This window comes from Nocardiopsis sp. EMB25 (genome assembly GCF_026797795.1).
GTDB lineage: Bacteria > Actinomycetota > Actinomycetes > Streptosporangiales > Streptosporangiaceae > Nocardiopsis > Nocardiopsis lucentensis.
In genome coordinates, this window is record NZ_JAMTDN010000001.1 from 230,082 (window position 1) to 460,767 (window position 230,686).

Here is a 230,686-nt window from a genome sequence, read left to right on the forward strand (position 1 = left end):
ACCCCTCCTCCATCTCGACGTAGTCCAGCATCCGTCCCGACACCAGGTGCGCGACCCGCTCACCCATGTCGTGCTCGGGCAGGACCACGTGGTGGGCGCCCACCTGCTCGAGGATGCGACCGTGGCGGCGGCTGACCGCCTTGGCCCAGATGTCGGGGACACCCAGGTCGACCAGCTGCGACGTGGCGAGGATGCTCTCCTCCAGGTGCGACCCGATCGCGACGACCGCGTGGGTGAACTGCGCCGCGCCGATCTGCCGGAGCGCCTCGTCGTCCGTGGCGTCCGCGATCACCGTGTGGGTGAGCGCGTCGGCGAACATCTGGACCAGCCGCGGGCTGGAGTCCATGCCCAGCACCTCCCAGCCGTGGTTGATCAGCTCCAGCGCCATGGAACTGCCGAACCGGCCCAACCCGATGATCAGGATGCGTTTGTCGGATTCCTTCTTGGTGTACGGCACGGGGTCTTCCTTCGGTGACTACGGGTGGGTGGTGTTCAACCGATCATCGTCCGGCCCTCGGCCAGGTCGTACCGGCGCTTGCGCTCACGGAAGGCGATGGCGGTGACGAACGTCACCGGTCCGATGCGGCCCGCGATCATCAGCACGGCCAGCAGCAGCTGCGCCCACGGGGGGAGCTCTGGGGTGATGCCCGTGGACAGCCCCACCACGCCCACCGCGGAGACCACCTCGAAGAGGGTCTCCATGAACGAGAACTGGGTCGTGTGCAGGAAGAACACGGTCGTTCCCGCGACCGCCGTCATGGACAGGAACGTCAGGCTGAGGGCTTGGCGGATGATGTCGGAGGGAAGGCGGCGGCCGAAGACGTGCACCCGGTCATGGGCACGCACCTCCGACCACAGGACGAGGAAGAGCACCGCGAGAGTGGCGACCTTGATGCCGCCCGCTGTTCCGGCGCTGCCGTTGCCCACGAACATCATCATGATGGTGAGCAGCAGCGTGGAGTCGTACATCTGCCCGGTGTCGGTGACGTTGAAGCCGCCGCTGCGCGGCATGACCCCGTGGAAGAACCCGTCGGTGATCCGCGCCCACCAGTGCAGTCCGCCCAGCGTGTCCGGGTTGCCCCACTCCATCGCGATGACGAGCACACCGGTGACCACGAACAGCACGGAGCTCGTGACCACGGTCAGCCGCGTGTGCAGGCTCCAGCGCTTCGGCACGCGCCAGTGGCGGCGCAGCTCGAGGAGGACCGGGAAGCCGATGCCACCGAGGATGACCGCCACGGCCACGGCTCCGAGGATGATCGGGTCCCCGGAGAACCGGGTGAGGCTGTCGTCGTACAGCGACAGCCCCGCGTTGTTGAACGCCGACACCGAGTGGAAGAAGGCCGAGTAGGCCGCCTCCCCGAAACCCATCCCGTGGCCCAGCCACATCCGCGGCATGATGACCACGAACGTCGCCGCCTCGATCACCAGGCCGACCAGTGCCACCCGGCTCACGATCCCCCGGACGTCCCCGACCGCCATCGCCCGATTCTCCGCCTGCACGTTGAGCTGCATGCGCAGGCTGAAGCGCTGCACGAGCGCCGAGCCGAGCAGGGAGGCCAACGTCATGATGCCGATCCCGCCGACCTGGATCAGCGCGGTGACCACCAGTTGACCGAAGACCGACAAGTCGTCTCCGATCGAGATGACCGAGAGCCCGCACACGGCCAGGGACGTGGTCGAGGTGAACACCGCCTCGACGAAGTCCAGCCCCTCACCGTCGGTCGAGGCGGCGGGTGTCATCAGCAGCCCGGCGCCGATGAGGTCGGCCGCGACGAACATCAGGAGGAAGGCCCTGGCGGGCTTCCCCCACGCACTGCGCGGCCGGTACGTCGGCTGCTCGGCGGACCAGCGCCGGGCGATCGGGGGAAGGCGGTGCATGAGGCGGGCGACGCGCCGCCGCGTGGCGCTGGCCGTCTGTGCGGCGCGAGCGCGCACCGCATCGGGAACCCACCCCATGATCCCGTTTCCACCCGAGTTTCCACGTACGCCTTGTCCGGACCCGAACGATTCTGCCATCAGGGCAGGACCGCACGGGCCATCGAACCCGGGACACCCGTGGTGCTCAGGCGTGTCGCGCGCCCTCGTGGGCGGCGTGGCCCGGTGGCTCCAGTTGCAGGGTCGAGTGCTCGACGTCGAAGTGTCCGGTCAGGCAGGTGTGGAGTTCGTCCAGCATCCGACCGCTGTCCTGGAGGTGCACCTCGTCCACGACCACGTGGGCCGACATCACGGGAACGCCGGAGGTGATGGTCCACGCGTGCAGGTCGTGCACGTCGACGACGGCGGGGTGGTCCAGGAGGTGGTCGCGGACCTCGCTGAGGTCCATGCCCCTGGGGGTGGCCTCCAGCAGGATGTGCACGGCCTCCTTGAGCAGCGCCCACGCCCGGGGGACGATGACGGCGGCGATGGCGAGGGAGATGAGCGTGTCGATCCGGCTCCAGCCGGTGAGCCACAGCACGACGCCCCCGACGATGACGCCGACCGAGGCGAGGGCGTCGCTCAACACCTCCACGTAGGCGCCGCGGACGTTGAGGCTCTCCTCCGCCCCCGACCGCAGGACGAACAGTGCCACGACGTTGGCCACCAGGCCGATGCCGGCCACGAGCACGACGCCGGGGCCGGAGACCTCGGCGGGTGAGCGCAGCCGGTCGACCGCCTCGATGACGATGAATCCGCACAGGCCGAACAGCGCGAGCGCGTTGACGGCCGCGGCGAGGATTTCGGCGCGCTGGAAGCCGAAGGTCCGCTTGCTGGTGGCGGGTCGGGTGGCGATCCACACGGCGGCCAGCGCCAAGCCCACCCCGAAGGAGTCGGTGGCGGTGTGACCGGCGTCGGCGAGCAGGGCGAGGCTGCCGCTGAACACGGCGCCGCTCACCTGGACGACGGCGACGGTGAGCATGAGTCCCAGGGCCAGGGCCAACCGTTTGCTGTTGGCGGCCCCGGCGGTCATCGCGCCGTGTCCGTGCCCGTGTCCGGCACCCATCGCTGACCCCTTTCGTGGACGGCGGTGTCGGTGGTCGCGCTCCGACATCGACAAACAATTCAGTCACCACTGTTTATACAGTCGAAGCTGTCTATACAGCAACCTGTGTACAATGATTTTCATGTTGACCTCCGAGCAGCGCCTGTCCGCCATCCACCGCCTGGGGCGCGCCCTGTCCGACCCCACCCGCAGCCGTCTGCTGCTGGCCCTCCTCGACGGCCCCAACTACCCGGCGGGCCTCGCCGACCAGCTGGGGCTCACCCGCCAGAACGTCTCCAACCACCTGGCCTGCCTGCGGGACTGCGGTCTGGTCCGGACCCAGGCGCGCGGGCGTCAGGTCAGCTACGAGCTCGTCGACGACTCTCTCGCCCACGCACTGGACGACCTGCTGCGTGTCGTGTGGGGAACGACGCAGCCGCACCTGCCCGCGGACGATCGCTCCTCCGTGGCCTGAGTCGCCGTCCGTGGTCCGGGGTCGGTGCCCCCACGGCCCGGCGTCGAACGCTCCGTACGCGTGCGCGACACACCCCCTCCTTGGCCTCCCCCGTTCCGGAGGCCCGTAAATCGACGGTGAACCGACCGTTACGCTCAGACGTCCTCGTGGAGCACGTCGAAGCCCACCTCAGCCGCGGACACTCCGATCTTTCGGATGATGTCCCCAACTTTGGTCAGGTGCCGACCCTGACGTAAGGCTGACGTCTCCCTGAGAGATCCCTGAACCGGGCCGACAGAGCTGAGGACCCGATATAACGCGACGTATGGTGAGTGGTGCGCCCGACGGAAGCGGCGCCCGACACCCGGGCCCCGACCTCGGAAGACCACCACCCCCGCGACATCCACGACATCCGCGACACCCGACGGCGGGTCCGACCGAACGACGCCGTCCGCGTGCGCCGGTGCGTGCCCCCCGTCGCGGGACGGCCCACCACCACACGGCAGCGAACTAGGAGCGATAACCCCTCATGTCCAGATCGGCGACAACGACCCGCGCCGCGGGTCGATCCCTCGCGGGGACACCGGCCCGCGGAACGGAAGGGACGCACACGTGAACCGCCTGTCGAACATCTCCCTCGGCAACAGGGCGCTCGTCCTCCTCATCACCCTCGCGGTCATGTTCTTCGGAGTGCTCGCCGCGGTGGGCGCCAAACGCGAGCTCTTCCCCGAGTTCTCGCTGCCGATGGTGACCGTCACCGCCTCCTACGAGGGGGCCACCCCCCAGGTCGTGGAGAGCCAGGTCACCGAACCGCTGGAACAGGCCGTCCAGGGCGTGGAGGGCATCACGGCCGTCACCTCCACCAGCAGTACCGGGTCCGTGACGATCCAGGCCGAGTTCGACTACGGGCATGAACAGGACGTGCTGGTCCGCGAGACCCAGGCCGCGATCGACCAGGTCTCCGGCTTCCTGCCCGACGGTGTGGACACCAACGTGATGTCCATGAACACCAACATGCTGCCCGCCCAGGTCCTCGCGGTCAGCAGTGACGAACTCGACCAGAAGGACATGGCCTCCACCGTGGAGACCGTCCTCCTCCCGGAGATCGAGTCGGTCTCCGGTGTGCGCTCGGCCGTGCTCATGGGTGTCGAGGAGGAGCGAGTCGAGATCACCCCCGACGCGGACGAACTGGAGTCGGCCGGCCTCACCACGCGGGACCTCACCCAGGCACTGGAGGGCAGCGGCCTGCTCATGGCCGGCGGCACCCTCGACGAGGACGACCGCACGCTCAGCGTCACCACCGGTGAGCGGCACACCGACCTCGAACAGATCGAGGACGTGTGGATCCGGCCCGCCCAGAGCACCGCGGCGGCCGTGCCGGGTGCCGCGTCCGCCGCACCCGAGCCGGTCCAGCTCTCCGAGGTCGCCGACGTCGCGCTGGTCCCGCGGGAGTCCACCGAGATCTCCCGCGTGAACGGCGAGCCGGCCGTCATGCTCATGGTCCTGTCCACGCCCGACGGCAACACCGTCGACATCTCCGAGGGCGTGAACTCCGTGCTGGACGAGCAGGCCGACCTGCTCGGGGACGACATCCACCTCACACCGGTCTTCGACCAGGCCCCCTTCATCAACGAGTCGATCTCGGACATGTTCAACGCGGGCTGGATGGGTCTGGTCGCCGCGGTCGTCGTGATCCTGGTCTTCCTGCTGTCGATCCGCTCCACGATCGTGGTCGCCGTGTCGATCCCGGTGTCCATCCTGGTCACCTTCCTGGGGATGCAGGCGTTCGGGTTCACCCTGAACATGCTCACCCTGGCGGCCCTGACCATCGCGATCGGCCGGGTGGTCGACGACTCGATCGTGGTGTTGGAGAACATCCGCCGCCACATGGGCTACGGCAAGGAGCGCGCGGCGGCGGTCAAGGACGGAGTCCGCGAGGTCGCCACGGCCGTGGCCTCCTCCTCGTTCGCCACCATCGCCGTGTTCCTGCCGATGGCCTTCGTCGACAACCAGGCCGGTGAGATCTTCACGCCGTTCGCCGTGACCAGTTCGATCGCCCTGGGCGGTTCGCTGCTGGTCGCGCTGACCCTCACCCCCGTCCTGTGCTACTGGTTCATGCGGCCCAAGGAGGTCGGTGACACCACTCAGGAGGAGATCGAGCGCGAACAGTCCCGGGCGGAGCTGCGCACGCCACTGCAGCGGATCTACGTCCCGATCATCCGGTGGATCACCACCAAGCGGAAGAGCGCCACCGCCATCGTCCTGGCGGGCGCCACCGTGATCTTCGCCGGCACCGTGGCCATGGCCCTCACGATGGAGACCGACTGGCTCGGCGAGGCCGAGCAGAACACCTACATGGCGGTGCAGGACCTGGAGCCGGGCACCTCCCTGGAGACCGCCGACGCCGAGGCCGCCAAGGTCGAGGAGTTGCTCGACGGAATGGCCTGGGTGGACGACTACCAGGTCAGCGTCGGCGGCAACGGCAACCCGATGATGGCCGCCGGAACCGACCAGATCAGCTACACCGTCACCGCCGACCCCGAGTCCGACCAGCTGCGCAACCGCGAGGTGCTGCGGGAGGAGTTCGCCGCCCTCGACACCGAGTACGAGCCCAGGCTCGACGCCTCGGGCGGGATGGGCGGCTCGGGTATCGAGGTCCGGGTCACGGCCGAGGATCAGGAGGCCCTGACCGAGGCCGCCGACATGGTCGAGGAGGCCCTGCTCGACATCGACGGCGCCGACGACGTGGTCAACGGGGTCTCCGCCTCCCAGGCGGCCCTGGAGGTGCGCGTCGACGGCGAGGAGGCCGCCGAGCTGGGGATGAACGAGGCCATGGTCGGCCAGGCGGTCGCCGCCGCCTTCAACGGCCAGGGTGTCGGCTCCGCGACCGTCGACGACGTCCGCCGCGACGTGGTCGTGCTGGTCGACGAGGCTCCGGAGAGCCGTGCGGAGCTGGAGGACCTCACGCTCACCACGCCCACCGGGCAGGAGGTGAGCCTGGACCGCGTCGCCGACGTGGAGGAGGTCGTGCAGCCCCCGGAGCTGACCCGGATCGACGGCGTCACCAGCGCCACGGTGTCGGCCAGCCCGACCGCCTCCGACCTCGGCGCGGTGAGCGCCGAGATCGCGCGGGCCCTGGACGAGCTGGACCTGCCCTCGGGCGCCGCCGCCACGCTGGCCGGGGTCAGCCAGGACCAGTCCGAGGGCCTCATGCAGCTGCTCACGGCGCTGCTCGCGGCGATCGTCATCTGCTACCTGATCATGGTGGCGACGTTCAAGAGCCTCATCCAGCCGCTCCTGCTACTGGTGTCGGTTCCCTTCGCGGCGACAGGTTCGCTGGGTCTGCTCATGTTGACCGGCACCCCGCTCGGCGCGGCCGCGATGATCGGCATGCTCATGCTGATCGGCGTGGTGATCACCAACGCCATCGTGCTGATGGACCTGATCAACCAGAACCGTGCGGGCGGCATGCCGCTGGGCGAGGCGATCGTCGAGGGCACCCGGCACCGCCTGCGGCCGATCCTCATGACCGCGGCGGGCACCATCGCCGCGTTGGTTCCGCTGGCCACCGGCCTCACCGGTGGCGGCGCGTTCGTCTCCGGCCCGGTCGCGATCGTGGTGATCGGCGGTCTGGTCTCGTCCACCCTGCTCACGCTGATCCTGGTTCCCGTGCTCTACCAGCTGGTGGAGGCGGGCAAGGAGCGCCGCGCACGGAAGCGGGCGGCCCGTCGTGAGCGCCGGCGCGCCAAGCGCGCGGCCGGTAGGGGCGGCGAGGGCGCCGCCAGCCGGTCCGTACCGGAGATGAACGGCTCCGACGGCCGGAACGGCGCCAGCGGTTCGGACGAGCCCACCGGAGAACCCGTCGGGCGCTGACGGCTCCCGGTCCTTCCGGATCGGCGCGATCCGTCCGTTGAGGGGTGTCCCGCACTCGGTGCGGGGCACCCCCTTCGTCGTTCCCGCGCCCGGCGGGAGACGTGAACCGTGCCGGTTTCAGGGGGTTATCGGGGCGTTGATTTGTGCTCTCCGGGCACTCCAGGCAGTCTGCGTCACATGGACGAATCGAACAAGAGCCTTGATGACCTGGTCCGCGACGAGCTGGGCGAGGAACCGTCCCAGGAAGCCAAGGACTACGCCCGACAGCTGTACGAACGCTTCCGGCTTCCCGCGTCGGCCGACACCGGCGACGCGGACGAGTCGGTGACGGCGGGGGAGTGACGGCGACGCACGGTTCAGGCGCGGCGGCGTACCGCCGAGGCCGTCGGGAGACTCCGGTCACCGACGGTTCTCAGAGCGGATCGCCGTCGCGCTCCCACACCAGCTCGAACCAGACCCTGCGCCCCATCCCGTCGCCGCGGGGCTCGGTGCCCCACGCGCTGGAGAGCGCCTCGACCAGGTCCAGCCCCCGACCGTGTTCCTCGGTGTCGTAGGGGTCCCGGTGCTGGGGACGCGGCGACTCCTCCAGGTTGCCCAGGTCACGCACCTCCACCCGGGCCCACCCGGGGGCCTGGTGCACGCAGACCTCGAACTTTCCCGTCGCCCGGCCGGACGCGCTGTGGGTGATGGCGTTGGTGGCGAGCTCACTGGTCAGGAGGGTCACCGTGGTCAGGTCCGGACAGGACGCCAGGTGGCGCGCCACGAACCGGCGCGCGTAGGCGATCTGGCTCGGCAGGCCGGGAAACCGGCGCCTGACCGGTCTCGTGGCGGTGTCGGTGTTGTGTGGAGTGGGCTCTTCCATGGATCTCGTCGGACCTTGAAACGGACGGGACGTGGAACGCGGGGACGAGAGCGGGTCCGGCGATGAGGGGGCGGTCCCAGGGGCGGGAGCGTGTTGGGTGACCAGGGGACCCTGGGCTGCGGCGGTGTCACACATGGTGGGTTTCACTTCCCGATGACGTGTGTGCGCGGCGGGCGGGGCAAGGTGCGCCGGGCCCTCGTGGCGTCCATGCCCGCGGATGCGGGTCACGGCGCGGTACTGACACACGGATCGGTGCCCCCTGGGTCAGGGAGGGAAGTGGTCTGGTGCCACGGGGCGCGCGGTGTGCGGGGGTCGGCGTGTGGAACGGGAGGAGCCGCGGGGCTCCCCGCCGGACGGGGGTGGGGCCGAGGGAAGGCCCGTCATGGTTGGTCATGTTTGGTAAGGGATGTGCCCCACGACACTGGAGGGCGTATTCGCGCTTAGCATACGCTCTGTACCTCCTCCGAAACCCGGTCGACCTGGCCTGGACAGAATATCCCTCGCTGACCTGGAAAAAGAGGAGAACTGGTGAGGTCGTGACGAGGATCTCGAGCGGGCTACGGCGGTGTTTCGTGACTGGTGGGGCTCACGAGGCGAGGTAACGATTCTGTGAAGGTCTTCTGAATTTTGGTGCTTCGCACGGTCTTGTGCCCGGGATGTCCGAAGCGACAGGGTGGGGCCCATGCCCACCCGTCACCCTCCACCGCCCGAGGAGCCGCTTCGCGGCGGGGCGGGGCACCCTCAAGCGACGCCTGCGGCGCGGCGTTCCCCTCTTCGTCACCCTCCACCGCCCATGGGCCGCTTCGCGAGTCTGTGGGGCACCCTCAACGGTCGCCTGCGGCGCGGTGACACTCCCAACGGCCGTTCGCGGCGCGGTATCCTCTCCGGCTCCCCCTTGCCCTCTGGGCTGGGGGTCGAGATCGACCGTTCCGTCCGTCTCGCCGATGAAGGGCACGTGCTTCTGGGCGGACACCCCCCACGCGCGCTCCGACTCACGACCGGCCAGGCCAGCGCGCTGATCCGCTGGTCGAGCGGGGCCGCCCCGACCGGCCGTGCGGAACGGATCCTCGCCCGGCGCCTGATCGACGCGGGGTTCGCCCACCCCCGTCCCGTGGACACCGCGATCCCCGTCGGCCCCGCGACCGTGGACGTGGCCATCGTCGGCCCGACCTCCCCCGCCGACCTGGCCCGCACGCTGGACGACCTCGCGACTGCCTACCCCGACCTGCGTCCCGTCGTCATCGGCGCCGCTGGTGCGAGCGGGTGGGCCGCCCGGAGCAGAGGGGCGCGGACCGTCCCCGGCCCTCCGGGCGGAACGGCTGCCCTTGACACCGCGCTGGGCGCGTGCACCGCACCCCACGTGGCGCTCGTGGCAGCGGGTGCGCGCCCTGGCCCCGGCTGGCTCGAAGCGGCCCTGGGACACTTCGCCGACCCCGGTGTGGCGGCTGTCCTCCCCCGTGCGCTGACCGCTCGGGCCACCGCCCCCACGTATCTGGAGATGACCGTGGCCGCCGTCGCCGCCGCCCGGATCGGGGCCGATCGCGGAGCCGACCCGGCTCCGGTTCCGCCCTGGGGGCACGCGACCGGCGGACGGGGACTGCCGGGAGCCGCGAACGAACACACCCGTGCCGACCCCCTGAGCCCCGTGCGCTCGGTTGTCCTGCGCCGGGCGGCCGTCGACTCCGATCTCCTCGCCTCCGACCTGGACGAAGGCGCCGAGCTCGACGCGCTGTGGTGCCTGGTCGAACGCGGGTGGTCGGTGCGCTACGAGCCCCGGTCGCGGGTGTGGGTCCCGCCGGTCGAGGCTCTGGGCGGCTACCTGCGCGCGTGCTTCACGCGCGGTGCGTCGACCGGGCCGCTCACGCGGCGCCGCGGCCAGCGCGCGGCCGGACCCGAACTGCCCTGGTCCAGTGCGGCGGCCCTCGCCCTCCTGTTCGCCGGACGTCCGGTGCCGGCGTTGGGCGCGATGGCTCTCGGAACGGCGTACGGCGCGTGGCGGCTCTCCGGTGGCTCGGGGACCCGGTTGCCGGAGGCGGCGTTCCTGTCGGGACGGGATCTGGTGTCCGCGGTCGGAACCGGGGGCCGGTGGGTCCGGGGCGCCTGGTGGCCGGTGTTGGCCGCGGCGGCGGTCGGCGCGGGGGCGGCCGACCGGAGGAGGGGGGCAGTCGTGGGCGCGATGCTCGTCCTGCCGCATCTGGGGGCGTGGCACCGGGGTCGGGGTGTGGCCCCGGTGGGCCCGGTGACCTGGACGGCCCTGGGAGTGGCCGGGGACGCCGCCCGTTCATTGGGTACCTGGTGGGGTGTGGCGAGGTCGGGGTCGGCGGCCCCCCTCCTACCGCGCCCGAGGGCGGCGGAGCGGTCGGCGCGACCCGTCGGAGGGGGATGAGTGTGAAGGTGAAGTCGCCTCCGGACGTTAGCCATCGTTAACTTCAACTACTCACAGTAGTTGGATTCGGTCCTGCTATAAGGGCGGTTAATGACATCCCTGGCGTCAGTGGCTGGGGGTGTGGCGATGCCAGGATGGTGACTGCGACGTGCAGGTTTCCGGAACGTTTCGCCATTTTTTCGCTGTTGTCCCGTTTTGTGAACTTTGGCCGATATGCCGCACACTTGCTGTCGGCTCGATGGTGTAGGAGCTTGTTTTTGCAGGTCACTGTGGTTGATGGTGGCGGTGTGGTGCGTGTCTATCACTGTGAGTACAAGCCTTGACAATTCGCTCGGAGGATGGGGCTCAAAGTGGCACCGTTGTCTTTTCTTGATGGGTCGGTGACCTCCGAGTGTCCAGTCGTCCCGCAGACTCTTGACATTCCGGTCACGGACCGTGAATCGGAAGGAAGCGTGTTTCGTCGGTCACTGGGTGTCACCTCGCCAGTGGTCCCGGGATCGCGAACGCTTAACGGTGGGATCCACCCGAGCAACGCGCCCCCGGTGCCACGGACATACCGGTCACGACCAGTCGGAACCAATGACGAGCGCCGGGCTCGGTGTGAGGTTCGGAGATAGTTTTGGGCAAGTTCCTGGCCAGGCGGCTACTGAACTACGTCGTGTTGATCTTTCTCGCGACGAGTTTCGCCTACCTGCTCGCGGCCACCAACCTGTACCCACGCGGGTACTTCGAGCAGATGCAGCCTCCACCGTCCCCTGAGGCGGTCAACTCCCAACTGGACGCGCTCAACCTCAACGACCAGACGCCGATCGCGCAGCGCTACGTCACATGGATGAGCGGTGTCCTCGTCGGCGACTTCGGGCAGACCATCCAGGGTGGTGACGTCACCTCCCAGATGTGGCTGAAGGCCGGGGTCACCCTGCGCCTGATCACCGTCGCCACCATCCTCGGCAGCGCCATCGGCATCATCATCGGGGCCTACGCCGCCGTACGCCAGTACCGGGGGTTCGACAAGGCGGCCACCGCCGCGTCGTTCTTCGTCCTGTCGGTGCCCACCGTCGTCATCGCGCTCTCCGTGCAGGTCGGAGCGAACGCCATCAACGACTTTCTCGGCTTCCAGTTGCTGACCTACTCAGGTGAGTACTCGGCGGGCTTCCAGGGCAACGGGTGGGAGTTGTTCCTCAACCGCGTTCACCACGCGATCCTGCCCACCTTCGTCCTGGCCGTCGCGCTGTTCGCCGCCTTCGCCAGGTACCAGCGGAACATGATGCTGGACGTCCTGGGCGCCGACTTCGTACGCACGGCGATGGCCAAGGGGCTGACCCGCAGGGCGGCTCTGTTCAAACACGCCCTGCGCACGGCCCTGATCCCGACCATCACCTACTTCACCTTCACCTTCGGCGCCCTGGTGTCCGGGGCGACCTTCACCGAGAAGATCTACGGCTGGCACGGCATGGGCGCCTGGATGATCGACTCGATCTTCAGCCAGGACGTGCACGTCGTGGCCGCCGTCTCCTGGTTCATGGCGATCACGATCATGGCGGCGTCCTTCCTGTCGGACATCCTCTACGCCTGGCTCGACCCGAGGGTGCGGGTGTGACCGTGACACCGATCCACCGCATCCCCACCCGCCACGTTCCGTCCCGCATCGCCGCGGCGCCCCTGCTGGAGACCACGCCATGAGCACGACCCAAGAGAGCACGGAGTCCGTGAAGGCGCCGACCGTGCCCCCGGCTCCCAACCGGTTCAAGGACCTGGGCCGCCAACTCCTCGGAACCCGGCGCGTCATCGTCGGCCTCGTCCTGCTCGCCCTCCTCGCGCTGTTCGCCTTCGTCGGCCCGCTCGTCAGCGGCTGGGGGATCGGTGAGCGCGACTTCGGCGACATCCTCGGCGGGCCGTCCGCCGACCACTGGATGGGCACCAACAGCACCGGTCAGGACATCTTCACGCAGACCACCGCGGGCCTGCGCAAGTCCCTGATGATCGGTCTGCTCGTCGCCGTCCTCACCACCGGGGTCGCGGCCGTCGTGGGCTCCTTCGCCGGGTACTTCGGCGGTTTCGTCGACAAGGGCCTGATGTGGGTGGCCGACCTGGCCCTGGTCCTGCCCAACTTCGTCATCCTGGCCATCCTGTCCACCCACTTCTCCGGTGACGGCGGCTGGTTCGTGCTGGTCATCCTGCTGGCCGTGTTCAGCTGGATGGTCACCTCCAAGATGGTCCGCGGACTGACCATCTCACTCCGTGAACGCGAGTACATCCACGCCGCCCGGTTCATGGGCGTCCCCCCGCACAAGATCATCCTGCGCCACATCCTGCCGAACATGTCATCCCTGCTCATCGCGGACGCCACCATCATGGTCAGCGCCGCGATCATCGGGGAGACCGCGCTCAGCTACTTCGGTCTGGGTGTCCAGGCACCCGACGTCAGCCTCGGCGTCGTGATCGCCGCCGGTTCGCGGTTCGCCACCACCGCCTGGTGGATGTTCGCGTTCCCCGCGCTGCTGCTGGTCGTCATGGTGCTGGCCGTGAACATGATCGGGGACGGGCTGCGCGACGCCCTCGACCCGTCGTCCAAGTCGCGCCGGTCCTAGGACGTGCTCCGTGAATACTCGCCCTCCTGCGCGTCGCCCCAGCGGCACTCTCGCCGCGTTCTCATCAGTCGACAGCCAAGCCCGGGCTGACTCCTTCTTCGGCCTTGCGATAGCACCACCGGATACGCCGCTCGTGACGGACGGCATCCACAGAACACGTCCTGGGGGAGACAGACACACATGAGCACTGACACCGTGACGACCACCGACGCCGTGCCCGACGGGCGCGCGGACGGCGCCCCCGTCCTGGAGGTCACCGACCTCACCGTCACCTTCCCCGGCATGAACGGCAACCCCGACGTGCGCGCCGTGCGCGGCGTCAGCTACGCGGTCCGCCGAGGCGAGGTCCTCGGTATCGTCGGCGAGTCCGGCTCCGGCAAGTCCGTCTCCTCGATGGCAGCCATGGGCCTGCTTCCGGACCACGCGAAGATCACCGGGTCCGTCCGCCTGCACGGCCGGGAGATCCTGGGCCTGGACGACCGCGACATGGCGCGGCTGCGGGGCAAGGTCATCTCCATGGTCTTCCAGGACCCGCTGTCCGGACTCACCCCGGTGTACACGGTCGGCGACCAGCTCGCCGAGGCGGTGCTGGTCCACGACCCCAGGACTCCCAAGGACAAGGCCAGGGCCCGCGCCGTCGAGCTCCTCGAACTGGTCGGCATCCCCAACGCCGAACAGCGGTACCGCTCGTTCCCGCACGAGTTCTCCGGCGGTATGCGCCAGCGCGTCATGATCGCGATGGCGATGGCCAACAACCCCGACGTCATCATCTGCGACGAGCCCACCACCGCGCTGGACGTGACCATCCAGGCGCAGATCCTGGAGCTCCTGCGCACCGCGCAGCGCGAGACCGGCGCCGCCATCGTGATGATCACGCACGACCTGGGCGTCGTCGCCGGGTTCGTCGACCGCGTGCTCGTCATGTACGCGGGCCGCCCCGTGGAGATGGGCACGGTCGACGAGATCTACTACGGCAGCCGGATGCCCTACACCATGGGCCTTCTGGGCGCGGTTCCACGAATGGACCTCGACCGCCAGGGCGCGCTCGTCCCCATCAAGGGGACCCCGCCGTCGCTGTCGTCACTGCCTCCGGGGTGCCCCTTCGCGCCCCGGTGCCCGATCGCCCGGCCCGAGTGCGAGTTCGCCGAGCCCGACCTCCTGCCGATCGGCGACCAGCCGTCCCCGGAGGTGCTCCGCGCCCTGCACGACGGCGGGTCCGTCCCCGCCGACGAGAGCGATCGGGACACCGGAGGACACCGGTCCGCGTGCGTGCGGTCCGGTGAGATCGCGGAGCACGAGTGGACGGCCCGGGACATCTACCCGGTCCCCGAGATCCCCGAGGTGCCCGCCTCCTCCGTGCGCAGGGAGGACCGGGCCGAGATGCTGCGGGTGGACGGTCTGATCAAGTACCACCCGCTCACCAAGGGCACCGTGTTCAAGCGCAGGGTGGGCACGGTCTACGCCGTGGACGGGGTCGACTTCGACATCAGGGAGGGGGAGACCCTCGCCCTGGTCGGCGAGTCCGGCTGCGGTAAGTCCTCGACCCTCATGGAGATCATGGGGTTGGAGCGTCCGCAGAGCGGCACGGTCGAGGTCATGGGCCAGGACGTGGCCGGGCTGAACCGGCCCAAGCGGTTCTCCCTGCGCAGGGACATGCAGATCGTGTTCCAGGACCCGATGAGTTCGCTCGACCCGCGCATGCCGGTCTTCGACATCATCGCCGAACCACTGCGCACGCACGGCGTGTCCGCGGCCGAGGTCGGCCGGCGTGTGTACGAGCTGATCGACCTGGTCGGCCTCAACACCGAGCACGCCACCCGGTTTCCGGCCGAGTTCTCCGGCGGCCAGCGCCAGCGCATCGGTATCGCCCGCGCACTGGCCCTGGAACCCAAGCTGCTGGTGCTGGACGAGCCCGTGTCCGCCCTGGACGTGTCCATCCAGGCGGGTGTGGTCAACCTCCTGGAGGAACTCCAGGCCCGGCTCGGTCTGGCCTACCTGTTCGTGGCACACGACCTGTCCGTGGTCCGGCACATCGCCGACCGCGTCGCGGTCATGTACCTCGGCCGCATCGTGGAGATCGGCGACACGCACTCGATCTACACCCGGCCCTCACACCCCTACACCCAGGCGCTGCTGTCCGCCATCCCCATCCCCGATCCGGAGAAGGAGCGGACACGCACGCACATTGTCTTGGACGGTGACCTGCCCAGCCCCGCCAACCCACCAACGGGGTGCAGGTTCCGGACCAGGTGCCAGAAGTTCATCACTCTCTCCGAGCACGAGCAGGAGCAGTGCATGACGGTCGAACCGCAGATCCTCCCCACCAACAGTGGCGACCAGGGCGCGGCCTGCCACTTCGCGGAGGGACGGCAGGCCGTCTGACGGCGGTTCGACACGGCACGGCCAGCGCCGCCCCGCGCGCTGGTCATCTCACCCCTGAGAGGAAGATCCCCATGCGAATCGGGAAGGTGCGCTACCTCGCCCCCGTCGCCGCTCTGGCGCTGGTCGCCAGCGCGTGCGGCGGTGGCGGCGAGGAGAACGACCCCGAGCAGGCCCAGGAGGAACTGGCGGCACTGCCCGCCCAGGACCTCAACCCCGCTCCCCGTGAGGACCTCAAGGACGGCGGCGACTTCGTCTGGGCCCTCACCAACTACGACGAGCAGCACAACATGGCGCACACCCAGGGCAACATGGCCAACGTGCGCCGTGTCGCCGGTGCCGTCATGCCGCGCGCGTTCCGCTGGGACGCCGAGGGTCTGCCCCAGCCGATCACCGACTACGTCCTGGACGCCCAGGTCAGCGACGACGGCCTGGAGGTCGTCTACGAGCTGAACCCGGACGCCGTGTGGTCCGACGGCGAGCCGATCACCTCGGCCGACTACGAGGCCCAGTACCTCACCTGGTCGGGTCAGCGCGACGGCGACTTCGAGCTCGGCGGCACCACCGGCTACGAGCTGGTCGAGGAGTTCGTCGAGGGCGACGACGAGTACTCCTTCACCCTCGTCTACTCCGAGCCCTACGCCGAGTGGCCCTCCCTGTTCTCCCCGCTCTACCCGGCGGAGTACATGGAGGACGAGGAGCTCTTCGAGGAGGGCTACTTCAAGGACTACCCGGTCACCGCTGGCCCGTTCGGCGACGTGGAGTTCGACGACACCACCGAGCGCATCACCGTGAACCGGAACGACGACTGGTGGGGCGAGCCCGCCAAGCTCGACCGGATCATCTTCGACGCCATGGCCATCGACGGTCAGCCGACCGCGTTCGACAACGATGAGATCGACGGGTTCTACCTCGGCTACGACGCCGCCGGGTACCAGCTGCTCCAGGACCGCGAGGGCAACGGCGCCTACTTCACCCGCGCCGTCAACCACGGTCACCGCTTCGTCTCGGTGAACGCCGGCAGCCCGGAGCTGGAGGACGTTCGCGTCCGTCAGGCCCTGGCCCTGGGGATCAACACCGACACGCTCGCCGAGGCCGCGCTCGGCCCGATCGAGTGGCCGATCACCGGCCAGGTCAACCGCCTGCTCCGCTCCACGCAGTACGGCTTCGAGGACAACAGCGGAGAGCTCGGCGGATACGACACCGAGCGTGCCGCCGAGCTGCTCGACGAGGCCGGGTGGACCCTGGAGGAGGGCGCGGAGTTCCGGACCAACGAGGACGGCGACACCCTGACGCTGACCTGGGTGGCCTCCGACGACTTCACCCTGGCCCAGAACGAGGCCGACATCGGCCGCGAGATGCTCGCCGAGATCGGTGTCGAGGTCGACGTCCAGCAGGTGCCGGGCAACGCCCTGTTCTCCGAGTACGTCATCCCCGGCAACTACGAGCTCGCCACCTTCGTCTTCGTCGGTTCCAACCCCTACCCCGGTGACGCCGCGGGCAACTACGGCGGCCCGGTGAGCGGCGAGGGCGAGGACGCGGAGTGGGGCAACAACCTCAGCTTCCACTCCACGGAGGAGATCAACGACCTGTTCAGCCAGCTCCAGGGCGAGACCGACCCGGACCGCTATGCCGAGATCGCCAACGAGATCGACGCCGCGGTGTGGGAGGAGGTCCTGACCATTCCCATGTTCGAGCGTCCCGGTCTCTGGGTCATGGACGAGAACCTGCGTAACTGGGGTGAGTACGGCGTGGCCTCCGACTACGTCTACGAGGACATCGGTTGGCTCGCCGAGTAGGGGCGTGACCGCCGCGACACGGTGAACACCCGGGCGCCGGCCTCCGCGAGGGGGCCGGCGCCCGCAGCTGTCCCCGGTGCCGATCTGCGGGTTCACGTGTCAAGGGGACCTCGGGTTGGGACTCGGAGGCGGGCTGTGACAGTCTCTTGACGTCCGAGAGACCCCCCGGTTCCGTTCGTTGGAAAGCCCTCGATGAGACTTCACCCCTTCGCCGCCGCGTGTGCGGCGGCGCTGCTGTGCTCCGCGCTCGCCTCCTGCACGAGCGGTGGAGAACCCGCCCAGGACACGGCCGGAGCACCGGTCGGAGCGGCCGCCGAGCCGACCGCGGGCGAGTCCGGGTCCGACGCCCCGGGGTCCGACGAGGCGGACGAGTCCAGTTCCCCGGAGGAGGCCGAGGAGGAGGAACCGGTCCGTGTCCCCGTGGGGTGGGCCGCAGAGTCCCTGGAGGCGGACGGGGACGAGCTGCCGGGAGTGACGGGAGGCGCCGACGGGGAGACCGTCACCGCCTCCGACGCCGACGAGCTGGCCGACCTGCTCGCCGAGGAGGAGCCCCTGACCATCGAGGTGAGCGGGCAGATCGACCTCGACGGCGCGATGGCGGTCGGTTCGGACAAGACCCTCGTGGGCGTCGACGGCGGCGCCGAGTTCACGGGTGGACGACTGGTGGTCGACGGGTCCGACAACGTCGTCCTGACCAACCTGCGGGTGGAGAGCGGTGGTACGGCCGTCGCGATCCGGGGCGGAGCGCGTCACGTGTGGGTGGACGGCTCCACGTTCGTCGGTGGCGGGGGTTCGGCCCTGGTGGCGGTCAGCGGCGGGGCCGACCACGTGACCCTGTCCTGGAACCACTTCCGGGACGCGGAGGCGGCGGTGGACATCGGTGGCGAGGACGAGGAACCCGGGACGCTGCGTGTGACGCTCCACCACAACTTCTTCGACGGGACCTCCGCCCGCAACCCGCGTGTCCGCGACGCCGAACACGTCCACGTGTTCAACAACTACTTCCGGTCCAACAGCGAGTACGGCGTCGACTCCGGCCTTGACGCCAACGTCCTGGTGGAGGGCAACTACTTCCAGGGCACGGCCCTGTCGGCCGCCAGCGGGGGAGAGGAACCCGGCAACCTGGTCACCCGGAACAACCTGCTCGTGGATTCGGCGCAGCCCGAGTTGCGCGGTGAGGTCCCCGACCCTCCCTACGACTACGAACCGGACGACACCGTGACCGTTCCCGACCTGGTTAGCATGGGTGCTGGTGTCAGCTGAACGAGTGGTACTCGTGGGTCTCGCCGATTCCGTCCGCCGACCGTAGGACGAGTCTTCGCGGGTACCCCTCCTCGTCGATCCACAGTTCGAACTCGGTGCCCTCCACGGCGGTGAGGGTGTTGCTGCCCGTGGCGGTGTCATAGCCGCCCCGCAGGGAGGTGAAGGTGCCGGTGTAGAGGTAGGTGTCGTGCGTGATGGTCTGCCCCGACGACTCGAGCTCCACCTTCTCCCCGCCGGCGAACACGAGGTCGGTGGAGGTGGCCAGGATCTCCTCCAGGTGGACCGAGACGAACGCGTCGGAGCACAGGTAGCGGTCGGCCTCGTCGGGCGGGTCCAGGACGACCAGCCCGGGCACTCCGACGTCGGCCGTCATCAGCAGCTGTCCGGCGCCCATCTGGTAGCGCTCCACCTCCGCTCCCGTGACGGTCCGGAAGACGTGTTCGAACTTCGGGTTCCGCCTGGCGTCGTAGACCACCCGTCCCGCACCCAGAACGTCCTCCGGCGCGGCGTCGGGAGGCGGCGTGGGGGCCGTGTCGCCGCCCCGCTCCTCCTGGCCCTCCCCCGGCGAGCCGGGCCGCTCGCCGGAACCGTCGATCTCGTACACGGAGAAGGTGATCCGGAACGCGCTGGCACCGTCCACGATGTCGGTGGCCACACCGATGAAGGCGCGGGCGTCATCGGGGGCCACGCCGTCGGCCGACGGCTCCGGAACGACGGTGACGGGACCGGGGCCGTCGGCGAGGTCTCGGGGTTGGGAACCGTCCACCACGGTGAGCTTGGTGACCACCCAGCCGGTCGCAACCACCGCGAGGCAGACCAGGACCACGGCCAGGGACACCCACCAGTCGGGGTGCGTTCCGACGGGGGCCTGGTCCTGCTCCAGAACGTCCTCGGCGGGTGAGGTGTCCGGTATCGACATCGACACGGGCTCGGCCTCGTTTCTGCGGTTCGATGAACGGCCGGTGCGGCCGCGGGGGGTTGTTGCGGACCGTCGTCGCCTGACTCCGGGGGCGTGTGTGCATGGGGTGTGACGTGGTGACTCACTGTTCCGTTCGATGGTGGCACGGATAGGGGGACCCACCGCCGCCACGAATCGAAACGCCCAGTGACCGCGTGGTGCCCTCGGTAGGGGCCCTGGGACACCGAAGATACGGGTCCGCGCACGTTCTCGTGGCGTTTCCGTGCACGTATCCGGCTCCGATCCGTTCCGTGACCGGGCGGGTGGTCGCTCTTGGTGTCCGAGTTCTGGCCGATTGTGGCCGGGGATCGGGTGGGGCTTTCGGGCATTCCTCGCGAAGGGTTCATGCCTGACCGCGAGGGGCGGTACCTGTGCGGCTGCGGCCGAACGGGGGAGCCCGGTGCCGGGTGCGCGGGGTGCCGGTCCACCGGATCAACCTCCCCTGAACGGATGTGGGCTCCCTCGGCCGCACCGACGGATCGCTCGTTCCACGTTCCGCCTCTGCTCTTCCGTGCAACGCCAGCCACGCGCGGTGAGTTCACCCGCGATCCGGGCGAGCAGCCGGTCCGGGCGGCGGCGGAGGTCGTGGGGGCTGATCGAGAGCACACTCCAGCCCTCGTCGCGCATGACCGCGTACCGCCACTCGTCCCTGATCAGGGCTCCGCGGTCGGAGTGGTGCTCCGCGCTGTCGTACTCCAGCGCCACGCGGAACTCGGGCCAGCCCAGGTCGGCGTGGAGCGTCCCCTCGACCGTGGGTACCGGGCACTGGGGGGTGGCGGTGGGCAGGTGGGCGAGGGACAGGAGGACCCTGAGGTGGGACTCGGCGGGGGACTGGCTGTGCTCCGAGGCCAGCCGTAGGGCCGACGACAGGCGTTGGAACCGCTTCCGGGGGCCTGCTCCGCACACGGCCCGGCTCAGCTGAGCCCGGCTGACCAGACCGCGTGCGAGGAAGGAGTCCAGTCGTGCCGTGGCCGCGGAAAGGGAGGGCGCCCGGGCGGCGACGTCGCAGGCGGTGCGTGTGGGAGTGGTGACCCGTACCGCCTCCACCAGAGTCCGGTCCGCGTCCGGGATCCGTTCCCGGTGCGCGGTCACGGCCTGGCGACAGACCCCCCTCACCCCGGTCGGGACGGCCACGTGGAGACGGGTCCTGGTGACCCGGGTGCCCCACGGGTAGGCGTTGATCCCCCAGACGTAGGCGGCGGTGACGTCACAGGTGACCGCGTCGGCGGAGATCAGTGCGAGGACGGGGCGGAGGGTGCGCAGTAGGAGGGAACGGTCGGGGACGGGGTCATCACTGTCGGTCATACATCCAGGTTCGGCGGTGTGGCCGCGCACCACAAGAGCCGGTCCGAACCTGTGGACGAGGCGAGCGTCAGAGCATGCGGCCGGGGCCCGCGGCCAGGTGGATGTGGTCGACGTGGTCCTGGGTGTTGTTCCCCGTGTCCTGGTGGAAGCGCCTGACCTGCTCCCACGGGCCCACGGGGTCCCGGGCGGCGTTCCAGATGTGGTGGTCGTAGATGAGGCCCTTGACCCCGAGCTGCTGGGCGTTCTGGATCACCCAGTTGATCACGGTCAGGGCCGTGGCGTGCATCTCGGCGGTGGGCCGGCCGCCGAGCCCGGCCATCATGTAGTCGACCGCCATCCCCTGGCCGTGGTCGCTGCCGGGTTCGTAGCGCCATCCCCCGGCCGTCAGGTAGAAGCCGCCGAACTCCTCCTGCAGTGTCTGGTGCACCGAGCACATGGTGGGGTCCAGTTCTCCGAGCGAGGGACAGTCCACGATGGTGCCTCCTGCGTAGGTGAGGGTGGGGTCGAACCGGTACCGCCCCTCCTGATCGATGAGATGCACGTCGATCAGTGCCCGGGCCGCGTCGAGGTCGTCGAGGTCGTTCTCCCCGCACGAGACGCGGCCGTCACCCCGGGAGCACTCGTAGGGCGGCTCGACGATGGCGATGGCGGAGGCGTTGCCGACGGTCGTGTCGGTCTCCTCCTCCGACCCGTCGCACACCACGTCGTTCCACGCTCGTGAAGCGTCCTCCTCCAGCTCCCGCTGGCAGATGGCGCCGCGCACCTCCACCCGGATGATGTTGCCGCTACGCCCCATGGAGTTGTCGCTCGCCCGGATATCCGTGAGCACCGCCCCGTTGGCACGCGCGTACTCGTCGGCGCGCGCCTGGGCGACCTCCTCGTCGAACCACGGCAGGGGGTACTCCCCGGCCAGGAGCTCCTCGGCGGCTTTGTCCTGGAGGGCGCTGGCCGCCGCGAGCGCCGCCGCGTCCGCCGCGGTCTGTGTCTGGGACCGTGAGTCGTTGGCGGCGCCGACCCGCACGAAGAGCACGGTGAGGGCGAGCAGGGCGAGTGTGAGACCGAAGATGAGCAGGATGTTGGCCTGACCGTGGTCGTCACGGCCCTGGAGGTGGCGGTGAGGGCGCGCGGAGGGCGTCGCGCGTGGGGAGGTCCGTCGCAGTCCCATGACTGACTTCCGTGGGGGAGGGGTCCCGCCCCGCGGACGCGGGGAGACCGGGGCGGTTCGGTCGTGGAGGGGCCTCGGGGGTCGGCCGTCCTCCCGCGTAGCTTATCCACCCCTGTCCGTGATCGGTAGGCCTTGTGGACGAAGGGGCGGCCACGGGTCCGGTCACCGCACGATCCGCCCACCGGGCCGTGCGGGCCCCTTCCCCGAGGCCTTCCGAAGTCTTCTGGAACGGTCAGCGCAGGTGGCGGTTGACCGCCTCCACCATGTGCACGTCGGCCACGGTGACCTGGAGGTCCCCGCCGCCCTGCGGCCCCACGGTCACCGACCGGACGAACGGCCCGCGGCTCCACCTGCGGATGGTCCGCTGAGGAACCGACCGCGCGCCCACCCGTCCCAGCGCCCCCTCCGGGCCCATCAGCAACCGCAACTGCCACACGGCCTTGAGTATCGAGGTGGCACCGTACTCGGCTCGGTTCAGCAGCGGCAGCGTTCCGACCAGGCGCCCCCCGGACGACGTGGTCACCTCATGCAGCGGGAACCGCTGTCCCGCGCCGCTGCCCCGCACCACCTCCACCGCGCACTCCATGCCCTCCGGCGGAGCCGTGTCCAGGCGGACGTCGAACCGGAGCCGGTCCCGGTGGCGACCCACGGCGTGGACCCGGACCTCGTCCACGCCCAACGTCGGCGCCGCGGGCGCCGTCCTCAGTCCCAGACGGTCGTTGACCGTGTAGTAGGGCCGTACCCGCGAGCCGTACCCTCGGCGCGCCGTCACGTGGTGCGCGGGGTATTCGATGATCCTCCGGTAACCCGCCACCCCGGAGAGGTGGCGCCCCACCGTGCACTCCGACCCGTCGGACGACACCAGGCGCAGCTCCCACTTCTCCGACTCGCCGTGCCGGCCCCGCACCACGGCCTCCGGATCGATGACCCCCGTGAACCGTCCGCTGGCCGCCACGGGCGCGGAGAACTCCCGCACGATCCTGGGCGCCGTGCGGTTGCGCACCGCGAGCCGGGCCCGTGCGTCCGCCCCCGTGTGCCCCAGAACCCTCCCCTGAACGGTGATCAGTCCGTCGGCGACCTCCACGTGCTCCACCTCGGCGTGCCGCCGCGAGCGTCGCACGTGGAGGACGAGCCGCCCCCTGGACGAGCGGGCCGGGAGGACGAGCGAGAGGTTCTCCACGTGGTCGGCGGACAGAGGGTAGCCCTCCTGGCGGATCTCCACGTCCAGGATCGGCGCCTCCCCGCCCCCGTCCACACGCAGGACGTCCCACGTGCACGTCGACAGGCGTTCGGCCTCCGGGTCCACCACCACCTTCCCGTCCTCGTCGGGCGCCAGTGTCACGCGCTCGCGGTCCCGCACCAGCACGAGCTGCTCCGGCGGGTGCGCGAACGACAGCACCGCCGCCCCGTCCGACGCGCGGGCGCGTACGCGGCACGGAGCGGGCGGTTCGGGACGGGCCGCGGGCACGAGTGAGGCGGCGGACAGCCGCTCCCCGGTCAGCCGCGCGAACAGGCGCTCGTGTTCGCGCACCACGTTGGCCGGGTCGAAACGGGCGGAGTCGGCCAACGCCGCCCGGGACATCCGGTGCCGCAGACCGTCGTCGGCCATGAGCTCCTCCAGGCCGTGCGCGATGCCCTGTACGGACCTGTTCGGCACCAGGATCCCGTCCTCCCCGTCGCGGATGATGGCCGCGGGGCCGTGCGGGCAGTCGGTGCTCACCACCGGCAGACCCGACCGCATCGCCTCCACGATCGTCATCCCGAAGGGCTCCTCGCTGGAGGTCACCGCCGCGAACGCCCCCTGGGCCCACGCCTCCTCGACCCTCGGGTGAGGACCCATCAGCCACACCCGGTCCTGCAAGCCCAAAGAACCCACCAGACGGACCAGAGTGTCACGCAGGCCGCCCCGACCGTAGATGCGCAGCGTCCAGCTCGGGAAGTCGTCGCACACCATCGAGAAGGCCTGTACGAGCAGGTCGTGCCGTTTGCTGGGGGCCAGGCGGCCCGCGGCGACGATCGTGCGCGAGTCGTGGCCGTTGGTGGTGAAGGGCGGGGCGGGCACGGCGTTCGGGATGGACAGGACCTCGACCCCGGGAAGCGGCATGCGGTCGGCGTAGGTCCGCGCGTCCGCCTCGGTCACCGTGACGAACGCGTCCAGGTGCGGGTACTCCAGCTCCATGACCCTGCGCAGGGGGAGGGAGTGCTGATCGTAGGTGAGATGCTCCTGACCGACCTTGACCACGCGGGAGGGTGCCGCGCGGGCGATCGCGATGTTCAGGCCGGGGCGGGTGCCCACGACCACATCGGCGTCGGTGGTGGCGAGGTATTCCTCGATCCGGTCGTCGGTCAACCGGCTGTGCGTGGACCCGCGGGCGTCCTCCGGGGGGAACAGCAGCGGCGGCAGCCCGGCCCGTTCCGATCCCTCGTACAGCGGACGTCCACCGATCCCGGTGGTCCCGGAGTGCTGACGGACGTCGACCAGCGGCCGTAGGCGCACCTGTGCGGGGACGGGCAGGACGGGTTCGGCGCGGTGCCGGAACACCGAGACGATCTCGACCTCGTGCCGTGCGGACAACGCCGCCGCCTGGTTGGCCACCGTGCGGACCGTGCCACCGATGCCGTACATGTCGTTGATCAGATAGGCGATCTTCACCGCTTCCCCCGAGATCTCCCTGACCAGTGGGCTGCCAGAGGATCAGATTATGGGGGTATTTGTTGTGAAATAAGTGATATCAGAGGAAATTGAGAAAGGTTTGCCCGGCCCTGTGGCCCCTTTGCGGCCCATTCACGCCGCCCTCAACAAAGCAGCGGAAAAGAGTGACATGGGACACACCAGGTTTGGCGGTCGGCGCGGCGAAGGAACGGGTGAGACGGGAACCGGGGTCAGTACGAGCGGGTGCCCTGCCACTGGCTCCAGGCCGCGCAGGGGGCTCCGTAGGTGTCGGCGATGTACCCGACGCCCCACGTGATCTGGGCGGACGCGCTCTCGGTGAAGCCGGACGGCATCGCACCGTGCTCGCCGCCGCGGAAGCCGGGGATGCCGACCGCGCCGGTCTCGGAGTCGATGAGGGTGTGGTCCCAACCGGAGATGTTGGACCACAGGCTGTCCAGGCACTCCCACTCCTGGTCGGTCCAACCGCGGTCACGGGCCTGGCTCATCCCGATCGCCTGGTTGTCGGAGGTGTTGGGGGAGTCGCCCTTCCACTCGTAGGTGTCCGGTTCCTCGGGGCGGTCGGCCTCCACCCAGGTCTCGTCCCCGCAGTCGGGCCCCTCGACGAGGCACACCATCTGCCGTACACCCTCGTTGAACGTCCTGCTCAGCTCCAGCTGGTAGACGGCGAGCATGACCGCCGCGACGAGCAGGGTGACGGCCGCGACCTCCGTGAACGCGGCTCCCCCGTCACCGTCCGGTCCGCGTGGGGGGCGTGCCCAGCCGACGGCGGTCCGGAGAAGGTTTCGCACACGCGGCGGACCGTTGCGGTCGCCGGACCGCCTGGGCGGACCGGTGGGGGAGGGACGTCGGGTGTCCCCGAGAGAGGGGTCGTGGGGGGTGGGCAACGCCGCCTCCAGTCATGGGATGGGAGCCGGAAGGGGAGGGAAGGGGGAGGGGTCAGGATATGGGGACGTCCTCGATCGGATCGAAGCCGGGGATTTCGACCGTCACACTCTCGACGTCAGAAGGAACGGAGAAGAGCGACCAGTAGGCGACCTGTTCAGTTGCTCGAATTCGCTGTTTGAAGTCACTTGAAGTGTCCCCGGAGCATACGCAGGCACCAGCGCCATCCATGACCGGGTGGAAGCGGTTGGAGCCATCTGAACTCATGGCAGTTACGCCGGAAAAGTATGCTCCAGTGTAAGTGTATGACCGGTCTGATATCCAGTTGATTGATATGTCTTGACTGCTAGAGTTTTGGATGCTCCAAACAATCGAGAGCATGTTTCCGGATTCGTTTCTCTCGGCCTGGTGTACTCGAGCATTCAGGCCGCTTGACAAAGTTCTGTTTCCTTGGGAGCTGCCGAGTGTGACTAGATCTACTACTCTCAGAGGGCTTGAAGAAGCCCCTGTAGTAATCGGAGTGCTGGTGAGGAGGACAGCTGTTAGACTCAGAACTCCCACTCTACGAGTTGATTTCCTCATCGGCGCGTTTCCCCTACCTCTCGAACGTGATACTGACTCGACGATTTCTCTCGCGACCCTCCTCGGTGGAGTTGTCCGCTATGGGTTCGCTGGACCCGTATCCATTGACGTCGAACTCAATTCCCTCTCGTGTCACAAGATCAGCGAGAGAGGATTCGACCGCTTGGGCCCGTTCGAGAGACAGGGGCTGATTCACGGACTCGTTTCCGGTGTTGTCAGCATGGCCGTCCACGCTCACAATGGTCGAAGTTGAATCACTGATCTCAATGGCGACCTGCTCGAGGATTTCCTCAGCTTCCTGGTTGAGGTCGGCACTGTTCGTGTCAAACAGTACATCCGAAGAGAGGATGATGCTGACCTCGTCGTTGCTTTCTGTTCGTCCAGTTTGATCCTCGAGGTCGTCAGAAATCATGGTGAGATCGAGGATTACAGGATCCGATATCCCTTGGTGTTCGATGGATTCAAGTGAATCACTTATTGGAATGTCAAATATCGGTGGCGTGAGTGGTGTGAGTACGGTCATTCTTTCGGTGGAGTTCGGAGGATTTGGAAAAGCCACCCACAGGCTTACCGTCTCCCCGCTTTGAACTGCTCCGCTCAGCGATTGGCATAGACACGTACCGTTGCTTTGGTCGTAGCTCAGGTAGCGCCGCTGGTTCTCTGCGTCGATTAGAGTTACGGCGCTGGCCGTATAGGTATCTCCATCTTCTCCGAGTCCGTCGTAAAGTCGATATCGAGAATTGGAATTGTTTGTGATTTCTATTCTGAGCCTGAGAATGTCATTCTGGAGCCTCTCTAGGGCTATGATGTCAATCTTTAAATAGTCTCCAAGTTCTGTTGAGGAGGTTATGCTGCTTGCCAGAGGGATAATTCCCTCGGATTCTTCGCGAGGGGGGCTCGCTGAAACCTGGGGGGTGGGATCTCCGGTGCTTTGTTCGGTCGGAGTGGACGTCTCGTCAGGGCTTACTACGCAGCCTGAGAGAAGAAGTGCTACTGCGGTGAATGCCGCGCCAATGGAAAGGGGGTGCTGGCGATTCTCTGATGGAGGTGGGGATGGATGAGAAGTCAAATTCTTCCCACTTTTTCTGGCGGTTTCTTGTTGGAGTGTGGTGTTTTCTCAGTTGTTGGCTGGAGCTGTGGGGGCAGGTGCCACGGGTTGTTGTGGCCCATCGAGGACGTCATCAACCGCATTGCCGATCGCTCCACTGATGTTGTCGATCAGTCCCAACTGGAAGATCGCCGTCGCGATCGCCGCGACGAGGATGACGATGGCGGCGTACTCGACCATTCCGGCCCCCCTGTCATCCCTCCGGGGGGAAGGGACGGCGCGTGTGCTCAGGAAAACCCAGAGCTTGGTCAGGCTGCTCATGGAGGTGGCTCCTTGGGGGAGAGGGTCTTGTGCACCACGTCAGCGTGGTCTCTTGTGGCGGAACGACGACTCACGCGGGACCGCCCGGGGTTCGCGTGTGGGGGACGCACACCCGCCGGGTCCCACTATCCGATACATGACCGGGCCAGGGCGCTCCGGGTGGCCGGATGTGGCCACACGCGTTCATGATTCCCCTGGTCGATCGGGAACACACACCGTCCACAGGCCTGGGTTCTGGCCCGGGTGAGCGCCGGTGCGCGCGAGGAGGCTCGATCACTGTCCTGCCATCCGGGGTCACGATGGGTGCTCAGCGGGTGACCATGATCGCACGCGATGTCCCCACACGCCATGGGGCCGGGGTGAACATCCATGCCCACTAGGGCAGACGATCCGCCCATGGTGTTGGATGTCCTGGTCGGGTGGCCCCGTCCTCTCCAGACGGGCCGGTTCCGAGTGAGGAGGGTAGTGACGTGACCGATGATGCCGTGCTTTCCCTGACGGTGGCCGTGGCCGTCTGCGCTGGCTTGGTCGTCGGAGGTTTCCCCCTCGTGACCGTGCTCCGTGTCCGTGCCGCGATCAGGTCGGAGAGCGGGAGGAATCCGGGGTCCGGCACGCCTGCGAACCCGGACGATCTCACCCCCGACGAGCTCGGCTTCCTCCTCGGGGGCGCCATCCGGGCCGCGGAGGTGGCCGTCACGGACGCCTTCCTCAGCGGGCGTGTGCGTCAACAGTCGGCGGGTGGATTCTTCACCCTCGTCGGCCCCCAGCGGAACGACCCCAACGAGCGGGATCCGCTTCGGCGCGCCATCGTCGGGGCATTCCAGGACCGGGTGGGCGTCAGCGCGCGCGAGATGGTCCGTCGCGTGGTCATCGGTCGTGGCGTCGATCAACTTCGCAGGGGCCTCGCCCGACGCGGTCTCATCGTGGACTCTCCCGAGATCCGGGAACTCCTGGCGCGCAGGAAGCAGAGGGCCGGTACCGCCAACGTGGTCATCGGCGTCGCCCTCACCCTCGCCATCATCCTTCTGCTCTTCGGATCCGCCACCACGCCGGGGTGGACCTGGTTGATCGCCATCGGCTGCATGGGCGCCGTCGGCGGCGCGATCGTCGTTCGACTGGTCCTCGCCGCGACCGGTGGGGTCAGCTCCTCGATCAGAACCCCGCACGGCGACAGCGTCGTGCGGGAGGCCGTCCGTCGGTACACGGCCTCGGGCGCGATGAGCCAGGACCGGGCGCTGCGCCACACCGCCGTCACCGGGTTCCGGTCCCTGCGCGCGAACACCTCCGCACCGGGCCGTGCCCCGATCAGGGCGACCGGGTCCTCGGCTGACCGCTCCTACTCCGGTGACGGTGTCCCGGCCGGATACTCCTCCTCGGAGTCCTACGACCTCGGCAACCTGTGCTGGTTCGCGGAACTGTGCCAGGGGTCGTCGGGTTCAGCCGGAGGCTTCTCGGGCTCAGGGGACGGCTGGGGAGGCGGCCTCGCCACGGGAACCGGTAGTTCCAGTAGCGGCTCCAGCGGCGACGGCGGCGGCTGGTTCGGTGGTGGCGACGGCGGTGGAGGAGGAGGCGACGGCGGCGGTGGGGGTGGCGGTGAGTGACACCCCACCCCGCGGGCCACGCCGATCGAGCCCTCACCGGCCGCGTGCCCTCGCACCGCTCAGGTCAGTTCCACGCCCGGCCCCTCCAGATCGAAGATGTCCGCCAGCGCCTCGTAGGACCGTAGCCGCGCCTTCCGGTCGTAGATCATCGTCGACACCATCAACTCGTCCACCCCGGTGTCGGCGATGAACCGCTCCAACCCCGCGCGCACCGTCTCCGGCGACCCCACGAACGAGTACCGCAGCGTCGCGTCCACGCGCTCCTTCTCGCCCGGTCGCCAGAGGGTGTCCAGGCTCTCCACCGGGGGCCGCAGCAGACCGCGGTCGCCCCGCACGATGCCGAGGAACTGCTGCTGCATCGACGTGAACAGCCGCCTGGCTTCGGCGTCGGTGTCGGCGACGACCACGTTCACCCCCGCCATCGCGTACGGTTCGCTCGCCTGCTCGGACGGGCGGAACTCCGTCCGGTAGGCCTTGAGCGCCTCGTACAGGGCTTCCGGCGCGAAGTGCGATGCGAACGCGTAGGGGAGGCCGAGTTGAGCGGCGAGCTGGGCGCCGAAGAGGCTGGAGCCCAGGATCCACAGCGGCACCCGCAGTCCCTCGCCCGGGACCGCGCGGACGGGCTGGCCCGGTTCGGCCGGTTCGAAGTAGGAACGCAGCTCCTGCACGTCGCTGGGGAAGGTTGAGGAGGCGCTCCGGTCGCGCCGTAGGGCGCGCATCGTGCGGGGGTCGGTGCCGGGTGCCCGGCCCAGGCCGAGGTCGATCCGTCCGGGGTAGAGGGACTCCAGCGTCCCGAACTGCTCGGCGATCACCAACGGGGAGTGGTTGGGCAGCATGACCCCGCCCGCGCCGACCCGGATCGTGGACGTGCCCTCGGCGATGAATCCCAGCGCGACCGAGGTGGCCGCGCTGGCGATGGCGCGCATGTTGTGGTGCTCGGAGAGCCAGAAGCGCGTGTAGCCCCAGCTCTCCAAGTTTTGCGCGAGCTCCCGGGCGGAGCGGAGGGAGTCCCCGGGGTCGGAGCCCTCGATGATCGTGGCGTGGTCGAGCACGGACAGCGCGACTCTGGACATGGTGGCCCTCTTCCCCCAGCAAACGAACGGTTCCGGCGGTGGGCGCCCCCCCGGCGGAAGCATGTGGTCCGGGTCGGGTGGGCGTGCACATTCGATGTTCGACGAATATCGAATATCGAAGCTACACTCATCACTGACCACGTTCCAAATCCCGTCCGGCCTGCGCCGGGCCCGTACGAGGAGGTGTGCCTTGTCCCCCAGGGAGCACACGCACCCCGCAGTCGAGGACGTGGAGTTGGTCGCGGTTCTCTCGGCGCTCGCGGAGCCGACACGTCTGCGGATCGTGCGGATGCTCGCGGCCATGGAGGGCGAGCGGGCGTGGAGGGACATCGACCTGCCGATCGCCCGGTCGACGCTGAGCCATCACCTGAAGATCCTGCGCAACGCCGGTCTCGTGCAGAACCGTACCGAGGGCACGCGGTGCTTCGTCTCGCTGCGGGGCGAGGAGCTGGAGGACCGCTTCCCGGGGCTGTTGGAGTGCGTCCTGGCCTGTCGCGATGCCGGTGCCGCCGACGCAGACGGGGCCGAGTGCGGTCTGTGACCCCGGTGGCCCCGACGGGTCCGGGTTCCTGGCAGGGGTGCGGTTGTTGAGCGTAGCCGGGGGTGTCGAGCGGGTTCCGGTCCCGCATGGGGCGCGGGTTCGCCAGGACAACGATTTCGGGGCGCGGGTTCTTCGTGTCGGGCTCTGTCCGCTCGTCACGTTCGCGCGGTGTGTGTGGCCGACACCGGCCAGGACCGAGCTTGATCCGTAACCGATTCGTCTCTCGTGGTAGTTTCACGGGGATTTGGGCGGTTGTGAGACGGGAGCGCCGTCGCTCCACCGGTTCCGTCCGTCTCCGCCGCCGCCCACGTGACACGTGAACATCTTCCACCCCCCGAAGGACGTGAACGTGAGCCTCGCCAGAACCCTCGCGCCCCGGTTGGCCACGCTGGTCGCAGTGGCCGTCGCGGCTTCGCTGCTGGCCGTCGCCCCCGCTGAGGCACGGACACCCGCCACCGCACCGGTCGCCACACCGGACTCCGCAGCGCCGACGGCCACCGCCCCGGACATCCGTCCCACAGTGACCCCGCCACTGGCGGCCCCCGCCGCGGACGAGTCCGCCGACGCCCTCGACGGCGTGGACCTGTCCTCTCCGGACGTGTCCGTGCGGGAGGTCGAGATCCTCGTCACCAACGACAGCGAGGTCCTGGAGGTGGGCGAGGGCGGCGACGTCGAGAGCGTCGACGCCTACCTCGAGGAGACCTACGAAGGATCCGACCTCTCGACGGCGGACGTCGAGCGCCTCTACCTGACCCACGGCGTGCTCAGGATCATCACGGTCGCCTGCCGGAGCGCCCTGGTCGAGTACCAGAAGTCCAGCGGCTCCCGGATCACCGCCAAGTTCCAGGTCCAGTACTCCGACCTCAGCGTCGAACCGACCTCCTCACTGCGGGCCATCTCCGCGGGGCAGACCTCGAACCACACCTTCCGCCTCTACCGGGGGCTGCGCGTGCGCGGACTCATGCACGTCAGCTTCCAGGGCGTGTTCGCGACGCCCTTCGCCTACTGCTGGACCTGACACCCGCGCTCCCGGGCGTCCGTCGTCTGGGAGCCTTCGCCCTCCTCCCACCGCTCCCGTCGCACGAGGGCACCCGTGTCGTCGAACCCGTCCACCGCCGTGGGCCGTCCGTCGGCGCTCCACCGCCGCCACGTTCCGACCCGAACCCCTCCGCGCACGTGTTCCTCGGAGCGGATCAGGCCGTTCGGGTGCCAGGTGAACCGAGCGCCCTCCACGGTCCCGTCGACGTAACAGTCCAACGCGACGACCAGCCCCGGCGCGTTGGTCGTGAACGCCTCACCGGTGAAGGGGGCGCCTTCGAAGAGCAGCCTTTCCCGGCCTTCCTCCAGCGCGTCCGACGGCACCCTCACCACCCCGCTGGCGGGTTCGGTGGCGAAGGAGTCCCGCACGAGGGCGCCGCGTTCGTCCCACGCGCGACTCGTGGTCAGGTGGCCGACGTGGGTCCAGACCTCCTCCAGGGAGATCCGCCCGTTGGGGTGCCACTCCCGCCACAGGCCGACCACTCCCAGGTGGCGGTCGCACTGGCCCTGGGCGCGCGGGGTGCCGTCCGGATACCACTCCAACCACGGGCCGTGCTCGACGCCGTCAAGGTAGGCCACCGACTCCTCCAGACGACCGTCCATGGTCCTGCTGACCGACACACCGGTGAAGGGCGCGCCTTCGTGGGTCACGGTGCCGTACGCGTCCACACGGGTCTCGTCCGAGGTGACTCTCCTCATGGGCGCTCCTCTCGCGACGGGTGGGCCCGGGGCGACGGGATCCGCCGTTCCCGCGCGTTGGCGGGCCACCCCGCGCGGCCGTCGCACACTGATCGCCCTTCGTATTATCGGGAGACCGGTGCGGACCGTGGGGCCGTTCCCCGAACCGACCCCGCTCCACCGCGTGAGACCGGACACAGCGCGTGTCTGGCCCGCGGCCTTCGGCGCACCCTCCCCACGAGCGGAGCCACGTGGTGACACGACTTCGGTACCCGGTTCCTAAGTTCGACGATCTGTTCACTCTGTGCTGACCATGACGTCACGGCGTATAGGCTGCCCCGGGCGTTCGCCGTGACCATGTCACTTCGCCACGCGATCGTCGCCTCCCCGCGAGGCTCTGGGCCGCGGCCCGTCCCGCGCAGTCGCATCGAACACCCGCGCCCCGCGGTACGCGTAATCATGAGAGGTAGAGATGTCCCCTGACACCATTGGCCTCGCGCTCCTCCTGCTGGGGGTGTTGCTGCTGGTCTCGAAGCTCGTCCGGGTCAAGTGGAAGCTGACGCAGAGGCTCTATCTCCCTGGGGCGATCATCGGCGGCGGGATCGCTCTGCTTCTCGGACCGGACGTCTTCGGGCGGCTCATGGGGCTGCTCGCCGACCAGGGCGTGGCGGTCGGTTTCGCCGAGCGCGCCGCCGAGGGCGGGCTGTTCGGCACCGACGTGATGGCGGTGTGGTCATCCCTGCCCGGGCTGCTGATCTCCGTGGTCTTCGCCGGGCTCTTCCTGGGTAAGCGGATGCCCCGCCTGCGTGACGCCGCCAGGCTCGCCGGACCCAACCTCGCCTTCGGCGTCACCGTCGCCAGCGGCCAGTACGTCATCGGCCTCACGCTCGCGCTGCTGGTCCTCGTACCGTTCCTGGACGTGCCCGCGATCTCCGGCGCGCTCATCGAGATCGGTTTCCTCGGTGGGCACGGTACCGCCGCGGGCCTCGGCGGAACCTTCGCGGAGGTCGGCTGGGCCGAGGGACAGGACCTCGCCCTGGGCATGGCCACGGTCGGGCTCCTGTCCGGGATCATCGTCGGGATCATCCTCATCAATTGGGGAGCCCGGCGCGGTAAGACCACCGTGATCAGCTCCGACGCCAAGGGGACCGACAACGAGCAGGCCGGGCTGGTCGAACGGGACAAGCGTTCGGCGGGGTCGACGATGACGATTCACCCCTCCTCCATGGACCCCCTCACCCTGCACTTCGGCCTCGTCGCCCTCGCCGTGCTCATCGGTCAACTGCTGCTCATGGGACTCCAGGCACTGGAGCAGGCGCTGTGGGCGGATCACATCGAGATCATGGCCTACGTTCCGCTGTTCCCGATGGCGATGATCGGCGGCATCCTGCTCCAGCTCCTCATCGACCGGTTCGACCGCGACGAGGTCGTCGACCACAAAACGGTCGAGCGCATCCAGGGACTGTCCCTCGACATGCTCATCATCGCCGCCATGGCCACGCTGTCCCTGAGCGCCATCGCGGAGAACTTCGCCGCGTTCGCCACGCTCACGTTGGCCGGTCTGCTGTGGTGCCTGTTCGCGTTCCTGGTCCTGGCGCCCCGGATGATGCCCAGCCACTGGTTCGAGCGGGGCATCGGCGAGTTCGGCCAGTCCCTGGGCGTCACCGCGACCGGCCTGGTGCTCATGCGTGTCGTCGACCCGGAGATGCGCACCCCCGCCTACCCGGCCTTCGGCTACAAGCAGCTGATCTTCGAGCCGTTCTTCGGTGGCGGGCTGATCACCGCGGCGGCGATCCCGCTCATCGTCAGCCCCCAGGTGGGCCCGGTGGGCATGCTGGTCTTCATGGCCGTGATCATGCTCGCCAGCCTCTACACCGGCCTCGTCGTCCTACGGCGGCGATACCGGAAGGCGGCCCAGGACCAGGAACGGGCCGCCGAACCGGCCTCCTGACCCACACCCCTCCGACACCTCGGGTGCGGCGCCTCCGCGGTGCCGCACCCGTCGTGGTCACTGGCTGGGGGCATGGCCCGTCCGAGCGTGGTCGCGGTGGTGTGGCGGCGCCGGGCAGCACCCCGACGGCCCGGGGAGAGCGGCTGAGGAGTCGCCTTCCAGGTGTGCTGGCCCCACCCGGATCCGTCTTGTAGGCTGCCCGACGTGTCGCGTGCCCCCGGCCAAGAGAAGTGGGCCGGCCGGGCGGTATGGAGGCACCTTTGACCTGTGGGGAGCCAGCAGTGAGTAGAACACACCACGCGCACCGCGTCTGAGGTCCGTCCCGGCGGCGTGCGCCCCAGGCCACGTCGGCGACGTTGACCCGACCCCGCGACCTCCTCGTCCCCTCCCGGTCACCGGCATGCCCGGATCCCTGTCACGTCCACCCGGACCCGCCAGGCGGCACCGCCGCAGGGCTCTTCGGCCGTGGACGGCCCTGCCCCGCCACCCGTGCGCCCGGGCCGCCGAGGGCGTCCTCGGGGATGGTCGCCACACCACCATCGTCGAAGGAGAAACGCATGTCACAGAACCCCCATGCCCGGCCCGAACCCCACGTCAGCGACGTCAACGTCCTCGTCGTGGAGGAGTTCCGCGCGAACGGCGGCCGCGTCGGCGGCATGTTCGAGGGCGGCGACCTGTTGCTCCTCACCACGGTCGGCGCGCGCTCCGGCCGTGAGCACACCGCCCCGCTGGGGTACGCGCGCGTCGGTGACCGCCTGCTCGTCGTCGCCTCGGCGGGCGGATCCGACCGCGACCCCGCCTGGTACCACAACCTGATCGCCCACCCGATGGTGCGTGTGGAGCTGGGAACGGAGGAGTTCGGTGCCGTCGCCGTCCCCATGGAGGGTGAGGAACGGGACCGACTGTTCACCGAGATCGTCGAGCGGATTCCGGGCTACGGCGACTACCAGAAGGGGACTGACCGGATGATCCCGGTCGTATCGCTGGAGCGCCACTACGTCTGGGGCGAGGTCACCAACCTCGCCGACAAACTCGTCGAGGTGCACACCTGGTTGCGCTCACAGCTCAGCCACGTCCGGTCCGAGGCCGAGGCGTACCTGGCCGACCGGGGCACCGGTACCGGGAGGCCGACACCGCTGGGGCTCAGCCTCCAGCTGCGCCAGCACTGCCTGGCCTTCTGCGAATCCCTGAGCTTCCACCACGACGGCGAGGAGTTCATGTTCCCCCACATGACGGAGCGCAACCCCGACCTCGCGGACGTGGTGGAGCGGTTGAAGGCCGAGCACCGCACGGTCAACCGCCTGCGCGGTGAACTGGAGGGTCTGCTCGCCGACCTGTCCACGGCCGATCCGGAGCGGTTCCGAGCCGACCTCGCCCGGATGACCGAGGAGATGGAAGCCCACCTGGACTACGAGGAGGCCGAACTGTTCCCGACGCTGGCGGCGATCCCGTTCCCGCCGGTCGCTCCCGCGTAGCGGCCACGGCCCGACGAGCCCGGAGACCGGGTCAGTCCGCGACCCACGGGTCCCACGGGCTCCGCGGTCCGCGCCGGTGCCGCGCGGACCGCGGTCAGCCGCCCAGGATGGCGCCGATGTTGACCTCGGTCCCCAGGAACATGGAGCCCACCACGAGGATCAGCAACCCCGGCAGCAGCGTCACCGCGGTCACCAACGTCACCCTCGGGTTCATCCGCTGGGCCTTGCGACGCATGTACTGGGCGTCGGCTCGGCGCATGTCCTGGCTGATGTCCACCAGGGTGTCGCTCAACGGCGCACCCAGCTCCTCGGCCTGCTGGATCGCGGTCACGAACTTGCTCAGCGACTCGTTGCGGTTGCGCCTCCGCAGCGTCTCGAACGCCTCCCGGCGCGGGGTTCCCAGCTCCATCTGCTGGAGGACCAGGGAGAACTCGTCGGCCAGGACACCCGGCATGGACTCGGCCACCCGGGCCACCGCGCCCCGGAAGGACATGCCCGCGCTCACCGTCACCGCGAGCACGTCCAGGAAGTCCGGCAGCTGGGACTGCACCCGGTCCGAGCGTTCCTGCCCCTGAACGTAGAGGTTGAGATCGGTCAGACCGGCGAACGCCAGCACGATCAGCGCCATCAGGGGATTGCCCGACAGCAGCAACAGGACACCGACACCGCCGTACAGCGCCACCTCGCCGATCTTGCGCCGCGTGTACCGTTCGAGGGTGAGCCCCTCGGGGCGGCCCGCGGCCTCGATCCGCTCCGTGATCGACGCGCGCATCCGCTCACTCAGCGAGGACAGCAGCGACCGCGAGAACGGCCGCCCGATCGCCTCGGTGATCCGGTGGAGGACGAAGGTCCGGTCCGACCGGGTGCGCGGGGCGAACGCCGTGGGATCGTCCACCCGGACCCGGGTCTGGGACAGGGTGAGATACCCGCCGTAACAGGCGGTCAGCACCACCAGCGCCGCGGCCAGCGCCGCCGCGAACGGCACCAGGGAGTACACGACACTCATCGGAGAAGCCCCTCTACAGGTCGAACTTGGTGATCCGGGCCACCAACAGGAACCCGATGACGTAGAGCGCGGCCACCACCAGCAGCACCCCGATCCCCGCGGCGGACGTCGTCATCGTCCGCATGATCCCGGGCTCGATGGCGTTGATCATGAACAGGGCGCCGACCGACATGAATCCCAGGGCCCACACGGTGCTCGTCGTCTCGCTCAGGATGGTCTGCACCTCGCGCCGGGTCTCCTTGCGGTTCTCCAACGTCGTGGAGATGTTGCGCAGCGCCGTGACCAGAGAACCGCCGGAGCGGGACGCCACGACCAGCGTCGACAACAGCACTCCGAGTTCACGGGAGGGCATCCGCTCGCGCAGCTCCGCGACCGCCTCCTCGAAGCTCGCGCCCACCTTCATGGACTCGGCCATCCGGCCCAGTTCCTCGCCCGCGGGACCGTCCAGTTCCTCCGCGGCCATCGACACCGCGGTCGGCAGCGCCAGCCCCGCCGAGGTCGCGTTACCCAACACCCGTGCCAGGTCCGGCAACTGAGCGGTGAACTCCTCACGCCGCTTGGCCTCGGCCCGGTTCAGGTAGGAGAAGAACAGGAACGCCACCCCGCCCGCCGCGAGGAGGCCGAGGACCGGAGCCAGGACCTGCCAGACGACGATCACGGCGAGCAGGGAACCGCCCACGAGCGCGCCCACGAAGGTCGACAGCCTGACCTGTGCGCCCGACCGCGTGATCCTCCGGTGCAGCCGCGCTCCCCACTGGGTGCGGTGCATCGCCGCGTCCAACCGCGCCGACAGGGTCGACGCCTCGTACTCGGCCTGGGTCAGGGCGCTGCGCGCGGCGATCAGCCGCCGCGTCTCGGCGCTGGCCACGAACTCCCACAGCGCCCACAGGACCAGTGCGAGCACCACGGCCAGACCACCGAGAGTGGCCACGAACTGCCAGGTCACCGGGGCTCCCTTCGGGATCGATGGGACATGTGCGCCCGATCGGGCGTGGAGGGGCGGCTCACCGGTCGCCTCCAGGGCGTTCGTCGGGCACCACACCGAACGCGGCCGGGACGCTCTCGCCCACCTGGTAGATGCGCCCGGCGACGTGGCGGGGGAGCGGCCGGTGCCGGAACCCGCCCTCGACGGCCCGGTTGGGGCCCATCGGCAGTGCCTCGAAGGTCATCACCGGTTCCAGCCGGAACTCCTCCCGGCGGCGGGAGGAGACCACGGACACCTCGTTGACACGGCGCGACCCGTCGGGCCAGCGGCCCAGGTGCACGATGGCGTCCACGGCGTTGTTGATCTGGTCGCGGATCGCGTCGTAGGGGACCAGGCCCTCACCCAGGGTCGCCAGGGTCTGGAGTCGGTGGATCGCGTCGTCGGCGGAGTTGGCGTGCACGGTGACCAGCGACCCGTCGTGGCCGGTGTTCATCGCCTGGAGCATGTCGATGGTCTCGGCCCCGCGTACCTCGCCCACGATGATCCGGTCCGGCCGCATCCGCAGCGCGTTGCGGACCAGGTCGCGGATGGCGATCTCACCCTTGCCCTCGATGTTGGCCGGCCGCGACTCCAAGCGCACGACGTGGTCCTGCATGAGCTGGAGTTCGGCCGAGTCCTCGATGGTGACGATGCGCTCGCTGGTGGGTACGAACGCCGACATCGCGTTGAGGAAGGTCGTCTTGCCGGTGCCGGTACCCCCCGACACCACGATGTTGAACCGCGCCCGGACCATCGCCGACAGCAGGATCCCCGTGGCCGGGTCCAGGCTCCCCATCCGCACCAGTTCGTCGATCGGGTACGGCTTGGGGAAGCGCCGGATGGTCAGAATGGGGCCGGACAGCGACAGCGGGGGGATGATGACGTTGACCCGCTCACCCGTGGGCAGACGGGCGTCCACCATGGGTGAGGACTCGTCCACCCTGCGGTTGACCAGGGAGACGATCCGGTCGATGGTCTGGTACAGCTGCTCCTCGCCGTTGAACGTGGCGTCGACTCGCTGCATGCGCCCCGCGCGCTCGATGAACACGTTGTCGGGGCCGTTGACCATGATCTCGGTGACGGTCTCGTCGGCCAGGAGGGGTTCGAGCACACCCAGCCCGAGCGCCTCGTCGACCACCCGACGGATCAGCAGGGAGCGTTCGCGGTCGGAGAGCACCGGCCCCTCACGGGACAGGATGTGCCCGACGACCTTCTCCAACCGCACGCGCCTTTGCGCCAGGGTCAGGCGGGTGAGGTCCTCCAGGTTGATCTCCTCGAGAAGGCGCCGCCGCCAGTGCGTCACGCTCCCGCGGTCGCCGCGCCCCTCGTTGGCGCGGTCCTCCTCCAACCGGTCCTTCAGACCCACGGCGTTCCTCTCCTTCCCTCCGGTACCGCTGCGTCGGCAGGGCCGCGCACCAGGCCCGTGTCAGACATGCGGCATGTCCACGCGGCGGCTGAGCGTCAGGTCCAACCCCACGGACGAGAACACGATCGGGATCGGATGCGAGACCTCCACGTAGTACCCGTCGCTTTCGTTGACGCCGCTGGTGACGGTCGCGCCGTCCAGCCATGTCGGCAGAGCCTCGCGCGCCGCCGTCTCCGCCCCGTCGAGCTGTTCGGTGCCGGCGACCCGTGCCCCGGCACGGGCCGCCGACTCCAACCGTTCGACCGCCACGAAGGCCAAGAACACCTCGATCGCCAGGACGCAGACCATGAGCAGGATCGGGAACATGGCGGCGAACTCCAGGAGCGGGCCGCCTCGGTCGGAGTCGCGGCGGGGTACCCGGCCCAGCAGCGCTCGTCGCGGGGACGGGGGCTTCACGGCGTCACCACCCTGGGCTCGACCTCGGTCACGACCCGGGACTCCGCGGTGATGTCCCAGGGACCGCCCACCCCCGGGAGGAAGACTGGCATGGCCATCGTGACCTGGGCGTACCGGGCACCGTCGCGTTCGACGACCGACACGCTCAGCACGTCCTCCCCGTCCCAGGGCGGCCGGATCCGCTTGCGTGTCTCCTCGTCGATGCGCTCGATGTCGTCCGGGGTCACCGCGGCCTGCCGTGCGGCCTCGGCCGCACCGTGTGAGGCGTACATGGAGGTGAGACCGAGCAGCAGGACCTGCCACACCAGCGCGAGGGCCAGCATGAGGAACGGCACCGCCGCGGCGAACTCCACGATGACGCCGCCCCGGTCGTCACGGCGCGGGCGCGTGCCCGGCCCAGGACGTGGGCCCGGGTTCGTGCGGCGTCGGACTCGGGGGGAGCGAGCGATCGGGTCGTCAGACACCGAACCCACCCGGTCCCCCCGCGCCGGGCGTCCCGGGCCCGGGCTGGTGGCCGTTGCCGGACAGCCCCGTGCGGCCTTCGGCCGAGGCGCGTACGGGCTCGGGCATCGTGGCGTTGAGGAACCCGGACACATCGCGGGTCGACGGCGAGCCGTCGCGGGGCACGGCCGGGGAGAGGGGCGGCGCGCCCATTCCACCGGGAGGAACCGGCGCCCCGGCCTGCCCGCCGCCAGCTCCGTGCTCGGGCGCGTGGAGCAGGTCCAGCTCCGCGGCCAGGCGCGCGAACGCCTTGCGCAGCGACTCATCGGTGACCTTGGTCGGGTCACCGTTGTTCTCACCGGGTTCCAGTGCGCGGTAGTTGGCCGGGACGGGTGTGCGCAGGACCTTCGTGCCCAGCAGCTGGCGCAGGAAGTCCGGCTGTACCTCGTTCCTGCGGCTGTGCCTGGTGACCAGGGAGAACACCGAGTCCTGGGTGCGGATCTGCAACCGCTCCCACATCGCCATCAACCGCTGTGCGCCCCGCATCGCCGGGACGTCCGGGGTGACGGTGACGGTGGCGGTGTCGGCCAGCTCCACGGCCATGGCGGTGGCCTCGTTCATGGTGGACCCGCAGTCCACGATCACCAGTTCGTACCGGGAGCGCAGCGCGGACAGGATCCGGCGGGTGGCGCGCGCGTCGACGTCCTCGCCGCGTTCCCCGTGCTCGGGGGCGAGCAGGATGTGCGGTCCGCGCGGGTCCACGTACAGGGTCTCCGACAGCATGCCCGGGCTGATGTCGTCCCCGGCGTCCACCAGGTCGCTGATGGACCGCCGGTGCCGCAGGTTGAGGAAGGCGGGCAGGTCTCCGGTCTGGAGGTCGAGGTCGACCAGGCAGACCACGCGCCCCGCGGCGGCGGCCGTCATCGCCAGGTGTACCGCGCACGTGGTGGTACCCACCCCGCCCTTGGCGCCGCTGACCGTGACGATGCGGCCGCGCACCCCCGAGGCGGGCAGGTCCAGGGAGGCCGACTCCAGGTGGCGGCGCAGCGTGCGTGACCACTCGGCGGCCTTGGACACGCGGGCCTCGAGTTCGGCGATGCCGGAGTCCTCCGAGAGCACGCCGCGGGCCCCCGCCTCCATGGCACCGGTGAACGTGTCGGGGTCCATCGTCGTGGACACCAGCAGGATCGCCAGTTGGGGGTGGCGGTGGGACAGGTCCCGTATGGCGTCGAACACCGGCGCCGGCCCCAGGTCCTGGTGGACGAGGACCACGTCGAGCTCAGGGAACTCCCCGGCCGCGTCGATCAGGGCGGACGTGGTCGGCCGGGTGGCCACCAGTTCCGCGGTGCCCAGTTCCTCGAAGCGCGCGGCCAGCACCATCTCCGCCTCGGAGTTGGGCATGCCCGCCAGGACTCGGAAACTCAACGTCTACTCCCCCCGCGGCGCGCGCCGCTGGTCGGTCGTGGTGTCGTCCTCCTGGGTGCCGACGATGTCGGCGAAGTCGCCACTGCAGAACTCGGCGTCGCCCGGTGATCCCCCGCCGTCGGGGCTGACCAGGGCCAGTCGCAGTTTGGTGGAGAAGTCCTCGGCGTAGGCGAGCTGAAGGGCGTCCTCGGGTTCCAGGCGGAAGGTCACCGGGACCACTCCGGCGACGCCGCCGGTCGCGTTCTCCTGGGTGCGCAGCTCACCGATGTCGAGGACCTCGACCTCGGTGATGACCCGTACCGCGCAGGCCTCTCCATGGTCGCGCGCCTGGAAGGTGCCGTAGATGTCCACGATCGAGCCCCGCCGGACCTTGCCCGCAACACCCGTCTCGGCGTCGACCATGATGGCGATCTCCCGCTCACCGGAGGTCAGAGTGGGCTGTGGCATGACCATGCCGCGCTGGAGGTAGACACCGTCCTCCATGAACGAGGCCGCGACCAGCTGCTGGTCCGAGGGCGTCTCTATCTCGGAGAGGTCGCTGATGAAGACCTCCGGGTCGAAGTACAGGCTGGGCACCTGGACACGTTCGACGGAATCCGGCCCGATGGGCTGGTAGGCGTCCACGTCCTCCGTCAGACGCAGCACGGTCGCGGTGTCGCCCAGCCGCTCCTGTTGGGAGCTGAGGTAGGTGAACACGGAGGCGAACACGGCGACGGCACCGATCGCCGCCACGATCATGAGCAGGACGCCTCGTCGCTGACGGGGGTTCATAGGGGGGCTTTCCGTTTCCTGTGTCGTCGTGGGTGGTCCGCGCGATCGGGGGAGAACGCTATCGGGAGTAGGTGCGCGGGGTGTCGGGTTGGGGCTCCCGGCCCTCGGGCCGGGGCTCCCCCGGGGGACGGCCCCCAGGAGGCGGGGGGTGGTGCGGGGTCGGTGCGGAGGTCCGTGCGGTGGCCGGGGGCGTCGCAGGCGCGGCGGGGGTGCGGGTGGCGGTGGCGGCGCAGAAGGGACAAAGCTCGGCCGCCATGGGTTCGCCGCACCAGGAGCAGGCGGCGGTGCGCAGGGAGCTGGCCGCGTAGGCGAGTGCCTGGGGGTGGGCGCTCAGCGCGACGAACTCGACGTACTTGCCCGTGCCCCAGTACGCGGGACCGAGCGGTTGGGCGGGCAGGGAGCGGGTGGCCACGGGCTGGATGGCCTGCGGCAGGTGCTCGTCGAAGACGCCGGTGATGCCGGGGTCGGGGGTGGAGCTCAGTAGTTGGACCGGGGGGACCGGGCGGAACGGAAGGCTGCCGGGGACGTCGGCGGGGCGCAGACGACCCACCCGGGGGGTGGGTGCGCAGTAGGCGAGGAAGGATACCGAAGGGGCGAAGGAGCCCACGTGTTGCCGTAAGGAGGTGGGGATGGTGGACAGACCGGAGACTGTGCGCAGCCAGGCGCCCGCCAGGATGTGCTTGGGGAGCTCGTCGCAGAGCGCGGCGACCATCCCCGGGGGGAGATAGGGGGCGAGGTAGGCGAGCTGGTCGGCGATCAGGGACAGCGCCAGGGGCGACAGGTCGACGGCGATTCCGGCGACGTGGTCGGTGCGCAGGGACGCGCGGGCGAAGTTGACCGCCCGTTCGGCGTCGGCGGACCGCCAGGCGGGGTGGAGGGCGATGACCTTGCGGCCGGCCGCGACCTCCTCACGGGCGAACGCGACGAACGCCGCGCTGCGCTCACCGACCCCCTGGCCCCGCAGGGGGAACCTGTGCGCCCGTGTCTCGCCCACGTGCCCCGTGCTCGGGATGTCCGCCAACAGGGCGATGGTCGTGGCCGATCGCGGTAGGGCATTGGACACTGGGCAAGCTCCATCGGTTCTGCGCATGTGGGTCCTCCGGGACGGGGAGCGGCGTCCCGCGCCGAAGGTGCCACTCGGTCGCATCGTAACGAATGTGTGGGTCGACGGGGGAGACCTCGTGTTCGTCTCCGTTGGGCACGGAGCACGGGAGGGCTCGGGTGGCGGAGGGTGGGTGTGGGTCGGGAGCTGGTCGCTGTGGGGCGCTCCGGTCCTGGCCGAGGTAGATCGTGCCCTGACGGCGGTAGGCGTGTGCTGACAGGTGACTCACACGCGGGGTGACCGCATGTGGTCATAGCGTAGACAAAGGGGTGCATGTCCGCTAGCGGTTCGCGGTGCGCACTCGTACGGGTGGTGTCGGGTTGAGGGGCGGACGCGGTGTCCTGGTGTCTTTCCCTTCGAGGATGCCGCACACCCGCGGCCGTCTCAACGGACTCCTCCCGGCCTGTGGACGAACCTCGATCCGCGGCGCAGGTGCTTGTCGCCGGAGTTATGCCTGAGGTTGGAGTTCGCCGAGGTGGTCGGCGAGAACGGCCGCGTGCGTGGGGGCCGCCTCGGCGTGGAGGCGGCGGCCCTCCTCGGTGGGCGTGACGCTCACCGCGCGGCGGTCGTTGGTGCACATCGCCCGTGTGACCAGGCCGCGCTTCTCCAGCCGCGCGACGGTACGGGAGAGCGCGCTCTGGCTCAGGTGGATGCCCGCGTGGAGTTCGTGGACGAACTGCTTGCCGTGGGGGGACTTGACGAGGAGATCGAGCGTCTCGAACTCGCTGACCCCCAGCTCGTGCTGCTGGCTGAGCGCCCGCTCAAGAGCGCACGAGACGTCGTGGTAGCGGGCCATCAACTGCCGCCACCGCTCGCACAGATCGCCGTCCGGTGTCAGGGGCATGGTCGGGATCCTAACACGCGGTGACATCTCATGCAAGGGAATTTAATGCTTAGACATTAGATGCGTACGCATGTAATGTCTCGTCACATGACCTCTCCACAGACCCACAGCGCCTCTCCGCGCACAGGGGACGCGGATCGGTGGTCGCCACGCCTGTGGGCGCTGCTGATCGTCCTGTCCCTCGCCCTCTTCCTCGACGGCCTCGACGTGTCGATGGTCGCCGTGGCGCTACCCTCCATCGGCGCTGAACTCGGACTGTCCACCGCCACCCTCCAGTGGGTGATCAGCGGCTACGTCCTCGGCTTCGGCGGGTTCCTCCTGCTCGGCGGTCGCACGGCCGACCTCCTGGGCCGCCGCAGGGTGTTCCTCATCGCCCTGGGCGTCTTCGCTCTCGCCTCGGTCATCGGCGGCCTGGTGGACAGCGGCGCCCTGCTCGTCGCCACTCGCTTCGTCAAGGGCATCGCGGCCGCTTTCACCGCTCCCACCGGCCTGTCGATCCTCACCACGACCTTCGCCGAGGGCCGCCAGCGCAACCGCGCCCTGTCCGTGTACACCGTCTTCGGCGCGAGCGGTTTCTCCTCCGGCCTGTTGTTCGGCGGACTGCTCATGTCCCTCGGCTGGCGCTGGACCTTCTTCTTCGCGGCCCCGTTCGCGCTGTTGGCCCTGGTCGCCGGCGCCTTCCTGATCCCCAGAGACCGGCCCGGCGCCAGGGGCGGCTACGACCTCGCCGGGGCGGCCACCCTCACCGCCACCATGCTGCTGCTCGTGTACACCGTGGTCACCGCCCCCGAGGCCGGATGGGGGCACCCGGTCACCCTGGGGTCGTTCGTCGTGGTCGCGGCGCTGCTGTCCCTGTTCGTCTGGGTTGAGCGCCGGGTCCGCTTCCCCCTGGTCCGCCTGGGCATCCTGCGCAGCGGCACCCTCGTGCGGGCCAACGTCGGGGCGGTGGCGCTGATGGGATCCTTCATCAGCTTCCAGTTCCTGCTCACGCTCTTCCTCCAGCAGGCCCTGGAACAGAGCCCGTTGCAGATGGCGCTGTCGCTGCTGCCCGCCGGCCTGCTCGTCGCCTTCAGCGCGCCGTTCGCCGATCGGCTCATCGACCGCTTCGGCACCCCCGTGCTCATCGCGGGCGGGCTGATCGCCCTGTCCGCCGGGTACCTGCTGTTCCTGCGGGTGGAGGCCGAGTTCTCCTACCTGCCGATGCTCCTGCCGACCGCGCTGCTGCTCGGTGTCGGATTCGCGCTCGCCTTCCCCGCGATCAACGTGCAGGCCACCTCCGGTGTGGCCGACGACGAACAGGGACTGGCCGCCGGGCTCGTGCAGACCTCCGCGCAGGTGGGCGGCGCTCTCGTCCTCGCCATCACCACCGCCGTCATCGCGGTGGACCACGCGACCGGGGAGGGCGCCGGGGGAGGGGCCGCCGGGATGCTCGAGCAGTTCCAGCCCGGCCTTATCTTCGTCACCTCCGTGGCTCTGGTCGGGGTGCTGATCGCCCTGTCCCCGCTGCTCGCGCGGCGGTCCCGGCCGCGGGACCCCTCGTCGCCGGCGAAGGCGGAGGACCAAGCGGAGCGCCAGCCGGCGGGGGTGTGACGGGACGCCCCGCACGGCGGCTGGTATCGGGGGTCGGGTCGGCGCCGGCCGGGAACTAATCCGACAGGATACGCGTCATATCGTGAGAAGCCACGTTGCCCCGAGGAGGCGAGCGATGCGTAAGGAGAACCGCGCCGCGGCCGGCGCAGCCGCTTGGCAGGTCATCCAGAACACCGACGGCCGCATCTCCGTGTGGCAGCGGATGGGCGCCGTCCCGAGGATGGTCGGAGCCAGACTGAGCGGCCGGTACCCGGAGTTGAGCGGAGTCAAGCTGGCGGGGATGCTCGCCCTGTTCCTCTACATCATCTCCCCGATCGACTTCATCCCCGAACTCATCGTCCCGATCCTGGGCGTCGCCGACGACGTCGGCGTCGCGGTGTGGCTGACCACGATGCTGCTCGGCGAGAGTGAGCGCTTCGTGCGTTGGGAGCGCGACGACCAGGCCCAGCAGGCCTTCCAGCACGCCAACCCGCGGGCGGCCTCGAGCCACTGAACCGGTCGGAACCGAACGTGCCCGGGTGGGGCCCTCCCCCCGGGCACGTTCGTTTTGCGGGGCGATGGCGCGGTGCGTCATCGCTGCTCACGGGTGTGTACGGGATGAAATCCCCACAAGGCACCACAGATCGGACGTCCGTGCAGCCATCCCCCAGTGCCGCCAAGTCCCACCAACCGAACCTGTCGGCGCCGGAAGGATCCGAAGGCGCTCGGCGGTTTCCGTGTCCGGCGGCGCGCGGCGATCGAGGAGCGGGCGCGCCCGCTGAGCGGGGCCGACCCGGAGCCGCCGCTGGAGATCGGCCCGGACGACCCGGCTGCCCCGGCCTCCGACGTGTTCTCCTGGGGTCTGGTGGTGCTCGCCGCGGCCACGGGCGCGGAACTTCTCGACGAGGACCAGGAGGTCCTCCCCTTCGGTCTCGACGAGGGCGACGACCCTGACACGGCGATCCGACGCTTCCAGGAACGTTTCCTCCGGGCCCTGGACGACGGCGCGGTGAACCTGGACGCGGTGCCCGAGGACCTGCGCGGTTCCGTCGCCGCGGCGCTGAGCCCGCGCGAGTCCGACCGGCCCACCGCCGAGCGTCTGCTGACCGTTCTGAGCGGTAGCGCCACCCACCCGGAGTTGGATCCGCACGAGGCGGTCCGGGCGGCGATGGACGAACACCGGCCCGAGACGCCCAGCACTCTGGAGACCAGACCGGGGTACCGCACACCCAGGCAGCGGACCACGCGTCTCCCGCTCCTCCCGGCCGCCATCGCCATCGGCATCGCCGCCCGCCACCCGCGAGACCGGACAGGGGAGGACTCCGGGAACGCCGGAACCGTCGCGGTCCTCTCCGCTCAGTCCAGCGCCCACCCCCACACACCGGACAGCCACCGCAGCGCGACCACCACCGTCCAGTAGAGGGCGAGGAGTGTCAGCGCTCCGGTCACCAGGTACACCGTGACCGCGATGGCCAGCCGTGCGGGCCGGTGCGCGAGCCCCCTGCGCGTCATCGGACACCTCCCTCGGCCGGGGCCCCGGCCGGGTCGAGCAGCGAGGTGAAGACCTCGGACTCCTCCTCCAGCGTCCACCGCAGCAGCTCACCCAGACTGGCGTCGGCCCGCCCGCTCGTGTCGGTGACCGACGAGGTCAGGAACACCCGTACCGTCCCGAAGTGCGCGTTGGCCGACCGCAGCAGGTTGGCCAGTCCCAGCGCGTCGCGGGCCCACACGTCGACCCCCTCCTCCCCGGGCGCGACGGACGCCGTCCCGACCAGGTCGCCCCGGGTGACCACCACCGCCAGGCGTGCGGAGCGCGTGCGGCGCCGCACCATCCGGTACTGGCGTTCGATCTCCTCCAGCACCTGCTCGTAGGCCAGCTCAGGATCCCGGGTGTGCGAGCGATCCCCGGCCAGCCGGTCCCGCTCGTCCGCCGACAGCGACCGCCACACCGACTCGATCGCCAACGGGTCCACCGCCAGCACGAACGTCGACGCCTTGCCGAGGTAGGTGAGCCCCTCGGCGGTGTCCGACCGGTTGAACCGCTCACCCGCCGCGTCGAACAGCTGCACCATCAGGGTTCGCCGGTCCACGCCCACACGCACCGTCATCCCCCGAACCTCCCGGCCCGGAGGGGTGGGGCTGGTCCGCACCGCGGGAGAGAGGACCGTCGCACTGTCACGGAGTCGGTGCCGCGCCTCCTCGCCCACCGATTCCACGTATGCGTCCGGCGTCTCCTCGGTGGCCTGGGACAGGGTGAGGTTCAGCCCGTGCATGAGCCGGGTCTTGCCCGCGCCCGTTCCGCCGAACAGTGGGAGCACGAACTCCCGTGCCTCCCCCGGCCGGTGCTCCAGGGCACGGTCGCAGTGTGGGCAGGTCGCGTTCAGGTCGGCCGAGCCCAACAAGAGCAGTGTGGGCATCCGGGTCCCGCACAGGCACGTCCGCCGCACCACCCCGCGACGGCCGGGGCGGATCCGGGCGTGTCTGCGGCCGCAGTGCACGCACTGGTAGGCCGGGTAACCCAGACGGTGGTAGCAGTGCGGGCACACCATCCGGACGCCGCGCACCAGCAGCAGACCGGTGTCGACCACCCGGAGCACCCCGACCGCCACCCACGTCAGGGCCACGTGTGCCGCGACCACGACGGCGTGCGGCAGCAGGTGCGGTACGAGCAGGAGCGACCACGCGGCCGCGGTCCCCCACAGGTTCCCGACGATCTCCCGCAGGTCGTACCAGGCGGGTCCGCCGTGGTAGGCGAGGTGGGCGGGGTCCTGCCCGGGCCCCGGCTCGGGCTCCTCCGGCTCGGCCGTGAACATGACGCGGAAGACCTCGGTGAAGTACAGCCAGACCACGACGACCAGTCCGACGACCAGCGCGCAGGCGCCCATGACGATGATCGCGCTGACCAGCGCCGCGACGATGATCCGCCAGAAGTACGCGACGACCGCGATGACGATGACGGCCGCGATCAGGCCACCGCAGCCCGTCGCGATCTCGCCGTCACCGTCGTCCCGGCGGGACCGGAACCACCGTGTCGGCACGCGCGACCGCCAGGACGGGGAAGGGGAGGGGGATGTGGGGGAGGGGCGGTTCATGGCCGTCGACCGCCTCCCCGCAGGCCGAGTCTGCCCAGGAGCCCCCCGGAGCGTCCGCTCCGCTGTTCTCGCTGGCCACGGTGCCAGACGTCGAAGTCCTCCGCGGCGGATTCGCTGAGCCGCTGGCGGATCGCGGCGGTGTGGCGGCGCCCCCATGAGCCCACGGTCGGGGACAGGACCCGATTCATGAGGTCCTCGGCCCGGTCGGGACGGTACTGACGGAGCCGCTCGCTTCGCGCGACGGCGAACACGAACGCGGCCCGGTCCGCGTCTGGGCTCCGGCCCTTCAGACTCGGGAACACCCTGGAGAGGAACCCCTCGAACACCGCGTCCGGGCAGTCGCGCAGGGCCGTCGCCAGAGCGGTCGACCGTCGCCACCGCGCCAGCGTGTCCGCCACCGCGCGGTGCGCCATCTCCCGCACCACCGGGTGGGCTCCCCCGGCGCCCCCGTACACGGCGGTCAGCTCCGCCGCCGCACGGACCTCCGGGACCCCGCGCAGTGCGTCGAGGGCGGCTCGCGAAGAGGACCACTCGGTGATCACGCGTTCCGCGACCGGCGGCAGTCCGTCGCGCAGCCAGTGGCCGTCCAGCGCCCCGACCAGCTCCCGCCACGCCCCGGCCTGATCGGCGTCGGGGACGGCGACCAGCGCCTCGGTCACCCACTCGTCCACGTCCGAGCCGACCTCGGCCGGGGACCGCACGGCCCGCAGCGTGAGCAGCGCCTCCTTCGGGCCGTGGCCGGTACCCCAGACGCGGGTCAGGAGTTCGGCGTCCAGGTCGGAGGAGGCGATCCCCGGGGCTCCCGCGGCACGCCCCTCCCGCCTCAACTCCACCACGTCGGCCAGCAGCCGCGCGGGGTCCGCTCCACGGTCGGCGCCCAGCCGCCGCAGTTCCCGCAGCAGGGTGCTCGCCGCGTCGCGGTCGTGCGCGAACAACGCGCCCACCGGACCGGAAGCCAGTTCGGCCACCCGCGCGCGGGGCAGGGCCGCCAACCGCGCCGCCGCCCCGCGACGCAGGTCGTCGTAGCTCTCCACCAGGGACCGCACCGCAGTCTCGGGCTCGCCGCCCGGCGTGGTCTCGGCGATCCGGGGAGCGATCACCCGGCCCCCGTACCCCTCCAGTCCCGCGGCCGAAGGCGACAGGCCGCCTGACCGCGCCCACCGCAGCAGTTCCAGAGCACGGTCGGGCGAGACCTCACCCCGGACGCCGTCCAGGAGTGCGTCGACGTGGTCGCCCGCCGCCGAACGCACCGACTCCGAGCGCATCGGCGCCATCGGCGGGGCGGACCGGCCGGCGGCGATGCCGTCCAACGAGCGGCGGAGCATCACGCGTTCGAGGCGGTCGGTGACCTCCTCCGCGCCCACCCGGTGCGCCACGTGCTGGAGGTCCGCCAGCGCGGTACCGTCCAGCCGCTCGCCCCCGGCGTCCAACACCCGCGTGACCAGCGCGGCGGCGACCTCCGGCGGCAACCAGCCGACCGCCCGTGACAGCCACGCGCGCACCGCGGGCAGATCGACCTCGGGGGACCCGTCGCCGTCCAGGACCGCGGCCGCCGCGACCACCGGACGCCACTGCGCCAGGGAGGCCTCCCGCCCCGACGAGTGGACCTCGGCCGCCCGCCACAGCCCGAGCGCCTTCCTGGGGCCCAGATCCGCCAGCCGGTCGGCCAACGCCGCAGTCTCCGGGGCGGGCTCGGGTAGGTCGTCGGGCGGGTCGGCGGAGGGGTCGCACACGGTGAACCGCCCGCGCAGCGACGCGGTGTCCGAGTCCATTGGCACCCCTATGACGTGCACGAACGTGTCGTGCGGATCAGCGGCGTAGGTCGCGAACGACAGATCGCGCGCCCGTGCGGGGGGCAGCAGGTGGGTCAGGGCGGCCACCCAGTGCGCGACCGACGCGCTGTCGGCGACCAGGACCAGGGGAGGACCGCCGTCGATCGCCGCGTCGGCGGCGGCGAGCAGTCGCGCCACCAGGGCCGACGGCCAACGCCGGGCCCAGGCGTCGGAGCGTTCGCGGTCGAGCGGGCCCGGGGGGAGGTCCAGGACGGGCAGGTCCGGGTCGGTGACGGGCGTCGCGGTCCAGAAGCCGGCCCCCCACAGCTCGGCGGGCAGCGGGTCATCGTCCACCGCGGCCGTGGCCACCAGGCTGTGCGCGAAGTAGTTGCCGGGACGTCCGGAGGGGTCGGCGCCGCTGGAGACCACCCGGCTCAGGACGGCCCTCCCACCCACGTCCGGTGCGTAGCAGAGGTTGACCGGATGCTCGTCCACCCGGTCGGGGGAGGCCGACCGGGGCGGCTCGTAGACGGTGAAGCGCTCCACCTCCCGCAGGACGTGGGCGTCCACACCCGGGGTGGCGGCGTTGAACTGGTATCCCGCGTAGCCCGCCAGGCCGTGTTCACACGAGGTGTAGTACAGCTGGGCGACACCCATCGCGCGTCCCCTTCCCTTCCGTCGGCTGCCCCTCAGGCACGGTCACGCGAGGGGATCACCCCGAACTCGCTGAGCATCCACAGAAACGGATCGGCCACCCGGTAGGGGCGTACCCCGCCCCGCACGCGGTTCTCACCGTCCGGGCTCCCGCCCAGTGCCGAGATCCCGAAGTAGCGGGCGTTGCGGTAGTGGTTGCGCACGTGCCCGTCGACGCCGCCGCCGTCCCACAGGTGGAGCAGTTGCTGGATCTGGGCGTGCACGTCCTGGCTGTCGGACTCGTCGAAGAACGGTCCCGCGGGTTCGGGTCGGTGCAACGGGGACCCGTCGTCCACCTGGTCGCGCAGGGCGTCGATCTTGGTCAGGCACACCGCGATCGGCACCCGGATCAGCCTGTTGGGCGAGCCCTGCCTGCGTAGGAGCAGGTCGGTGACGCGTTCGAGCATGTGCACCGGCCGGTGTTCCGTGCCGCTCCCGGTGGGCATGCGGGTCCCGGACGCGGCCAGCCGCCGGGCGCCCTCCATCTGGAGCGGGTCGAGCAGGAGGATGATCCCGTCGGCGCTGTTGAGGTAGCGCAGGTTGGTCTCCACGCTCTCCTCGGTGTTGAGGTCCTCGCCCGCGGTGTCGAAGAACGACAGGTGGGTGTGCTGGGGGCGGGTGCCCGCCAGCCCCCTCCTCCGGGTGGTGAACCGGAACACCAGGGGTTCGCGGGTGACACCGGTGCGGCGGGTAGCGCCGAGCAGCCGGGCGTCGTCGTAGAGCGGAGTCTCGTAGTCGGAGCGGAACCGGTGCCGGGTGTGGTCGTCGGAACCGCCGACCGCCGCGTCGAAGCGGGCGCCGACCCGGTTCATCAGCTCGTGGATCAGAACGGTCATGAACACGGTCTTGCCCGTGTCACGCGCGCCGACCAGGGCGATCAGGCGGCCCCGGATCCGACCGAAGTTCACCGGGAGCTGGGTGTGGCAGGTGGGGCACACCTGTTTGCCGGTGGCCGCCGAGCACGTGGGGCACACCGCCCGCGCCCGGCGCCCGTCGGACTCGAACACCGGCGGCAGCCGCTCGCGCCGCCCCAGGTGCGTCCGGATCGCGGCGTCCTCCGCCTCCTCGCAACGCGTGCCCCCCGGGCCGGGCCGCCCGGTGCAGCGGAACCGGATCTCCCGCTCACCAAAGCCGGAGTAGCAGTACGGGCAGACCAGTCGGCGCCCCTCGAACGAGATCACAGGCGGAGCTCCTTCACTGAGGGTTGACGCAGACGCACGCTCCGGACGTCGGCGCCGAGGGGGAAACACATCAGCCAGGCGGGCCCGGACGTCTTGGGCGGTCGAACCCGCACCGAGACGGACTCGCCGGCCGCCAACCGGCCGGACGGCAGGGTGGCCAGAACGCTTCCCTGCTCCGCCGAGTGCGGCTGGACGGGACCCGGCGCGTGGACCACGGCGATCTCCGGCATGTCACACGCGTGCTCGGCGGTCACACTGACCACACGGTCCCGGCCCAACAGACCGGCCGACGCCACGTGGTAGTCGAGCACCGCCCGGCCCGGGACGGCGACGGTCACCGGGGCGCTCACGGACTCCCCCGTGCCCGAGGGGACCACGATGCGCACCGACACCCGGACCGCGCCCGGCCCCACCCGGGCCTCGAACCCGCCCTCGGAGGCGTACTGGCGGCGGCTCAGCCGCAGCTCTCCCGCGGTCTCCGCGCGGCCCCGCGCGTCGTCGTCCACCCGCGGCGTGTCGGGTCGCCACGTCACCACCGCCGTGGTGGCCTCGCCCGGCCACGTCCAACCCACCCGGACGGACGTGTCGAACCGCTCGGCCCGCAGGTCCCGGACCGGGGGAGCGGCCGTGATCCGCACGTGCTCACCCACCGCCGTGTGGTCGCCGACCACCGTCACGGGCAGGACGTGGTGCGCTCCCGCCCCCAGGACCACCGGCAGGCGCGCGCGGCCGTCGGACCCGGTCTCCGGTTCGGCGAGGACCTCGTGCCCGAACCCCGCCAGCTGGTCGGCGCCGACCTCCTGGCCCGGGGGCCACGCGGGTCGCCGGGGGCCCACCCGCAGCACCACCCGGCCCCGGGGCGGCGGTGTCCACGACGCGACGAAGCCCGTCCCCTCCCCGGGGGCCACCTCCAGGTCGCCCACCGGGACGGGCCGCGGCCCGGGACACGCCCGGCGGACCAGCCCGGTCGACCCCCGCGCCTGCCCGTTCGACGTCAGGTAGACCGCGCGCACCCGGTAGTAGTACTCCACGTCGGCGCGGACCGATCCGTCGCGGAACCCGTCGCCTTCCGTCTCCACGAGGACTCCGTCACCCAGTCCCCGCGGCGGCGCCCCCTCCGCCCTGAGCACTTCCACGCGCACCGCCTCGGCGGGCGGCCGCCACGAGGCCGTCACCACCCGCTCACCCGCGTGCACCCGCAGGTTCGCGACCTCGGGCGTGATCATCACCGCCGGAGTCGACACGGCTGTCGAGACGCCGCGTCCCCCGCGTACGGCGACCACCGTGTACCGGGCCTCGCTGCCCACCGGGATGCCGTCGTCGGTCAGCCCGGTGCCCGACACCTCGCCGACCACGACCTCGCGGGCACTCCCGCCACGGCCCGTCCGCCGGGCGACCCGGTACGTGACCGACCCCGCCAGACTCGGGCTGGGCTGCCATGACACCACCACGTGGTGGCCGTCCACGCGGGCGGCGGCCCCGCGCGGCGGCAGCGGCTCCACCTCGCCCAGCCGCGCGGCGAGCACGTCGTCGTCGGCCGCGATATCCACGGCGGCGGCCAGGGCGCGTGCGGCCTCCTCCCGTTCGTCCGAGCGCAGGTGGCGCTCCGCCTCGGCGGTGAGTTCCTCGACCCTGTCCGCGCGCTCGCGCAGCCGGGCGTGGAACTCGTGGTCCCCGGGCAGGTCCACGGCGGCGGCCTGGGCCTGGCGCAACTGGTGGTCGGCGAGCAGCGCACGCACGTCCTGCTCGGCGTGGGCCGCGGGATCGGCTCCGGTGTCGCTGCGGCGGACGGCGGCGGCCAGCAGCAGGGCCTCGTGTTCGTCCAACCCCCGGCGCACCCAGTGCCTGACCATGCCGGTCTCGGTGAGCGCGGCGGGGCGGTCGCGCAGGTCGCTGACGACCTCCCACAGCACGAGGGCGTCACGCACGGAGGAATCACCGCCCGCGCGCAGGATGCTGAGCACGTTCTCAGCCGCCGACTTGCCGTCGGTCAGAGCTTCCACCTGCACGCGGCGGGCGGCGGCGGTCAACGCGGCGTCGCTGAGGGTGCTCTCCCCACCGGGGTCCCGGCCGTCGTCACCCTTGAGGCGGAATCCGTCCAGGACGGTGAACCCCCGTGCGAGGCGCTCCTCGCCGAACACCACCATCGGGGAGAAGGCCACGCCCCGGGTGCGCAGGTTGTCGCGCAGGGTGCGAAAGGTGCGGATGGGCGGTGCGGCGGGTAGCTCGGGCAGGTGGTCGACCACCCGCACACCCCGGTCGGTCAGGGTCCGTTCGGCCTCCGTTTCGGTGATGCCCACGGATCCGGTCATCGACCTGAGGGTGTCGCGGTCCAGGACCGCGGTGGTCAGGCTCCCGGCGATGTCGGCCCACTCCCGCCGGGCGCGCTCCACGGCCTCACGGCGGACCCGCTGGAAGTGGGCGTGGGTGAGGGCGCCCTCACGGTCCAGCCGGCCGTGCGCGGCCACGAGGTCGACCAGGACCCTGCGCAGGGCCCGGCGCTTGCCCTGGAGGCCCCGCCAGTAGGCGCACATCCCGGTGACGTGGTCGGTGAACTCCTCGGGGGAGGCGCGCAGCCTCTGTTCGAGGCGGGCGTCGATGCCGTAGCGCGTGAACAGGTCGTCGGGGACGCCGTTCACGCGCGCGGCGGCCAGGACCTCTTCCTCGTACCGTCTGCGGGCCTGTCCGTCCCAGGGCATCGCCTACCGCCGCTCCTCTCGTCTCGCCTTCGCCCTCGCGTCTTCCCCGGTCCCCCGCCCGGATGTCACCCCGAGGTGCGGATCATCGCGACGGCGCTCTTGGCCTGCTCCACGCTCTCCTCGGTCATTCCGCCGATCTGGATGTCGAAGTCGACCTCGCCCCCGTTGGCGGGGTCCCAGGCGCGCACGCGCAGCAGACCGGTCTCGGTGAGGTGGAACTCGACCTGGAACGGAGTGCCGGCGGGGCCCTTCGGCAGGCCGGACAACAGGGCGTCACCGATGTGGGCGTTGTGCTCCAACGCTTCGGAGGCGACGGAACCGGCTTGCTCCCAGACGTCGATCTCCACCGACTCCTGGTGGTCCGACACGGTCGCGAAACCGTCCTGGGCCGTGGTCGGCAGGGGTTCGTTGGCCTGGATGAGGTGGCTGACGAACCGGCGTGCGGAGCCGGGGTCGCGGGCGAAGACGGGGTCGTCGGTGTCGACGACCTTCACACCGAACGCGCGCGGGGAGACGCTGGTGATCGACTTGTCCGCCAGCTGCTCGACCTGAGCGGTGGGGATGTTGAGCGCGGCGGCCACCTCTCCGGCCCGGCGCGCACGGTCGCCGCCGTCGGCGGCCGTCCCCATGACGTTCTTCACCTGGCGGACCAGAGCGAACAGGGCCGCGCCCTTGGCCACGGCGAGGTCGGGCTCGTGTATGTGGGCGTCGAACCCGAACCGGTCGCGCAGAGTCCGGGCGACGGCTGGCATGCGAGTCATACCGCCCACGAGCAGGACGTCGTCGAAGTGGGTGACTCCGCGTTCGCGGGCGGCCCCGATCGTGCGCTCGGTGATGGCCAGGGTGCGTTCGAGCAGGTCGGAGGTGAGCTCCTCGAAGTCGTCGCGGGTGAGTTCCACCCGGACGGCGGATCCCTCGAACCGCAGGTTGTGTCGGGCGTTCTCGCGGGTGCTCAGAGACTTCTTGATCTGCTCGGCGGCCGTGGCCAGGTCCTGGAGGAACTGCTCGTCGCCGCCGGGGTCGGGGTCGGGGTGCTCGGCGACGAAGCGCTCCAGTAGGAAGTCGGTGAGCTTCTCGTCCCAGTCCGCTCCGCCGAGGCGGTGGTCGCCGTCGGTGCACACCACGCGGACGTCGTTGTCCTCGACCCGGATGACGGTGGTGTCGAAGGTGCCGCCGCCGAGGTCGTAGACGAGCAGATGCCGGACCCCGGCGTCGGTGTCCAGGCTCTGGTAGTGCAGGGCGGCGGCGACTGGTTCGGGGACGATGTCCAGGACGTTGAGGCCGGCGATCTCCCCGGCCCTGCGGGTGGCCTCCTTCTCCGTGATACCGAAGTAGGCGGGGACGGTGATGACGACGTCCTCGACGGTTCCGCGGTCGTGCTCCCCGGCGGCGCGCGCCAGTTCGCGCAGGATCAGCGCGGAGATGGTCTCCGGGGTGTGCGTGTGGCCGTGGAACTCGTAACCGGCCGACTCGCCCATCTGCCGCTTGACCAGGGAGACGACCTGTTCGGGGAAAAGGATCGCGGTGTTCTTGGCCTCCTCGCCGACGACCACGTTGTCCGCCGACTCGAAGTAGACCACCGAGGGCGTGGTGTCGTTGCCCATGGCGTTCCTGGCGATGGCGGCGCGCCCGGTGTCGTCCACCGAGGCGACACAGGAGTAGGTGGTGCCAAGGTCGATTCCGTAGGTGGTCATGGGCCCTTCCTGGTCAGGGGTGGTCAGGGGTGGGTTCGGCGTGCCGGAAGAAGTGCGCCTGGACCTTGCGGCGGACTCGCCCGGTGGCGGCGTCGCGGAAGCCGTGGGAGACGACGCGCGCGACAGTGTGGGCGCGCTCGGGGTCGGGGTCGTCGACGGTGGACAGGGGGCGGTGCAGGTCGGACTGGAAGGGGTCGCCGGCCTCGGCCTCGACGAGTTCCACTCCGACCCGTTCCAGGGCCAGGAGGGCGTCGTCGGCCAGGCTCGCCAGGAGGTCGGCCAGGCGGCCCTCGTCGCGCTCGCGCAGGCCGCAGGACTCACGGTCGAGTTGCTCGTACAGGTGGATGAGGTCGGTGATCACCGGGTCGAGGACAGCGCGTCGCTCACCCGACTTGAGCTCCTGGTTCTCGGCGTGCAGCCGGTCGATGACCGACTCGCGGTGGCGGGCGCGCTCGTCCAGTCCGGCCAGACGTTCGTCGAGGGCCGTGAGTCGCGCGAAGAGCCGGTCCCAGCCGGGTACGGGAACCGTGGCGGAGGCGTCGGGGCCGGGGGCGACCGGGTCGGAGGTGTCCGTCGGGTGCGGCGGACGGGCGTCCGGGGCGTCGTCGGGTGATTCCATCGATGCTGCCTTTCACCACGGTGTGCGAGGGCGCGCGTGACGGCGCCGGTATCCGGGGGAGCCGGGCGGACCATCGGGGCGGAAGGGGGCCGGAGAAGACCGGGACGTGCACGAGCATACTCCCGGAGGCGGGGTTTCACGCGGTGAATACGCGCGCGCGGTAGGGGTGGCAGGGGACGCACGTCTCGACCTGGGATGATCCCCCTCGCGAGGGCGCCGGTTCATTGGCCGTAACCGGCCAGAAGTGCGACCGAAATCGGAGAAAGGCGGTGCCGTGGGAAGGCGCGAGGACACCGTCCGCTGAAGGGCTTTCCTGTTTCCCTGGAGCCCGGCGTTGGAAAACGGTCCCTTCGTCTTTGTTCGCGGGGTGTTTCGGGCACGGCGCCGGAGGGGGGACCCGCGGTCATCGGGACGGTGTCGGGCACGTGCGGGTCACCCGCGGAGGGAGGTGTCCCCGGTTCACCCGATCGTGCTCGCACTCTGTTCCGGGGGCCGGAACGGAGCGGAGAGGCCGAACACGCGAAGGTCCGGCCATCCACTTGTCCACAGGCCGGTTTGATCGCGGAGGTGAAGGCTGCCACCTTAGTGGTGGGCGGGGTCTCGCACTCCGCCCCCACCCCCTGACGCGTGCCCGGAGGGTTCGGGCGATGAGAGGAAAAAGAATCCACGTGTCCCCGACCTCATGGCCCAGGAGACTGATCAGCCCGAGCGGACTCGCCTTTGTCCTCCTCTGTTTCTCCATGCCGTTCTTCACGGTTTCCTGCAGTGGGGTGATGGGCGACCTCGCCATCAGCTACAGCGGTTACGACCTGGCCTTCAACGGCCTGCCGAGCATCGACGGATCCCTGGCCGGGGAGTTCTCCGAAGCCGACCGCGAGGACCTGCGGTCGGGGGTCCGGGTACTCGCGCTGCTCCCGCTGCTCCTGGTCGTCGCGGGCGCCGTCACCAGCGCCGTGCTGCCGAGACCGTTCCTGCGCTCGGTGGCGGCCACGGCGGCCTCGGGTCTGGCGCTCGTGCTCGTCATCGTCAACCAGGCGGTGACCCACGCGGGCGCCCGTGAGGAGGTGTCGTCCGGAGCCGAGGTGGACGTGTCGATGGCCACGATCCAGACCACCACCGGTGTGGGGTTCTGGTTCACCTTCCTGGTGCTCCTCACGGTGGCGGTGTTCGGCGTCGTTGAGATCGTCCTGGACCGCGGAAGGACTTCGGGGCCGCCGGTCGGCGCTCCTCGGGGAACCGGAGCACCCCCGGGGGCCACGGGCCAGCCGTACACCGCCCCTCCCCGGTGGGGTCCGTCCGGGGGCGGCACCGTGCCGGGACCGGTTCCCGGCGGGCACGCTCCTCCGGGTTTCCCGCAGGCCTCGGGGCGGCAGCGGCCCCCGACGGGACCGGGTCGGCCGCCAACCGGACCTGGGCAGGTGCCGGACGCCCGATGACACCACAGGGCTACACGGCCGCGGAGACACGCCGATCCCGAACATCCCGCCCGCCGGGGGGCGTGCGGGGGCACACGGGACGGATTCCGGGTGCGGGACGGGGCGTCCAGGGCACCGCTGTATCGCTCCACACCCGGGCCGGAGCGCCGTTCCCGCCCCGACCGGTCAGGGACTCGGGCAGACTGTCGGGGGCGGCACCGCGCTGATCCCCCGGTCGCGAGCCCGATTCCCGACGCCGTACCGCGAGAGGAGACGTTCCACGTGTCCCCCGTCCTCCGTCCGCGTGTCCTGGTCGCCGCCGCGGTCGCGCTCGCCGTCCTTTGCGTCGTCGCCTACCTCCTGCCGTCTCCGTGGACCCTGTTGTGGATACCGGCCGTCCTCCTCGTGGTGGGCGCCGTCCTGGTCCGTCCCGGCCTCGCCGCCTCCGGGGCGGCTGTCTCCGGCCCCGATTCCTCGGAAGCCTCCGTGCCCGGGGGAGGGGTACCCACCGCACGAGGGTCCGCCGACGTCGAAGCTCCGGGCACGCGGGTGCGCACGGTCGCGCTGCCCAGCGCGGTCGAGGACCACCGGTTCGACTTCTCCGCCGTCGTCCACTGGCGCTGGGACGGCCACGTGGACCTGCGCCTGCGTCACCCCGCCGGTCCGGCCGTACACGCCGTGGTGACCCGGGCGGCCGAGCTCGCACGGGAGGTCGCCCCCGTCGACCACGGCCTGGCCGAATGCGAGCTGGGGGCGCTCCTGGCCGTCGAGCGGGCGGTCACCGGCGCCGGGATCGTCGTGTGGGCCGAGGAGGTGCGGCTACGTCTCCCGGACGAGGACGTCGAACGGCTGTGCCGGATGGCCGCCCTCCGTAAGGACCGCGCGCTGCGGGAGGCGATCCGCGCGGCCGAGGAGGACCTGTCCGAGCTCCCGCCCCCGCTGCGCGCGCCGTCGGTCGACCTCGTGGGAGCCGACGAGCCCGACTACGCCGCCGACTACGAGGAACTCGCCCCCTTCGACGGGCCCGACCTGCCCCCGCCGCCCGGACCGGGCAGTGACGTCGACGGCGAGGGTTACGAGAGCTACTGGTGGCCCGCCGACGACGCTCCCAGTCCCCACCCCGTGGAGGAGGACGTCCAGGTGGCCATCCTCCGCGGCCTCATCGACTCCGCCGAGGACGCGGACGAGCGCGCGGCCTTCGCGCGTGATCAGGTGCGCGTCCTCGAGCGCGGCGGCTTCACCGAGGTCGCGAGCCGCCTCCGCGGGATCTTCCCCGAAACCGCCGACACCCTCCGGGCCACCGAGGACAGCGAGGCCGACGGCGGCCCCTGAGCCACCACGACCCACGCCACGGCGGCCCGTACGAGCGGGTGGACGGCGATCCGCCCGCTCCCGGGGCCGGGGACAGGCGTTCGCGTCAGTCCAACACCGCGTCGAGGCGCTCCCCCAGATCCGCGCTGAGCATCCGGGAGTAGGTGCCCGTCATGTGGTGGGAGTCCCGGTAGACCACCACGTTCCCCACCACCGCCGGACACGTGCCCGCCACGCAGAACCGGTCGCTGAGGTCGATGAGGTCGGCGTGGCCGTCGATCATCCGGACGGCTCTCTCCTGGGGGTCGTCGAGTTCCAGGGCCTCCTCCTCGGACCGGTCGCACCGGGACAGGTCGTCGGTGTTGGCGGTGAGACACTCCAGGACGTCCTCACGCGTGCGAGGCGTGTCCCGGATCATGACCACGTCCACCCCGGCCGCGCCCACCCGGTCCCACAGCCGGCTCATGCCCTCGGCCATCATGTTCTGGGCGTCCCCCGAAGACACGGCGTCGGCGGGGTCCGCCATCACCGACGAGCTCGTGATCGCCATGTCGGGACGCAGGTCGATGAGTTCGTCGACCACGGCGCGGTTCCACGTCCGGCACTCCTCGTAGGGCCGTGCCTCCCCCCGCGTGGTCAGTGTGTCCGTGAACGCGCACGCGGACTTCGTGAACACCACCAGCCGCCAGCCGCGCTCCAGCGCCAGTTCCTCCAGCGCCGGGATCCACTGCGCGCCGTGTGAGTCGCCCACGACCGCGACCGTCCGGTCGGCGTCCTCGACACCGTAGACGCACGAGGTGTCCGGAGTCGTGTCGTCCTGGGAGGCCTGACAGCCGTCGTCGTAGACCGCGGGCAGGTCCTCGGCGGCGTCCAGCGGGGTCGGGTACATGAGCTCACCGGACGAGGGCACCGGCCGGTCGATCGCGGCCGGCCCCGTGTGCACGGCGGGATCGAATACCACCGATCCGGAACGCTCCACCCGCACCAGACCCGCGGCGGCCACGGCGCTCACCACGAGCACCCCCGCGAGGGCGACGACGAGTGCCCGGCGCCCGTCGGGCACCAGGCCGCGGTCGCGCACGGGATCCTCCACCCACGCTTTCGTGCCCCATGCCAGGAGGAGGGACAGCGCGGCCACGAGCACGACGTCGAGCACCCCCAACCGCTCGCGCCCCGTCACCGCGAGGGTGAGGATGATGAGCGGCCAGTGCCACAGGTACAGCGAGTAGGACACGTCCCCGACGAAGCGGGCCGGGGCCGTGCTCAGCAACGCCGACGCGGCCGGACGACCGGGGGAGTCCTCGGCCGCGATCACCGCGACGGCGCCGAGGACGGGAAGGGCCGCCGCCCATCCGGGGAAGGCCGTGCCCGCGTCGTAGAACACGGCGGACGCGGCGATGGCGGCCAGCCCGAGCCATCCCAAGGGAAGCTTGAGCCAGGAGGGCGGACCGCCCCGCGCCAGCCCCACGGCGAGCAGCCCTCCGGCGGCCAGTTCCCAGGCCCGTGTCGTGGGGAGGAAGTACGCCGCGGCCGTCCCCTCCACGGCCAGCAGGACCGAGGCGGCCAGGGACGCCGTGAACAGGGCGCCGAGGACCACGACCAAGAACCCCGTACCGGCGCGCGGACGCCGCCGGGCCAGGGCCCACACGGCGAACAGCAGTGGCCAGACCACGTAGAACTGCTCCTCGACCGACAGCGACCAGAAGTGCTGCACCGGGCTGGGAGGTGCCTCGGCGGACAGGTAGTCCACCGCCTGGTCGGCCAGGTAGAGGTTCTCGACGTAGGCGGCGGAGGCCACCAGCTGCCACGCGGTGTCGGCGAGCCGGGGCAGCGGGAGGAGGACGAGTGAGGCGGCCCCCGTGGCGACGAGCACGACCGTCGCGGCGGGCAGCAGCCGTCGGACCCGTCGCACGTAGAAGCGGCCGAGCGCGACACGGCCCTTTCCGGTGGCCTCGCGGTACAGCAGCGAGGTGATGAGGAAACCGGAGATCACGAAGAACACGTCGACGCCGACGTAGCCGCCCGGGAGCAGACGGGGGTCCAGGTGATAGACGAGGACCAGCAGCACGGCCAGGGCGCGCAACCCCTGCACCTCGGGGCGGAACCGGCGGCCGCCCGGCGCGGCCGCGGGCGGTGTGTGTCCGGCCCCGTCACTCGGCCGGGGGGTGGTTCGTGGCGTCGGACGCCACACGAGGTTCGGGCGCATTCCGTTATGTTGCCGTTGCCTTCACTGTGGACAAAGCCGACACGGTGGGCGTTGGCGCAACCTCAGTCCGGAGTTCACCCAATGGACTTCCGGGGTCCGTGTTCCCTTCCCCGTTCACGGTTTCGGGAGCTGTCGGGACCGGCCGGGCCCTCTCCGCCCGAGGCGTGCCCCCGACGTCCCTCCGACCGCTCCCGGCCCGGGGCGGGGTTCGTGCCCTGGGGGTAGTTCAGGCCGTTCTCGGTGACGCTCAGCTGGTTCCGGATCTCCTGGAGCAGCGAGTCTGGTACCACCCCCAGATGGACGCCCTCCTCCGCCAGGTCCGCCGCCTCCCTGAGCGTCCGCCACGCCTCCAACAGGTCGCGGTCGGTCAGGGTCGCGGCCAGCAGCTTCATCGCCCGCAGTTGTCCGGAACGGTGGCGCAGCCCCCCGTACCCCTCGACCGCGACCCGTGCCAGCTCCTCGGCCTCGGTCAACCGACCGGCCTGCTGGAGCGCCTCCGCCGCCTGCCGGTGCGCGCGGGCATGCCACCACTTGTCGCCCAACTCGTGGAAGCCCGCGGCGGCCCGCAACATCTCCTCCTTGCCGACCCCGCGGTCCTGGGCCATCCGGGTCTCCCCCAGCACCAGGCACGTGCGCCATCGTCCCCAGGCGTCACCGAGCTGGGCGAAGGCCCGCTCCGCCGCCAGCAACCGGGAGATCTGCTCCGAAGCCTGCCAGGCGTCCCGTACCCGCGGGCGTCGACGGAACAGCCCGGACGGGGGCGGCGGTTCGGCGAACCGTTCGGCGTAGGCCTCGTCACCGTCGACGAACAGCTCGGTGACCCGGGCCCGCTGCCGGCTCGGCCATCGCGGGTCGCGCGCGGTCAGCCGTCGCCGTTCACGTCCGCGGTCGGGGCTCAGCAGCAGTTCGCACGCCCCGGCCTCCCGGTTGAGTTCGTTGGTGGACAGACGGCCCAGGGAACGCAGGTAGCGGGCGTGGTACCAGTCGCCGTGGGGCAGGTGGGCGATCCGCTCCCGTTCGTCCTCCAGCACGAACCAGGCGTTGAGCGCGAACCCGCGTAGCCGCAGCACCTCGCCCTTTTGCAACTGGACCCGGGCCCACTGCTCGGGGACGTCCTGGGAGCCCACGAGCAGTTCCTGCGCCAGGACCAGGAAGTCGTAGGCGCGCTCCAGGTGCCCCTGGAAGCGGTCGACCTCGGCCAGGTTGCACAGCGCCCGGACCTGCCACCAGCGGTCGTCGTGTTCGGCGAAGACCTTGACGGCCTCCTCGATCTCGGCTCGGCCGTCGTCCAGGTCGCCGCTCCGGTACAGGTTCACCCCGACCGAGCGCCGCGCACGTGCCGGCCAGCGTGGGTCGACCCCCGCGAGCTGCTCCAGGACGTACAGCGCGGTCAGGGCGCGTTCGTGTCCGGCGTCGTGGTCGCCGTGGCCGCTGGCCACCTCGGCGCGGTCGAGCTGGGAGACACCATAGGCGAACGGGTCGCCCATCTCCAGGGCGAGCGCGGCGGCCTCCCAGGTGGCCTCCCGCATGGCCTCCCAACGAGTGTGGCCGGTCCGGCAGAGGACGGCGAAGGCGCGGCGCAGCCGCCACCCGTACCCGACGGCTCGTGCGTGCCGCCGCCGTCTGGCCTGGGAGGCCCGGGAGCCGGGGCCGCCCCCGGGCCGCGTCCACTGGAAGCAGGCCTCGAAGCCCCGGTACTCGGAGTCCAGCCAGGCCATGGGGTCGGTCGACGCGGGCAGACCCGACTGCCGCGGCTCCCAGGGATCGTCCCCGGGGGCGTCGTGTCCGGGCAGGGCGCCGCCGAAACTCCACTCGTGCGGGGCGGCGCGCCGCGCCGCCTCCGCCGCCACCCGGTCGAAGGCGAGCAGCAGCCGCTCCACGGCGCGTTCGAGCTCCTCCCGAGACCAGTCCGCCAGTTCCCCGTCGGGGACACCGAGTACGTGCGGACCCGTCAGGAGCAGGGTGTCCCGGACGTGGTCGTGCAGCTGGAACCGGTCGAAGCCGCCCGACTCGTACAGGTAGGTGACCAGGTGGCGGTGGCTCATCTCCAGGAGGAGCGGTTTGGCCTCGTCCTCCGAGACCCCGAGCAGGGCGGCGGCCGACCACGCGGTGAAGGTGGTCAGGCCAGCACCCGCCAGCCGGTTGAGCAGTAGCCGTTCGCGGGGCTCACAGCGTCGCAGGCTGGAGGCGAGTGAGGAGGCGATGGCCTTCGGGCCGGGCAGTGTCTGCCAGAGGACGGGGTCCTTCATGTGGCGGAGTTGGTCGGCGGCGCTGGGACCGCGTTCCTGGATGATCTGCGTGGCCGACAGGCAGATGGCCATCGGGAACCCGTGGCAGGCGGCGGCGAGGTCGGGCAGGGCGGCGCGGTCGGCCTCCGAGAGGGGGCGGGTGGAGCCGTCCACCAGTCTGATCAGTAGTTCCAGACCCTCGTCGGGGGAGAGCGGATCCAGGCGGCGGCGGAGCATGGTGTGCGGCGCGTCGGGGAAACCGTTGCGACTGGTGATCAGGACGGCGCAGCCGCGCCCGAGCGGCAGCAGCGGTTCGACCTGGGCGTGGTCCTCGGCGTTGTCGAGGACGATGAGCAACCTGCGCTCCTCGGTCTCCGTTCGCCACAGTCCGCTGAGCTCGTCCAGGTCGGCGTCCTCGGGGAAACGGACACCGATCTCGGTGAGCATCTGAGCGAGGACGTCCTCGGGCCGCCGAGGCCCGCGGCGGACGGGGGCGCCCGTCTCGATGTCGTGGGGAACCTCGTCACCGGAGCGTCGGCGCGGCCAGCCGCGGCTGAGGAGACCCCGCCTGGCCGGACGGGGTGTGGTGGGTCCCTCGGGGTCGGTGCCGCCGTAGAGCTCGAACTCCAACTTGCCGTCCGGGAAGCGGTTGGAGACCTCGTCGACGATCTGGGCGACCAGTTGGCTCTTCCCGGTGCCGCTCTCACCGGTGATGACCACGGCCAACGGGCCGCGGTGCGGACGCCGCGGGCGGCGGAGCAGACGCCGGGCGCCCGCGGGGCGGAAGCGGTCGAAGGCCTGTCGCAGCTCGTCCATGAGGTCGGAGTGACCGGTGAAGTACTCGACGGGAGGGGGCAGCCGCCTGCGCAGAGCGGGCTCCTCCGCTGGGCCCGGTGTGCTGGGGGTCCGTTCGAGCATCGCCTGGGCGGTGGCCGCCACGCCCCCGCCCAGGACGGCGAGCGCCGCCGCGATCAGGCCGTCACCGCCCGGTATGAGGTCCGGGAGCTCCTGGAGCACGCTTCCCAGACCCAGGAGTAGAGCCAACCCCGTGGCCACGCCGACACCGAACGGTCGCCGACCGCGCGGGCGCCGGCGGGTGACCTTCGAACGCGAACCGCTGTCCACACCCACTCCACTCTCGTCGGAGGCACTCCCGCTGTCCCGGTTCCGCGCCACCCACCCTCTGGAGGGAGGGAGCGGGCCCGCCGGTGGGAGTGTGCCGGCGGGCCCGCCGGGGGAGTGGACGGCGCTGTCCGGGCGCGGTGGTCTTCCCCGAGGGGCGGACGGGGAGCTCGCGGGTCCGGTCACGGATGGTGATCGGGCAGGCAGGACGCTAACAGCGCCCGGACGGGCAGGACAATCCCCGCCCACCTGCGTGAACGGCGGAACCGGGTCGGGGCGTAGGGCCTGAGCTGGGCGGTTCTCCCGGGGTGCGGCGCTGACCGCTTCCGGTCACACGGGGGTCCGCGGCACGGGTCGCCCCGCCCCGACGCATGGGTGACGGGCCGGTCGCCCACGGCGGCGGGTACCGCCTGGACGTGCCGTCTGGGGAGGTCGACGCCCACGCCTTCGAGCGACTCGTCGCCGAGGGCTCCCGGCTGCTCCGGGAGCACCCCCCCTGCCGGGCGGCGGAGGTCCTGGACGAGGCCCTGTCACGTACCGGGGACTCCGCCGGGCTTCACCCCCGAACCGCGCACCCTGTGTGCCGCCCACCCCGTCCGGGAGCGCCGCCACGGCCCGCTCAGCGGATCCCGCACGAGACCGGTCTGAGCGGTGCGTCCTGACCGCCTACGAGGACCTGCGCCGGGCCCTGGCCGGGCCGCCGCGCGCCCTCATCACCCGCCCCGACCTGGTGTTGGCCGACGATCCCACCGGCGCCCTGGACTCCCGCACCGGCGCGCGGGAGCTGTCTCCGTCGCGGGACACGGCCGTCGCGCTGGGCCAGACGGTCCTCGTGGTCACCCACGATCCCGTGGTCGCGTCCTACGCCCATCGCCGCCTCCGAACACCTCCCCGAGAGCGTCCGACTGCCCGTCGCCCTGGTCGGCGCGTTGGGCGCCCTCGATGAGGTGGAGCCGGCGGTCGGCGACCACCGGCCGCCCCTCGCGGACGGCTCCCCGACCCTGTCCGTGTTCGGCCGCGGCTGAGACTCCGTCCCACTGGGCCCGTCCGAGCCGGTGGCGGGCCGAGCGCCGCGGTGAAGACCTTGGGGACCGAACCGTGCGTGAAGCGGGAACGGGTGGTGACCGGGCGGTTCGCCTTGTTTATCGCTTCTGATGATCCGTCTTGGGCCGCGGTGGGTGTTTCCGGGACTGGCTCACCGTTCTGCGGGTGTGCCTCGCGTTGCGCTGTCGTTGTGTTGGGGGCCCTTTGGGTGGCGGATCGAATGAAAGATCGGAGAAATCGATAAAGTTACTTCGTCTGGCCTGTGCGTCTGATGCCGACCGCGTGGGTTGCTCTCGGAAATGTTTCGATGGGATGGTGCGATGAATCGTTCCTTCGGTTGGCCGAACTTGTCCGGAGAAAACAAGAAAACCGCCCGGTGCCGCCGGGCGGTTGGTGTATGCGATTCGAAGGAGGCGAAGGGTTGTTCTTTTCTTTCTTCTTGGTGCCGGGCTACCTGCGGTGACGCAGATGGTGCATGACCAGGAGGACGATGAACAGGACGGTCAGAAGCCCGAACCCGACGCTGATCATCGGGTGGAAACCGCCGAGGGAGGTGACCGCGTTGGCCGTGGCGCCGAGGATGATCAGTAGCCACAGCACGGCCCGCACCGCGCGTCGGCCCCGCCTGGCGGGAGCGCCGTCACGGCGCCGTCCAGCATTGCCCGGGCTCTCTGCGAAACGGTAGGGGTCACTCATCTGGTATCTCCTGGGGATCCGGAGTCAGCGGTCGGGACGGGTCCGTACGGCCGAGTGATCCTCGCCGTGGACGGGTACGACACTAGAATCCCGACCCCCCGCGGGACGATCCCGCACGCTGAACAGTCGGGGTATAGCAGGCTGTACTCCTTCGGGCCGCCCATCCGGCGGGCGCTTCGCGCCGGTAGGGTTGCGTCGGTTCGGCTTCGGCCAGGAAGTGAGCATGCCCCCCGCAGACAACGACACCAGGCCGTTCCGGGAACTGGTGGTGACCGGGCTCAACAACGTGTTCCTGAGCCTGGAGCGCCTCGCCGGTGGACTGATCACCGCCCTGATGGCACTGTTCGCCCTCGCGGTCCTCGGCGTCGTCCTCCTCACGAGCCCGCTCGGCGTCGGCCTGCTGTTGCTGCCCTCGGCCCTGCGGCTGCTACGCACGGTGGCCAACCGGGAACGGCACCGCCTCACCCGCTGGGGGCCGCCGGTGCCGTCACCCGCGTCGGCCGACGCCCCGACCACCCCCGTCGACGCGTTCCGGGCCCTCGTCCACGACGTCCAGGTCCGGCGTGACCTGGTCTGGCTGTCCTGCCACTCCACGCTGGGACTCCTGACAGGCCTTCTCGGGGTCCTGCTTCCGGTGGTCGCGGTCCGGGACGGCACCTTCCCCCTGTGGTGGTGGCTGCTGCCCCCGGACGCGGCCGGGGCATCCATCGGCGTCCCCGCCCACGACTGGTACGCGGCCCTGGCCGTCGGCATGCTGGGGGTGGGCTGGGGGGCGATCACCTTCGGGATCGAGCCGATCCTGGCCTGGCTCCAGTCGTGGCCCGGCCGCCGACTGCTGCGGCCGCACTCACGGGTGGTCCTCCACGAACGCATCACCGAACTCACGGCCACCAGGGCCGCCGCCCTGCAGTCGCACACCACCGAACTCCGCCGGATCGAGCGATCCCTGCACGACGGAGCGCAGAGCCGCCTGGTCGCCGTCATCATCCAGCTGGGGGCCGCACGGCGGGCGCTGAGGACCGCCCCGGAGCGAGCGGAGGCGGCGATGGAGCGAGCCCAGGCCGCGGCCGAGGACGCTCTCGCCGAACTGCGCGGTCTGGTACGCGGCATCCTCCCACCGGCCCTGGAGAGCCATGATCTGGAAGGGGCGCTCAGCGCGCTGGCCACGGGCTGCTCGGTTCCCTGCACGGTCGAGGTCGACGGTCTGGGGCCCCTGGCCTCGTCCATCGAGGCGACGGCCTACTTCGCCGTCGCCGAAGCGGTCACCAACGTCACTCGGCACAGCGGGGCCGGACACGCCCGCGTCCGGGTCAGCGAAGAGGAGGACGTCCTGCGTATCCACATCCACGACGACGGGCGGGGAGGCGCGGACGAGCGCGCCGGGACCGGCCTGGTCGGAATCCGGCGCCGGGTGGAGGCACACGACGGCGTGCTCACCGTGGACAGCCCCGGAGGCGGGCCGACCGACATCTGGGTGGAGCTGCCGTGCGGATCGTGATCGCCGAGGACGACGCCCTGCTCCGGGAGGGGATGGCCGCCCTGCTGCGGGACGAGGGCTTCCATATCTGCGCGGCCGTCGGCGAGGCCGACACGCTGCTCGACGCCGTGGTCGAGCACGAACCCGACATCGCCATCATCGACGTGCGGATGCCCCCGACCTACACCGACGAGGGCGTCCAGGCGGCGGTACGCGCCCGCGACATCCGCGCGGGTCTGCCGGTCCTGGTGCTGTCGGCCTATGTCGAGCAGTCCTTCGCGACGGAGCTGATGGAGAGCGGGACCTCGGGTATCGGCTACCTGCTCAAGGAGCGTGTCGGCCGGGTCGACCAGTTCCTGGACACCCTGCGCAGGGTGGCGGGCGGGCAGATCGCCATCGATCCGGAGGTGGTCGCCCAGTTGTTCGCCCGCAAGCACGCCGACGACGTCCTGGCACGGCTCAGCCCCCGTGAGCGCGACGTGCTCGCCCTCATGGCCGAAGGCCTGGGCAACGGGGCGATCGCCGAGCGGATGACCGTCACTGAGGGAGCCGTGCACAAGCACATCCGCAACATCTTCGGGAAGCTCGGCCTGGCCCCGGACGACCGTTCGGACCGGCGCGTCGCCGCGGTGCTCCGCTACCTGAACGCCGTCGGCCGCTGACGACGCGCGGACGATCGTCGACGCGGCGACGGGGCCGATGGCCGGGGTCGGGGCGCCGATCTCGCCGTCGGCCAGACCGAGGCGCGGGCCGACGCCTCGCGGCCGGTCCCGCTACGTCCCTCACAGATAGTCCTCCAACAGCGCGGGGCTCAGGCCGACCCGGTCGGCCTGAGCGGCGAACTCCGCGACGTCCTCGGCGAAGTCCTCCCCGAAGTGCATCAGCACGATGTCGCCCGGGCGGAGCCGGTCCCCGGCCGCGAACTCCATTCGGCCCTCGCGGACCTCCGCACTCCAGTGCACGACCTCGTCGATGCCGCACTCCTGTGCCGCGCGCAGGGTGTGGTCGTCGAAACTGCCGTAGGGCGGCCGCAGCAGGGCGGGTCTGTGGCCGAACTCCCGCTCGTAGGAGTCGGAGGTGGCGCAGATCTGCCGGCGCTGCTCGTCGGGGGGTTCGTCGGCGAGGTCGGGGTGGTCGAGTGTGTGGTTCTGAATGGTCGAACCGGTGCGTTCGCTGAGCCGCCGGAAGAAATCGGGGTCCTGGCGGACGTAGCCGTCGGTCAGGAACAGGGTGGCGCTGATTCCCGAGTCGACGAGCACGTCGACCATCTCCGGCGAGCGCGCGGCACCGTCGTCGATGGTGAGGAAGACGACGGGGTCCGTCGTGCGCACGCTGTACACGACACCGGTGTCCGGCCCCTCCTCCGCCCCGGCGGCCCGGTGCGACGAGCGGAGTTCGGCGCCGACGACGCCGCAGGCCGCCGCCAGGAACGTCACGCAGGCCACACTGACCGCCAGGGCCCGGGAAGGATGCGATGGGATGTCCATGGGCCGACGCTAGGAAGCGGGTTTCTCGAACCCCCCGAGAGCGTGTTGCGCTGTCCCGTCGGAGAGCCGTAGATCGTGTAACGGCACGGCGAGCGGTACTGGCATCGACGGCGTGAAGATCATCTCGGGCGCGGTCCCGGCCGCGGTGGTGTGCGCGCTCGCCGTGACCGCGTGCGGGCCGGTCGACACCGGGGTGCGGATCGAACAGGTGCCCGCCTCGGACGGCGCCCCCCTTCCCTCCACGCCCTCCCCTGGAGAGGGCACCCGTGGGGGCGAGGCCGTCAGCGTCGACCCGGTCCAGGTGCTGCGCGACGACCCCGGGGTCGACCAGGGCGTCAAGGACGTCCTCGCCTGGCCGTGCCAGGGGGAGGGCGACGAGGCGTGGTCGCGGGGGTGGTACCCCGTCTACACCGAGTACCTCCGCATCCCCGACACCGACGTCTGGGCGGTGATCGTCAACGTGCAGGACTGTTCGGCCCCTCCGGCCTGCAACCCCTACATCGCCTCCTACGTCTACCGGCTCTGGACCGACCGGAGCGAGCGGGTCTTCTCGTCGGAGTCGGCGGGAAGCCGGGTCGACGTCGACGGGGACGCGGGCCTGTTCGTGGACCGCGGCCTGTGGGGGCCGATGACTCTGCCTGCCCGCAGGGAACCGAGCGCACGATGCTCGAATGGGCCGGGGAGCGGCTCGTCGAAGCCGGGGAGTGAGGGACACGCCGTGGAGGCTCCGCACGTACTGTTCGTCGAGGATGACGACGTCATCAGGGAGGCCACCCAGCTCAGCCTGGAACGCGACGGGTTCCGTGTGGCGGTCGCGTCCGACGGCAGGACCGGTCTGGAGGTCTTCCACGCCCGGCGCCCCGACGTCGCCCTGCTCGACGTGATGCTGCCCGGGATGAACGGCGTGAGCCTGTGCCGTCGCATCCGCGAGGTCAGCCTCGTCCCCGTGATCATGCTCTCCGCCCGCGACGACCCCGTCGACATCGTGGTGGGGCTGGAGGCGGGCGCCGACGACTACGTCACCAAGCCGTTCGACGGCGCCGTGCTCACCGCACGGATTCGGGCGGTGTTGCGCCGCACCGAACGCCCGGCCACCGCGGACCAGGACCGTCGGGGTCCGTTGCGGTTCGGCGGCCTGGAGATCGACACGGAGGCCGTACGGGTCCTGTCCGCGGGCCGACCGGTCGCGCTGACCCCGACCGAGATGCGCCTGCTGCTGCGGTTCGCGCGGTCGCCCGGGACCGTGCTCAGCCGGGACGTGTTGTTGGAGAGCGTGTGGGACTACGCGTGGGGCGGGGACACCCGTGTCGTCGACGTCCACGTGCAGCGCCTGCGCACCAAGATCGGTGGCGGGTACGTCGAGACGGTGCGCGGTTTCGGCTACAAGTTCACCGGGCAGCCCTGATGAGCCTGCGGTGGCAGATCACCATCACGATCACGCTGGTCAGCGTGCTCGTCACGCTCGCCCTGGGGTTGACGGTGCACTTCGCCTACGCCTACCAGCAGGCCGATGAGGCCCGGCGGCTCCAGACCGACCGGCTCGAACTGGCGGTCCAGGAGTACCGGCGCAACGGTCGCCCGACCCTGGGCAGCAGCCTGGACGATCCCGACCTGCCCGCGGGTCTGCGCGTCGGCGTCCAGAACGGCGCGACGGCCACCTACGTGGGCCCCGACGACGACGGCGGGGCGGTCTGGGCCGCGACCGCCGTCGGTGAGGATCGGATCCTGTCCCTGCGCTCCACCTACCGCCCGCGCTTGGACGATCTGGCGCGGTTGGACCGCGTCCTGGTGACAGGCGGCCTGACCGTCATCGCGCTCGGCGCGGGAGCCGGTGTCGTCATCGGCGCACGGCTCTCGGCCCGGCTGCGGCGGGCCGCGATCGCGGCCCGCCGGGTCGCCGACGGAGAACGCGGCACACGCGTGGAGGACGCCGTCGGCGGACGTCTGCGGGACGAGGCCGCCGATCTGGCGCGGGCCGTCGACGCCATGGCCGATGCGCTCCAGAGCCGTCTGGACGCCGAACGTCGGGTGACCGCGGACATCGCCCACGAGTTGCGGACCCCGATCACCGGCCTGTCCACCGCCGCCGACCTTCTGCCGCCGGGACGCCCCTCGGAACTGGTGCGGGACCGGGCGCGCGCTCTGCGCACGTTGGTGGAAAACGTCCTGGAGGTCGCGCGTTTGGACACCGCCACCCAGTGCCCGGACCCGGCCGAGGTGGCGTTGGGCGAGTTCACCGTGCGCCGGGCCACAGGCGTGGACCCGAACGTTCGTGTCCTCGTGCGCGACGACGCCGTCGTACGCACTGATCCGCTGCGTCTGGAGCGTGTCCTGGCCAACCTGGTCGCCAACGCCTGCGCGCATGGTGCCCTGCCGGTGGAGGTGGAGGTCGACGGCCCCCGGATCACGATTCGCGACCACGGGCCAGGCTTCTCCGAGGAGTTGTTGCGCGACGGGCCCAGTCGCTTCCGCAAGGGGGGTGACGCCACGGGTGGGCACGGACTGGGGCTGACCATCGCCTTCGGCCAGGCCCGTGTGATCGGGGCCACGATCACCCTGGTCAACCTCCGGTCGGGTGGAGCACAGGTGATCGTGGACCTGGGGTCCGATGTCCAGAGGCCCACCGGCCCGTGACGGCGGGCTCCGCGCGGACCTGTGGGGGCCGGATGTCCCCCACGCGGGGGTGAGTTGACGGGGTGGGTGGGGGACACCCACCAGGAGAATCTTCGCTGCCGTGCACCCGCTGGTGCACCCCCGGCAACGCGAAAGGCCCTGACCTAAGCGCGTTTGTGCTGGTCAGGGCCTTAAGCTCCTGGGGTGAGTGACGGGACTTGAACTGCGGTCGGTGAGTGTCCTGAACTGCGAAAACACGAGAAGTCGCAGGTAGTGGGGGAGGTGGTCCCCTGGTTGTGTTGGGTTGCCCCGCGTTCCGCTGGAAGGTGTGCACCCTCCGGGTGCACATCCTTGGCCGTCCCCGGTGCACCCCCACGGGTGCACCGAGTGAACCCTGTGCCAGGGTCACATCTGTTGGTCCAGCCACTCCTGGCAGCGCTCACGGAACCACAACAGCACCTGCTGCACTCGCTCCCCGCCATCGTCAACGAGGACCTCGAGCGGGAAACTCGGTCGTCGGTTCAGTGAGTCCTCGGGCAGGTCGATTCCAGGGATCGCGTTGAACTTGTGCAGCAACTCCCTCCGCAGAGCCACATCGTCGAACGGAGGGCGGCGCGCCATGTGCTGGAAGACCACCTCAGCGCGTCCCGACGCCGGATAGAGCACGATCGCCCATCGCCAGTCGGCGTTCACGCTCTCGTCCCAGGCGAGGAGGAAACAGCTGGTGTCGGCGCCGCTCCCCCAGAGCAGGTCACCACCGGCGGCGTTCCATTCGTCGATCAGGGCCTGAGCCGCCCGTACGACCACGGGCCGCTGGTTCTCCAGGAGCAGTGAGTGGAACTGTCGTTCCCGTTCGACGAACTCGTCCACCTCGAGTCCGACCAGTTCAGCCAGTGCGGCGGCTGGCACGAACCCCTCATGCCCTGATCCCGCCTCCTCCGCGGCCCTGGTGTCGGGGTAGGCCCGGTCCTCGTGGGCTGTGCCCGGGTTGGCACTCAGATACCGGGCCACGGTCGCCGTCTTGGCCCCGACGAGTACCGCGAGTTCGCGGTGCGTGGTCCAGCGGCCTGACGCCAGCATCGCCAGCGCGTGTTCGAGTTGCTGGGCGAGGTCATCACCGATCTCCTCCGGTGCCTGAGTACCGGAGGAGGCGGGCGCAGGCCACAGAGCACAGGCGTGGTCTGCGAGAAGGGCGGCACGTGCCTCGATCTCCGGCCTTCCCCAACTGGGAGCATCGGCGATCTGGCGGTTCATGCTCAGACCGCTGGACTGGAAGATCTTCTGCTTGCGCTCGAACATGTGGTTGGACAGCTTCGAATTCTGCGCGGTCAGGGTCAGGTTGCCCAGAGTGTGTAGCAGACGTCCGTGCAGTTCGTTCTCGGTCTCGTCCGGGTCGGTCTGCTTGCGCAGGACCTCGTACCATTCCTCGGTCATGCTCTGCGGCATAACGTGTTCGATACTTACCTTGGCCTTGCCGAAGTCCACCGGCTCGGGGGAGTCGAAGGCCTCCTCCAACCTGCGCAGTACGAAGGTGCGCTGTAGGGCCTGACCCGACCAGTAGAAATTGCGGTGTGCCACCGCCTCGCGCAGTGCCTTGTCGGACGGCCAGCGCCGACGCGGATCCGACAGGTACCGGTGCACGGAGTCCGCGACCGAGCCACCCGGCTGGATCTCCTTGGGTGAGGACATGAAGATCCTGTTGAGCCCCTGGGTCGGTACACCGGCGATCATGCGTCGGACCAGGAAACTCTCCACATACCCCAGTGCGCGGATCAGCTCTTCGGTGTCGGTGTGCCCCTGGTCGCGTAGCACCATCAGGTGTAGCGCCAGCGGTCGGTAGATCTTGTTACCCCAGGATTCGAGGCGGGTCAGGACCTCGGCCAGCTCCGGGTCGCTTTCGAAGACGGGGTCGAGTACGCGCTGCAGCAGCTGCCCCAGACGCCACAGGTGTTCGACCTCGCCGCGTAGGGCCCTCTCACCACCGGCGTGGGACACTTTCTCCAGGCGTTCCTTCTGCCCGTGGTAGACCTCGCTCTGTTTCGCCCGCTCGTCCCCACGCAGTACCAGATCCAGCCAGGCCAGGGTCTCCAGTGTCTCCGGACCCAGTTCGTCCTGCATCGGCAACCAGACCTCGTCGTACACCTCCTGTCCGGTGTCGGGCAGGAGCATGAAGACGTAGTTGCGCAACAGGTCGGTCTGGCTGAGTCCCTTACCGGTGTTGTTCAGGGACTCGAAGATCCGGAAGACGTTGTCGCCCGCCTCTGCCTGGATGTCCACCAGGCTGAGCCGGTGGCCGATGATCTCCTCGATCCGGAGGAGATCCTCCTCGGTGTAGTGCCTGACCTGGCGGGCGAAGTAGTTGTAGGCGAACCCGACCCTGTCGTCACCGCCCGCTTCGGGGTGCCCGTTGACGACGGCCGCGAAGGCGGACCGGTCGGCCTGGGTCGGCGCGATCCGGTACTTGTCAGGTCCCTTGTTGTACTTGTTCACCAGGTAGACGTCATCGATCCGGTCCGCGCCGCTGGGGTCACCCTCCTCGAGCACCTCCACCTCACGCAGCCGGTCGCGGATGGCCGCGAGCGCGATGGACAGTGAGGTGAGCCGCTGTTGTCCGTCGATGACCAGCCAACGGGTCAGCGTGCTCGCCGAGGACGACCCGGGCGCGAGCACGACCGAGCCCAGGAAGTGCCCGGCGGACCGGGGCGGGCGCGCCTCCTCGTCGCGGTCGACCTGTTCGGTGAGGTCGCCCCAGAGCCGCTCCAGTTCCTCCCTGCCCCAGGAGTAGGGGCGTTGGTACAGCGGCACCTGGAACTGCTTGGTTCCTTCGACCATGTTTCGGAAGGTGGTTTCGTTGGCCTGCATGTCTCCGCAATCTCGGACGGGCTGTCGGGGGCGGACTCTTACTTCGGTAGGAACGGGCTGGGCTCGCCGGAGTACGACACGTACAGGGTGTCCCGGGCCCGCGTACAGGCGACGAACAGAAGGTTCCGTTCGCGCTGCAGGTCGTGGGCGTGGGCCAAGGGGTCCTCCGAGATGTCCGTGACCCTTGACTCCAGGGGGAGGTAGGCCGCACCCGCACCGACCACCGCCACACAGCGGAACTCCAGCCCCTTCATCGAGTGCATCGTGCCCACCCGAACTCCGGAGTCCTGGGCCAGACCGCAAGTGTCGATGCCCTCGGCCTCCAAAGCAGCTCTGGTTTCTCTGACCAGAGCCTCGGTGCGGGCCGCGACCGCGATGGTCCCGGGCTCGACATCGGAGGTGAGCCACCCGGTGACCACCTGGGTGAGTGCCTCCAGCTCCGCTTGCTCCGTGGGGTGAGCGTGCACGGCTGGAGTCCGGCCGTGCAGGGGCGAGGCGTAGTCGGCCAGGTGAGATCGCACCCCGTCGAACCCCTCCACCGGCGCGGTGCCGAGCACCCGAACGGCCCAGGAGAGAATTTCCTGGGTGCTGCGGTAGCTCACGGTCAGGCGGTGGCTCCGGCCGCGCACGTTGATCCCGACCGCTGCCATGGAAACGCGGTGGTCGTAGATGCGCTGGTGCGGATCGCCCGCGACGAACAGGTCGTCCCGGCCTTCGGGGGCCAAGGCACGCACCAGTCGCCACTTGGCCGGGTGCAGGTCCTGTGACTCGTCCACCACGACATGCCGGTAGGGACGCTCGCCGGTGCGGTTGAGGATGTCGGCGGCCTCCGAGGCGAGCCAGGTGAACGTCCACTGCCCGTTGGCGCGCATCTCCTCGGTGGCGCCCAGGACCGAACGCCACACCCGGCGCTTCTGTTCGGCGCTCATACGGCCGGAGCGTCCCCGGCCGTGCCGTCGGGCCCGTAGGTAGTCGCGTTCGGTACGCAGGTCCTGGGCGAGGATCACGTGTTCCCACTCCTCCAGCAGGAACCGTCCCGACACGTCCGATCCCTCGGCGTGGCGGTCCCAGAGAGCGACGAGTTCACGTGAGTTCGGGAAGTCGGGCCTGCCGTACACCTGACGCGCCACCTGGTGGGCGACCTTGTCCAGGTTGCGCACGTCGACCAGCTTCCGACGGTCCTCGTTGCGCACCAGCAGTTCGAGCTGGGAGCGGAGAGCCGAGTCCAGGGTCGTGGTGAAGGTGGTGAGCAGGATGGGTTGCTCCGGCGTGACCTCTCCGGTGCCCAGGGAGAGCTGGCGCCCGTCGGCGGCGTACCGTTCGGCCATGTGCGCTACCCGGTGCAGCGCGGTCACCGTCTTGCCCGTACCCGCGCCGCCGGTGACCATGACCGGACCCGCGAACTTATCCCTGCACGCGATGCGCTGCTGCCGCGGGTGCAGGAAGGTCCGCCACACGTCGAACGGGTGCTCCAGCAGTTCCCGTAGTTCCTCGGGACCTTCCACGAACACCGCCTGGTCCGGGCTGCGCCGGATCGCCGAGACCAGGTCGTCGGGGTCGACCTCCTGCGCGGTGACCTCCTCGGCGAGCTCACGGCTGAGCAGGTCCCACACCTCCTCAGGGGACATCCCCGAGGCCAGCGCGGTCAGGGCGTCGTGTTGGGCCTTGGGCATCATGATCGCCAGAGCGTCGAGGTAGCTCTCATCGGGGAGCAGTCTGGCGATCCGGACGGTGTCCTCGTCGATACCCAGCTGAGTGAAGTGTTTGTCCGGGACCTCCCGGAAAAGGGTGTCGTCCGAAGCCTCGACCATCGGGGTGAGCGCGGTGCTCATGGTGTCCAGCGCGGTCTCGTCCCGGAACTCCAGGACGCCGAGCGCCTGGTTGACTGAGGGGCGCCGGTTGCGGATGTACCGGTAGGCCTCTTTGTGTGCGAGCACGGTCACCAGGAGGAACACGTCTCCGGAATCGGGTGCGAGGACGACGCCCCGGTAGCCCTGGTTGATGCGGAGCGTCCGCCAGCGGGAGTCCCGGCTGTCGGTGATCTTCTCCAGGTGACCGCCGGCGAAATAGGTGTCGGCGAACTTGTCCAAGGCCTCGTCGACGGCTTTGCGCAGCTTCTTGTCCAGCACCGCGTAGGTGGTGAGGAAGTCCTTGGCGATCGCGAGCTGAGGCACGGGAGCCTTTCCGGGACAGGGGGTGGAGGAGGGGCGTCCAGGGGAGGGACCTGCCATACCAGCATAGGGACGAGAACCTCTGAGAGGTCGGGCTTCCCGGCACCCGGTACCGACCTGTCCGTCCGGTGGCCGATATCGGTCAATGGTGCGGTGTTCCCGGAACGTCGTAAGTACGGGGAACGGCCTGGAGCCGCGCGGTAGTCGCCACCCCTGACACCGGCCCCTGGTATGACGGAGGCACACACGACGAAGGGCGGCGCACGTATGACTCCCCAGGGCGCGGCGGACATCGAGGTCCTCGGTCCCCACTCCGAGGACGCGAACGATGAGAGCGGCACTCCGGCCCCCAGCACCGGGCAGCTGGTGACCGTCCGCAACCGCCAGTGGGTGGTCTCCGAGGTGCGCGCCTCCCACATCGTCTCCAGCGATCCCACCCGGATCACCGGCAAGCCCCAGCACATGGTGTCCCTGGTGAGTATCGGGGACGACGCCTCCACCGACCGGATCGAGGTCCTCTGGGAGCTGGAGGTGGGCACCCGGATCCACGAGGGCAGGGACCTGCCCGCACCCGCGCTCGGCTTCGACGACCCCGTCCGCCTGGACGCCTTCCTGCACGCCGTCCGCTGGGGCGCGATCACCTCGGCCGACAACACCTCCCTGCAGGCGCCCTTCCGCTCGGGGATCGAGATCGAGGACTACCAGCTCGAACCGGTGGTGCGGGCCCTGTCGATGCCCCGGACCAACCTGCTCATCGCCGACGACGTCGGTCTCGGTAAGACCATCGAGGCCGGACTGGTCATGCAGGAACTCCAGCTGCGCCACCGCGCCCGCACCATGCTCATCGTGTGCCCGGCCGGGCTGACCACCCAGTGGCACGACGAGATGCGCGACAAGTTCGGCCTGGACTTCCGAGTGGTCGACGCCGACCTGGTCCGCCGGCTGCGCCGCGAGCGCGGTTTGTACGCCAACCCCTGGACCCACTACCCCCGCCTGATCGTCAGCATCGACTGGCTCAAGCGCGAACGCCCCCGGCGGATGCTCCGCGAGATCCTGCCCGCCAGTCCCCGTTATCCACGCACCGTCGACCTGCTGGTGGTGGACGAGGCGCACAACGTGGCCCCCGCGGGCAGCGGCAAGTACGCGGTCGACTCGTTGCGTACCAAGGCGATCCGGGAGCTGGCACCCCACTGTGAACACCGGCTGTTCCTGTCGGCCACCCCGCACAACGGCTATCCCGAGTCGTTCTCCGCTCTCCTGGAGCTGCTGGACGACCAGCGTTTCGCCCGCGGGGTCGAGCCCTCCGACGAACAGCTCGCCCGGGCCATGGTCCGCCGTCTCAAGCGTGACCTGCCCAAACGCTGGGACGGCGCCGCGCGCTTCCCCGCACGGGTGCTCGGCTACACCGAAGTGGACTACTCCGGCGCCGAACGCGAGGCGCACCGCGCCCTGGTGGAGTACGCCGACAGCCGCCGCGACCGGGTCGGAAAGACCGGCCGGCACACGGTCGACTTCGTCACCACCCTGCTGAAGAAGCGCCTGTTCTCCTCACCGCAGGCCTTCGCCCGTACCGTCACCACCCACCTGGCGACTATGGATGCCAAAGGCGCCGCGGACGAGGCCTCCGGTACTTCTGAGCAGGCCCCGGCCCAGGAAGTCCTGCCGGTCCTGCAGGAACGCCTGTCGGCCACCTCCGAACACGAGGAGGAGTACCAGGAGGCCGAGGCGGAGGTGTTCGGCACGGTGAGTCGTGGCGCCCCCGGGCTCACCGAACACGAACGCGGCCTGCTCGTCGGCCTGCGTTCCTGGGCGGAGAAAGCCCAGGGCCGTTCGGACGCCCGGTTCGCGGCCTTGCGCTCCTGGCTGGATCCGATCCTCTTCCACCCCGGCGTCGACGGAGAGCCGATCGGACCGGGCGGTCCCGGCGGATCGGACGGTCAGGCGGACTGGACCGACGAGCGGGTCATCATCTTCACCGAGTACCGCGACACCCAGCGCTGGCTGCGCGAGCGGCTCATCGCCGCCGGGTACGGCGGCAAGGGCGGGGAGCGACTGGCCCAGTTGTACGGCGGCCAGGACCCGGAGGAGCGTGAGCGGGTCAAGAACGTCTTCACCGACCGCCCCGACCTCGACAAGGTCCGGATCCTCGTGGCCACCGACTCCGCCAGCGAGGGCATCAACCTCCAGCGGTACTGCCACCGGATCCTGCACTGGGAGATCCCCTGGAACCCCAACCGGCTCGAACAGCGCAACGGCCGTGTGGACCGCCACGGTCAGAAGGCGGATCAGGTGGAGGTCACCCACTTCGTCCCCAAGGGGTGGGAGGCCGCCGAACCGGGCTCTTTGGAGGACGAACTCGGGTTCCTGCGCACCGCGGTGGAGAAGGTGGACCGAATCCGCGAGGATCTCGGCAGCGCCGGAGACGTCATCGCCCACCAGGTCGAACAGAAGATGCTCGGCAAGCGGACGGAGTGGGCCGACACCGACAGCACGATCACCTCGCGTGCGGGGGTGGCCCGACTCAGTACTCAGCGGGAGCTCAACCGCCGGGTGGAGGAGCTGGCGGCCACGCTCACCGGGAGCCGTGACCGTCTCGACCTGACCCCCGAAACCCTGGAGCGGGTGGTCCGCACCGGCCTGGACCTGGCCCACCGCAAGGACCTCATCGACGCCGAACCTCCGGAGGACGTCACCGCCAAGTGCTTCCGCCTACCGGAGCTGGCCGGGGCTTGGGCGAGCGCGCGTAACGCCGGTCTGGCGCATCCGGTCACCGGTGTGGAGCGGTTGGTGACCTTCGACCCGGACGCGGTGGTGGGCCGCAACGACCTGGTTCTGCTGCACCTCAAACACCGCCTGGTGGACCTGTGCCTGACCCTGCTCCGTGAGGAGCTGTGGTCCCAGGGGTCCAAGCTGAGCCGGGTCACCGCGCGGGTAGTGGAGTCCGACGTGTTGCGGGTACCCGCGGTCGTCGCCCACGGCCGGGTGGTGATCACCGGTGCGGAGGGCACCCGGCTGCACGAGGAGGTCCTGCTCGCCGGTGGCCGGATCGAGCAGGGCTCGTTCGTGCGGGCCAAGGAGGAGGAGATCGGCCGCTGGATGGAGGTCGCCACCGAACGCCTGGCTCCCGAACCGGTCCTGGAGCGGCTGGCCGACCTGTGGCCCTCCTTGGACAAGGCGGTGGGCGGCGCGCTGCACCAGCGCGCCAATCAGCGGTTCAGGGCGGTCCAGCGGGACCTGGACCGCAAGTGTGAGGAGGAGGTCGCCGCGATCGGCCTGGTGCTGGACGAACTGGCGGAAGGGATCAGGGCGGCTCTGGACGACACCCCGCGCTGGGAGCAGACCAGCCTCTTCGAGCCTCGTGAGAAGGAGCAGCTCCGGCAGGACCGCGAGGCGCTTCGAGCTCGCCTGGACGAGGTTCCCGAACGCAAGGTCCAGGAGCAGGCGGCCCTGCGCCACCGCTACGCCGACCGCAGGGCGCGCTGGTTCCCGGTGGCGGTTACCTTCCTGGTTCCGGCATCGGTGAAGGGGTGATCAGACCGACTCGAAGACTGCGCGATGAGATTTGCGAAGTTTTGAGGTTTTTTGTCAGTCGGAATTGATCAGCGCTGTTCAAAAACTTACGAGCACTGTGCGATGATCGCACACATGATGGATCAGCTGAGTTGGGAGAGCATCGGCGAGCGTGTGCGGGACAGCCGTGCTTCCATGGGGCTCTCCCAACAGGATCTGGCCGACCAAGTGGGCTTGGAACGCAGCATGATCTCCAAGCTGGAGAAGGGTGCCCGTCGCATCGACGCGATGGAGTTGACCGCTATCGCCAGAGTGCTCGGGTATCCAGTCACGCACTTCCTCTCACCCACCCCCGAGGTGGTCTCGCGCCGGGCGACCGTCGCCGAAGCGGAGGAGCTGAGCGACAGCGCTGCCGCGCGTGACACGTACCGAAACGAAGCTGAACTCGCCCAGTGGCTGCGGGACGTACGCCAGCTGATCGACCTGGGCGCGCTGAACCGGGTTCCTCTGGCGCTCTACTCGCGCAGGGTCACGGACCACGACGCCGCCAGGGACGCGGCCCGCTGGCTCAGGACACACCTCGGCCTGGGAGATGTTCCCATCGAGTCGGTGGCCGATGCCTGTGAGCGTGCCGGTCAGTTTCTGGCGGTGGCTCCGTTGTCGTCGGACGGTGCTTCGCTGGTGGACGGCGATGTTGCGGTCGCGGTCGTTCGCCTGGACCAGGAACCCGGCCGACGGCGCAGCACCGCCGCTCACGAACTGGGGCACATGGTGTTGGGCGATGAGTACTCCAACGATCTCGGCGTGCACACTTCACGCGAGGAGCGGGAACGTGTGGTGGAGGTCTTCGCCGCGGAGTTCCTGTTGCCGAGCAAGCAGATGAAGTACGTCCTTGGAATAGAAGACGAAGAGGTCCGACGGCACGCACTGGTCAAGGTGACGGCCGAGTACCGGGTGTCGTGGAGCCTCACCATCGCGCAACTTCGGCACGTCGGTGCGTTGGACAGCGGTGAGCTCCGTCGGCTCCGGGGGCGTGTGCCCACAGAGATCGAGCTCCGGGAGGCGGTGGGGTGGAAACCACAACCTGACCTGGCCTCCATCCGGGTCTCTCCGAGGTATTCGTCCGCTGTGATCACCGCTTTGCGGGAGAACACGATCACGCCCGCCCGCGCGGTGGAGATGATGCGCGGACAGATCGAACTCCGAGACCTCAGCGAGGACTGACGGGTTGACCTCCTTCGACGAGCCCTTCCTGTTCGACGCTTCTCCGCTGCTGCACGCCGCCAAAGCCGATCGCTTGGACGTGCTCGGTGATCTGGTCAGGGACCGTGATTGTCTGACCACCCAGTCGGTTCTGGACGAGGTGAGGCGTAATGATCTCGATGCGCACACTGTGGTGGTGTGCGCCGCCTGGATCCGCACGGTGCCGACGGACTCCCTGGAGTTCCTGCACGCATTCGGGGTCTGGAGCACCCGGATGTCGCTCAAGGACGACCACAACATCGGCGAGACGATGCTGTGCGCCTACGCCGAGTTGCAGGGCGGAACCTTGGTGATGGACGACAGGGACGCCCGTAAGACGGCTGAGCGCTATGGGTTGCCCGTCTGCGGGACCATGCGGTTGGTCGCCGACGCCTGCGCGCGGGGTGACTACACCCTGGCGGGCGCTTCGACCCTGGCGGACACCCTGCGGGAGTCCGGCATGCGGTTGCCCTTCGCCAAGGGAGGCTTCGAGACCTGGGCCAGGGCGAAGAAACTCCTGGGGTAGATAGAACTCCCCACCTGTCATGATCTTGCTACCAGAGGCAAGATCGGCGCCGAACCTGCCTCTGGTAGCAAGATCACGGGGCAGGGGGCGTTCAGGAGGGCTGTGGCCGGACCGTGGGTGGCCGATAACCTTCAAAGCATGCCTGGACCTCGCCGACGTCGCGCGCCCTCGATCCGACCCGCCGAACAGCACACCGAGTGGCTGGGGCTCCTCTCACCCGACGGGCCCTTCCTCTCCGCGGAGGTCCTGCTCGAAGCCTTTCCCGACGGCTTGCCCGCGGTCGACACCGAGGTGCGCCGAACCCTGCGTCAGGGGTGGCACGAGCTTGACCGGGAACGCACCGGTGCCCTGGTTCCCGCATGGATCGAGCTGGTGCTCGGCGAGCTCCTCGACTGGGACGAGGGGCAGCGTGCGCAGCCGACGGCGGAGGGCGCACGGGTAGCCCCCGAGTTCGCGCTCTTCGGTCCCGGGCCGAGCGGGCGCGAGGAACGCCTGTACTTCTACCGGCTGCCCCTGGGCACCGAACCCGCACGGTCCCAGGGCGGCCGTCCCTCTCCGGTGGAGACCGCCGCGGCCCGCTGCCGCGAGTCCGGGGTGCCGCTGGCGCTGGTGACCGACGGCCAGTACTGGGCGCTCGTGCACGCGCTTCCCGGAAAGCCCACTTCGGTGGGGGTCTTCGACGCCGACCTGTGGGGTGAGGAACCCCTGCTGCTCCAGGCGTTCGCGGCGCTGCTGGAGAGCCAGCGGGTACGGCTGCCCGCCCGGGACAGGGGCGGAGAGCTCACCAACGCGGCGGCGGCGCTGTTCGAGCGCACCTTCGACAAGCAGAGCGACCTCACCGAGGACCTGGGCAACCAGGTCCTGCGCGCGGTGGAGCTACTCGTCGCCGAGATCGCCCGGCTGGACCGGGAGTCCAGCGGCCGGTTCCTGGAGCACGTGGGTGAGCGGGAGATCTACAAGGGCGCGCTCACCGTCCTCATGCGGCTGGTGTTCCTGCTGTACGCGGAGGAGCAGCGGCTGCTGCCGACCGACGACCTGTACGCCGACCACTATTCGGTCAGCCGTCTGCACGACCAGCTCACCGCCGATCGGGACCAGCTGGGCGAGGAGGTCGTGGACCGCAGGGCCGCTGCCTGGCCGCGGCTGCTCGCCCTGTTCAACGGGATCCACAAGGGCTCGGAGCACCCGGACCTGCGGTTGCCGCCGTACGGGGGATCGCTCTTCGACCCGCAGACGTATGAGTGGCTGGAGGGCTTCGCCGTCGCCGACCGGGTGGTGTTTGAGATCCTCGACGCTCTGGTCATGCTCAAGCCGAAGACCAGGAAGGGCACCCCGACCCGGATCTCGTACAAGGGTCTGGGGGTGGAGGACATCGGCCATGTGTACGAGGGCCTGTTGGAGTTCTCCGTCCGCAAGACCCAGGGCCCGTACGTGGGGCTCAGGGGAAAGCTGGAGCCGGAGCTGCCGCTGTGGGAGGTGGAGGAAGCCTACTCGGAGGGGGAGGAGGTCTTCCTCGACTGGTTGCAGGACGAGACCAAGGCGACGCGGACCCAGCTCAAGAAGATGCTGGCGGCCAAGCCCGGACCGGAGGAACGTTCGAGGCTGCACTCGGCCTGGGACAGCGACGCGGAGCTGACCGAGCGGACCCTGCCTTTCTGGGGGCTGCTCCGGACCGACCTGCGTGATGATCCGACGGTGTTCCCGGACCGGTCGGTGGTCTTCACGCAGGTGGGGGAGCGCAGGAAGACCGGGACGCACTACACCCCGCGTGAGCTGGCGGAGAAGGTGGTGCGGTACACCCTGGAACCGCTGGTGTACCAGCCGGGGCCGGCTGACGGTGCGCCGGAGTCGGAGTGGCGGGTCAAGCCCGCGGACGAGCTGCTGAAGCTCAAGGTGGTCGATCCCGCGGCGGGGAGTGGGGCGTTCCTGGTGGCGGCGACCCGGTACCTGGGGGAGCGGGTGGTCGAGGCCTGGCAGCGGGACGGGCTTCCGGAGGAGCTGCGCCGGGGTGGCGGGGAGGCCAGTGGGGGAGACAGCGAGGAGCGGGGTGAGGGCTCCGTCGAGCTCGAAGACGTGAGGCTGTACGCCAAGCGCCGGGTGGCGGCCTCATGTATCTACGGGGTGGACCGCGACGACATGGCGGTGGAGCTGGCGAAGCTGTCGATGTGGCTGGAGACCCTGGCCAGGGACAAGCCGTTCAGCTTCCTGGACCACGCGCTGAAGAGCGGGGACTCACTGGTCGGGTTGGTCAACGAGGAACAGGTGCGCGCTTTCCACACGGATCCGGAGGAAGGGCGGGCGATCAACGCTCGGCTCTCGGGTGACGTGGGTGAATACATCGACCGGGTGCTGGGCGAGGTCACCGAGCTGCGGCGGGAGATTGAGTCGCTGCCCCCGGTGAACGACCCGGAGGAAGTACGGCAGAAGGAAAAGCTGAACGCGGAGGCCGACGCGCGACTCACGCAGTTGCGGTTGGCGTGCGACGGTGTGGTCGCGGCGGCGTTGGCGGCCGAGCGGTACGCAGAACTCGACCTGGAGGATTACGAGAAGAAGCTCCAGGACGCGGAGGACAAGAAGTACAACTGGCAGGACGCGTACAACCGGCTGCTGACTTTCTTGTCGGATGAGTTCCTGGAGCTGCTGGACGAGGGTGCGTACGACTTCTACAAGGAAGAGGCGACCAAGTCCAAGATCCGTGACTGGTTGCGGGGGGACAGGGACCAGCCGATCAAGCCGATGCACTGGGCCATCGAGTTCCCCGAGGTGATGGGGAACGGTGGGTTCGATGCGGTGGTGGGGAATCCGCCGTTTATTGGCGGGCAGAGGCTGACCGGAAACATCGGGCGGGACGTTCGCGAATACCTGGTGGTGGACATCGCCAAGGGGAAGCGGGGGAGTGCCGACCTGTGCTCGTACTTCCTGTTGCGGAACCTGGATCTGGCCCCGAACGGACGGACCGGGATCATCGCCACCAACACCATCGCGCAGGGTGATACCCGTGAGGTCGGACTCGACCAGGTGGTGGAGCGGGAGGGCTGGCAGGTCTACCGGGCGGTGAAGAGCCAGAAGTGGCCGGGTAGTGCCAACGTTCACGTGTCGCTGGTATGGGCAGGTCACAGCGGAGAACGAGAGCAAGTAGTCTTGAGTGACGCATCGGTTCCGGGGATCACACCTTCACTCGACCCGCAGTCCCGGGTGACAGGCAACCCGTGGCGTTTGGTTGCCAATTCGGAGGCGTCGTTCATTGGTTCGTACGTGCTGGGTGAGGGTTTTGTTCTGGAGCCAGATCAGGCCAGAGAGCTGATCCAGAAAAACCCGAAGAACCGCGAAGTTATCTTCCCGTACCTGATCGGAAAGGATCTCAACTCGCGGCCCGACTGTTCCCCGAGTCGGTGGGTGATCAATTTCGGTTCGATGTCCGAGGAAGAGGCCAGGGAGTACCCAGAGCCGTTCGAGATCATTGAGCGGGATGTCAAGCCGGTTCGTGCTAAGAACAAGCGGTCTGCGAGGCGTGATTATTGGTGGCGGTTCGCAGAGCGCGCGCCGGAGCTATATGATTCGATTAGTGATCTGGGACGTGTTCTGGTGATTACTTTGGTGAGTCGTACGGTCATGCCTGTCCTGATTTCAACAGGAAATGTCTTTGCGCATAAGCTTGCTGTTTTTTCGAAATCTAAAGTAAGCGACTTGTCGATCTTGTCCAGTGCTTTTCACTACCACTGGGCGTGGGCTCGCTCATCGACAATGAAGGCTGACCTGAACTATTCTCCTTCGGATGTATATGAGACTTTCCCGATGCCGCATGCGACGGAGCGCATGGCCGCTTTGGGTGGGACGCTTGACCGGGAACGTGGCGAGATCATGCTGCGGCGGAACTTTGGACTCACCAAGCTCTACAACCTCGTACATGACGAGGGCAAGCAGGGTGATGTGGACATTGACCGGCTCCGTGAGATCCATGTTGAGATCGATGAGGCGGTCAAAGAGGCCTACAAGGAGGCCTGCGGTTGGAGCGATCTCGACCTGCAGCATGGTCACCATGAGACCGATCAGGGCGTGCGTTGGACGGTGAGTCCCGCCGCTCGCGTAGAGATCCTGGATCGACTGCTCCAACTGAACTTCGATCGGCACGAGGAAGAGAAGCGCAAGGGGATCTGGCCGCCGAAGAAGAAGTCCCGCAAGACGGCCAAGACGAAGAATGCCGCTGTGCCAGTGATTCAGGACGGTCTGTTCCCGCCCGAGGGCACTATCTTCTGAATCACCGAAGCCTGGCACGGGCATCGCTCCCGGGCCAGGCTTCGAGGGGTGGGCTACTTGAGCGCGGTGGTGAGGAAGGACGTCCACTCGCTCTGGGGGAAGGGCAGATGTCCGGCGTCGGGGTGCTTCGAGTCTCGGATGGCCGCGACGCCGGGGATCTGAGCAACCTCGACGCAGTTCTGGTCCCGGCCGCTGTAGCTGCTCTTACGGAACTCAAGCCGGTGGCTCATGTCTGCTTCTCCAGTGCTGTGACGGCATCGTCGATGAACTTGGCGGACAGGGAGGTGGACAGCGCTACCCCCTGGATGTTGCTGAAGGCAACGTTATACACGTCCAGCTCCTCGGGGCTTTCCAGGACCAGGCCCGTGGTGGCTGTCCCCACGTAGACGATGGGGGTATCCCTCGGTTCAGGGAACTCCAGGATGGTGAAGGAACCCTCCATGCCCAGGTGTTCCCCAGCTGAGTAGGGCAGCACCTGGACATCAATGTTGTGTCGAACGGCGAGGTGGCTCAGGTGCTCCAGCTGTTCCTTCATCACTGCACTGCCGCCTACGAGGCGATGCAGTGCGGCCTCATCGAGTACCGCCGTCATCCGAGGCGGGTGGACTCGGTTGAGGATCTGTTGCCGGTTCACCCGTGCTTCGACCAAGCGTTCGATGTCCTCGTCTGCTGTGGCTCGGCCGCCTCGGAAGATCGCTGACGCGTAGCTGGGAGTTTGGAAGAGGCCGGGGATGAGCTGTGGTTCAAAGGTTCGAATGGCCGCTGCTTCCGCCTCCCAATCCGGCAGGGCGCGCTCGCCGAAGACGTCCTTGTACTTGGACCACCAGCCGAGTTCCTTGGCCTCACGGGCCAGACTGTGCATGCCTTCACGTGTCTCTGGGGCGACCTCATAGAAGTCAGCGAGCGCGTTCAGGTCCGTGTGGCGCAGGCGGCGCGCTTCGGCGGTCTCCATGCGGCCCAGGGTGGAGCGAGGAACCCTGGCGCCCTTGGCCGCAGCGTCAAGCGTGAGTCCGGCTTCTTCCCGCAAGCCACGCAATACATGACCAAGGCGGCGTCGGCGAATATTAGGGCTTTTCTGTGTCATAGGGGACTTCCAATCGGACATAACGGGAGTCTCGCTGGAAAGGCTTGACTCATGGGATTCTCATTCTAGGATGGAATCTAGTTGGAGGCTCACGGTCGGGTTCTTGAGCTGAAGGCTATGACCGGCCCGTTCTGTGCGTCATGGGAACCATGAATCTTCCAACGGGCGTCCGTATTCACCCCTTTTCTTCATTTTTGTGCCAAGGAGTGTGTTCGTCATGCCCGAAACCGCCCTCGCACCAGCCCCCGTGCCCGTTCAGGGCGAGGCCACGGTGCCGCTGGCCAGCTTCATCCGGCCCTTCCAACGCCACTACTTCTCCGGACGGCCCGAGCGGCCCAACTACCGGGCCCGCAGCTACGACTTCGCCGGGGTCCCCGCCCTGATGCCCCTGGTCCGCGCGTTCCTGGACACCTGTGCGGCCGACTGCACCGCTGACTACCGCTACCTGTTCACCCTGCTCGGCAGCGAGCTGGCCAACAACGCCATCCGGCACAGCCTTTCCGGCCGTCCCGGTGGCACCTACACCCTGCGCGTACACCGAAACAAGGAAGGAATGCGCCTGACCTGCTGCGACCGGGGCGGGCTGTGTACCCGCGACGCTCGACTGTCTCCCGCCTCCAACGCACTGAACCCGGGCGTCGAGTCCGGGCGCGGGCTGGCCATGGTGGACGCCTTCGCCACGGACTGGGGCGACAACGGCAACGCCGAGTACCGCACCGTCTGGCTGTACCTGGCCTACGACCTCACCCGCAGCGGCTGGAGCACCGTCGCCCTCAACTGAGCTTCGGACTCCGCCATGTCGATGACATGAGACGGGCCCAGGAGAGCGCGCCAACGCTTCCCGGGCCCTGAATCCCCCAAGAACCCAAACCGCGCATAGGTAAGGAAAAGAGGATCTGATGCGTCACCCTATCCCGCGGCCCCGGCGATCCGACGACTTCCGTCCCCTCCCGAGGCTGCCGCGCCGTCGCCCGCTCGTCGGACCCGTCTGCCCGATGTGTGATCACCGCACCTGCCGGTCCTGCCGGGCCCAGACCCTGCCCCGCCTGGGCGGGCACCGCGCCGAGTTCGCCCTCGAACACCACAAGGCCGCCCGGCTCCAGGCCCGGCACCCGCGCCAGATCGTGTGGTTCGGGGAGAGCACGCAGTCGTTCTGGGTGGCCTCCCGCAGCGGCCTGTACGAGGCGAGGAGCTGGGACGACCTGCTCGCCCACCTGTGGGCGCACGCCCAGGCCGGCCATCCCCGTCTCTGACCCGCAGAGGCTGACACCGGGGCTCCGTTCCCAGCGCTCCCGCCGACCGCGCCGGGAACGGAGCCCCGGGTCTCTGCCCGGTGCAGGGGTGTAGAGGGCTCCACCCCGTCAAATCAGAGCAGGCGTCTCATCGGGGTTTCGGGAAGAGCGTCGTCGAAGGCGATCCACAGGTCCACCGCTGCCTCCAGCGCCTCACGGGTGCGGTGGAAGGCCTTGACGTACTCGAGCTCGTCCGGGTCATTACCGCTGAGATTGAACCAGTCCTCCGCCTCATCACCAGGCGGTACGGGGAACCCGAGTTCTCCCCTCCCCTGAACGTCCATGCTCATGTTGACGACATGTTCCAAACCATTGGGTCCGTTGGAGAAGCCGTAGCTAATCACCGTCCCGGTGAGGAGATCCCGGAACTCCAAAGCCCACTTCACCAGGGACAACTCCTTCTCGAACTTGGTGCACAAGCCGAGTTCGCAGAATGTCGTGGCAACCTGGTCGAACACGTCGTCGATGCGGTGGCGCTCCCGACTGTCCGGGGAGTGCCGGCAAACCCGAGCGCGGGAACGGCGCTCGACCACGATCGCGCCGAGGAGGTCTTCGATCTGCGCGGCCTGCCCGATGATCAGGCCACGCATCTCGTAGAGGGCGGCGACACCTCGGGCCTCCAAGTCGCCGTCATAGGTATAGTCGTCAGGACTGTGCTGGGAATGGGGATCCTGGCGAATCTTCTGGTTCCAGATGTGTTTCCATGAATAGACGCGTTTGTCGAAGTCCATACCTGAGATCCTGGCAGAGATGAACGGCTGCCGGTCAGTCTGTCCCCACCGGGTTCTAGGCTGGCCTCATGGCCGACCACACGGTGCTGCACGCCCCCGCCCCCCGCGAGATCCGCGCCGAACTCGAAGACCTCGTCATCCGTGACCTCCACGGCCCCATCGGGGGTGACGAGCACGAGGAGTTCCCCACCTCCGAGCGGGTGACCGACCGCTACATCCTCGGCAGGCTCGCCCCCAACGGCGCGGTCATCGAACCCGACGAGCAGGACACCCTCGCCGAATCCGGCATCGAGGACTCCGCGGGGAGCGGGGAGGCCGACAGCACCGACCCCGGGGCGGACGTGCCCGCGGCCGCCAGCATGTTCTGCAGCGCCCACGGCTTCACCGTCTGCGTCGAACCCGACACCACCGAGCTGCACGCCCACGCCTCCTGGGCGCACTACGACAAGGTGAAGGCCCCCGAAGGCCGCGCCCGCTTCTACCGCCGATTCCCGCACACCGCCGGCGTCCCCCTCAGCCTGCCGGAGAAGGACGGCCACCTGGGCCCGATCGAACTCGACCCAGAACAGCCCGGGGTGGTGCTGCGCGGACGGGTCCGTACCTACGAGGGCCGCCGACTGGTCACTGTCTTCCTCGTTAACGCCCAGCAGGGCAAGAGCAAGGAACAGCACCTGTGGCTCTTCCAGGCCGAGCTCTCGCTGACCGCCGCCGACGGCACCAGCCCGGTGTTCGTCCCCCGGCCGGAAAACTTCTCCGGTGGTGACCAGCGGGACCGCGACGAACAGCGCAATCTGGCGATGACCCACCGGTTCCACGCCCAGTTCGCGGTCGGCCACAGCGTCGCGGTGGACGTCCGGACCGCCGCGGACGACCCGATGCGCGCGGTCAGGGTCGCCACCAACGCCACTCCCGGATACGAACTGCGGCACACCGACGTCCCCAGCGCCGACAAGGACGAGGACCTGCCCGAGCTGGCCGACCTCGTGGTTGACATGAAGCTCCTCGGGCAGGAGGGCGAGGGCGCTGTCGACCTCCGATCCTCGCTGGACCCGCTGGTCAACGGTTACCGGGCCTGGATCGAGCGGCAGCGTGAACGCATCGACGCCTCCGAGGCCCGGCTGCGACACGACGGCACCGACTTCCGGCGCCAGGCCAAGGCCAACATGGACGAGGCCGAACACGCCGCGAACCGGATCGCCGCCGCCATCGACCTGCTCGAGTCCGACCCGGCCGCGCTCGCCGCGTTCCGGTTCGCGAACCGGGCCATGCACCGCCAGCGGGTGCAGAGCATCGCCGCCGACGGGGACGGCAAGATCGCCATCGCCACCCGGGTGCACGGGGCGGACATTCCGAAGAACCGGAGCTGGCGCCCCTTCCAGCTGGCGTTCCTGCTGCTGAACCTGCCCTCCCTGACCGACCCCGCCCACCCCGAACGCTCCGGGACCGGGCCTGGCGGCAAGCGTGTCGCCGACCTGCTGTGGTTCCCCACCGGTGGCGGCAAGACCGAGGCCTACCTCGGTCTGACCGCCTACACCCTGGCCGTCCGCCGCCTCCAGCACGGGGACGCGGCCCAGGGCGGCAACGCCCCGCACTCCGACACCGGTGTGGCCGTCCTGATGCGCTACACGCTCCGGCTGCTCACCATCCAGCAGTTCCAGCGGGCCGCCGCGCTCATCTGCGCCTGCGAGGTGGAGCGCCGCCAGGACGAGGACCGCTGGGGCGCGGTGCCGTTCCGGTTGGGCCTGTGGGTCGGTGGCCGCGTCACCCCCAACACCTTCGACGGCGCCCAGGACTGGGTCCGGGAGAAGCGGGCCAACCGGGGCGGCGGCGGTCAGGGCTCCCCGCACCAGCTCACGAGCTGCCCCTGGTGCGGATCGACCATCGAACCCGGCAAGCACATCGAGACCGAGGGCCAGGCCCGGCGCACCCGGATCATCTGTCCCGACCTGGAGTGCCCCTTCGGCGACTACCTCAGCCACGGCGAGGGGCTGCCGGTGCTCGTGGTGGACGAGGAGATCTACCGGCTCGTCCCCTCGCTCGTCATCGCCACCGTGGACAAGTTCGCCCAGCTCACCTGGAAGGGGGAGGCCCAGAGCCTGTTCGGTCGGGCCTCCCGGTACTGCACCCGGCACGGGTACCTGGCCGGCCAGATGCACGACAAGGTGTGCGAGGGCTCCCTCCAGCACAAGGCCGTGTCCAAGGGGGTCAACCTGCCCATCGCCAAGGTCGGTCCCGCGTCCGCCGTCCGGCCGCCCGACCTCATCGTCCAGGACGAGCTGCACCTGATCACCGGCCCGCTCGGCTCTCTGGTGGGGCTGTACGAAACCGCCGTGGACCTGCTCGCCGGCTGGGAGTACACAGCTCCGGGCAGCAAGACCCGCCACAAGGTACGGCCCAAGGTCATCGCCTCCACGGCCACCGTGCGCCGCGCCAAGGAACAGATCGGCATGCTCTTCGCCCGCGGCGAGACCCGGATCTTCCCGCCCCAGGGCCTGGACGCCTCGGACACGTTCTTCTCCCGGCAGCGCCCCGTCGACCCCAGCGACGTCCTCGTGCCGGGGCAGAGCGACGACCACACTGCCGCCCACACCGCCGACGGGCGCCGCTACGTGGGGCTGTGCGCCCACGGGGTGCGGATCAAGTCGACCCAGATCCGGGTCTACGTCGCCGTCCTGGCCGCCGCCCAGAAACTGCACCTGAAGTACGGCCACAACGAGATCACCGACCCGTACATGACCCTGGTCGGCTACTTCAACAGCCTGCGCGACCTGGGCGGGATGCGCCGCCTGGTCGACGACGACGTCGCGACCAGGCTCAGCCGCGCCGACCAGCGCGGCCTGGCCCGGCGGCGCGCCCCCTGGGTGGAGGAGCTCACCTCCCGGCGCAACTCCGACGACATCCCCTACATCCTCGACCGCCTCGGGGTCGCCTTCCCCGATGCCGTCGAACAGGCCGCCCTGAACGCCGCTGCCAAGAAGGGCACGGGAAAGGGCAAGGGCAAGCAGGAGGCGAAGGGGCCGCAGCCGCTGGACGTGCTGCTGGCCACCAACATGATCGCCGTGGGCGTGGACGTCTCCCGGTTGGGCACCATGGTCGTCAACGGCCAGCCCAAGTCCACCGCCGAGTACATCCAGGCCACCAGCCGGGTCGGACGCCGACACCCCGGCATCGTCTTCACCGTCTACAACTGGGCGCGCCCCCGGGACCTGTCGCACTACGAACAGTTCGCCGACTTCCACGCGAACCTGTACCGGCACGTGGAGGCGCTGTCGGTCACCCCCTTCGCGGCCCGGGCCATCGACCGGGGCTTGACCGGGCTGCTCATCGCCATGGTCCGCGGCTACGACCCTCTCCTCAACCCGAACGCCGGGGCCGGCCACTTCGACCGCACCGGGCGCACCGCCGACCACCTGGCGGCCGAGGTCAAACGACGGGCCCGTGACGTCACCGGTGACAAGGCCACGATCCGTGCGATCGAAGAGGAGGTCGACCGCCGGTTCGACCTGTGGAACGACAAACGCGGCCTGCAGACCCTGGAGAGCTTCACCCTGGGCTACACCAGGAGCAAGAAGGAGGACGTGGGGCTGATCCGGCACCCCGAGGACGGCCGTTGGGCCACCACCACCTGCCCGACCTCCCTGCGCGAGGTGGAACCGGGGATCCGTCTGGTCCTCGACCCCCAGGACAGCCTGGGCGAGGACAGCCAACATCCTTTCCAGGCCCAGAACGGTGCCGGTGACGACCAGAACGGGGCCCTGCGATGAACAACGATCCCATCCGCGTCGGTGAGCTGCGCACCAGCCAGCTCCTGCACACCTTCGGCATCGGCGCTCTCGTCGACCTGCCGAACCTGTCCGTGGTGGTGCGCGGGCTCGACGCCTGGAAGAGCGCCCACGCCGCACCCCTGCAGGAGGACCGGCTCCTGGACGCGGTCCGACGCAAACTCGGACCCCAGGTCAAGGAGCTGCGCAGCCCTCCCTGGGTACCCTCCACCGCCAACGTCTTCGACGAATGGGCCAAGATCGGCGTGCCGGTGTCCGCCTTCCCCCGTTGGCTGCGCTGCACCAAGTGCCACCGTCTGTCCTCCGCGGACTCGGGCGCCTTCGACCTGATCTCCACCCCCTACAGCCCGGACCGGACCCGCTACGTGCACGGCTGCCGGGGTGAGGGCAACAGACGTCCTGCGGCCGTCCCCGCCCGGTTCGTCATGGCCTGCGAAGCCGGGCACCTGGACGACTTCCCCTGGGTGTACTTCGCCCACCGCGGCCAGGTCCCGGAAGCGGGGGAACACACCCTCAAACTGGTCGAGCAGGGCACCACGGGTGAGGCCGCCAGCGTCCTGGTGATCTGCGAGGGATGCAACGACGACCCGAACCAGGGCGGCGGCCGTTCCATGGGTGAGGCGTTCGGCCCCGAGAACGCGGTGAACCTGCCCCGCTGCCGCGGCCGCCACCCCCACCTGGCCGCGTTCGAGTCCTGCGACCAGGAACCCCGCACCATGGTGCTGGGCGCCACCAACAGTTGGTTCCCCACCCAGATGCGGGTCTTCAGCCTGCCGCAGGGCGACACCGCGCTCAAGGACGCCGTCGCCGAGCACATGACCACGCTCGGGGCGTTGGCGGTTCTGCCGAAGGAGCAGGTGGAGCACACGATCCGGCAGATGGTCTTCTGGGCCGACCTCGACGAGTTCGGCTTCGACGCGGTATGGGACGAAGTCCAGGCCCAAGCGGCCGACGCGCAGTCGGATGACACGGCACCGCCGAGCGAGGACGAGGAGGTGGACCTGGCCGGACCCGAATGGGAGGCCTTCACCCAGCCCAAGGACGTGGACCTGCCCGACTTCACCACCAAGCACGTGGGCAGGGTGGCGAAGAACCACCGCGAGCGCCTGGCGGAGGTGGTGCTGGTGCCCCGACTGCGCGTGGTCAGCGCCCTGTACGGCTTCACCCGGGTGGACGCCCCCGAGTTCGACGTGGTCACCACCGACGACAACCGCATCGCCCCGTTGTCCGCCAAAGCCCCAGAGTGGGTGCCTTGCGCCGAGCAGCGGGGCGAGGGGATCTTCCTGCGCTTTGCCGAGGAACCCCTGGCCGCGTGGGAGTCGGCCCCGGCCGTCAAGGAGCGGGAGAAGCAGCTCACCGGCGGCCATGAACGCTGGCGCCAGGCCCGTAATCTGCCGCCCGCGGACTGGCCGGGGATGCGCTATGTGCTGCTGCACTCGCTCGCCCACTGCCTCATCCGCGAACTCTCTCTGGAGGCCGGGTACAGCGCTTCCGGGATCGCCGAGAAGGTGTACGCGCGCGGCGGATCCGACGCCATGGCGGGCATCCTGCTCTACACCGCCGCTCCTGACAGCGAGGGCACCCTCGGCGGGCTCGTCGCCCTCGGCACCGACCCGGACCGGCTGGGACTGCTCATCGACCACGCCCTGGACGCCGCCCGGCTGTGCAGCTCCGACCCCCTGTGCGCCGAACACGACCCCGACGACCACGCCCGCCTGCACGGGGCCGCCTGCCACGTGTGCCTGTTCGCCTCCGAGACCTCCTGCGAGCGCAACAACCACTACCTGGACCGCACCCTGCTGGTCGACACCATCTCCCAGGACCTGCCTGCCGGGCTCGGGTACTTCCGGTGACCCCGGACTCCGCGAAAGAGACGGAACGTGAACGCTGGGCCCTGGAGTTGGCGAAACTCGCCGGACGGCTGAACCCCACCGTCGCTCGGCGATGGGCCTCTGCCTTGGCGGAGTGCACCGATCCTGGGCAGGTGGAGCATGTGCTGCTCGACGCCCACCCGGTGGCGGGTATGGGCCACCACGCCGCCGACCTGGCCCGGCTCTGGCACCGCCGGCCCCACCTGAGCGGTGAGGCCCTGGGCCTGGCCCTGCTCGGTGCGGCCGCCGTTGCGGAGCGGGCCGACCAACGCCGTTCCAGCGTCGTGGCGACCGGCCCGTCCGGTGGCTCCGCACTGCACAAGAGCGCCGCGCGTACCACTGGCGCCGCACTGGAAGAGGTGATCCGTTCGGCGCGCACGCGGCTGTTGGTGGTGAGCTACGCCCACCACCCCTCGACCCGGATGGTGCAGGAGCTGACCGCGGCGGCCGAGCGCGGCGTGGTGGTGGACGTGCTGCTGGAGGAGAAGACCGGGGCGCTGAAGGCGTTCAAGACCCACTTCACGCACATGACCGATCAGGTCCGGCTGTGGCGATGGCCCGAGGCGCGCCGTGGTGCCAACGGCAAGGCGTCCATGCACGCCAAGCTGGTGGCCGCTGACACCGGAAAGGCATTGGTGGGCAGCGCCAACCTCACCGGGCACGCCCTGCACCACAACATCGAAGTGGGTGTCCTGGTCCGCGACCCGTCCCAGGTCAAGCGACTGGTGAGCCACTTCCGTGCGCTCATGGGGCCTGATGGCCCTATGGAACGCGCCTGACCGATCTTTCTCCGTCTCTCCGGGCCGTGGTTTGGCCACTGGTGATCCGCGGCTCGGGTTTCCGGTGATTTCGGCTTGCAGGTTTCACACCTGCGCGTGCTGAGGACGGGCTGTACGGTCGTGCGGGGAGTCTCGGGCCAAGGAATGCGATTCCTTGACAGGGGCAGATCTGAAATTCTGCTGATTCGCGGTCTTGCCAGGTGCTAGCACCGGGCATTCTATGATGGCTATCCGGATTCCACCCCCTAAGGATCACATGAGAACCTCGCCTGTCGGTCAGGATTTCGATCTTGATGTCCGGTTTCTCGACGGTACTCCTTCGCACCTGGTGGATGTCGCTCGCCGGTACTGGGATCTTCGCGGCCTGGACGAGGCGGGCGCTTACCCCCTCTGGCGGACGCCCGTGCGCGAGATCGACACCAACGGTTGGGGCGGCCGCCACCACCTCTTGGCGGCCGCTGCGAGCAGGGCCGTGGCCAAGGGTTATTTCTGCCCCTCGTGCGAGGAGGAACTCTCCCTGCCGAATCGGACCGCTTTGAACCAGATCCTCGCCGGTGACACCGGGGTGGTCTGTGCGGACTGCCATCCCACCCTCAGCGAGGAAGCGGAGGCATATCGGGATCCTGATGCTGCGGCTCTTCGCCGGGCCGAACGGCGTCGAGAGAAACAATCGCTGAACGAAGCCTACGCCGACGCCGAAGAGCGTTGGATCAAGGCGCACCGGGAAGTTCTGGGGAAAGAGTTCCCTCTCCAACACCACCCCGAAGAGGAGTTCCCGGAGCTCGACGTTCGATGGGATCTCGCCGCACTCGCCGTGGTGCGAAACGCCACCGAGGGCGGGATCATCAACATCAGTGACCACCCGGAGCTGTCCGTGCTCTCACCCGACGGTGAAGACGCGAAGGTGATGGAGGCCTTGCGCCACCACGGGGTGCTTCACGTCCATCCGTCGACCACGGTGAGCTCGCGGGTGTGGAGGGTCACGGCCTTCGGCGATGCCGTCGCTGAAGCCGGGGGAGAGCTGGATGACCTTCCTCCACCTGAGCTGACAGGCCGCTACTACCCGCTGACGACTCGGTTCTACGTTCCGTACGGCGATGACGTTCGGGTAGCGGCGGAGTCGGCGGACACGCGGCTCCTGCGCCGTCTGACACATGCTTTGAAGGATCACCGGCGCTTCGAGGCCCTCGAAGGGCTCCTCACCGAAGTGATCGCCAAGGAGGCCGTGCGTTACTTCGACTACAAGTTGAAGGAGCACAACCTGCCAGGTGTCCCGGAGGAGAAGCGCCCCCGACTGCGGGAAGCAGCGGACAAGCTCGCCCGGGTTCGATGTCTGGGGCAGATCTACTGCGCCTGCTGGATCGCGACCCGGAACGCTGCCGCTGCCGCCCAACGGACTCCTCGTGCTCCTGTGGTGAGCATGACCGAGCACGGGCTCAAGAGCTTCGAGGATCTCGTCCAGGTGATGGTGCGGGACGATACCAAGTACACGAAGGCCTTCAGGGAGGACATCAAGTTCCCTCTGTCAGCCATGACCCGAACCCTGTTCCACACGGTCTTGGACATGCACCCCATGGAGACCGGTCCGGCCCGGATCAGGGAAATGCGGTCCGCGCAGCCCGCGCGGACCGCCCCTGTCCGGAACGAGGTCATCGAACCGGCTCCGGCACCCCCGGTGAGGGAACCCGAGCCCGAACCCGTCCATCCGGAGCTGGACGAGAAGGAATTCCCTTCCGTCGAACTCCAGGCCCGTCGATGGGCGGCCATGACCGAGGCGTGGTCGTGGCAGGACTTCACCGCTGCGTTTCAGACCGTGCGCGAGGACATCTCACTTGTCTGGGACGAGGACCACCCCAGCCACTCCACCCTTCAAGCGGCCACGGGAGCACTGGAAATGCACCTGCTCCAACTCGGCACCTACCTCAAGGAGCGTGAATCCGTCCTGGCGATGGTGCTCGCAGCCGGTCTGTACAGGAAGCTGATCGGAGCTCGTCCCCACGCACTACCCTCCGGAAGGGTGGTCGTGGGTCTGCTGATGGAAGCCCTCGTCCGCCGAGGACCGAAGGAGGACCCCGCAGAGGAGGGCGACGCCGAGTGACCATGCTCCGCCTCACGTGGCGAACGCCGCCACGCTACGAAGCGGCAAGCCCTTGCGCCAGGTTGGGCGGTGCACCGGTGGAGCCGCCGAGAGCAGGGGTAGCAGGCCGATCACAGGACTGGTGAAGCCGGTACTCGACCGCGCCACCGGCCCCTGGTAGCCACGCCCGCGCCCCGAGAGGGCGCGGGCGGCGGGGTAGGGCTGTCACAGCCAGCGGGTGAGTTTCTCCCGCGGAGTGTCCGGGCTTACCCACCACAGGCGGGCCTGCCTGTCCCACCGGGCACTGACCTCGCGCTTGGCCACGTCCTTCTCGCCGAAGGGGACCTTGAGGTACAGGCGGTCGCCCACCACCTCGCCGATACCGGGGGCGTCCGCGGGGGCCACTTGCTCGCTCTGGGCCTGACGGACGTGTTGCAGGGGTTGGTCCCGGCGGGCCCGTTCCACGATGTGCCGGACCCGATCGCAGGCATCGGGGTCGGTCAACCTCATCATCAGGTCGGTGGGCCCGTTGCTCGACAACAGGTTCAGGGAACCGTGCCAGAGCACCGTGCCGTCCAGCACCACGACCTTCTCGTGCATCCGCTCGCGGGGGCGTACCTCGCACCCCTGTTCTTGCAGGCGCCGGATCTGCGCCTCGTGCCGTTCGGCGTTCTTGTCCTGGTTGTCACCGACCGGTCGGGTGAACACGGTGACTCGCACCCCTTGGGCAATGCGCGGGGCCAGGTGCTTGAGCCAGCGTTCGACGGGGCCCTTGTTGAGGAAGGCGCAGTAGATCTCGATGCTCTCGTTGGCCCGGGCCAGGTCCCACTCCAAGGCCCTGGTCACCTCGTCGGCGGGGAAGAAGGCGGGACGGCGCAGCTCCTCCTCGCTGAGGCCGACGAGATCGCCAGCGCTGCGGACGGGAACCAGTTCCTGGGCGGGGATCCGCTGGGCCGACTCCTCCAGGGTGTCGAGCATGATCACGGTCTCGCTGCCCGGACGCAGGTGTTCGCGCAGGTACTCGACGTCGGCGACGACCACGAGGTGGTCCTGGGCCCGGCTCAGTGCCACGTTGAGCAGCCGGGCCGTAGACGAGGACATCCCCGTGCCGCTGTAGAAGAAGCCCGGTGTGTCCCCGGCACCGGCCACGGTGTCCACGATGACCACGGGCCTCTGACTGCCCTGGAACCGGTGCACGGTGTCGGCCAGCCCCTCGTACTCCTGGCCGAACCGGTACTTCAGGCTGCTGCGCAGGTGCTTGACCTGGTCACGATAGGGAGAGATGACCGCCATGCGCTGGTCTGCTGAGACGGGGCCGTCGTGCTTGCGTCCGGGCAGGATCCCGTCGTACTGCAGCCCACGCACCAGCTCGTGGATGACGGCCTCGTGCACCGGGTTGGACTTGTGCCGACCCGCGCCGCCGACATGGACACGGCTGTCGGAGGTGTCTACCAGAACCACCGGTCGGTCCACCAGCGGTGAGTGCGGTAGCCGGGACTGGTCCGAGCGCCCGGTGGCCAGGGGAGCGTCACGGTAGGCGACCTGGTTGACCACGGCACAGATGTCGGGGCGCATACGGTACTGCGTGTTCAGGCCGACCAGGCGCGGATCGTCGTTCACCCGACCGGAGGGGGCGACCAGCCCCGCGGCGTGGAAGACGTCTCGGTCCATCCAGTATCGGGAGTGCTCCCGCTCCTCAGGCTGGAGCGCCCGGGACCCCGAGGCCTGGGTGATGGCGGGCAGTTGCCGGAAGTCCCCGGCGACGATGACACGCTTGTCGGCCAACCCGGCCGCACACCACGCGGAGGGAAGGTCGGCCATGCCGGCCTCGTCGATGATCACGGTATCCACCTCGTCCATGAGGCGGCGGCTCTGCAGGGCCTTCGACAGGGTCGTGCCCATGACCCGGCACCGTGAACGGACCGCCTCCAGCAGTCCGTCCAGCTCCTTCCGAACTTCGGCGAGCTCCGCCTCGGCCTGGCTGATCAGTTCCTCTACGGCCTCAGCGGAAGGAAGGCCGCGGGTGGCTTCCAGAGCGGAGTCCCGTTCCCGGACACGTTCGGTGATCGCCGCGTTGATGTCCTCCAGGCGCGCGACGGCGGCGTCGGTCCGTGACTGGTCCTCCTTGAGGTTGCTGCGCAGACGGTCCCGCTCCTCGAGCAGGCGGGCCAGCCGCTCGGCCTTGCGTTTGGCGAACGGTCCCGAGGGTGTGCCGATCGCCTTGGCGCTCGCGGCCACCTGGTCGAGTTCCCTTTGGGTACGGGTGGTTTGAGCTCGGTGGCGGGAGATCTCGTTGGTGAGTTCCCCCGCAAGGGAACATCCGCTCCCCAACTCCGCCTCGGCTTGGGTGAGGCGTTCGTATGCGAGGCGCTGTGCCGCGGCGGCCTTGAGGGTCTCCTCCAGTTCCTCGGCCCGGGCGGACAGGTCGACGCCCAGTCGTCCGGCGATCATCTCCAGGTCGATCATCGAACCGAACCGTTCCCGGAGCGAGGTGACCTCGATGTCCCCGGCGCGCTGTACCAGACCGGTGTCGAAGTCGTCCTCACCTTCCAACTGTTCGCAGACCCGCTCCAGCGCCTGGTCGACGGCCACCCGGGTGGGGGCCAGGAACAGGATCCGCTCACCGAGGCGATAGGAGCCCTCGGCGATGAGGGAGACCACCGCGGTCTTGCCGGTACCGGGTGGGCCCCAGATAAAGGTGATGTCGCTGCCCAGGGCCTGTTCCACAGCACGGCGCTGGTGTTCGTTCAGGTTCATGTCCTGGTACCCGCTGATGTATCGGTGCGGGCTGGCCAGCACCCCGACCGAGGGATCACCGTCCCCGAGGATCCAGGCTGCGGTGGCCACGTTCACGGGCCCGGGGCGCTGCTCGCAATCCCGGACCCGGTCAGCGAGGGCGGTCAGAGACCGCGTCTCGTCGTCGCGGAGTTGGACGTTTCCGGGGCGGTCACCGAGGTCGGCCTCCGTGGTGACGAGGATCTTCCCGTCGGGGTGGGCTGTGGCCGCGGCGTGCTGCCAGGGGCGGCGAGACCGGGAAAGGCGGACCAGAAGCCGATCGGAGTCGAAGGAGTCCTTCCAGCGGGTGCAGGAGAACAGGTACTCGTGGGGATGGTCGCTGTCGCCGACTCGAACGCGTTCGCCGTCCTTGAGGGCGACCTTCTCCTTGGAGTTGGCGTCGTCGGCCAGATGTGCCCTGACCTCGTGGGCGAGGGCGGTGAGGAACTGGTCGGCGGGTTCGGGGAGTGTGCTCGGGGAAGTCACTGAGCCCTTTCGGCGTCGTCAGCACTGAGGGAACCGGCGTTCAGGAGTATGCCTCAGCAAGGTGACATTCCGGAGGCGTTCTGATGCGGGGAGTTGATGGAGGTCGCCCGCGTGCTGCCTGAAAACAGACAGGATCGCCTCTCGTTCATATGTGCGACTGGGCAATTCAGGTCAGGGCTGACCGTTTGTAGCTTGCGGGCATCAGCAGGTCGGGCACCTGGGCTTCGGTGAACAGCCCTGCCTCCTTGTGGTCGCTGGAGACCACGACCGGGGCGTGAAATTCCACGTGGCATCCGTAGGTGACGATGAAGACGTGTCGGTCCACCTGAGTGACGTGGAACATCCACGAGTCGAGGATCTGTGCCACCCGAACGGGTCAGCCGGTCTCCTCATGGATATCCCGTGCCAGGCACTCCTTGGGAGTCGCCACCCACCTCGATCTTGCCACCGGGCAGCCCCCTCATCGCGCTCGTTGCGCGACAGCAGCACCCGGCCGTCGCGGACGGCGACGCCCTTGACCGGACGGGGAACGTGCGCGGGACGTAGAGGGTGGTGAACACGGGAGGGCTCGCTTTCGAACTCTCGTTGGGCGGTGGCATCGGTCGCGCACTTGCTCATCGCCATCGACGAATCCGAGCTCGGTCGTCACCTTTGGGCAGACGAAAAATTTCAGGACACGAATATTCGGGGTATTCCTGGACCTGGGCGCGGCGCATGCGTAGATTACGGAGCGCAACCCCCTATCGCGGAGGTGCGACCGTGGACATGGTCCAGATCGCCGGTGACTGCAAGGGCGATGACTGCCCCAAGGTGTTCACCACCGACAGGAACTCGATCGTGGTCCAGGGCGACCTGGTCACGAGCCTGGACAGCCCGGACGGTGAGGCCGTCGTCGAGATCCCCCGGAAGGTGTGGGAGGAGGCCGCCCGTGCGTTTGGAAGGTGACGCCTGGCGCGAGTTCTTCGACGCCTTCAAGGACTACGCGTTCCGGCTGGAGACCCTGCCGGTCTACGGGGTCGCCTCCGAGGACGAGGAGTTCCGGCGCTTCCTGGCCGGCGAACCGCGACCGGACGAGGAACTGGCGGACTCCCCGTGGCTGCACCGGGTCCGGAGGTTCACAGCGACCGGGCGCAAGGTGGAGCGCGTCCACGTGGTGACACCGCCGCTGTCGGACTACCTGCGCTACGAGATGGAGTGGGGGTACGACTTCAACATCCTGGCGGGCGAGGACGTGCGGATCCTCGAAACCGACTCCCCGGCGGACCTTCCGTTCCCGGCGCACGAGGACTTCTGGCTCTTCGACGACGAGCAGGTCGTCCTCATGCGGTATGAGGATGACGGCACGCAGATCGACCGGATCCTCCTCGAAGACGCGGATGTCGGAGACTACATCTCCCGCAAGGACGCCGCGCTCCGCATGGGGACCCCCTACGAGCAGTACAGGGCACGACTGAACACATAGTGCTGGAACCGGAGAGCATCGACGGGCGCCGCGGAGAACTGTCCGAGGCGCTTCGTCGTGTGCGCAAAAGAGCGGGATTCACCGGCGAACGACTCGCCTCACGCGTCGGAATGAGCCAGAGCAAGATATCGAAGATCGAAACCGGGAAGATGGTTCCCACGGCGTTCGATGTCGAACGGATCCTGCGCGTACTGAAGGCCACGCCGGAAGAAGTGGAGGAGATCTCCGCTCTGGCGCGCGTAGCCAACACGCAGTACCAGAACTGGCGCTCCTCACTACGGCGCGGGCTGCACCACAAACAGGCGGAGTTGGCGACTCTCGAAGCCACCTCGACGACTGTTTCGTTCCGGGTGTGATGGAGCCTCGGATGGGTGTTGGAGCTCGAACTCAATCGTTAGGGGTGCCAGTGAGGGAACCGGCGGGTGTTCCGTGTCGTCCTAGACGGTATGTAGTGAGGGTTCGCGAAAAGGGCCGGGACCCCGCTCACACGTTGCCGTGGGTTGCCGACCAGGCAGAACCTGGACGGTAGTGCCTACATGTGTGGGAGGTCCCGGTGTCTTTCGAGCCTACGACCGTCGGCCTGGACGTGCACGCCCGCACCACCACCGCGTGCGCGATCTGCGGCCCCACCGGCGAAATCATCACCACCCGCCTGACCAGCGACCACACCCAGATCCTCGGCTGGATCACCGGCCTCACGACCCCGGTCCGTGTCACCTATGAGGCCGGCCCCACCGGCTTCGCCCTGGCCCGTACCCTGACCGGGGCCGGAATCGACTGCGTGGTGGCCGCCCCGTCCAAACTCCAACGACCCAGCGGCGACCGGATCAAGACCGACGCCCGCGACGCACTGCACCTGGCCCGCCTGCTCCGCCTCGGCGAGATCACCCCGGTCCGGGTGCCCACCCCAACCCGTGAAGCGGCCCGGGACCTGTCCCGGGCCCGCGAGGACGCCCGCGCCGACCTGATGCGCGCCCGCCACCGCCTGTCCAAGCTCCTGCTGCGCCAGGGCCTGCTCTGGGAAGGCAAGAACACCTGGACCTGGGCCCACCACGACTGGATCAGCCGCCAGCGCTTCACCGAACCGGCCCTGCAGGCGGCCTTCGAAGCCGCCCACGAGCAGGTCCTGCTCACCCAGGCCCGCCGTGACCGGCTGGACACGGCCATCATCACCGCGGCCACCGAACCGGAGTGGGCGGCGATGGTGGCCCGGCTGCGCTGCCTGCGCGGAATCTCGACACTGACCGCGTTCGGCCTCGCGGTGGAGATCGGCGACTGGGAACGCTTCACCGGGGCCACCATCGCCTCCTACGTGGGTCTGGTCCCCAGCGAGCACTCCTCGGGCTCCTCCCGCAGGCTGGGGCCCATCACCAAGACCGGCAACACCCACGTGCGCCGGTTGCTGGTCGAGGCCGCCTGGCACCACCGCCGCCCCTACCGCCGACCCACCCGGGACATGCGCGCCCGCTGGGAGCAGGCACCCGTGCAGGTGCGCGCACGCGCCCACGCGGGCAACCACCGCCTGCACCAGCGCTGGCGGCGTTTGGACGAGCGCGGTAAGAAACCCGTGGTCGCGGCGGTCGCGATCGCCCGGGAGCTGGCCGGGTGGTGCTGGAGCCTGGCCACGGCACGAGAGTGAGCCCCGCCCAAGCCGGTCGGTGGGAGCGCTCAGCCGGGGACACCGCGTGAGGAACAATCCACGAAACACCTATGAGCAGCCGGTTCGGTTCCGGCCACGCTCGTCTACTAGACCGTGGTTTCGTTCCCGCCGAACAGTCCGTCCTGCGGTATCCAACCCGCGCATATCAGTCTGACCACGCGTCGTGCATGACACGCGAACCGGGTTGCGCTCTCCCGCCGACCCCCATACCGGGCCCGCGGGGCCTTCTCGCTACGCCCAGGGTCGTCACGCCCCCCGCTGGTAGTCAAGGTCGTTCGTCCCTCGCTGAAGCTCGGGGCGCTCCACCTTGACTTCCAGCTCAGCGTGACGGGATGGCGGCTATCGAACAAGGCCGGGAAGCGCCACGGCGGGTATCAGCGGTGACAGATCACCACCTATCGCCGCTGGTCAGCGCTGTGCTCTTGACAAACAACCTCTACATATCAGGTGTACTGACCACGGAGGTTGGTAACACCCACCCCGGTCGACGCACAACAAGAGGGCCTTCGGTATCGGTGTGGATTACCACATCTACACCAGCTCACCAGAAGGCCCTCGATGCCCCACACTACCCACGCCAACGCCCGCCTGACCCCCGCAGGACGCCTGCTCCTGGCCCAGTGCGTCGTCGAGGACGGCTGGCCGCTGCGGCGGGCCGCCGAACGCTTCCAGGTCAGTCCCACCACCGCCAAACGGTGGGCCACCCGCTACAGGGCCCTGGGCTCGGCCGGGATGACCGACGCCTCCAGCCGCCCGGCCCGCTCGCCCCGGCGCACCCCCACCCGACGCGAACGCCGCGTCATCAAGCTCCGCGTCACCCACCGGTGGGGTCCGGCCCGTATCGGCGGCCACCTGCGCATGCACGCCTCCACCGTGCACCGGATCCTGACCCGGCACCGCATGTCCCGCCTGGCGCATCTGGACCGGGCCACCGGACGGACGGTACGCCGCTACGAACGGACCCGGCCCGGCGAGTTGGTGCACGTGGACATCAAGAAACTCGGCAACATCCCCAACGGCGGCGGCCACAAAGTCCTGGGACGCCCCCAGGGCCGCAAACACCGTGCCAAGGCCGGGTACGCCTATGTGCACAACGCCGTGGACGACCACTCCCGGTTGGCCTACTCAGAGATCCTGGCCGACGAGAAGAAGGACACCGCGACCGGCTTCTGGGAACGCGCCCACGCCTACTTCGCGTCGGTGGGCATCGTGGTGGAGCGGGTGCTGACCGACAACGGGTCCTGCTACCGGTCCCACACCTGGCGGGACCTGCTCGCCGACCAGGGCGTCAAGCACAAGCGCACCCGCCCCTACCGGCCCCAGACCAACGGCAAGGTGGAACGGTTCAACCGGACCCTGACCGACGAATGGGCCTACGCCCGCCCCTACCGGTCCGAGACCGAGAAGCGGGAGGCGTTCACCGGGTGGCTGCACGGCTACAATCACCACCGGTTCCACACCGCGATCAGCGGCCCTCCCGCTTCTCGTGTACCTAACCTCTCAGGTCAATACACCTAGGTCATGCAGGCGTGCCAAGGCACTGGCCCGGACCTCCTCGAGCCCCACCGCCTCCGTGCTTCGTACGACGCGTTGAACCTGGTGCGGCAGCCTGTGGCGTACGGCGAGCGACAGGGCCTCGCCGTACAGTGCGTGTGCGCTGGTGATGTCTCCGGCCGCTGAAAGTGCGTCTGCGGAGGTGACCGCCTCGATGGCCGCCCATTGAGGAGCCGGGGCCTCTCCTGAACCTGGGCGCGACTGAGCCAGCTCTGCCGCCATTGCCGCACGTCCGGTTCCTGTCAGCCCTCTCATTCGGACCTCTCGTAGTGAGAAGGGGGTGAAGAGGATCCCGCTCGGCCCCGCAGTGTCCATCAACTGCTCGGCGGTGGCCACGGAGCCGTCGTGCAGCTCCGTGTTCCCCTGTTCTCCTGCAGCTCTGGCAAGGAGGATCAGGGTCTGGCCGCGTTCCTTTTTGTCATGGGGGAGCTCGGCGGCCTCGGTCAGTCGCGCGATGGCCGCCCCCTCGCGGCCTGCCTTCCTCAGCTCGTTGCCGTGCATCCGCAGCACGTGCCCGAGGAAGGCACCGTCGTCCAGATGCCGGGCGAGCCGCATGGCCCGGCCCGTCCAGTACGCGGCCAGGTACAGTCGTTCCTCCGCTAGGACATGCCCCAACGACGTGCCGAGGGTCGCCCGCGCACGGGCAAGCAGCGAGGCGGTCCCGTAGTCGACCCGTCCCTCCCTGAGCCGGGCCTCCAACCGGGCCACCAGCGGCCACAGTTCCTCAACCGCTTCGACAGCGCGACCTGCCTGCCGTGCGATCTCCGCGAGCCGTACGGTCGACTCCCCGAACTGGAGTGCCGCGATGAAGTCCGCGTCCTCTTCGGTTGTGATCCCCAAGGCGTGCGGTGGGATAGCCAGATCCTTGCTGACGTGCAGGAGCCCTTGACGGTCGTTGATAGTGCGCTGTCGCCGCTCGAGCAGGGAAACGTAGGAGGGGTCGTACCCCAGGAGCTCTCCCATCGCTGCCTGGGACAACCCGGTCAGCTTCCGGTAACAGCGGAGGATCACCGCCAACTCCCGGCTTTCCAGGGCACGGCGTGCCTCGGGCAGCAGCCAGAGCCAGCGGATGGCGGGAGCAGCGCTCACGCGCGGGAGCGGGCGAACCAGTCCAGGACCGACCGCTTGTAGCCCTCGGGCATCGGCAGGTCGGGCACCTGGGCTTCGGTGAACAGTCCGGCCTCCTTGTGTTCGCTGGAGACCACGACCGGGGCGTGAGGTTCCACGTGGCAGCCGTAGGTGACGATGAAGACGTGCCGGTCGACCTGGGTGATGTGGTATATCCACGAGTCGAGGATCTCGGCCACCTGAACGGGCCAGCCGGTCTCCTCCTCGATCTCCCGGGCCAGGCACTCTTCGGGGGTCTCCCCGAGTTCGATCTTGCCGCCGGGCAGTTCCCACTCGTCGCGCTCGTTGCGCAACAGCAGCACCTGGCCGTCGCGGATGGCGACGCCCTTGACTGATACGGGGAACGTGCGCGGGATGTAGGGGGTGTCGGACACGGGAGGGCTCGCTTTCGACGGCGTGTGGGCTCGGTACCCGTGAAGTAAACAGGAGAGCTGAGCTGTACGGGGTCGTGTCCGGCGGACTCTCTGATCACGGCCCTGGATTCTTCCGCCCAATCGTTGTCCCGCCCCGGTGCAGCAGCGGATCGCGCTAGGCTCTGTCGGGTGACTGATACCTCGATTCGCACCAGGTTCGCACCCTCCCCGACCGGTATGTTCCACGTGGGCAATGCCCGGTCCCTGCTGCTGAATTGGGTGGTTGCGCGACAATCCGGCGGACGCCTGGTGCTGCGGATCGAGGACACCGACGCCGCCCGTTCCCGCCCCGAATGGACCGAGGGCATCCTGGCCGCCATGGCCTGGCTGGGTGTGGACGCCACCCAGTACGAGGGCCCCTACTCCCAGACCGAGGCCGCCGACAAGCACACCGAGGCCGCCCAGCGCTTGCGCAAGGAAGGGCTGGCCTACTACTGCGATTGCACCCGCGACCAGGTCCAGGCGCGACGCGACAACCCCAACCTGGGTTACGACGGGTTCTGCCGCGATCGCGGCCTGGACGCGGGACCTGGCCGGGCGCTGCGGTTCCGTGTCCCCGAGGGTGGGCCGACCGTGGTGGAGGATCAGATCCGGGGTCGGGTGGAGTTCCCGCACGAGGCATTGGAGGATTTCGTCATCGCCCGCGGGGACGGTACCGCGCTGTTCGTGCTGGCGAACGTGGTCGACGACGTCGGTATGGGCATCACCCATGTCATCCGGGGTGAGGAGCACCTGTCCAACACCCCCAAACAGCAGCTGCTGTGGGAGGCCCTCGGCCACACGCCGCCGGTGTGGGCGCACGCCCCGGTGCTGGTGAACGACAAGCGGCAGAAGCTGTCCAAGCGGCGCGACAAGGTCGCGATGGAGTCCTACCGGGCCGAGGGCTACCTGCCCGAGGCGATGGTCAACTACCTGATGCTTTTGGGCTGGGCGCCGGGTGAGGACCGCGAGATCATGCCGATCGAGGAGATGATCCCGCTCTTTCACCTGGCCGACGTCAACTCCTCGCCCGCCTTCTTCGACGAGAAGAAGCTGCGCGCCTTCAACGGCGACTACATCCGCGCCCTGGACACCGACGAATTCGTCAAGCGGTGCGCCCCCTACCTAGAGGGCGAGGGGGTGCCGTGGCGGACCGAGGACTTCAACGCGGACGTCTTCGCCCAGATCGCCCCGCTGGCGCAGAGCCGAGTGGCGGTGCTCAGCGAGATCGTGCCGAACGTGGACTTCCTGTTCCTGGACGTCCCGGTCTTCGACGACAAGAGCTGGGCCAAGGCCATGAAACCCGGGATCGGGGAGGAGATGCTCACCGCCGCGATCGCCTCCTACTCCGACCAGACACTGATCTGGGACGCCGAGTCCCTGAAGGGAGCCCTTGAGCAGGCCGGGGCCGCCCAAGGGCTCAAGCTCGGCAAGGCTCAGGCGCCGGTACGCGTGGCGGTGACCGGCCGCACGGTCGGGCTTCCGCTGTTCGAGTCGCTGGAGCTGTTGGGGCGTGAGCGCACGTTGGCACGGTTGCGGGCGGCGTTGGACCGGCTCAACTCCTGACGGGCCGAGTTCAGACGGTAGGCCACCAGCTCAGGAGCGAAGATCTCCAGCAGATCTGAGACGTGGGGTCCGTCCCGGCATCCGGTGAGCACCCAGCGCACCGAGTGCGGAGGCGGGCCCTTCGCCGTGCCGTGTGACCATGCCTTCACCCACCACCACGCCTCCTGAGCCTGGGCGGAAGGTGGATCGTAGGGGATCTCCGGATCGGTGAGTGCCCGGCACAGCCGGACCTGTTGGGACAGCGGCCTTGGGTGGTTTCGAATGATCCACGCGACGACATGCGCAGGTGTGTTCGGACAGCGACCACTCAGTTCACGGTGAGCTGTCTTTGGTGTGAGGGCGGCGGACACCTTCCGGTCCAGCGCCCGCAGGTGTCGTTCGTCCAGGAGACCGTCTCCGTGCCGGGGAAGGACCGTGCGGGCCTGGTCCACCAGCGCGGAGAAGTCCAAAGGCCAAGCGGCCGATTGCGATCGGCGCAGGTACGGCTCGGCCAGGAAGTACCGCAGCGTCGAGGGCCTGATGCCCTGTTCGAGCAGGTCGGCGACTCGGGGGACCACGGAATCCGTCTCCAGCAGCTTGGGGAGGAACAGGTGGGCCGGCGGTCGCCTGCCCCCGGTCAGGGCCCAGTACAGGCGGACCTGGATGGGTGTGGCGTCGCGCTTGTCGGTTCCCCTGACGATCAGGGTCGTTCGCTGTTCGATGTCGTCCACGACCGTGGCCAGGTGCCACAGCGCCCGCCCGTCACTGCGCATGAGCGGAACCGTCTTCTGTGCCGGGGAGAGGGCGGTGGTCGCGTTCACGGCCGCTGAGGCGGTCAGGGCTCCGGGGTGGACACTGTGGGCGGCCATGAGCCGGTCCACGGCGTCTACATCGAGGCAGGCAAGGCCTCGCCTCGTCACCAGGAGCCGTTGAGCGTCCAGATGTCGTAGGGCTTGCCGGTACCGATTGCCTCGTCGGCTCTGGCGGAAGCGCGTTCCGTCGGCTTCGGTCGGTATCTGAGCTACCTGCCTGGTCTCGCGTAGGAGGCGGTCACGGTGTTCGTCGCGGCTCCGACAGGTATCGCTGTCGTCCCAACGGATCGCCACGTGTGCCTGCACGCCGAGGTTGTGCGCGGCGCTGTGTGCGAGGAGCGCGGTGAGCAGGTGGGTGCGCAGGACTCCGGCTCGGAAGGAGGGGTGGTTGGGGGAGATGCCCAGCCGTGTCCGGACGCCCTCGGAGGAGGCCGTGGTGATTGCCGGGTGTGTGAACCAGGGGTCGGGGGCCGCCATGGATCATCCCCCGTCCAGCACGCCGCACCAGAGGGGGACCGTGGAAACCGTTGGGTGCGGGTGACTGTGACCGAACCTGCCGCCTTCTCCGAACTCCTCGCCGTGGTCGGCACAGACCACCACCAGGGGACGCCGTGTGCCCAGCCGTGAGAACAGGTCGTCCAAGCGGACATCGGCCCACTCCAGGGCCCGCTTCTGCATCCCCAGAAGCACGTCGATGTCCTCGGGGGTCAGGGCGTCATCTCCGGAAGCGTCCTGTTGGGAGTCGTGCAGCCGGTAGAGGCGTCGGAGGAGTTCGCTGGCCTGTTCGGTCAGGGGGCTGAAGGGGGTCGTGTAGGGGATGTGTGTGCTGGAGCAGTTGACGAACAGGAGGAATCGTTCGGCTTCCAGGCACAGGTCCGCGAGATCTTCGGTGTGGGCCAACGGCAGGTCTTGGTCGCGGTCGACGACACGCGCTGCCTGGGTGGCCGGGGCTCGTGAGGGCCGCCCGAAGTAGTGGAACTCGGGGAACAGCCTGGGCAGGCTGTTAGCGGGATCTGAGGAGTCGAAGAAGGTGACACCGCCGGCGCCCAGAACCCGGTAGCCGTTCGTGCTGTAGTGCCCCATCAGAGTGGGGCCGTCGAAGGAGATGGCGGCGTGGCGCTTCGAGGGCCGGGCCGCCGCTGATCGCCAGATCGCGTCTACGCTGCGCTCGCCGAGCGTGAGAGTTCCGGAGACCGGTCGGGGAAGATGGCCGTTGAATAACGCGGCGTGGGCGGGAAGCGTGTAGGTCCCCGGGCTCTCGGCCCGCAGTAGTGGTCCGAGCTTGTCCAGGTTCGGCGTGTGCGCGCTCGCTGCGACGTCGTAGCGGCAGGAGTCCAGGGTGACGAGGACGACGCTGCGGTCGGCCAGATCGATGCCCGTCATCGGTTCACACCTCCAGGACCAGCGACGGGTCGCGGAAGCGATCCATCGGGGACAGGGCGAGTAGGCGCTCGGAAAGCAGCGGAAGTTCGGCCAGAGTCGCGGCGGTCAACTCCTCGATGGCACAGCGGTCACGGCGGTTGCCTCGCCGTGCCAGCCGAACGCCGACGAACGACGGGTCATCCAGGCGGTCACCGTTGCGCGACACGAGCACGACCTCGTTGGGTACACCGAGCTTGGCGTGGATACGGTCCGCCAGGCGCGCAGCGGCGAGCGTGTACAGCTTGCCGGTGTGGTGCACCGGGTTTTTCCCGGCCAGGGCCTCCACCCCTGCGCCGCCGCTGGCGGAGATCACGCCGTTGGCCTTGTTGCCGCGCCCGACGAGCCCGCAGTCGCCCTTGCCCAGGGACGTGCCGAATGGCGCCAGATAGGCGCCGCTGCCGTGGTCCTTGGTGTTGACGCTCAGCCGCGTGAGCCATGGATGCTGTCGCACGATCGGGTGTTCGTTGACGAAGGCGTCGAGACGGTCGTACGCTTCGGACACCAGGACCGTGTACTCGTGGTGCGAACTGACCGCTTCGGGATGCACCGGGAGGCAGACCGTTGCCTTCAGCACGTCCGTCGCCCTGGCCAGCATCACCTTGACGTCGGAACCGAGCCCGGTGAGCTCGTCCTGGAAGGAAGCGCTGTTGACGTGATTTTCCACGTCGATCGCCAGGATGTCCAGGGGGTCGGCGGGGGAGTAGGCGCTACAGAAGGCCGTGTCGTTAGCCAGGGCGTTCAGGCCAAAGACCCGGCATTCATCAACGGCGGAGGGGCGGTAGAACGAGGCTGGATGGTCGGCTCCGACGCCCGCAGTGTTCTCGACGAAGGTGCGCACGGAGGCGACGATCTGGTCGCTGCCCGTCGCCTCTGCCAGGACGTCTACGATCGCCGTCCGGAACAGGTCCTCGATGGGGAGGGGTTCGGCGCCCACCGAACGTGTCACCTTGCCGAACAGATAGGCGCTGATGGGCTTGCGGATCGTGTAGCCGCCGAAGTCGACCTCCGCCTCGGCGCCGATCAGGGCCACCTTGTCCACCCAGTGGTTCGGGACTGCCCCGAAGCGGTCGAGTCCGTGAAGCGAGTAGCGGCGGGAGAACTCCTCTGCGATGAGGTCGGCGAGCGAGTCCGGGTGGCCGATGCCCTTGCGTTCGACCACGTTGAAGCCGTGGTCTGTGTCGTCGGGTTCATGTTGCCCGTGGAGGGTGATGAACATGTTCTCTCCTGTTCATGGGCGAAGTACAGGAATTCCAAGGTCGAGAGGTCCATGCTCTTCGCGAAGGCATGAGAGGACTTTCCTTGGCCTTCTAACTGCGGGCCCGCAGCCAGAAGGCGTTCCTGGGACCTCCGCGTTCGCGTGGATCGATGACACACCACAGCCTGGTTCCGACACGCTCACTCGCCAACGACCCTCTGCTGCACTTCCGTTGCCCTTATGTCGTCCGTCCGCGCGAATCGTGCTTCCATGGTTGCCGGAAAGGGGGCACACGTGAGGGTTGTGCACCGCTGGACCGGCTTGGAGGCTCGGTCCCTGCGCTTGGCGATGAGGATGAGTGTCCGCGCGTTCGCGGAACATCTCGGCGTTGGCGCCCGCACCGTCTCCAAATGGGAGAAACTCCTGACAGCGACGGTTCCCCGACCTGACACCCAGGCCATCTTGGATACCGTTCTCGCGCGGGCGGACCACGCGGCCCGTCTGCGTTTCGAGGCGAACCTGTCCCTGGTCGAACAGCCGCTATGGGAGACGGGCCGGCAACGGCAAGCGACCGGAACACGGGGCGATCAGTACGAGTCGTGGATGGACGACCTGGACCGCGTCGTCATAGCCCTGTCCCAGCAGGACTTCGCGTTCGCCGAGGCCCTTCTGGGACGCTGGTCCTCTCGATTCCAGCTCGAGGAGTTGGACGACAGGGGCCTGTACTTGTTGGCCCGTTCCACGGCTCTGCTCGGAGACATCCGGCGGGACCAGGGCGCCGTGGTCGGGCCGCTCTCAGCCCAGCGCTCCTACTCCGAAGCGCGAGCACTCTTCATCCGGCTCGGCATCCCACGTCGTGTCGGCCGCCTCGACCTGTCCCTCGCGGTGGTCGCGGAGATGTCCGGCGAGCTGGATGCCGCTGCCCGCCGGTATGAGGCTCTTGCCGAGGATGAGAGGCTCGATCGCCGTGATCGGGCCCGTGCCCGTCTGTGGGTGGGCACCGCGCTGAGCAAACTCGGCGAGTACGGCCACGCTACGTATGTCATCCAGTCCGCGATCCGGGAGTTCGAGGACCTGGCCGAGCCGGGTGACTGGTCGGGAGCCCACCAGAAACTCGCCCTGGCGCATCGTGGCAGGGGTGAGTTCGACCGGGCCTTGGGCTGTATCGACATCTCACGGAACAGCGGTACCACGGACACGCCTATGGCCCGGGTCCGCCTGGACACCGCTCAAGGCCACGTATTGCTGTCCGATCCGGCCACCCGGGACGATGGGTTGCGGCTCCTCGACCGAGCCGCCGAAACCGCCTCCCGACGCGGTCTCGACCATCAGCTTCGCAGTATCGAAGGCATCAGGTCCGAGCAGGAGACCTGGTTCCATGGCCAGAGGAGGAACGCATGGCGGACGACGCACGTCCCGTCACCCAGGAGCAGTGGCGGTACGCGGAACTGATCTGGGAATACCACCGCATGCACCACCGGGTGCGATCGTGTGACGTGGCGATCGCCCTGGGCTGCAACGACATCGGCGTCGCGGCGCATACCGCTGAGCTGTACCACACCGGACTCTTCCCGACCCTGGTGTTCACTGGAGCGAACAGCCCCTCGACGGCGGAGGTGTTCCCGCGAGGGGAGGCGGTGCACTTCCGCGAACGGGCTCTGGAACTCGGTGTCCCTGATCCCGTGATCCTTGTGGAGCCGGAGGCGTCGAACACCGGCCAGAACGTCACTTTCTCTCGCCGGGTCCTGGCGGAGCACGGCATCGCCCCCACCACAGTGCTCCTGGTGTGTATGCCTTACATGGAACGGCGCGCTTTCGCGACCACCCGGAAGCTGTGGCCCGAGGTCGAGGTGGTGTGCGCCTCCGCGCCGCTGAGCCTTGGCGACTATGTCAAGGAGATCGGGGACGCCGGTCTCGTCATCGACATGATGGTCGGTGACCTCCAAAGGGTGATGGAGTATCCCAAGCTCGGGTTCGCCATCGATCAGGACGTCCCCGGCCCGGTACGTGAGGCCTACGAGTACCTCGTCGCCTCAGGGTTCGACAGCCGTCTCATCCAGGGCTGACTGTGAGGATGTGGATCGATTGGACCGGGTCCTTCTCGACTCGGACGAGCTAGAGAGAGGTGGCCGGGACTGGCGTACCAGCGGCACCCACGCCGTGATTCAAGCTCGCTGGTAAAAGGGATGGTTGCCGCGCAGTCCCCGCACGCTGGGTTCAGCCGACGAGGACGCCGCGCGGGTTGTGGCTGCGCAGTTCTCCGGCGTCGACGCCGAGCTTGAAGGCGTCCCACTCGGACTTCGAGTAGGCGAGGACGGGGGAGTTCGGGACGGCGGTGTCGGTGAGGGTGAAGCCGCCATCGGGGAGGAACTCGGCGCGCAGGCGTCCGAAGTCGGTGGTGCCGCGTGCGACCTGGTCGAGGAAGTACTTCCAGTCGGAGTCAGGGACGGTGAGCGTGGGGCCCGTGGGGGCCTTCGTGTCACCGATCTCGATCACGCCCGCATGTGGGGTCCGGACCTGGACGCATTCGTTGGTGCCACCGCTGTAGCTGCTCTTGTGCCAGTCACTCATCGTCGATCGCCTTCATCTCGTCGTGGATGGCTTGCAGTGTCTCTTGTGGGTCCCTGGCGGCCCCTTGTAGGGCAGTGAACACCATACGGCTCCGGCTGATGTCGGCTGAGCCGGAGATGATCCGGCCCTCCTCGGCCGATTCCATGTACACCACCTCGGGTTCGTCCGCGGCGGTGATGATGCGCCTCGGCCCTGATGTTCCCGCGTGCCGTGGAGCTCGGACTGGGAGCATCTGCACGGTGATCCGTTCGCGTTCGATCTGATGGGCCACATACGCCAGCTGGTCCCGTTGCACCTGCGGGGATCCGTAGCGGCGCCAAAGGACGCTCTGGTCGATGATCAGCCAGATCATCGGGGCCACGGCTTCGGCCATGCGCTTGGCACGGTCGCTCCTCTCCTTGGCGAGGGCGAGGACCTGCTCGTGGGAAAGCCACGGTGCCCCGTATCGGATGAGCGCGTAGGAGTAGTCCTGGGTCTGGAGGTAGCCCGGGAACACCAGGGGCTGGTACTCGAACAGGGCGTCGGCGGCGTGGGTGCGCTTGGTGACCTCGTGCAGCCACACCTGCCGGCCGGAGCCCGTCAGCTCCTCCCAGAGCTGCTCCAGCCTGCCGTCGCTCTCCAGGATCTCGTCCAGCAGCTTGCGTAGCCACGGCCGGGCCATCGCCCGGCCGTTCTCGATGTCGGACACGTGCGAGTCACTGATCGTCGTGCCGCGCTGGCTGACCCGCCGGGCCAGGGCCTGTTGGGTGAGCTCGGCTTCCGTGCGCAGCCTGCGCAGTTCTCGTCCGAAGGCCTTGAGGGCACGTTCGTCTGTGTGCATGAGGCCATGTGACCACAAAGAGTCACGCTCGATGGGGGATTCCACAGAATTCCAGAGGCCCATGGAAGATTCGGGAACTCTCCGTGCAGGCTTCACCGGGCGATCGTCCTGGCCACATCCTTTTCGCGCGGGCTCTCCCACGGCGGCCAAGGCGACAGCGAAAGGACCCGGTGGAAAACCATGGCTTCAGTCCAGCCGACGATCGATCTGCCCAGGCGCATCCCTCACACGAACCCCGATGTGAGCGGCCTGGTGTGCGGTCCCGACCACGAGCATGTGCGGACCGCGCGCCGATGGGCCACACGGGCCATCAGGGCGACGCCTTCGGTGGCCCAGCCCGTGGTCGTGTCGCTGGCCGAACTGCACGCCAACGCCCTGAGGCACACCGCTTCGGGGCTTGCGGGTGGCCGGGTGCGGATCGAGATCGAGCGGCGCCGCTGCCTCTTCCTGCTCCGTGTCACCGACGACGGTCCTCGGCCGGGCGCGAAGATCACCGTGCCCGAAGTCGTCACCGCGGCCGGTCCGGCGGAGCGGGGAGCCCTCGTTGCGGAAGGCGGGTACGGGTTGGCGCTGGTGGACGCCCTGGCCCTGTACTGGGACTTCACCGGTGAGCGGGGTGGGCCGTTGACGGTTCGTGCCGCTTTCGACCGGTCCGGGCGCACCCGTCTGCCGTGGTGATTCTGGGGCCGGGGATGTTTCCGGGCCACAGGTATTGAAGAACCTCGTTCACCCAAGCCACCATCAACCACCCCAGCGAAACCGGCACCGTTTTCGCTGGAATTGGGAACTTTGTTCCCTTTGTGCGGCGTGGGTGGGAAGCGCAGTTCCGGGGCGTGTGACCCCGGGACCAATGACACCCGCCCCAGCGGCACACACGAAGATGCCCCGATCGGTGTAGCAGCACCGAGTCGGGGCGTGATCAACCACCTGGGAAAGCAGGAGGATGACCGTGCAACACACTACCGGCCGTTGTCAATGGCCAGTGTGTTTTCCCCGCAGGCGGCCAGTAGTTCTCCCCACTGACGGCCAGGCCGATCTCCCCAACGGCGGCCAGATAAGTCCCCGCCGTGGTGGTGTCCGAGGTCAACTCAACGCCTTCACCCCCGCTCCCGAGGTCGCCTGAGCAAGCCGGAAACTGTCACCCTGGGTCACCACGACATGGGCGTGGTGCAGGAGCCGGTCAACCGTCGCGGTCGCCAACGTCTTGGGCATGATCTCGTCGAACCCCGACGGGTGCAGGTTGCTGGAAACCACCAACGACCTGCGCTCATAGGCGGCGTCCACCAGCCTGTAGAACCCCTCGGCCGCATCGGCCGAGACCGGTAGCAGCCCGATATCGTCGACCACGATCAAGTCCGCGCGCAGCAGCCGTGTCACGGCCCTGGCCATGGAGTCGTCCGCCCGGTGCCTGCGAACCAGCACCCCCAGGTCCTCGATGGTGTGCCAGGCCACCGTCATCCCCGCCTCGACCGCGGCGTGCCCCAGCGCCTCGCAAAAGTGCGACTTGCCCGTCCCCGAGGGCCCGCAGATACTCAGGTTCTCCCGCCTGGCCACCCACTCCAGCGTCTTGAGCGCGTCCTGGGTGGGTCGGGCGATGCAGGAGGCGGTCTCGTCCCAGTCCCCGAACGTCTTGCCAGTGGGGAAGTTCGCCCGCTTGCGGCGGGTGCGCAGGTTGGTCTGGTCGCGTCCAGCGGCTTCCTCGGCCAGCAGGACGCGGACCACCTCGGCTGGGTCCCACCGCTGCGCCTTGGCGGTGGGGATCACGTCGGCCATGGCCTTGCGCAGGTAGGGGAGCCGCAACCGGCGGGTGAGCTCGACGGCCTCGGCCATCGGCTCGGCGGGCGGTCCGGCAACGGTGCGGATCGGGGTGCTCATCACTGCTCGCTCTCGTCGTCGCGGGGCAGGCCGAAGGAGGACCAGGCCGAGGTGCCCGGCTGCAGGCTGTGGTCCTCGCTGGCGCGGGTGGGCTCGGCGGCAGGGCGTCCGGCCTGGTGGGCCAAGATGGCGATCAGGTCGTTCTCGGCGAACCGGCCCGCGATCGCCGCGGTCCCCAGCGCCCGGTCAACCTCGGCCGGAGTGTGCAGCTTGGCCAGAGCGACGGCCTCGGCCATCTTGGGCTTGATCCGGCGGGTGCCCACCGAGGCGGCTTCGACCAGCCAGGACGCGGCTCCGGGCCCCAGGGTCAGGAACGCGGCCTCCTCGGCGCTGTGGGCTCTGGGGGTGCGGTCGCCTTCCTTGTCGCCCCGCTCGGGGTAGTGGTCGTCGCTGATGCTCGGGTTGCCCGGGGTGGAGCGCCCGTGGCGGGCCACCTCCTCGGGGCCGCGTTCGCCGACGGCGGTGACGATCAGCTCCTCGCCGTGGAAGCGGGCCCAGACACGGGTGTCGACCAGGTGGTGGGGGACGGAGTAGCGAACCCCCTCCACCGAGATCGTGCTGTCCCAATTGACCCGCCTTGTGGTGCCAAACGCGATGGTGAACGGTTCGGCGGGCAGCGGGTGCAGCCGGGTGCGCTCCTCGGCCAACGCTTCGGTGGGACGGCGGCGGGTTTCCCGGTGGATCCGGTCGTTGACCTGGTCGGTGAAGGCGCGGCAGGCGGTTTCCAGGTCGCCGAAGGTGCGGAAACCCTCGGCCAGGTTGACGTCGGTGGGCACCAGGTCGGCCTTGGCGATGCGCACTGTGGCCTCCGATCCGCCCTTGGTCTGCGGGTCGGCCGGGACGCAGGTGCGGATCGTCATCCCGTAGTGGCGGGCGACCTGCACGATCTCGGGGTTGCGGACCGCGATCCCGGCGATGTGGGCTTCGGTGACGGTCTTCTCGTTGTCGGTGAGGGCGTAGGCGGGCACCCCGCCGAGTCGGCGCAGGGTGGCGTCCAGGCAGGCGACCACGGTGGGCAGGGTCTTGTCGAAGACCGGGATGATCACGCGGTAGCGGGACCAGGCCAGCCAGGCGCACCACAGGTGGGTGCGCCGCCCCCGGATCTTGGGGCCTTCTCCCCAGTCCCACTGCATCCACAGGCCTGGTTCGGGGATCCAGGGCCGGAACACCCGCCGTTTCCCGGCCCGGTAGCGGTCCTTGACCTGGGCGACCACCCGCCGGGTGGTGCGCTCGCCGCCGGTGAAGCCCATCGCGGTGATGCGCCGGTGGACGACATCGGCGCGGACCCTGCCTTGGGAGCGGTTGACGAGTTCCTCGATCTTGTCGAGGTAGTCGTCGATGGGGCGGGCGCGGTGGGTGCGCTGCTCGGGGCTTTGGCCGGTCTCGCGGAGTTTGACGTAGCGGGCGACGGTGTGGTGGTCGCACCCGGCCAGTTCGGCCGCTGCCCGGTAACTCCCGGTGAGGTCGTAGGCCTCCAGGATTTCCATGATCTCCCTGCTGCTCTTCACCCGGTCAACCCTCGCCGACCGGTGTTTGTCCTGGTCAGGCGGGGAGGTATCTGGCCATCAGTGGGGAGTGTCGTGGCCGTGGGCGGGGCCTTAAGTGGCCGCCTATGGGGAGTATCTACTGTCCGCTGTCAGGCCGTCACCGCAGGCGGCAGCGAACCCTCGCGGGCCAGCTCTGGTCCCTTGCCACCGCGACGTTGGCCGCGGTGCTGACGTTCGTGTTCGTCCCCGACCCGCCCAAGCGGGAGAGGACCGCGATCTCTCCGGTACCTGAAGGCGCTTGGCCGCCTGCTCCGGCCGTGTCGGCGACCGCGCCCGAACCGAGCCCCTCGGCGAGGCGGGTGGCGTCGGTCGACGAGGTGGCCGCGTACTGGGAGCGCGACGACCACGTGGCGGAGCTCGACACAGCGCCTGAGACCGACCCCGAGGAGGAGTGGGGCAGGCTCGTGCGCCCCTACATGCCCCCCCACCCCAGATCCGGACGCCGGTTCCCCGTCCCCGCGTTCCTGAGGGTGACCTGTTGGCCGCCCCACCACGGCGGGCGCCGGACGACCTGGCCGATCTCGCCGCAGTGGTCCAGACCTATCTCAACACCGTTGGCTGAGCGGTTCCGATCAGGACAAGGGTGGTGTCGCTTCACCGGCACCACCCGACCACTTCATAGGTGGGCGTGACCGCAGGAACGTCCACGCACGCCTGGATCCCCGAGGGCGGGGATCCTGCTGCTCGGTGTCGCATCCGCGTCTTCCCCGTCTCCATAGGGAGGTGAAAGGCAAAGGAAGGGCGGCGACCTTTGGAGGGCGTGCGTGAACGAGTACGAGCAGACACTGTCGAGGTTGGCTCCGAGGATCACCGACCGGGACCGGCAGATCCTGGTCGGGCTGTGGGAGCACCAGGTGATGACCACCCACCACCTGCACCGCATCTACTTCCCCGACGCCGGACCGCGCCGGGCCCGCTCCCGGATGCTGACCTTGTACCGGTACGGGCTGCTCAATCGGTTCCGTCGCCACGCCCACGACCGCAACGCCCCCGACCACTGGATCCTGTCCCCGACCGGAGCGGTGCTGGTCGCCCTGTACCGGGACAAGGAGCCCGAGGAGCTGAACTTCCGCTCCGACCGGGCCTTGGCGCTGGCCCACTCGCCCCGCCTGGATCACATCCTCGGCCTGGCCCAGACCCGCGCCCAGTTCGTCGAGAGCGCCCGTGAGGTGGGTGCTGATCTGCGCCGGTGGAGGTCAGAGCGCGAGTGTAAGGAGAGGTGGGGCCGCTACGTCCGCCCGGACGCCCGCGTGCGCTGGGAGCAGGAGGGGGTGGTCCTGGGCGCGTTCGTGGAGTACGACACCGGCACCGAACCCCTCACCCAGCTCAAGAGGAAGATGCCGGGGTACGCGCTCCTGGCCCAGGCGAGCGGCTTGCCCTTGATCGTGCTGTTCGTGGTCCATTCCGACAAGCGTGAGGACAACGCGGCGCGCACGCTCGCCTCCGCCTGCACCGGCACGGTGGGGGTGTACCTGACCACCCACCACCGTCTGGCGGTGGAAGGGGCTGGTGCTCCGATCTGGCGGCTGGCCCATTGCCGTGACCGGGTGGAGCTGCGCGATATCCCCAACTCCTATCCCCGAGAGAAGAAAGACAATGAATAGCCCTTTTAGTGGCCAGCGGATTTCAAGGTGTAGCCGCTGCGAGAATAGATTTCTCTTCGGTGGAGGCGGGTAGAGGGGGCTGGTTGGCGGGGTCCGGTGAAGCCTTGGTGGGCGGTCGTGGTCGTGGTGGAGAGGCGCCGGTAAGTGGGCCTGTGACTCCGCCTGTGACTGGGCCGGTAAGTGGGCCGTTACCGCGTCCGCCGTGGCCTCCGTCTGGTGCTCCGGCCTTGGGTGGACCACCCTCGGTGGTGTGTTCAGTGCAGGTCGGGTGGGCTGTGGGGTGGTCCACCGGCCGCCCCGGCTGTATACCCAAGTGGGTAGTCCTCTTCACGTAGGGCGCGCGGCGCCCGGGGTGTGCGGAGGCGTGACCGCCCCCGCACACCCACCCCACGACGGTCTCACCATCCCCACCCGCCCGCCCCCCACCCCTTTCTTGTGCACCAAAACCTTCGTTTATTGACGCACCTCCACGGCACGAGTTGGAGCGGTCAAGATCGCGCAGGTGAGCAAGAGGAATGGCGACGTGCTTTCTCTTCTCGCGCGGAATTTTCTTGGCTGTCGTGAACTGCTCCGCGCCTCGCCGGGTGAGTACCGGCGGCGCCGCGTGGACGCCACCTCGTGCTCGCGGGTCGGGTGTCGCATCTGCGGTGGGGCCGTCTTCTTAGGAGGTCGTCAGAGGGGAAGCGACGACGGATCCGGACGGATTGTGAAAGGGCGGACATGGGGGATGTGAATCGGCAGACGCGGCTGGTGGGCCACGTGGCGCGCGGAACACGGCTGCCGTGTCCCACGGGCCGGGGCGGTGTGTCAAGGGCGGACGGGCGGTTTGGTGGCCCCACACGCCCCGACCCGCGCGACGCGGGCTGGCAGGCCTACGCCGCGTGTTGGGGCATGGACCCGGACCTGTGGTTCCCGTCCCAGGGTGGGTCGGTGCGTGCGGCCAAGCGGATGTGCCAGGTGTGTCCGGTGCGGATCAACTGTTTGGCCGAGGCGATGAAGCGCGGTGAGCTGTACGGGGTGTGGGGCGGTGCCTCGGAGGACGAGCGACGCCAGTTCCGCACCGCCCGCAGGGACGAGTACGGGGGAGGTGTGCGTGGTGGGGAACGAGCTGCCTGACGGTGACCGCGAAGACGGGGCGCTGGAGCGGTTGTTGACGATCCCGCAGGCGGCGCGGGTGTTGGCGGTGCCGGAGTCGTGGTTGCGTGAGCGGGTGCGGTTGCGGCGGGTGCCGCATCGCAGGCTCGGCAAGCATGTCCGGTTCTCCAGCGCCGATCTGGAGCTGATCGTGGAGCGGGCCGCCCAGCAGGTGGTCGTTCCCGCACGGCGTACCTTCTACGGGCGGCAGGGGCTGCGGTAGGGGAGGAGTAACGAGTGGGCCAGTGGGGCGGGTGAACACCCGCCCCACCAGCCTGTCGAGGGTTTGTGACAGTGATCAGGAGATGAGTCGTAGGCGTCGTTCACCATCAGGGTCGGTCCACGGCCCGGTGGGCGGGCCGTCGATGGCCTCGATCATGGTGTCGTCGATGTCGGTGACCAGGTGCCCGTACCGGTCCATGGTCGTGGTGATCGAGGTGTGCCCCAGGCGGCGTTGGATCTTGAAGACGTGCACGTCCTTGTCGATCAGCCACGCCACGTGGGTGTGGCGCAGGTCGTGGATGCGCGGCTTCTTACCCAATCCCCGCTTCTGGGCCTCCTTGACGCCGGGCACCCACCGGCGGCCATAAAACGAGCTGTGTCGCCACCAGGAACCCCGGTCAGTGGTGAACACGAACTCCTCCGGGTCCTTGCCCTCCAACCGGGGGCGGATGAGGTCGATGGTGCCGGGGGAGAGCGGGATGCGCCTGCGTGAGCTGCGGGTCTTGGGCGCCCCGAGTTTGAAGGTGTTGTCGCTTTGGCGCTTCCACGCCCGCCGCACGTCCAGATACCCGCGCGTCTGCGGCACCCCGCCCGGGCCGATGGTTCGGGTGAGGGTGATGTCGCGGACCTGGAGGGCGGTGAGTTCGCTGTAGCGCATCCCGGTGCGCACGAACACCTCGACCATGTCGCGGACGTCCTCGGCCATGGAATCGCGCAGCAGGGTCAGTTCCTCGCGGGTGAGGAAGCACATCTCCCAGTCGCCCTCACCGTCGTCGACGCGGGGTAGGCGGGTGCGTGAGGCCGGGTTCGACGGGCGCAGGGGTGGGTCTTCTCGGACGGCGGCCTCGCAGATGGTGAACAGCAGCGCATGGAGGTTGTGGATGGACTTGGGGGACAGGGGCTTGCGTAGCCATCCCGGTTCCTTTGTGCGGCCTCGGCTGGGTGTGCCGGTCCGGTACGGGGCTGTGGGGTCGGGAGTGCCGGTGCGCAGCTGGTTGACCCAGGCCCGCACGTCCTTGGGCTTGAGCTGGGACGTGTCGCGCAGGTTCACCTGCCCGAAGGTGGGGAGCAGGTGGTTGGTGAGGTCGCGGTGGTAGTCGGCACGGGTGCGCTCCTCGATCCCGGTCATCGAGTCGATCAGTTCACGGGCGAAGTCAGCGAACAGCACCGGATCGGCTTCGGGACCATCGTCCTCCTCGTCGACCGTGACCCACCCGTGGCCGGGGACCCACCCCTCGGCCCACCCCTGCCGGGGGATCCAGTTCTCCGGCCACTGGTGTCCAGCGGCTTCGACATGCAGGCGGAAGGTGTGGGCGTCGGCGTGGACGTCGAACGGTTCGGACTGGGGCGCGCCGCCACGGGTGCCGCCCAGGCGCCATTTCACCCAGTACCGGGTGCGCCCGTCGGCCAGTGTGCGCTGGTTGATGGTTGCCATGCGTGGACCATCGCTTGGGTGGACGCGGAAGCGAAGGGAATCGGTGAAAGATCTTCGAGAACCTTCGACCCGCGCGCCACTACGGTCGATCTATCCACGTTTGCGCAGGATGCCGGGCTGTCGCCCTGGCCTGTGCACCCTCACTGCCGGGTGAGTGACGGGGTGGGTGGTGCACACTCACCAGGAGAATCTTTACCGCCGTGCACCCGCTGGTGCACCCCCGGCAACACGAAAGGCCCTGACCTGCGAACGTTTTCGCTGGTCAGGGCCTTGTCGGCTCTGGGGTGAGTGACGGGACTTGAACCCGCGACTTCTTGGACCACAACCAAGTGCTCTACCGGCTGAGCTACACCCACCATGTCCGCCCGGCCTCGCGGCCTTGCGTACATCCAGAATCTTAGCGGACTCTGAGCACTGCTTCGATCAGTTTTCGGCGTTTCGGCGATCCGCGGCCTTCTCTCGGGCTGACACACCGGTGCCGCCCTCCGCTACCTCGGCCGCGATGGCGCGCGCCGTGGTGGAGCTGGGGCCTGGTTCGGGAACGAACGCGGCCGCGCGGTAATACCGCAGCTCATGGATGCTTTCGGTGATGTCGGCGAGGGCTCGGTGGCCGCCGTTCTTCTCCGGGCTCGCGTAGTACACACGCGGGTACCAGCGGCGCAGAAGCTCCTTGATGGAGGAGACGTCCACCATCCGGTAGTGCAGGAACTCGTCGATGCGTTTCATGTCACGTGCCAGGAAGGTGCGGTCCGTGGCGATCGAGTTGCCGCACAGCGGGGCCTTGCGCGGCTCCTTCACGTAACGGCGGATGTGTTCGAGGACCCGGTCCTCCGCCTCCTCCAGGGACACGCCCTTGTCCAGCTCCTCCAGAAGGCCGGAAGTGGTGTGCATGTCCCGGACGAAGTCACCCATCTGGTCCAGTGCGGCCTGCGGCGGTTTGATGACGATGTCCACACCCTCGTCGAGGATGTTCAGCTCACCGTCGGTGACCAGGCACGCCACCTCGATCAGCGCGTCGCGTTCGAGGTCGAGCCCCGTCATCTCGCAGTCGATCCACACCAGACAGTCATTCATACCGGTCAGCTTAGGCCGTGCCGGGAGTGGTGGGGATGGCGAAGGGCGGCCGGACCGGTCCGGCCGCCCTTCGTGACGGCGTTGGTCAGCTCCACACGTACTGACCGGGGAAGCCGATGTTCATGACGTCGAACATCCAGTCGTACGAACCCGAGACCTGGAGGTAGGCCAGGACGGCGACGACCAGGACGATCAGGAGGAAGGTCGTGCAGCCGCATCCGCAGCCGCCCTTCCTCTTCCGCTTCGCCTCAGGCGGAGGGTGGGGTCGCTGCGGCGGCTGACCGCGACCGTCCGAACCCTTGCGTCGTCCCCAGCGTCGGCGCCGGGGGGTGCCGGGCTGTCCCGGGGCTCCCTGGGGAGGTTGACCGCCCATGGGGGGCTGGCCCGGCCCCGGCGGGGGCGGGTACGGCGTCGGTCCCTGGCGGGGGTAGCCCTGGGGCGGACGGTTCATCTGGTGCGGTGGTGGAACGGGGCCGCCCTGCGGCGGGCGGCCGGGTACGTTCTGCCCCGCGGGCGGCGGGTAGCCGGGAGGAGCGTTGTATCCGCCGGGCCGGGGAGCGTTCGGGGGCTGCTGGTACCCCGGTTGCTGCTGGTAGGGGCTGGGCTGCGGGTACCCGTAGGGCGGGGGCGGAGCACCGCGTCCCGGTCCCGGGTACGGCTGCTGGGGTGCGTTCGGGGGCTGCTGGTACCCGTGCTGGTTTGGGTGGCCGGGGTAGGGCGGCGGCTGTGTCGGGTACTGCTGGGGCGTCGCGGTCGGGTAGGCCTGCTGGGCACCGGACGGCTGGCCCGGGTAGGCCTGCTGGGGCCCCGACGGCTGGCCGGGGTAGGGCGGGTAGGGCTGTTGCTGGCCCGGGTGGCCCTGGGCTTGCTGCGGCCCCGTCGCCTGCTGTTGCGGTTGTTGGGGGCCGGAAGCGCCTTCCTGGCCGGGTTGCGGTTGTTCGGGGGGAGTCTCCTGGACCTGGCGGGGCCCTTCGGCGGCCTGCTGAGGGGGCTCACCCTCCGGAGTCCGCGCGGTGGGCGTCGCGGCCTGGGCCTGGGCGGCCTCCTCGGCTCGTTTCCGGGCCTCCGCCTCCTTGCGGGCGTGTTCCTCCTCAGCGGCCTTGCGGCGCTGTTCGCGGCGCTCCTCGCTGAGGTCGGCCCACCCGTCCTTCAGGTTGCCGAGGAACCGGTTGAACCGGCTGCCCTTGGGCGCGTCCGGCTCTCCGGCCTCGCCCGCGCCTCCGGAGAACATCGGGTCATCGGGGGCGAAGACCGCTGTGCCCGGCGTCTCCCCGATCGTGTTGGGGTCGAACACGGCGGTGCGGGGGGCGTCGTCGATCTGGTGGGGGTCGAACACCGCCGTGCGCGGGGTGTCGTCGATCGCGTCGTCGGTGATGTTCGAGGTGGGAAGCTCGTCCTCGCTGAGGCCGGCGGTCGGCAGTTCGTCCTCGTCCGTACCCGGTCCGGGCAGGTCGGCGGGGTCGACGCGCATGGTCGCGCCCACTCCGCCGAGGTCCGCGGTCGGCTCCTCGTCCTGCTGGACACGCCCGGGCAGGTCGGCGGGGTCGACCCGTATGGTCGCGCCCATACCGCCCAGATCCGCGGTCGGCTCCTCGTCGTCTCCACCGCGCCCCGGCAGGTCCTCGGGGGCGACCCGCGTCGTGGCGTCCACTCCGCCGAGGTCCGCCGTGGGCACCTCGTCCTCGGGCTCGGCGGTGCTCCGGATCACGGAGGGGTCGATGCGTACGGTGCTGGGGTCCTCGTCCACCGGGGCCGGGGTGGCGGAGGCTCCGGGGGCGTGGACCCAGGAGGGGTCGATCCGCATCGTGCTGGGTTCGTCGTCCACCGGCGTGGGGGCGGAGGCCGGACCGAGTCGCACGGTCCCCTCGTCCTCGTCGCCGGGGGAGTCGCGTTCCCGTCCGTCCAACCGTGCTGTGGCGGCCTCATCCTCGTCCGAGGTACCGGAACCGCCCTGGAGTTCGCTCAGTGAACGGGTATGCCGCGTCCACGCGTTACCGTCCCACCATCTGAGCGTCTGCGCGTCGCCGTGCGGGTCCGCGTACCAACCCGGCTCGATAGTTCCACCCATGGCCGACAGACTAAGGGGTCGTCGCGTCGGGAGAGACCACTGGAGTCCGAATCCCTCCGCCCCCGACCACGTGGTCCCGCCATCCGGCGGTCCTCACGAGACCGCCGACGGTTGCTGGTCGGACCGACGCGGCGCCGGTGGTGACCGAAGGTCCGATTCGGCGGTGGCGGGGCCGGCGAACAGCCGGGCGCCGTCCAGCGCTCCCGGTCCGGCGGACGTCGACCCGGGTACCTGGTCGTGGCCGAAGTGGCCCCCGCGCGACCACGCGCGGACCAGCTCCTCGACCGCCGTTCCTCCCTGCCCCGGAGGGCCGGCCGGCCACCGGCGCGGAATGTCCCAGGAGTCCAACCAGGCCAGGATCGGCGACAGTCCGCGCATCGGGCCGCTGGTGAAGGGCTCCTCGGACCGGGCGACCACCGCCACCGTGAGGCACACCCGACCCTCGTGCCCGTGGTCGACGTGGAGCGAGTACCGGCTCGTGCGTCCCAGCGGCATCCGGCTGCGGCGGGTGCCGGCCAACGACTGCACGACCTCACCGGTGAACGGGTTCCACACCAGGTGCACCGACCGCCCTTCCTCGACCAGCCGCAGCGCCTCCTCACGCGCCGACCACGCGTCGGGGCCGGAACCGGTCACCGTCCACACGGCCCGGGGCGCGCCGATCCCTGAGGGTCCCGGGGCGGTGCCGCCGTCGATCCTTTCGGCACCGGGCATCCACGCGTCGAACATGGCAGTTCCCCATCCGGTCGTCGTGCGTCCGGGCACCGCGCGACCGGGGCGGCACCCGGACGGGTCCGGACCTCCACTGAGTACGCCAAGACGACGGAGAAGTCCATAGCCCCTCCTCACGCGGACAGGGTCATGTCACCTTTCGGTACCGGGTGCCCGCTACTCCTCCTCGTCCTCGGAGATGCGCAGGGAGAAGGCCTGGAGGAAGATCTCACCGATCTCGGTCGGGTCCTCCGTCATGTACGCGGCGCCGCCGGTGGCAGCGGCGATCTGCTGCAGCGGCTCCAGGTTCTGCACGTCCGGGCCGAACGCGATCGTGATGATCGGGATCGGGCGCGACGGGCTCGCCACGTCCTCGAGCTGGGACAGCAGCTCGTCCAGTTCCAGACCGCCGGGGTTGTCGTCGTCCCCGTCCGTGAGCATGAGGATGACGTTGGTCCTGTCGGGCCGGTAGGTACGCGCCATCTCCTGGTAGGCGGCCAGGTAGGTGTCGTACAACGCCGTGTCGCCCTGCGGCAGGGGGGTCAGCCCGGACAGGGCCGAGGCCAGCACGTCGCGCTGGGGGGTCCCCTCCTCGTTCGTCGCCTGGAGTTCGCGGATCGGGGCGAGTTCCGAGTAGTGGAGGTTGTTGTTGACGTTGGTCGAGAACTGCCACAGCCCGAGCTCGGACGTGGGCGTGAACATCTGGAGTCCCTCGGTGGCCGCGGCGCTGGTCACCTGCATCCGGGTCATCCCGGTCCCGGGCACCTCGGCGAGCATGGATCCCGAGACGTCCACGATGGTGAGCACCCGCGAGTCCATCTTCAGCTGGTTCCAGGTGCGGATCAGCTCGGTGACCGACCCCTCCGACGGCCTGGCCAGTTCGTCGGGCGCCTCCGCGCGGAAGCCGACGTCCTCGGTCAGCACCGAGTCGTCCACCTCGCCCTCGGGGCCGCGGAAGCCGTGCTCCAGCAGGGTCGACCGGGCCTCGTCCGCGCGCACGGCGCCTCGGAACACCTCCGCGGCGCGGGTGATGTCGCCCTCCTCGCTGCGGACCACGTAGGGGTAGTCGAGGTAGTAGGTACCGCCCTCCAGGTAGCTGGCCTGGGCGGTGGCGTCCTGGTGGGCGCTGTTGTAGCGCCACACGGCTTGTTCCGACATGACCATCACGGGCGGGGCCTCCTCGGTCCCGCCGCTGAGGGCGAGGAAGGCCGCGTCCTCATCGGGCGAGGCGCCCTGGTGCAGTGCCTGGAGGGCCGCGGTCATGCGCGCGTTGTAGGTGCCTTCGTCGGGGCTGTCCTCCTCCAGGGCTCCGTTCAGCAGGTAGAGGGTGCCCAGCCCGGTCGAGCTGCGCGCGGGGTCCACCACGCGGACGGTGCGGTTGCCCTGTTCGCCGGGCGCCGCGGTGGGGATCACGTCCGTCCAGCTGCGTTGGGTGTCCTCCTCGGCGAACTCGGTGAGTTCGGCCAGGACGAGCGGGGAGCGGGCGACGGACGTGCCGGTCTCGGTGATGACGGCGTCACCGGACTGGCTCTGCACCAGGCGCGGCCACACGGACGAGTCCGGGATCCACACGTCCGAGTCGGTGTCGCCCATGGTCGCGCCCGCCCCGGTGATGCCGAAGGCGACGTTGGCGGAGTCGACCTGGCGGATGTCGGCGCGCACGCACCGTCCGTCCACGGTGTTCTCCTGGGTGTTGAAGTCCGAGGCCAGGGCGTCGAGGGCGGGGGCCAGTTCGGGGCTGACCGCGACGTCCAGCCGGATCTGCGAACCGCGGCAGCCGTCGGTCTGCCCGAACATGTACACGCCCGCGGCGGCCAGGCCGAGCACGATCACGAGTGCGGCGGCCAGGGCGGCGAAGGCGCCGCCGCGTCCACGGCGACGCCGTTCCCGTCTCGGGTAGGGCTCTTCTGCGTATCTTCCGCGGTGACGTCCCACAGCTTTCCTCACGGGGTGGTGTACGGACGGGGGGTTGGGGTCGGTGCCTGGTACGGGTCGGTTGCGCACGTCCGGTGCTCGGTGGGGAGACCGACCCGTGGGGTGTTACTGGTCGGAACAGTACTCGGGCCGGTCAGGCCGGGTGCGGACCACACCGGTCGGCCGGATGGGGCTGCGCGGGGAGGCGTTCGCTGTGATGGGCGTCGCGTTCCCGGTCACGCCGGGGGATTCGGACGGAGCGGTCATCGCAGGGCATCCTGAAACGGTTCGTCCGGAAAACCGATCCGATATCCAATCGCAATCGCCTCGCGTCCGTTCGGAATCGGGATCCGCTCTCGATGGTCAGTTATCGCAGTTCGGTACGCACAACCGCCGGGAGATCGAACTGAGGAAGATGTCTCCGATCTCGTCAGGATCGTCGGTCACGAACAGGGAACCGCTCGTGGCGGCCGCGATCTGGCGCAGTTCGGCCTCCTCGGACTGTGCCCCGAAGGCGATGATGAACATGCTGACCGGGCGCTGGGGGTCGAACCGGTCCTGCAGGGCCGCGACCAGCTCCGCGTGCGAGATCTCGCTCGAACCGTCGTCCCGGCCGGCGGTGAGCAGGATGACGCTGTTGATCTTGTCCTCGTGGTAGTTGTCCTGCACCTGGTCGTAGGCGTCCAGGATGTTGTCGTACAGCCGGGACTCCCCGCCGCGGACCGCGATCTCCTCCGCCACGCCGATGAGCTCCTGGCGCCTGGTGATGTCGTCGCTCCCGGCCGAGCCGCCCAGGCGGCGCATCTCGGCGGCCTCGTCCCGGCCCTGGCGCCCGTACTGGTCCGACAGCAGCCACAGGCCCATGTCGGTCTCGTCGGGGAACAGGGAGAGCCCCAGCAGGGCCGCCCGCTGGGCGACCTCCATCCGGCTGGGCCCGCCGTTGAGGTCCTGGGCCATGTTCTCGGACGTGTCGGCCAGCACCAGGGAGCGGCTGGGCATCGACAGCCGGTTCCAGTCCGTGACCGAGGCGAGCAGCGCGTCCCCCGTGAGGTCGTCGTGCGTGGTCGGCTCCTCCGGAACGTCCCAGGGCTGCGCCTCCAGAGAGCCGGGGGTGTTGCCGCCGGGGTCGCGGAAGCCGAGGTCGCGCAGGTGTTCGCGGTGCTCGTCCCCGCGCAGGACCTCGTACAGGTCGGCGGCGGCCGCCCGGAGCGCGGAGTCGTCGGTGGCGGTGACATAGGGGTAGTCGAGGCTGACCGTGCCCTCGGTGGGGTAGCGGGCCGCCAGCTCCGGCGCGGAGTGCGCGCGCTCGTCGTTGTAGGAGGCGACCGCCTGCTCCGGAACCACGATCACCGGGTCGATTCGTTCTTCGGCCGCGGGGGAGCCGGTGAAGAAGGTCGCCAGGTCGATCTCGCCGAACGCGCTGTCCAGCTGGACGTCCCGGACGAAGTCGGTCATGGCGGTGTCGGCGTCGTCCCCGGTGCCCAGGTGGCGCCGGACCGCGTGCATGACGGCCATACCGTCGGCGCCGCGGTTGGGGTCGACCATGACCAGGGGGCGCTCCGGTTCGCGCTCTCCGGGCAGGACCAGTGTCCAGCTGGCGTCCCCCGGCTCGGGCAGGCCCTCCGTGCCCACGGGGGCGGTCATGACCACCGGTGAACTGGCGAGCGAGGGCGGGTCCGTCTCGATGCTGTGCGTGCCGCCTTCGGACACGCGGGCGAGCTCGACCCACACCGAGGACTCGGGCACCCACACGTGGGGGGCGATGGTGGAGTCACTTCCCCGGCCACCGGACAGCGCGGTCATGATGCGGTGCGGGGCGATCTCGTCGACCTGGGCGTACACGCAGTCGTCCCCGTAGCTGGGCTCCTCGTCGTTGAATTCGGTGGCGGCCGCGCGCAGGACCGGGGCGATGCTCTGCGTCGCGGACACGCGGAGGTAGCGGACGTCGCCACAGCCGAGCGCGTTCAGCCCGATCGGGATCGCGATCGCCGCGACGGCGATGACCGCGACGGCGGCGGCGGTGAACCCCAACGGTGACCAGGCCACTCGGCGCGCGGCGGACCGGGTCGGTGCGGGGAGTCGGTGACGTCCACTGGGCAACGGGGATCTCCGGGGCGTAGTGGGGCGCGGTTCCCCGACGGTATCGCCGGAGAACCCGGTGGCAGGTGGGCCCGCGCGGCGCCGTGCTGTCGGGCGTCCGTGAGAGGACGTGAACCATCGTGCGGCGAACGGCGTCACACAAGACGAATCACAACCGACCGGCCGAATGTGACGAACGGAACTTCATCAGGACCTTACTCGCTGGTAATGGCGGAGCGAAAGTGGCCGGGCATCGATGCGGGACCGCTGTGTCCGATCGGTGGACGGAGACCTCTTTGTTACCGTGCTCTCCGCAGAAGTACTCCGACCCCACGGATAGGCTTGGGCCTCTCCCGTCCCCCGCGGCAGACCCTTTCCCTTCCGTGTCGCGGACGTCCGTGTGACCACCGACCCCCGAGGGTTATGGCATGTCCCAACAGCACCGAGACCACCGGAGCCGAGGCACGCTCGGCACCGCCCTGCTCACCGGCGCCTGCTGTGCCGGGGCACTCGCCTACGCGGTGCTCGCGGGCCCGTCGCTGTTGCCCCCGGAGGACGTGCAGGCCGCGTCGGCCATGAGCCCGGACCTGGTCGGTCCGATCGCGGAGGGTCCCCAGGAGGTCGCCGAGACCGGACCGGTCGGTCAGTTGCGTATCCAGGTCAGCGACCGCGACCGCGCGTGGGTGCAGACCCTCAACTGCACCGGCGACCTGGAGGAGGACCCCGAAGTCTGCGCCGAGCTGGCCCAGGTGGCCGCCGAACTCGGCGGTGGGACGGGAGGGGCCGGGGGGTACGGCGACGCGACCGCGCGCACGGCCACCGCCGGTGGAACCGAGGAGCTGTTCACCGAGGTGCGCGCGGGAACGGTGTGCACCGACCAGGTCTACGGTCCCCAGCGGGCCACGATCGAGGGGACCTGGGAGGGACAGGAGATCTCGACGACGCTGACCAGGGCGGGTTCCTGTGAGGAGGCGCGCTGGCAGCGCCTGCGTCCCCTGACCGAGCAGATCAGCTGAGGCGGCCCGGACGGCGTCCTCGGGGATCCCGAGCCGGAGAACTGGGATAATCGTCCTCCATGAGCGTCATCAGGGTCACCGACCCCGCCGATCCCCGTCTGGCCGACTACACCCGGTTGCGCGACGTCAACCTGCGCCGCCACCTGGAGGCCGAGCACGGGCTCTTCATGGCCGAGGGCGACAAGGTGATCCGGCGCGCGGCCGCCGCCGGGTTCGAGCCGCGCAGCTTCCTGCTGACCGAACGCCGGGCCGAGGCCCTCAACGACGTCGTCGCCGGTTCCACCGCCCCGCTCTACGTGGTCAGTGAGGAGACCGCACAGCGGCTCGTCGGCTTTGACCTGCACCGGGGCGCCCTCGCCGCCTTCCACCGCCGCTCCTTGCCCAGGCTCGACGACGTCCTCGCCGAGGCACGCACGATCGTCGTGCTGGAGGACCTGGTGGACCACACCAACGTGGGTGCGATCTTTCGCAGCGCCGCCGGACTCGGCGTCGACGCCGTGGTGCTCGCGCCCCGCTGCGCCGACCCGCTCTACCGGCGGGCGGTCAAGGTCTCGATGGGCGCGGTGTTCACCCTGCCCTACACACGGCTGGATGACTGGTACGGCGGGCTGGACACCCTCAGGGCGGCCGGTTTCCATCTCATGGCCCTCACCCCGGGGGAGGGGTCCCTGCCGCTGCGCGACGCGATGTCCGCACTCGACCCTGACGATCGGGTCGGCCTGTTGCTGGGGACCGAGGGTGACGGCCTGTCCTCGCGCTGGCTGGAGGGAGCCACCGCGCGGGTGCACATCCCGATGGCCGATCGGGACGTCGACTCGCTCAACGTCACCGCGGCGGCCGCCATCGCCTGCTACGAACTGGCACGGTTCACCGGGTGACGTGGGCGGAGCCCACCGCCGCCGCTCCAGGGCGTGTTCGTGGGGGATGCCCTAGGGTGGCGCGTGACACGGACCTTGGGGCGTGTTCCCGGGAGCGCGTCCGAGGCGCTCGTCGGGGCGCGCCGCGGTGGAGCGGAGGGTAGTGCCACATGGGCGGCCGAGCACTTGTGCAGTGGGAGCAGAACCGGGTGAACGCCCCCGACCCATGTGGCGTGGACCTGTACACCGGTGGGGCGGCGCCGGAGTCCGGTCTGGACGAGGTGACCTTCTACCAGGTGCCCTACGCGCCCTCCACCCAGGGCGTCGACGAACGGCTCGACATCATCGCGCGGATGCCCGCGCTGGAGGTCGTCCAGCTCGTGTCCGCGGGTTACGAGCACGTCCTGAGCCTGCTCCCCGACCACGTGACGCTGTGCAACGGGCGCGGTCTGCACGACGCCAGCACCGCCGAGCACGCCCTCGCGCTGATCCTCGCCGCCCAGCGCGACCTGCCGCGGTGGGCCCTCGACCAGCACGATCACCGTTGGGGCGCAGCGCCGCTGCGGTCGCTGGCGGACTCGCGCGTGATGATCGTCGGCTACGGCAGCATCGGCAAGGCGGTGGAGAGCCGCCTGCTGCCCTTCGAGACCGAGGTCGTGCGTGTGGCCAGCCGGGCCCGTCCCGACGAGCGCGTGCACGGTGTCGACGAACTGCGCTCCCTCCTGCCGGGGGTGGACGTCGTCGTCCTGGTCACACCGCTCACCGAGAGCACGCGGGGCCTGTTCGGCGCCCGGGAGTTCGCCCTGCTGCGGGACGACGCGCTCGTGGTCAACGTGGGCCGCGGCCCGGTCCTGGACACGGCGGCGCTGCTGGCGGAGAACGGACGTGTCCGGGCCGCCCTGGACGTCACCGACCCGGAGCCCCCTCCGGCCGACCACCCGCTGTGGGAGGCGCCGGGGGTGTTCCTCACGCCGCACGTCGCGGGCGGGTCGGCCGCCTTCTACCCACGTGCCCGCGCGTTCATGGACCAGCAGCTCGCCCGCTGGGCCGCGGGTGAGCCGCTCGAGAACGTGGTCCGGCCGGGACGCTGACACCTCGGTCCGCGCCGGCTTTCGCCGTGTCGGGCCCGCCCCCCGTTCACCGGCCGCCCTGCGGGGAACCGGTGGGATATCCATGGCTTTTATTGCTCTTTGGGGGTTTTGTCGGTGTCAGCGGCCACAGTGGAACCATGCGGATAGCGGTGGTCGCCGACGGCGAGGGCGGTGGCTGGCTCCAGGAACTGGAACCGGTCCCCGGCCCGGTCCGCCGCGTCCCCGATCTCGCCGGCGCCGTTCGGCGGGCGGAGAACGAGCGACCCGAACCCCCGCGCTGGGTCTGGTCGGCCAGCGAGGACGTCTATCCGGACCTGGTCGGATCCGGTGTGCGCGTCGCGCGCTGCCACGACGTCGCGCTGACCGAGGCGCTCCTGCTCGGATACCACGCGCGCCACGGTGAGGCACACTCCCTGGGCGCGGCCTGGGCCCGGTTGCACGACCTTCCCGTGCCCGACGACCCGGTCCGCCCCCTCGGCGAGGGCGCCGCCGCGCAGCCCGCCCTGTTCGAGGCCGACCGGTCCACGCTGCCCCCGGGAACCGACCGGCTGGCAGCCCTGGCCGAGGTCCACGACGACCAGCTGCGCCGTATCGCGGAGCTACCGCACCCCCAACGGATGCGCCTGCTGACAGCCGTGGAGTCGGCGGGCGGTCTGGCCGCGGCCGAGATGAGCCACGACGGTCTGCCCTGGCGGCCCGACGTCCACGACGAGGTCCTCACGAAGCTGCTGGGGCCGCGGCCGCACACGGGGCAGCGACCCGCCGTCCTGGCCGAGCTCGCCGCGCGCATCAGCGGCGCGGTCGGGCGCGATGTCAACCCCGACTCACCGGCCCAGGTGCTGCGGGCCATGGCGTGGATCGGCCATCCCGTCGAGTCGACCCGCTCCTGGGTGCTGGAACGCGTCGACCACCCCGTGGTCCCCCTCCTGCTCCGCTACAAGGAGCTCTCCCGCCTGTACTCCGCCAACGGCTGGGCATGGCTGGACACCTGGGTGCGCGAGCGCCCAGGACCCGACGGTGAGCGGCTCGGCCGCTTCCACCCCGACTACGTGGTCGGTGGTGTCGTCTCCGGCCGGTGGGCCACCCGGGGCGGCGGTGCCCTCCAGATCCCCAGGGCTGTCCGATCGGCCGTGCGGTCCGACCCCGACTGGGTGCTCGTGCGCGCCGACGCCGGACAGCTCGAACCCCGCGTCCTGGCCGCCGTGTCCGGGGATGACGCCCTGGCGGCCGCGGCCGCCGAGGAGGACCTCTACGCCCGGCTGGCCGTACACGTGGGCGGTGACCGGGATCGGGCCAAGATCGGCATGCTCTCGGCGATGTACGGCCAGACCTCCGGCGACGCCGCGCCCCTGCTGCGCACCATGCGACGCCTCTACCCCCGAGCGCTGGAGTACGTCGATCAGGCCGCCCGGACCGGCGAGAACGGTGGGATCGTCCGCTCGTGGCTGGGCCGGACCTCGCCCGCCCCGCGTGCGTGGTCCACCGCCGTGTCCGGCCCCGACGGGGACCGCCGTCGTCGTGCCCACGGTCGGTTCACCCGCAACTTCGTCGTCCAGGCCACGGCCGCCGAGTGGGCACTCGTCCTGCTGGCCGCGCTGCGGCAGCGTCTGCCGTCCCTGCCGGAGGGGGCCGGGATCGTCTTCTTCGTCCACGACGAGGTCGTCCTCCACGTCCCCCGGGATCTGACGGAGGAGACGCTCGCCGCCGTCGCCGACGCCGAGGCCCGCACCAGGACCATCCTGTTCGGAGACACCCCGGTCCGCTTCCCCCTGGACACGGTCGTCACGGAGGACTACGCGCGACGCTGAGTGAATCCGGACACGCGACGTCACACGTCCGGTAACGGACGGCGTGGACTTCTTGCAAACTGACCCGCCTGCACCCATTCTTGGACGCGGACGCAACCGTCAGCCCGCTACCCCAGGGGTACCCCCACCCCTCCCGGCGGTACACAGAAAGGGTGAGATCCCCCCGTGCGGAGCCGTTTCAGATCATGTGCGGGAACCACGGCCGCTTTCGCGGTCGCCTTCACCGCCTTCGGGGCGACCCCCGCGTGGGCGGACCCGATCGTGGAGGACCGGCCTCCCATCGCCGAACAGCTCGCCGAAGGCCACCGGAACACCAGTGGAGTCGACCCCCGCGGCTCCGCCACCCCCACCCCCGCTCCCGACGTCGCCGACGCCGAAGCGCTGCGGCGCGACGCCCGTGTGGCCCCGTTCCGGGAGGCCCGCAGCGTCGAGTACTTCGCCGTGGCCCCCGAGAGCCTGCCCCGTGAGGTGGTCGCCGAGGTCCGCGGGATCGAGGGCGTGGAGCACGTCCTGACCGTGGACGCCGCGCGCGTCGGAATCGATGGAGAGCCCACCTCCGTGCTGGGCGTCAACCCCTCCAGCTTCCGTAACCACGCCCCCAGGCCGTCGGCGGAGTCCGATGAGATCTGGCAGGGCGTCGCCGAGGGCCGCATCGCGCTGTCCAACACGGTCGGCACCGAGCGCGAACTCGACCTGGGCAGCGAGGTCAGCGTCGCGGGCGGTCGCGGTGAGGTGGACCTGGAGGTGTGGACGCACGCCACCTCCGGCATCGCCGGGATCGACGCCCTCATCTCTCGGGAGCGCGCTGCCGAACTGGGCATGCCCGAGGGCAACGCGCTGGTGGTCTCGGCCCCCGACGCCGACCTGTGGGCGCTCTACGACGCTTTGTCGGACGCCCTCGGGGAGGAGACCTCCCTTCAGCTGGTCGCCGACGCCGCCGAGCCCGCCGAGCCCGGCGAGGCCGTCCCCTCCTCGGTGATCGAGCAGGTCATCGCGCACGCGGAGGGCCAGATCGGTGTGCCTTACGTCTGGGGCGGTGAGACCCCGGAGGGCGGTTTCGACTGCTCGGGGCTGCTCCAGTGGGCCTTCCTCCAGGAGGGTGTGGAGATCCCCCGTGTCACCCACGACCAGTGGAACGCCGGCGAGCGCGTCGACTTCGAGGACGCCCAGCGCGGTGACCTGCTGTTCTGGCGTTCGGACCCGACCGCACCCGACTACATCTCGCACGTGGCCATCTACCTGGGCGACGGCATGATGCTGGAGGCGCCGCGTACGGGCTTGAACGTGCGGGTCACCGAGGTGCGGACCACCAACTTCGCCGGAGTGGTGCGGGTGCGGACCTGAGGTCGCGGGCCCGCCACGGGAAGACGAGAGCGGGCCGTGGTGTCACCGTGCCGGTGGCACCACGGCCCGCTCGTCTCTCCTCGTCCGAAGAACCCAGCCGGGAGGGGAAGGCAGGCCTCGGTTCAGGAGGGGGACAGGGCCGTCACTGAGGGAGGGGGAGTCAGTGCACGAACCCTGTTTTCGGTGGTATTGAGTTCTCAGGGCACACGACCGGATCAGCGCCGGGGCCCGTCGCACAGGGTCTACATAAGCAGTGCCCGCGCGATTTGGCAAGGGGATCCGCACGGCCGGGCGCCCCCTCGCGGCGCACGCCGATCACGTGTCGTTCGGTCCTCGCCCAGGTGTTCGGCGACGTTCCCCTCCCGTTCAGCGTCCCACCGCGTACCCCTGCGCCCCCCGGGCGTCGGCGGCGGCCCGCAGCTCGCCCGTGTCGGGGTCGCGTGCCACGGCGGCCAGTCGGCCGAGCGTCCAGGCGTCGGTGACCTCGACCCGGTGTCCCCGTCCGAGCAGGTCGGCGATGACGTCCTCGCCGACCCCGGGTTCGACGATCAGGTGTCCCGGGACGGTCTCCCTCGGGTGGAAGGAGCTGGGGAAGGCACTGGTGTGGAACATGGGGGTGTCCAGCGCCTCCTGGAGGTCGTCGATTCCGTGGAGGATCCGCAGCAGGGCGGTGAACGTCCACTGGTCCTGCTGGTCGCCGCCGGGTGTTCCGATCGCGAGGACCGCCTGGCCGTCCTCGCGGGTCACGAGGGTGGGGGACAGGGTGGTGCGTGGCCGTTTGCGGGGCGCGAGGGCATTGGGGGAGGCGGGGTCGAGCCAGAACATCTGTGCGCGGGTACCGAGCGGGAAGCCCAGGGCGGGGATGACCGGTGAGCTGCTGAGCCAGCCGCCGCTGGGGGTGGCCGAGACCATGTTGCCGTGCGCGTCGACCACGTCCACGTGGCAGGTGTCGCCGCGCTGATCGGCCGGTGTGGCGCCGATGACGCCGACCGTTGGCTCACCGGTGGTGCGGTCGCCGGGGGCCGTGCCGGGCTCGTACACGGGTGGCGTGAAGGGGGTGCGCCCGGCGACCGGTCCGGGGCGCGGCGCCGGGGCGGCCCGCCGGTCGTCGACGAGGGCGGCGAGTCGGGCGGCGTGGTCGGTGGAGAGGAGCTCCTTGAGCGGTACGTCGACGTGGTCGGGGTCGCCGTACCAGCCCTCCCGGTCGGCGAAGGCGAGCTTGGCGGCCTCGGTCACCCGGTGCGTGAACTCGGCGCTGATCCCCTCGCGGACGTCGTGGCCGGTGCCCAGGGCCTCGGCGATCCGCAGCTGCTGGAGCATGACCGGCCCCTGGCCCCAGGGACCCGTCTTGTGCACGGTGTGCACGCCGTGGGTGACGCTCACCGGATCCTCGAAGGTGGCGCTCCAGTCAGCCATGTCCTGGGCGGTGAGCAGGGCCTGGCGGGGTACCCCGGACCCGTCGGGCACGGGTGTGGAGAGGAACGCCCCCACGGCCTCGGCGACGAACCCGTGCGACCAGGCGCGCCGGGCCGCCTCGATCTGGGCCTCACGGTCGGAACCGGCCCCCTCGGCCTCGGCGACGATCGTGCGGTAGGTGTCGGCGAGGACGGGGTTGCGCAGGCGGGCCCCGGGCCTGGGCGCGGAGCCGTGCGGGAGGTAGACCTCGGCGGACCCGGGCCAGTGCCGGGTGAAGACGGGGCTGAGGGAGGTGACGGCGCCGGCGATCCTCTCCAGGACGGGGTACCCGCGTTCGGCGAGGCCGATGGCGTGGTCCAGGACGTCGCGCACGGTCATGGTGCCGTGGTCGCGCAGGAGCAGCATCCAGGCGTCGAAGGCTCCGGGGACGGTGGCGGCGAGCACGCCGTTGCCGGGGATGAGGTCCGTGTCCGCGAAGGCGTCCATGGTGGCGGCGGCGGGGGAGACCCCCTGGCCGCACAGCACGCGCGGGGGTCCTCCGGCGGGTTGGAGGAGGATCGGGACCTCACCGCCGGGCCCGTTGAGGTGGGGTTCGACGACCTGGAGGGTGAAACCCGCGGCGACGGCGGCGTCGAAGGCGTTGCCGCCGCGTTCGAGTACGGACATCCCGGTGGCGCTCGCGAGCCAGTGGGTGGAGGCGACCATACCGAAGTCGCCGCGGAGCTGGGGGCGCGTGGTGAAACGGGGCATGGCTCTCCTCGGAGGGGGCGGCCCGCCCGGTTCGACGGACCCCGGGCGGGCACCGCGTGGTCGCGCGGGTGTGGCGGCGGTCACGGGAACGGGCGTCGAGCCGACCGTATCCCAGGAATCCGGTCCGTGGAGCTCTGTCCACAGGCCGGCGGCCCGGGGCTGGCGTCTCGACCCAACCCCGGGCCACCATTGATCTGGGGGCGCTCACTCCCCGCCCGCTTCATGCTGCCCGGTCGCAGACCCTCCACCCCGGCCGGTCATCGGCCCACGGCCGCGTACCGTTCCGCGCCGGCCGGGTCACAGCCTCCGCGGACCCGGTCGCGTCACGGTGCCTCCAACTCGAAGCTCCACGGCAGGGAGTCCCACAGTTCCTCCCACTCCGCGTCGTCCATCGGCTCGAGGCCGCCGGCCTCGCCCGGGCCGGGCGTGTGCGTCTCGGTGGACGTGTGGGCGACCTCCTCCATGCCCTCGGTCAGGCTGGCCTGGGCCCTCTCGACGAGCTGGGCGATCAGGTCGGCGATCTCGGCGAGCACGGACTCGATCTCGGAGCGCTGCATGTCGAGGCTGTCGGCGCAGTGGTCCGTGGCCGCGTTCTTCTCGCTCTCGGTGCCGTGGTACCAGACGGTGGCGAGCAGTTCGTCGCGCTGCTCGTCGGTCAGCTGGTCACGGCTCAGCGGCTGCTCGACGGTGTCGCCGGAGGCGGTGGACGCCGACTCCCGGTCCTGCTCGGCGTCGGTGTAGTCGAAGATCACGAACTCGTCGATCAGGCACTGCTTCACCTGTCGGGAGTTGGTCGCGCTGGGCTGGTCGGACTCCGTGTCCGCTCCCTCGGCCTCGGAGGCCTCGTTCCCGGCCGCCGCGATGCCCTCGGCGGTCACCTCGACCGCGTCGGTGTCCTCAGCGGTCTCCCCGGAGGTGTCGTTCCCGGCCGCCGCGACGTCCTCCGCGGTCACCTCGACCGCGTCGGTGTCCTCGTGTTCCTCGGCCGCCACGTCCTCGGTGGTGGCCGTGTCCTCCGCGGTTTCGGCCCCCTCACCGGCCTCCACGGCCTCGCCTTCGGCCTCCCCGGACTCCTCGGTCTCGGCGGTCTCTCCTTCGGCTTCTTCGCTCTCCCCGGCCTCTCCTTCGGCCTCGGCGCCTTCCGCGGTCTCCCCGGTCTCACCCGTGCCGTCCTGGACGGCATCCTCCTGGACGTCGTCCGGAGCCTCTTCCTCCGACTCCTCCGAGGTCTCCTCGGCCCCCGGGGACGAGAGCGCGACCACCGACTCCGCCATCCTCCGCAGCTCGTCGCCGTCCCACCGCTCCGGGCGCAGGTGGGTGGTGATCGCGACCCCGGGCTCCTCCAACCAGAACATGTCGCCCGTCGCCTCTGAGACGTAGGCCTCGCGTTCGGCCCCACCACTGCCGTCCAGCCGCTCCAGTCCCCGCTCGGGCAGGTGGGAGTACCGCAGCTCGAGCAGGTCATCCAGCTCTTGGACCTGTTCCGAGCGCAGGATCATCACGCGCCCGTAGAGGTGGTCCGGGCCCTGAACCCAGGAGATCTGCGACTGGCTGTTGCCCCGCCGGTCTATCAGCGAGGAGGCGTTGAGCCCGAATCTGTCCAGTCCGGGGGGCAGGTAACCGATCTCGAACCCGTCCAGTTTGTACGAGGAGACCGCCTGTTCGACCACCGGCCAGTTGATCACCCGCGGGTCCTTGTCGTCCGCCGCCACCGCCGGTCCCGCGAGACCTGCCAGCCCGGTGGTCGAGAGCGTGGCGGCGCCCAGGAGCGCGACCCACCTCGTGTGGTGCTTGCGCATCGTCATCCCTTCCCATCGACTACTACTAGTGATGGTTTCAGGACTCTATGTGATTCTCGGGGGGCTCTCCAGCCAAAACCGGTACATGAAGTAATTCATTCGCTTCATTGGGTGAAAATTCGGGAAGGGTGTGACCTGTCCCGTACCAGAAGGTGGGATTCCCATTACCCGACGCTCCGCGTACGGTCACCGAGGGGTCACCATCCGCATCCACCCTGATGGAGCAATTCGGCCAGTCCACGCGAACTTGGGAGGTCCGGTGCGCCGCATCGGAATCGTCGTCGGAGCCGCTTCACTCTTCATCACCGCCAGTGCGGGCGTCTCGGTCGGGGCTCCCGCCCTCGACCCCCGAGAGCCCACCACCGAACCCGTCGCCGCCCACCACCCCGTCTTCGAGCGCCCGCTGATCGCCGTCGCCCACCGTGGCGCGTCGGGGCACGCACCAGAGAACACCCTCGCCGCCATCGACGTCGCCCATGAACTGGGCGCCGTGACGGTCGAGGTCGACGTCCAGCTCACCGCGGACGGCGAACCGGTGATCATGCACGACACCACCCTGGAGCGGACCACCGACGTCGAGGCGGTCTTCCCCGACCGTGCGCCCTACCGGGTCTCGGACTTCACCATGGCGGAGATCCGCCGGCTCGACGCCGGCGGCTGGTACGACCCGGCCTTCGCCGGCGAGCCCGTCCCCACCCTGGGGGAGGTCCTCGACCGGATGGCGGAGCACGACCTCAACCTTCTCCTGGAACTCAAGGAGCCCGAGCTCTACCCCGGCCTCGAACGCGCCGTCGCCGAGGAGCTGTTCGACCGAGCGGAGTGGTTCAGGCGCAACCCGCCGTGGGAGCCCCGCCGCCTGGTCATCCAGAGCTTCGACTGGGAGTCGGTCCGCGAGTCCCAGGACATCCTGCGGCCCGTTCCGCACGGCCTACTGGGCATGGTCCCCGAGGATCGGATCGACGACTACGGCTGGGCCGCCATGATCAACCCGAACCACAGGCACATCGACGCCGACTACGTGCGTCGGGTCCAGGAGGCCGGGATGGAGATCATGCCCTACACGATCAACGACCGCGCCACCATGGACGCCGTCCTGGGGCTGGGGGTGGACGGGTTCATCACCGACTACCCCGAGGTCGGGCGGGAGGCCATCGACGACCTCGACGACGGCGACCGTTTCGGGGCCCCGGTGCCGCCCGCGCCTCCGGTCGCTGCGAACGACTGACACCCGGCCGCCCGCCGCGCTTGACGCCGGTGGGATGATCGGACCGACCGACACCGTCCCCGCCCGGTCACGGCCCCGAGGGTCGGGACCGGGCGGGGTACTGGCGCGCAGGAGGCGTGGACGCACCGTGACCGATCGGCTCGACATCCCGCGTGAACACATCGACTGGCGGACCAAGGGACTCTGGTGGCCGGGCGATCCCGTCACCCTGGAGGAGTTCGCCACCCGACGGTTCCACCTCTTCTCCGGGCCGTTCACCTGGCCGCTCATGGTGCTGCGCGCCTCCGCGCTCGACCGCAACATCGCGGCGCTCGCGGCGTTCTCCGAGCGGCACGGCCTGCCGCTCGCACCGCACGGTAAGACCTCCATGGCCCCCGCGCTGATCCAGCGCCAGCTGGCCGCGGGCGCCTGGGGGGTCACCGCCGCCACCGCCAACCAGGTCCTGGCCTACCGCCGGTTCGGGGTCCGCCGAATCATCCTGGCCAATGAGCTCCTCGACCACGTGGCGCTGCGCTGGGTCGCCGACGAACTCGACCGCGACCCCGACTTCGAGTTCCTCTTCTACGCCGACTCCGGTGAGGGTGTGGCGGCGGCCGCCGGAGCCCTCGCCGACCGTCCGAACGGCCGCCCCCTGCGGGTGCTGGTCGAACGCGGAGTCCCCGGAGGGCGCACCGGCTGCCGCACCCGCGAGCACCTTCTCGCCGTGGCGCGCGCCGTGGTCGCCGAGCCCGGCCTGGAACTGGCCGGGGTCGCGGGCTACGAGGGCCCTCTGGGCGACGATGCCGACGCCGTGCGCGCGTTCCTCCGAGACCTGGGAGGCGACGCCGCGGCGATCACCGCCGAGCACGGACTGGAGCGGCCGGTGCTGTCGGTGGGCGGCAGCGCGTGGTTCGACCTGGTCGCCGAGGAGCTCGGCGGTCGTGAGGACGTCCTTCCGATCCTGCGCAGCGGCGCCTACGTCGCGCACGACGACGGGCTCTACCGCCGCACCACCCCCTACCGCCGCCTCCCCGAAGGGCCCGGCACGCTGGAGGGGGCGCTGGAACTGTGGGCACGGGTGGTGTCCGTGCCGGAGGAGGGGCTGGCCATCGCGGCCCTGGGCCGCCGCGAGGCCAACCACGACCAGGGTTTCCCGATCCCCCGAGCGCTACGGCGCGCCGACGGCGGGACCGTCGCGGCCACGGGCGTGGAGGTCACCGGGCTCAACGACCACCACGCCTACCTGCGGATCCCGCCCGAACTGGGTGTGGCCCCCGGTGACCTGGTCTCCTTCGGGATCTCCCACCCGTGCACGGCCTTCGACCGCTGGCGGGTGATCCCCGTGGTGGACGACCAGGACACGGTCGTGGACGTCGTCGCCACCTACTTCTGAGCCCGGCCGGGACCGTGAGCCCCAGTCCCGGCGGCCCGGGTGCGCGGCCGCCGGGGGTACGGGATCACCAGCCGCCGACACCCGGCCGGCTCTGCCACGGCCGCGGTCCGTCCAGCGGCCGGTACTCCACCCCGGCCGCGTCCAGCCGGTCCAGGTGCCCGCGCAGCCGGGGCTCGAACTCGGCGTAGTCGCGGTCGCCGGAGGACCACACCTGTTCGGCGAAGGCGACCGCGCGCGGGAACACCATGTAGTCCAGCCCGCGGGGCGAGTCGATGTGCTCGGTCCACACGTTGACCTGGGCGCCCAGGACGTGCTCGGCCTCCGCTTCGGTCAGGCCCCCGGGGACGGGCTCGGCCGCGTAGACGTCCTCGGTGCGCAGGAGCGTGCCGACCGGGACCGGCTCGTCGGGGGAGTCGGACTGCTTGTAGTCGAGGTAGGACGTCGCGGTCGGGGCCATGACCACGTCGTGCCCGGCCCGGGCCGCGGCCAGTCCGCCCTCCTGGCCGCGCCAGGACATCACCGTCGCTCCCGGCGCCAGACCCCCTTCGAGGATCTCGTCCCATCCGAGCAGCCTGCGCCCCCGCGCCGTCAGGTGATCGTCGAGCTGGCGGATGAACCAGCTCTGGAGCCCGTCCTCGTCGGCCAACCCCTCCTCGCGGATCCTCCGCTGGGCGGATTCGCTGTCCTTCCACTGGGCCTTGGGGCACTCGTCGCCGCCCACGTGCACGTACGTACTCGGGAACAGTTCCAGCAGTTCGTCGAACACGTTCTTGTAGAAGTCCAGGACGCCGTCGGTGACGGCCAGGACGTTGTCGTTGACCCCCCACCGGGTCCACACCGGGATCAGCCCGCTCTCGCCCAGCTCGGGGTAGGCGTGGATGGCCGCCTGGGAGTGGCCGGGGACATCGATCTCCGGGACCACCGTGATGTGGCGGGCCGCGGCGTGGGCGACGATCTCGCGGATGTCGTCCTGGGTGTAGAACCCGCCGTGGGGGCGCCCGTCGAACACGGGGGGCGTGGTGCCGCCCACCTGGCTCTCGGTGCGCCACGCACCGGCCTCGGTCAGCTTCGGGTACCGCCGGATCTGGACCCGCCACCCCTGGTCGTCGGTCAGGTGCAGGTGCAGGACGTTGAGTTTGTGCGCGGCCAGCAGGTCGATGAACCGCAGCACCTCGCGCTTGGGGAGGAAGTGCCGCGCCACGTCCAGCATCACGCCGCGCCAGCGGAACCGGGGGGCGTCGGTGACGCGCGCTGCGGGCAGGGTCCACTCCACACCGTCGAGCGGTGCGCCGCGATAGGCGTCGGCCGGCAGCAGCTGGCGCAGGGTCTGGGCGCCGTAGAAGACGCCGGCCGGGTCGTGGCCGACGACGATGGCGCCCTCCTCGTCCACGATCAACCGGTAGCCCTCCGGGCCGAGTCCGGCTCCGGGGTCGACGCTGAGCCGAATCCGCGCGTCGTCCTCGTCCCCGGTGCTCAGGGGAAGGCCAGTCGACGCGCCGAGTTCACGTTGGAGCCACGCCAGTGTTCCCCGAGCCTCGGGGTCGGCGGACACCCTGGTGGCCGTGGTGAGTGTGAATCCGCCGGAATCGCCCGGAACCGCCTGTTCGGGGCGTGGGATCAACGGCCGGTCGTCGAGGTGGGGGGCGGAAGTGTCAGGCACGGGGAACTGCTCCTATCCGGTCTAGACCAATAATGGACATCCTGCCACGCACGTGCCCTGGGGCGCACCCCCGAGGGTGCGCTCGTCCGCCGTGCCCGAGGGGGCGCCGGACCGACCGATGCCTGCTCTCGGAGGGGCGGCGGTCACCGCGTCCCGTCCTGGTCGCGCGGACCCCGCCGACCCGAGACCGGCGTGGACCCTGATGCGCTGTGCGGGTGGATGCGAGTGGTCTGACCTGGGAGGGAGCGCCGCCGTCGGGCGAGGGCGCAGTGTGCGGCCCCCGAAGCGGGGTGGGGCGAGCACTACCCGGCGGACGGGGGTTGCCGTTATCGCCGACCCGGAGGGCCCGTCCGTAACGTGGTGGCCAGGACGTGTTCGCGGAACACGTCCTGGATCCGGAGCCCGCGGGGCGAAGGGACGGGACCGAGTGTCAGGGGATGCGACGATGAGGTCACGACGCCGAGTGTCGGCGACGACCGCCCGGCGGCGGTGGCACCGATGACGTGGTCCGTCCTCATCGCCGTGGCGGGGGCCTTCACCCTGGCGCTCGGCTCCGCGCTCCAGGAACGCGACGCGGTCCGTGCCCCGGGGCGACAGGTCGCGCGGGCCGGGTTCCTGCTGCACCTGCTGCGCCAGCCCCGGTGGCTGGTCGGCAGCGGGGCGGCGGTCCTGGGCTCGGTTCTGCACCTGGTGGCCCTCAGCGGCGCCCCCCTGACCATCATCCAGCCGATCGGTGTCACCGGTCTGCTGTTCGCGATCGTCCTGTCGGCCCTGTTCAACCACCAGAGGGTGAGTGCCTGGCAGATCACCGCCGGAGCCTTCGTCATGGTGGGACTCGTGGGTGTCCTGTGGCTGTTCCCCCACGGGTCGGACACACCGGCCATGGGGGTCGCGACGGCGCTCGTCCTTGCCGGGGCCTCCCTCGGGTTCGGGCTCGCCGTGTACCTCACCGCGGACTGGATTCCCAGCGGTGCGCGTGCCCTGCTGCTCGCCCTGGTGGGCGGGGCGGCCATGGGCACCACCTCCGGCCTGGCACGCGTCATCGCCGCCAACGTCCTCGACGACTGGACGGCCCTGGTCGGCTGGCTGACCCCGCTCGCCGTGCTCACCGCGGTCTTCGGCGCCCTGCTCATGCAGAACGCCTACCGGACCGGCCACTTCGCGGCGGCCTACGCCACGTTGCTCATCACCGACCCCGTCGTCGGTGTGGCCATCGGCGCGTTCCTCCTGGGTGAGGGGACGCCCGAGACCGCCACCGCGCAGGTGGGGGCCGCGGCCTTCGCCGCCTTCGCGATCGCCGGAACCATCGCCCTCGCCCGGACGCGCCACCGCAACCCCGAGGCCGCCGGGGTCGCCGGGCGCGCGCCGAAGGATGCCCGTACCCGTACCCGTTGAAGGAGTTGCCATGGCCCAGACCAACCGTGTGCTGCGCGTGCTCATCGCCACGGACACCTACCCGCCCGACGTCAACGGCGCCGGGTACTTCACCCACCGCCTGGCCGAGGGACTGGCGGGGCGGGGGCACCGGGTCCACGTGGTCTGCCCCTCCGACCTGGGAGATCCCTACGTGACCGCCAACGGCGGCGTGACCGAGCACCGCCTGCGGTCGGCCCCCATCCCCCTCCAGGAGTCGATGCGTATGGCCGTCCCCCTGGGTATCGGCGGCCACACGGCGCGGTTGGTGGCACGTCTGGACCCGGACGTCGTCCACGTGCAGAGTCACTTCACGGTCAGCCGGACCGCGTTGCGCCGGGCTCGCGCGGTGGGGGTGCCGGTCGTGTTCACCAACCACTTCATGCCGGACAACCTGTACGCGCACGCCCACCTGCCCCAGGGCGTCCACTCGGTGGCCGGGTCGGTCGCCTGGCGTGACATGGTGCGTGTGGCGGGAGCGGCCGACCACGTGACCACGCCGACCCCCCGTGCCGCCCGCCTGTTGCGGGAGAAGGGGTTCGCCCGGGCGGTGGAGGCCATCTCCTGCGGGATCGACCTGGAGCGGTTCCATCCCCGGGAGGGGGAACGGGCGGCGGCCCGTGCCCGGTTCGGGCTGCCCGACCGCGACACGGTCGTCTTCGTCGGTCGGCTCGACGTGGAGAAGCGGATCGACGATACGATCCGTGCCCTGGCGCGCGTGGTGTCGGAGCGGGACGCGCAGCTGGTCCTGGCCGGGACCGGGCAGCGCGAGCAGGAACTGCGCGCGCTCGCCGCGGGCCTTGGGATCGCCGACCGCGTGCGCTTCCTCGGTTTCGTCCCGGACGAGGACCTGCCGCTGGTCTACGCGGCGGGGGACGTGTTCGCGATCGCGAGTGTCGCGGAGCTTCAGAGCATCGCGACGCTGGAGGCGATGTCCACGGGGTTGCCGGTGGTGGCCGCTGACGCGATGGCGCTGCCGCACTTGGTCGAGGAGGGGCGCAACGGTTTCCTCTTCCCGGCGGGTGACGTGGCCGCACTGGCCGAGCACCTGCTCACCGTCCTGGGCCCCGACGACCGGCGTCGTGCCATGGGCACGGCGAGCCGGGAGATCGCCCTACGGCACGATCAGCGCCGGTCGCTGGAGCGTTTCGAGGCCGTGTACACGAGCCTCGGAGCCGCGGTGCCCGCACCCGTGCGCGTGGAGCGGGTCATCGCCGCCTGAGGAGGGCGAATGTAGCCAAATGATGTCCGTTATGTCACTTTCCGCATTCTTTGCGAGGTGATCAGTGAACTCGGCGCTGATCAGGAAATACCTGACAATGTGTGGTTCGAGGGCATCAGCGGGCGGGCCGGGGTCGGCTGGACCGTTCGCGGCGGCAACGTGACGGAGGGCCTCACCGAACGGCTGATCAGCGCCGAACGGGAGGCCAGCACCCACGAGCGAGACATGTCCGAGTTCGAGCGAGAACGCATCGACCTGGAACACCGGGTCGTGCGTATGGAGGCCGAACTCGAAGCCCTGCGGCGGAGGCGGCTGGAGGCCTACGCCCGTTGGTGGAACGCCAGGGACCACCGGGACCGCGCACTCCACGTCTGCCGCCGCCTGCGTCGACGCATCGACCGGACCCGCCGCCGCAGGCGCGATCTGTGACCTCTCGGACGCCGGGCCGCCCGCGCGGGACCTGACCACTCACATGTCCCGCACGGGACCCCGCACGGTCGGCCCGTGTCCGGACAGGCGATCCCCGACCTCGGCGGCGGCGTCCCGCAGCGCCGCCAGCGTGACCTGCACCGCCGGACGGCGCAGCGTCGCCGGGCGCAGCACCGCGTACACGTGCCGCTCCGGCGGCGACTCGGGTAGCTGCCGAAAGGCCAGTCCGCCCGGAGCACCCACCATGGCCAGCGCGGGAACGGCCGCGATGCCGATACCTCGGGAGACCAGGCTCAGGATGGTTCCCAACCCCTCGAACTCCCAGGCCGCGCCCGGCAGCCCGCCCACCTCGGCCAACAGCCGGTCCGTCCCGTAGCGCGACCGCTCGCCCTCCGGAGCCACGATCCAGGACTCGCCGAGCAGGCCTTCGAGCTCCAGCGGCTCCTCCGGGTCCGCCAACCGGTGGTACTCGGGAACGGCCAGTACCAGCGGGTCGCGCAGCAGGTGGACGTGGCGCAGTCCGCTCTCCGGACCGGGACCCGGATGCTGTCCGGTCCAGTCGTCGACCAGGGCGATGTCGACCTCGCGCGAGCGCACCTTCTCGGTCCCCGTCGCGAGCAGGGTCTGACGCAGCACCAGCTGCATGCCCTCGTGTGCGCGCAGCGCGGGGGCGAGCAGCGGCGCGAAGGCCACGGCCGCGGTCGGGAAGGCCGTCACCGTCACCACGCCGACCGCGACGTCCACCTGCTCGGCCAGCACCGACTCCGTGGCCTCCACCAACGCGAGGATCTCCTCGGCCTGGACGACCAGGAGCCGCCCGGCGTCGGTCAGTTCGGCGCCCCGGGCCGAACGGTCCAGGAGCGCCACCCCCGTCTCCCGCTCCAGGGTGGCCAGTTGCTGTGACACGGCCGAGGGGGTGTAGCCCAGGGCTGCGGCCGTGGCCGCGATGGTGCCCCGCACGCTGAACTCACGGAGCAACTGGAGACGCCGAAGGTCGAGCATAAGTTCAGCTTACGCTCACCATCGAAAAGACTCGCTTGTGCTGATGGGGCAACGCGGGCAAGCTGAACAGTGACAGACCGTCACCTCACGGCGCGGTCAAGCGCCAGATCATGAGCCGGAGATGAGTCCTTCATGACCGCCACTGTGTCCGCGACGCTCGCCGTCAACGAAGCCCTCGCAGAGAAACGACGCCAGGGGGTGCGCGTCCTGCCGCTCGGCTTCGGCGAGGCCGGGCTCCCGGTTCACCCGGTTCTGCGGGACCAGCTCTCCGCCGGAAACGGCGCCAACGCCTACGGCCCCGTCGCCGGAACGGCGGCCCTGCGCGAGGCGGCCGCGGGGTACTGGGGCCGGCGCGGACTGCCCACCGACCCCGAGATGGTCATCGCCGGTCCCGGCAGCAAACCACTGCTGTACAGCCTCCTCATGGAGATCGGTGGGGACACGGCCATCGCCGCTCCCAGCTGGGTGAGCTACGCGGCGCAGAGCCGCCTGCTCGGACAGCGGCCGCTCATGGTCCCGACGGCTACGGGGGAGGGCGGCCTGCCACAGCCCGACCTGCTGCACGCGGCCGTCACCGGCGCCCGCGAACAGGGTCGCACCGTCAGCGCCGTGATCGTCACCCTGCCCGACAACCCCACCGGTACCGTGGCCAGGCCGGACACGGTACGTCGCCTGGCCGAGGTGGCGCGCGAACTCGACCTCGTCATCATCTCCGACGAGATCTACCGCGATCTCGTCCACCCCGCCGCGTCCGGCCAGACGCCGACCGAGGTACGCAGCCCCGCCGAGTACGCGCCCGAGCGCACCGTCGTCTCCAGCGGCCTGAGCAAGAACCTGGCCCTGGGCGGCTGGCGGATCGGTGTCCTGCGCCTGCCCGACTCCGAGATCGGCCACCGACTGCGCGGCGGTCTGCTCGGCGTGGCAAGCGAGATCTGGTCGAGCCCGGCCGCCCCCGTCCAGGCGGCCGCCGCGCACGCGTTCACCGAACCCACCGAACTGGTCGACCACATCGGTCGCAGTCGCCGCCTGCACGGACTCGTCGCCCAGGCCGTCACCGACGTGTTCGTCCGCGCCGGGACCGCGGTCGCCACCCCGCGCGCGGCCTTCTACCTCTACCCCGACTTCGAGCCGCACCGCGAACGGCTGGCCGCCCTGCACGGGGTGACCACCGGGCCCGAACTCACCGAGCTGCTTCTGGAACGGTACGGGATGGGAGTCCTGCCCGCCGCCGAGTTCGGTGAGGGACCCGAGGCCCTTCGCGCGCGGGTCGCCACCAGCCTGCTGTACGGCGAGACCGAGGAGCGCCGGTACGCCGCGCTCGCCGCCACGGATCCGCTGGCCCTGCCGTGGATCCGCGCGCACCTGGAACGTCTGGAAGAGGTCCTCGACTCTCTGCTCGAAGGGGCACCGACCGCCGTCGTTCCCGAGCCGCAGAGCGGAGCGGAGCCACTGTACTGCTGAGGACCCGGACCGCGCCCGCCACGTGAAGGGGGCGAGGCGGACGCGTCCCACCGGCCTCCCCCGGGGCTTCCCCGGGGGAGGTCCCTCGCGCTGGGAGTCCGGTCCGCCCGGGCGTGCCTCGGCACACGCCCAGGGACGATCAGGTACCGATGGCGTCGGACAGGGAGCCGTGCGGGAGGCTCCCGACGCCGCCGGAGGGATGACGGCCTCCGCTCCTGGCCAGTTCCCTGCTCGGCGCGATCACCGACCGGTAGTGGTCGGTCAGCTGCGCGCCGATCGCCTCCCAGGTGCGTTGTGCCACCGACGGCCGGGCCGCGGCCGCCATCCGCTCACGTACCTGCCGGTTGTGCGCCAGACGTCCCACCGCGACCCGCAGTTCGCGCACGGAGTCGGGGGAGTAGAGCAGCCCGTTGCGTTCGGGGACGACCAGGTCCACGGGGCCGCCGGAGTTCGGCGCCACCGCCGGGACACCCGAGGCCAGAGCCTCCTGTACCGCCTGGCAGAAGGTCTCGTCGGCGCCGGTGTGCACGAACACGTCCATGGACGCGTAGAGGCGGGACAGGTCGTCCCCGGTCCGCTGTCCGGTGAACACGGCCTCGGGCAGGCGGCGGCGCAGACGGGCGCGCTCCGGGCCGTCCCCCACGACCACCAGCTTGATTCCGCGCAGCCGGGCCACGTGGGCCAGCAGGTCCACACGCTTGTCCTTGGCGAGGCGGCCGACGTAGCCCACGATCGTCTCGCCGCCGGGAGCGAGACGACGGCGCAGTTCCTCGTCGCGGTGCTCGGGTGAGAAACGCCGGGTGTCCACGCCGCGCTGCCACAGGTGGAGCCGGGGGAAACCGTGCTCGGCCAGGGTCCGCGTGGTGGCCGAGGAGGGCACCAGGGTGCGGTCGACGGCCGAGTGCACCCGGCGGAGCAGCGGCCACACGGTCTGACCGCCGGGCAGCCCGTACCGGCCGGCGAACCCGGCCAGGTCGGTCTGGAACACGGCCACGGTCGGCAGGGCCCAACGGCGGGCGGCCTCCACGGCCGCGTGCCCGAGCAGCGCGGGTGAGGCCAGGTGCAGGACGTCGGGCGCGAAGGCGCGGATGGCGGCGGTCATCGTGCGGCGGGCCGGGAGCCCCACCGAGAAATCCCGGTAGAAGGGCAACGGGAGGGAGGGCATGCGGATGACGGGGAAACCGGCGTAGGAGGCGGGACCGTGGCCGGGGGCCAGGACCATCGCCTGGTGGCCCTCGGCGGCGAGCAGGTCGGCGACCCGGCACACGGAGTTGGTGACGCCGTTGACCTGGGGGAGGAAGGACTCGGTCACGATCGCCACGCGCAACGGAGCGGGGGAGGGCGGTCGGAGGGCGGTGGAGGGAGACGGGTGGTCCGGGGCCATGAGCAGAGCTCCCAACGCAAGGGGGATGACTACCTCCGACGCTAGGGTCGAGGGGTGAACCCCCGTGGGGTCCCCGGGGAACCGGGACCGAAGGCCGGACGTGGTTTCGCCGAGCGCGCGGTGACACGGGGCGAGCGATCGGGTGGCCAACGGGTGGCCCGACGATGGATAGGATCGCCTTCCGTAGCCGTAGTAAAACTCTAGGGAGTCGTTCGGTGACCCTCGTGGAATGGGCGGAGTTGGTCCGCGCCGAGCTGGACCTGACCGGGGACGATCCCGTGGACAAGGCGGACGTCGACCGCGTCCTCGACCTGGCGAGGGACGCCGCCCACTCGGTGGCGCGCCCCGCGGCCCCCCTCACCACCTACCTGTTGGGCATCGCGGTGGGCCGGGGAGCGGATCCCGACGCGGCCGCCGCCGCTCTCAGCAGGCTCGCGTCGGCTCAGGCCGACGGATCCGCGGACTCGTAGGGCGCGCGGTCGCAACGGTTGCGACGGGCGGCCGTGACGCCATCGTGACGAACCGCTGCAAGCCTGACACCACCCCTGGGTGTCCCGGCCTGGTGGGCACCGTTCCCTCGGGAAGGGCGGCTCCCGCTGACCGCGGGCACACGACCATCCCCCGGTACCTGATCGTGATAGGGAGATCCCCACATGGATCAACTCCTCGACATGGCTGGCCTCGTCAGCGAGATCATCTGGGGACCGTACGTCCTCATCCCCCTGCTGCTCGGCGTCGGCGTGTTCCTGACCGTCCGCCTGCGGCTGCTCCAGCTCTTCCGGCTGCCCCACGCCCTCTGGCTGGCCTTCGTTCGGCGTAAGGAGGACGCGTCCGTCGAGGGCGACATCTCCCACTACCAGGCCCTGAGCACCGCGCTCGCCGCCACCGTCGGTGTCGGCAACATCGCCGGCGCGGCCCTCGCCATCGGGGTGGGCGGCCCGGGCGCCCTGTTCTGGATGTGGATCGTCGGCTTCTTCGGCATGGCGACCAAGTACAGCGAGGCGCTCCTGGGCGTCATGTTCCGCCGCACCGACGACAAGGGTGAGCAGAGCGGCGGACCGATGTTCTACCTCAAGTACGGTCTGCCGGGCGGGCTCGGTACCACGCTGGGCGTGGCCTTCGCGGTGTTCGGCGCGGTGGCGGCGTTCGGCATCGGCAACGGCACCCAGGCCAACGCCGTGTCGCAGCAGGTCACCAACATCACGCCGCTGGCGCCGTGGATGGTGGGCCTGATCCTGATGGTCCTCGCGGGCTCCGTCATCCTCGGCGGTATCAAGAGCATCGGCCGGGTGGCCTCCGCTCTGGTGCCCCTGATGATCGTCGCCTACATCGGTATCGCCCTGATCATCCTCATCGTGAACTGGGCGGGCATCCTTCCGGCGCTCCAGCTCGTGGTCACCGACGCGTTCACCGGCACGGCAGCGGGCGGCGGGTTCGCCGGAGCGGGTGTCATGCTCGCCATCCAGATGGGTTTCGCGCGCGGTATCTTCTCCAACGAGTCGGGCCTGGGCACCGGCGCCATCGCCGCCGCGGCGGCCAAGACCAGGCAGCCCGTCCGCCAGGCGATGGTCTCCATGACCCAGACCTTCATCGACACGATCATCGTGGTGACGATGACGTGCCTGGTCATCATCACCACCGGGGCCTGGCGGGGAGAGAACAGCCAGGACGGCTCACTGCTGACCACGGACGCCCTGACCCAGGGACTCGGGTCGATCAGCCCCGGACTGGCTCCGGTCGGCACCTACGTCGTGGCGATCGCCGTCGCGGTCTTCGCCTTCACCACCCTGCTCGGCTGGGCGTACTACGGCGAGCGGTGCGTGGAGTTCCTCGCCGGGCGCAAGCTCGTCCTCCCCTACCGTCTGGTGTTCATCGCCGTCATCTACGTCGGATCGGTCGCCGCGTTGGACCCGGTGTGGCTGTTCAGCGACATCGCCAACGGGCTCATGGCACTGCCCAACCTCATCGGGCTCCTGTTGCTGTCGCCGGTCGTCGTGGCCGAGACCCGGAAGTTCTTCGCCCACCCCGACTGGAAGAACCCGGACGCCGTCATGGACGACGTGAGCAAGGGCAGGTAGGACCGGCTCTTCCGGGGAACACGACGAGGGGGCCGCGCCCAGGCGCGGCCCCCTTGCCGTGTGTCATGGTGCTCGCCGCCACCAGGGGTGACTGTGCTCGCTACCACCAGGGGTGGAAGTGGTGCACCGGGCCCTGGCCGCCACCCGCGTCGACCTCGTCGGCGCGGCGGATCGCCTCCGTCAGGTACGCCTTGGCGTCGGCGATCGCGGTGGCGGCGTCGGGTCGCCGCGGCAGGAGCGCGGCGATCGACGAGGACAGGGTGCAGCCCGTGCCGTGTGTGTTGCGCGTGGCCATCCGCCGGGCCCGGAACTCGACGGGCTCGGCGTCCCGGGAGACGAGGACGTCGACGCTCTCCTCCCCAGCCAGGTGGCCGCCCTTGAGCAGGACCCGGCGCGGTCCCAGCTCCAGCAGCCGCCCGGCCTGGGCGCGCATCGTCGCCAGGTCGGCGGCCTCGGGCTCGCCCAGCAGGTCCGCTGCCTCGGGGAGGTTCGGGGTGATCAGGTCCGCGTGTGGCAGCAGCAGCGTGCGCAGCGCCTTGACCGCCGAGGACTCCAACAGCCGGTCACCGCTCTTGGCGACCATCACCGGGTCCACCACGACGTTCGGCAGTTCGTGGCGCACGATCGCGTCCGCCACCGCCTCGGTGATCTCGGCGGTGGCGAGCATCCCGACCTTGACCGCATGGACGGTGGCGTCGGTGAAGAGCGTGTCCATCTGCTGGGTCACGAAGTCCACCGGGACGCCGTGGACACCGGTCACCCCCCGCGTGGACTGCGCGGTCAGGGCGGTGATGACGGTCATCCCGTAGGTGCCGTGCGCGGAGAACGCCTTGAGGTCGGCCTGGATCCCCGCGCCGCCGCTGGGGTCGCTTCCGGCGATGGACACGATGTTGTACGCGCTCATGGGCGTCCCTTCGCTAGTACTAACTAGGGCAGGTTCGACGGGTCTGTTCTCAGCCGGGGGCTCCCCGGCACCCCGCGCCGTCGGGGCGTCATCGCCCCGGACGTGGAATGGTGCGTCCCGACCCTAGTGGACCGGGGCGGAGTGGTGCTGGTGGGTGGTCCCGGTCCGGGCCTTCTTGCGGTGCTCGTAGACGACGGCGGCCACGACGATGAGGAACCCGACCACCATGAGGGTCACGGTCAGCGGGATCTCGGTCATCGGGAGGATCTCGCGCTCCTCGGTCTGCCACGGCCACAGGGCGCGCAGCGAACCGGCCATGAGGCCGGTCAGGACGACGAGGGTGATGTGGTGGAAGTTCTCCAGGAGGAACTGGAGGAGCTTCACGAACAGGGACAGGCCGGTGATCGCGCCCAGGGCGAAGGCGCCGATGTAGACGAGGTCGAGGCCGGCCACCGCGTCCTTGGTGGGTACGTACAGGCCGACGGTGACCAGGATGAACGAACCCGACACCCCGGGCAGGACGAGGGCGCAGACGGCCACGGAGGCGACGAGGAAGACGACCGCCGGGTGGACGGGCAGGTTCGCGCCGGGCAGCCCCGTCAGTGAGAAGGCCACGGCGGCGAAGACCAGAGCGACGAGGTAGTGCCAGGCCTTCCAGGGCTTGCCCGAGCCGGAGTAGGGAACCCACAGGGAGGCGAGCACCAGTCCGAAGAAGACGGCGTGGGCGTACTGGGTGTGCTCCTCGACCAGCGGCGCGATGAGGAGCAGGGCCAGGATGAGCGCGACGGGCATGCCGACGAGCGCCGGGACGAGTACGCTCCAGTTCACGAGGCGGAACTGCTCCTGGGCGCGTTCCTTGCCCCGGCCGCGCGGGACGTCGGTGACGTAGCGCTTGATACCGCTGACCATGTGGCCGGCGCCGCCGATCAGGTCGTCGTACAGGCCGACGATGAGCGCGACCGTGCCGCCGCTGATCCCGGGCAGGGCCTCTGAGGTGCCCACGGCCCCGCCGCGCACCGCGTTGAAGATGAAGGAGCCTACTGACTTGGCCATCTGAGTTGTGGGGCGCGGGCCCGGAAACTCCGGGAGGGGGCGCGCCGTCCTCCGTCCTAGTGGTGTCACCGTACCCACCCTCGACCGGGTGACGGTGGCGTGAAGGGATTGTCTCGCGGGGTCCTGGACCCGACCGTCGCCCGGTCCGACGTGCTGATCCCCTGGGAAGGTCCACCGAGTGGTCCGGAACCGGGTGTGGGGCGATTCGGGGCGGCCGGGCGTGGTCAGTCTAGCGGCGCGGGTGGCTGTGCAGAGCGCCCGCGATAGGCCTGAAACCAGGTTTCGGCTGCCTGCACAGTCATTGTCTTGGTAGCCGAAATATGGGGCGTCGTCACGCGGTGGTGCGGACCACCGCGCCCCGCGGTGCTGAGGCACGCGGAAACTCCCACGGGAGTCGGTCTCCTCGGCGGTCTCCGTGGCCGTGGCATCGGTGCGGCGGGGGTCAGAAAGCGGCGTGTTCCGGCGCCGCCCCGGCGGATCCCGCCGTTCCCGTGTCCTTTCGCGCGACCGAGGCCGCCCACCGGTAGTCCTGCTTGCCCACCGCCGTCCGGCGGACCCTGTCCACGACGTGCACGCTGCGCGGGACCTTGAACCCGGCCAGGCGCCCCCGGCAGTGCGCGCGCAGCTGGGAGGCACCGAGTTCGGCTCCGGGGGCCAGGGAGACCAGTGCAGTCACCCGCTGGCCGAGCCGTTCGTCCGGAGCGGGGACGACGATCGCGTCCTCCACCAGCGGATGCGCCTTGAGGACCGCCTCCACCTCCTCCGGGTAGACCTTCTCCCCGGCGGTGTTGATGACGACACTGCCCCGGCCCAGCAGCATGACCGAACCGTCCCGTCCCCGGGTCCCGTAGTCGCCCGACAGGGCCCAGCGCCGACCGTCGGCGTCGACGGGGAAGGTCCGCGCGGTCGCGATCGGGTCGTTGTAGTAGCCCAGGGGGATCCGGCCGGTGCGCGCGATGCGGCCGACCCGGGTCGACCCCGGCACCAGGGGGCGCAGGGAGTCGTCCAGCACCGCGATGCTGCCCCCCATGGTGAAGCTGCGGCCGTCACCGTCCCCCTCGCGCTTCTGGCCCTCGGGCGCGGTCGCCGACCCGCACACGCCCGTCTCCGACCCGCCGTAGGCGTCGGCCAGGGCGATGTCCTCGCGCCAGGCCTGCCACAGGGCCCGGACCGCGGGGGTGAGCGGCGTCCCGCCGGAGCGCACGGAGGTCAGTTCGGGGCACAGCCCGGGCTCGGTGAGCAGGTGCCGGGCGAGCGGGCGCGCCATCGCGTCCCCGACCAGCTGGACCACGTGCGCGCCCTCGCGGTGCGCCAACTCCAGGACCCGGTCCGGGTGGAAGCTGCGGTCGGTCGAGAGCACCACGCGTTTGCCGCACAGCATCATGCTCAGGGCGTTCCACTGCCCGGCCGCGTGCATCAGCGGTCCGAGGACCAGCATCCGCTGGGGGAAGCACCGCGCGGCGCGTTCGGCGACGTCCTCAGGGGTCCGGGCGCGCGGCTCACCCGGGGCGCGCCGCTCCAGGGCCGCGCGGAAGATGTCGGCCTGCCGCCACAGCACCCCCTTCGGGTATCCGGTCGTGCCGCCCGTGTAGAGGAGGTAGTGGTCGTCCCCGGAGGTGGCGGGCAGGAGTGCCGTGTCCGGGGAGGCGGCGGCGAGGGCCCGCTCGTAGTCGGTCCCGTCGAGGTCGGCGTCGCGCGCACCGCCGTCCTCGATCAGGACGACGTGGCGCAGGCGCGGCAGGTCGGGGCGGACCGCGGTCACCTTGGCGGCCAGGGAGTCCTCCGCGATCAGCGCGACCGCGTGGGAGTCCGACAGCACGTGCCGCAGCTCGCCCGCGACGTAGCGGTAGTTCACGTTGACGGGAACGGCGCCCGCGCGCAGCACCCCGATGAAGGACTCCACCCACTCGGCCCGGTTGAACGCCAGGATCGCCACGTGTTCACCGGGGCGCACACCTGCTCCGACCAGGTGCGCCGCCAACCGGACGGAGCGGTCGTGCAGGGTTCGGTAGGTGAGGCGGCGGGGGCCGGCGACGAGTGCGACGCGGTCGGGGACGGCCTCGGTCACGGCGGTGAGGAGGCGGGGGAGGGAGAAGGGGGCGTCGGGGGACGCTGGGGTGGGCACGCCGGACCTCCCTGGAACGGGTCTCGGGCCGACCTCGGCCGGGCGTCACACGACGCCCCGACCTCCGCGGCGGGGTGGCTGATGAGCCGACCGTACCCCGCTGGGCGGGGGCCGATCGCGGTCGGGGCTGTGGAGCGCGTCACCTGGGTACTCCTCGCAGGTCACGCCTCGTGTCGAGACCCCCGCTCACCGGGCTCGCGGCGCGGCGCGCGACCGGGTTTCGGGCGCTGGGGCGCAACTGTGATCTGCCTTACCTCTTGTGTGCTCACCGGATCATCTGCTCAACTCTTGGGGACCTCCGCCGCCGGGCTCTACCGGGCCCGTTGGTGGGTATCTACTGTCTGACATCGGTCAATGGTGATCGGAGCGGCTAGATGAGTAACACCCGCAACCTGGGTCAGCAGGACTCCGTCGGAAACCCCGACGGACAGGCACTCTCCAGTGAGGAACACATCGAGCTCGCGCGGACACGGTCCGCGCACAACTACTCACCCCTGCCCGTCGTGATCGCCGAGGGCCGGGGAGCCTGGGTGACCGACGTGGAGGGACGCCGGTACCTGGACTGTCTGGCCGGGTACTCGGCCATGAACTTCGGGCACCACAACCCCGACCTTCTCGCGACGGCGCACCGGCAGCTGGACCGGGTGACACTCACCAGCCGGGCCTTCTACAACGACCAGTTCGGACCCTGGGTCAGCGCTCTTGCCGACATGGTCGGCAAAGAGCGGGTCCTGCCGATGAACACCGGCGCCGAGGCGGTGGAGACCGGTATCAAGGTGGCCCGCAAGTGGGCCTACGAGGTCAAGGGCGTACCGGAGAACAAGGCGACCATCGTCGTGGCGGGCGCCAACTTCCACGGGCGCACCACCACGATCATCTCCTTCTCCTCCGATCCCGAGGCCAAGACGGGCTTCGGGCCGTACACGCCGGGCTTCCGGTCGGTGCCGTACGGGGACGCGCAGGCGATCGAGGACGCGATCGACGAGACCACCGCGGCGGTGCTGATCGAGCCGGTGCAGGGCGAGGCGGGCGTGATCGTTCCCCCGCAGGACTACCTGCCCCGCGTTCGGGAGATCTGCGACCGCGACCGGGTGCTGTTCATCGCCGACGAGGTCCAGGCGGGCCTGGGCAGGACCGGGACCATCCGGGCGTGCGAGCACAGCGGGGTGGTGCCCGACGCCTACCTGTTCGGCAAGGCGCTGGGCGGCGGCATCCTGCCGGTGTCGGCCATGGTCGCCGACGAGGACGTGCTCGGTGTCATCCAGCCCGGTCAGCACGGGAGCACGTTCGGCGGCAACCCGCTCGCGGGGGCCGTGGGGCGCACGGTGGTCACGATGCTGACCGAGGGGCCGTACCTGGAGAACGCGCGGAGGCTGGGTGAGGTGCTCGCCCGGAGGCTGAAGGAGTTCGTGGGCGACGGCGTGGTCTCGGCCCGCAGTATCGGCCTGTGGGCGGGTGTGGACGTCGACCCCGCGCTGGGCACCGGCAAGGAACTGTGCCAGCGCCTGGCCGAGCACGGTGTGCTGGTCAAGGACACCCACGGCTCGACGGTGCGGATGTCCCCGCCGTTGGTGATCAGCGAGGAGGACCTCAACTGGGGGCTGGACCGGTTCGGTGAGGTGCTCGCCGAGCTCAAGGCGGGCAGGTAGCGCCGCGGAGGTCCGTGTCCGTCTCGGACCTCCGCTTCGCCGGTCGCCGGGCGTGTCCGCGGAAGACGCCTGGGCCCGTTTCCCGGAACGGTCACTCGAGGGGGTCGTCGTTCGGGTGCCGGCGGGGTGCTTATGGATGGGGCTGCGCCGTCAGGCGTCCGTTGAGGGCGGTGGAGGGCGACGGGCGGGCGAGGCGAGCCGTGTGGCGAGGAACGAGCGGTGGGCGCGGCCAGAGGAAGAACCGCGCCGCCAGGCGTCCGTCGAGGGTGGTGGAGGGCGACGGGCGGGCAGGCGCCCCTGCCTCTCGGGCGCCCGAACACGGTCCGAAGCGAAGCGGAGGACCCGAAGAACACCGACTAGTCGTCGGCGGCCGGGGCCCCGGTCTCCTCCCCGTCACCGTCACCCCCGGGGGACGGCGCGTCGGAGGCCGAGGCCCCGGGGCGGTCGTAGGGGCCGCCGAGCTCGGCGGCGAGCAGATCCTCGTTGACGTTGTCCAGGGTCTCCTGAGCCACGTACAGCGCCCGTTCCGGGCCCTCCTCGATCTGGAGTCGCACGCGTTCGGCGATGGACAGCTGCCCCTGGGCGGTGGGGTGGAAACTCGCGCGATCCACCCGCACCCCCTCGCCGAGACGGCCGAGGACGATGCCGTTCAGCCACGCGTTCTCCGCGCTGACCTCGAACCCCGTCAGCGCGGAGAAGACGTTGACGTACTCGACACTGCCCACGTCCCGGCCACCGTAGATCTGGCCGTCGACCCGGTAGACGACGTCGCGGATGCGGTCGTTGAACCGCTCTCCCACCGAGTTCAGCCAGGTCTGGTCGCTCGTGGTCAGTGTGTAGTACATGCTCGGCGGCTCCTCCGGGAACAGCCGCGGATAGCCGAGGACGAGGATCCTGGCATCGGGGGCGCGGTCGCGGACCTCGCCCAGGATCTCGGTCAGGGTCTCCTCGAACCGGTCCATCCGTTCGAGGATCTCGTCCTCCTGGGCGGTGCACACCCCGCTCTCCAGGAGCGGCATGCGTACGATGCAGGTGCGCAGGACGGGGATGAACCCCAGGTCGTTGCCGCCGATGCCGACGGTGACCAGGGACGTGTGCTCGGTGACCCGTTCGAGCTGCGACTCCGGGGTGCCGATCTCGGCGAGCATGTCCGCCCCCTTGTGGCTGCTGCACGCGTAGAAGGCGAGTGCCCCGGTGAAGGAGAACTCCTCCGCGATCACCCGTGGGTAGGCGTGCTCGGAGCGCCAGCAGCCGCCGGGCTCGGCGGTGGACGGATCGTAGTCGCCCGCGCCGTCGCCCGAGGAGTAGGAGTCGCCCAGAGCCACGTAGTTGCCCCACAGGGCGGCCTCACGCGGCTCCAGTCGCACGCGCCAGTCGACCTCCTCGTCCTCGGTGATCGGTGGCAGCTCCTCGGTGGGGCAGACACCTCCCGTGGCCTCGCACCAGAGTTGGAGGAGTCCGCTCCGGCTGGCGGGCACGACCAGGGTGACCACCAGAGTCACGACCAGGACGGCGGCGGTGATGAGGACGACGCGGGCGCGTCTTTGGCGTCTGGTGCCGCGCGGCCGGGGCTCGTCATCGCCCGGACCGGTCCTCTCGGCCTGGGCGGCCCGACCGTCCGCGCCGGACCCCCCGACGTCCTCGGTGGGTTCGTCCGGTTCGGCGGGTGAGGCGGTCGTCTCGCCGTCGGGTTCGCGGTGCTCGGGGGTTGATGGGTGGTCACCACGGGCTGGCACTGCCGCTTCCGCCTCCCACGTCCGAACGGGTCCTGTGCAAGCGTCAGACTACCGTTCCCACGGTGGTCGGCCTGTGTCGGCCAATCCACGTGAAACCGGGGCAGTCCGGTGATCTGGTTTGTTGGCGGTGCGGACCCCGTCCTTCGGGGCGGGGAGAGCCGTTGCACCCCACGATGTCGTCTACGTGTCGCTGTTGTGCGAGGACGGCGAGCACACCCCCGCCGAGCACGCGGCGCCGGACTCGGCCGTGGGTGTGGACCGGGGGGTTGCGGTCGCGGCGGCCACCAGCGACGGGGACCTGTTCGACCGCACGTTCCGGACCCCGAAGGAGCACGAGCGCGAACGCCGCCTGCGGCGCAAACTCTCGCGTCAGCGCAAAGGTTCGAACAACCGGGCCAGGACCAGGGCGGCGCTGTCCAGGCTCACCGGGCGGGTGCGTGCCCGGCGTGCGGACTTCGCGGCCCGGACCGCGCACACGCTGTGCGCCAAGAACGCGGTCGTGGTGTTGGAGAGGCTCAACACCACGAACATGACCGCTTCGGCTCGGGGGACCGCCGATGCACCGGGCCGCAATGTTCGACAGAAGGCGGGGTTGAACCGGGCGATCCTGGCCCAGGGGTGGCAGGGCTTCAAGCTCGCCTGTCAGAACGCGGCCCGACGCACGGGGACCCGTGTGATCGAGGTCGATCCCGCGTACACGTCGCAGACCTGTCACCCGTGCGGGGAGGTGGACCCGAGGTCTCGTGAGAGCCAAGCGAGCTTCCGGTGCACCTCGTGCGGGCACACGGCTCACGCGGACGTGAACGCGGCCCAGAACACGCTTTCGCGCGGATGGACTAGCTCCTTATCGGGGTGAACCGTGCCAGCCTGCGGAGACCTCTGGGGTGCCATGTCGGTGAAGCAGGAACCAGCGCGCGCCGCGAGGCGCGCAGCGCCGCCGGGCCGCGGGGCCCGGTCGGAATCCTCCTCGTTCACGAGGAGGAGGAAGTCAACCTCAGGATGCTCCCGAGGTTCGGGGAACGGCACGGACCGTCCACCTGGGTACGGTCGGGTCGTGTCACCCCGTGGGGACATGTCCCCTGGCGGTGGACGGGAAAAGACCTACGAACCGGGGCGGTTCGCCGCGATCACGTCCACGACGTACCGGACCTGAGCCTCGGTGAGCGTCGCCCGCGCGGTGAGCCGCAGGCGCGACCGGCCGTCCGGGACCGACGGCGGACGGAAGCACCCGACCCGCACACCCGCCTCCAGACACGCGCCCCGCCAGGCCACCGCCTCCTCCGGAGAGGAGGCCACGACCGACACCACCGCCGCGTCCGGGGTGCTGACCTCCATCCCCCGCGCGCGCAACCCGTCGGCGAGGCCCAGCGCGCGTGCGCGTACCGCGTCGGCCCGTTCGGGCTCATCGCGCAGCACCCGCAGGGCCGCCAGCGCCGCCCCCGCCGCGGCGGGGGCGAGGCCGGTGTCGAAGACGAACGTACGGGCCGTCTCCACCAGGTGCCGTATCACCCGGCGCGGTCCCAGCACCGCGCCGCCCTGGGAACCGAGGGACTTGGACAGCGTCACGGACACCACGACGTCCTCCGCCCCGCACAGCCCGGACAGGGCCGCGGCGCCCCGGCCACCCGGACCGACGACGCCGAGCCCGTGCGCGTCGTCGAGTAGCAGGGCGGCACCGTGCGCGCGGGCCGTCCGGGCCAGGGCGGGGATGTCGGTGAGGTCGCCGTCGACCGAGAAGACGGTGTCGCTGAGGATCAGGGAGCGGTCCCGGGCACCGGCGAGCGCGCCCGCCGCGCTGTCGGGGTCGGCGTGGTCGAAGAGGGCGACCCGTGCCCCGGAGCCCTTGGCCAGACGAGTGGCGTCGATGAGGGAGGCGTGGTTGTAGCGGTCGCTCGCGACGAGCGGAGCGGTGTCGCCCTCGGGATCGGGTGCGGCCAACGCGGTGACCATGGCGAGGTTGGCCGCGTAGCCGGAGGAGAAGACGAGCGCGGCCTCGGCGCCGTAGAAACCGGCGAGCTCGCGCTCCAGTTCCCCGTGGAGCTCGGTGTCCCCGGTGACCAGGCGTGACCCGCCCGCCCCGGCCCCCCACACATGGGCGGCCTCGGCAGCGGCCCCCACCACCTCCGGATGCAGCATCAGTCCGAGGTAGTCGTTGCCCGCCAGGTCGAGACGGTCGTCGCGGGCGGTCCGGGGCACGGTGCGCCGGGTCAGACCCGCCTTCGCCCTGCGTCGTGCCGCGCCGTCCAGCCAGGCGAAGGGGGTGTCCGTCCGCTGGTCACCGCTGGTGCCCGCGGTCCTCGTCGGGCTCGTGGCCCGCAGCGGCCAGGGGCGCGGGGGAGCGGTGACGGTGGCGTTCGCGAGGCGTTCCATACGAGCGGGGGTTCTCCTCTGGTCGAAGCCGGGCGTCCGGGCACCGGGGCGGGAACGGGAAGGGCGCGCCTGGCGCCGTACGTCACGCGGACCGCCTCCACCTGGCGGGACCGACCCAGCGGCGGCCAATCCCGCTGGGTCGGTCCGGTCCATGTGTGCCAGGGAGGCGTCTACGACTCTGCCGTTCTCGGGGGGTGCGCGTCACCCGTGAAAGCCCACAAACTTCCGTGCGGAATCCTGGTAGGACCACACGGGACCCCGCTGGTCCGGTCCGTGAACAATGGGGTGCCGCGACGGTCCGACGCCCACGCCCACACCACCGTGAGGAGGAAGGGGTCCACCCCGGGCCCCGAGAACCACCCATGAGCTCCACCGAGCACACGCCCCCGCGGCGCCCGGTCGATCCCGCGCGGGTCAGTGCCCTCGACGGCGCCCGCCTGTGGCACCCCTACACGACCGTGCCCGCCGCCGAACGGCCGTACGTGGTCACCGACGCCGAGGGCGTGCGCCTCACGCTGTGGTCGCGGGACGGGACCCGCGAGGTGGTCGACGGGATGTCCTCGTGGTGGTCGGCCATCCACGGCTACCGCCACCCCCGGTTGGACGCGGCCGCGCGCGACCAGTTGGCGGCGTTCAGCCACGTGATGTTCGGCGGACTCACGCACGCCCCGGCGGCCGAGCTCGGCGACGCCCTGGTGCGGATCACGCCTGAGGCGCTGGACCACGTGTTCCTGGCCGACTCGGGGTCGGTGTCGGTGGAGGTCGCGATGAAGATGTGCCTCCAGTACCACCGCTCGACGGGATGCCCGGAGCGGCGCCGGTTCCTCACCTGGCGCGGCGGCTACCACGGGGACACGTTCCACGCCATGAGCGCGTGCGACCCCGACGGCGGCATGCACTCCCTGTGGGGGGACGTGCTCCCCGGCCAGGTGTTCGCGCCCGCGCCGCCCGCGGGCTTCGACACCGAACCCGACGCCGGGTACGTGGCCGGGTTCGAGCGGCTCGCGCGCGAGCACGCCGACGAACTCGCCGCGATCATCGTCGAACCCGTGGTCCAGGGCGCGGGCGGGATGCGCTTCCACCACCCGGGGTACCTGAGGGAGCTGCGACGGATCGCCGACGACCTCGGTCTGCTGCTGGTGTTCGACGAGATCGCGACGGGCTTCGGGCGCACCGGCGAGTTGTTCGCCGCCGACCACGCGGGCGTCACCCCCGACGTCATGTGCCTGGGCAAGGCGCTGACCGGCGGCTACATGACGCTCGCGGCGACGCTGTGCACCGCGCGGGTGGCGCGGGGGATCGCGGAGGGCGAGGTGCCGGTGCTCGCGCACGGCCCCACGTTCATGGGCAACCCGCTGGCCTGCGCGACCGCTCTGGCGTCGGTGGAACTCCTGACCCACGGAGACTGGAGGGGCGACGTGGCCCGGGTCGAGGCGGGGCTGCGCGAGGGGCTCGCCCCGGCCGGGCGTCTGCCCGGGGTGCGCGAGGTGCGGGTTCTCGGGGCGATCGGCGTGATCGAACTGGAGGAGCCGGTGCGGATGCGCGAGGCGACGCGGGCGGCGGTGGCGGCCGGGGCGTGGCTGCGGCCGTTCCGCAACCACGTGTACGCCATGCCGCCCTACGTGAGCACGGACGAGGACGTCGCCGTGATCGCGGCGGGGATGGTCGCCGCGGCCGAGGCCTCGCTGGGGGCGCGATGAGCGTCCTGGTGGTGACCGGCACCGGAACCGAGGTCGGCAAGACCGTCGTCACGGCCGCCGTCGCCGCGCTCGCACGGGCCGAGGGCCGGAGGGTGGCGGTGGTCAAGCCCGCCCAGACCGGAGTGGGGCCCGGGGAGGCCGGTGACGTGGACGAGGTGGTGCGTCTGGCTCCGGGGGTGACCGCGGTGGAGGTGGTGCGCTATCCGGAGCCACTGGCCCCGGCGACGGCCTCCGTGCGCTGCGGTGCCGAGCCGCTGGACGTCCGGCGAGTGGCCGGGGCGGTGCGTGAGCTGGAGCGCGACCACGACCTGGTCCTGGTGGAGGGCGCGGGCGGGCTGCTGGTACGGCTGAACCCGCAGGGCCGGACACTGGCCGACGTGGCCGTGGCCCTCTCCGCGCCCGTCCTGGTGGTGGCGCGCCCCGACCTGGGCACGCTGAACGCGACGGCGCTGACCGCCGAGGCGCTGCGTGCTCGAGGCCTGGTCCCGGCCGGGGTGGTGGTGGGCGCGTGGCCCGAGCGCCCCGACCTCGCGACGCGGTGCAACCTCACCGATCTGCCGACCATGGGCGCGGGTGACCTGGTGGGCGCGGTGCCCGAGGGCAGCGGGCGGTCGGCCGCGCGGGAGTTCGCGGAGGTGGCCCGGCGGAGTCTGGCCCCGGCCCTGGGCGGGGTCTGGGACGCGGGCCGTGCCCGGAACGGTGGATAGGGGTGGCTCTCGTGCCGGGGCGTCGCGCGCGGCCGGGCCCGATCTCCGGGAACCTCAACCCGAGGCCCTGGTCTTGATGAGCGGCGCGTCCCGCGTCAGCTCCCGGAACCCGAGGCCGCGGTACAGTCCGCGCGCCTGGGGGTGCCCCGGCGCGCCCAGGCAGGCGACCGTGGCGTGCGTGGCCCCCGCCGCCCGCGCCAGACGCATCCCGTGCAGCAGCATCGCCCTTCCCAACCCCCGACGCCGGTGGTCCGGATGCGTCCCGACCGGCTCGAACTCAGCGGTCCGGTTCGCTTCGTCGAGCCACATGATCGTCGAGGACGCCATCGTCGCGTCCGGTGCCTCCACCAGGATGTGCAGGTCGCCGCGGTACCCGGCGGTCCGTCGGACGCCCTGGTAGCCCTCGGCCGTGTACGTGGAGGGGGTCCAGGCGTCCAGGTGGGCCTGGACCGCGGCCTGCGGCCCGGCCTCGTCGGCGGTGCGGAAACGGAACCCGGCCGGCAGGACCGGCTCCTCCACGTCGGTGAGGTCCCGCTCATTGAACTGGGTCCAGGACCCGGTGTCGCCGAGCGAGGCCGGGTCGGTCACGTAGCCGCGCGCGGCCCACCGCCGCAGAGCGAACCCGTCGGCGGCGCTCGGCACCACCGTACGTTCGAGGTCCGCCGCCGTGGCCTCGTACCAGTCGATCACCTCGTCGACCAGACCGGCGTGGTCGGGATGGACCTGGTACACCAGATCGGCGCCGGTGACGTCTTTCACCGACCCGTCGCTCCGCCGCACCCGTCGCGGAAGACGGGCCCAGCCCCACGCCACCAGATCTCCGCCGGAGAACCACAGTCGACGCGGCCACGCCGCGCCGTCGCTGGCGTGCCCCCTGCCCCAGTTCCAGGCCAGCTCGCCGAACGTCGCGTCGCCGTTCACCAGCTCCGGGCGGGTGGCGGTGACACGCTGCGCCAGACCCTGCATGAGCCGGACGTCCTCGGCGGTCACGAGATCGAAGTTCGCCATGGTGTGCCATGGTGTCGGGGATCCGCGAAGGAGGCGAACCGTTTTTCGGGGGAACTCCGTCTACGGCGGACGGTGGAAACCGGTGGCCGGTCGGCCCGACTCCGGTTACCCTCCGGCCCCATGGCTGACGAGTGCTTCGGACACCCACGGCTCGCCGCGATCTACGATCCCCTCGACCCGGACCGCGGTGACCTGGACGCCTACCTCCGGCTGGCCGAGGAGTCCGCGGCGCGGCGCGTGCTGGACATCGGGTGCGGGACGGGCGTGTTCGCGCTCCTCCTGGCCGATCGCGGGATCGAGGTCGTCGGCGTCGATCCCGCCCGGGCCTTCCTCGACGTCGCTCGGGCCAAGCCGGGCGCCGAGCGGGTGCGGTGGATCCACGGTGACGCGTCCGCGCTCCCGCCGCTGCGGGTCGACCTGGTGACGATGACGGCCAACGTCGCCCAAGCCGTCGTCGACGCGGAGGCGTGGCGGATGACCCTGCGGGGCGCCCACGAGGCGCTGTCGCCCGGCGGGCTGCTGGTGTTCGAGACGCGGGATCCGGCCAGGCGGGCGTGGGAGGGATGGACCCGCGAGGCCACCCACCGGGTGACGGCGGTCCCCGGCGCCGGCGCGGTCGAGAGCTGGATCGAGGTGACCGACGTGCGGCTGCCGCTGGTGACGTTCCGCTGGACCTACGTGTTCGCCGAGGACGGGCGGACGCTGACGTCGGACTCGACCCTGCGCTTCCGTGAGCGGCGGGAGGTCGAGTCGGACCTGGTCGAGCGGGGCTTCGTGGTGGAGGACGTCCGTGACGCGCCCGACCGGCCGGGGAGGGAGCTGGTCTTCCTGGCCCGGCGCCCGGTCCGGTGACCACCGACGCGGTTCTCTCCGGCCCGATCACCGACAGGTCCGCTGGGGCCGCCCCCGCAGGCGGGTGGAATAGTGGTCGGATGACGACCACCTGGTACCTGGAGATGACCGACCCCTCCCGGCTGAGCCCCGCGCGCGAACCCGAGACCGGACGCGGCGTGCGGTTCACCCGGTGCGGGATCCCCGGCCCCGAGTTCAGTCGCTTCCTCTACGAGCGGGTCGGCGGGGACTGGCAGTGGACCGACCGGCTCGCGTGGTCGGACCAGCGGTGGCGGGAGTGGGTGGAGCGGCCCGGGAGTGAGACCTGGGTCCTGTACGAACACGGAACCCCCGCGGGCTACGCCGAACTCGACGCCCAGCCCGGGGGAACGGTCGAGATCGCCTACTTCGGTCTCATGCCCGGCTTCCTCGGCCGTCGTCTGGGCGGCCACATGCTCACCCTCACGCTGAGCCGTGCCTGGGACCTCGCCGAGCGGTGGCCGGAGCGCGAGCCCACCCGGAGGGTGTGGGTGCACACGTGCAGCCTGGACGGTGAGCACGCGCTCGCCAACTACCGGGCGCGCGGCCTGACCGTCTACCGGGAGACCGCGGAGTAGGGGACGCGCCTCCCGGACCGCCCGGGTCGGGTTCCCGTCAGGCCGGGCGGGGGACCGGGGAGCGCAGGGTGAAGGCGTACCCGCCGGGGCCGTGCTCGCGCAGGTGGGCGGCGCGCCGTTCGGCCTCGTCGACCGTTACCTCGGCTGTCCCCTCCGCCGCCCACCACAGGGTGCGCTCCACGGTCGGGAACGCCCCGGTCGCCGCGCGGAAGGCCAGGATGTCCGGGTGCGCGGCGTGCACGAGGTCGCGCAGGTCGGTCGGGGAGCGCCACAGTGCCACCGTCCGGCGACGGTTCCCCTCGTCGTGGAAGTGGACCTCTCCGACGTGGCCCGGGGCGCTTCGGGCCCGTTCCCTGATCGCCTCGGCCAGCGTGTCCAGGGCCCGGTGGTCACCGGTGTCCGTGGCCAGGGTGAGCGCCTCCACCAGTACCGGACCGCGGACCGGGAGTGCCGGGGTCGGCCCGGCGGTGGGGCGCTGTGCGGGGAGAGGGTGGTGCGTGGCGTGCGCGGACCGGTCGAGCTGCTGCGGGATCAGAGACTGCATCGGGGCTCCCAATACTCAGTGGACTGCAATCAAAAGGTCCATTTTGGCCCTGGTGGACTGATGGAATCTGATGCCAGTATCGGAGCGAGGCGGCACGGCCAACAGATCCAATGGAGCGGAAAATGGACTCTTCTCGTCAGGCGGCCACGCTCGTGGACCGCCTCGGAGCCTGGGCGACCGCGAGCGGTCCGCTCTACCGGCGGCTCACGGACGCGCTGCGCGGGCTCGTCACCGAGGGCACGCTCGTGGCGGGGGAACGGCTCCCCTCCGAACGGGCACTCGCCTCGGCACTGCGGATCAGCCGTACCACGGTGGTCTCGGCCTACGACGCCCTGCGGGCGGAGGGCGTCCTGGACAGCAGGCAGGGCAGCGGTACCAGGGTCAGCTCCAGGATCGGCCCCGTGCCCTCCGACGGCTGGGCTCCCGGCAGCGTCGCCAACCCGATGTACCAGAACCTCCTCCGGGACACCCCGCGCGTCATCTCCGTCGCGTGCCTGCGCACCCCAGCGCTGGAGACCGTGGAGGAGGCCGTCCGCGAGGTGGTCGACCGCGACCTTCCCGCGCTCATGGCCGAGGACACCTACCATCCGCGCGGGCTCCCCGTACTGCGGCAGGCCCTCGCCGACCGCTACACCGACCAGGGCCTGCCGACCACGCCCGACCAGATCGTGGTCACCACGGGAGCCCACCAGGCCGTGGCCCTGGTCGCACAGCTCTACCTTCGCGAGGGGTCACCCGTGGTCGCCGAGGACCCCGGGTTCGCGGGCTGCTTGGACCTCATGCGCGACCGGGGCGCCCGCCTCCTCCCGGTCCGCGTCGACGACCGAGGCATCGACCCGATCGGCGTGCGCCGCGCCATCGCCGAGCACTCCCCGCACCTGATCTACGTCATGCCCGCCTACCACAACCCGACCGGCACGCTCATGTCCGCGGCCCGCCGCCGCGAACTGGGGGAGCTGGCGGCCCAGTACGGCGTCCCCGTCCTGGAGGACAGCGCCTACACCGGTATCCGGGCGCCGGACGAGCCCCCGCCGCTCGCCGCGTTCGCCCCGCGTGGGGCCGAGGTCATCACGGTCGACTCGCTCAGCAAGGTCGGATGGGCGGGTCTTCGTCTGGGGTGGCTGCGGGCCCCCTCCGAGATCGCCCTGCGGCTCAGCCGCCGCAAGGTCCTCGCCGACCTCGGCAGTCCGCTGCTGGAACAGGCGGTCGCCGTGCGCCTGCTGCCACGGTACGACCGGCTCGCCGCCGAACGCTCCGCGCAGCTCGCCCGGGCGCTGGATCACATGGAGGGGCTGCTGCGCGAGTCCATGCCCACGTGGGCGTGGCGGCGGCCCGCCGGGGGAGCGGCCCTGTGGGTGCGCCTGCCCGGGGTCAACGCCCGTGAGTTCGCCCAGGTCGCACTCTCCCACGACGTCGAACTCGTCCCCGGTCACATGATGTCCGCCGGCGGTGAGGACCGCTTCTCCGAGTACTTCCGCCTGCCCTTCGCCTACGACGAGGCCACCAGCGAGGAGCTGGTCTGGCGGCTCGGCCGGGCCTGGCGGGAACTCGACCGCCACGGGCCCGTGGTCGATGACCCGGTCCGCCTCGTGGTCTGAGACGCCCGGGAACGGAGCGGGGGCGGCACCCCCGACCGGGATGTGCCGCCCCCCACTTCGCCCGTCCCGGGCAACGTCGCGTGCGTTCTAGAACGCGACCTCGCGGGCCTTGGTGAAGCGCTCCTGGACGTCGGCCCAGTTGACGACGTTCCAGAAGGCCTTGACGTAGTCCGCCTTCACGTTCTTGTACTGGAGGTAGAAGGCGTGCTCCCACATGTCCAGCATCAGCAGCGGGGTGGTGCTGTGCGGGATGTTGGCCTGCTGGTCGTACAGCTGCTCGATGATGAGGCGCTGGCCCAGGGGCTCCCAGGCCAGGATCGCCCAGCCCGAGCCCTGGATGCTGTTGGCGGCGGCGCCGAAGTGGGCGCGGAAGGCGTCGAAGGAGCCGAACTGGTCGTCGATCGCGGCGCCCAGTTCGCCCTCGGGCTTGTCGCCACCGTTCGGGGACAGGTTCTGCCAGAACACCGAGTGGTTGACGTGCCCGCCCAGGTGGAAGGCGAGGTTCTTCTCCAGCATGGGGATGGTGCCGAAGTTACCGGACTCCCGGGCCTCCGCCATCTGCTCCAGCGCGGTGTTCGCACCGGCCACGTAGGCGGCGTGGTGCTTGGAGTGGTGGAGCTCCATGATCTGGCCCGAGATCCACGGCTCCAGGGCCGTGTAGTCGTAGGACAGCTCGGGCAGCGAGTATGGCGCAGACATCTCTGACGCACCTTTCCAATGACGCGATTCGTCGTGTTCACCAGCGATGGGATCGCTAGGCAGCAAGCTATCAGCCAGGGCGCCGGGGACCCGATGTCGCACTGTTTACACACCGGGTCGGGAATAACCCGGACCTGGCCGGGGATCGGCGGCCCGTCGTCACCGACCGTGGGTGTCCGGTCGCCGGGAGACTCGTGGGGTGTGGCTGGTACCCGGGCGCGTGGCCGCCGTTGAAGCGTTACCCCGAAGACGGATGGTCGAATCATCACATCTTGGGGTGATTGCCGGTCGGCGCCTGTGGGCGGGCGGTCATCTCTCGTCCTGAGCCATGTCACCCGATCGCCGGAATCGTCATGACAGCGTTGGTCGTGCGTTCTCCCGCCATTCACCGTGACGGTATCGGTGAAGGAGATAATGTGACGCCGAACCACAGGTCCCGAACGCGCCTGATGTCCTGTTCGGTCGATCTCCCCCTATTTCTTTCCGAGGCCCTCCTCACCCATGTCTGTCTCCACTCCAGGGGTCGCCGTGGCGGCGACCCCGGCCACCCCCGCCACCACTGGGTCCACGGTCGGGACCGGCGGTGGATTTCGCCCCGAGATCGAGGGGCTGCGCGCCGTCGCCGTCGTGCTCGTGGCCGTCTACCACGTCTGGTTCGGCCGTGTCTCCGGCGGTGTGGACGTCTTCTTGCTGCTCACGGGTTTCCTCATCACCGGGTCCCTCGTCCGGGCCCTGGAACGCGACGGACGTATCGGCTTCGTCGCCTTCTGGTCGCGGTTGGCTCGCAGGCTCACCCCGGCCGCACTGACCGTGTTGGCCGCAACCCTCGTGGCCACGTTCCTCTGGCTGCCGAGCGCGCGCTGGGCGTCCGTCCTGGCCGAGGTGCGCGCCGCCGCTCTGTACCACGAGAACTGGGCGCTGGCCACGGCCTCCGTCGACTACCTCGCCCGTGACGCCGCCCCCAGCCCGATCCAGCACTTCTGGTCGCTGTCCATCCAGGGCCAGTTCTACGTGGTGTGGCCGGTCCTGCTCGCCCTGACCGCGCTGGTCGCGACCCGTGCCCGCCTGGCCCTGCGAACGGCGCTGCTGACCGTGACCGTGACCGTGTTCGCGGTCTCGCTCGCCTACTCGGTCTGGATCACCGGCACCAACCAGGCCTGGGCCTACTTCGACTCCGGGGCCCGCGCGTGGGAGCTCGCCCTGGGCGCCATCCTCGCCTTGGCCGTCACCAGGATCCGCCTGCCCTCCGCGGTGCGTGTGCCCATGGGCTGGGCAGGGCTGGCCGTCCTGATCGGCTGCGGTGCGCTACTGCCCGTGGCCACGCTCTTCCCGGGGTACGTGGCGCTGGTGCCCACCGGTGCCGCCGTCCTGGTCATCCTCGCCGGGACGACCGGCAGTCCGTTCGGCGCCGACCGCCTGCTCACCTGGCGGCCCCTCATGCGGTTGGGCTCCCTGTCCTACGCGTTCTACCTGTGGCACTGGCCGATCCTGATCTGCTACCTGCACCTCACCGATCGGATCCTGGCCACTCCCACCGGGGGAGCGCTCGTCCTGGCCCTGTCCCTGGCGCTGGCCTGGGCGACCTCCCGCGCCGTGGAGGACGGGGTCCAGTGGCTGACCCGGGCGCCGAGCCGCGCCACCCCCGTCTGGTCGCTCGGCGTGGCCGCGGCCTTCCTCGTCCCGGTCCTGGTCGCGTCCGCGGCGTGGTCCGGACAGCTCGCGCGGGACCAGCGCATCCGCGCGGAGCGGGCCGGAGAACCGGAGAGCTACCCGGGCGCGCTCGTCCTGGCCGACGAGGGGGCGGTGCGGCCCGTCGGTGAACTGCCGGTCCTGCCCGCACCCGCCGACGCCAAGACCGACCTGTCCAGCCACCACGACGCCGGTTGTCACGTGAACCTCGCCTCCACCGAGTTGGTGGTGTGTGACCGGGGGCCGGCCGACGCCGAGTACACCCTGGCGATGGTCGGCGCCTCGCGTACCGCCCACTGGTACCCGGCCGTGGCCGCGGTGGCGCGTGAACACGGATGGCGGCTGGTGTCCTTCACCAAGAGCGGCTGCCAGTTCAGCACCGACGTGCCCATGCGCGACGGGGACGTGTTCACCGAGTGCCAGGAGTGGGATGAGCTGGCGATGGAGGAAGTGGAGCGGCTGCGGCCCGACGCCGTGTTCACCTCCTCCACCCGGGCCACCCCCGCGGGGGAGAACGTGCCCGACGGCTTCGTCGAACGCTGGACGCGACTCGAGGAGCTGGGGATCGACGTGGTGGGCCTGCGCGACCTTCCGCGCCGTGACTACCGGGGCGCCGAGTGTGTCGAGAGCCGCCTCATCCAGGAGTGCACGTCACCGGCCACCTACAGCCAGGCGGTCACCGACCCCGCCCTCGACGCGGACCTGCCCGACAACGTCCGCCTGTTCGACCTCACCGCGTACGTGTGCCCGGAGGGCGCCTGCGACGCCATCGTCGGCAACGTGCTGGTCTTCTGGGACCACTCCCACATGACGGCCACCTACGCGCGCACCCTCGTCCCGATGATGGAGGAGGGGCTGTTGGAGACCACCGGAGGGTGACGGCGGGAGCCTTCGGAGAATTTCTGGTCTCCGGCGAGAGGGGATTCGGTGATGGTCGGGTGAACAATCGGAGAATTGCATCTACTTCGGGTTTTAATACACCTCAGAAGGGGGCTCACATTCCATCGAGCCGTTAGTGTCGCAACCGTCATCCGTTCTTTTCGCTTCTAGGCTGAGAGAACGTTCGGCGCCGGTCGTTTCGCGCGGCACAGAGCCTTCGCCGAACCCCCCACCATCCCCCAGACCGTGTCAGAAACCCGTGGAGGTCGACACCATGCGCCTGCTTCGCCGCCGCCCGCTCCTGATCCTCGCCGTCGCGGTGCCCGGCGTCGCGGCCCTGGCCGCCCCGGTCGTGCTGGGTGTGTTCGGCCTGGTCACCGTGGCCGACGTGGTCCTGGCCGTCGGAATGGTCCTGCTCGGAGCGTTGGTGTGCGCCCTGGGCGCCGGGTTGCTCCTCCTGCGCCGATCCGTGCGCGCGCTGCCCGCGGAGGTGGCGGCCCACACCCGCACGGTCACCGAGGTCCTGGGCCGGGACCGGTTGGCGACCACCCGCGCCTTGGACGCGGTCCGGGAACGGATCGACCGGATCCACGACCACTCGCTGCCCAAGGTCTCCCGGGAGATCCGCCACGCGGTCACCGTCCAGGGGCGCGACGACTACGAGCAGCAGGTCGCCTGGACCGAACTGCGGGAGAACCTCGACACCGCGGCGTTCATGCCGCCCCTGCGCGGGTGGGCGGCCTCTCCGGACGTCCTGCGCGTGCTGGTCCGCCAGATCAACCGCCTCCGCCCCGACCTGGTGGTGGAGTTCGGTAGCGGTGCCTCCAGCGTCTGGCTCGGCTACGCGTTGCGCCGGGCGGGAGGCGGTCGACTCGTCGCCATCGAACACGACGCCCGGTACGCCGAGCTCAGCCGGGAACTGGTCGCCGCGCACGGGCTCGACGATCTGATCGAGATCCGCCACGCGCCGCTCACGGAGGTTGAGACGCAGGAGGTCGTGGTCGGGGGCGAAACCGTCCGGACCGCCGACCGCTGGTACGACGCCTCGGTCCTGGCCGACCTGGAGGGCATCGGCCTGGTGTTCGTCGACGGGCCGCCCCAGGCGACCGGCCGCCATGCCCGCTACCCGGCCGTGCCCACCGTGCTGCCGCGCTGCACCGAGGACGCGGTCATCGTGTTGGACGACGCCGACCGCCCCGACGAACGGGCCATCGGCGACCGCTGGCTCGCCGAACACCCTCGACTCCAGCGCACCGAGGAGCACACGGAGAAGGGCGCGCACGTGTTCAGCCGCAAGGGCGGGTGAGCCCGACTCCGTCCGCGCACCGTCGCACCCCCCGCCCCTTCCGCACCACCGCCCACCGATCCCGAGGTCAGCCGATGATCACCACCGCTCTCCGGAACGCCCTGCGGACGCGCGGCCGCGAACCCGCCGTGCTGTGCCACACGGGTGCCCACGAGACCACGCGCGCCTCCCTCGTCCGTCTGCCGATGCGGGACACGGACCTCCTCGTGGACCTGGACACGCACCCGATGGGCGAGCAGATCGGCGAGGGGGACCCGGAGCAGGAGGTCGGGCTGGTCGCGGTCGTCGCGGCCACCCCCACCGACCTGAACCGGGCGCTCACGGTGAGCACGCACCTGCCGCGCACCGTGCACGTGGTGGTCGCACTGGCGGCCACACCCGGTCACCAGGACCCGCCGATCCCGGCCTCTCCCGGTATGGGTCAGTGGCGGGATCTCCAGGAGGTGCGCGTCCGGCGGCTCGACCGCGGCGGGTGGCTGTGTGAGCTGTTCTTTCCGAACGCGGTCGACACCGCCCAGGTGCTGGACGCGGTCATGCAGGGCACCCGCGGCCGTCGGCGCGGCCCCGCCGTCGCACCCCTGGCCGTCCTCAACGGAGCCGAGGCGGCCCTGTGGCGCCCCGGTGACACGGGGGTCGCCGGTGTGACGGCGGCCGGGCCGGTGCCGCTGCGCAGGGTCACCCCCGTCGGTGACCTCGCGCTGCGTGTGGCCACCGGGCACGGCCCGGAGTGGGAGGACGACCGGGTTCCCGTGGTGGACCGCGCGGACACCGGCGCCGACTCCTGGGCGGCGATCACCTCTCCCGGTGGCCACGCGCGGGCACGCGCGGTCAACGCGGCCACCACCGCCTCCGAGGCGGACCGCGTCCACGCCGTCGCGCCCGTCGACGAATCCACCGTGAACCCGGTCGGGTTCACCCAGGACGCGACCGGCCCGCTGGGTGAACTGGTCTCCGCCGGTGGACACGCCGTCGTGCGCGGGGGCGGAAAGGACCTGGCCGTGATCCCCCCGGACGGGACGGTCACCGACGTCGACCTGTCGCGGCTGCGTCGGTTGCGCGGCGTGCGCGTGGACTGGTCCGGGCACAGCGGACCGACAGCGGCGGTTCGGGCGGTGGCCTCCCTCGCCGCCGGTGGTGTTCCGCTGGTCAGTGGGCCGCCGCCCTCCTGGGCCGGTGGGCTGGGTCGGTCCGTGGCCGATCTCCTCACCAGTGTCGAGGAGGCGGACCTGTCCGACCGGCTGCTGCGCGAGGAGCACAGCATCCGGCTGCGTCGTGCCGCCCTGCGCACTCACGGCCATCGTGCCCGGTGGCGTGCGCTGGCCGGGCGGGCGGGTATCCCGTTGCCCCCGGAGCCGACCGTGTCGGTGGTGCTGTGCACACGGCGGCCGGAGATGGTCGGGTTCGCGCTCGCCCAGATCGCCCGCCAGCGTGGTGTGGATCTGGAGGTCGTGCTGACACTGCACGGTTTCTCCGAGTCGCTTCCCGAGGTCGCCTCCGCCGTGGCCGGGTTCCGCGCCACCGGCGTCCCGCTCGTCGTGCACGAGGCCGACGCCGACCAGATCTTCGGAACCGTGCTCAACGACGCGGTCGCCCGGACTTCCGGCGACCTGATCTCCAAGTGGGACGACGACGACTGGTACGGCCCCGACCACCTCGCCGACCTCGTTCTGGCCCGCACCTACTCGGGCGCGGAGCTGGTCGGAGTCGGACAGGACTTCGTCTACCTCCAGGAGGTCGACGTGACCGTCTGGCGCAGCCGCAGGTCCGAGGCGAACACCCGGTTCATCGCCGGGGGCACGATCCTCACCGACCGGGCGGTCCTGGAGGAGACCGGGGGCTTCCGACCGCTGCCGCGCGCCATCGACACCCAGCTCCTCATCGCCGTCATCCGCGGCGGTGGACGCCTCTACCGTGCCCACGGACTCGGGTACGTCCTCCGCCGCACCGGTGGCGGGCACACCTGGTCCGAGGACATGGCCTTCTTCCTGCACAACTACACCCAACAGTGGTTCGGCTGGCGCCCGAGCGCCCTCCTGGAGGGTGAACCGTCTCCGCTCGGCCGGCCCACCACCGAGCACACGGGGGGACTCCGTTGACCACGCTGGACACCGGCCGGGGGCCGGACTCCGCCGCACCTCAGCCGGGTGGCGGCCTTCCCCAAGGAGACTTGGGGGGCATCGCCCGACCACGCCTGAGGCGTAATGATTATTCTCCGTTGCGGCCTGCGGTGTTGGGTGAGTGGACGCCGACGCTGTCGGTCAGTGTGGTGATTCCCGCCTTCGGGCACGCGGACAAGTTGGCGTTGGTGTTGGCGTCTTTGGCGGGGCAGAGTTATCCGGCGCATCTGATGGAGGTGGTGGTGGTTGACGATGGCACGCCGGAGCCGCTCGTCCTGCCTGAGGTGTGTCCGCAGAACACGCGTCTGATCAGGTCGGCGCCGGGCGGGTGGGGTTCGGCGCATGCGGTCAACACTGGTGTGGCGGCTTCCTGCGGTCAGGTGATCCTGCGGTTGGACGCGGACATGCTGGTCTACCGCGAGCATGTGGAGTCGCAGTTGCGTTGGCATCATCTGTTGGATTACGGGGTGGCGATGGGGCACAAGCTCTTCGTCGACTTCGACCCGGATGCGATGACCCCCGAACACGTGCTCCGCGAGGTGAGCGAGGGGCGAGCCGACACCCTGTTCGACCGCGAGAGCGCGGATCCGCACTGGGTGGAGCGCATCATCGACGGCAGCGACGTGTTGCGCACCGCCGCCCAGTCCTACCGGGTCTTCACCGGCGCGACGGGTTCGCTGCACCGGAGTCTGTGGGACGCCGCCGGGGGGATGGACGCGGACATGGTGCTGGGCGGTGACACCGAGGTCGCCTACCGCGTCGCCCAGCAAGGGGCGGTGTTCATTCCGGACCTGGACACGAGTAGCTGGCATCTGGGCCGTTCCCAGATGCAGACCCGACGCGACGCGGGAATGCGGTACCGGTCTCCCTACGTGGCCAACCGGGTGCCGGACTTCCGCCTGCGTCGCAAACGTCCGGACCGCCTGTGGGAGGTGCCCTTCGTCGACGTGCTCGTGGACGTGGAGGGGCAGACCCTGGAGGACGTCGACACCACGGTCTCCGCCCTGTTGGACGGCACCACCTCCGATATCCGGGTGTGGTTGCGCGGCCCCTGGGGCGGGTTGACCGACGACCGCCGCTCGCCGTTGGACGAGGAGTGTCTGGACCTGCGCCTGATCCGGGAGACCTTCCGGGGCGATCCCCGCGTCCACTTCGTCGAGGACGATCCCGACACCGATCCCCGTGTCACCTACCGTTCGCGGGTCCCCGTGGGGCCCAGGCCCACGCCGACGGCCCTGGCGGAACTGGTCGAGACCGCGAACAAGCGGCGTGTGGGCCTGCTGTGCGCGCCCATGCCCGGTGCGACGCGGGCGGAGGACGGCGTCTTGAGGTTGGAGCGCGTCGCCGCCTTCGCGCGGGCCCGCCATCTGTCCCCCGAGGCGACCGGGAAGGACCTGGACCGGGTCGTGGAGGAGGTTCACGGTACACACTGGATGCCTGGCGAGGAGTTCGTCGTCGCCGAGGGGGACGCGCAGCCGGTCTCGCCCGCCAAGCTCCGCAAGGACCTGGACCGCGCCCTGGCCGAGGCCGACCGGTTGCGCGCACGGGCCAAGCGGGCCGAGCGCAAGTTGCGCTGGTTCACCCCGGGGCTGACGGGGCGGGTCCTGCGCAAGCTCGCCCGCTGACGCCTCACCCGTCGCCGTCGTCCCTTGACCGTCTCGCGGTCCACCCGGCCGCCTCCGCTCTCCGCGGAGGCGGCCGGTCCCGTACGGGGCGACCTTTTCGGGTGAGATCCGCTCAGGGGGCGACACACACGAGCAACAATGACATAGAGTGACGATCTTGTTACCTTGGGTTTCGTGGTTGACACGCGTCCGGCGGGCCTCCGCCGTGCTATCCGCCGAACACCCGAGGTCGCCCGATGATCCGCTCCCTGATCCGACAGGCTCTACGCGTCCGCGGCGACGAACCCGCGGTTCTGTGTCGTATCGGCCGAGACAACCGGACTCTGGACGAACTGCGTCGATTCCGACTTCGCCCCACCGACCGCGTCGTCGACCTGGACGAGCATCCGATGGGTGAGTCACTCGGTCCGCACACCACGGCCGGGCGCGATCGCGCTGACGCCGCCCGGGCACGCGGCGGTGGCCACTCCCCGGCGGACACCGAGGATGTGGGACTGGTGGCCGTGGTCGCCGCGAGCTACACCGACCTGCGCCGAGCCGTGACCGCCGCGGTCCACCTTCCCCGCGCCGCGCACGTCGTCGTGGCCGTGACCGACACCCCCGCCCCCCACCGGCCCCCGGTGCCGCACGCGCCGGGGCTCACCGACTGGCACGGACTCCATGAGCTCCAGGTCGTCCGGGTCGGGCGCACGGGCTGGGCCTGTTCCCTCTTCTCCCCCGCCGGGCTCGACGTCGCCACGGTGCTGGCCAGTGCCTTCGATGGGACCGGCGGTCGGCGGTGGGCCGTTCCACCGCGTCCCGTCGTCGCTCTGCACGGACCGGGCGCCGCATCGTGGCGCCCCGGTGACACCTGGGTGACGGGCGTCGCGGCGACCGGCCCCGTTCCTCTGACGCCGGTGACGCCGCGCGCCGACCTCGCCTTGCGGCTGGGTACGCGGGAAAGTTCTGAGGAGTGGTCGGACCCGATCGTCCCCGCCGTGGACCGCCCGGTGTCCGGGACCGGGGTCGCGGCGCGGGGCCGCAACGGCGCGCGCCCGCTCACCGTGCGCGGCCCCGACCCGGTGGCGCTGGTGCCCCCCGTCGACGAGCTGACCGTCAACCCCATCGGCTTCACCCCGGACGCGAGCGGCCCCCTGGGCGAACTGACCCGGGTCGACGGCCGCACCGTCGTCACGGAGGGACGGACGGGCCCCGTGGCCGTCCCCCCGGACGGGACGGTCACCGACGTCGACCTGTCCCGGTTGCGGTACCTGCGCGGCGTGCGCGTGGACTGGGCCGAGCTCGTCGAGCGAGACGCGGCCGTCCGGGCGGTGGCCTCCTTGGCGGCGGGTGGCGTTCCACTGCTCAGCGGCCCCGTTCCAGCGTGGGCCGTCGGACTGGGGGAGCCCCTGCTCGGCCTTCTCACCGACGCCGGGGAGGCGGATCTGTCCGATCGGTCGCGCCGGGAGGAGCACAGCGTCCGGCTGCGCCGCGTCGCTCTGCGCACCCACGGTGTCCGTGCCCGGTGGCGCGGGCTCGCCGCGGCCGAGGGGATCCCCGTCCGCCCCGACCCCCGGGTGTCGGTGGTGCTGTGCACACGGCGGCCGGAGATGGTCGGGTTCGCGCTCGCCCAGATCGCCCGGCAACGCGGGGTGGACGCCGAGGTCGTGCTCGCGCTGCACGGGTTTCCCGCAGACCTGCCCGAGGTAGCCCCCGCCGTCGCCGACTTCCGTGCGGTGGGCCTGCCACTGACCGTGTACGAGGCGGAGGACGCCCGGGTCTTCGGCGCGGTCTTCGACGACGCGGTACGCCGCGCGTCCGGTGACCTGGTCGCCAAGTGGGACGACGATGACTGGTACGGCCCCGAGCATCTGGCCGACCTCCTCCTCGCACGGGAGTACGCCAGGGCGGACGTCGTCGCGGTCGGGCCGGAGTTCGTCTACCTCCAGGAGGTCGACACGACGCTGCGCCGGGCTCGGACGACCGAGACCGTCACCCGCTCGGTCGCGGGGAGCGCCCTCCTGGCCGACCGGGCGGTGCTGGACGACGCGGGCGGGTTCCGGCCCCTGCCGCGCGCGGTCGACACACAGATGCTCGTGGCCTTCGAGCACGCCGGCGCCCGCGTCTACCGCACGCACGGGCTGGGGTTCGTCATTCGAAGGACCGCTGACGGTCACACCTGGTCCCAGGACCTGACGTACTTCCTGGACAAGCAGACCGACCAGTGGTCCGGCTGGCGGCCGAGCGCGCTGCTGGAGGGGGAACCCGAGCCGTTGGGGCTGCGTGACGGGGTTGTGGAGCAGGTGGGAGGACGGCGGTGACCACGTCGGACGGAACACGTTCGGGACACCCGGTTCCGGGCCGGGGCCAGACGGGCCGAGCGCGAGTCGCGCTGGTTCACCCCGGGTCCGGACGGCGGATGCTGCGCTGACCCCGGGTGCGGCGCCGCCCCGGCGAACGGGGCGTGTCCGTCGTCGGGGCGGCGTGCTGGCGGCGGAGGGCTCAGGGCACCCAGAGGCCCAGCGAGTCGGCCACGAGCGCGGGCCGTTCCCCGCCCTCGATCTCCACCGTGTGGGTCATGGTGACGAGCACACCCTTGGCGTTCTCCTGGACGTCGGACAGGACGACGCCGTCCCGGATCCGTGAGCCCACGGTGACGGGCTGGAGGAAACGCACCCGGTTCAGCCCGTAGTTGATGGACATGCTGGGCTTCTCCGTCACCGAGATGACGCGCGGAGCGAAGTAGGCGAGCATCGACAGGGACAGGTACCCGTGGGCGATGGTCGCACCGAACGGGCCCGCCGCGGCGCGCTCCCGGTCGACGTGGATCCACTGGTGATCGCCGGTCGCATCGGCGAACAGGTCGATGCGGTCCTGGTCGATCGTGATCCACTCGGTGTGGCCCAGGTGCTCGCCCTTGGCGGCGGCCACCTCGTTGATGTCGGCGAATACGCGCACGACGCCTCCTGGGTCGGGTCCGGAGTCGGGGGCCGGACGGTGAACCCACCATACCTAACACCGTTCGGTTATGGGGTGGCGGCGTCCGACCGATCGGAGTCCTCGGGTCGGGCGGGGCGTGGCGTACGCGACCCCATCCGGCCGTCGACCGGGAGGTCGCGCACTCCATCGACATCCACCAGGACCGCTCGGGCCGTGCGTGCGGCCACCAGTGACCGGTCCACACCGTGTCCCAGGCCGCTCTCCGTCAGCGGTACCGGCAGTACGCCATCGTGTGCCCGCACCGGGGGAACCACCAGGTCACGTCCACGGGTTCCGGCCGGAGGGGCCTCCACCGGCAGCGTGGCCCCGGCCAGTGACGCCAACGCGACGGTGGCCGACCGGCCCACCCCCGTCACCGCCGACGATCCGCACCAGACCCGCCAGCCGGCGTCCACGGCCCGGTCCACCGCACGGCGGGCCGAGGTCAGGCCCCCCAACCGCGACGGGTCCACGTTCACCGCGCCACCGGCCTCCATCCGGATCGCCTCACCCAGGTCCGCCACCGAGTCCAGTGAGCGGTGCAGCGCCACCGGGGTCCGCGCCGTCGCCGCGAAACGGGCATGGGCGCGCAGGTCGTCGGGGGCGAAGGGGTCCTCGATCGCCAGCAGGTCCAGTTCGTCCAGTACACGCAGGGCGTCGATGTCGGCCGGGTCCTCGGTGTAGCGTCCGCCCGCGTCCACCTGGAGGACCAGGAACGGGAAGGCGGCCCGCACCGCGTGCACCACGTCGGCGTCCCACCCGGGGCCGACGGACAGTCTGATCCGGCGGAATCCCGCTCCCACCTGCCGGTTCACCTCGGTGACCAGCGACTCCACGGTCGCCTGCCGCGGCAGCGTCACGCCCGCGGTCAACGCCGTGCGCTCACCGCCCAGGGCGTACGCCAGCGGGGTCCCCCGCTGGTGGCTCCACAGGTCCCAGCACGCGGTGTCCAGCGCGCCGACCACCGCCGGGTCCCACGGCAGGTCGGCCCAGGCGTCGGCGACCTCGGTCGGGCGCCGCCAGTCGTGGGCGAGCAGCGCCGGCGCGAAGGCCGAGGCCAGGCCCTCCCACTGAGCGGGGGTCGCGGACGGGACCTCACCCCAACCGCTGACGCCGTCGCCGTCGGCCACGCGCACCAGCACCGGCCCACTGGCGCCACGCCCTCCGGACGGCGCGCGCAGCCGGACCAGTTCGATTTCGACGATCCTGGTCACGGTCGCCGATCCGGTGTGTGCCACGCTTTCCCACCTCGGTGTCTGGCCTCCCGCCGGTCCTGCTCTGCCATGGCCGGAAACGGGCTGTCGATTCGACGGTACCCGCGGCCGACCGCCCCGACCACCCCGAGCGGTGCGGCGAAGACCACCTGGGAGACCTGGTCGGATCCGAGGCGGGAGACGAGGGAGGGGAGAAGGGACCCGTGGAGCACGCGAAGGGGCCGACCGCTCCGACGTCGTCGGTCGCGATCGGCCCCCGGGCCCGGATCAACCCCGTGGCGGCACCGGGATCAGCCCTGGGCGAGGACCTCGTCCAGCTCACGGTGCTTGAGTCCGTGCGCCTCGGCCACCGGCGCGTACACGACCTCGCCGTCGAAGGTGTTCAGGCCACCGGCGAGCGCGGCGTCGTCACGCAGCGCCTGGCGCCAACCCTTGTCCGCCAGCGCCACCGTGTAGCGCAGGGTGTCCTTGGTGAGCGCGTGCGTGGAGGTGTTCGGCACCGCGCCCGGCATGTTGGCCACGCAGTAGAACACGGTGTCGTGCACGGTGAAGGTCGGGTCGGCGTGCGTGGTGGGACGTGAGTCCTCGAAGCAGCCGCCCTGGTCGATCGCGATGTCGACCAGGACCGCGCCCGGACGCATACGCGAGACCAGCTCGTTGGAGATGAGCTTGGGGGCCTTGGCGCCCGGCACCAGCACGGCGCCGATGACCATGTCCGACTCCAGGACCGACTGCTCCAGCTCGAAGGCGTTGGACACGACGGTCTTGACCTGGCCCCGGTACAGCTCGTCGACGTGCCGCAGCTTGTTGACGTTCAGGTCCAGGACGGTCACGTCCGCGCCCATGCCCACGGCGATCTGGGTCGCGTTCAGACCGGACACCCCCGCGCCGATGACGGTGACGCGCGCCGGGCGCACGCCCGGGACACCGCCCATGAGCACACCGCGGCCGCCGTTGGGGCGCTGGAGCGTCACGGAGCCGACCTGCGGAGCCAGGCGGCCCGCGACCTCGGACATCGGGGCGAGCAGCGGCAGCGACCCGTCGGACAGCTGCACGGTCTCGTAGGCGATGCCGGTGACCTTGCGGTCCAGGAGGGCGTCGGTGCACTCGCGGGACGCGGCCAGGTGCAGGTACGTGAAGAGGGTCTGGCCCTCGCGCATGCGGTGGTACTCGGCCGGAATCGGCTCCTTGACCTTGAGGATCAGGTCGCCGTAGCCCCACACCTCGTCGGCGGTGTCCAGGATGGTGGCACCCGAGGCCTGGTACTCCTCGTTGGTGATGGAGGAGCCCACACCGGCGTCGCGCTCCACGGCCACCTCGTGACCGCGGCGGACCAGCTCGTGGACTCCTGCGGGGGTGATGGCCACTCGGTACTCGTGGTTCTTGATCTCACGGGGCACGCCGATGCGCACGGTTCCTCCAACTGGTATCTCCGTTGATATCCCCACTGTGACCTGGGGAGGTGCCTCTCCGCTATCGGCAACATGCATGTCTGTCGGCGACCTTGTTGACATCGTGTAAGGCGAGAGTGTGGGGTGGGACACGGGGGTGCGCGTGGGAAGGCACGTTCAGGCGGTCGAAGCGGCCCCGGCGGTGACCCTGTGCCCCCCGACCCACACCGGCCCCACCGACCCCGTCAGCTCCCGGCCCGCGTACGGTCCGGGGTCGGTCACGGGAACGGGCACGCGCCGGGTGCTGTCGAAACCGACCAGGTCGGCGTCGAAACCGACCGCGATCCGACCCTTCCCCTCCAGACCCAGCAGGTCGGCCGGGGCACGTGCCGTCCAGTGGGCCAGCTTGGCCAACCCCTGTCCCCGCCTGACCGCGGCCGTCCACAGCGCCGACAGACTCCACTCCAACGTGTACAGGCCATGAGCCGGAAGGTGACCCGAACCCACGGTGGTGATCTGCGAACCGCCTCCGGCCAACAGCGCGCTCCACAGCGCCTTGCGGTTGGCGTCCGACCGCAGCGGCGGGCGGCATACGTGCGCGATCGACTCCGCCCCCGGAGTCTCCGCCGACAGGCACAGGTAGTGCGGACAGGTCTGCGCGGTCAAGCCGACACCGATCGAGTCCGCCGCCGCCAGGAGAGCGGCGCACTCGGCCGCCGTGAAGGGGGTCACGTGCGTGCGCGCCCCGGCCACCCGCGCCGCCGCGATGACCCGCTCCATCCCCCGCCGTTCCGCTCGGGGCGGGCGCTGCTCCGCCGACACCGGGGGCGTCCCCAGCTCCTCGGCGTCCTCGGTGTGCACGAACAGCACCGCGTCCAGGGTCGCGAGCTCCGCCATCGCCTTGCGCAGTTGGGCGTCGTTCAGGGCGGCCAGGTCTGGTGCGCCGCCGTCCGACAGCGAACAGTGGAAGGCCACCACCCCGGCGGCGTGCAGGTCGGCGAGGTCGAGCGGACCACTGCCCAGGGTCACCCCGCCCAGGAAGTAGACGCGGACGCCGGCCCCCGCGGCCGCGCGCTGATGCACCTGGAGGGAGTCCGCGCAGGTCACCGGCGGGCGCGCCGGAGCGGGCGCGGCGACCACACTGGTCACCCCGCCGCGCAGGGCGGCCGCACCCACCGACCGGTAGCACCGGGCCAGGTCGCGGTCCGGCTCGTGGACCCCGGTGCCCAGGTCGACCGCCCCCGGCAACAGGGCCACCGCTCCCAGGTCGGTGACCTCGCGGGCGGGCATCGGCGCGGCGTAGTCGTCCACGGCCTCGATCCGGCCGTCTCGGACACCGACGCTGCACGGGCCGACCCCCTCGGGTGTGACCACGTACCTGGAACGGACCACACTGTCGAACTCGGTCATGCTGGTCCCTTCGGGCGCTCGCGGCGAGGGGGTGTGCTGTGGGTCGCGTGCACGACGCGCTGTTGCGCTGAGAACACCGAGCGTATCGTGGCAGGGCTCGCCGGTAGGGGAGAACGCGGATTCCCGGCTGGCCGAGGACCCGTCCCCGTAGATCCGCATGAACGGAGAAGGACCTCACGCCACCCCGGGGCGACGTCGGGTAGTCAACGGTTTAACCTGGAGCGCGGTGTTCCCCGTGCGGGCCCCGCAAGGCCGACCTCGGACAGCCGTGCGGCGGCCGCCACGGCCCAGGGCGCTGACCAGTCCATCCACCAGACCTCGACGACGGAGTGGCGCGTGGCTCCTCCCGCACAGCAGACGACATCGCCCAAGGAGGCCTCGGACGCCCCCGGGACTTCGTTCATGGCGCTCCTCGCCGTTCCCGCGGTGGCCCTGTGCGCTATCGCGTTGTGCCTCACGCTCGTCCTGGGCGGGGCCGCCTACCCCGAGCTCATCCCGGGGCTGCCGGACGCGGGCCAGGGCGTGCGCTGGGGACTGCCGGTGGCCAAGCTGTTCCTGGACGCCTCCGGTGTCCTGACCATCGGCCTGCTGCTCCTCGCGACGGTCCTGCTGCCCTCCGACCAGGGGCGGCTGTCCGAGCAGGCCCGGTTCTACGTGCAGGGCGCCACCTGGGCCGCACTGGCGTGGGCCGTCGCCGCCGTGTTCACCATGTACTTCCAGGCCTCGGAGTTCCTGGCGCGCTCCTTCGGCCAGGTCAGCGTCGACGAGGTCACCGCCTACGCGGGGTCGGTCTCCGGCGGCGTCGCCCTGATGTTCGTCATCCTCATCACCACGGGCATCGCGTTGTTCGGCCGCACGGTCACCTCGGCCACGGGCGGTATCTGGCTGTTCGTGGCCTCCCTGGTGGCGGCCACCCCCCCGGGCCTGACCGGGCACTCCGCCTCCTCCGGTGCGCACGAACTGGCCGTCACGGCGCTGGCCATGCACATCATCGCGATCTCCGCGTGGGTGGGCGGTCTGGCCGCCGTCACCTACCACGCGATGCGCAAGGACGGTCAGGACCCGGTGGTGGCCGTGTCCCGGTTCAGCCGCCTGGCGCTGTGGTTGTTCATCGGTGTGGCGATCAGCGGTCTCGGCAGCGCGCTGGCCCGGCTCGGCTCGTTCGGCGACCTCTTCCTGACCGAGTACGGCCTCATCATGGTCGTCAAGTTCGCCCTGTTCGGCGTCCTGGGCCTGTTCGGCTACCTGCACCGCCGGTACGCGCTCCGAAAGATCGACGAGGCGCCCGACGGGCCCGCGGGGGCCTCCTTCCAACGGCGGATGTTCCTGCTGGTGGCGGGCGTCGAGGTGCTCATCATGGCGGCCGTCATCGGTATCTCCGTCGGCCTGGGGCGGACCGCGCCCCCGCCGCCCCTGGAGAGCGAGGTCGACCCGGCCGCGGCGATCCTCGGCTTCCCCGTGCCGCCGCCCATGGACGTGTGGAACGTGCTCACGCTGTGGCGCCCCGACCTGTTCTTCATCATGCTGGTCGTCATCGCGGGCGGTCTGTACGCGGCCGCCGTGGTCCGACTGCTGCGCCGCGGCGACAGGTGGCCGATCGGCCGCGCGGTCTTCTTCGCGCTGGGACTGCTCACCATCGTCGCCACGCAGCTGAGCGGTTTCGCCACCTACGCGATGGTGCTGTTCTCCTCGCACATGATCCAGCACATGATGCTGGCCATGCTCGCCCCGATCCTCCTGGTCCTGGGCGCGCCGGTCACCCTGGCGCTGCGTGCGCTCAAACCGGCCCGGCGGAGGGGCGACCGGGGGCCGCGTGAGTGGCTGACGCTGTTCCTCAACAGTCGGTTCTCCAAGGTGGTGACGCATCCGGCGTTCGCCGCCCCGATGTTCGTGCTCAGCCCGTACGCGCTCTACTTCACCCCGCTGTTCGGCGCGCTGATGCTCGATCACCTCGGCCACTTGTTCATGAGCGTCCACTTCCTGCTCAGCGGTTTCCTCTTCTACTGGATCATCGCGGGTGTGGACCCGGCGCCCCGGAAGGTGCCCTACCTCCTACGGTTCCTGCTGTTGCTGCTGGTGATGGGTTTCCACGCCTTCTTCGGCATCGCGATCATGGAGCAGGCCCAGCCCGTCGCGCCGGAGTTCTACGGCGAGATCGACGTCCCGTGGTTGGAGAGCCGGGCCGATGACCAGTACATGGGCGGCGGCGTGGCCTGGGCGCTCGGCGAGATCCCGACATTGCTGGTGACGATCGCCATGGTCAGACAGTGGTTCCAGGACGACGAGAAGCAGGAGCGGCGGCGGCAGCGGCACAGTGCGCGCGGCGACTCCGACGACGCCGACATGGACGCCTACAACGCCTACCTCGCCGAGCTCGACCGACGTTCGCGAGGTGCGGCGGCCCAGACGGAGGGCGCGCCCGCCGACCACGCGGGCAGCGAGTCGAGCGACCGGAACGCCTGAGCACACATTCCTCGGGGGTTCCGGGAACCGGGGACGCCGACCCCTTCGCCGTCCGGTGGGAACACGAATGGGGGCGCGCCCGTACGGGCACGCCCCCAGCACCGATGCGGGAACGGTCAGACGGTCAGCGCCGCCACCCCCGCTCCCAGCAGGCCCAGCGCGACGCAGATCACCAGTGCCACCGCGACGACCGGCAGTGACGGCCGCAGAGCGGCGAGGGAACCGGCGCCGCTCGCCGCCGCCTGACGCCGTGCGGCCAGGGGTAGCAGGGCGATGTTCACGGCGCACACCACCGCGGCCACGCAGGCGGCCGTGGCGAACGCCGCCCAGAACCCGGCGCCGCCGGAGAGCGCGCTGGCGGCGGCGAAGGTCGGCAGCAGCACCAGAAGAACGACCGAGACGACACCGAAACCGGTGCGTACCTTGGGCGAGGTCGCGTTTCCGCTCCCTGCGACCACGAGGAGAAGACCGATGAGGGCTGCCGTGATGACGGCGCCCCCGATTCCGAATACGGCGATGTTGACCAGCGAATTCACGCTGGTCATTCTCGCACCGGAACACCGGTGGGCCGACCCGGGGTGGGGAGGCGGGCCTCAGCGGTGTTCTTCGAGGCCTCCGCTTCGCCCTCGCCCGCACCTCCGCCTTGAAGGACCCCGGCGGTGCCCGCACGGCAACCCCCAGGGACGCCCGTTCCAGGAAACGAACCCTAGGTGTGCTCCACGCGAGAGCCGGACGCGCCCTTGATCACCCGCAGCCGGGTGCCGACCCGTTGCCTCAGGTCGGCGACGTGACTGACCACACCCACCGCCCGGCCACCGTCGCGCAGCCGGTCGAGCACGTCCAGGACCTCCTCCAGGGTGTCCTCGTCCAACGTCCCAAAGCCCTCGTCCACGAACAGCGTGTCGATGTCGGTGCCGCCCGCCTCCGCGCTCGCCACGTCCCCGAGCCCCAGCGCGAGCGCCAGCGAGCTGAAGAAGGTCTCACCCCCGGACAGCGTTGCGGGGTCGCGCTCCACCCCCGTCCAGGCGTCCACCACCCGCATCCCCAGGCCGCCGGCCGAACGCGCCCGGCCGTCGCCCGCCGCCTTGTCCACGGTGTACCGGAGTTCGTACCGGCCGTCCGACATCGTCCGTAGCCGGTCGTTGGCGGCAGCCACCACCTGTTCCAGCCGCGAGGCCAGGACGTAGGCGGACAGGCGCACGTTGTCGGCGTTGTCGGCCGAGGTCCCGGCGGCCAGGGCGCGCATGCCCTCGGCGACGGCGTAGCGGCGCAGCACCGGCTCACACCCCTCCAGCGCCCGGTCGAGCTCCCCGCGTAGGACGACGAGCCGTCGGGCCCTCTCCTCCAGCGTGCTCCGCCAGGCCACCGCGTGGTCCGCGGCGGCCGCGGCGTGGTCGGCGGCGTCGGCCAGCGACTCCAGGTCGGGTACGGGCGCGGTACCGGCGGCGACCAGGTCGGGATCGGCCAGCGCGGCCTCCACCGCCGCCCGGTCGTCGTCGAAGGCACGAGCGCGATCGCGCAGCTCCCGGCGTCGACGATCGTCGAGCGCGGCCTCCCAGACGTCGGCCTCAGCGGCGAAACCGGCCTCGGCGCGCTGCCGCTCGGCCTCGGCCACGGCCATGCGCAGCTCCTCGGCGGCCCGGTCGCGGTCATGGACCGCGTCAGCGGCGGCGCGGAGCAGATCCGCTTCCTCCGCCAGCCGGGAGATCCGCTGGCCGATCCCGGGGTCGTCGCCCCGCGCCCCGTCCAGCAGCTCCGTCAGCCGGGTGTGCTCGGCCGCGGCGTTGGCACGGTCGGTCTCGAGCCGGGCCTCCGACCGGGTCAGCTCGCCCTCCTCGGCGCGGGCCCGGTCGAGGTCGGCGGTGAGCTGCTCCAGCGTCTCCTCCAACCGCCGCGTCTCCACGGCCGCGGTACGCGCCTCCTCCAAGGCGCGGGTGCGGGAGGCCACCTCCTCCCGGGCGGAGGCGGGTGTGAGCCCTTCGGCGCGGTCCAAGGCGGCGGCCCGGCGCTCCCGTAGCGCCGCGGCGTGGGCGCGGGCCTGCGACCGGCGGGCGTCGGCGGCCCCCGCGGCCGTCTGGGCGGCCTCCTCCTGTTCGGCCGAGACCAGGCCCTCCTCGGCGGGCCGCGCGGGCGCCGGGTGGTCGAGCGACCCGCAGACCGCGCACGGATCCCCCTCGGTGAGCTTGCCCGCCAGTTCGGCGGCCATGTGGGTGATCCGCCGTTCACGCAGACGAAGGGCGTGGTCCTGCGCGTCCTGTGCGGCGTCGACGGCGGCACGGTGGCCGTCCTCGGCCTCGATGAGCTCCCGGCCCAGGAACTCGTACTGACCGGCGGCCTCCAGGCGCCGCTGCGCCGCCTCCAGCGCAGCTTGGGCCGCCTCGACCAGACCTGCCTGGTCACGAACCTGGCGCAGCTCGCCGGTCGCCTTCTCGATCTGGGGCGGCAGCGACGTGATCCGCTCCCGGACACGCTCGATCTCGGCTCGGACCCCGCCCAGGCGCCGGGTGAACCCGGCGACCTGGGCCCCCAGGGAGTCGCGACGTTCGGCGTCGCCCCGCAGCAGCTCCAGGCGGGCGAGTTCGTCGCGGCGTTCGCGTTCGGCGCCCGACAGGACCGCCGGCGCGCGCTCGGCCGTGTCCCCGGGGGCAGCCATGTCCCCGACACCGGGCAGGGCCCTGACCAGGGATGAGCGCTCGGCGACGGTGAGTTCGGCCTTGTCGAGCTCGGTGCGGCGGTGGTCGCGGGCACGCAGGAAGGGCAGCACCGTCCCGGCGCGCTCCGCGGCGGCCAACCGGACATCGATCCCCGACCGCTCCTCGGCGCCCCGGGAGAGCTCGTCCCGGCGCCGCCTGGCGAGGGTGAGCCGGTCCTGCCGCGCCCTGGTCTGGCGGCCCGCGGTCAGCGCGGTCTGGGCGGCGTCGCGCGACTCCGTGGCCTCCGCGGCCACGAGGGCGGCGTCCCGGGAGGTCGCGGCCGTGACGGCCGCGAGCTCGGCGGCCCACGCCGACAGCTCCTCCGGTAGGTCGGGCGGGTCTGAGCGGCCCGCCTCACTGATCCGTCCGGCCACCGAGCGCACGTGCTCGTTGGCCGACTCCACCTCCAACCGCAGGCGGTTGGCGTGCCCCTTGAACCACTCCTCCACGTCCCGGAAGACACGGGTGTTGAAGATGCGCTCCAGGGACTCGCGGCGTTCCTCCGCCCGGGCGCGCAGGAAGCGCGCGAAGTCACCCTGGGGCAGCATGGCGACTTGACAGAACTGGTCGAGGGTCAGGCCCAGGAGGTCGCCGACGAACTGCCCGGCCTCGTCCGGGCGGGTGGTCACGCCCTCCCAGCGGCCGTTGACGCGCTCGGTCACCACGACCTTGGCGTTCTCGGTCCGGGTACCCGAGCCGCGCTTCTTGGGGCGTTCCCAGCGGGGACGGCGTTCGATCCGAACGCGTCTGCCGCGGATGGTGCACTCCAAGGTGACCTCGGGGACGCGGTCGAGCGGCGCGTGGTCGCTCTTGGGCGACCGGTCGTCGCGTCGGGCCCCCGGAACCCTGCCGTACAGGGCGAAGCAGACCGCGTCCAGCACGGAGGTCTTGCCCGCTCCGGTGGGGCCGTGGATGAGGAAGAGGCCGCCCGCGCTGAGGTGGTCGAAGTCGACGAGCTCGGTGTCGGCGAAGGGGCCGAACGCCCGGACGGTGAGTGTGTGCAGTCGCATCAGCGCGTGCCCTCCTGGATCCGGACCTGCTCGATCGCCGCGTGCACGAGCGCGGTCTCCTCGGCGGTGACGGGTGTGCCGCGGGCCCACTCGACGAAGTCGGCGACGACCTCGCGCTCGCCGCGGTCGGCGATGGAGGCCGCGACCGGGCGGTTCTCGGGCGCGGCGCCCTCGGGGGCGAACTCCAGCAGCAGGGTGTGCGGGAAGCGCTCGCGCAGCCGGTCCATGGGGTGGGCGGGACGACGCGCGTCGGTGAGGGTGACCTGGAGCCAGTGCCCGGTGTAGGAGCTCCATTCGGGCCTGGTCAGCAGGTCCTCGATACGTCCCCGGATCCGGGCGAGGGGGCGGGGGACGGGGGAGGCGACGAACTCGGCTCCGGCCAGGCCGTCGGCGTTCAGGTCCACCAGCCAGCAGCCCTTGACGTGCCGTTCCTCGGAGAAGGAGTAGGCGAGGGGGCTGCCGGAGTAGCGCACGGACGGGGTGATGGTCTGGCGGCCGTGCAGGTGGCCGAGGGCGACGTAGTCGACGCCGTCGTAGACCGACGCGGGGACGTGGGCGGCGCCGCCCACGGCGATGTCGCGCTCGCTGTCGGAGGGTTCTCCTCCGGTGACGAAGGCGTGCGAGAGGACGACGGACCGGGTGCCCGGCCGCTCCGCGAGGTCGGCGCGGACCAGGTCCATGGCGTGCCCGATCGCCGCGGGGTGGCCGCGTTCGGGCAGGTCCCAGTGGTGTCGGGCGATCTCCGGCTCCAGGTAGGGGATGCCGTAGAAGGCGACGGGGCCGTGGTCGTCGTCGATCAGGACGGGAGTGCCGACGCCGTCCAGGGAGCTGCGCAGGTGGACGCCGGAGGCGTCGATGAGGTCCGTGGCGAAGGACATCCGGGCCATGGAGTCGTGGTTGCCGCTGATGAGGACCGCGCGGGCCCCGGTGGCGCGGATCCGGCTCAGCGCCCGGTCGAACAGACGCACGGCGTCCACCGGGGGTAGCGCGCGGTCGTAGAGGTCACCGGCGACCACGACGACGTCGACGCGGTGGGTCTCGATGGTGTCGACGAGGTGGTCGAGGAAGACCGCCTGGGCGTCGATGAGGTTCTCCCGGTGGAAGGAACGGCCCAGGTGCCAGTCCGATGTGTGCAGCAGGCGCATGGCACTGGACGATACCGAAGGTCGCGGTGCGCCGCCGGGAGTCCGGTCGACCTGTGGACGACCCGTCAGGTCAGCGCCGTCCCGTGCTTCCTGGCGAGGGTGAGTCCGTCACCGATGGGCAGCAGGACCTGTGTGACGCGGTCGTCGGCCACGAGGCGGTCGTTGAAGTCGCGGATCCCCTGGACGGCCTCGTCGGTGTTGGAGGGGTCGACGACGCGGCCGTGGGAGAGCGTGTTGTCGGCGAGGAGGAGGCCGCCGGGGCGCATACGCGGGACGAGTTCCTCCCAGTAGCCGATGTAGCCGGTCTTGTCCGCGTCGAGGAAGGCCAGGTCGAACCTCGGCTCCTCGGGAAGGGCGCGCAGGGTCTCCAGCGCCGGGCCGAGCGTGAGGGTGATCCGGTCGGCGACCCCGGCCCGTTCCCAGTAGCGGCGGGCGACGGACGTCCATTCCTCACTGATGTCACAGGCCAGGAGGGTTCCGTCGGCCGGGAGCGCACGGGCCAGGCACAGGGAGGAGTAGCCGGTGAAGGTCCCGACCTCCACGATGTCGCGGGCGCCGGACGCCTGGGCGAGGAGGGTCATGAACGCGCCCTGCTCGGGGCCGATCTGCATGCCCCTGACGTCGGGGAAGCGGCGTTCGGTCTCCTCGACCAGGTCGGCGAGCACGTCGTCGACCGGAGCGCTGTGGGCGACGAGGTAGGAGTGCAGTTCCGGGGTGATGGTCTCCGTGGTTCGAGTCACGGGGCCACCCTAGCCCCTTCCCTCCGCGCGCCTGCGGGCGCCGGACCCGACCGTGGGCACGTGGGCACGGTCGGGGCGCGGGACCGGGTCAGTAGGCGGGGAGCAGTTCGGGCCAGTCGAAGAGGTAGATGGAGTAGATGATCACGCCGACGGTCAGCAGCGGCATGACGACCTTCTGCTCCACGGGGCCGTTGGTGACGAACCCCTGGTTCTGGCCGATGCGCTTCTTGGTGAACGGCCAGAAGAGCGGCACGCCCATTTTGGTGATCATGTCGCCGAAGAAGTGCAACACGCATCCGAAGGCCACCGCCAACCCCAGCCACGTGTAGTTCACGCCCGACGCGAACAGCGCGAGGGTGATGGCCGCCGTGCCCAGGGCGTTGATGACCCCGGACGCGGCCCGGTTCTTGTCCAGACCGAAACCCAGTCCCTGGAGGGCGATGCCGACCAGCAGGAACACGAACACCTGCACGGCCAGCTCCGACCACAGGGCCAGTATCTGCACCAGGACGCCCATGAGGGCCGCGAAGAGGAACGAGTGCGTCCCCATCCGGTGGCCCCCGAACGCCCACGCGAGGATCCCGCTCATGGACTCGGTGACCTTTCCGTAGGTCTTGGTCACCGTGGCACTCTTGTGGTCCAGGTCGGGCAGCAGGGCCGCCCCGGCGCACACGAGAGAGCCGGCGATGATCTCGCCCGGGCCCATGTCGAAACTGAGTCCGAGGAATTCCCTGCCCTGGACGAGCGGAACGACCGCCATCCAACCGACCACGCCGCTCATGGCGTGTGAGTGCCCCATCATGGCGGGAACCGTAGCGGAGTAGCGCATTCACCGCGAATCGGCGGGAGATTCCGGGCAGCCGCATTCGACACACGAATCCCGCTGAACCCAGGGATGACGCCCCTTCCGTACCGATCGCGTTCCGTTATCCACACCTCGCCCCGGAAGTGATTGACGCTCGTCGCTCCGCATTGGTAAACAACCAACATCTCCCAGGTGGTACATCACCGAGCCCACGATCCCGACAGGGGCCGTCATGCACACCCACCCCCGTCCTCCAGGCATCCACCTCCGACGCGTGGCCGCCATGAGCGCCGCGCTGCTCCTCGTCGGGGGTTCCACGGCGGCGCCGGCCACGGCCGGGACCGACGACCTCGACACGTTCACGATCGCCGTGACCCAGCAGGTCGACACCTTCAACCCCTTCGTCGCGCAGCTGGCGGTCACCACCAACGTCCTCGGCCACGTCTACGACACCCTGGTCACCGTCGACCCCGAGACCAACGAGCCCGCCCCGGCGCTGGCCCAGGAGTGGGAGGCCGGCGACGACGGCCTCACCTGGACCTTCGAGCTCCGTGACGACGTCGTCTTCACCGACGGGGAACCGCTCACCGCCGACGACGTGGTGTGGACGCTCACCACGATCATGGAGGACGGCGCCGCGGCCATCGCCTCGGGCAGCTACGTCGCCGGATTCGAGTCCGTCACCGCCGAGGGCGACCACACGGTCGTCGTCCAACTCGCCGAACCCCAGGCCACCATGGAGTCCCTCGCCGTTCCGATCGTCCCCCGACACGTGTGGGAGCCGATCCTGGAGGAGGAGGGCGACGCCTTCGCCGACTACCCCAACGAGGAGTTCCCCGTCGTCGGCAGCGGCCCCTTCACCCTGGTCGGCCACGAACCGGGTGAGTCCATCACCCTGGAGGCCAACCCCGACCACTGGCGCGGCGCGCCCGGCTTCGACCAGGTCGTCCTGCGCTACTACTCCGAGAAGGACGCGGCGGTCGAGGCCCTGCGCGGAGGCGAGGTCACGTTCGTCTACGAGCTCACCGAGGCCCAGGCGTCCTCGCTGGAGGGCGTCGAGGGCATCACCGTCAACCATGCCGACGGCAAGCGCTTCCAGGCCTTCACCATCAACCCCGGGGCCCGCACCCAGGACGGCGAGGGGTTCGGCGACGGACACCCCGCCCTGGCCGACCGCACGCTGCGCCAGGCCATCGTCACGGCCATCGACAACGACGAGATCGTCGAACTCGCGCACGGCGGGCAGGCCGTCGCCGCCGGGGGGTACGTCCCCGCGCGCTACGGCGACTTCCACTGGTCACCGGAGGGCGAGGAGGACTTCCTCGCCTTCGACCCCGACGCCGCCAACGCCATGCTCGACGAGGCCGGATACGAACGGGGCGAGGACGGCGTGCGCGTCTCCCCCGACGGGGACCGGCTCGAACTGCGCATGCACGTCCACCGGGACCGTCCCGCCAACGTCAACGCCGGACTGATCCTCGTCGAGCGTCTCGCGGACATCGGCATCGAGGTGGAGAACCTGACGGTCGACCCCGGTGTGCTCAGCGACGCCCTGTACGCCGCCGAGTACGACCTCATCTTCACGGGGTGGACGGTCAACCCCGACCCGGACTACGTGCTGGGCATCCACACCTGCGGGGCGCTTCCCGAGGAACCCGGCACGATGCAGGGCGACGCCTACTTCTGCGACGAGGAGTACGACGAGCTCTACGCCGCGCAGCTCGCCGAGTACGACCGGCCCACCCGCGCCGGGATCATCCACGAACTCCAGGAGGTGCTCTACCGCGAGGCGGTCGTCAACGTCCTCGCCTACCCCAACATCATGGAGGCCTACCGCAGCGACCAGGTGTCCGACATCCAGATCCAACCGGACCCGGGCGGCAACATCTGGGGCCAGGACGGTTACTGGGCCTGGTGGTCGGCCCGTCCCGTGGCCGCGGCCGACTCCGGCGGGGACGGACTGTCCACCGGGGTCCTGGCCGGCGTCGGGGTGGTCGTGGTCGTGCTGGTGGCCGCCGGCGCCTTCGCCCTCGTCCGCCGCCGAGCCACCCTGGAGGACCGGGAGTGACCTCGACCCCCACCACGACGGGTGAACCGGCGGCGCAGGGGCCGCCGGGCGCCTTTCCGGCACGCGGCCGATCCGGCTCCGGACGCCTGTGGCGGGTGCTCGTCTACGTGTCCGGGAAGCTGCTGACCGCCGTGGTCTCCCTGGCCGCGGTGGTCGTCGCCGGGTTCTTCCTCTTCCGGATCCTGCCCGGTGACCCGGTCCGGGCCATGACCGAGGGACGCGAGGTCACCGCGCAGCAGCGCGAGGAGCTGCGCCGCCAGTTCGGGCTGGACCAGCCGCTGTGGCAGCAGTTCCTCGACTACTGCGCCGGGCTCGCCCGATTCGACCTGGGAACCTCCTTCCAGTACCGCGAACCGGTGGCCGACCTCATCCTCGAACGGCTCGGCCCCACAGTCCTGCTCGCCGGGACGGGAACGGTCGTGGCCGCCCTCCTCGGACTGTTCCTCGGCACGCGGGCCGGATGGCGTCCGGGCGGGCGCGCCGACCGGACGCACACCGCCGTGGCCCTGTTCCTCTGGTCGGTGCCCACGTTCTGGCTGGGTCTGCTGCTCATCGTCGTGCTCGCCTCGGGGCGCGGGTTCGTCCCCGGCCTGTTCCCCACCGGCGGCATGGTCGACCCGGGGGTCTCCGGAGCCCTGGACACCGTCCTGAACACCGCCTGGCACCTGGTGCTGCCGGTCGCCACCATGGTCGCGGTGATCTACGCCCAGTACCTCATGATCATGCGCTCCTCCCTGATGGACGAGAAGGGCGCCGACTACCTCACCACCGCTCGAGCCAAGGGCCTGCGCGACGGCCTCGTCCGCCGCAGGCACGCCGTGCCCAACGCGCTCCTGCCCACCGTGACCCTCATCTTCCTCAATCTCGGCCAGGTCGTCTCCGGCGTCATCCTGGTCGAGACGGTGTTCTCCTGGCCGGGACTCGGCCAGCTCTTCTACTCCGGCCTGCGCGTGCCCGACCTGGGGCTCGTCCAGGGACTCTTCGTCGTCTTCGCGGCCTCGGTGATCCTCATGAACCTGCTCGCTGACCTGGTGTACCCCCTGCTCGACCCCCGGGTGCGGCCGTGAGCGCCCCGAACGGGCGCGACGCCCGGGCCGCCCCCGGGCCCGAACGCGCGACCACACCCGTCCCGGCCGGGCCCGCCGCCCTCGCCTGGCGCCGCCGCCGAGTGGCCCTGGCCGCCTTCGCCCGCTCCTTCGCCCGACACCGCGCGGGCCTGGTCGGGCTGGCGGTCCTGCTCGCCATCAGCGCGCTGGCCCTGACCGCGCCGCTGTTCGTCGATGAGGCCGGGCTGAGCATCACCCGGGCGCCGGGCGACCCCTACGAGCCGCCGAGCCGGCGCTACCCGCTGGGCACCGACAACTTCGGGCGCTCGGTCCTGGACCTGGTGGTGTGGGGGGCACGGGTCTCACTCACGGTGGGCTTCCTGGCCACGTTCGTCTCCGTCGCCCTGGGCACGGTGATCGGCGTCGCCGCCGGACACTTCGCCTCCTCCGGAGGACTGGCGGGAAGGGTCGTGTCCACCGTCCTGATGCGGATCACCGACTGGTTCCTCGTCCTGCCCACCCTCGTCCTGGCCGTGGCACTGGCCGCCGTCCTGCCGCGCGGTGTCGGCACCATCATCCTGGCCATCGGCCTCACCGTGTGGCCGCCCACCGCCCGCCTGGTCCGGGCCCAGACCCTCGCGGTGGAGGCCAGGCCCTACGTCGAACGGGCCCGCGCCCTCGGGGGTGGCCACGCGCACGTCATGGCGTGGCACGTCCTGCCGAACGTGATGCCCGTGGTGCTGGCCCAGACCACCCTGCTCGTGGCCACCTCGATCATCGCCGAGTCCACCCTGTCCTTCCTCGGTATGGGCGACCCCGCCACCGTGTCGTGGGGCGGGATCCTGGAGGCGGCGCGCAACGCGGGGGCGATCAGCGCGGGGATCTGGTGGTACATGATCCCGCCGGGACTGGCGATCGCCGTCGTCGCGCTGTCCTTCACCCTGTGCGGGCGCGCGGTCGAGTCCGTCCTCAACCCGCGACTCGGGGAGGCGCGTTGACCATCCTGCTCGATGTCCGCGACCTGCACGTCACCTACCGGGCCGCGGGCGGCGACGTCCCGGCCGTGCGCGGAGTGGACCTGACCGTCGAGTCCGGGAGCGTCCTCGGCCTGGCGGGCGAGTCCGGCAGTGGCAAGTCCACCGTCGCCCTGGCCCTGCTGCGGCTGCTGCCGGGAACGGCGAACACGACGGGCCAGATCCTGCTGGAGGGCGAGGACGTCCTCACCATGCGGTGGGGGCGCCTGCGCGCGGTCCGCTGGATGGACGCCGCCATCGTCTTCCAGGGGGCGCTGCACGCCCTGAACCCGGTCCGGCGGATCGGCGACCAGATCGCCGAGCCCATGCTGCTCCACCGCACCGTCGCCTTTGGCCGGGTCCGGGGACGCGTCGCCGAGCTCCTGGAACGGGTGGGGCTTCCCGCCTCCCGCGCGGGCGACCACCCCCACCGGCTCTCCGGCGGCCAGCGGCAGCGGGTCATGATCGCCATGGCACTGGCGTGCGAGCCGCGCCTGATCATCGCCGACGAGGCCACCACCGCCCTGGACGTGATGATCCAGGCGCAGGTCCTGGAACTGCTCGGGGGGCTCACCTCGGACCAGGGAATCGGCATGATCATGATCAGCCACGACCTGTCGGTGCTCGCCGCGCACTGTGACCGGTTGGCCGTCATGTACGCCGGCCGTGTCGTGGAGCAGGGGCCCGCCGCCGAGGTCGTGCGGGACCCGGCGCATCCCTACGCGAGTGCCCTGAGCTCCGCGTTCCCCCGAATCGGGGATCCCGCTTCGCGCCTGGCGCCCCGTGGGCTGGCGGGCGAGCCGCCCGATCCCGCCGCTCCGCCACCGGGGTGCGTGTTCCGCCCGCGCTGCGCCCGCGCCCAGGCGGTCTGCGCGACCGTCGACCCGCCCCTGTACCCGGTGGCCCCCGACCACGACGGGCACTCGACCCGCCATGCCGCGTGCGTCCACGTCGGTCCGGCACGTGCCGCCGAGCGGAAGGAGCATCCATGACCCACGCCGATGACTCCGGAGGGGTGCTGCCCGCAGCCGTGCGGACTGACGCCCACGCGCCGCCGTCGGTGGGGGAAGTCTCTTCCCGCGGGTCCGGTGCTCGTCCCATCCTGAGCGCACGGGGTGTGGAGGTCGCCTTCAGGGCGGGCGTCGCGCCGGGCGGCGGCCGGACCGCCCGTGCGGTCGACGGGGTCGACCTCGACGTGGCGGCGGGGGAGATCGTGGCTCTGGTGGGGGAGTCCGGGTGTGGCAAGACCACCCTGGGCCGGGTACTGCTCGGCCTGGAGCGGCCGACCCGGGGCAGGGTGCTCTTCGAGGGCCGACCGCTTCGCTACGGCAGCCGTCACCTGCGCGGTTTCCGACGCAGGGTCCAGCTGGTGCAGCAGGACCCGACCGGGTCGCTCAACCCGCGCCGCACCGTGTACGAGGCGGTCGCCGAGGGGTTGCGCGTTCATGAGGGAACCACCGCCGAGGAGGCGGAGAGAGTCGCACGGGCGCTGGCCCGCGCCGGGCTGAGGCCACCGGAGCGGTTCCTGGCGCGCTACCCGCACGAGTTGTCGGGGGGTCAGCGTCAGCGCGTCGTCATCGCGGGAGCGCTGGTCCTGGAACCGGAGGTCCTGGTGGCCGACGAACCGGTGGCCTCCCTGGACGCCTCCGTGCGTGGGGAAATCCTGCGCCTGCTGCTGGACCTGCGTTCAGAGCTGGGGCTGTCGGCCCTGGTCGCCACCCATGACCTGGGCCTGGCGTGGAACATCGCCGATCGCGTCGCCGTGATGTACCTCGGCAGGGTGGTCGAGATGGGCGGGGTGGAGGAGGTGCTCGCCGCGCCCTCCCACCCCTACACCCGGGCCCTGCTGTCGGTGCTGCCCGAGACCGACGGCGAGCCGACGGTGCTGTCGGGGGAGCCCCCCGACCCCGCGCACGTCCCCTCGGGGTGCCGCTTCCACCCGCGCTGCCCGGTGCTGGCCTCGGGGGAGGCGGAGCGGGCGGGGGTGGCCGACCGGTGCCGGACGGTGGATCCCGCGGTCCTCAAGGGCGGTACCGCGCCGGAGGCGTCGGTCGAGGACGATGGCACGCACCGGGCCGCCTGCCACTGGGTCGCCGACGGCCATGGTCGCATGTGGTCACCGGGGCGCGCCGAAGCGGTGGAATAGCGCCCGGGGTACCCCGGTTCTGGGCGGACAGGGCTACGCGGAACTCCGCCACCGACGGCACCACGAGCGCCCGGACCGCCCTTCCCCGGGCGCCCGCCCCGGCGCGCTGTCCACCGAGCGCGACTTCTGTCCCGGCCGGGAACTGGACCTGGACGCCTACCTGGAGCGGGTCGGGTCGGCGGGAGACCCGCCCCGACCCTCGAGACCCTGCGGGCCCCGCACCGTGCCCACTCGGCCGCGATCCCGGCCGAGAACCTCCAGATCGTCCTCACCCGCCGATCCTCCTCGACGTGGCCGCTCTGACGGACGAGACGGTCCGGCGGCGCCGGGGCGGGTACTGCCATCCACCACCCGACCACCCGTCCCCGCCCGCCTTTCGCGGGGCGGTTGACGGCGCAGGTCAGAGGAGGCGCCCATCGGGGAGATCGACCGCGTCCCGGGCGAGGCGTTCGACGTCAGGCTCGATGCCGGGGAACGGGCCGTGGCTGAGCAGCGGCTCAGGGACTTCACCAAGAAGTGAGGTGGGTCACACACGCGGCGGGTGTGCCCTCCGCACCCATCACGACACCCGGAGTCACCAGTGCCGTCGTAGGGGACATAACTCCATGCTCCTGGCGTACGTGGATTGTTCATCTGATTTCTGGTCGTTTCCTATGTTCGACCTCACTGACTCATGGGCAGGACCTTTGAGGTGTCACCCGAGGCGCGGGGTATCGAGAGGGGCGTCCCATGGCACGTATCACCACGGACGACGTACACGGCTACATCAACGGGGTCTGCTTCAAGACCGGGCCGCCCGGCAAGGTCGGAGCCGAGACCGAATGGCTCGTCACCGATCCCGCCCGCCCGACCGAACCCGTCCACATCGACCGCCTCACGGAGGCGTTGGACATGACCGGAACCCTGCCCGCGGGAAGCCGGATCACCTTCGAACCCGGCGGGCAGCTCGAACTCAGCTCGGCCGTCCGGCCAGGCCCCGCCAAGGTGTACGAGGCCCTGGCCGCGGACCTGGCCCACGTCGGCAAGAACCTCGGCGAGGCCGGACTCCAACTGTCCGGGGCCGCACTCGACCCGGTCCGTCCGCCCCTGCGCCAGCTCCGTTCGGCCCGCTACACCGCGATGGAGCGCTTCTTCACCAACCACCGCCAGCCCAGCGGCCGCACCATGATGTGCAGCACCGCCTCCGTCCAGGTGTGTCTGGACACCGGAGCCGACGCCGCCGACCTGCGCGCCCGTTGGGAGCTCACCCACCGCCTCGGTCCGGTTCTGGTCGCGGCGTTCGCCAACTCCGCGTTCTGGCGCGGACGCCCGACCGGCTGGAAGTCCACCCGGTGGGCGATCTGGGCGGCCACCGACGCCTCCCGCACCCGGCCGGTCCTCGACCTCGGCGACCGCTCCGACCCCGCCACCGCGTGGGCCGAGTACGCGCTGGCCGCCAAGGTCATGGCGGTCCCCGAGACCCCCGAAGGCGACGGCCACTGGATCGCTGACCCCGGCTGCACCCTCGCCGAGTGGATCGGTGGTCTGGGTCCCCGCCCCGCCACCCTCGTTGACCTGGAGTTCCACCTCAGTACGCTCTTCCCGCCGGTGCGCCCCCGCGGCTGGTGGGAGCTGCGCATGATCGACGCGCTTCCCCACCGTTGGTGGCCCGTCCCGATGGCGCTGACCGCCGCCCTGTTCGACGACCCCGTGGCCCGCGCCACCGCGGAAGAGGCCACGGAACGGCTCTGCGGGGGCCGTGCCCCCGGCCCCCGCCTGTGGCTCACGTCGGCGCAGCGCGGCGTCGCCGACCCAGAGATCGCCGCCTGCGCCCAGGCCTGCTTCGACGCGGGTGTTCGCGCTCTGCCCCGCATGGGCGCGGCGGACCTGGCCTCCCTCGTCGATGACTACGCGGACCGGTACACACGGCGCGGGCTGTCCCCGGCCGACGCCGGCCCGTGGGTTCCCGGCCCCCGTAGCGCGGGAACCGGGACGTCCGGGACGGGTCCGGACCCGGCACACCACTCCGAGTCACGTGGAGGAGCACGGTGAACCACGAACAGGAGCGCGCCAAGGAGCGCATCGCCGTCGAGCTCGAACGGAGCCGCCGGCGCAGCAACGGTCTGACACTCGATGCCCTGAACGACGAGGGGCTGATCGCCCAGCACTCCAAACTCATGTCGCCGCTGGTCTGGGACCTGGCGCATATCGGCAACTACGAGGAGCAGTGGCTGCTGCGGGCCGCGGGCGGCCGCGAGGCGCTGCGTCCCGACATCGACCACCTCTACGACGCCTTCGAGAACCCGCGCGCCGAACGGGTCACCCTGCCGCTGCTCACACCGGACGAGGCCGCCGAGTACAACGACCGGGTGCGCGACGAGGTGCTCGAGGTCCTGGACAAGGCCGACATCGCCCCCGCCGGCATACCCCGCCAGCGCGAGGGCTCCGACGGCTACCGTGCCCTGCTCGACGCGGGGTTCGTCTTCCACATGGTCATCCAGCACGAACACCAGCACGACGAGACCATGCTCGCCACCCACCAGCTGCGCAAGGGCGAGCCCGTGCTCCTGGACGGCTCCGGAGGGGTGGCCGCCCTGAGCCCGCCCACGGAGGCGGAGGTGCTCGTGCCGGCCGGGCCGTTCACCATGGGCGCCGCCGACGATCCGTGGGCCTACGACAACGAGCGCCCCGCCCACACGGTCGACCTGCCCGCCTACTGGATCGACACCCGTCCCGTCACCAACGCGGAGTACCTGGGGTTCATGGCCGACGGCGGATACCAGACCAGGCACTGGTGGACCCGTGAGGGATGGGAGTGGCAGCGCCGCCGCAACGCCGTCTCCCCGGCCTTTTGGACCCGTGAGGGCCAGGACTGGTCACGCCGCAGGTTCGGCCGCCACGAGATGGTGCCGCCGGAGGAACCCGTGCAGCACGTCAGTTTCCACGAGGCCCAGGCCTACGCGCGCTGGGCGGGCAAGCGCCTGCCCACCGAGGCGGAGTGGGAGAAGGCAGCCCGGTTCGATCCGGAGACGGGGCGGTCGACGCGCTATCCGTGGGGCGACGACGAACCCGGGATCCGCCACGCCAACCTGGGCCAGCGCCGGCTCGGCCCCTCACCGGCCGGACGCCACCCCGACGGCGCCTCCCCGCTGGGTGTGCAGCAGCTGATCGGCGACGTGTGGGAGTGGACGTCCACGACCTTCGACGGGTACCCGGGGTTCCGGGCCTTCCCGTACCGGGAGTACTCCGAGGTGTTCTTCAACGAGGGGTACAAGGTGCTCCGCGGCGGTTCCTGGGCCACCCATCCCACCGCCGTGCGCTCGACCTTCCGGAACTGGGACCATCCGATCCGGCGGCAGATCTTCAGCGGCTTCCGCTGCGCCCGCGACGCGGAGTCCGACTGATGTGCCGCCACCTCGCCTACCTGGGGCCGCCGCGCACGGTGCACGAGCTGCTGTACGCGGCGCCCCACTCGCTCCACGCGCAGTCCTGGGCGCCGCGCATGCAACGGCACGGCACCGTCAACGCCGACGGCTTCGGCGTCGGCTGGTATCCCCCGCGGGTCACGGCCGGGGGCCCGCCACCGGAACCGCTGCGCTACCGGCGCGCCATGCCCATCTGGGGTGACGCCTCCTTCTCCGACGCCGCCCGGTCCATCACCTCCGGGTGCGTGGTGGCGGCCGTACGCGACGCCACCACGGGGTTCGGCTCCGAGGAGTCGGGTGCCCAGCCCTTCCGCGCCGACCGGCTGCTGTTCAGCCACAACGGGGCGGTCAAGGACGACGAGGCACTCACCGCCGCGCTCGCCACGCCCCTACCCGCCGGTGCCCTGGACGCCCGCTCCCCCGTGGACTCGGCGCCGCTGTTCGCGCACACCGTCCGACTGTGGCGGGCGTCAGGGGACCTCGCGGGAACACTCGCCGCCGTGGTCGGCCACGCCCGCGAGCATTCCGAGGGCCGCTACAACCTGCTCGCCAGCGATGGCGAGTCCATCGTCGGGACGGCGTCCGGAGACACCCTGTTCACCTTGCGCGAGCCGTGGGGAGGGGTCTTCCTGGCCTCCGAACCCTTCGACGACGACCCCGGCTGGCACCCGGTCCCCGATGACTCGGTGGTGGTCGCCACGGCGCACGGCACCGAGATCACGCCGCTGCGCTGAGCGGACTCTGGACGACCCCCATCCCGGGTACACCACATAGGGACACAGGAGGCAGTATGTTCCGGATCGACCGAAACTTGACCGCTGACGACCTCGACAAGGCCCTCCGCAGAGACGTGGCCGAGGGGCTCACCGCCCGGCCCAAACAGCTCCCGCCCAAGTGGTTCTACGACGAACGCGGAAGCGCCCTGTTCGAGGAGATCACCGAACTTCCCGAGTACTACCCCACCCGCACCGAACGGTCGATCCTCGAGGAACGCGCCGACGAGATCGCCGACGCGGCCGACGCCGAGGCACTCATCGAGCTCGGTTCCGGCTCCGGTGTGAAGACCCGGCTCCTCCTCGACGCGATGCGCCGCCACGGCCGCCTCACCCGGTTCGTACCCGTCGACGTCAGCGGTGACTTCCTCGCCGCCTCCGCCTCCGGCCTCGCCAAGGACTACCCGGGGCTGGACGTCCACGCCGTCGTCGGCGACTTCGAGGAACACCTCGGCCTACTGCCCGTCAGCGAGGAGGGCGGCCGCCAGATCCTCGCCGTCCTCGGCTCCACCATCGGCAACCAGGACCCCCGCGCGCGGGCCGCCTTCCTCCGCGACATCCGGGGAGTCCTGAGGGCCGGCGACTCCCTCCTGCTCGGGGCCGACCTCGTCAAGGACCCCGTACGCCTGGTCGCCGCCTATGACGACGCCCATGGGGTCACCGCCGCCTTCAACCGCAACGTCCTCTCCGTCATCAACGGGCAGCTGAGCGCCGACTTCGACCCTGGCGCCTTCGACCACGTCGCCCTGTGGAACGCCGAGCAGGAGTGGATCGAGATGCGGCTGCGCTCACGCGTCGACCAGCACGTTCGGGTCGCCGACCTCGACCTGTCCGTCGACTTCGCCGCGGGGGAGGAGATGCGTACCGAGATCTCCGCCAAGTTCCGCCGCGAGAACCTGGGCGGGGAGCTCGTCGCCGCCGGGTTCGCCCCCACACACTGGTGGACCGACCCGGCCGGGGACTTCGCCCTGGCCCTGGCCACCGCCCACTGAGGACTCACAACGCCGTCATCGTCCCCAGGAGGGAGCCGACCAGGTACGTCACCGACATCGCGAACGCCCCGCCCGTCATGGACCGCAGTGCCGCCCGTGACGGCACCGCGCCGCCCAACCGCGCGCTGACGGCACCCAGCGCACCGGTCGCCACCAGGACCGCGACCACCGTGACCGCCAACCGCCACGCGTCCGGACTGAGCAGCATCGCCGACAGCGGCACCAGGGCGCCCAACACGAAGGCGAACAGGCTCGACCCCGCCGCCTGCCACGGGTTCACCCGGTAGCGGGTCAGACCCAGCTCCACCTCGGCGTGCGCCCCCAACGCGTCGTGGGCGGTCAGCTCCCGCGCCACCTCGCGCGCCAGCTCCTCGTCCAGTCCCCGCGCCCGGTACATCTCGGTCAGCTCCTCCAGCTCGCCGGCCGGGTCGGTGGCCAGCTCCCAGCTCTCGCGGGCCAGGGCCGCTCGCTCCGTGTCCCGCTGCGTGCTGACCGACACGTACTCCCCGGCGGCCATCGACAGCGCTCCCGCCATGGTGCCCGCCACCCCGGCGATCAGCAGGGCCCCGCGGTTCGGCGTCGCCCCGGCCACGCCGACCACCAGGCCCGCCATGGAGACGATGCCGTCGTTGGCCCCGAGCACCGCCGCGCGAAGACCGTTGAGGAGGGACCCCAAGCGCCTCTGCTGTCCGTCCGATCCCCCGGGGCCGCTCCCGGGCCGTGCCTGTGCCATGGCGCCATGGTCGCACGAGGCCGGTCGGTGGGCGGGCACTGACTCCGGTACGGTTGTGCCGTGTTCAAGGTAGGAGTTTTCGGCGCCGATGGGCGCATGGGGTCAGAGGTCGTCAAGGCGGTTCAGGGCGCCGACGACATGGAACTCGTGGCGGGGATCGACCACGCCGACGACCGCGAAGCGGTGCTGGGGGCGGACTGCGTCGTCGACTTCACCCACCCCGACGCGGTGATGGACAACCTGGAGTGGCTCATCGGCCAAGGGATCCACGCCGTCGTCGGCACCAGCGGATTCGACGAGGCCAGGCTCGACCGGGTGCGCGCCATGCTCGCGGCCAAGCCGGGCGCCAGGGTGCTGATCGCCCCGAACTTCGGTGTGGCCGCCGTGCTCATGATGCACTTCGCGCGCAAGGCGGCGCCGTACTTCGACTCGACCGAGATCATCGAGCTGCACCACCCCAACAAGGCCGACGCCCCCAGCGGCACCGCCTACCGGACGGCCGAACTGGTCGCCGAGGCCCGGCGCGAGGCGGGTACCGCCCCGATGCCCGACGCCACCACCTCCGAGATCGCGGGCGCCCGCGGCGCCGAGGTCGACGGTGTCCGCGTGCACGCCCTGCGCATCTCCGGGCTCATCGCCCACCAGGAGGTCGTGTTCGGGACCGACGGGGAAACCCTCAAGATTCGGCACGACTCGATGAACCGCACGTCCTTCATGCCGGGTGTGCTCCTGGGTATCCGCAAGGTCGCCGACCTGCCCGATCCGCTCACCCTGGGTCTGGAACCCCTGCTCGGCCTGGACTAGGGCCTTTCTTGGGACGGGCCACCCCAGGGGGGTTCGGTTCGGGCGCCGCCAGGGTTCTTATGAGGGTGGTGGCGGGCGACGGGCGGGCGAGTCGAGCCGCTAGCGAGGAACGAGCATGAATCGGGCCGCGCCGGAGGCGTCGGTTGAGGGTGCTCGCTCCGCCGGGGAGCGGCCCCTCGGGCGGTGGCGGGCGACGGGCGGGCCGAAACGAAGCGGCAGGCCCGAGAGAAACACTGCCGCGGCCCGGTCGGCTCAGGTCAGTCGCCCGGAGGTAGCACCGGCCTGCCGTCCTCCAGGTAGAGCGGGCCCCCGCCGTCCGCGACGGTGAGCGCCGCGAGCATCCGCCGGGCCGTGTGCGGGGACAGGACCTCGTGCAAGTCGCCCGGATCGTGCCAGGCCCACCCCGACAGCTCGTCGGCGGGAAGGCGCAACTCGGCGCCCTCGGGCAGTTCCGCGGTGAACAGCCACTGGAGCGCCGTGGTGCGCGGTGGACGCGCCGGGACCCAGTCCACGACCGCCACCCGCAGCACGCGCGCCTCGACTCCCAGTTCCTCGCGGAGTTCGCGGCGGCAGGCGGCCAGCGGCGACTCGTCCGCCTCGATGACCCCGCCGGGGACGCCCCAGGGCCGTTCGGGGACGTAGGTGCGTTTCACCAGCAGCACGCCGCCGGACTCGGAGCGGATCACGGCCCCCGCCGCTCCCCGGGTCGCGGGCAGACCCGCGTAGAACTCCTCTTCGGTCACGCCCTCGACCCTAGGGCACGCCCGCCCCTCAGCCCAGGGCCAGACCGACCGAGAACAGCACCCCGAAGGCCAGCTGGAGTTTGCCGGTCTCGCCCAGTCCCAACACCAGGTCGCGGCCCACCTGGCCGCCCAGGACGCGGCGCGTCGGCCGCACCGCGAGCGGCACCGACAGCACCACGAGCGGAACCCACCAGTACACCGGCGTCAGTACCAGCGCCACCACGTACACCGCCGCGATCGCGCCCGCGAACAGGTGGCGGGTGCCCGCCTCGCCCAGTCGCACCGCGAGGGTGATCTTGCCGGTCTCCCGGTCCGTCGGGATGTCCCTCAGGTTGTTGATCACCAGCACCGAGCACGACAGCAGCCCCACCGGGACGGCGGCCACCCACGCCTGCCACGGCGCGGATCCCACCTGGACGAACACGGTGCCGACGACCGCCACCAGGCCGAAGAACACGAACACCGACACCTCGCCCAGGCCCCGGTACCCGTACGGAGAGCGCCCGCCGGTGTAGTACCAGGCCGCGGCGATCGCGGCCGCGCCCACCAGCAGCAGCCACCACGACGACGTCGCCACCAGGACCAGACCCACCACGGCCGCGAACGCGAAACTCGCCAGGGCCGCGGCCAACACCTGCCGCGCCGGGGCCAGACCGCTCGCGGTCAGCCGTACCGGGCCCGTCCGTTCGGCGGTGTCGGTGCCCTTCACGCCGTCGCTGTAGTCGTTGGCGAAGTTCACCCCCACCTGGAGCGCCAGCGACACCACTATCGCCAGCAGCGCCTTCCACCACACGAATCCGCCCAGCGCGACGGCCAGGGCGGTACCGACCGCCACCGGCACGACCGAGTTCGGCAGCGTACGGGGACGCGTCCCCGAGACCCATTCACTGACCGTGGCCACGTGCGGTCCCTCCACACTCGACGGCGGCGCCCAGCCCTTCCGAGCGCACGGTGATCCGACCTTTCCACGGTAGTCCCCGCTCCGCGCGGGTCGTGCCGCCCCTCCAGGGTCCGGTTCCCTGGAGAGGTGGCCCCCGGACGGCATCCGAACACGGTCCGAAGCGCAGGGCCGGGAACTACGCGGTGATCGCCGCGTGCAGCCGCACCATCGCCAACGGACTTCCCAGGTCGATCTCCCGACGGGCCCCGTCCGCGCGCCACCCGGACGACTCGAAGAAGGAGCGCAGCGCGTTGTCGGCCTCGGGCACCCACACGTACACGGTGCCGAAACCGGACTCGACCAGCTGGTCCACGCACGCGTTCAGCAACCGGCTCCCGTGCCCCCGCCGGGTCAGTTCCGGCGCCACGTGCAGCGCGAACACCTCCGCGTCCTTGCCCGGCCACAGGTCCGGGTCACCGGCCGGACCGAACGCGGCGAAGCCGACGACCGTCCGCTTCCCCTCCTCCTCGTCCGTGGCCACGACCAACCGGTGCCGTGAGGTCGGGGGCGACGCCACCGCCGAACTCCACTGCTCCCGGAAGCGTTCGCGGGCCTCCCCGCCCCCCATCTCCTCCAGCACCTCGTCGGGCAGCAGCTCCCCGTACACCGACCGCCACGACGCCACCTGGACGGCCACGACGGCGTCCACGTCGGCGGCACGGGCGGGGCGGACGAACTGGGCACTGGACATGGTCGGGCCTCCTCAGGCGGCAAGATGACCAACGCCGGAGTTTCCGGACCTTGCCATGGCATGGGAACATCTACGTCGTGAGCCTCATTATCAGAGTTATCGTGAACGCGCTCGCCCTTTGGGCGGCTGTCTACCTGGTCGACGGGATCGAGGTCGCGACCCGGGACACGACCGAGCAGATCCTCGTCTACCTTGGTGTCGGTGCGATCTTCGGCCTGGTCAACGCCGTCATCAAACCGATCGTCAAAACGGTGGGGTGCCTGTTCTACGCCCTGACCCTGGGACTGATCGGCCTGGTCGTCAACGCGCTGCTGCTCCTGCTCACGGAGTGGGTCGCCGGTCTGTTCGACGTCCCCTTCAGCATCGACGGGTTCTGGCCCGCGTTCTGGGGAGCCATCATCATCTCGATCGTGAGCTGGCTGGCCAGCCTGTTCCTCCCGGACGGCGACGACGGCTGACCGTCCACCCCCGTCCCGCCGCGCTGACCTGCGAGCGGACCCCGGACCCGCCCGAGTGGCGCGGGTCCGGGACGGGTAGGTTCACATTCCGGGCCATCAACCTCGACCCACGAGGACGGCGGCCCGCGCAGGCTCGACCCCGCGCACGGGGCACACCAGATCTTTCCCGTGACCGGAACGGACTCCGCCGGTCGCGGTGGCGGTCGCGTCGCGCCGCCCGCCCGTGTCCGGGCACACCCGGACCGCGGGCACGTCCGACTGTTGACACACACTGAGAGGAGGAGGGGCACACCCGGGCCCACCCGCCCCGCAGCGGCGGCCCGAACGCCTTATCACAGCGATGGTGGACACCAAGAACCGCCCATTCGGCAAGATGCTGACCGCGATGGTCACGCCCATGCTCGAGGACGGCGAACTCGACTACGAGGGTGCGGCCCGTCTGGCCGCCTACCTGGTCGACGAGCAGCACAACGACGGCCTCATCATCAGCGGCACGACTGGTGAGTCGCCCACGACCAGCGACGACGAGAAGGACCGCCTGCTCCGTACGGTCCTGGAGGCGGTCGGTGACCGCGCCACCGTCGTGGCCGGGGTCGGCACCAACGACACCCGGCACAGCATCCGGCTCGCCAAGGCCGCGGAGAAGGCGGGCGCGCACGGTCTGCTGGCCGTGACCCCCTACTACAACAAGCCGCCGCAGGAAGGCCTCATCCGGCACTTCACCTCGATCGCCGACGCGACCGGGCTGCCGGTCATGCTCTACGACATCCCGCACCGCACCGGGACGCCGATCGCCTCCGAGACCCTCGTCCGGCTGGCAGAGCACCCGCGTATCGTCGCCAACAAGGACGCCAAGGACAACGTCGGCGCCAGCTCCTGGGTCATGGAGCGCACCGACCTCGCCTACTACTGCGGCACCGACATCCTCAACCTGCCGCTGCTGTCGGTGGGCGCCGCCGGGTTCGTCAGCGTGGTCGGCCACATCGTCGGCTCCGACCTGCGCGAGATGATCGACGTCTACGAGGCGGGCGAGGTCGGCCAGGCGCTGGCCATCCACCGCCGCCTCACTCCCGTCTACACGGGGATGTTCCGCACCCAGGGCGTCATCACCACCAAGGCCGTGCTCAACCTGTTCGGCCTGCCCTCCGGCCCGGTGCGCACGCCGCTGGCGGACGCCTCCCCCGAACTCCAGGCCCTCCTGCGCGAGGACCTGGCCGCGGCGGGCGTCAAGGGTCCGATCGGCCTCGCCCCCCACCAGGCCGTCCCGGCCAGCGCCGTCAACGTCGAGCGCCTGGCGGAGGGGTCCGTATGAGTCACCCCCACCCCGAACTGGGGTCCCCGCCGCCGCTCGGCGAGGGCGCGCTGCGCGTCGTCCCCCTGGGCGGACTCGGGGAGATCGGCCGCAACATGACGGTCTTCGAGTACGGCGGTCGCCTGCTCATCGTCGACTGCGGCGTCCTCTTCCCGGAGGAGGAGCAGCCCGGCGTCGACCTGATCCTGCCGGACTTCGACTACATCCGGGACCGGCTCGACGACGTCGAGGCGATCGTGCTCACCCACGGGCACGAGGACCACATCGGTGGCGTGCCGTTCCTGCTGCGCGAGCGCGCCGACATCCCGATCGTCGGCTCCAAGCTCACCCTGGCGCTGATCACCGCCAAGCTGGGCGAGCACCGCATCAAGCCGGAGACGGTCCTGGTCGAGGAGGGGGAGCGGCACGACTTCGGCCCCTTCGACCTGGAGTTCTTCGCGGTCAACCACTCCATCCCCGACGCGCTGGCGATCGGCATCCGCACCCCGGCCGGGACGGTGCTGCACACCGGCGACTTCAAGATGGACCAGCTGCCGCTGGACGGACGCCTCACCGACCTGGGCGGCTTCGCCCGGTTCGGCGACGAGGGCGTGGACCTGCTGCTGTCGGACTCCACCAACGCCGAGCAGCCGGGCTTCGTGGTCAGCGAGCGCGACCTCAACGAGGCCATCGACAAGGTGTTCCGCACCTCCGACAAGCGCATCGTCGTGGCCTGCTTCGCCTCCCACGTGCACCGCGTCCAACAGGTGATCGACGCCGCCGTCAAGCACGGCCGCAAGATCGCGTTCGTGGGCCGCTCCATGGTCCGCAACATGAACATCGCGCGCGACCTGGGTTACCTGAGCGTGCCCGGGGACACCATCATCGACGTCAAGCAGCTCGACCAGCTGCCGCCCGACGAGGTCCTGATGGTGTGCACGGGCTCGCAGGGCGAGCCGATGGCCGCACTGAGCCGCATGGCCAACCGCGACCACCAGATCCGCATCGAGGAGGGCGACACCGTCCTGCTCGCGTCCTCGCTGATCCCGGGCAACGAGAACTCCGTCAACCGGGTGATCAACGGCCTGACCCGCTGGGGCGCCAAGATCGTGCACAAGGGCAACGCCCTGGTGCACGTGTCCGGGCACTCGTCCGCCGGTGAGCTGCTGTACGTGCTCAACATGGTGCGGCCGCGCAACTTCATGCCGGTGCACGGCGAGTGGCGGCACCTGCGCGCGCACGCCGACCTGGCCAAGGCCACCGGCATCCCGCAGGACCGGATCTGTATCGCCGAGGACGGCGTCGTCGTCGACCTGTACAAGAACCGGGCCAAGATCGTCGGCGCGGTCCAGGCCGGGTACGTGTACGTGGACGGCTCGTCGGTCGGTGACGTCTCCGAGGCCTCGCTCAAGGACCGACGCATCCTCGGCGAGGAGGGGTTCATCTCCGTCGTCGTGGCCGTGGACTCCACCACGGGCAAGATCCTCGGCGATCCCGAGATCCACACCCGCGGCGCCGGGATCGCCCCGGACGCCTACGACGACGTCATCGACAAGCTCCAGGCCGCCCTGGACAAGGCCGCCGGTGACGGCGTCAACGACCCGCACCAGCTCCGGCAGCTCATCCGCCGCAGCGCGGGCCGGTGGGTGAACGAGACCTACCGCCGTCGTCCGATGATCATCCCCGTCCTGGTCGAGGTCTGACCGGACGTTCCACGGTTACGGCCCGAGGCGCGACCAGCGCACTCGGGCCGTACGGCGTTCCCGGGCCGGTCCGCGCGACACGCCGGCGGGAAACCCCGTCGGGGCTGGACTTCCTAGTAGGCTGCCCGCCGTGGCGGGCCGCCCTGCCCGCCGGACCGAACGAGTCGCTCCCCTGGAGGTGTGCCCCCCATGGCCACGCGAGCCAAGTCCTCCGGAGGATCGGGGCGCAGGAAGCCCGCCAAGCGGCGCTCCTCGCCCCCGGCGATGCCCGACGGGCCCATCGCCTTCGTCGTGACCCTGTTCGGACAGTTCCTGCTCGTGCTGTGGAAGGTCATCGCGCACACCGTGGGCGGAGCGGCGCGGGCCGTGGGGCGCAGCGCCCGTGACCTCGACCCCGACCTGCGCAGGGACGGCGCCGGGCTGGTCCTGCTGGCGGCTGGGGTCCTCATCGCCGGCGCCGTGTGGTGGCAGAGCGAGGGCCTGCTCCTGCGGGCCACCCGCACCGTCGTGGTCGGCGGCTTCGGGACCTTCTCCCCGATCCTGCCGCTGCTGTTCCTGCCCCTCGCCGTCCGGCTGATGCGTACCCCCTCCAACGCGAAGGAGGGCGACGCCGGGCGCCTGTTCATCGGCTTCAGCGCGATCATGCTGGGCCTGCTCGGACTCATCCACATCGGCCACGGTGTACCCCAGCCCTCCGAGGGACTGGAGGCGCTCATGGACTCGGGCGGGCTCATCGGCTATGTCGCCTCCGGCCCGCTCAGCGCGATCGTCACCCCGTGGCTGACCGGTCTGCTCCTCGCCCTCATCCTGGTCTTCGGTGTCCTGGTGGTCACCGCCACGCCCATCCGGCGCATCCCCGACCGCCTCCAGACCCTCTTCGGCGCGCTCATGGAACGCGACACCGGCCCCGATTCGGGTCTGGGCATCCTGGGCGCCGATCCCGAGCCGGACCAGCCCAAACGGCGCCGCAAGCCGAGGCGCAAGCCCACCGAGGAGACCGTGGCGGGCGACCACGAGCGTCCCTACGACAGCCCCGTCCTGCCCAGCGAGCCCGACACCGCGCCCCTCGCGCCGGCTCCGACCGACGAGGACGCGGAGCGGCCCCGGCCGAAGCGGAAGGGGAGGGGAAGGGGCGAGTCCGCCCCGGAGGAGCACTCCCCGACCCCCGACCCCTCACCGCCGCCGGTCACCACCGAGCAGCTGTCCATCCCCTCCCGGGTCGTGGACGGCGACTACGAACTGCCCGCGCCGGGCATGCTCAAGCCCGGCAGCCCCGTCAAACCGCGTACCCGGGCCAACGACGAGGTCGTCGAGGCGCTCTCCGGCGTGCTCACCCAGTTCGGCATCGACGCCGAGGTCACCGGGTTCACCCGGGGGCCGACGGTGACCCGTTACGAGATCGAGCTGGGCCGGGCGGTCAAGGTCGAGAAGGTCACCGCGCTGACCAAGAACATCTCCCTGGCGGTCAAGAGCGCCGACGTGCGCATCCAGTCGCCGATCCCCGGCAAGTCCGCCATCGGCGTGGAGATCCCCAACACCGACAAGGACATCGTCAGCCTGGGAGACGTCCTGCGCTCGTCGTCGGCCACCTCCGACGACCACCCCATGCTGGTGGGCCTGGGCAAGGACGTCGAGGGCACCAACGTCGTGGCCAACCTCGCCAAGATGCCGCACGTGCTCGTCGCGGGCGCCACCGGCGCCGGTAAGTCCACCTGCATCAACGGGCTGATCAGCTCGCTGATGATGCGCGCCACCCCCGACGAGGTGCGCATGATCCTGGTCGACCCCAAGCGGGTCGAACTGACGATGTACGAGGGCATTCCACACCTGATCACCCCCATCATCACCAACCCCAAGCGGGCCGCCGAGGCGCTCCAGTGGGTCGTGGGGGAGATGGACCGGCGCTACGACGACCTGGCCGCCTCCGGCTACCGCCACGTCGACGACTTCAACGCCGCCGTGCGCACGGGTGAGCTGAAGGCGCCCCCCGGCAGCGAGCGCGAGTACCAGCCCTACCCGTACCTGCTGGTGATCGTGGACGAGCTCGCCGACCTGATGATGGTCGCCCCCCGCGACGTCGAGGACGCCGTCGTGCGCATCACCCAGCTGGCCCGCGCGGCCGGCATCCACCTGGTCCTGGCCACCCAGCGGCCCAGCGTGGACGTCGTCACCGGTCTGATCAAGGCCAACGTGCCCTCCCGGCTGGCGTTCGCCACCTCCAGCCTCTCCGACAGCCGGGTCATCCTCGACCAGCCCGGCGCGGAGAAGCTCGTCGGCAAGGGCGACGCGCTCTTCCTCCCCATGGGGGCGGGCAAGCCCATCCGGCTCCAGAACGCCTGGGTGTCGGAGAAGGAGATCCGGGCGATCGTCGAGCACTGCAAGAAGCAGTCCGAACCCGACTACCGCGAGGACGTCGCCGCCGGGGAGACGAAGAAGAAGGAGATCGACGAGGACATCGGCGACGACCTCGACCTTCTCCTCCAGGCCGTCGAACTGGTGGTCACCACCCAGTTCGGCTCGACCTCCATGCTCCAGCGCAAGCTGCGCGTGGGCTTCGCCAAGGCGGGCCGCCTCATGGACCTCATGGAGAGCCGCGACGTCGTCGGCCCCAGCGAGGGCTCCAAGGCCCGCGACGTCCTGGTCACCCCCGACGACCTGCCGGGCGTCCTCGCCGAGATCCGCGGCGGCTGATCGCGACCCGCCTCGGTCGCCGACGACCGCACCGGGGCGGGTCCTCCCGACCGGACGCCGGAGATCTGTCCGATTTGGCGTGATCTTTGGGGGGACCTTGGGCGTGGTGGCCTGCGTGTTCGAGCACGGAAGAGCAGAGTGGTTCCGTGTGAGCGCACAAAGTAGCGGGGGGAGCGCGCATGGCGACGATCGGTCAGACCCTGGCGGCGGCCCGGGTGGCCGCGGGACTCACGGTCGCGGACCTCAGCACCCGTACACGCATTCGGGAGCAGGTCCTGCGTGGTATCGAGCGGGAGGACTTCCTTCCATGCGGAGGCGACTTCTACGCGCGCGGGCACATCCGCGGTATCTGCCGGGCCCTGGGCCTGGACCCCGCGCCGCTCCTCGACGAGTTCGACCGTGAACACGCCCGACCCGGCACGGCCGCCTTCGTCCCGCCCGCGCGGCACCCCGCGGCCGGGCCCTCGGCGGCCCGCGCCACCACCGAGGCCGCGCGCGGCCGGGCGTGGGGGGAGGAGTTCACGGAGACGCACACGGCGGGACGCGGTCCCGGCGGGGACACCCACGACCCCGGCGGCCGATCAGAGCGGTGGGGCCACTTCGAACGCAGCCAGCACGTGCGTGGGCGCGTCCGCCAGGGGCGGCGCACCCGCGCGGGTGCGACCGCCGTGCCAGGGCCCCGCCGCACCGCCGAAGGGCAGGGCCGCCGCCCGGCGGGTGAGCCCGGTCCCCGGCCGCGCCAGGCGATCAGCGCGACCCGGACCAGGCGCGGCGAGGCGGTCCGCCGGCACTGGCCGTGGGCCGTGGTCGGCGTCATCCTCCTCCTGGGCGCCTTCGTGGGCGTGCACGCCTGGCAGGAGTGGGAGGGCGGCAACCCGCTGCGCGCCGCCTTCGACCGCGGATCGGACACGGTCGACTCCTCCGTCGGTGTGCCCGCCGCCCCCGTACCCGCTGAACGGCCCTCGATCGACGAACCGGTCCCCGAGGAGCCGAAGGAGATCACCATCGCCGTCACCGCCTCCGACCGCAGCTGGGTCAAGGTCACCGATCCCGACGGGGAGGACCTGTTCACCGGATTCCTCCTCGACGGCGACACGGAGGAGTACGTGACCGAGGACACCATCGGACTGTGGGTCGGCGACGCGGGCGTGGTCAGCGTGGCCGTCGACGGGGAGGACCTCGGCGCGCTCGGGCGGTCCGGGGAGGTCACCTCCGTCACCGTCGGGGCCGACGGCGTGGAGGGGTAGGCCGTGTCCGTCGTGGGCCTCCGGCGCGGTGCCCACTCTGTTCGGGCGCCCCGACGGCAGGGATCCCCCACCCTCGGCCACGCCTGTCGCCCGTTCCTCGCCACGCGGCTCTCCTCGCCCACCCGTCGCCCTCCACCACCCTCAACGGACGCCTACGGCGCAGTCTCGATCTTTGAGAACCCTGCCCGCGCCCGAACGACGAACCCCCTGGGGTGGTCGCTCCGGAGACGGCACTCGGGAGAGGCGAGCACGGTACGGGCGGGTGACGCGTCCACGGTAGTGTGGTGGGTCGTGGGCGGTGCCGTCAGGCGCCGAGCCGCGCGCGGGGGCCGCCGGATCCGCCGCGCCGCGCACCCGCACACCACGTCGAAGCTCTCCCACACCTTGGAAGCCATGTCATCGCGCCGTACTGTCTCGCTCGTCACCCTGGGGTGTGCGCGTAACGAGGTCGACTCCGAAGAGCTGGCCGGACGCCTCTCCGAAGGCGGATGGGAACTCGTGGAGGGTGAGGCCGACGTGACCGTCGTCAACACCTGCGGGTTCATCGACGCGGCCAAGCAGGACTCCATCCAGACGATCCTGGACGCCGCGGAGAACGGCGGCCAGGTCGTCGCCGCGGGCTGCATGGCCGAGCGCTACGGCTCCGAGCTCGCCGAGGCCCTGCCTGAGGCCCAGGTCATCGGGTTCGACGACTACGCGGCCATCACCGACCGCCTCGACGACGTCGTCGCCGGGCGCACGCTCGTCCCGCACGACCCGCGGGACCGGCGCACCCTGCTGCCGATCAGCCCGGTGGACCGCGACGCCGCCGACGTCCACGTCCCCGGCCACGCGGCCTTCGCCGACGCCGAGGGCGCGGAGGGGACCGAGCTGCCCTACCGCGCGGCCGTGCCGAGGCGCCGTCTGACCGGGGGACCGGTCGCCAACCTCAAGATCGCCTCCGGCTGCGACCGCCGGTGCACCTTCTGCGCGATCCCCGCCTTCCGGGGCGCCTACATCTCCCGCCACCCCGACGAGATCGTCCGCGAGGCCGAGTGGCTGGCCGGCGAGGGGGTGCGCGAGGTCTTCCTGGTCAGTGAGAACTCCACGTCCTTCGGCAAGGACCTCGGCGACGTGCGGGCCCTGGAGAAGCTCCTGCCGCGCCTGGCCGCCGTGGAGGGCCTCGACCGGGTCCGCGTCAGCTACCTCCAGCCCGCCGAGGTGCGTCCCGGTCTGGTGGATGTGCTCACCTCCACCCCCGGGGTCGTGCCCTACTTCGACCTGTCCTTCCAGCACGCCAGCGGCCCGCTGCTGCGCCGCATGCGCCGTTTCGGCGACCGCGAGCGCTTCCTGGAGCTCCTGCGCACGGTGCGCGAGCGCACGCCCGAGGCCGGGGCCCGCTCCAACTTCATCGTGGGCTTCCCCGGGGAGACCGAGGAGGAGTTCGAGGACCTGGTCGCCTTCCTCGGCGAGGCCCGTCTGGACGCCATCGGCGTGTTCGGGTACTCCGACGAGGACGGCACCGAGGCCGTCGGCCACGAGGGCAAGGTGCCCGCCGAGGTGATCGAGGAGCGCGTGGAGCGGCTCAACCGGCTCGCTGAGGAGCTCATGGCCCAGCGCGCGGAGGAGCGGGTCGGTTCGGAGGTCACCGTCCTGGTCGAGTCCGTCCTGGAGGACGGCGCGTACGAGGGCCGCGCCGACCACCAGGCGCCCGAGGTGGACGGCAGTACCATCCTCTACGGCGAGGGTCTGGCCGTGGGCGACCTCGTCCGGGCCACCGTGATCCAGGCCGCGGGGGCCGACCTCGTCGCGGAACAGGACGAAGCGCCGGACGGGGAAACCGGAGACAGATGAGCACCCACGATTCCGCGGCGTCACCCGCCCCCCGCGTTCCCCTGTGGAACATCGCGAACATCCTCACGATGAGCCGTCTGGTCATGGTGCCGGTGTTCGTGTGGTTCATGTTCCTGGACGGACCGTGGTGGCGGTTGGCCGCGTTCGCGGTGTTCGTGCTGGCGGCGGTCACCGACCGGATCGACGGTGAGCTGGCCCGCCGCCGCAACCTGGTCACCGATTTCGGCAAGATCGCCGACCCCATCGCCGACAAGGCGCTGACCGGGGCGGCGCTGGTCGTGCTCTCCCTCCAGGGCGACCTGTGGTGGTGGGTGACCATCGCCATCCTCGTCCGCGAGTGGGGCATCACCGGGCTGCGCTTCGCGGTCCTGCGCTACGGCGTCATGCCCGCCAGCCAGGGCGGCAAGCTCAAGACCGTGCTCCAGATCGTGGCGATCAGCCTCTACCTCTTCCCGGCGGCGCTGCTGCCGTTCAGCGCGGTGTTCACCTGGGCCGCCCACATCGTGATGGGCGCGGCCCTGGCGGTGACGGTCTGGACCGGCCTGGCCTACGTGGTCGACGCGATCCGCCTCATCCGCGCCAAGGACGGGCGTACGGAGTGAGCGCTCCGCCCGGTGCCCCGGACCTCGGCGGTGACGCGCTCACCGCGGCCGAGGCCGTGCACCGGGCGCTGCTGGAACGCGGTTTCACCTGCGCCACCGCCGAGTCACTCACCGGAGGGCTCATCGGCGCCCACCTGACCGCCGTCCCCGGCGCCTCCACCACCTACCGGGGCGGAGTCGTCACCTACGCCACCGACACCAAGGCGGGCCTGTTGGGGGTCCCCGGGGACCTGCTGGCCGCCCACGGAGCGGTCCACCGCGACGTGGCCGCCCACATGGCGGCGGGCGTGCGCCGTCTGATGGGCGCCGACTACGGGGTCGCGGTGACCGGCGTCGCCGGTCCGGACCCCCAGGACGGCCAGCCCGTCGGCACGGTCTTCGCGGCCGTCTCCGCACCCACCGGGACCAGCGCTGTTCGCGAGTTCCGTTTCACCGGGGATCGTTCGGGTATCCGCTACCACACGGTCGAGGGCGCCCTGGCGCTCCTGGAGTCGACCGTCCGCGGGAACGCGGTGGGAGCCGCTCGGACCTGACCCCTCCGGTCGGTCGCCCTCTCCCGTGCGACGGGAACAAAACCACTCCAGCTAGTGGTTCCCCCTCCAGCGAACAGGATGGCAAGAGGTGCCCGAATCGGGCGTGGGGCAGGTACGGTGTTGTATATGAAGGTCGCTACCGGTGGGAGGGAGCGCGAATGATGGTCCTGCTTCGTCACCTACTTGGTGACGTGCTCAGGCGGCTGCGACAGCGCCAGGGCCGCACCCTCCGCGAGGTGTCGGCCGATGCACGTGTGTCCCTCGGCTACCTCTCGGAGGTCGAACGGGGTCAGAAGGAAGCCTCTTCCGAGCTGCTCTCTTCGATCTGCGGGGCACTGGGTGTCCCGCTTTCCCAGGTGTTGCGGGAGGTCTCCGACCAGCTCGCCCTCGCGGAGCTCCAGGAGGCCGCACTGTTGGGTGACACGGTCACGAGCGACCCCGTCGCCGCCCAGGACCTCGGCATCGAACCGGTACCGGATCGCGTTCCCCACGTCGCCGACATGGTGGGGGTCTGACCTCCACGGATCCGTCCGTACATCCTCGTGACCACGTGAAGGAGCCGGCCACCCCGGGTGGCCGGCTCCTTCACGTCTGGGTCGGGGCGTTCGCCGCGTCCCGGCGGCCCTCAGGGGTGGGTGTGGTTCACCCAGGCGTCGGGGTCCTCGGCCAGTGCCCGAACGGTCTCGGGCAGCTGGTTGGTGACCAGGTGCTGGAGGTTGACGCCCTCCAGGATCGCGCGCTCGCTGGCGCGCAGGGCGATCCACACCTGTTGGAGACTGCGTGCCGCGCCGTCGTAGTCGACGTGCTCGGGGCGTTCGCCACGGACGTTGGCCAGGGGGCCGTCGACGGCGCGGATGATGTCGGCGAGGGAGATCTCCTCGGCCGGGCGGGCGAGCCAGTAGCCCCCGACGGGGCCGCGCTGGCTGCGCACCAGGCCGGCGCGGCGGAGCTGGGTGAGGATGTTCTCCAGGAACTTTCCGGGGATGGCCTGGGCGCGTGCGAGCTGCTCGGCCGTCACCGGCCCCTCACTGGCGACAGCGAGTTCTGCGGCCGCGCGTAGCGCGTAGTCGACCCGGGCTGAAAGGCGCATGCTGTGATTATGCCGTGGTTAGAAGGGCGAATGGGGCACCGGGCGGCGGCGGGTACGTCGACGCCCGGGGTGCTACACGTTAAGAGTACTTCTCCTACCGGCTTTCGGGGACATACGCGGGGTCACCCGGGTCACGTCCGAGGGCGTCCCGCACGGCGGCGGGCAGACCTTCGGCCCGGCTCCTGGAGGGAGGCGGAACCGGGCCGAAGAGGCGGGGCGTGCGCCGCGGAGGCGGGTCCGGGGCGTGAGACGGGTCTCACGCGCCCCCGGAGGCGGCGCCCACCACACCGCTGGCGCCCAGCAGTTCGGCGGCGCTCAGTCCGTTGACGTGAGCGGCGCCGTAGGTGCGCACGTGGGTGCCGTGGTCGGGCCGCCAGATCGGTAGCCCCATCTCCACCACCACGGCGGTCGGCCGGGCACTGAGCAGGCATGTGACGAGCTCGCGGGCCTCCGGGTACCGGTGCGCGTCGCGGACCACCACGACCAGGTCGCGGTCCCGGGCCTCGGCGAGCAGCCGCTCGGCGTGCGCCGGGTCGGGTGAGACCCGCTCCGTGCCGGGGAACCAGGGCCCCAGGCCCCAGGGCACCTCGCCCACGGCCATGCCGGGCGGGGCGTCCACCTCGACGACGTAGGGGTCGGACAGCGTCGGCAGGTCGCCCTCGACCCGGATCGCCCGCCGGGCCCCGGACAGCCCGATGCCGTCGGTCTCGGGGGACGCGGCGCGGTGGGCCGCGGAGTCCCTGATCCAGGCGCGCAGCCGCAGGGTGTGCTCGGCGGCCTCCTCCAGGCGCTCTCCGGGCAGGCGGCCCTCGTGCACGGCCGCGACGAGGGCCGCGCGCACGGCGGCGATCTCGTCGGCGTAGACGAACCGGCCCAGGCACAGCAGGTCGCATCCGGCGGCCACCGCGCGGACGCAGGCCTCGGGGACGCCGATCCGCTCGCTGACGCCGCGCATCTCCATCGCGTCGCTGACGACGGTGCCGGTGAAGCCGAGCTCCTCGCGCAGCAGCCGCGTGACCACGTTCGGGGTGAGGGTCGCCGGACCACGACCGCCGAGGGCGGGGACCTCGATGTGCGCGGTCAGGACCGCCTGGACGCCCGCGTCGATCGCGGAGCGGAAGGGCAGGAGCTCACGGCGGTGCAGCAGGTCGGCGTCGGCGTCCACACGCGGCAGGACGTGGTGGGAGTCCTGGGAGGTGGCACCGTGCCCGGGGAAGTGCTTGGCGCACGCGGCGAGGCCCGCCTCCTGGAGGCCGAGCACGGCCGCGGCGCCGTGGCGGGCCACGAGTTCGGGGTCGGAGCCGAAGGAGCGCGTGCCGATCACGGGGTTGTCGTCAGCGACGTTGACGTCCACTGACGGGGCGAGGTCGAAGTTGAAGCCGAGCTGGGCCAGCCGCCCGCCGAGGGAGCGGTGGGTGGCCCGGGTCAGGTCGGGGTCGTCGACCGCGCCGAGGGCGGCGTTGCCGGGATAGTCGCTGCCGTGGGCCTGCCCGATGCGGGTGACGTCGCCGCCCTCCTCGTCGAGTGAGATGAGGGGGGTGTCCGCGGCCTCGGCCAGCCGCGCGTTGAGGGCGGTGACCTGCTCGGGGCCGTCCAGGTTGTTGTGGAACAGGCAGACGCCCGCGATGCCGTCCGCCAGGCCCTCCAGCACCCAGCGTGGGGCGTGGTGGGACTCGAATGGCACCAGGAGGGTGGCGTTGGCCAGGCGCTCCAGGGTCGGGTCGTTCGGCATGGCGAACTCCGTTCGGTGAGCGAGGGTGCCCATGGCAGGGCAGACGTGTGGCGTAGGGGTGGCGGAGGAGAGGACGGGAGGGGCGGCGTGGGCCCGCGGGGAGCCGCCGCGCGGGCCCACGCCGGGACGGGGGCGGGCGGCTCAGCCCTTGACCGCGCCCATGGTCAGGCCGGAGACCATCCGTCGCTGGACCAACAGGAAGAAGACCATCACCGGGACCGTGAGCAGGGTGGAGGCGGCCATGATCGACCCCCACTCGATGGAGACCGCGCCGAAGTAGTACTGCAGCGAGATCGGCAGGGTGTAGGCGCCGGAGTTGTTCTGCAGGAAGGTGAAGGCGACCAGGAACTCGTTCCAGGCGGTGATGAACGCGAAGATGCTCGACGCGGCCAGACCGGGGGCCACCAGCGGCATGAGGATGCGCCAGAAGACGGTCCAGCCGTTGGCGCCGTCGATCGCGGCGGCCTCCTCCAGCTCCTTGGGCACCGCGGCCACGAAGTTGCGCACCATGAGGATGGTGATCGGCAGCATGACCGCGACGTAGACGACGAACACGCCCGAGAGGTTGTTCACCAGCTCCATGTCCAGGGTGTTGCCCAGGTGGAAGAAGTTGACGAACAGGGAGATGATCAGGGCCTCGATCGGCACCATCTGGATGACGAGCAGCATGATGATGAAGGCCGAGCGCAGTCGGAACCGGAACCGGGCGACGGCGACGGCGGCGAACAGCGACACCAGGGCGGCGAAGGCCACCGAGCCGATGGTCACTACGAGGCTGTTGGTCAGGAAGGACCAGAACGAGGTTCCCGGGATCAGGACGCCCGAGATGACCCGCTCGAAGTGCTCGAAGGTGATCTCCCGCGGCAGCACGGTGGGCTCACGCGTGAAGATCTCGCCGGTGGGGCGCAGCGCGGTGGCCAGGACCCAGTAGACGGGGAACACCGCGAAGACGAACACCGCGGCGGCGGCGGCGTACATGCCGACGCTGCCGGCGATCTTGCGCAGCCGGTAGACGTTGTTCATCGGACCTCCCCCTGGCGGATCATCACGCGCAGGTAGTAGGCGGTGATCGCGAGAACCAGAACGGTCATGATCACGGCGATCGCGGACCCCATGCCGTAGTTCGGCGGTGTGGAGGCGAAGCCCAGCTGGTAGATGTACACGGGCAGCAGCGCCACCTCACGGTTGTCGACACCGTCGGCGAGGATGAACAGCTGCGTGAAGATGCGGAAGTCCCAGATCACCTGGAGGATCAGCAGCAGGGCGAACAGCGGGCGCAGCATCGGGACGGTGACGTTCCAGAACGTCCGCCACGCGTTCGCGCCGTCCATCCGCGCGGCCTCGTACAGTTCGCCCGGAATGCTCTTGAGACCGGCCAGCACGCTGATGGCCACGAACGGGAAGGACTGCCAGACGACGGTGATGATGAGGATCGGGAACAGGGTGCCGGGGTCGTTGAACCAGTTGAACTCCGCCCACCCCGATCCGACGAGCCAGTCCGGAAGGGCGTCCAGGATGGTGTTGACCAGTCCGTACCGGGTGTCGAAGAGCCAGCGGTAGACGATCGCGGCGCTGATCACCGGGGTGGCCCAGGCCAGCATCAGACCGAGTCCGAGCGCCGTCGAGGCCCACCCGGGGAGCTTGTTGAGCAGGATGCCGACGAGCGTGCCGAGCAGCATCGTCAGCAGCACCATGGCCAGGCAGACCACGATGGTGTTGCGGAAGATCGTCCAGAAGCGCTCGTCCGTGAGGACGGAGGTGTAGTGGGCGAATCCGTTCCACTCGGCCTCGTCGCCCATGAGCTGGCGCAGGCCGTAGTCGTGCAAGGACATCCAGACCATCTGCACGATCGGCCACAGCAGGACCAGGGACAGGATGATCAGGGCGGGGAGGATGAGCAGGTAGGGGGTGAGCCGGCGGCGTGTCCGCGTCGCCAGCCCACCGGTGTTCGCCCCGTTCCCCTTGCGCTTGTGAGCGCTGGAGGGGCGTTCCAGTGTCTGTGTCATGGGAAGTTCTCACCTGGCGTTAGGGAGGGGCGGTCGCCGCGGTCCACGGCGACCGCCCCCGTACCGCGTGCTCCGGGCACGCGGGGTGCGACTATTCAGTGGGGCGGTTGAGCGCCTCGGTGAGCTCTTCGTTCAACTCGGGCAGCACGTCGTCGGCGTCCTCCCCCTCGGCCAGGCGCGCCACGGCGGTCTGGATGGTGGTCAGCTCCCACTGGACGTGCCCCCAGTTCGGGGTGTCCGGGAACAGTCGCAGGTCACCGGTCGCCTGGGTGGCCGCGCCGGCCAGGACCGGGTCGTTCTGGAACTCCTCGCTCTCCAGGACGTCGGCGTAGGTCGGGAACATCGAGGAGACCTCGTTGAACGGGAGGGCGTTCTCCTTGCTGTTCAGCGTCGTGATGTAGTCGAACGCCGCCTCGGGGTGCTCGGTGGTGTTCCACACGGCCAGGTCGGAGCCGCCGCCGAAGGCCGGGGCCATGCCCTCGGCGCCGGGGATCGGCGCCGTCGCCCACTGGTCGGCGTGCTCGTCGTTGATGTCCTCGAGCTGCGTACGGGCCCAGGGGCCGTCGATGAACATGCCGATCTCGCGGTTGACGAAGTCCGCGTGGGCGCAGTCGACCTCGGTGAGGCCGATGCAGGCCTCCGGGGAGATGCCGTCGACGGTCAGGCCGGCGTAGAACTCCAGCGCCTCGGCGGTCGGCTCGGAGTCGAGTCGCCCGACCCACTCGTTGCCCTCGCGGGTGGCGAAGTCACCGCCGTTGGACCACACGAAGCTGGCGATGCCGTTCATGAAGTCCGTGGGAGCGGCGAAACCGGGGACGCCGTACTCCTCCTCGATGTCGGTGGCGACCGTCTCCAGCTCCTCCCAGGTCTGCGGCGGCTCGTGGCCGAGCTCACGGAGCCAGTCGGCGTTGTACCACAGGGCGCGCACGCCGCTGTACCACGGAACGCTGTACTGGGCGTCGTCGAAGGTGCCGTTGGCGTAGGCGCCCTCGAGGATGTCCTCGCGCTCCTCCCAGCCCTCGGCGAGTTCGGCGACGTCGTAGAGGGCGCCCGCGTTGGCCCAGGTCGGGACCTGGTCGTTGCCGATCTCCACGACGTCGGGGCCGCCGCTGACGATCGCGGTCTGGAACCGCTGGGAGAACTCGCCCCACGGGATCCACTGGACCTCGACCTCGGTGTCGGGGTACTGCTCCTGGTACTGCTCGGCGACCGTGTTCATGAACTCGGTCTGCGCTTCGGTGGCGTCACCCATCCGCCAGACGGTCAGGGTCTCCGGCGCGTCGGCCGAACCGCTGTCTCCGTCACCGTCGGAACCGCCGGAGCACGCGGCCGCGAGCAGAGCCACGGCCGTGACCGCTGCGATCTTCGGGAACTTCATGTGTACCTGTCTCCCTTCGCACGACGCGCCGGGTACGACGCCTGTGCTCGAGGGGGCCTGGGATCATGGACTGATCCCGCCGCCTCGACGTCTTACTGGGGGATGTGCTCTACAGCACGTTGGCCGCCCCGCCGGCGCGGGTACCGGGGAGTCCGATAGTAGGTCGGACCTGCCGGGACGTGACCTCCTGTGAGGTTGTGAGCTAAATTAACAGGAAACTTTCCTAATAAAAACAGGGTGAGGTGTCACGGTTATGTCTCAACGTCCGGGGACTCCCCGGCTGCTGCGCCAGCTCAACGACCGCGCGGCACTGGAACTGCTGCTGTCCGCCGGTCCGCTGACCCGGACGCAGCTCGGGACGAGGACCGGCCTGTCGAAGGTCACGGCCTCACAACTCCTCGCGCGGTTGGAGGAGCGCGACCTCGTCCGTGTCGTGGGAAGCCGGGCCGGGGGGCGTGGGCCGAACGCGGCCTTGTACGCCGTCGTGCCCGAGAGCGCCTACGTGGCCGCCCTCGACGTCAGCGCACACCGCGTCACCGCCACCATCGCCGACATCACCGGCGAGGTCGTGGGCGACGTCACCGTCGACCCCAGCACCTCCGACGACCCCGTCGCCCTGGTGCACACAGCCGTCATGCGCCTGGCCGACACGGCCGGGGTCCCCCTCGACCGCGTGCGGGCGTGCGTCATCGGCACACCCGGTGTGGTGGACCCCCGCACGGGCGACATTCGCTTCTCCTTCGACCTCATGACCTGGCATGAGGGCGTCCTGGAGGCCCTGCGCGCCGACCTCAAGCGGTCGGTGGTGATCGAGAACGACGTGAACCTGGCCGCGCTCGCCGAGCACGCCTCGGGGGCCGCCGAGGGCGTGGACGAGTTCGTACTCATCTGGCTCAGCGCCGCGGGCGGCGTCGGCATGTCCACCATGATCGACGGGCGGATACACCGGGGCCGATCCGGCGGTGCGGGTGAGATCGGCTACCTCCCGGTGCCCGGGGCCCCCACACCCGTCGAGGCCGGGGTCTCCGGTGGCTACCACACGATGGACTCGACCGGTGAGCTGCCGCACGGCTTCCAGGCCCTGGTCAAGTCCAAGGCGATGGTCGCGCTGGCCCGGGAGCACGGGATCGAGGGAACCGACGTCACCGAGGTCGTGGCGGCCGCCGCCCGCGCCGCGACCCCCGAGGCCGACGCCTTCCTGGACGTGTTCGCCGAGCGCCTGGCGCGTGGTGTCGCGGCGGTCAGCGTGATCCTCGACCCCGGACTCGTGGTCCTGGGCGGGGACGTGGCCCGGGCCGGGGGCGAGAAGCTCGCCGAGCGGATCCAGGCCGCCAACGCGCGCATCGCGCCGAACGAGACCGAGGTCCGCCTGGGCGCGGTCGAGGGCAGCCCCGTGGTGCGCGGCGCCCTCCTACACGCCCTGGAACGCGCCCGTGAGGAGGTCTTCTCCTCCACCGTCTGAGGCCGCGTGCCGCGCTCCACCCCCTGGACCCGACCCCTCACCCGACGGGGCGCGGCCGCGGGCTCAGCCGACGACCGGCTCGAACGAGTCGACGACCTCGGTCATGACCCGCTCGTAGTCGGAGAACTCCGCGGCGGGAACGGTGAACCGGATGATGTGGATCCCCACCTC

At 70.5% G+C, this 230,686-nt stretch carries 179 protein-coding genes, 1 tRNA gene and 1 riboswitch (2 of these 181 only partly in view); of the genes, 92 read left to right on the forward strand and 88 right to left on the reverse strand.

From position 1 onward, the window contains the following. The 3 genes from KIK06_RS01040 to KIK06_RS01050 form a co-directional block, all read right to left on the reverse strand. Positions 1–457, reverse strand: the 5' portion of a protein-coding gene (locus KIK06_RS01040; RefSeq protein ID WP_017599721.1) for a potassium channel family protein. It extends 215 nt beyond the left edge of the window; 457 of the gene's 672 nt are visible here — the first part of the coding sequence; its start codon is at positions 455–457; its stop codon lies beyond the left edge, outside the window. Positions 458–492: 35 nt separating this feature from the next. Continuing rightward, positions 493–1,881: a TrkH family potassium uptake protein gene (locus tag KIK06_RS01045; protein ID WP_442789815.1), complete on the reverse strand. Its 1,389-nt coding sequence runs from the start codon at positions 1,879–1,881 to the stop codon at positions 493–495. A 184-nt stretch (positions 1,882–2,065) separates the two neighbouring features. Continuing rightward, positions 2,066–2,983, reverse strand: coding sequence for a cation diffusion facilitator family transporter (locus tag KIK06_RS01050; protein ID WP_268641528.1), 918 nt, complete (start codon positions 2,981–2,983; stop codon positions 2,066–2,068). Positions 2,984–3,104: 121 nt separating this feature from the next. Between KIK06_RS01050 and cmtR the strand changes: the two genes are divergently transcribed. The 3 genes from cmtR (at position 3,105) to KIK06_RS01065 (ending at position 7,631) form a co-directional block, all read left to right on the forward strand. Further along, the gene (cmtR, locus tag KIK06_RS01055) at positions 3,105–3,437 is read left to right on the forward strand and encodes a Cd(II)/Pb(II)-sensing metalloregulatory transcriptional regulator CmtR (protein ID WP_017599717.1); all 333 of its coding nucleotides are present in this window, start codon (positions 3,105–3,107) and stop codon (positions 3,435–3,437) included. A gap of 591 nt (positions 3,438–4,028) precedes the next feature. Next, positions 4,029–7,289 carry an efflux RND transporter permease subunit gene (locus KIK06_RS01060; RefSeq protein ID WP_268641529.1) on the forward strand — a complete coding sequence of 1,087 codons (3,261 nt, stop codon included), beginning with the start codon at positions 4,029–4,031 and terminating at the stop codon, positions 7,287–7,289. Between the two features lie 177 nt (positions 7,290–7,466). Continuing rightward, complete coding sequence (locus KIK06_RS01065) at positions 7,467–7,631, forward strand: hypothetical protein (protein ID WP_017599715.1); 165 nt, start codon at positions 7,467–7,469, stop codon at positions 7,629–7,631. Between the two features lie 70 nt (positions 7,632–7,701). Here the strand turns inward: KIK06_RS01065 and KIK06_RS01070 are convergent, their stop codons facing one another. Continuing rightward, positions 7,702–8,151: an ATP-binding protein gene (locus tag KIK06_RS01070; RefSeq protein WP_017599714.1), complete on the reverse strand. Its 450-nt coding sequence runs from the start codon at positions 8,149–8,151 to the stop codon at positions 7,702–7,704. Between the two features lie 895 nt (positions 8,152–9,046). Here KIK06_RS01070 and KIK06_RS01075 point away from each other — a divergent pair. From KIK06_RS01075 to KIK06_RS01100, 6 genes are all read left to right on the forward strand, one after another. Continuing rightward, positions 9,047–10,537, forward strand: coding sequence for a family 2 glycosyl transferase (locus KIK06_RS01075; RefSeq protein WP_268641531.1), 1,491 nt, complete (start codon positions 9,047–9,049; stop codon positions 10,535–10,537). Positions 10,538–11,156: 619 nt separating this feature from the next. Beyond that, entirely contained in the window at positions 11,157–12,137 is a 981-nt protein-coding gene (locus KIK06_RS01080) for an ABC transporter permease (RefSeq protein ID WP_017599712.1), read from the forward strand. Between the two features lie 79 nt (positions 12,138–12,216). Beyond that, positions 12,217–13,128, forward strand: a complete 912-nt coding sequence (locus tag KIK06_RS01085) for an ABC transporter permease (protein WP_017599711.1) — start codon at positions 12,217–12,219, stop codon at positions 13,126–13,128. A 180-nt stretch (positions 13,129–13,308) separates the two neighbouring features. Further along, positions 13,309–15,510 (forward strand): dipeptide ABC transporter ATP-binding protein, encoded by a 2,202-nt coding sequence (locus KIK06_RS01090; protein ID WP_268641532.1) that lies wholly within the window; start codon positions 13,309–13,311, stop codon positions 15,508–15,510. Positions 15,511–15,581: 71 nt separating this feature from the next. Then, positions 15,582–17,306, forward strand: coding sequence for an ABC transporter family substrate-binding protein (locus KIK06_RS01095; RefSeq protein WP_017599709.1), 1,725 nt, complete (start codon positions 15,582–15,584; stop codon positions 17,304–17,306). Positions 17,307–17,498: 192 nt separating this feature from the next. Next, complete coding sequence (locus KIK06_RS01100) at positions 17,499–18,569, forward strand: pectate lyase family protein (RefSeq protein ID WP_017599708.1); 1,071 nt, start codon at positions 17,499–17,501, stop codon at positions 18,567–18,569. On the opposite strand, the gene KIK06_RS01105 is transcribed toward KIK06_RS01100, so the two are convergent. The 7 genes from KIK06_RS01105 to KIK06_RS01135 form a co-directional block, all read right to left on the reverse strand. After that, positions 18,562–19,488 (reverse strand): hypothetical protein, encoded by a 927-nt coding sequence (locus KIK06_RS01105; protein ID WP_268641533.1) that lies wholly within the window; start codon positions 19,486–19,488, stop codon positions 18,562–18,564. The genes KIK06_RS01100 and KIK06_RS01105 overlap by 8 nt on opposite strands. Positions 19,489–19,959: 471 nt before the next feature. Continuing rightward, positions 19,960–20,832 carry a type IV toxin-antitoxin system AbiEi family antitoxin gene (locus KIK06_RS01110; RefSeq protein ID WP_268641534.1) on the reverse strand — a complete coding sequence of 291 codons (873 nt, stop codon included), beginning with the start codon at positions 20,830–20,832 and terminating at the stop codon, positions 19,960–19,962. A gap of 67 nt (positions 20,833–20,899) precedes the next feature. Next, a complete protein-coding gene (locus tag KIK06_RS01115; RefSeq protein ID WP_017599705.1) occupies positions 20,900–21,997 on the reverse strand; it encodes a pilus assembly protein TadG-related protein in 1,098 nt (365 codons plus the stop codon). 232 nt (positions 21,998–22,229) lie between these two features. Further along, positions 22,230–24,650: a glycosyltransferase family 4 protein gene (locus KIK06_RS01120; protein ID WP_268641536.1), complete on the reverse strand. Its 2,421-nt coding sequence runs from the start codon at positions 24,648–24,650 to the stop codon at positions 22,230–22,232. A gap of 230 nt (positions 24,651–24,880) precedes the next feature. Beyond that, the gene (locus KIK06_RS01125) at positions 24,881–25,555 is read right to left on the reverse strand and encodes a hypothetical protein (protein WP_268641537.1); all 675 of its coding nucleotides are present in this window, start codon (positions 25,553–25,555) and stop codon (positions 24,881–24,883) included. Positions 25,556–26,148: 593 nt separating this feature from the next. Then, complete coding sequence (locus KIK06_RS01130; protein WP_268641538.1) at positions 26,149–27,204, reverse strand: OmpA family protein; 1,056 nt, start codon at positions 27,202–27,204, stop codon at positions 26,149–26,151. A gap of 48 nt (positions 27,205–27,252) precedes the next feature. Further along, positions 27,253–27,504 carry a Flp family type IVb pilin gene (locus tag KIK06_RS01135; RefSeq protein WP_268641539.1) on the reverse strand — a complete coding sequence of 84 codons (252 nt, stop codon included), beginning with the start codon at positions 27,502–27,504 and terminating at the stop codon, positions 27,253–27,255. Positions 27,505–27,974: 470 nt separating this feature from the next. Here KIK06_RS01135 and KIK06_RS01140 point away from each other — a divergent pair, with 470 nt between their 5' ends. Beyond that, positions 27,975–29,105 carry a TIGR04222 domain-containing membrane protein gene (locus tag KIK06_RS01140; protein ID WP_268641541.1) on the forward strand — a complete coding sequence of 377 codons (1,131 nt, stop codon included), beginning with the start codon at positions 27,975–27,977 and terminating at the stop codon, positions 29,103–29,105. Between the two features lie 59 nt (positions 29,106–29,164). Here the strand turns inward: KIK06_RS01140 and KIK06_RS01145 are convergent, their stop codons facing one another. Beyond that, complete coding sequence (locus KIK06_RS01145; protein WP_268641542.1) at positions 29,165–30,178, reverse strand: LLM class flavin-dependent oxidoreductase; 1,014 nt, start codon at positions 30,176–30,178, stop codon at positions 29,165–29,167. Positions 30,179–30,368: 190 nt separating this feature from the next. On the opposite strand from KIK06_RS01145, the gene KIK06_RS01150 reads away from it, so the two are divergent. Together KIK06_RS01150 and KIK06_RS01155 are read left to right on the forward strand one after the other, a co-directional pair. Next, positions 30,369–30,719 carry an ArsR/SmtB family transcription factor gene (locus tag KIK06_RS01150; RefSeq protein WP_017599697.1) on the forward strand — a complete coding sequence of 117 codons (351 nt, stop codon included), beginning with the start codon at positions 30,369–30,371 and terminating at the stop codon, positions 30,717–30,719. Positions 30,720–31,068: 349 nt separating this feature from the next. Continuing rightward, positions 31,069–31,737, forward strand: a complete 669-nt coding sequence (locus KIK06_RS01155; RefSeq protein WP_268641543.1) for a hypothetical protein — start codon at positions 31,069–31,071, stop codon at positions 31,735–31,737. On the opposite strand, the gene KIK06_RS01160 is transcribed toward KIK06_RS01155, so the two are convergent. Further along, positions 31,722–32,456 carry a toxin-antitoxin system YwqK family antitoxin gene (locus KIK06_RS01160; protein WP_268641544.1) on the reverse strand — a complete coding sequence of 245 codons (735 nt, stop codon included), beginning with the start codon at positions 32,454–32,456 and terminating at the stop codon, positions 31,722–31,724. The genes KIK06_RS01155 and KIK06_RS01160 overlap by 16 nt on opposite strands. Positions 32,457–32,907: 451 nt before the next feature. Here KIK06_RS01160 and KIK06_RS01165 point away from each other — a divergent pair, with 451 nt between their 5' ends. Next, a complete protein-coding gene (locus tag KIK06_RS01165) occupies positions 32,908–34,386 on the forward strand; it encodes a sodium/glutamate symporter (RefSeq protein ID WP_268641545.1) in 1,479 nt (492 codons plus the stop codon). 557 nt (positions 34,387–34,943) lie between these two features. Beyond that, the gene (locus KIK06_RS01170; protein ID WP_017599693.1) at positions 34,944–35,861 is read left to right on the forward strand and encodes a nitroreductase/quinone reductase family protein; all 918 of its coding nucleotides are present in this window, start codon (positions 34,944–34,946) and stop codon (positions 35,859–35,861) included. Between the two features lie 94 nt (positions 35,862–35,955). Here KIK06_RS01170 and KIK06_RS01175 read toward each other — a convergent pair whose 3' ends face one another. The 9 genes from KIK06_RS01175 to KIK06_RS01215 all read right to left on the reverse strand — a co-directional run bounded on the left by KIK06_RS01175 (position 35,956) and on the right by KIK06_RS01215 (position 44,236). Continuing rightward, positions 35,956–36,867, reverse strand: coding sequence for a type II secretion system F family protein (locus tag KIK06_RS01175; protein WP_026127797.1), 912 nt, complete (start codon positions 36,865–36,867; stop codon positions 35,956–35,958). 13 nt (positions 36,868–36,880) lie between these two features. After that, positions 36,881–37,813: a type II secretion system F family protein gene (locus KIK06_RS01180; protein ID WP_268641546.1), complete on the reverse strand. Its 933-nt coding sequence runs from the start codon at positions 37,811–37,813 to the stop codon at positions 36,881–36,883. Positions 37,814–37,871: 58 nt separating this feature from the next. Next, a complete protein-coding gene (locus KIK06_RS01185) occupies positions 37,872–39,197 on the reverse strand; it encodes a CpaF family protein (RefSeq protein WP_268641547.1) in 1,326 nt (441 codons plus the stop codon). Positions 39,198–39,257: 60 nt separating this feature from the next. Continuing rightward, complete coding sequence (locus KIK06_RS01190) at positions 39,258–39,653, reverse strand: TadE/TadG family type IV pilus assembly protein (protein WP_017599689.1); 396 nt, start codon at positions 39,651–39,653, stop codon at positions 39,258–39,260. Beyond that, positions 39,650–40,006, reverse strand: a complete 357-nt coding sequence (locus KIK06_RS01195; RefSeq protein ID WP_268641549.1) for a pilus assembly protein — start codon at positions 40,004–40,006, stop codon at positions 39,650–39,652. Before KIK06_RS01195 ends, KIK06_RS01190 begins: the two co-directional genes overlap by 4 nt. Positions 40,007–40,109: 103 nt before the next feature. After that, the gene (locus KIK06_RS01200) at positions 40,110–41,519 is read right to left on the reverse strand and encodes an AAA family ATPase (RefSeq protein ID WP_026127796.1); all 1,410 of its coding nucleotides are present in this window, start codon (positions 41,517–41,519) and stop codon (positions 40,110–40,112) included. A gap of 3 nt (positions 41,520–41,522) precedes the next feature. Continuing rightward, complete coding sequence (gene cpaB / locus KIK06_RS01205) at positions 41,523–42,290, reverse strand: Flp pilus assembly protein CpaB (RefSeq protein ID WP_268641550.1); 768 nt, start codon at positions 42,288–42,290, stop codon at positions 41,523–41,525. Between the two features lie 58 nt (positions 42,291–42,348). Further along, positions 42,349–43,353 carry a hypothetical protein gene (locus KIK06_RS01210; protein ID WP_268641551.1) on the reverse strand — a complete coding sequence of 335 codons (1,005 nt, stop codon included), beginning with the start codon at positions 43,351–43,353 and terminating at the stop codon, positions 42,349–42,351. 487 nt (positions 43,354–43,840) lie between these two features. After that, entirely contained in the window at positions 43,841–44,236 is a 396-nt protein-coding gene (locus KIK06_RS01215) for a MarR family winged helix-turn-helix transcriptional regulator (protein WP_268641552.1), read from the reverse strand. Between the two features lie 87 nt (positions 44,237–44,323). Between KIK06_RS01215 and KIK06_RS01220 the strand changes: the two genes are divergently transcribed. The 3 genes from KIK06_RS01220 to KIK06_RS01230 all read left to right on the forward strand — a co-directional run bounded on the left by KIK06_RS01220 (position 44,324) and on the right by KIK06_RS01230 (position 47,225). Then, positions 44,324–45,826: an MFS transporter gene (locus KIK06_RS01220; RefSeq protein WP_268641553.1), complete on the forward strand. Its 1,503-nt coding sequence runs from the start codon at positions 44,324–44,326 to the stop codon at positions 45,824–45,826. A 115-nt stretch (positions 45,827–45,941) separates the two neighbouring features. Next, a complete protein-coding gene (locus tag KIK06_RS01225) occupies positions 45,942–46,319 on the forward strand; it encodes a YkvA family protein (RefSeq protein ID WP_017599682.1) in 378 nt (125 codons plus the stop codon). 156 nt (positions 46,320–46,475) lie between these two features. Continuing rightward, the gene (locus tag KIK06_RS01230) at positions 46,476–47,225 is read left to right on the forward strand and encodes a hypothetical protein (protein WP_017599681.1); all 750 of its coding nucleotides are present in this window, start codon (positions 46,476–46,478) and stop codon (positions 47,223–47,225) included. Here the strand turns inward: KIK06_RS01230 and KIK06_RS01235 are convergent. The 7 genes from KIK06_RS01235 to grpE all read right to left on the reverse strand — a co-directional run bounded on the left by KIK06_RS01235 (position 47,162) and on the right by grpE (position 57,555). After that, positions 47,162–47,317: a hypothetical protein gene (locus KIK06_RS01235; RefSeq protein ID WP_161630100.1), complete on the reverse strand. Its 156-nt coding sequence runs from the start codon at positions 47,315–47,317 to the stop codon at positions 47,162–47,164. The two genes, KIK06_RS01230 and KIK06_RS01235, sit on opposite strands and share 64 nt — an antisense overlap. Next, a complete protein-coding gene (locus tag KIK06_RS01240) occupies positions 47,314–48,843 on the reverse strand; it encodes a TRAFAC clade GTPase domain-containing protein (RefSeq protein WP_268641555.1) in 1,530 nt (509 codons plus the stop codon). The genes KIK06_RS01235 and KIK06_RS01240 overlap by 4 nt, the downstream gene beginning before the upstream one ends. Positions 48,844–48,893: 50 nt before the next feature. Continuing rightward, positions 48,894–51,326 (reverse strand): GTPase-associated protein 1-related protein, encoded by a 2,433-nt coding sequence (locus KIK06_RS01245; protein ID WP_268641556.1) that lies wholly within the window; start codon positions 51,324–51,326, stop codon positions 48,894–48,896. A gap of 32 nt (positions 51,327–51,358) precedes the next feature. Further along, a complete protein-coding gene (locus KIK06_RS01250) occupies positions 51,359–52,543 on the reverse strand; it encodes a TRAFAC clade GTPase domain-containing protein (RefSeq protein WP_268641557.1) in 1,185 nt (394 codons plus the stop codon). Beyond that, positions 52,540–55,242 (reverse strand): hypothetical protein, encoded by a 2,703-nt coding sequence (locus tag KIK06_RS01255; RefSeq protein WP_268641558.1) that lies wholly within the window; start codon positions 55,240–55,242, stop codon positions 52,540–52,542. Before KIK06_RS01255 ends, KIK06_RS01250 begins: the two co-directional genes overlap by 4 nt. A 65-nt stretch (positions 55,243–55,307) precedes the next feature. Then, positions 55,308–56,936 carry an Hsp70 family protein gene (locus tag KIK06_RS01260; RefSeq protein WP_268641559.1) on the reverse strand — a complete coding sequence of 543 codons (1,629 nt, stop codon included), beginning with the start codon at positions 56,934–56,936 and terminating at the stop codon, positions 55,308–55,310. 13 nt (positions 56,937–56,949) lie between these two features. Then, positions 56,950–57,555, reverse strand: coding sequence for a nucleotide exchange factor GrpE (grpE, locus tag KIK06_RS01265; protein WP_268641560.1), 606 nt, complete (start codon positions 57,553–57,555; stop codon positions 56,950–56,952). Positions 57,556–58,328: 773 nt separating this feature from the next. Between grpE and KIK06_RS01270 the strand changes: the two genes are divergently transcribed. Further along, positions 58,329–58,991, forward strand: coding sequence for a hypothetical protein (locus tag KIK06_RS01270; protein ID WP_268641561.1), 663 nt, complete (start codon positions 58,329–58,331; stop codon positions 58,989–58,991). 261 nt (positions 58,992–59,252) lie between these two features. Further along, positions 59,253–60,302 (forward strand): hypothetical protein, encoded by a 1,050-nt coding sequence (locus tag KIK06_RS01275; protein WP_268641563.1) that lies wholly within the window; start codon positions 59,253–59,255, stop codon positions 60,300–60,302. 85 nt (positions 60,303–60,387) lie between these two features. Here KIK06_RS01275 and KIK06_RS01280 read toward each other — a convergent pair whose 3' ends face one another. Together KIK06_RS01280 and KIK06_RS01285 are read right to left on the reverse strand one after the other, a co-directional pair. Continuing rightward, the gene (locus KIK06_RS01280; protein ID WP_268641564.1) at positions 60,388–62,487 is read right to left on the reverse strand and encodes an acyltransferase family protein; all 2,100 of its coding nucleotides are present in this window, start codon (positions 62,485–62,487) and stop codon (positions 60,388–60,390) included. A gap of 74 nt (positions 62,488–62,561) precedes the next feature. Then, positions 62,562–65,840, reverse strand: a complete 3,279-nt coding sequence (locus KIK06_RS01285) for a tetratricopeptide repeat protein (protein WP_268641565.1) — start codon at positions 65,838–65,840, stop codon at positions 62,562–62,564. A 577-nt stretch (positions 65,841–66,417) separates the two neighbouring features. Between KIK06_RS01285 and KIK06_RS01290 the strand changes: the two genes are divergently transcribed. After that, the gene (locus tag KIK06_RS01290) at positions 66,418–66,783 is read left to right on the forward strand and encodes a hypothetical protein (protein WP_268641566.1); all 366 of its coding nucleotides are present in this window, start codon (positions 66,418–66,420) and stop codon (positions 66,781–66,783) included. Between the two features lie 548 nt (positions 66,784–67,331). Here the strand turns inward: KIK06_RS01290 and KIK06_RS01295 are convergent. Then, the gene (locus KIK06_RS01295) at positions 67,332–67,577 is read right to left on the reverse strand and encodes a hypothetical protein (RefSeq protein WP_268641567.1); all 246 of its coding nucleotides are present in this window, start codon (positions 67,575–67,577) and stop codon (positions 67,332–67,334) included. A 223-nt stretch (positions 67,578–67,800) separates the two neighbouring features. Between KIK06_RS01295 and KIK06_RS01300 the strand changes: the two genes are divergently transcribed. Both KIK06_RS01300 and KIK06_RS01305 read left to right on the forward strand, forming a co-directional pair. Continuing rightward, positions 67,801–69,075, forward strand: coding sequence for a sensor histidine kinase (locus KIK06_RS01300; protein WP_017598820.1), 1,275 nt, complete (start codon positions 67,801–67,803; stop codon positions 69,073–69,075). Then, positions 69,063–69,716, forward strand: coding sequence for a response regulator transcription factor (locus KIK06_RS01305; protein WP_017598819.1), 654 nt, complete (start codon positions 69,063–69,065; stop codon positions 69,714–69,716). Before KIK06_RS01300 ends, KIK06_RS01305 begins: the two co-directional genes overlap by 13 nt. A 120-nt stretch (positions 69,717–69,836) precedes the next feature. On the opposite strand, the gene KIK06_RS01310 is transcribed toward KIK06_RS01305, so the two are convergent. Continuing rightward, a complete protein-coding gene (locus KIK06_RS01310; RefSeq protein ID WP_017598818.1) occupies positions 69,837–70,541 on the reverse strand; it encodes a polysaccharide deacetylase family protein in 705 nt (234 codons plus the stop codon). Between the two features lie 718 nt (positions 70,542–71,259). Between KIK06_RS01310 and cseB the strand changes: the two genes are divergently transcribed. Both cseB and KIK06_RS01320 read left to right on the forward strand, forming a co-directional pair. After that, the gene (cseB, locus tag KIK06_RS29310) at positions 71,260–71,946 is read left to right on the forward strand and encodes a two-component system response regulator CseB (RefSeq protein WP_017598816.1); all 687 of its coding nucleotides are present in this window, start codon (positions 71,260–71,262) and stop codon (positions 71,944–71,946) included. Then, entirely contained in the window at positions 71,946–73,175 is a 1,230-nt protein-coding gene (locus tag KIK06_RS01320) for a sensor histidine kinase (RefSeq protein ID WP_268641568.1), read from the forward strand. The genes cseB and KIK06_RS01320 overlap by 1 nt, the downstream gene beginning before the upstream one ends. Before the next feature lie 384 nt (positions 73,176–73,559). Here KIK06_RS01320 and KIK06_RS01325 read toward each other — a convergent pair whose 3' ends face one another. After that, positions 73,560–75,986, reverse strand: a complete 2,427-nt coding sequence (locus tag KIK06_RS01325) for a DUF262 domain-containing protein (RefSeq protein WP_268641569.1) — start codon at positions 75,984–75,986, stop codon at positions 73,560–73,562. Positions 75,987–76,054: 68 nt separating this feature from the next. Then, the gene (locus KIK06_RS01330) at positions 76,055–78,190 is read right to left on the reverse strand and encodes a UvrD-helicase domain-containing protein (protein ID WP_268641570.1); all 2,136 of its coding nucleotides are present in this window, start codon (positions 78,188–78,190) and stop codon (positions 76,055–76,057) included. A gap of 228 nt (positions 78,191–78,418) precedes the next feature. On the opposite strand from KIK06_RS01330, the gene drmD reads away from it, so the two are divergent. From drmD to KIK06_RS01350, 4 genes are all read left to right on the forward strand, one after another. After that, positions 78,419–81,718: a DISARM system SNF2-like helicase DrmD gene (gene drmD, locus KIK06_RS01335; protein WP_268641572.1), complete on the forward strand. Its 3,300-nt coding sequence runs from the start codon at positions 78,419–78,421 to the stop codon at positions 81,716–81,718. A 102-nt stretch (positions 81,719–81,820) separates the two neighbouring features. Beyond that, positions 81,821–82,921, forward strand: a complete 1,101-nt coding sequence (locus tag KIK06_RS01340) for a helix-turn-helix domain-containing protein (protein ID WP_268641573.1) — start codon at positions 81,821–81,823, stop codon at positions 82,919–82,921. A 4-nt stretch (positions 82,922–82,925) separates the two neighbouring features. Further along, positions 82,926–83,465, forward strand: coding sequence for a hypothetical protein (locus KIK06_RS01345; RefSeq protein ID WP_268641574.1), 540 nt, complete (start codon positions 82,926–82,928; stop codon positions 83,463–83,465). A 138-nt stretch (positions 83,466–83,603) separates the two neighbouring features. Further along, on the forward strand, positions 83,604–87,722 hold the full coding sequence (locus KIK06_RS01350; RefSeq protein ID WP_268641575.1) for an Eco57I restriction-modification methylase domain-containing protein: 4,119 nt from the start codon (positions 83,604–83,606) through the stop codon (positions 87,720–87,722). 53 nt (positions 87,723–87,775) lie between these two features. Here the strand turns inward: KIK06_RS01350 and KIK06_RS01355 are convergent, their stop codons facing one another. After that, the gene (locus KIK06_RS01355; protein ID WP_268641576.1) at positions 87,776–87,952 is read right to left on the reverse strand and encodes a DUF397 domain-containing protein; all 177 of its coding nucleotides are present in this window, start codon (positions 87,950–87,952) and stop codon (positions 87,776–87,778) included. Beyond that, complete coding sequence (locus tag KIK06_RS01360) at positions 87,949–88,806, reverse strand: helix-turn-helix domain-containing protein (protein WP_268645821.1); 858 nt, start codon at positions 88,804–88,806, stop codon at positions 87,949–87,951. Before KIK06_RS01360 ends, KIK06_RS01355 begins: the two co-directional genes overlap by 4 nt. A 217-nt stretch (positions 88,807–89,023) precedes the next feature. On the opposite strand from KIK06_RS01360, the gene KIK06_RS01365 reads away from it, so the two are divergent. Together KIK06_RS01365 and KIK06_RS01370 are read left to right on the forward strand one after the other, a co-directional pair. Further along, a complete protein-coding gene (locus KIK06_RS01365) occupies positions 89,024–89,587 on the forward strand; it encodes an ATP-binding protein (protein ID WP_268641577.1) in 564 nt (187 codons plus the stop codon). A 214-nt stretch (positions 89,588–89,801) separates the two neighbouring features. Continuing rightward, on the forward strand, positions 89,802–90,059 hold the full coding sequence (locus KIK06_RS01370) for a hypothetical protein (protein ID WP_327084619.1): 258 nt from the start codon (positions 89,802–89,804) through the stop codon (positions 90,057–90,059). Positions 90,060–90,172: 113 nt separating this feature from the next. Here the strand turns inward: KIK06_RS01370 and KIK06_RS01375 are convergent, their stop codons facing one another. After that, positions 90,173–90,829, reverse strand: coding sequence for a hypothetical protein (locus tag KIK06_RS01375; protein WP_268641579.1), 657 nt, complete (start codon positions 90,827–90,829; stop codon positions 90,173–90,175). Between the two features lie 68 nt (positions 90,830–90,897). Between KIK06_RS01375 and drmA the strand changes: the two genes are divergently transcribed. From drmA to KIK06_RS01395, 4 genes are all read left to right on the forward strand, one after another. Beyond that, positions 90,898–94,593 carry a DISARM system helicase DrmA gene (gene drmA, locus KIK06_RS01380; protein WP_268641580.1) on the forward strand — a complete coding sequence of 1,232 codons (3,696 nt, stop codon included), beginning with the start codon at positions 90,898–90,900 and terminating at the stop codon, positions 94,591–94,593. Then, entirely contained in the window at positions 94,590–96,464 is a 1,875-nt protein-coding gene (gene drmB, locus KIK06_RS01385; RefSeq protein ID WP_268641581.1) for a DUF1998 domain-containing protein, read from the forward strand. Before drmA ends, drmB begins: the two co-directional genes overlap by 4 nt. Continuing rightward, positions 96,461–97,261, forward strand: a complete 801-nt coding sequence (gene drmC, locus KIK06_RS01390; RefSeq protein ID WP_268641582.1) for a DISARM system phospholipase D-like protein DrmC — start codon at positions 96,461–96,463, stop codon at positions 97,259–97,261. The genes drmB and drmC overlap by 4 nt, the downstream gene beginning before the upstream one ends. A 256-nt stretch (positions 97,262–97,517) precedes the next feature. After that, positions 97,518–99,359 carry a hypothetical protein gene (locus KIK06_RS01395; protein ID WP_268641583.1) on the forward strand — a complete coding sequence of 614 codons (1,842 nt, stop codon included), beginning with the start codon at positions 97,518–97,520 and terminating at the stop codon, positions 99,357–99,359. Between the two features lie 204 nt (positions 99,360–99,563). Here the strand turns inward: KIK06_RS01395 and KIK06_RS01400 are convergent, their stop codons facing one another. Both KIK06_RS01400 and KIK06_RS01405 read right to left on the reverse strand, forming a co-directional pair. Beyond that, a complete protein-coding gene (locus KIK06_RS01400; RefSeq protein ID WP_268641584.1) occupies positions 99,564–102,599 on the reverse strand; it encodes an AAA domain-containing protein in 3,036 nt (1,011 codons plus the stop codon). 166 nt (positions 102,600–102,765) lie between these two features. Beyond that, on the reverse strand, positions 102,766–102,942 hold the full coding sequence (locus tag KIK06_RS01405; RefSeq protein ID WP_268641585.1) for a hypothetical protein: 177 nt from the start codon (positions 102,940–102,942) through the stop codon (positions 102,766–102,768). Between the two features lie 422 nt (positions 102,943–103,364). Here KIK06_RS01405 and KIK06_RS01410 point away from each other — a divergent pair, with 422 nt between their 5' ends. The 5 genes from KIK06_RS01410 to KIK06_RS01430 all read left to right on the forward strand — a co-directional run bounded on the left by KIK06_RS01410 (position 103,365) and on the right by KIK06_RS01430 (position 107,239). Next, a complete protein-coding gene (locus KIK06_RS01410; protein ID WP_268645822.1) occupies positions 103,365–103,544 on the forward strand; it encodes a hypothetical protein in 180 nt (59 codons plus the stop codon). After that, entirely contained in the window at positions 103,528–104,061 is a 534-nt protein-coding gene (locus tag KIK06_RS01415) for a DUF6879 family protein (RefSeq protein WP_268641586.1), read from the forward strand. Before KIK06_RS01410 ends, KIK06_RS01415 begins: the two co-directional genes overlap by 17 nt. Then, positions 104,061–104,417 (forward strand): helix-turn-helix domain-containing protein, encoded by a 357-nt coding sequence (locus KIK06_RS01420; RefSeq protein ID WP_268641587.1) that lies wholly within the window; start codon positions 104,061–104,063, stop codon positions 104,415–104,417. The genes KIK06_RS01415 and KIK06_RS01420 overlap by 1 nt, the downstream gene beginning before the upstream one ends. 197 nt (positions 104,418–104,614) lie before the next feature. Then, the gene (locus KIK06_RS01425; protein WP_268641589.1) at positions 104,615–105,700 is read left to right on the forward strand and encodes an IS110 family transposase; all 1,086 of its coding nucleotides are present in this window, start codon (positions 104,615–104,617) and stop codon (positions 105,698–105,700) included. A gap of 579 nt (positions 105,701–106,279) precedes the next feature. Then, entirely contained in the window at positions 106,280–107,239 is a 960-nt protein-coding gene (locus KIK06_RS01430) for an IS481 family transposase (RefSeq protein ID WP_268641594.1), read from the forward strand. On the opposite strand, the gene KIK06_RS01435 is transcribed toward KIK06_RS01430, so the two are convergent. Both KIK06_RS01435 and KIK06_RS01440 read right to left on the reverse strand, forming a co-directional pair. Further along, positions 107,222–108,364, reverse strand: coding sequence for a helix-turn-helix domain-containing protein (locus KIK06_RS01435; RefSeq protein ID WP_268641595.1), 1,143 nt, complete (start codon positions 108,362–108,364; stop codon positions 107,222–107,224). The two genes, KIK06_RS01430 and KIK06_RS01435, sit on opposite strands and share 18 nt — an antisense overlap. Next, a complete protein-coding gene (locus KIK06_RS01440) occupies positions 108,361–108,777 on the reverse strand; it encodes an NUDIX hydrolase (RefSeq protein ID WP_268641596.1) in 417 nt (138 codons plus the stop codon). Before KIK06_RS01440 ends, KIK06_RS01435 begins: the two co-directional genes overlap by 4 nt. A gap of 216 nt (positions 108,778–108,993) precedes the next feature. Here KIK06_RS01440 and gltX point away from each other — a divergent pair, with 216 nt between their 5' ends. Beyond that, on the forward strand, positions 108,994–110,361 hold the full coding sequence (gene gltX, locus KIK06_RS01445; protein ID WP_268645823.1) for a glutamate--tRNA ligase: 1,368 nt from the start codon (positions 108,994–108,996) through the stop codon (positions 110,359–110,361). 1,271 nt (positions 110,362–111,632) lie between these two features. Here gltX and KIK06_RS01450 read toward each other — a convergent pair. Next, positions 111,633–112,535 (reverse strand): hypothetical protein, encoded by a 903-nt coding sequence (locus KIK06_RS01450; RefSeq protein WP_268641597.1) that lies wholly within the window; start codon positions 112,533–112,535, stop codon positions 111,633–111,635. 4 nt (positions 112,536–112,539) lie between these two features. Next, complete coding sequence (locus tag KIK06_RS01455; RefSeq protein WP_268641598.1) at positions 112,540–113,790, reverse strand: methionine adenosyltransferase; 1,251 nt, start codon at positions 113,788–113,790, stop codon at positions 112,540–112,542. A gap of 441 nt (positions 113,791–114,231) precedes the next feature. Between KIK06_RS01455 and KIK06_RS01460 the strand changes: the two genes are divergently transcribed. Then, positions 114,232–115,221 (forward strand): hypothetical protein, encoded by a 990-nt coding sequence (locus KIK06_RS01460; RefSeq protein ID WP_268641599.1) that lies wholly within the window; start codon positions 114,232–114,234, stop codon positions 115,219–115,221. After that, positions 115,167–115,835, forward strand: coding sequence for a YdcF family protein (locus KIK06_RS01465; RefSeq protein WP_268641601.1), 669 nt, complete (start codon positions 115,167–115,169; stop codon positions 115,833–115,835). The genes KIK06_RS01460 and KIK06_RS01465 overlap by 55 nt, the downstream gene beginning before the upstream one ends. Positions 115,836–115,986: 151 nt before the next feature. On the opposite strand, the gene KIK06_RS01470 is transcribed toward KIK06_RS01465, so the two are convergent. Together KIK06_RS01470 and KIK06_RS01475 are read right to left on the reverse strand one after the other, a co-directional pair. After that, positions 115,987–116,340: a DUF397 domain-containing protein gene (locus KIK06_RS01470; protein ID WP_268641602.1), complete on the reverse strand. Its 354-nt coding sequence runs from the start codon at positions 116,338–116,340 to the stop codon at positions 115,987–115,989. Next, complete coding sequence (locus KIK06_RS01475; RefSeq protein ID WP_268641603.1) at positions 116,333–117,160, reverse strand: helix-turn-helix domain-containing protein; 828 nt, start codon at positions 117,158–117,160, stop codon at positions 116,333–116,335. The genes KIK06_RS01470 and KIK06_RS01475 overlap by 8 nt, the downstream gene beginning before the upstream one ends. Before the next feature lie 180 nt (positions 117,161–117,340). Here KIK06_RS01475 and KIK06_RS01480 point away from each other — a divergent pair, with 180 nt between their 5' ends. Further along, complete coding sequence (locus tag KIK06_RS01480; protein ID WP_268641604.1) at positions 117,341–117,838, forward strand: ATP-binding protein; 498 nt, start codon at positions 117,341–117,343, stop codon at positions 117,836–117,838. Between the two features lie 405 nt (positions 117,839–118,243). Here KIK06_RS01480 and istB read toward each other — a convergent pair whose 3' ends face one another. From istB to KIK06_RS01495, 3 genes are all read right to left on the reverse strand, one after another. Continuing rightward, entirely contained in the window at positions 118,244–119,035 is a 792-nt protein-coding gene (istB, locus tag KIK06_RS01485) for an IS21-like element helper ATPase IstB (protein ID WP_268641605.1), read from the reverse strand. Beyond that, a complete protein-coding gene (gene istA, locus KIK06_RS01490) occupies positions 119,035–120,543 on the reverse strand; it encodes an IS21 family transposase (RefSeq protein WP_017602407.1) in 1,509 nt (502 codons plus the stop codon). Before istA ends, istB begins: the two co-directional genes overlap by 1 nt. A 136-nt stretch (positions 120,544–120,679) precedes the next feature. Further along, positions 120,680–120,946 carry a hypothetical protein gene (locus tag KIK06_RS01495; protein WP_268641606.1) on the reverse strand — a complete coding sequence of 89 codons (267 nt, stop codon included), beginning with the start codon at positions 120,944–120,946 and terminating at the stop codon, positions 120,680–120,682. 400 nt (positions 120,947–121,346) lie between these two features. Here KIK06_RS01495 and KIK06_RS01500 point away from each other — a divergent pair, with 400 nt between their 5' ends. The 3 genes from KIK06_RS01500 (at position 121,347) to KIK06_RS01510 (ending at position 123,543) form a co-directional block, all read left to right on the forward strand. Further along, on the forward strand, positions 121,347–122,186 hold the full coding sequence (locus KIK06_RS01500; RefSeq protein ID WP_268641607.1) for a replication-relaxation family protein: 840 nt from the start codon (positions 121,347–121,349) through the stop codon (positions 122,184–122,186). Between the two features lie 720 nt (positions 122,187–122,906). Then, complete coding sequence (locus KIK06_RS01505; RefSeq protein ID WP_268641608.1) at positions 122,907–123,302, forward strand: WhiB family transcriptional regulator; 396 nt, start codon at positions 122,907–122,909, stop codon at positions 123,300–123,302. After that, complete coding sequence (locus KIK06_RS01510) at positions 123,280–123,543, forward strand: helix-turn-helix domain-containing protein (RefSeq protein ID WP_268641609.1); 264 nt, start codon at positions 123,280–123,282, stop codon at positions 123,541–123,543. Before KIK06_RS01505 ends, KIK06_RS01510 begins: the two co-directional genes overlap by 23 nt. A 75-nt stretch (positions 123,544–123,618) precedes the next feature. Here the strand turns inward: KIK06_RS01510 and KIK06_RS01515 are convergent, their stop codons facing one another. The 7 genes from KIK06_RS01515 to KIK06_RS01545 form a co-directional block, all read right to left on the reverse strand. After that, complete coding sequence (locus KIK06_RS01515; protein WP_268641610.1) at positions 123,619–124,977, reverse strand: tyrosine-type recombinase/integrase; 1,359 nt, start codon at positions 124,975–124,977, stop codon at positions 123,619–123,621. A gap of 280 nt (positions 124,978–125,257) precedes the next feature. Further along, a tRNA-His gene (locus KIK06_RS01520) sits at positions 125,258–125,333 on the reverse strand. A 67-nt stretch (positions 125,334–125,400) separates the two neighbouring features. Beyond that, the gene (gene orn, locus KIK06_RS01525) at positions 125,401–126,051 is read right to left on the reverse strand and encodes an oligoribonuclease (protein ID WP_026127636.1); all 651 of its coding nucleotides are present in this window, start codon (positions 126,049–126,051) and stop codon (positions 125,401–125,403) included. Positions 126,052–126,136: 85 nt separating this feature from the next. Beyond that, complete coding sequence (locus KIK06_RS01530; RefSeq protein WP_268641612.1) at positions 126,137–128,119, reverse strand: DUF2510 domain-containing protein; 1,983 nt, start codon at positions 128,117–128,119, stop codon at positions 126,137–126,139. 93 nt (positions 128,120–128,212) lie between these two features. Next, entirely contained in the window at positions 128,213–128,848 is a 636-nt protein-coding gene (locus tag KIK06_RS01535) for a hypothetical protein (RefSeq protein ID WP_268641613.1), read from the reverse strand. Between the two features lie 159 nt (positions 128,849–129,007). Then, positions 129,008–130,765 carry a substrate-binding domain-containing protein gene (locus KIK06_RS01540; protein WP_268641614.1) on the reverse strand — a complete coding sequence of 586 codons (1,758 nt, stop codon included), beginning with the start codon at positions 130,763–130,765 and terminating at the stop codon, positions 129,008–129,010. Positions 130,766–131,107: 342 nt separating this feature from the next. After that, positions 131,108–132,844 (reverse strand): substrate-binding domain-containing protein, encoded by a 1,737-nt coding sequence (locus KIK06_RS01545; protein ID WP_268641615.1) that lies wholly within the window; start codon positions 132,842–132,844, stop codon positions 131,108–131,110. A 407-nt stretch (positions 132,845–133,251) separates the two neighbouring features. On the opposite strand from KIK06_RS01545, the gene KIK06_RS01550 reads away from it, so the two are divergent. The 5 genes from KIK06_RS01550 (at position 133,252) to KIK06_RS01570 (ending at position 138,939) form a co-directional block, all read left to right on the forward strand. Beyond that, complete coding sequence (locus KIK06_RS01550; protein WP_017598810.1) at positions 133,252–133,839, forward strand: hypothetical protein; 588 nt, start codon at positions 133,252–133,254, stop codon at positions 133,837–133,839. 59 nt (positions 133,840–133,898) lie between these two features. Beyond that, positions 133,899–134,717 (forward strand): TrmH family RNA methyltransferase, encoded by an 819-nt coding sequence (locus KIK06_RS01555; RefSeq protein WP_268641616.1) that lies wholly within the window; start codon positions 133,899–133,901, stop codon positions 134,715–134,717. A 149-nt stretch (positions 134,718–134,866) separates the two neighbouring features. Next, positions 134,867–135,787: a 2-hydroxyacid dehydrogenase gene (locus KIK06_RS01560; protein WP_026127633.1), complete on the forward strand. Its 921-nt coding sequence runs from the start codon at positions 134,867–134,869 to the stop codon at positions 135,785–135,787. A 137-nt stretch (positions 135,788–135,924) separates the two neighbouring features. Then, positions 135,925–137,595, forward strand: coding sequence for a bifunctional 3'-5' exonuclease/DNA polymerase (locus KIK06_RS01565; protein ID WP_268641617.1), 1,671 nt, complete (start codon positions 135,925–135,927; stop codon positions 137,593–137,595). A gap of 165 nt (positions 137,596–137,760) precedes the next feature. Beyond that, positions 137,761–138,939 (forward strand): C40 family peptidase, encoded by a 1,179-nt coding sequence (locus KIK06_RS01570; RefSeq protein WP_268641618.1) that lies wholly within the window; start codon positions 137,761–137,763, stop codon positions 138,937–138,939. Between the two features lie 366 nt (positions 138,940–139,305). On the opposite strand, the gene KIK06_RS01575 is transcribed toward KIK06_RS01570, so the two are convergent. Both KIK06_RS01575 and KIK06_RS01580 read right to left on the reverse strand, forming a co-directional pair. Continuing rightward, a complete protein-coding gene (locus KIK06_RS01575) occupies positions 139,306–141,105 on the reverse strand; it encodes a gamma-glutamyltransferase family protein (protein ID WP_268641620.1) in 1,800 nt (599 codons plus the stop codon). 323 nt (positions 141,106–141,428) lie between these two features. Further along, positions 141,429–142,904 carry a hypothetical protein gene (locus tag KIK06_RS01580; protein ID WP_268641621.1) on the reverse strand — a complete coding sequence of 492 codons (1,476 nt, stop codon included), beginning with the start codon at positions 142,902–142,904 and terminating at the stop codon, positions 141,429–141,431. Between the two features lie 259 nt (positions 142,905–143,163). Here KIK06_RS01580 and KIK06_RS01585 point away from each other — a divergent pair, with 259 nt between their 5' ends. Both KIK06_RS01585 and KIK06_RS01590 read left to right on the forward strand, forming a co-directional pair. Further along, a complete protein-coding gene (locus KIK06_RS01585) occupies positions 143,164–144,129 on the forward strand; it encodes a glycerophosphodiester phosphodiesterase (RefSeq protein ID WP_268641622.1) in 966 nt (321 codons plus the stop codon). A 127-nt stretch (positions 144,130–144,256) separates the two neighbouring features. Then, positions 144,257–145,501 carry an alanine racemase gene (locus KIK06_RS01590; protein WP_268641623.1) on the forward strand — a complete coding sequence of 415 codons (1,245 nt, stop codon included), beginning with the start codon at positions 144,257–144,259 and terminating at the stop codon, positions 145,499–145,501. Positions 145,502–145,565: 64 nt separating this feature from the next. Here the strand turns inward: KIK06_RS01590 and KIK06_RS01595 are convergent, their stop codons facing one another. After that, on the reverse strand, positions 145,566–147,161 hold the full coding sequence (locus KIK06_RS01595) for a beta-N-acetylhexosaminidase (RefSeq protein WP_017598800.1): 1,596 nt from the start codon (positions 147,159–147,161) through the stop codon (positions 145,566–145,568). Between the two features lie 498 nt (positions 147,162–147,659). Here KIK06_RS01595 and KIK06_RS01600 point away from each other — a divergent pair, with 498 nt between their 5' ends. The 3 genes from KIK06_RS01600 to KIK06_RS01610 all read left to right on the forward strand — a co-directional run bounded on the left by KIK06_RS01600 (position 147,660) and on the right by KIK06_RS01610 (position 150,225). After that, on the forward strand, positions 147,660–148,556 hold the full coding sequence (locus KIK06_RS01600) for a DMT family transporter (protein ID WP_017598799.1): 897 nt from the start codon (positions 147,660–147,662) through the stop codon (positions 148,554–148,556). Positions 148,557–148,566: 10 nt separating this feature from the next. Continuing rightward, the gene (locus KIK06_RS01605; protein ID WP_268641624.1) at positions 148,567–149,796 is read left to right on the forward strand and encodes a glycosyltransferase; all 1,230 of its coding nucleotides are present in this window, start codon (positions 148,567–148,569) and stop codon (positions 149,794–149,796) included. 99 nt (positions 149,797–149,895) lie between these two features. Next, on the forward strand, positions 149,896–150,225 hold the full coding sequence (locus tag KIK06_RS01610) for a hypothetical protein (protein ID WP_017598797.1): 330 nt from the start codon (positions 149,896–149,898) through the stop codon (positions 150,223–150,225). A 39-nt stretch (positions 150,226–150,264) separates the two neighbouring features. Here KIK06_RS01610 and KIK06_RS01615 read toward each other — a convergent pair whose 3' ends face one another. Further along, on the reverse strand, positions 150,265–151,227 hold the full coding sequence (locus KIK06_RS01615) for a LysR family transcriptional regulator (protein WP_017598796.1): 963 nt from the start codon (positions 151,225–151,227) through the stop codon (positions 150,265–150,267). 132 nt (positions 151,228–151,359) lie between these two features. Between KIK06_RS01615 and KIK06_RS01620 the strand changes: the two genes are divergently transcribed. Continuing rightward, entirely contained in the window at positions 151,360–152,688 is a 1,329-nt protein-coding gene (locus tag KIK06_RS01620) for a pyridoxal phosphate-dependent aminotransferase (RefSeq protein WP_268641625.1), read from the forward strand. Between the two features lie 139 nt (positions 152,689–152,827). On the opposite strand, the gene KIK06_RS01625 is transcribed toward KIK06_RS01620, so the two are convergent. Then, positions 152,828–154,072 carry a glycosyltransferase family 4 protein gene (locus KIK06_RS01625; protein ID WP_017598794.1) on the reverse strand — a complete coding sequence of 415 codons (1,245 nt, stop codon included), beginning with the start codon at positions 154,070–154,072 and terminating at the stop codon, positions 152,828–152,830. 215 nt (positions 154,073–154,287) lie between these two features. On the opposite strand from KIK06_RS01625, the gene KIK06_RS01630 reads away from it, so the two are divergent. Both KIK06_RS01630 and KIK06_RS01635 read left to right on the forward strand, forming a co-directional pair. After that, entirely contained in the window at positions 154,288–154,542 is a 255-nt protein-coding gene (locus KIK06_RS01630) for a DUF6457 domain-containing protein (RefSeq protein ID WP_268641626.1), read from the forward strand. A gap of 183 nt (positions 154,543–154,725) precedes the next feature. After that, complete coding sequence (locus tag KIK06_RS01635; RefSeq protein ID WP_017598792.1) at positions 154,726–156,150, forward strand: alanine/glycine:cation symporter family protein; 1,425 nt, start codon at positions 154,726–154,728, stop codon at positions 156,148–156,150. Positions 156,151–156,250: 100 nt separating this feature from the next. Here the strand turns inward: KIK06_RS01635 and thiD are convergent, their stop codons facing one another. The 3 genes from thiD to KIK06_RS01650 all read right to left on the reverse strand — a co-directional run bounded on the left by thiD (position 156,251) and on the right by KIK06_RS01650 (position 160,232). Further along, the gene (thiD, locus tag KIK06_RS01640; protein WP_268641627.1) at positions 156,251–157,054 is read right to left on the reverse strand and encodes a bifunctional hydroxymethylpyrimidine kinase/phosphomethylpyrimidine kinase; all 804 of its coding nucleotides are present in this window, start codon (positions 157,052–157,054) and stop codon (positions 156,251–156,253) included. Then, positions 157,043–157,139: riboswitch (TPP riboswitch) on the reverse strand. Its footprint overlaps the gene before it by 12 nt. 38 nt (positions 157,140–157,177) lie before the next feature. Then, complete coding sequence (locus KIK06_RS01645) at positions 157,178–158,107, reverse strand: DUF368 domain-containing protein (protein WP_268641628.1); 930 nt, start codon at positions 158,105–158,107, stop codon at positions 157,178–157,180. Between the two features lie 442 nt (positions 158,108–158,549). Further along, positions 158,550–160,232 (reverse strand): acyl-CoA synthetase, encoded by a 1,683-nt coding sequence (locus tag KIK06_RS01650; RefSeq protein WP_268641629.1) that lies wholly within the window; start codon positions 160,230–160,232, stop codon positions 158,550–158,552. Positions 160,233–160,606: 374 nt separating this feature from the next. On the opposite strand from KIK06_RS01650, the gene rocD reads away from it, so the two are divergent. After that, positions 160,607–161,881: an ornithine--oxo-acid transaminase gene (gene rocD / locus KIK06_RS01655; RefSeq protein ID WP_017598788.1), complete on the forward strand. Its 1,275-nt coding sequence runs from the start codon at positions 160,607–160,609 to the stop codon at positions 161,879–161,881. Between the two features lie 356 nt (positions 161,882–162,237). Here the strand turns inward: rocD and KIK06_RS01660 are convergent, their stop codons facing one another. Beyond that, positions 162,238–163,617: an SGNH/GDSL hydrolase family protein gene (locus KIK06_RS01660; RefSeq protein WP_268641630.1), complete on the reverse strand. Its 1,380-nt coding sequence runs from the start codon at positions 163,615–163,617 to the stop codon at positions 162,238–162,240. 127 nt (positions 163,618–163,744) lie between these two features. Between KIK06_RS01660 and KIK06_RS01665 the strand changes: the two genes are divergently transcribed. Beyond that, complete coding sequence (locus KIK06_RS01665; RefSeq protein WP_268641631.1) at positions 163,745–164,473, forward strand: RNA-guided endonuclease InsQ/TnpB family protein; 729 nt, start codon at positions 163,745–163,747, stop codon at positions 164,471–164,473. Positions 164,474–164,718: 245 nt separating this feature from the next. On the opposite strand, the gene KIK06_RS01670 is transcribed toward KIK06_RS01665, so the two are convergent. After that, positions 164,719–165,987 (reverse strand): 8-amino-7-oxononanoate synthase, encoded by a 1,269-nt coding sequence (locus KIK06_RS01670; protein ID WP_017598786.1) that lies wholly within the window; start codon positions 165,985–165,987, stop codon positions 164,719–164,721. Between the two features lie 362 nt (positions 165,988–166,349). Here KIK06_RS01670 and KIK06_RS01675 point away from each other — a divergent pair, with 362 nt between their 5' ends. Together KIK06_RS01675 and bioD are read left to right on the forward strand one after the other, a co-directional pair. After that, entirely contained in the window at positions 166,350–167,687 is a 1,338-nt protein-coding gene (locus KIK06_RS01675) for an adenosylmethionine--8-amino-7-oxononanoate transaminase (protein WP_017598785.1), read from the forward strand. Further along, complete coding sequence (gene bioD, locus KIK06_RS01680; protein ID WP_017598784.1) at positions 167,684–168,394, forward strand: dethiobiotin synthase; 711 nt, start codon at positions 167,684–167,686, stop codon at positions 168,392–168,394. The genes KIK06_RS01675 and bioD overlap by 4 nt, the downstream gene beginning before the upstream one ends. A 54-nt stretch (positions 168,395–168,448) precedes the next feature. Here the strand turns inward: bioD and KIK06_RS01685 are convergent, their stop codons facing one another. Beyond that, complete coding sequence (locus tag KIK06_RS01685) at positions 168,449–169,402, reverse strand: GNAT family N-acetyltransferase (RefSeq protein WP_268641632.1); 954 nt, start codon at positions 169,400–169,402, stop codon at positions 168,449–168,451. A gap of 120 nt (positions 169,403–169,522) precedes the next feature. Between KIK06_RS01685 and KIK06_RS01690 the strand changes: the two genes are divergently transcribed. After that, entirely contained in the window at positions 169,523–170,254 is a 732-nt protein-coding gene (locus KIK06_RS01690) for a class I SAM-dependent methyltransferase (RefSeq protein ID WP_268641633.1), read from the forward strand. A gap of 80 nt (positions 170,255–170,334) precedes the next feature. After that, positions 170,335–170,850, forward strand: a complete 516-nt coding sequence (locus KIK06_RS01695) for a GNAT family N-acetyltransferase (RefSeq protein ID WP_017598781.1) — start codon at positions 170,335–170,337, stop codon at positions 170,848–170,850. 37 nt (positions 170,851–170,887) lie between these two features. Here the strand turns inward: KIK06_RS01695 and KIK06_RS01700 are convergent, their stop codons facing one another. After that, entirely contained in the window at positions 170,888–171,394 is a 507-nt protein-coding gene (locus KIK06_RS01700) for a DUF3291 domain-containing protein (protein WP_017598780.1), read from the reverse strand. A 122-nt stretch (positions 171,395–171,516) separates the two neighbouring features. Between KIK06_RS01700 and yczR the strand changes: the two genes are divergently transcribed. Further along, complete coding sequence (yczR, locus tag KIK06_RS01705) at positions 171,517–172,992, forward strand: aminotransferase-like domain-containing protein (protein ID WP_268641635.1); 1,476 nt, start codon at positions 171,517–171,519, stop codon at positions 172,990–172,992. An 87-nt stretch (positions 172,993–173,079) separates the two neighbouring features. Here yczR and KIK06_RS01710 read toward each other — a convergent pair whose 3' ends face one another. Beyond that, a complete protein-coding gene (locus KIK06_RS01710) occupies positions 173,080–173,691 on the reverse strand; it encodes a superoxide dismutase (protein WP_017598778.1) in 612 nt (203 codons plus the stop codon). A gap of 501 nt (positions 173,692–174,192) precedes the next feature. Here KIK06_RS01710 and KIK06_RS01715 point away from each other — a divergent pair. The 5 genes from KIK06_RS01715 to KIK06_RS01735 all read left to right on the forward strand — a co-directional run bounded on the left by KIK06_RS01715 (position 174,193) and on the right by KIK06_RS01735 (position 183,607). Further along, positions 174,193–176,259 (forward strand): acyltransferase family protein, encoded by a 2,067-nt coding sequence (locus KIK06_RS01715; RefSeq protein ID WP_268641636.1) that lies wholly within the window; start codon positions 174,193–174,195, stop codon positions 176,257–176,259. A 274-nt stretch (positions 176,260–176,533) separates the two neighbouring features. After that, on the forward strand, positions 176,534–177,565 hold the full coding sequence (locus KIK06_RS01720) for an O-methyltransferase (protein ID WP_268641638.1): 1,032 nt from the start codon (positions 176,534–176,536) through the stop codon (positions 177,563–177,565). 74 nt (positions 177,566–177,639) lie between these two features. After that, positions 177,640–179,661, forward strand: a complete 2,022-nt coding sequence (locus KIK06_RS01725) for a glycosyltransferase (RefSeq protein ID WP_268641639.1) — start codon at positions 177,640–177,642, stop codon at positions 179,659–179,661. Then, positions 179,658–181,307 (forward strand): glycosyltransferase, encoded by a 1,650-nt coding sequence (locus KIK06_RS01730; protein ID WP_026127628.1) that lies wholly within the window; start codon positions 179,658–179,660, stop codon positions 181,305–181,307. The genes KIK06_RS01725 and KIK06_RS01730 overlap by 4 nt, the downstream gene beginning before the upstream one ends. 236 nt (positions 181,308–181,543) lie before the next feature. Further along, entirely contained in the window at positions 181,544–183,607 is a 2,064-nt protein-coding gene (locus KIK06_RS01735; protein WP_268641640.1) for a glycosyltransferase, read from the forward strand. A 181-nt stretch (positions 183,608–183,788) separates the two neighbouring features. On the opposite strand, the gene KIK06_RS01740 is transcribed toward KIK06_RS01735, so the two are convergent. From KIK06_RS01740 to KIK06_RS01755, 4 genes are all read right to left on the reverse strand, one after another. After that, positions 183,789–184,244 (reverse strand): MaoC family dehydratase, encoded by a 456-nt coding sequence (locus tag KIK06_RS01740; protein WP_017598772.1) that lies wholly within the window; start codon positions 184,242–184,244, stop codon positions 183,789–183,791. Positions 184,245–184,312: 68 nt separating this feature from the next. Continuing rightward, entirely contained in the window at positions 184,313–185,503 is a 1,191-nt protein-coding gene (locus tag KIK06_RS01745) for an enolase C-terminal domain-like protein (RefSeq protein WP_017598771.1), read from the reverse strand. Between the two features lie 266 nt (positions 185,504–185,769). Next, positions 185,770–186,891, reverse strand: coding sequence for an alanine dehydrogenase (gene ald, locus KIK06_RS01750; RefSeq protein WP_017598770.1), 1,122 nt, complete (start codon positions 186,889–186,891; stop codon positions 185,770–185,772). 156 nt (positions 186,892–187,047) lie between these two features. After that, positions 187,048–188,280 carry a dihydroorotase gene (locus KIK06_RS01755; RefSeq protein ID WP_268641642.1) on the reverse strand — a complete coding sequence of 411 codons (1,233 nt, stop codon included), beginning with the start codon at positions 188,278–188,280 and terminating at the stop codon, positions 187,048–187,050. A 336-nt stretch (positions 188,281–188,616) separates the two neighbouring features. Between KIK06_RS01755 and KIK06_RS01760 the strand changes: the two genes are divergently transcribed. Further along, a complete protein-coding gene (locus KIK06_RS01760) occupies positions 188,617–190,743 on the forward strand; it encodes a cytochrome c oxidase assembly protein (RefSeq protein ID WP_268641643.1) in 2,127 nt (708 codons plus the stop codon). Between the two features lie 116 nt (positions 190,744–190,859). Here the strand turns inward: KIK06_RS01760 and KIK06_RS01765 are convergent, their stop codons facing one another. From KIK06_RS01765 to KIK06_RS01785, 5 genes are all read right to left on the reverse strand, one after another. Next, entirely contained in the window at positions 190,860–191,288 is a 429-nt protein-coding gene (locus KIK06_RS01765) for a hypothetical protein (RefSeq protein WP_017598767.1), read from the reverse strand. 161 nt (positions 191,289–191,449) lie between these two features. Further along, positions 191,450–194,446 (reverse strand): AAA family ATPase, encoded by a 2,997-nt coding sequence (locus tag KIK06_RS01770; protein ID WP_268641644.1) that lies wholly within the window; start codon positions 194,444–194,446, stop codon positions 191,450–191,452. Next, positions 194,446–195,591 (reverse strand): exonuclease SbcCD subunit D, encoded by a 1,146-nt coding sequence (locus KIK06_RS01775; protein WP_268641645.1) that lies wholly within the window; start codon positions 195,589–195,591, stop codon positions 194,446–194,448. Before KIK06_RS01775 ends, KIK06_RS01770 begins: the two co-directional genes overlap by 1 nt. Positions 195,592–195,656: 65 nt before the next feature. Next, a complete protein-coding gene (locus tag KIK06_RS01780; protein ID WP_268641646.1) occupies positions 195,657–196,331 on the reverse strand; it encodes an O-methyltransferase in 675 nt (224 codons plus the stop codon). Between the two features lie 88 nt (positions 196,332–196,419). Continuing rightward, positions 196,420–197,133, reverse strand: coding sequence for a metal-dependent hydrolase (locus tag KIK06_RS01785; RefSeq protein ID WP_268641648.1), 714 nt, complete (start codon positions 197,131–197,133; stop codon positions 196,420–196,422). 235 nt (positions 197,134–197,368) lie between these two features. Here KIK06_RS01785 and KIK06_RS01790 point away from each other — a divergent pair, with 235 nt between their 5' ends. The 9 genes from KIK06_RS01790 to egtD all read left to right on the forward strand — a co-directional run bounded on the left by KIK06_RS01790 (position 197,369) and on the right by egtD (position 208,578). Continuing rightward, entirely contained in the window at positions 197,369–199,204 is a 1,836-nt protein-coding gene (locus tag KIK06_RS01790; protein ID WP_268641649.1) for an ABC transporter substrate-binding protein, read from the forward strand. Further along, a complete protein-coding gene (locus KIK06_RS01795) occupies positions 199,201–200,271 on the forward strand; it encodes an ABC transporter permease (RefSeq protein ID WP_268641650.1) in 1,071 nt (356 codons plus the stop codon). The genes KIK06_RS01790 and KIK06_RS01795 overlap by 4 nt, the downstream gene beginning before the upstream one ends. After that, positions 200,268–201,248: an ABC transporter permease gene (locus KIK06_RS01800; RefSeq protein WP_268641652.1), complete on the forward strand. Its 981-nt coding sequence runs from the start codon at positions 200,268–200,270 to the stop codon at positions 201,246–201,248. The genes KIK06_RS01795 and KIK06_RS01800 overlap by 4 nt, the downstream gene beginning before the upstream one ends. Further along, entirely contained in the window at positions 201,245–202,255 is a 1,011-nt protein-coding gene (locus KIK06_RS01805; protein WP_268641654.1) for an ABC transporter ATP-binding protein, read from the forward strand. The genes KIK06_RS01800 and KIK06_RS01805 overlap by 4 nt, the downstream gene beginning before the upstream one ends. Beyond that, on the forward strand, positions 202,252–203,409 hold the full coding sequence (locus KIK06_RS01810; protein ID WP_268641655.1) for an ABC transporter ATP-binding protein: 1,158 nt from the start codon (positions 202,252–202,254) through the stop codon (positions 203,407–203,409). The genes KIK06_RS01805 and KIK06_RS01810 overlap by 4 nt, the downstream gene beginning before the upstream one ends. Positions 203,410–204,138: 729 nt before the next feature. Then, on the forward strand, positions 204,139–205,440 hold the full coding sequence (egtA, locus tag KIK06_RS01815) for an ergothioneine biosynthesis glutamate--cysteine ligase EgtA (RefSeq protein ID WP_268641656.1): 1,302 nt from the start codon (positions 204,139–204,141) through the stop codon (positions 205,438–205,440). Next, a complete protein-coding gene (gene egtB / locus KIK06_RS01820) occupies positions 205,437–206,792 on the forward strand; it encodes an ergothioneine biosynthesis protein EgtB (protein ID WP_268641658.1) in 1,356 nt (451 codons plus the stop codon). The genes egtA and egtB overlap by 4 nt, the downstream gene beginning before the upstream one ends. Then, positions 206,792–207,547: an ergothioneine biosynthesis protein EgtC gene (egtC, locus tag KIK06_RS01825; protein WP_017598755.1), complete on the forward strand. Its 756-nt coding sequence runs from the start codon at positions 206,792–206,794 to the stop codon at positions 207,545–207,547. The genes egtB and egtC overlap by 1 nt, the downstream gene beginning before the upstream one ends. A gap of 56 nt (positions 207,548–207,603) precedes the next feature. After that, positions 207,604–208,578, forward strand: a complete 975-nt coding sequence (gene egtD, locus KIK06_RS01830) for an L-histidine N(alpha)-methyltransferase (RefSeq protein ID WP_017598754.1) — start codon at positions 207,604–207,606, stop codon at positions 208,576–208,578. A 4-nt stretch (positions 208,579–208,582) separates the two neighbouring features. Here egtD and KIK06_RS01835 read toward each other — a convergent pair whose 3' ends face one another. Beyond that, positions 208,583–209,311, reverse strand: a complete 729-nt coding sequence (locus KIK06_RS01835; RefSeq protein WP_268641660.1) for a VIT1/CCC1 transporter family protein — start codon at positions 209,309–209,311, stop codon at positions 208,583–208,585. A gap of 60 nt (positions 209,312–209,371) precedes the next feature. Between KIK06_RS01835 and dapB the strand changes: the two genes are divergently transcribed. Further along, on the forward strand, positions 209,372–210,115 hold the full coding sequence (gene dapB, locus KIK06_RS01840; RefSeq protein ID WP_083924199.1) for a 4-hydroxy-tetrahydrodipicolinate reductase: 744 nt from the start codon (positions 209,372–209,374) through the stop codon (positions 210,113–210,115). Between the two features lie 257 nt (positions 210,116–210,372). Here the strand turns inward: dapB and KIK06_RS01845 are convergent, their stop codons facing one another. From KIK06_RS01845 to KIK06_RS01855, 3 genes are all read right to left on the reverse strand, one after another. Next, positions 210,373–210,858, reverse strand: coding sequence for an NUDIX domain-containing protein (locus KIK06_RS01845; protein WP_017598751.1), 486 nt, complete (start codon positions 210,856–210,858; stop codon positions 210,373–210,375). A gap of 28 nt (positions 210,859–210,886) precedes the next feature. After that, entirely contained in the window at positions 210,887–211,759 is an 873-nt protein-coding gene (locus KIK06_RS01850; protein ID WP_268641662.1) for a 1,4-dihydroxy-2-naphthoate polyprenyltransferase, read from the reverse strand. Positions 211,760–211,934: 175 nt separating this feature from the next. Then, on the reverse strand, positions 211,935–212,489 hold the full coding sequence (locus KIK06_RS01855; protein WP_268641663.1) for a GNAT family N-acetyltransferase: 555 nt from the start codon (positions 212,487–212,489) through the stop codon (positions 211,935–211,937). A gap of 77 nt (positions 212,490–212,566) precedes the next feature. Here KIK06_RS01855 and KIK06_RS01860 point away from each other — a divergent pair, with 77 nt between their 5' ends. The 9 genes from KIK06_RS01860 to KIK06_RS01900 all read left to right on the forward strand — a co-directional run bounded on the left by KIK06_RS01860 (position 212,567) and on the right by KIK06_RS01900 (position 223,362). Then, positions 212,567–212,947 (forward strand): phage holin family protein, encoded by a 381-nt coding sequence (locus KIK06_RS01860; RefSeq protein ID WP_083924198.1) that lies wholly within the window; start codon positions 212,567–212,569, stop codon positions 212,945–212,947. A gap of 340 nt (positions 212,948–213,287) precedes the next feature. Further along, a complete protein-coding gene (dapA, locus tag KIK06_RS01865) occupies positions 213,288–214,259 on the forward strand; it encodes a 4-hydroxy-tetrahydrodipicolinate synthase (protein WP_017598747.1) in 972 nt (323 codons plus the stop codon). Continuing rightward, a complete protein-coding gene (locus KIK06_RS01870; RefSeq protein WP_017598746.1) occupies positions 214,256–215,941 on the forward strand; it encodes a ribonuclease J in 1,686 nt (561 codons plus the stop codon). Before dapA ends, KIK06_RS01870 begins: the two co-directional genes overlap by 4 nt. A 189-nt stretch (positions 215,942–216,130) precedes the next feature. Continuing rightward, the gene (locus tag KIK06_RS01875) at positions 216,131–218,632 is read left to right on the forward strand and encodes a DNA translocase FtsK (protein WP_026127625.1); all 2,502 of its coding nucleotides are present in this window, start codon (positions 216,131–216,133) and stop codon (positions 218,630–218,632) included. Positions 218,633–218,811: 179 nt separating this feature from the next. Beyond that, a complete protein-coding gene (locus tag KIK06_RS01880; RefSeq protein WP_017598744.1) occupies positions 218,812–219,879 on the forward strand; it encodes a helix-turn-helix domain-containing protein in 1,068 nt (355 codons plus the stop codon). Between the two features lie 393 nt (positions 219,880–220,272). Continuing rightward, complete coding sequence (gene rimO, locus KIK06_RS01885) at positions 220,273–221,712, forward strand: 30S ribosomal protein S12 methylthiotransferase RimO (protein WP_026127624.1); 1,440 nt, start codon at positions 220,273–220,275, stop codon at positions 221,710–221,712. Then, the gene (pgsA, locus tag KIK06_RS01890; RefSeq protein ID WP_268641664.1) at positions 221,709–222,314 is read left to right on the forward strand and encodes a CDP-diacylglycerol--glycerol-3-phosphate 3-phosphatidyltransferase; all 606 of its coding nucleotides are present in this window, start codon (positions 221,709–221,711) and stop codon (positions 222,312–222,314) included. The genes rimO and pgsA overlap by 4 nt, the downstream gene beginning before the upstream one ends. Then, positions 222,311–222,847 carry a CinA family protein gene (locus KIK06_RS01895; protein WP_017598741.1) on the forward strand — a complete coding sequence of 179 codons (537 nt, stop codon included), beginning with the start codon at positions 222,311–222,313 and terminating at the stop codon, positions 222,845–222,847. Before pgsA ends, KIK06_RS01895 begins: the two co-directional genes overlap by 4 nt. A gap of 158 nt (positions 222,848–223,005) precedes the next feature. Beyond that, positions 223,006–223,362, forward strand: a complete 357-nt coding sequence (locus tag KIK06_RS01900; protein ID WP_017598740.1) for a helix-turn-helix domain-containing protein — start codon at positions 223,006–223,008, stop codon at positions 223,360–223,362. Positions 223,363–223,472: 110 nt separating this feature from the next. Here the strand turns inward: KIK06_RS01900 and KIK06_RS01905 are convergent, their stop codons facing one another. From KIK06_RS01905 to KIK06_RS01925, 5 genes are all read right to left on the reverse strand, one after another. Beyond that, positions 223,473–223,937, reverse strand: coding sequence for an RrF2 family transcriptional regulator (locus KIK06_RS01905; RefSeq protein ID WP_268641665.1), 465 nt, complete (start codon positions 223,935–223,937; stop codon positions 223,473–223,475). Positions 223,938–224,193: 256 nt separating this feature from the next. Then, positions 224,194–225,669 (reverse strand): glycoside hydrolase family 3 protein, encoded by a 1,476-nt coding sequence (locus tag KIK06_RS01910; RefSeq protein ID WP_017598737.1) that lies wholly within the window; start codon positions 225,667–225,669, stop codon positions 224,194–224,196. 141 nt (positions 225,670–225,810) lie between these two features. Next, positions 225,811–226,692, reverse strand: coding sequence for a carbohydrate ABC transporter permease (locus KIK06_RS01915; RefSeq protein WP_017598736.1), 882 nt, complete (start codon positions 226,690–226,692; stop codon positions 225,811–225,813). After that, positions 226,689–227,675 carry a carbohydrate ABC transporter permease gene (locus KIK06_RS01920; RefSeq protein WP_268641666.1) on the reverse strand — a complete coding sequence of 329 codons (987 nt, stop codon included), beginning with the start codon at positions 227,673–227,675 and terminating at the stop codon, positions 226,689–226,691. Before KIK06_RS01920 ends, KIK06_RS01915 begins: the two co-directional genes overlap by 4 nt. Before the next feature lie 91 nt (positions 227,676–227,766). Then, positions 227,767–229,053: an extracellular solute-binding protein gene (locus KIK06_RS01925; RefSeq protein ID WP_268641667.1), complete on the reverse strand. Its 1,287-nt coding sequence runs from the start codon at positions 229,051–229,053 to the stop codon at positions 227,767–227,769. A gap of 253 nt (positions 229,054–229,306) precedes the next feature. Here KIK06_RS01925 and KIK06_RS01930 point away from each other — a divergent pair, with 253 nt between their 5' ends. Then, the gene (locus KIK06_RS01930) at positions 229,307–230,515 is read left to right on the forward strand and encodes an ROK family transcriptional regulator (RefSeq protein ID WP_017598733.1); all 1,209 of its coding nucleotides are present in this window, start codon (positions 229,307–229,309) and stop codon (positions 230,513–230,515) included. Between the two features lie 63 nt (positions 230,516–230,578). Here the strand turns inward: KIK06_RS01930 and KIK06_RS01935 are convergent, their stop codons facing one another. Continuing rightward, positions 230,579–230,686: the 3' end of a serine/threonine-protein kinase gene (locus KIK06_RS01935; RefSeq protein ID WP_268641668.1), read on the reverse strand. 1,344 nt of this gene lie beyond the right edge of the window; the window shows 108 of its 1,452 coding nt (coding positions 1,345–1,452); the start codon falls outside the window, past its right edge; the stop codon is at positions 230,579–230,581.

Bases quoted from the DNA above. Each gene is read 5' to 3' on its own strand.
- KIK06_RS01045 (WP_442789815.1), bottom strand. From the start codon at position 1,881: ATGCACCGCCTTCCCCCGATCGCCCGGCGCTGGTCCGCCGAGCAGCCG.
- KIK06_RS01050 (WP_268641528.1), bottom strand. From the start codon at position 2,983: ATGGGTGCCGGACACGGGCACGGACACGGCGCGATGACCGCCGGGGCC.
- cmtR (WP_017599717.1), top strand. From the start codon at position 3,105: ATGTTGACCTCCGAGCAGCGCCTGTCCGCCATCCACCGCCTGGGGCGC.
- KIK06_RS01065 (WP_017599715.1), top strand. From the start codon at position 7,467: ATGGACGAATCGAACAAGAGCCTTGATGACCTGGTCCGCGACGAGCTG.
- KIK06_RS01070 (WP_017599714.1), bottom strand. From the start codon at position 8,151: ATGGAAGAGCCCACTCCACACAACACCGACACCGCCACGAGACCGGTC.
- KIK06_RS01085 (WP_017599711.1), top strand. From the start codon at position 12,217: ATGAGCACGACCCAAGAGAGCACGGAGTCCGTGAAGGCGCCGACCGTG.
- KIK06_RS01090 (WP_268641532.1), top strand. From the start codon at position 13,309: ATGAGCACTGACACCGTGACGACCACCGACGCCGTGCCCGACGGGCGC.
- KIK06_RS01095 (WP_017599709.1), top strand. From the start codon at position 15,582: ATGCGAATCGGGAAGGTGCGCTACCTCGCCCCCGTCGCCGCTCTGGCG.
- KIK06_RS01100 (WP_017599708.1), top strand. From the start codon at position 17,499: ATGAGACTTCACCCCTTCGCCGCCGCGTGTGCGGCGGCGCTGCTGTGC.
- KIK06_RS01105 (WP_268641533.1), bottom strand. From the start codon at position 19,488: ATGTCGATACCGGACACCTCACCCGCCGAGGACGTTCTGGAGCAGGAC.
- KIK06_RS01110 (WP_268641534.1), bottom strand. From the start codon at position 20,832: ATGACCGACAGTGATGACCCCGTCCCCGACCGTTCCCTCCTACTGCGC.
- KIK06_RS01115 (WP_017599705.1), bottom strand. From the start codon at position 21,997: ATGGGACTGCGACGGACCTCCCCACGCGCGACGCCCTCCGCGCGCCCT.
- KIK06_RS01135 (WP_268641539.1), bottom strand. From the start codon at position 27,504: ATGAGCAGCCTGACCAAGCTCTGGGTTTTCCTGAGCACACGCGCCGTC.
- KIK06_RS01145 (WP_268641542.1), bottom strand. From the start codon at position 30,178: ATGTCCAGAGTCGCGCTGTCCGTGCTCGACCACGCCACGATCATCGAG.
- KIK06_RS01160 (WP_268641544.1), bottom strand. From the start codon at position 32,456: ATGAGGAGAGTCACCTCGGACGAGACCCGTGTGGACGCGTACGGCACC.
- KIK06_RS01165 (WP_268641545.1), top strand. From the start codon at position 32,908: ATGTCCCCTGACACCATTGGCCTCGCGCTCCTCCTGCTGGGGGTGTTG.
- KIK06_RS01170 (WP_017599693.1), top strand. From the start codon at position 34,944: ATGTCACAGAACCCCCATGCCCGGCCCGAACCCCACGTCAGCGACGTC.
- KIK06_RS01175 (WP_026127797.1), bottom strand. From the start codon at position 36,867: ATGAGTGTCGTGTACTCCCTGGTGCCGTTCGCGGCGGCGCTGGCCGCG.
- cpaB (WP_268641550.1), bottom strand. From the start codon at position 42,290: ATGAACCCCCGTCAGCGACGAGGCGTCCTGCTCATGATCGTGGCGGCG.
- KIK06_RS01215 (WP_268641552.1), bottom strand. From the start codon at position 44,236: ATGCCCCTGACACCGGACGGCGATCTGTGCGAGCGGTGGCGGCAGTTG.
- KIK06_RS01220 (WP_268641553.1), top strand. From the start codon at position 44,324: ATGACCTCTCCACAGACCCACAGCGCCTCTCCGCGCACAGGGGACGCG.
- KIK06_RS01225 (WP_017599682.1), top strand. From the start codon at position 45,942: ATGCGTAAGGAGAACCGCGCCGCGGCCGGCGCAGCCGCTTGGCAGGTC.
- KIK06_RS01235 (WP_161630100.1), bottom strand. From the start codon at position 47,317: ATGACGCGCAGGGGGCTCGCGCACCGGCCCGCACGGCTGGCCATCGCG.
- KIK06_RS01245 (WP_268641556.1), bottom strand. From the start codon at position 51,326: ATGGGTGTCGCCCAGCTGTACTACACCTCGTGTGAACACGGCCTGGCG.
- KIK06_RS01255 (WP_268641558.1), bottom strand. From the start codon at position 55,242: ATGCCCTGGGACGGACAGGCCCGCAGACGGTACGAGGAAGAGGTCCTG.
- KIK06_RS01260 (WP_268641559.1), bottom strand. From the start codon at position 56,936: ATGACCACCTACGGAATCGACCTTGGCACCACCTACTCCTGTGTCGCC.
- grpE (WP_268641560.1), bottom strand. From the start codon at position 57,555: ATGGAATCACCCGACGACGCCCCGGACGCCCGTCCGCCGCACCCGACG.
- KIK06_RS01270 (WP_268641561.1), top strand. From the start codon at position 58,329: ATGGGCGACCTCGCCATCAGCTACAGCGGTTACGACCTGGCCTTCAAC.
- KIK06_RS01280 (WP_268641564.1), bottom strand. From the start codon at position 62,487: ATGCGCCCGAACCTCGTGTGGCGTCCGACGCCACGAACCACCCCCCGG.
- KIK06_RS01295 (WP_268641567.1), bottom strand. From the start codon at position 67,577: ATGAGTGACCCCTACCGTTTCGCAGAGAGCCCGGGCAATGCTGGACGG.
- KIK06_RS01300 (WP_017598820.1), top strand. From the start codon at position 67,801: ATGCCCCCCGCAGACAACGACACCAGGCCGTTCCGGGAACTGGTGGTG.
- KIK06_RS01310 (WP_017598818.1), bottom strand. From the start codon at position 70,541: ATGGACATCCCATCGCATCCTTCCCGGGCCCTGGCGGTCAGTGTGGCC.
- KIK06_RS01320 (WP_268641568.1), top strand. From the start codon at position 71,946: ATGAGCCTGCGGTGGCAGATCACCATCACGATCACGCTGGTCAGCGTG.
- KIK06_RS01325 (WP_268641569.1), bottom strand. From the start codon at position 75,986: ATGGTCGAAGGAACCAAGCAGTTCCAGGTGCCGCTGTACCAACGCCCC.
- drmD (WP_268641572.1), top strand. From the start codon at position 78,419: ATGACGGAGGCACACACGACGAAGGGCGGCGCACGTATGACTCCCCAG.
- KIK06_RS01340 (WP_268641573.1), top strand. From the start codon at position 81,821: ATGATCGCACACATGATGGATCAGCTGAGTTGGGAGAGCATCGGCGAG.
- KIK06_RS01350 (WP_268641575.1), top strand. From the start codon at position 83,604: ATGCCTGGACCTCGCCGACGTCGCGCGCCCTCGATCCGACCCGCCGAA.
- KIK06_RS01355 (WP_268641576.1), bottom strand. From the start codon at position 87,952: ATGAGCCACCGGCTTGAGTTCCGTAAGAGCAGCTACAGCGGCCGGGAC.
- KIK06_RS01360 (WP_268645821.1), bottom strand. From the start codon at position 88,806: ATGACACAGAAAAGCCCTAATATTCGCCGACGCCGCCTTGGTCATGTA.
- KIK06_RS01365 (WP_268641577.1), top strand. From the start codon at position 89,024: ATGCCCGAAACCGCCCTCGCACCAGCCCCCGTGCCCGTTCAGGGCGAG.
- KIK06_RS01370 (WP_327084619.1), top strand. From the start codon at position 89,802: ATGTGTGATCACCGCACCTGCCGGTCCTGCCGGGCCCAGACCCTGCCC.
- KIK06_RS01375 (WP_268641579.1), bottom strand. From the start codon at position 90,829: ATGGACTTCGACAAACGCGTCTATTCATGGAAACACATCTGGAACCAG.
- drmA (WP_268641580.1), top strand. From the start codon at position 90,898: ATGGCCGACCACACGGTGCTGCACGCCCCCGCCCCCCGCGAGATCCGC.
- drmB (WP_268641581.1), top strand. From the start codon at position 94,590: ATGAACAACGATCCCATCCGCGTCGGTGAGCTGCGCACCAGCCAGCTC.
- KIK06_RS01395 (WP_268641583.1), top strand. From the start codon at position 97,518: ATGAGAACCTCGCCTGTCGGTCAGGATTTCGATCTTGATGTCCGGTTT.
- KIK06_RS01405 (WP_268641585.1), bottom strand. From the start codon at position 102,942: ATGTTCCACGTCACTCAGGTGGACCGACACGTCTTCATCGTCACCTAC.
- KIK06_RS01410 (WP_268645822.1), top strand. From the start codon at position 103,365: ATGGTCCAGATCGCCGGTGACTGCAAGGGCGATGACTGCCCCAAGGTG.
- KIK06_RS01430 (WP_268641594.1), top strand. From the start codon at position 106,280: ATGCCCCACACTACCCACGCCAACGCCCGCCTGACCCCCGCAGGACGC.
- gltX (WP_268645823.1), top strand. From the start codon at position 108,994: ATGTTCCACGTGGGCAATGCCCGGTCCCTGCTGCTGAATTGGGTGGTT.
- KIK06_RS01450 (WP_268641597.1), bottom strand. From the start codon at position 112,535: ATGACGGGCATCGATCTGGCCGACCGCAGCGTCGTCCTCGTCACCCTG.
- KIK06_RS01455 (WP_268641598.1), bottom strand. From the start codon at position 113,790: ATGTTCATCACCCTCCACGGGCAACATGAACCCGACGACACAGACCAC.
- KIK06_RS01465 (WP_268641601.1), top strand. From the start codon at position 115,167: ATGGCGGACGACGCACGTCCCGTCACCCAGGAGCAGTGGCGGTACGCG.
- KIK06_RS01470 (WP_268641602.1), bottom strand. From the start codon at position 116,340: ATGAGTGACTGGCACAAGAGCAGCTACAGCGGTGGCACCAACGAATGC.
- KIK06_RS01475 (WP_268641603.1), bottom strand. From the start codon at position 117,160: ATGCACACAGACGAACGTGCCCTCAAGGCCTTCGGACGAGAACTGCGC.
- KIK06_RS01480 (WP_268641604.1), top strand. From the start codon at position 117,341: ATGGCTTCAGTCCAGCCGACGATCGATCTGCCCAGGCGCATCCCTCAC.
- istB (WP_268641605.1), bottom strand. From the start codon at position 119,035: ATGAGCACCCCGATCCGCACCGTTGCCGGACCGCCCGCCGAGCCGATG.
- KIK06_RS01505 (WP_268641608.1), top strand. From the start codon at position 122,907: ATGGGGGATGTGAATCGGCAGACGCGGCTGGTGGGCCACGTGGCGCGC.
- KIK06_RS01515 (WP_268641610.1), bottom strand. From the start codon at position 124,977: ATGGCAACCATCAACCAGCGCACACTGGCCGACGGGCGCACCCGGTAC.
- orn (WP_026127636.1), bottom strand. From the start codon at position 126,051: ATGAATGACTGTCTGGTGTGGATCGACTGCGAGATGACGGGGCTCGAC.
- KIK06_RS01530 (WP_268641612.1), bottom strand. From the start codon at position 128,119: ATGGGTGGAACTATCGAGCCGGGTTGGTACGCGGACCCGCACGGCGAC.
- KIK06_RS01535 (WP_268641613.1), bottom strand. From the start codon at position 128,848: ATGTTCGACGCGTGGATGCCCGGTGCCGAAAGGATCGACGGCGGCACC.
- KIK06_RS01550 (WP_017598810.1), top strand. From the start codon at position 133,252: ATGTCCCAACAGCACCGAGACCACCGGAGCCGAGGCACGCTCGGCACC.
- KIK06_RS01555 (WP_268641616.1), top strand. From the start codon at position 133,899: ATGAGCGTCATCAGGGTCACCGACCCCGCCGATCCCCGTCTGGCCGAC.
- KIK06_RS01560 (WP_026127633.1), top strand. From the start codon at position 134,867: ATGGGCGGCCGAGCACTTGTGCAGTGGGAGCAGAACCGGGTGAACGCC.
- KIK06_RS01565 (WP_268641617.1), top strand. From the start codon at position 135,925: ATGCGGATAGCGGTGGTCGCCGACGGCGAGGGCGGTGGCTGGCTCCAG.
- KIK06_RS01575 (WP_268641620.1), bottom strand. From the start codon at position 141,105: ATGCCCCGTTTCACCACGCGCCCCCAGCTCCGCGGCGACTTCGGTATG.
- KIK06_RS01580 (WP_268641621.1), bottom strand. From the start codon at position 142,904: ATGCGCAAGCACCACACGAGGTGGGTCGCGCTCCTGGGCGCCGCCACG.
- KIK06_RS01600 (WP_017598799.1), top strand. From the start codon at position 147,660: ATGACGTGGTCCGTCCTCATCGCCGTGGCGGGGGCCTTCACCCTGGCG.
- KIK06_RS01605 (WP_268641624.1), top strand. From the start codon at position 148,567: ATGGCCCAGACCAACCGTGTGCTGCGCGTGCTCATCGCCACGGACACC.
- KIK06_RS01615 (WP_017598796.1), bottom strand. From the start codon at position 151,227: ATGCTCGACCTTCGGCGTCTCCAGTTGCTCCGTGAGTTCAGCGTGCGG.
- KIK06_RS01620 (WP_268641625.1), top strand. From the start codon at position 151,360: ATGACCGCCACTGTGTCCGCGACGCTCGCCGTCAACGAAGCCCTCGCA.
- KIK06_RS01625 (WP_017598794.1), bottom strand. From the start codon at position 154,072: ATGGCCCCGGACCACCCGTCTCCCTCCACCGCCCTCCGACCGCCCTCC.
- KIK06_RS01635 (WP_017598792.1), top strand. From the start codon at position 154,726: ATGGATCAACTCCTCGACATGGCTGGCCTCGTCAGCGAGATCATCTGG.
- thiD (WP_268641627.1), bottom strand. From the start codon at position 157,054: ATGAGCGCGTACAACATCGTGTCCATCGCCGGAAGCGACCCCAGCGGC.
- KIK06_RS01645 (WP_268641628.1), bottom strand. From the start codon at position 158,107: ATGGCCAAGTCAGTAGGCTCCTTCATCTTCAACGCGGTGCGCGGCGGG.
- rocD (WP_017598788.1), top strand. From the start codon at position 160,607: ATGAGTAACACCCGCAACCTGGGTCAGCAGGACTCCGTCGGAAACCCC.
- KIK06_RS01670 (WP_017598786.1), bottom strand. From the start codon at position 165,987: ATGGAACGCCTCGCGAACGCCACCGTCACCGCTCCCCCGCGCCCCTGG.
- KIK06_RS01675 (WP_017598785.1), top strand. From the start codon at position 166,350: ATGAGCTCCACCGAGCACACGCCCCCGCGGCGCCCGGTCGATCCCGCG.
- bioD (WP_017598784.1), top strand. From the start codon at position 167,684: ATGAGCGTCCTGGTGGTGACCGGCACCGGAACCGAGGTCGGCAAGACC.
- KIK06_RS01685 (WP_268641632.1), bottom strand. From the start codon at position 169,402: ATGGCGAACTTCGATCTCGTGACCGCCGAGGACGTCCGGCTCATGCAG.
- KIK06_RS01690 (WP_268641633.1), top strand. From the start codon at position 169,523: ATGGCTGACGAGTGCTTCGGACACCCACGGCTCGCCGCGATCTACGAT.
- KIK06_RS01695 (WP_017598781.1), top strand. From the start codon at position 170,335: ATGACGACCACCTGGTACCTGGAGATGACCGACCCCTCCCGGCTGAGC.
- KIK06_RS01700 (WP_017598780.1), bottom strand. From the start codon at position 171,394: ATGCAGTCTCTGATCCCGCAGCAGCTCGACCGGTCCGCGCACGCCACG.
- yczR (WP_268641635.1), top strand. From the start codon at position 171,517: ATGGACTCTTCTCGTCAGGCGGCCACGCTCGTGGACCGCCTCGGAGCC.
- KIK06_RS01710 (WP_017598778.1), bottom strand. From the start codon at position 173,691: ATGTCTGCGCCATACTCGCTGCCCGAGCTGTCCTACGACTACACGGCC.
- KIK06_RS01715 (WP_268641636.1), top strand. From the start codon at position 174,193: ATGTCTGTCTCCACTCCAGGGGTCGCCGTGGCGGCGACCCCGGCCACC.
- KIK06_RS01720 (WP_268641638.1), top strand. From the start codon at position 176,534: ATGCGCCTGCTTCGCCGCCGCCCGCTCCTGATCCTCGCCGTCGCGGTG.
- KIK06_RS01725 (WP_268641639.1), top strand. From the start codon at position 177,640: ATGATCACCACCGCTCTCCGGAACGCCCTGCGGACGCGCGGCCGCGAA.
- KIK06_RS01735 (WP_268641640.1), top strand. From the start codon at position 181,544: ATGATCCGCTCCCTGATCCGACAGGCTCTACGCGTCCGCGGCGACGAA.
- KIK06_RS01755 (WP_268641642.1), bottom strand. From the start codon at position 188,280: ATGACCGAGTTCGACAGTGTGGTCCGTTCCAGGTACGTGGTCACACCC.
- KIK06_RS01765 (WP_017598767.1), bottom strand. From the start codon at position 191,288: ATGACCAGCGTGAATTCGCTGGTCAACATCGCCGTATTCGGAATCGGG.
- KIK06_RS01770 (WP_268641644.1), bottom strand. From the start codon at position 194,446: ATGCGACTGCACACACTCACCGTCCGGGCGTTCGGCCCCTTCGCCGAC.
- KIK06_RS01775 (WP_268641645.1), bottom strand. From the start codon at position 195,591: ATGCGCCTGCTGCACACATCGGACTGGCACCTGGGCCGTTCCTTCCAC.
- KIK06_RS01785 (WP_268641648.1), bottom strand. From the start codon at position 197,133: ATGATGGGGCACTCACACGCCATGAGCGGCGTGGTCGGTTGGATGGCG.
- KIK06_RS01790 (WP_268641649.1), top strand. From the start codon at position 197,369: ATGCACACCCACCCCCGTCCTCCAGGCATCCACCTCCGACGCGTGGCC.
- KIK06_RS01810 (WP_268641655.1), top strand. From the start codon at position 202,252: ATGACCCACGCCGATGACTCCGGAGGGGTGCTGCCCGCAGCCGTGCGG.
- egtA (WP_268641656.1), top strand. From the start codon at position 204,139: ATGGCACGTATCACCACGGACGACGTACACGGCTACATCAACGGGGTC.
- egtC (WP_017598755.1), top strand. From the start codon at position 206,792: ATGTGCCGCCACCTCGCCTACCTGGGGCCGCCGCGCACGGTGCACGAG.
- egtD (WP_017598754.1), top strand. From the start codon at position 207,604: ATGTTCCGGATCGACCGAAACTTGACCGCTGACGACCTCGACAAGGCC.
- KIK06_RS01835 (WP_268641660.1), bottom strand. From the start codon at position 209,311: ATGGCACAGGCACGGCCCGGGAGCGGCCCCGGGGGATCGGACGGACAG.
- KIK06_RS01855 (WP_268641663.1), bottom strand. From the start codon at position 212,489: ATGTCCAGTGCCCAGTTCGTCCGCCCCGCCCGTGCCGCCGACGTGGAC.
- dapA (WP_017598747.1), top strand. From the start codon at position 213,288: ATGGTGGACACCAAGAACCGCCCATTCGGCAAGATGCTGACCGCGATG.
- KIK06_RS01870 (WP_017598746.1), top strand. From the start codon at position 214,256: ATGAGTCACCCCCACCCCGAACTGGGGTCCCCGCCGCCGCTCGGCGAG.
- KIK06_RS01875 (WP_026127625.1), top strand. From the start codon at position 216,131: ATGGCCACGCGAGCCAAGTCCTCCGGAGGATCGGGGCGCAGGAAGCCC.
- KIK06_RS01880 (WP_017598744.1), top strand. From the start codon at position 218,812: ATGGCGACGATCGGTCAGACCCTGGCGGCGGCCCGGGTGGCCGCGGGA.
- rimO (WP_026127624.1), top strand. From the start codon at position 220,273: ATGTCATCGCGCCGTACTGTCTCGCTCGTCACCCTGGGGTGTGCGCGT.
- pgsA (WP_268641664.1), top strand. From the start codon at position 221,709: ATGAGCACCCACGATTCCGCGGCGTCACCCGCCCCCCGCGTTCCCCTG.
- KIK06_RS01900 (WP_017598740.1), top strand. From the start codon at position 223,006: ATGATGGTCCTGCTTCGTCACCTACTTGGTGACGTGCTCAGGCGGCTG.
- KIK06_RS01905 (WP_268641665.1), bottom strand. From the start codon at position 223,937: ATGCGCCTTTCAGCCCGGGTCGACTACGCGCTACGCGCGGCCGCAGAA.
- KIK06_RS01910 (WP_017598737.1), bottom strand. From the start codon at position 225,669: ATGCCGAACGACCCGACCCTGGAGCGCCTGGCCAACGCCACCCTCCTG.
- KIK06_RS01915 (WP_017598736.1), bottom strand. From the start codon at position 226,692: ATGAACAACGTCTACCGGCTGCGCAAGATCGCCGGCAGCGTCGGCATG.
- KIK06_RS01920 (WP_268641666.1), bottom strand. From the start codon at position 227,675: ATGACACAGACACTGGAACGCCCCTCCAGCGCTCACAAGCGCAAGGGG.
- KIK06_RS01925 (WP_268641667.1), bottom strand. From the start codon at position 229,053: ATGAAGTTCCCGAAGATCGCAGCGGTCACGGCCGTGGCTCTGCTCGCG.
- KIK06_RS01930 (WP_017598733.1), top strand. From the start codon at position 229,307: ATGTCTCAACGTCCGGGGACTCCCCGGCTGCTGCGCCAGCTCAACGAC.